Source organism: Thalassoroseus pseudoceratinae (genome assembly GCF_011634775.1).
In the GTDB taxonomy this organism is placed as follows: domain Bacteria; phylum Planctomycetota; class Planctomycetia; order Planctomycetales; family Planctomycetaceae; genus Thalassoroseus; species Thalassoroseus pseudoceratinae.
In genome coordinates this window covers 461,372-692,057 of record NZ_JAALXT010000001.1, presented here as the reverse complement: position 1 = coordinate 692,057, position 230,686 = coordinate 461,372, and the positions used below count along the sequence as shown (strand labels likewise).

Sequence of the window (230,686 nt, the reverse complement as noted above, 5' to 3'; positions counted from 1 at the left end):
AACACCTTGACTCCATGAAGATCATCCACCGCCTCGACTACTGCCCAAAGAAGCGAATAGCCCGCATATACAGTGTAAGAAAAGAAGTGCGAGCGTTGTTTTACGAAAAGAAGCGGCAGAAGGTATCAGCATGAAAGTGATGGTTAGTAACCTGCTTTTTCGTCGTTACTAAATGGTCAGCACCAAAGCCCACGCTCGCCGGTAGGCGAGCGTGGGCCTTCCTTCTGGGCCGGGACGCACGAAAACTGATCCCCCTGCATTTCTTTTCCAATAGTGGCCAAGCAGCCGCTATCTCGACACTGCTCTACGATTTCGACCGTGGACCCTGATCCTCTCTTGTGATCAGGACATTCCAGCGTGTCTACGCTGAAACGCTTATGCACATTACCGGAAAGTTTTTTCAAACTTATTTCGTCGGTGATTCTGCTGCGTGAAACGCCGCAGCCCCCATGAAATACGGCATTTTGTGTTTCAACTTAGCTGCGGGGAGGCCACCGTATCCAAAGTGAAGGTGCCTAGTAACGAATGGCTTCCGGCTCGGTATGCACGGTTGTAGGCGGACCACAGTAGTCGGCCAATAACCGTTGACCGGAGAGTCCAATGCCAAACACCCTCATCCACGGCGCATACGAAATCTCCCAAGACTTCTCTGGCTACACCCTCGATCAAATCGAACTCGCCGTGGCCGAGGTCATGAATATCGAGCCCGGCGTCACTTCCGTATATGTCGATGGCCAGCGTGTTGACGACCGATCCAGTTTCGTTGTTCAGGATAGACAGCGAGTGGAGTGGATGAAGGAGGGTGGTGAGAAGGGAATCGGTGAGGTTGCGACTAGGGAACTGTTCTGCCGGTCATTTCGAGTCAACGAAACTGAGTGGGAAGAATGCCTTGAAGCTGGACTTGTAACGGCTTCACTCAAACACACGGCTGTATTGTTCGTGGACGACGGAGCGGAATGCCTGGAGCGAGTTCGCAGAAGGCGTGAAAGCGCTCCGAGCCTTGACCGTCTGAATGAGACGGAGCGTGCGATTGTAGACGAGTTGATCGGCGGGGCGCATCTCACCGGCCAAAAGATTGCTGACGAGGCTTCATGCAACTTCAATTCCTACTTCAAGGCGACCCTCGCTGCCTTGGTAAAGGCTGGCGTAATCCAAAATGACCACACCGGATACTTCATGTCCTGACTCGTTCTTGCAATGTCAGGACCGACTTTCCTGAACGTCCCAGGTAAAGTTCCATCGTCGTCGCCGAGTTTATGGCGTTCGATAACGTGTCGTTCATTCTCGCTAGAGGTTGGACGAAGCACAAATGTTTGGTTTGGTCACCCGCTCCTCCGTGAGCGGGTACTTCACAGAAAGGGATCGAAATGAGAACCAAAACCATTGTCCTCACCAAAGTCGAAACAATTGAGTTTAAGAGCCACATTGTTGTCAAGTTGCCGGACAACATCACTGATGATCAGGCCATCCAAGCCGCCGAGCTTGAGTTCTCTTTTGTGCTTCCCGAATATGGAAGCTGGGAGGAGACAAACATCATTGACGGCGAACTTACTCAGATCGAATTCATTGATGAGGAAGTTGGCGTACCTGAATGGTACTTCGGACATAGGGATGACGGCTCGGTATTTGTGGATAAGGTCGAAAATGAAAAGTTGAGGCTGATCCCGTGATTTGGTGTGAGCCCGTGGCTGCAAGGGGTATGTCGTCCATCAAGTCTACAAGGCGACGATGTGGAACAATGCAGCAAAATAATTTTCAGACTCAGCTAAAGGATCGTCGCCCAGCCACGATCTAAAAAGCAACCAACATAAGGAAAACAAACAATGCCCCATAGAAACGACATTCAACTCGCTATCTGCGAACAGATCATGATGATGGACATCGATGGCTTGGCGGACCTGTGCAATTCGCTGACGGGCTCGCAACTTTGCAATCCTAATCCTAAAAACGAGACGGTCGAGGGAGAAGTCTGGCTTGACGATTACGCCAGTTTCAAACCTTGGCTGTCCTTCTTGCATTACACGCTGCCTGAGCGGTTCGCATCTGACGGCAATGCAATCTCGCACGCCGAGGAATCCAAGGATGAAGTTAACGAGTATGAAAACTAGGAACTGCCCCGACTGCGGTACTGCCCCCGGCCAGCCGCACAAAGACGATTGCGACATCCAACGCTGTTCGGTCTGCGGTCAACAGCGTGTGATTTGTTCATGTGACGGTCATGATCCGGCGAAGTCGTTTTGGACGGGGGAGTGGCCGAAGAATGTGGATGGTACTTTGGCCGACCTGTTACCGTCTCAAAACCACTACTACCTGCTAAGTGATGGGCACCGATACGCCCAGCACGGCCAACGCTACAACCACGGTCTGCTCGTGTTCGCCAATCTCGAACGAGCCGAGCAATTCTGCATGACTGTTGGCAAAAGATTACCAGCCTTTCGTCCGATTCGAGTCCCGGTGGTTGACGTGTTGCTGGAAATCGGACGGGTGGGAGCGGTTTGCCGAGCCGATGCCAAAGGCATGGTCGTTGGGCGAGTCGTTACCCAGGAGGACGAGTAATGAAACTCTACACCTGCTGCCCTCATGACACTTGCGGCTCGTTCCAAGGGGCTTTGAACTGGCTCAAGTCGCACGGGATCGAGCCGTCTCTCGAACACGACGGCGAACATCACTTCTTCGATTTCGACATGCCGGAAGAATGGTCCGTGCGACGGCAAATTGAATTCAGGTGGGAATTGGCTCACAAGACTCACGGCATGGTCTTTTGCCGCTGTGGCGAGTGGCTCGACGAAAACAAAGAGGGACAGGTCGGCAAGTTCACCTGCAACGACTGCGGTAGTGAATACCTTTTCTGCAAGAACTGTGATGCCTTCGAGAAATGGTCGGGGTGCGATTGCAGGGAGGATCACCGAACTCAACACGCAGAATAGTTTTCAGAATCCGCTAATGGATCGTCGCCCAGCCACGATGTATGAAGCGACCACACCCAAATAGGAACAAACACATGGGATTCACCATTCACTACACCATCGAAACAGCCGAGCAATCCGAGCCCAACGCCCGGAGGCTTGTTGACCAACTCCATCAGAAAGCGATTACGCTCGATCTGGTAAGCGTCAGCGACTTGATCGAGTTGACGGGCGCTGAATGCGATCTGGAATCGTGTGACGGTTCAAAACGGCCTCTGGTGTTCCAAGGCTCCGTTGAATTCGTCGATGAAGACGAGTTCGTGATGGAACCACCTTCCAAAATCATCGCTTTCGTAACCCACCCCGGCTCAGGCTCCGAAGCTGCAAGGTTTGGCCTTTGCCAGCGACAAAACGGCAAATGGAACTTCAGTTCGTTCTGCAAGACGCAGTATGCGTCGAACGCCAAGTGTGGCGGACTCGACAACTTTATCAAGGCCCACAAGTCCGTTGTCACGATGCTCGACTACGCCAGCGAGATCGGCTTAACGGTCAAGGTGAAGGACGAGAGTGGGTATTGGAAACACCGAGACACGGAAATGCTGAAGTTGCCGACTACCAAAGCAAAGCCAAAGTTCCTCGGCGTGGCCATTCTGGCCCGACATGATCCCAACGGGCCTTACTCGAAAGACAACTGCTACTTCCGCACCGCCGTGAGTGACGAAGAAGCTCGTGCTGGAGTCGAACTCCACGTCGCATCGGACCTGCGGGAGCGGTTTCTCGAACTGGAGCGTCAAGGTTGGGTCCAGTTTGATGAGGAGAAGCGGCGGAAGTTGATGGAAAAACCATGAACAAAGAACTTCCATTCGGAGTGTTGTGCCGGGGTGTGGAAGTTGCGGAACGCAAATGGTGAATTGGCGAGGGTGGAGCAATGAACCATGACGACATCGAAATCGACATGAACGAAATCAACGCCTACATCGCAACGCTGAAATTCGTTGACGAAACCGCCGAAGCCTACTGGATCGGTGACACGTCTTGGGACGACAGATCAATCGACTGGTGTGAACCGCACCAGGGGTATATTCTTTTCTGTCTCGGAGACATGATCTCAATGTCACTTTCGGGCGTGCAGGCGTTGCGGCTGGTCTACGACATCGCCCTAATGTGCAGCGAAATACAATCCGACCTGTTTGAGTTCCGTTCGTGTTTCATCGAAGATGAATTTCCCGGCATCCGAGACGTTGCACCGGACACCTACTTCACATGGGATTGTGGACTGCAATTGAATGTCGGTCACACTTCCGTGCATGTGACGGAAAAATGCGCCGTCAGCATTTACAATGCTCTTGAACCGCTGGTGAAAGACGCTCCGATGGTGAAACACAATCTGGGCCTAAAAGCGATCAGAATGAAATACCCTTGGGTGACTCGTTCCAACAATTAGATCAAGCCGAAAAGCACCATAGCCCGTTGTCGCCGAAGGCGACAACGGGCTATTACGTCCAGTCCTACCGACGACCACCGAATCTAATTTCCATAACGCCGCCACCAACAAACCACAAAGATCACCACCTGAACCGGATTCTAATTTCGATAACATCGGTAGGCGTTGGCGGGTTTGGGATGGCGGTGTTGGAGGGAGTTCCGGGTTTGAGCGAAGTTGTTTCGATGGGTCAAACACGCAAGTGCTGCTCGAACGCTTCAACCAACTTGTTCATCACTGCCTGAAGCTGATGAAAGTCAATCCAAAGCTCGCCAGGAGGCCCTGGACTGGCATAGCGGAAAATGTCCGACATGCGATCAATCTCGTGGAAGTCCCACAATCGATCTTTGATCCAACCAGCTAATTGATTGCCGCATTCCGCTTCGAGCGACCGGATCAATCCGCCTAAGTCATGATGTTCAGGCGGATTCTCCAAAGCCGCCTTCAAGTACAGTTCAATCGTGTGCCGGTACAAGAACAGAATTGGGAAGTCCAATTCATGAGGTTCGAGTTTCTCTAATGCGACTTGAACAAGCTCATCTGCGGCCAACTTGTAGGCTCGTGCTACCTGACGCCGATCACGGCACCCCATGCCGCCAATCACGGCACCGTGCCGCCATGTTTCGTCAATCTCGCCGGGCATGTCTTGGAAGATTGGCGTGTGCAAACGGGCGACTTCGACAAGCGAGTCGTCGTACTGGCGACCGCTGTTGAGAGCGTAATGAATATCGTCGGCCTCGCCGTCCATCTCGACTTGCTCGGCGATGACTGCCAATACACGGAGATCGCTCTCCGTAAAATGACGTTCTTTGCCGCTCTCAGGATTGGCTGTCAGGCTCAGGTACTCGGCGAACTCAGTCGTCCACCGCTTCACAGAGTCACGGTCAACGCCGACGATTTTTGCTACCTCCGAAATGGTTGCCACGTTTTTGCTTTCAGTTCATGATTCCAAGCTGCACGGATACTTCCTTGCCTTTGGGCAGTATGGTCCACCATCGAGACAATGGGATAGCAGCGGAGGTTCGGGCCACATACGCCAGTCACGACACGCAAATTCCCTGACCTACTTGTTCAGGTTACCGCCGAAACACTTTTGGGTTCGACAAGGAGGCGAAAGTCTCGATTTCATCAGCCGTTGGAATGAAGTGAACAATTTCCCGTATCCTCGGGGCAGCTTGGAGGACGACTTTCAGATTCTTTTCCAAGTCTGGAGCCACAACTGCTTTTTGCTCAGAGACGATAACGTATATCCCCAGAGAAGCATTGCCCTCTGGGATTTGGGGATCATGAACAGCAGGACGAAGCCCTCTCGCTGTCCGTGCAATTCGTAGAATCATCTCCCTCTTGGCATGCACGGCGAGTGCGCCGAGAAGTGCCTGCAAAGTAGCTTCAAACATTTCTCCATCGTCTTGTGGTCCCTTTACCTCGATGACACAAAAACTTCTGTCAGCTTGACGGACACCTAGCCCGTCAGGTTTCACATAATCTTGGCATCCAAGTCGGAAGTAGTTCCGTTTCGATGAGATTCCAAGGTTTAGTTCCATGTTCAACAAAGCAAAGTCGAGGCTGCTCTCACCAGTCGGAATAAACCTGAGTTCGCCTTGGGATCGGCAATGCTCAAGCATCCGAGATGTCCAGCCAATCCCCGTCGTAGTTGACTGAAGATGTGATGAGTCGTCGTCGTCCCAATGATTGAAATGATCTTTGTTCTTGATGCAAGCGAGGCGCTGCCTCCAGCTTTCCAGCAATGTTGCAAGTTCGCTCGTCCGCTCGTGTGCTATGAGCGGTTTCACTTCTGATTTGAAACGGTCAACAAGCCGATAACCCGGCACTGTCTGTGCCGGTAGACGCACGATGACTGTTTCAACATCGTCGGAGCCCGAATCGTCTCCCGCTGAAGGCTCGACTGGCTCTAGCCCGGAGGCTTGATTGCGATTCGAGAGTTCAGTCCGCCAGAACTCATGGTCGGTCACGGAATGATAGGGGGCATTTGCCTCCCTACTGTCAGCGTGATCAAGCAACTCTCGGATTTCGTCGGTCGTGTAATCCCGATTTTCGCTCGCAGGATTGACACGAAAATCCCGCAGACACGAACCAGCGCCGCTGAATGACCAATGAAGCCATGTATCGGGTTCAATTGATGGTAGATAGACAAATCTAGCCATAGGTTACTCCTCGTTTAGACACCACCATTCCCCATCATCATGAAGCTCAACATTGTCGAACAGTTCGACAAACCGCTGCCGGTCTTGCAAGTGTACTGGAACGGCCTTGGCATCAGGGAAAGCCGCTCGTAACCGTTTCAGGTCGGGAATGGATGCGTGACCTGATGTGTGGCAATGAACGATTTTCAGCCCGGCCTTTTTCACCCAATCCACGAACCACTGTTTCTCAGGCTGTTCCAGATAACCGCCCCACATCGAGCAGACGACGACGGCACCATCCAGACAACGGGCGGCTTCGAGATCACGAATCATGCTGGGGCGGAATAGCATGACCGAGTTGGCTGCTTCATTTGCGAGGCGCTCAGGGAAGATGCGGAACTGCTTGTAGCTATCGGAAATGTCGAACGCTCTTTCCTGGATGATTCGATACTTCTGGCTCTTGGGCAGGAAGACTCTGATTCCGTTCCAGTCGGCCTGTGGTATTCTCTTATTGCCGGTCGCACGCAGCATCTCAGCCGTGTACATGTCGATGATGAACTGCCGGTTGGCTCGCCTGCATGCCTTAAAGATGGTCACGATTCGGTCGATGTTCTGGCCCGAACACCAGACCAACGGCATGCCAGCAGTCGGTTTGAAGACTTCAGCCAGCTTTGGCACCAACTCATCTTCCGTGGGAAACGTGTGGTCATCTCGCCCGATGCAGGTTCCTTCCATCATCAACACGTCCACGTCGGTGGGCGGGTTGATGATTAGCTTGTCGATCAAGCTCGCCTTGCGACCGTGTGCCCGGAAATCCCCAGAGTAGAACAGCCGCTTCCCGTCCGCCTCAACCAAGACGGCGTAGCTGTCATACGCCGAATGGTCCACAAGGAACGGCGTTATGGTGAAAGGGCCAAGTGTGATCGGCGTTCGGTCTTGGAGATGGACGACGTTTTGCAGTTTGACGCCGCCGGGCGAGAACAGGGCCGATGCCGAAAGAATCGCTTCAGCCGCTTCTCCAATCAGGAAATTAGTTTCCGCTGGAAGCCTATGAGCCAGACCGTAGTGATCCTGGTGCGGATGAGAGATCACCACGCCTAAGAGCGAAGGATCAGGAGCGGCGAAGCCACTGATAGGATGCAATGGAAACGAGTCAGCGTCGGCAACGTCGAGAGGCAAACCGACATCCAGCACGATCCGCTGACCCTGTGATTCGATCTCGACACAGGTGCCGCCAATTTCTTTCGTGCCTCGGTGGATGCAGATATTCATTTTGCGCCAAATCGCCCGAACTGCTCATTGAGTTGGCGGGTGATTTCCTCTAGTGAATGAGAATCAAGTTGCCCCGCCTTCATTTGTCGATCAATTTCCTGAGCAATAAACTGCTCTTTCGCTCGCTGAAGCGGATTGGCATCAAACATCTCATTCATGCGGCGTATTGCTTCATCCCTGGCTTCCTCATATCCCATTGTGGCCGACAATTGCTTGGTCAATTCTGTCATCACGTTGAATGGCTGCTGTGTTGCTGCCGCACTCCGCTTCTGTTCAGAAGCCGCTTCCTCTAATTCCTGAATCCCCTCAACGACTTCTTCGTCTACGCCATAAAGATCGAGCAAGGCAGAAAGTTGCACCATGTGGAATGTTTCGCCGTTTGACTCACGGCGAAACTCGTCAATTAACTCGCTTCTGGGAAATATGCCTTGCTTGCCAGTACGCTCCATCCAATCCGCCTTTTCATCTCCACTGATGAAAAGAACCGATTTGTGTTCTTCCTTTCCCAATTGGATCAGGGTGAGCCAAATTAAGTAGTCTCCTATCCCGCCATCGTCTTTACCTGCATCTTTGTAGCCCGGTGGAATCTTTAGCTCGGATCGCCGCACGACCTCCTGATAAGTCTTCTCTCGATCGAAATCGGTGGCTCCTGCTGGATCGATTACACTTTCTACCGGGAAGCACTCTCGGTACAAGTTGCTAACAGGGTCATCCCAGGAGTAATTGGAAATCACTCGCTTTATCTGGCCTAGCTTCTTCCGAACGAGTTTCACCTGCTCTTTCAATTTGTCGCAGAGTTCATGGCACTCATCGTATTCCTGCTGGCCTTCAAGAAACGGATAGCGGGGAATAACTGCTTTCCCCCAATCAGACTGCGCTCGCTCAAACGCCTGAAGTGGAGCAAGAAGATGGTCGCCTCGGTGTGTCACAAACTCTCTGGCAACTTGCCCTGGCAGGTAAAGTCGCTTTTCGACAGCAAGCGACTTGAAGACTTTCGACACTTCATTGATGCTGCGTGCGTCTGTCTTGAAAAGCAACAGCAAAACATTCGTGTCAGGTACGACCAAACCAGTCTTGGCTAACTCGTCAACCGACTTCGGCTGAAAAGATATCAGGCTTGCCGCATCAGGATATACATCGTCACGCAGGAAAACCTGCTCCAGCGACGGAGCCTCTTTGGCTTCCTCACCCGCTGTTTGTTGCTGGGTAGGTTTGCTCGGTGAACCCTTCGTCTCCTTTTTATCTTCGGGATTCGCCTTGTTGTCTTTTGTCATCTGAATTCACCTACTTGCGTTGTCTAAGCCTCAACCAACGATGTCTTCCAAACGTCCTTCACTAGTTCGGCTAACATTGCTTGTCGTTCATCGATGGTGCTTGCCGACCAGTCAGTGAATGACTTCAGACTTTCGTTGATGCGGTTGATGCTGGAGTTTTTTCCGACCGTACTGAGTTCGACGATGCTGGTCGTAAGGTAATGCTTGCACTTCTTGTATTCGGGTTTCTTATCCTCGAAGAAGTCGTTCCCAGCAACGATGTTGATTGGCTTCTCCAGCAACGTGAAGTTGCCGAGTCTGTTTTTGTATTCGTCATAATTGGCTTCAGGGTTGGCTGCACTGAAACTCTGTCGCAGTTCGGCCTCCGGCGTATTTGGCAGGATGTGTTCGATCTCCAACGCCATGTAGTCGTCGAGCGACCCCGCCGTCTTGACTCCCATGTACGCCATGTCCACATGCTGAGTCAGTTTTGCGAGCAAATAACGAGTTCGGTATTGTTGCATCGACCGAATCGTGTACCGCTTTAGGGCGTCCATGAGTTCGGCGGTCTTGGATGCCATGCTTGCCTGGAACCGCTTCTCGATGAACTCGTTAAGCTGCTTTTTCTGCTCCGATTCATCCTTCAGTTCAGCAATCTGTCGCAACTCATCCGCCCACATCGAGAAGCTGCGTTCCAGTTCTCTAGTGGGAGTCTTCGTGAAGATGTAGTAGAACAGGAAGCTCTCCAGTTGCTCTACAAAATGGTCGAACAACGGCTTTGGGAAATTGGCCACGGCCAGGAGCAAGACGTAGTGCAAACTGAATGCCCCGCCGCAGAGCCTTTTCAGATTTGCCATTGGCACGTTGGTCTGGCCGTCATTGCCTTGGCCAGATGAAAAGGCGAGGTAGCTCTCGACGTTGCGAATTATTTTGCGCACGAACTCGAAAGGCTTTTCCTTGTACCTGCACAGTTCGGCATTGTCCTTCTCGACGAACCAGTCGTAAATCTCATCTTCACGAACAATCTGGTCCTTGTTGCGAATCTTGTAGTTCGCCATCAGGAAATAACGCAGGAACCGAAGCGGCTTCTCCTTCGCTCTTTCCAACGGAGCAGTGATTTTCTTCCACTCGTTCTTGAGCTTCGTGAAGTCATTCTGGTCAACCTGCGTGAACAGCAAGTTCTTGAGCAGGTCCATTGGGTTCAGACCGACGCCTCGCTCATTGATCGTCTCGAAGATTTTGAGGGCACTGCTGACATCCGTCGAAATCTGGATGAACACGACATTGTTCGCAAGATATCCCCAGAGCTTCTTCAGCTTCGGTTCGTCCTCGTAGTTGTCGAGTAAGTAGCGATAAACAGTTCCGTAAGCGTTCAGCAGATTGTCGAGCGAGCCGAACCGAGCAATCCCGGATTGCTGGACAGTCATCGAAACCTTTTCGGGAACATCATTTTCGGCCACAAGGCAGTTCATCAACTCATCAGCGTTCTCGTAGCGGGGCTCCAGTTTTAGGCTGGTTTCGATGTCGCCGGTCTTCGTGGCGTAGCTCGTTGAGATCAGCCCATTCACAAGTTGAAAGTGCTGAGGACTGTCCTTGAAACGGTGCCGCATTGCGCACAGAAGGAGGAAGAATGTCGTAAGGCGCTGCTGTCCGTCGATGACCTCGAACTGATTCTTATGGGAACCAGGAGAGACGAGGATCATGCCGACGAAGTATTCCTTATCGGAGCCAGACTCGATCTGGTCATCGATGTCGTCCAGAAGTTGCTGGACTTCCTTGTCCGTCCAGACATATTCACGCTGGTAATCCGGCACGACATAGAAGCACTCCCGGAATGCTTCTTCAATGCTGTACTTGTAGTTCTCGATTCTTGCCATTTTTTGGACCTTCTTCTCGTCAATCTTCTTCGCTTGATTCGGTGGCTTCCCCTTGAAGCTGTTTCAGTGTCTTTCCATCCTTGGTTTTCCATTCAATACGTCCGTTCGCCGTCCGCCCCAAGACAACACCTGCTGCCGTGGATGGAGAACTAAACACCTGATCTTGAGCGAAGACGAAGCAGCCTTCTTGAGCAATGGTGACTCCTTGCTCCAGCAAGTCCTTACGCATCGTTGACATGTAATTGTGAATCGTCGCTGCCTCGTCTTTCACGAGTTGCGACCCACTGCATACCACGAACCCCTTTGCGTCCTCGTATCCGCTGGCCTTGATTCCTTTGGATTCAATTAGCAGCAAATCATTCGGCTGCTTCTTTGTGACTGTCTTCTCGAATACGCCGAGGCCAAGAAGCGGGAAAATGCTAAGCATGTCGAGGAGGAAACTCTCAACGTCGGCAGTTTCGGCCTCCGAGAGTGTTGGCGGAAGCGATGGCTGCTCGCTGTGGAGCTTGCACTGCTTCGCTTCTTTGGCCAACGCCAGAAGACGGGATTCCAGATGTTTGACGTGTGCCTTGTTGAGGCTGGAGTCCTTGGTCACGAAGAACACGACCCAATCCCAAAAGTCTTTCTTGCTGTAATGGGAATCGAGACGTGTTTTGACCGAATCTCCCTCGCCGACGTAGATCGTCGGCAATGCACTGTCCTCAGACATTCCCACGAGAACGTAGACGCCCGTTCGGTCAAACTCAGGTCGATGAGCGACTTCCTTGTAGATACTGCGATTGAAAACGACACCTACTCCAGTCCAGTTTGACTTTTCGACCAACCGCAATCCGTCTGGATCGCCGTCAGGCACGAATATGCGTATCGAAAAAGGTCGTTGCTGGAAGTTGTTCATGGTGGCGTAGCTTTACTCGGTTGCGGGTTGAAACTTCGATTCCCCCACGACCTCGTACTGAGCGGCTAAACCGCCGAGAGTTTGTGATTCATCGACGGCGGTGTGGGGGATAAGGAGGTAACGCCACGGCTTGCTGCTGACGCTACTGGCGTGGGCGCACCACTCGGCAGCGGCACGGGCTTTGGCTTGGACTACTTCGTCCTCTACCTCCGGCTCGGCCTTGGGTTCGCACAGGAAGAACGCCTCGTCTGTTTCCGCCACGAAGTCAGGTTCGTAGTTGGACTCGCCCGTGTAGTGAATCTGGAAAGTGCCTTTGTTGGGCTTCACCCATTTCGACACGGCTTGATCGTTCTCCAAGATGACAGCGAAGCGGCGTTCGGTGTCAGAGTCGAACTTCTGGACGGGGAACAGGCACTTGTCGAATTCACCGAACAGCATGGACCGGATGTTCTTCTTCTCATCCACCGGCTGTCGAAACGGTCGTGGCGTTTCATCTTCGGGAGCGTTGAAAGCGCTTGGTCGAAGCGTCTCGAAGCCCTTGCTGATGTGGACCTCGTAATCCGTGGCTTCCTCGAAGAAATGATCCTGCATCTGGGCGTGGATCAAGCGGACATAGGTTTGGTTGAAGGCAAGCAGGACGTTGCGAATGTCATCCTCGCTGCTCAGGTACGTTTTGAGCTTGTCAATCAACTGGCCGCAGAGTTTGTAGAGCAGTTTGGCATCGTCGTCGTAGCTGATATCGTCGTAATCGATCAGGCCACGGATGAGGTAATCTTCCAATCGCTCCTCGGTAGCCGATGCGAGACTGACTAGCCGGTACTGGTGATTCTCTCTCAATGTTTGAATGAGAATGTCGTTGGCGACCGGCTTCTGATTGATATTTTTGGTGTCGAGGTCGAAGTCTCGGTAGCCGCACTTCCGCTCTCCGGTTGGCACAATCACGATCCGAGGAATATCGATGGACATCTCGACGTAGGTTTCAGTCGCTTTCTTCACGACTTCCGCCACTTCTTCATCCTTCAACTGGTCCTCCATACCTTCGAGTTGTGCCTGGGGAACCTTGATTTCTTCCTTGACTCGTTGGATTAGCTTCTTTTGATTCTCCGGGTCTTTAAGGTCTGATGATCTTGGCAATCTCTCAAACTCATTTTTGATGATGTCCAATGTTGTGGTCGCCACCTTCACTTCACGTTCGTCGGTGAAAAGTGGCTTCTGCTTCGTGTTGTCGGAACCTGTTCCGGTTTGCCCGGTGATTACTTGCACCACCTTGGGAACGACTTCCACAACTTTGGATTTCTTTTCAGGAATGTCTTTCCCTATGACAACGCCGGTCACGAGGATCGAGTCGCCACGATTCGCTTCATCAACAATGTCCTGAAACTTGTCGTGGGCGACGATGGTCAGGCGGTCCACGGCTCCGTTGCCTGTGCGTTGGCCATAAGGCAATCGCAGGCCACGTCCAATGGACTGCTCAACGAGGGTTCGTGAGTCTGCCTTCCTAAGCGGGACGATGGTATAGAGATTCGTTACGTCCCAGCCTTCCTTGAGCATGTTGACGTGGACCACGATCTCAACCGGGTTCTTCGGGTCTTCCACTGTCAATAGTTGCTCAACGACCTCATCCTTTTCTTCGCCTTTGGTCTTAGAGTGGACGGTGATGCACTTTCCTTTGTATGCACCGTCGAAGAAGTCGTCTGACTCAATCGTCTTCACCAGGGCGTTGGCGTGTTCCGTGTCACGGGCCACGACGAGCATGAATGGCTTGACTCGCTTGACGCCATTCTCACGACTGTAGACTTCGAGTTGCACCTTCGTTTCTTCGTGGACTCGAACACCATCCTCTAACTTCAGCTTCTCCAGACCGTCTTCGTCGTAACTTTCGACCTTGAAGTTCTCTCTGGTGGCGACAGCGGGCTGTTTGACGTAGCCATCCGTCAGAGCGGATGCGAGTGGGTAACTGTAAATAGCATTCTTGAACTTCTCAGTCTTGCTTCCCTTCTCGACCTGTGGCGTGGCTGTCAGTTCCAGACCGAGGATCGGCTTGAGTTCGTTGATCGCTTTGACACCGGCGCTGGCACGGTAGCGATGGGATTCATCCATCAACAGAACAAGATCGTCGAGTCCCGCTAGATAATCGAAGTAGCTGTCGCCGATGTATTCGTTCAGTCGCTTGATACGAGGAGACTTTCCACCCCGAACTTCGGAATTGATCTTCGATATATTGAAAATGTTGACATGAATTGGGGCATCGTCGAACAGCAAGCCTTGACCACGGGAATCGACGCCGCCGCTGCGAACTCCGACGCCGCTTTCGTAGTTGTCGCTCGTGATGATCTGCGGCGGGCGTGTCGCAAACTCGTGGATTCCTTGAAAGACATACTTTGGATTGCCCGGCGTGAAGTCGGCGATCAGCTTTTGATAGATGGTCAAGTTGGGAGCTAAGACGAAAAAATGCCTAACTTTCTCGGCTCGATGCAGATAAGCGATGAACGCTCCCATCAAACGGGTCTTTCCGACACCTGTCGCCAGGGCGAAGCACAGGGAAGGGAAATCCCGCTCGAAATCCTCAACCGTCGAGAATTCGGATTTGATAGTTTCAAGTTGCTGAGAAAGGTCGGCATCCTTATCCAGGTCGATGATCTCGCAGACACGGGCAAGTATCTCCAGCGAGTCCCGTTGCGGCGTTCTAAGGCTCAGACGATTTGCGATGGCGTTGACATGCTGGTTCATTCTGCATCCTCCATCGCAAAGAGTGCTTTCTGTTGATCCATAGCCTTCCGAGCTTTGCGAGTATTCTTGGGTAGAGCATCTAGCACTTCATCGAACTCGTCTGGCTCTGGTTCCGGCGCATCGGGTAATGCTTTGATCTCAAGGCTGTAATCGTCCTTGCCCCATTCGCATTTGGACATGACCGCTCGTGGAATCTTTTTCAAAGTCAGATTCGGAAAGTCTTCGAGTTTCCGAACACGAAAGGCACCGCAGCACACGAGTAGACTTCGCTTAGCACCTACTTCGTCGCTGAGTTTCTGAAGTTGCTCACGAGTCAATGTTTGCGTTGTGATGTAGATGAAGTCGTTTTCCGTCGAGTGCCCATGCTGCCAGTAGAACTCATTACTTGGTGAGTACACGAATCCTTCGAGCTTGCACATAGCTTCCGTAAGCATCTCAGGATTGTATTTCTTGTTAATGATCCAGTTGCCAAATTCATCTTCTTCGAGAAGCGAAGGAGCGAGCTTGTAGTACCTAAATCCACCGCCGCCCTTCCAGCCAACCATCTTGTTGACCGCAGTGCTTTCATTGTTTTCGATTGCCATTTGCATTCGAGGAAGGATGTGCGAGTGGCAATGCTCTCCAAGTTCAACCATGATCCAGCGGCGGTTCATCTTGTGGGCCACGGCGCCTGTTGTGCCGGACCCCGCAAAAGAGTCCAGCACCCAATCTCCCTCGTTGCTGGCGATTGAAATGACTCGATGAAGTAGGCGTTCCGGCTTCGGCGTCGCAAATACGTCGTCGGAATTAAATTGCTTGACTTCTCTTTTTGCTTCTTGGTTGTCACCAACTTCGTCTCGAAGCCAAATCGTCTTGGCAACAATTCCACTTTGCACTTCGCTGAGAAATCGTTTTATACGTGGAACATTTTTGCCGTCTTTGCCGAACCAAATACGATTGTCGGCTACAAGTTCTTTATATCTGGATTCAGTCGTTCCCCAGCAGCGTCCTTTTGGAGGATCAACCTTTCTTCCAGACGGAGTGACAATCGTAAAGATATTGTTGCTTTCACCAGTCTTCGCATACTGCGCTCCTCGCTGTCCGCCCATAAGACTGATTGTGAAGTTGTCTGATTGCCACGGCCCCCTAGGATCATCGTCAGGATTCAAATAGCGAGCATCAGACTCGGCAGTTCTTTCGAGCATATTCCAAGCCCACTGCATTTTGTCCTTGGCGTAAACCAGGATGTGGTCGTGGCTATCGGAAAGCCCGACAGCATTCGCCTGAGGGGCAAATTTCTTCTGCCAAATTGCATTGGCAACAAAATTCCGCCGACCGAATACCTCATCGCAAAGCAACTTGAGGTAGTGCGATTCGTTGTCATCGATGGTTATCCAAATGCTGCCCTCCGGCGCAAGCAATCGATGAAGCAAGTCAATTCTTTGTTGCATCAATGAAAGCCAAAGTGAATGCTCTACGCCATCATCATAGTGGCTAAACGCAGAACCAGTGTTGTAAGGCGGGTCGATAAAGACACACTTGATTTCCCCTGTGAACTCCTGCTCAAGGGCTTTTAACGCTAGAAGGTTGTCACCAAAGATCAGTCGGTTGTCGAAGATGTCGTCATCTGAGACACGTTGCGCAGCGTGATACGACTTCTGCGAGTCTTCCAAGAGAATGCGTGGTTCCAACCGTGGCCGGTTCTCTTTTCCGATCCATGTCAGTTCAAGTTTCTGTTTCCGTGCCATTTATTCGTGTATTCCGTTCTCGTCAGTTGTTGGTTAGCGTCCAGCGAATGCAGAACAGCGGCGAAATGTTCTTCTTTTGACCAAGCTGGACTTCAATCCGCTCGATCAGTTCATCCCGCCGAGTGTCGATCTCATCTTGAGCATCATACAGACGTTTGCGTTTCTCTTTGCGATCCTTCTCCAACGTCTTGATTTGCTTTTGAGCTTCGAGCTTCTCGCTCAGTGAACCAGCCAACGCTGCTACCTTGCGAGCTTCTCGAATCTCTTTGTCGAGTTCCTTGATCTCTCGTTCCAGTCCGTGCTTCAAGTCATCCGACCAGTGATCCAACTTCAGCACTTCTTCGTCAAAATGCCGCATGTTACGCTGCTCAACCTCCTGGACACGTTTGGTCATTTCAGCATCTCGAATGTTCGAGAAGTCAGGGGGTGTTCCATTCACGCCATTGCCGACTGCTGCTGGGATCGTGAGCAGCTTGCTGCATATTTCAGCGTCCAGTTCACCACCATCATCGGTCACGCCAGAAAGCAGTAGAAATTCTTCCGTGTCGAGTGACGTGATCGTCAGCTTGGAGAGTTCGAGCCAGCCCGATGTACCAATCAAAGGTTCCAAGACGCTCACGACCGAGCCGTAGGCCCCGTAGTTGAAGGTCAGCGTGGCATTATCCAGCTTTCGACCCTGGGCACGGTCGATGAGACTGGTCGCCAGTGGGTGTCCCTGGCGATAGAAGGTGTCGCCGTTGTCGTTCGCTTTGCGCCAGTCAAAATGGTAGTAGCCGGGACTAGCAGCATTCCCCGTGTACCTGAAGCGTGGCTCAGTAGAATCAAAGACGGCCTCGCCATTCAACTCGCTACGAGTGAGGTTGAGAAGCCAGCGTTCTCGTTCAGATAGGCTCTCCAGAGTTCTGTCTCGATGCACCTTCAAGCGGGCAGCGACTTCTTCATCGAAGTTCTCCAGCAACACCTGTCGGGTGTCTTCCATCCGTGTCTGAATTTCGTCGTCCAAGTCGGACTGGATCGAGTCAAATGCAGCAGCGATCTGTTCCGGCTCTCTGCAATTCTGGTAAACGGCTGCGATACGGCGCTCGATGTCAACGCCAGACTCCAATGCACCCAAGACCTGATCGCTGGCCCCGAATACGCCGTCGAACAACTTGAACTTCTCGCTGAGCAGTTCAAAGACACGCTCATCTGCTTGATTCCGTCTGTTCAGGAAGTTGACGACGACGACATCATGTTTCTGGCCGTATCGATGGCAACGCCCGATCCGCTGTTCAATCCGCTGCGGGTTCCACGGCAGATCAAAGTTCACAACCAGCGAGCAGAATTGCAGATTGACACCTTCTGCGGCTGCTTCCGTCGCAATCAAGATCGAAGCACGGTCCTTGAACTCCTCGACAATCGCAGCTTTGATGTCCACCGACTTGGAGCCACTGACGCATTCCTGCCCTGCATGACGCTTCAGCCACGCCTCGTAGATTCGCTTCGACAACGGATCGGCGTTCGAGCCATTCATCAAGACCAGTTGACCTTCGTATCCACGTTCAGTCAGTAGGTCGAACAGATAGCTTTGCGTGCGCCGTGACTCTGTAAAGATGACCGCTTTACGCTGAGCCCCAAGTTCGGTGGCCCTCGCAAAGGCAGTCTCCAAAGCAGGAATCAGCGCCTCCCCCTTCGCATTGATGGTGATTTGACTAGCCAGCTTGGAGAAACCCAAAAGCTCTTGTAATTCTTCTTCGAGTAACTTGGGGTCTATGTACTCGTCGGTTTGCTTGACAGAGGCCTGTTGTGCTGGTGCAGGCGGAGTAGGTTGATCATTGGCAATGACGACTGGTTCGTCGGAATCCCATTCGTCGGCTAACTCTCCGAGGGTTTCAAACTCGGATTCATCGATCAACAACGAGTCAGAATCGTCATCGAGTTCCGATTCCGGCTCTGACGAAGGCTCCGGCTGCTCAGCAGGCAGGTTGGCTTGCATGTCACGCAAGCGGCTGACAAGACTTTGCAACGTGCCAGAAATAGCGAAGGTTGACGAAGCAAGGAGCTTTCGCAGGACCAAAGTGATCAGGTGGCGTTGACTCGCTGGAAGCGAAACGAGTGAGTCACGTTGGAGGAACGTAGAAACGCTTTCATACAGGCGATGCTCATCGTCGGATGGCGTGAAGTCCTGCGTGATTGGAATTCGCTTCGTGTACGAGACGTACTCCGTGACTTGCTTTCTCAGCGTGCGAATGCAAACGGGGTTTAGTCGATTGCGTAGCTGATGATTGCGTTCGGCTTCGCTTCCGGCTCGAACGAATTGATCACGGAATGAGGCAGCGTCACCGAAAACGTGTTCGTCGATGACACTCACCAAGCCGTAGAGTTCCATCAAAGAGTTTTGTAGCGGAGTCGCCGTCAGTAGCAGCGTGTGAGCCGGGCCGATGGACTCGGCAATCCGTCTGGCCATCCTGTTCTGTGGCTTGTAGACGTTCCTCAGTCGATGGGCTTCGTCGATCACCACCAAGTCCCACGGAACACCTTTGACACTGGTTTCTTTCGCAGAGACGAAGTGGTACGAGCAGATGACGATTTTGTCATCCTGCATTAGCGGGTTGCTATTTCCTGCCTTCTGCATGCGCCGAAACAAAGGGCCGTCGAGAACGACAGACGGCAGGTAGAACTTTTCTTCAAGCTCCTGCTGCCATTGCTTACGCAATGTTGCAGGCACAATCAGCAAGATTCGCCGTTTCCGTTCGGCCCAACGCTGGGCCAGCACTATTCCCGCTTCGATGGTCTTCCCCAAGCCAACTTCGTCGGCCAGGATCGCACCTTTCGATAACGGTGAACGGAGCGCAAAGAGAGCCGCATCGACCTGATGGGGATTCAGGTCAACTCGTGCGTTCGAGATCGAACGTGTCAGGTTGTCGATGCTGCCACCTGCCCCTTTGAGCGTGAGCAGGTGGGCCCAGAACTGACAATGGTAGGGCGTCATCTCTCGTTGCTGTGGCTAGATTGTTGACTAAAAAGTGCTAGTAGCATACGCTTTTTGATGGCAACCCGCAATCACTCAGGTAGCGACGAGATGAAATTCGGACTCCGTGTTCGGGAACTTCGTGCCCAGGAAGGCTTAACCCAGCAGGAACTCGCAGACCGCATGGGGGTGAGCGTCAGCTACATCTCCAAGGTCGAGAATCAGAAGTTGCAGTTTGGCGAGTATCCCTCGGAGAAGTTCATTCACAAACTGGCAGAAGAACTGCAAGCAGACGAGGACGAGCTTCTGCTGCTTGCTGACAAAGTGCCGGTTGAAATTCGGAAACGGATTCAACAACGCCCGGAAGCGTTTCGTGCGTTTGCTGATCTGGACGATGAAGCGATGGACCGCATGTTGAAGGCAATCACTCGAACTAAGCGGTAGGGGCACCGTGAACGACATCACGAACACTGAGGATGACGACGACCAGTTCACGCAGGCCCGCTTTCGTGCTGATCTGAGTTTGCCCTCAGCGGATCGTGGATTGCTGTCTGCCGCTGCCACCGCAATCAAGAAAGAGTATCGAGACTCGGCGAAATGGAAGCGTCTCAAATGCCGCAACGTGACAGCGGTCGCCGAGAGCGAAACGGGAACCGTTTTCGAGTTGCAGATTGGCCATGCCGTCGAGTTCGACTGGACCTGGGAAGGTGCGGTCGCCTTCCGGCCACTCTTGCTGCGAGAGTTTGAAGACGCTGAGGACTCCTTTTTCGAGAACGGTTCCATCGATCCAGATATCGATGATTCAATCGTGTGGTCAGGGGAAGTGCTTGAGGTTGATGAAGCGACCGGGCGCATCTTCGTGGTCGTCACGAATCCTGAGCATCCTCCTCGTCGTGGTTCATTCTATGTTCGTCCCTTCGAGTTTTTGGCCTTTCTCAATTCGATCTACAACGAAGATGCATTCACCGATGTGAGAGAGCGTCTACCCGAACGGTTGGCGGCTGCTAAAGGCAGTATCCATCCAGATGTTGAGCATGCCTCGGATGCCGGGCTCGAACATCTCAGGCAGTGGTGGGGCAAATCGTGGAGCGTGCTTTGGGGGCCTCCTGGCACGGGCAAGACCTACACGACCGGGCAACAGGTCGCCAAGGTATTGGCTGACGATCCAAGTGAACGAATCCTTGTCGTTTCAACGACGAATCGTGCGACCGATGCGGCTGCGGTTTCAATTGGGCGAGCGGCAAGAGAAAAAGGAGTTGGCCTCAAAGTTGGACGCCTGCTGCGGATTGGCAAAGGTGCCTCTCTCAAGAAGTTTGAGGAAGAAGAACTGACCGCAATGCTGCGGGGCACGGAAACAGAGTATCTGGCTCAGATTGAAGCGTTGGCAGCGGAAGTCGCTCGAACAGAAGCCCCAGAGACGAAAGCGCTGCTGCGAAAGCAGATGAAGGAACTTCGTGAGGCAATGAAAGATGCCGCTCAACGGAACTTCCTCGATGAAAACGTCCGAACTGTGGTCAGCACGTCGTTCAAAGCGACGACCTTTCTCTGCTGCGATGAAGTCAAGGAAGACATTGAGGCTGGCCGGGCTCCCTTTACAACTATCTTCATCGATGAAGCAGGGCTAATGTCACGAGTGGCAATTGCGGCCTTGTCCCTGCTGGCGGCTCGGCGTGTTGTCCTTGTTGGCGACTCCAAGCAATTGGCTCCAATCAGTCGTATCAGCCGGATACTTGAGCCATCACAAGGAAACTGGCTTGCCAAGAGCGGCGTTAGCCATCTCGACCGCATTGGCGATCAGGTCGATGGCGTCCACGTACTCAGCGAGCAACGACGCATGCACTCTCAAGTGTGCGATGTTGTATCCGCCTTCCAGTACGATGGCTTCCTTACAACTGCGCCGGAAGTTGACGAACGAGAATACGGCCTACCGACAATCCTCGATGGCCAGCCTCGTGCTGTCTGGTACGTTCTGGATGAGGATAGCGATGATGTTCCTTCCATCCGAGCGGAGCGTGGCCCCGGCAATCGTAGCTGGGTCCGAACAGCGACAGTGAAAGTCCTGAAGAAACTGTTTGCTGACAAGACGTTGCGTTCAGCCCACGGCCTTTTCATTTCCCCTTTCAAGGCTCAAGCGAAATCCATCCACTCTTTCTTCGCCACGAACGAGATGCATTCGTGGATGGCTTCTACTGTCCATAGCCAGCAAGGTTCTGAAGCGGACGTGGTGATCTTCGATTCCGTCAATGCGGGAAGCTATGGTTGGCCGTATGACGAATGGAAACGGCTCGTAAACGTCGCTCTCAGCCGCTCTCGTGAGGCGATCATCGTTTTGTCTAGCCGGGCGGAAATGGAAGAACCGTACTTCCGCCCATTGATCCGGCATCTTTCACCGAAGGTGTTGCGACGAAGTGGCTCAAAGCTGTCGTGGGAAACTGTTCCTGCTCGAACAGAATTCACATTGCCTGCTGCGATCCGTGAAGCCAAGGAGAATTACAGCGATGACACCAGCCTGCTGGTTGGTAACCAACTGGCGACACGCAAAGCCTTGCGTCCTGTCCTTTCCAATGAGCAGGAGCGTTTGTGTGGTTATGAACTCGATGGAAAGCCACGTCTTGTTCGTGGAGTTGCTGGAAGCGGCAAGACCGTAGTTTTGGCGCACTGGCTAATGCAAACCGTCCGCAGGCTTGAAACGCAGCAGAATGTGCGCATTTGGGCGGTCTTCGCCAATAGGTCATTGCAGTCGTTGATCGGAGACTCAATTGAATCGGCCTGGGCCAATGCAACGGATGGGAAACCGTTTCCGTGGAGTCGAGTGGAACTGCACCATATCAAAGAGATTCTTGAAGTGATGCTGCCGGAAGTTGGCCTCAGTGCGAGGGCATTCAACTTTGAGTACGACAAAGCGGCAGAAGCATACCTTGAACGAACCTCCATCGAAGACGTTACTCCTCGATGTGATGCACTTTTCATCGACGAGGCTCAGGATATGGGGCCGAACACATTGCAATTGTTGGCGGCGATAGTCAAGCAGAGCGACGACCACGACGAGAACAGCCGATCAATCAACATCTTCTACGACAACGCCCAAAACATTTATGGCCGCAGCACTCCCAAGTGGTCCGAATTTGGTTTAGACATGCGTGGTCGGTCGTCCGTGATGAAAGAGAGCTTTCGCAGCACGAAGCCGATCACCGAATTCGCCCTCAATGTCCTGTACCGACTGCAACCGCCTGAATCCAATCCAGATCACAAAGAGCTAGTGACCAGAGGGCTTGTCGAAAAAACCGAGCGAAACGGTGACGATTGGTGGAAGGTTCGATTCAATCAAGTCGATGGCCCGATGCCACAGTTCAAGCAGTACCAAAACCTGGACCAGGAGTTTCAGGCAATCGCCGACCACTGCCGTGAACTGATCCAGGGCCAGGGCGTGCAACCATCCGACATTTGTTTGATTTACAACGGGAAGAACATCAAGTATCGATTGGAAACCCACGTCGCTCCAGCGTTAGCTGATTTGGGAGTCGAGTTGTCCGTCCAGACCAATAAGCCTTTCGAGCGAAGTCATAACATCCTTCTTGCTACAACGTCTCATTCGTTCAAAGGATACGATGCGGAGGTTGTCATCATTCCTGCCGCCGATCAGTACACGGCTAGAGATAAAGGCGTTCTGGCGAACAATCTTTATGTCGCCATGACACGGGCTCGCTCTATCCTCACTTTGTTCGCTCAGAGGATGAGATCGGCAGAAGCGGAAACACTTTACGAAGTCATCGAGGACTGCCTTGGAAACCTGGAAGAACGCCCTGAAATTGAATCCGAGGCCAGCCTTCAAGACGATCTGGTGGCCATTCTGGATTGCTTGGGTCAAGAGCATCGCAAGTGGCTTGTTGGTTTATGGAATCAACACGGGATTTCCCAAGAACCATTGACGACCAAGACCGGCGAGATTGTTGCCGAGCCTTTGTTCAACTTTCGTGTCGGCAAGACGCACTACGCATGCTTCGGAACGACACCGCCACGGCAGAGGGTCATGAGGAGGCTTGAGGACTATGGAGTCCACTTGATCGAGCCTGGACAGGAAATTGACGGGGCGGTGTGACCAGGATTTCAGCAGGGCCATCTAGATTCTGAGGTAGTAACCTGTCTACTGCTTTGGCACATTCGTTTGAGGCGTGTGGACAGCATCCTGCAACTGCTTCAGTTCTTTGCTGATAGCATCAACAGACGATTGGTGATTAGATTTGAGTGCGTCTATCTCGGTTGCGAGCGCCGCAGTCCGTTCTTCAATCTTCTCCAGCCTGTCAATCGCCGTTCTTATCAAATCCTGATTTGACTGAATCGCTCGATTGATACCGTCAGTCCCAACGCTAACCTCGATGTTTTGTTTCGGCGGTCCTTCCTCCTTTGATTCACCACCAATTTCAGTCCCAACGACGAATACGATCAATCCCATGCCTAGAACGAACAGAACCAACGGAACAATCAGAAGCTCGGAAAGCCATTTGACAACATGAGTGCGAAATGCCGCTCGGTACTTTGCATTGAGGAATAGCACCTTCCTGTAGTTGAAATGATCATCTCCCAGCCATTCGTCGTCTCGAACACTTCTTGGCTGAAGCATGTATAGAGCAACAATAATCACGGCAACGAAAGGCGAGAGAGCGAGAGCAAGCATCCACCCGGATACTGACGCCATCAACTTGGCATAGACGGCAATAAGTCCTGCCGATGCTAGGGAGTAGCGAATTAGCGTATGGAGTGTGCCGTTAACTCGTTCTTCCTGAGCATCAGCGTTCTCGGAACGCTGTTTTTCGCTTTCTGCAAGGTCCTCAAAAAACTCCTCCGTACCAGAGTCCTTGAACTCCTTTACCTTCTTGGCGAACTCAGTGAATTCGTCGTATGCCGGGACTCCATTTGTGAATTTAGGGAGCCTGATGTTCATTCGATTACTCCAGTGATCGACTTTGTTGTTCCGAAATCCCGGCTCCAAATGTTGCGGTTGCGTGAAGGGAAATCACTTTCTTCACACATGGCGGTATTGACTAAAAAGTGACAGTATCATACGCCTGTCCAAAGTGTTTCGCAATTGGCTGCTTTTGCCCGGCGTTAGGTTCTTGAATTCCGAGCGGGCCCAAACCTTTTCTCTACCGTCCGCCGCTCCGCATCCATTGCCCGTTCGATCCGTTGCTCAAAGTCCTCGTCGCCTCGCTGCCGTGCAAACTCCTTGGCAAGCTGCTTGATGGCGATCACGACCTGTTTGATGCGATACGAACTTGGATCATCAAGTTCAACTGCTCCAACCAATCCCTTCACTTCATCGCCGTCCAGCTTCGCTCTGAGTACAGCCGATCCAAGTGCGCCCAACCGCTGATGCACGAGGTCGCCGAAATCGTCGATCAGACCCTCATCTGCCCCAGCCAAGTTGCGCCCGGCGAGTTCTGAAGATGGAATGCCAATACCGGGCTCATCCGAGATCGGCACGGAAGGAATCAGGCGGCGTTGATTCCTCTGCTTTGCCACCACGTTTCGGATGGCATTGGCCACAGAGGTTTTGAAGCGAGCGGCAAATGGAATCTCGGCTGGATCGAACTCGAATAACTTACCAAGCAACAACGTGCTGGCAATGTCGTGCGTGATCTGGTTGACCTCTTGTTCGTCACTGAACCCGGCACGCCGAACGCTCGTTGCAATGTATCGGGAAAACTTGAACTTCTCGGCCATGTCTTCCAGTTGCGCCCTCGTGGCTGGATGTCGAACCTGCATCGCTAGTCGCTTCAACTCTGTGGCGAAAAGTTGATCGTATGCGTCGAAGTCGAGGTCATAGACATTTTCGCCAAGCAGATACAGTTGCTCAGCGAGGCGTACAATTCGGACGTGTTCAAAGAATGTGTGCATGCCGTATGTAGTCCTTGCACGGCTGGTTTTGGCCACGCCTGATTCCGGTAGAAGTTACGGCCTTCCCGTGTGGACGCAATGGAGACAGCCCACCTTCGCCGCCAGCGGCGGCGAAGGTGGGCCTGCAAATCTCAAGTCCTATCAAACCCAACACATTTCAAATCCCAGCAAATTCCAGCCTCCATTCAATCACGCCGGTTTCTTTCAGTGTCATTCAACACTGGAGAAATCAATGGGCTTCACGATCAAACAAGTCCGTGCAAAAGCAGGCGATTGCAGGACTATTCCTGTGTCACCAACACCGGAGAGACACATGATGGCAGAACAACTTTTCAATTTGGGCCAAATCGTCGCAACGCCGGGCGCATTGGAAACTCTTGAAGGAACGAGCGAGACACCGCTTGACTTCATCAGACGACATGCAGCGGGCGATTGGGGCGATGTCTGCAAGGAAGATGCCGAGGCCAACAACGAGGCCCTTTGGAATGGCGAACGCATTTTCAGCGTCTACCACACGAAAATCGGTCGGCAGAAACTCTACTGCATCACTGAGGCCGACAGAAATTCGACTTGTTTGCTTCTTCCTGATGAATACTAGGAGCCAAAACCATGCACCACCAACAGCCAGCCGTCACCGTTGACGAACGTGAATCACTTCGGCCCTTCCTGTCTCTGATCCGTGATCCCGATCAGCTTTACGCACGGACGACCTCTGGCGAGTTCTTCGACTGCCAAGACCACGCTTTGATGGCGTTTCAAATCTGGCGGCGTATGGGGCGTGACAACGAAGCAACGGGCGGTGCATGGCGGCGATTGATGCAGAGCGACTGCGCAACGCCGGATGTCATGGCATTGGTCGCCTTCCATATTTTCCACTCGCTCGATTGAGCAAGTTCACAGGCATCGTGAGAAGTTTCAGGTGTTGCCTGTTGGGACTTCGTAGATTGAGCCCCCGCTGCCGCCGTTGGCGGCAGCGGGGGCCGTCCTACTCATCTGACACTCATCCGCTCTCTGTCCGTTCGGATGTATCCAACCAGCAACCTGTAACAAACAACGAGCGGCACGGTATCCAGGGGAAGGGGGCGTTGTGCGCAAACGTCGCTGATCTCGTCTCATGCAAGTCACGAAACGCAACAAAGAAAAATGGAAACAAACTTCGTCCTTCACCGCAACGCACGAATCTTTTCTTTCAGTTCAAGTTTGATCAATTCAATAACGCAACTGAAAGAACGAGCGATGCCCAGCCAGCAGCAGATTCGTGAAGACATCACGACTCGTATCGTCGAAGCACTCGAATCTAATCTTCGTTCTTGGCGTCGGCCGTGGGCGATCTCGGCCAACGTAGGACGACCCGCCAACGCCATGAGCAAGGCCAACTATTCTGGGGTCAATCCTCTGTTGTTGGAGCTTCACCGCATGAAGCACGGCCTTCAGTCACGACATTGGGCGACGTTTCGCCAATGGTCCGACCGTGGTTGCTTCGTGAAACGCAGGCCGTCTCAAGTTAAGCCAAGGCAATGGGGCTGCAACATCGTATTTTGCAAACCGATCACTAAGACCGTCGAGAAGGAAGGCAAAGAAGTCGAAGACACGTTCTTCATGCTTCGCACTTTCACGGTCTTCAATGCGGACCAATGCGAAGGGCCATTTGCTGAGCGACTCCAAGTTCACGACGAAGAACCAATCGGCGTTGTTCCTGACTTCGCACCCGCTGACGAGTTGATCGAAGCGACCGGGGCGGACGTTCGGCACGGTGGCGAGCGTGCGTTCTATTCGCCCGCTGACGATTACATCCAAATGCCGCACAAGCATCGCTTTGACCCGCCGGGGGCTTACTACGAATCCATCCTGCACGAGCTTTCGCACTGGTCGGAACCACGGCTTGGCTACAGCCAGAAAGGTCGTGACTACGCCTATTTCGAGTTGGTTGCGGAAATGGCATCGTGCTTTCTGGCCACTGAGTTGGGCGTTCCGCAAGGCGAAGGGCTGGAGAATCATGCCGCCTATCTCAAGTCTTGGCTTAGCTCGATGAAGGACGACGCCTCGTTCATTTTCAAGGCTGCAACTCAGGCCAGCAAAACGGCGGACTTCCTTCTGTCGTTCCGTAATGCCGTCGTCATCGCCTGATTTCACGACCAAGGACTCAATCATGGATTCTGTTGTTCCAAGCCTGTCTAAGACCATCGGCCAAAACGAAGCGGTCAGTGTACTGACCACCGCAGTTGATGCGTATTTCTACGAGCGATCCAAGCGTGGCGATAAGGTCGCCTTCCCGCATACGCTCATCACGGGCGCTGGCGGATTGGGAAAGTCGTTTCTCGCTGATTTGATTGGGCGTGAGTGTTGCACGACGGTCCATCATGAACTGGCGCAAAATGTCCGCACCCCCGAACACGTTCGGGCTTCACTCATGATGTTGGATGCCGGTTCGGTCCTCTATTACGACGAAATTCACGAGCTTCCCCCAACGTGTGCCGTGACGTTGTACTCTGCGTTGCAGGATGGCGAACTTCACCTTGGAAAACATCATGTCTTGAAACTTCCGCCATTCTGCTTGGTGGGTGCAACTACGCATGAATTCCTCCTTGCACCCTCGTGCCGTCAAAGGTTTCGGCTGTTGCTCCGACTTCAGTTCTACTCCGATGACGAGATGGCTCGAATCCTTCGACAGCGTGCAACGATTCTCGGTTGGCACGTCGAGGACGAAGCCATTAACAGCATTGCAAGTCGCAGTCGTGGAATTCCTCGGTTGGGAGTTCGCTGGTTGGAAGCAGCAAAGCGGACGGCTTCAGCGAACTACACGGATGAAATCAAAGCGGAGCATGTCGAGCAGACGTTCGCACAGATGAATGTGGACTCGCTCGGCTTCGACGCAATTGAGCAGCGTTACTTGCAGCTTCTCCGTGAAGGGCAAGGCCCGGTTCGTTTGAACGTCTTGGCCACGCACCTGGGCCTTCCTCGGCAGTCCATCGAAATGTTTGAGGCCGATTTCATCAGGCTGGGACTGATCACCAAGTCAGACAAAGGCCGAGTTTTGACGGCCAAGGGCGTCGAGCATCTCGCCTCGTCCGTCCACGTTTCCTGATTCTTTATTGTTCGATTTCAGATTGGAGTCATCACTGTGTCTGTACAAACAAAACCCGAAAGGCGGACGAAAGCCGCTGTGTCGGTTTCTGAGATGTGTCGATTGCTTTCCATCAGCCGGAGTCAGTTCTACTGGCATGTCAAACGTGGCACGTTTCATGAACCCTTGAAGCTGGCATCCAACGGTCGTCCGTACTTCACCGCTGAGATGGTCGAGCAGAACTTGACCGCAAGGGAAACCGGCATCGGCGTCGATGGCGAGTTTGTCATCTTCTATGAGCGCCGCTCAACCTCGGACGTATCCAGGACGGCGACGGTTCGGAGCGCCAAGCGTTCGGTGAAGGCTGAGCCGGTTGCGCCGTCGTCTCCTCTGGCCGATGGACTTCGGTCGCTCGGTCTGGATGTCACTTCGGATCAGATCGAAGCAGCCTTGATCGCCTGTTACCCGACCGGAACCGATGGCGACGAAGAATCGAACATTCTCCGAACAGTGTTCCGCCACCTGAAGCGTGCGGGAGTTTGACGATTGCTGTGGTGGGATCGGATCGTGATCGGCTGGGAAGCGCCTATGTCTGATCGAGAACTGAAAGAGAGTGAGCAGAAAGTTGAAAGAAACCCCGGCGAAGACTGTTCGATTTCACCAGGAATCGCTTCCGGGAACCGTTTGGAATTACACAAGCTAAGGAATGTTATCATGCATTGGGACCAACCTGCGACCGAACTGGTCACGACCGGCGGCGGATCGGCAATTGTGCGACCGACCCAAGCCGAAAGCGATGAGCATCTCGTCGAGTTGTGGCTGCATGGTCGGGGAAAGAACACGGTGCGAGCGTATCGGCGGGATGCGTTTCGGTTTCTCGACGCCGTGGAGAAGCCGCTGCATCGTGTCACACTTGGCGACCTTCAATCCTTGGCCGACGATCTGGCCGAGCAAAGCCTCAAGCCTTCATCGATCTACCGCACGTTGTCGGCGGTGAAGTCGCTATTTGCCTTCGGCCACCGCCTTGGCTACTTGCCGTTCGACACCGCTCGCCCTCTGGTGCTGCCGTCGTTTCCCAGCGAGTTGGCCGAGCGGATTCTGGACGAGGCCGAAGTCTGTCGGATGATCGCACTGGAGAACAACCCACGGAACCGAGCCATCCTGATGGTGCTGTACGGGGGTGGCTTTCGAGTGTCGGAAGTGTCGGCATTGAAATGGCGTCACCTCCAGCCTCGTGAGTCTGCTGGCCAGATCACGGTGTTCGGCAAAGGCGGAAAGACGCACACCGTTCTCGTGCCTGAGTCCGTCTGGAAGGCAGTCATGAAGCTGCGTGGCGATGCGTTGGACGATGCGCCGGTCTTTCGCAGTCGCAAGGGCGGTCATCTGCACGAGTCACAAATCTGGCGCATTGTTCGCAAAGCATCAGAGCGAGCCGGTATCGACAAGGACGTATCGTGCCAATGGCTTCGGCATGCTCATGCATCGCACGCACTGGATCGGGGAGCGCCCATTCATTTGGTTCAATCAACTCTGAACCATAGTTCTGTGGCGACGACTGGCAAGTATCTGCATGCAAGGCCGAACGATTCGAGCGGCAACTACCTGCCGCTGGGGTGAGCCATGAACATAGAACTCCCACCTTCAGGTTCGGATGTAACCAAGCATAAGTCACTCCAGGTTCGGTGTGGTGTCGTTTGTGTAGTTGGACGCCACCTGAACAACGAGAACTGGCGTATGGAGTTCTTCGTGCGAGTTGTTCAAAGGAAGCAAACTGGCTCTCGGAATTGGCATGCCCGCTTCATGATTCCGACCGATGTGTTTGCTGATCGCCTGAAGGAATGTGGCTTCAACGTGGTGCGTCACAATTCCAATCGCCTAATCGGTGAGCGAATCACGCTTCCAAACGGCGTGGCGGGTCTGTGCCTGATGTTGGAAATAGCCTTTCCCCCGGACCAGCAGGCTGAGCTTTGGACCGATCCGACGCCGGAGCGTTGGGAGCAGTACGTCGTTCCAGACAATCGAGTGGTCAAGCGATATTGGGTAGGTGAAGCATGATGAAGACCACGAGAAGACAGTTCATCGAAACGTCAGCAGCAATGGCGGCGGTTCCATTGGTCGGGCCATTAGCTTGTCGTCCTGAAGTGTTTACGTGCTCGCCATCCCGCCAAGTATTGCCGGTCGAGATCGCAGACATCCTGGCGAAGGCGACGAGGTTCGTCTTCACGCCGAGATTGGTAGGTGAGGTCGAGGGTCGTCAACTCGCTCACTCCCTACGCCGTGAGTTCGGACGTATCCAAGTTGCGGCACAATCCCTGTCGTTTGGGGCCGAGTTCAATGCTCACCAGTTGAGTTGGCTTGAAGCGTTCGTTCGTAGCGGCGCATTCCAAATTCGGCGCACAAACAACTTCATTACTCTTTCCGTGGAGCTTTGATATGTCACGCTACCGTGTTCCGTTTCATGTTTGGTATGACGACGTTTTGGCCGTTGGCCGAAGCTGGTCGCTTGATCCGAGGGACATCGACAAGATTGACCACTCTTGGTTTCGTCGGTGCTGGGAACTCGGCTGGCGTCCCGATGATGCCTTGATCGCCGCCCTTGAAGACACCGGAGCGATGGATTCTCACGGTCGAGTGACAGGGTGGTGAACGGCTAATCGAACATCTGTCGCTGATGTGCGCATCTGACAATTGCCGATTTAGAGACGCCGAGCCAAAGCTCGATGGCAAAGGCAAAAACGAAACAACTTTGGTCAAAAACCTTGCGACTTGGGACTCCGTGAGGGGGCATAGCCTTGCTGTGACACGTCGCATTTCTTTTCAATTGGGAGTCCCAAAAAAAAATCCGGCAGGAAAAAAATCGTGTCGTTTGGCCGAAGTGAATATTTCCAAACGACCGTCAATCTTCCCGAAGCGATATCTCTAACGATCAACGCCCGCTGGCGGAAACTTTCGGGCCACTTCATCATCGGCTTCTTTGGGATCGTTAGGTCGCCCTCGGAAATGCTGCAAGTCAATGTCAAAGACGCTCACCAGGGCCTCGTCATTTCCGTGGTGATGAACGATCAACTTCTTCCACGGAACACGATACGGTGCCTGAGCGGTGGTGCCTCCGAATTCACCAGTATTGACCAAGATCACATGCTGAAACATGTGGTAGTGCAGTGCAGCAACCATCGTGTCAAATGTGGCAATGTCTTGATTGAGTGCTGACACGATAAAGGCGTCAGACTGGTTTCGCATGTCGGTTGCGAGCCGAAGGTCCGTTGCGTCGTAGCATATTGCAGCCGAAACCCGCCACGGCGTTTCGTTACCTCGCCGTCCCTCGATGATCCACTGGCACGGGCGATAAGGCGTTATGCCGAGATGTTCCTCCGCTACAGTAAGATTCTGTTTGCCCTGCTCAATCAGGTAGATTGTGCGTCCAAGGCGTGAACGCACGGGAAGAATCCATAGGCCGGAGTTGATGAGGTTTCCATCGTTCTCTGGAGATGGGTGAAATACCAATCCGCAAAAAACCATCACCTTCGCAGTATCCGCCAAGCGAATCAGGATGGGGATGTCGTCAACGTGAACAGCAAGCTCAGGAAATACAACTAAATCAACATGCTCTCGCTGTTCTTTGTAACCCTCACGTACTTCGACAATCTTCTTCAGAACTCGGAGCATTGACGAGAGATGGCGGCGATGTTGTCTTCGATAGATCGGATCGTTCAATTCCCGGTCGGCCGGGGTTAGGTCACGCTTGTGGGGAATTACACTTTGGACTACGGCGACCTTCAACCGCCCATCTGATACGGGTTGTAGAAGAAGCTCAGCAGGAAACGTGTACGACGGCATGCCAGACGCACGGCAATACTGACTGGAAAGAGTCTCAATCCTCGCAACTACCACCTTCAATAGTGCCGACGCTCGAAATCTTTCGGGCAGGTCAACAAGCCGATGCGGGCTCTGAGTGCCGGGCCAGCGAAGGAGCCTGAACAGCAACTCGGAAAACCAAGGCGAAATCGGAAGAAACCGACTGCCCAATGCTCGTCGCTCATTGTACAAGCCGTGCTTCCGCTTGAACCAGGAACTCCTTATTCCCTGGTACTTGCGCACTCCTTCAATGACTCGTGGAACATAGAAGTTCGTCGAGTAATCTGTTTCACCAAGAACAGCGGCACGAAGCACCTGACCAATCTCGACTTTCCATCGATGCCTATCGTCGCACCATGCGGGAACGTCGTAGCGTTCATCGTGTCGTTCGGTGTCAGAGACTATACGGACATCGAAGTCATCCGCTGACATGCTCTGCGTCGGATCGGCTAATTGATTCCAGGATAAGCACTTTATCTCAATGCGGGCTGGCGTAAGTACGCCTCCTCCTCGATCTTCTCGCTGTTTCGGCGTTCCCCATTGCCGTGCAAGCGCATCGCATAACCGGAGGGCCGCTGTTTCCTGCTGGAAGGGATTCGATGGCGAGCCGATCATTGTCAGTAACCGATGGTATGCTGAAGAACCTTCATCCGCAGACCATGATTCGGCGTGTTGATCAGGAAAGTACCCTTGGGCCGCTAAGTGATGCTTCCAAAACTCCACATCCGCTTCGGGCAAGTGTTCCCAAAGGGCGTCGAATAGTGGTTTATCTTCTGTCAGCAGATCGACCAGAACTCGCTCAGAGACTCCAACACCTTGCGAATTCAGCAATTGCGACAGCAGAGACACACACGTCTCGGTGTCAGCACTGAGACGATGAGCAACGATCACTAGCGGAAGCGCAAGGTGATCGACTGGCTGGGATTCGATTCCATCTGGCCACTCCCCTCGTGTTATCGAGTGTATGGCTGAGTATGCGTAGCTTGGGGAATCCGGGGATAGGTCGAGTTCCAGAGGCTTGTGGACGACAGCGAGCAACAGTAATGCTTGTTGGCGCATGAACCAAGGTGATGAGTCTGCTTCAAGCCGTCGTTCCGCAAACTCAGCTAGAAGCTCCCTGTAAGCGTCAACATTGGAATCCGTCGGCAGTTCATCGTCATCTTTTACGAAACCTGTTTCCGTGGCTCCTGCTCGAAGCAACTCGGCCCCGACATACTCACAGATCGCTCGTGCTTTGGTGTGACTATGGTGGTCCAAGTGGGACTCAAGCAACTTCAGAATTACCTTCAGGTGCTTAGGGGATGGAAAGATATCCATCGCCACCCGTAACAGACGAACATTGGACGGATCATCGATCCATCGACGCATAAGTTCCGTTGCGAACGACTCTGCCCTTCTGTCAAGCAACCTTCGACCGACGTTGAGCGACGAGTCGGTCAAGCCGTCTGCATCGGCCATCACCCTTAGCGACCTAAAGACATGTCGCCACCTGTGAGCGACAAATCGTTCAAGTGTTTCCGTCCGAACGTCAGGCTCGACCGAGAACATCCTCGTCAGTTCATCATCCTGACCAGTATCTTTCGGCATAAAGCTCTGACGACGCTGGCCGGAACTAGCGAGAAGCCCATCAAGCATTTCGAGGGCCTGTCGTGCTGTCTCGACATCCATCGGTCCCGAAATCTCGGTTTGAACGGCCTGCATCGCATCTGCGAGAGGCGCATGTGATGGATGGCTATGACTGTACTTGATGACCGTCTTGTCAGAGTTCAGCTTTAGGCTGGGAGCATGCGTGTCCAGAAGGGAAACCAAGAAGGACTCGAAATCTGACTTGAATGTCTTGGTACTCGTCTTTCCCAGACGGACTACAAATCGCATGTCGTCAACGTACCGGCAATAATCAACTATTCGCCAAGATCGACCTTCAATACGTTGATCAAACAGTTCAATCAGAGCATTGTCGAAGTCGAGCAGATACGCATTGGCGAAGAAACCGCTCGCTGCAAGTCCTTGTGGTAGCCCATCCCTTTGATGGCACCCACTGTGAACGGCTTGATCTACAGAATCATCACTCCATTGCCAGTCGAAAATCCGCTCCATTGCCGTAAAGAACTGGCGATCAATTCGACTTGACGTGTTTGCCTTTACGAGTCCAACGAGTTTGTCTAGAAGCACTTTTCTTTTCAGCCGATCATAGAACTGGCTGAGGTCGGCTTGTACGATGGCCCAGCTTTGTCCGCTGGGAATCACTGCTTCACGCACTACCTCTGGGCGTTGAACGAAGGCTTGGTAGTCAGTGTAGTATTGGCGATATAGCTGGGCGTTTCCCCATCGAAATCGAGCCTCATCTCCTTCCCACGTACTCACGAGCCGGTGGCCATAGCTAACCACTTTGGCTCTGGTCTTCTTATCAACGGCCTGCTCAGGGTTGCCCTGCGCCGTTTCCACTTGATTTGCGAGGCAAATCAGCACGGCTGTTGCCAAGACTTGATCTTCAATAGAAAGATGGGCGAGCGGTCGTAGACGAATCGAATCATCGGCGGCATTGGGCTTCCAGCCGTTCTCAACCGTCCAATCACCGGATTTCGGAGCGGGAACAATCTGCATCGGGACTGGTTGGTGATCCCGAAATGACTCCTTGGAAATGGACTCGGACGCTTTCTGCAAGAAGTCACGTAGCCGCAAAGATGACAAGTCAAGTTCGAGAGAATCGGCGAACCAATTGTGCAGCCGCAGGTAGGTGTGGGCTTTCTTCCAAGCCTGGACGAGAATCGCACTATCTGAGAGGAAATCAATCGATGGCTGAATGTCATCGTATTTTGATTTCCAGTGCGACATCGTCTTCTCGCCCCATACTGCCCTAGATGTTTATCTTGTGTTGGTGACCATTGATTATGTCTGCTGGAACAAGCAGATTGAAGTGCGTTCGGACGAAAGCGAACGAGTGCCATTGAAAACAGCCCCGCCGGGCGTCCGCCCGGCGGGGCTGTTGGTTCATTCAAGTTCGGCTGAAGGTCAATCCAGAAATGCAACGAACTCCATCGCCCTCGACTGATTCTCAGTGTTCATCGCAACTCGGTGCCAGCCATCCAAGCAGATCGTGGCGTGGTCCAGGTGGGACACCCGACCTCGCACGAACACCGTAGGGTCACGTTGCATAGCCTGCCAGTTGAACTTTGCAGCACGAGGGCTCCGCTTGAACAAAGCCTTCCGTTCCTTGTCGGTCAAGCCGTTCGGGTATTGACCGCAAATGTAAACGGTCGTTCCGCCAGTTCGGTACAGGAATTCGCATGTATGCGGCTTTCCTCGACCACGACGGAGTGGTTCGTTTTCGAGTACGAGCTTGGGATCGGCAGTAACACCCGGAGCAGGAATGAAGAACCACTCGCCCTGGCGGACGAACGTCTCGGTCTTGCGGCGGTGGCGTTTCTTCCGCTTGCCTTTCTTGCCGCTTTCCAGGTTTCGGACGAGTTCCGGCTTCAGTGCTTCCTTGGCAGTGATCACGCTGCTAACTGGAGCAGCTTCGGGAACACCGGCCACGAACCAATGACGTTCGTCATGTCCGCAAAGAAACTTGTCTTTGGTATCGGGCAGGCCAGGACGCTCAGCAGCTTGTCGAACCATCAAGAGCAGGTGACGATCCTTGGGCTGAATGTCGATGACTTGCACGTCGGCATCGTCTGTCGCTTGGACATCGAAGAATTCGCCACGACGGTCGTTGCCGATGTCAATCACCACCGGACCTTGAGATTGTCGCCAGCGGTTCGTGACCAGAGGGCGAACCTTTGCCCGTGCGCCGAGTTTCTCGAACTTCGATTGAATGAGATTAGTGTCCATAAAGAGAAGGACACCGATGCGGTCAGATGGTTCGGCCTACGCCGCCTTGCGCTCGAACGATTTCACCAAGCCGCCAACGTGGGACTTCACCACAACCTCGCTCAGTTTCAACGTCTCGACCGTCTCTGGCTCCCGGTTCCGTACTGGCGGCAGATAATCCCGTTCCATGTGGCTGCGATGGTTGTTGTAGTAAAGCACGAATTCGGAGATGAGATAATCCAAATGGCGCTTGCCGAAGATGATGAACTTCCGCAGGCACTCCAACTTGATCGTCTCGATGAACCGCTCGCATCTGCCGTTCAAGTTTGGTGATCCTTTCGGCAGCGGATTGGTCTTCATTCCTGCGTGTTTGACGGCCTGCGTGAACTCCTTGGTGAACTTCACATCTCGGTCATGAATGATCATCTCCGGCTTCTTCTCACGCTCTTTCGTCTGCTCGATGAACCATTCGGTTTGTTGACAGACCCAGGCCGAATCGGGATGTTCTGTCGATTCCGTGACAAACACTTCTCGTGTTTGCAGGCAGAGAAATGTCATGACGTAAAGGTCACGGATTCCCTTAGTTGTGACTGATTTGACCGAGAAGAAATCGCACCCCCAAAGCGTTTCTCCGTGCCTGTTGAGGAAGTCTGCCCAGGAATCCGATGTGCGATCTGGGCTGGGCTCAATGTCATGTTCTTTGAGGATCGTCCGCACGGTTTGACGACTAATCTTGATGCCGAGCTTCCGCATCTCGCCGACGATGCGGGTCAGGCCGAAACCAGTTTCTTCAGCGATCTTCAAGACAAGCTGCCGAATCTCCTCTGGCTTCCGCTGGCCTCCCTTGGCGTTCTTGGGTTTGGGCTTGCCGTTCTTTTCTTCTCGGACCCAGCGGTAGAACGTAGCTGGGCTGACAATGGTGACCAGTTCTTCGATGGCTCTGCCAATGGCCTTCCCGTACTTCAGCAGAGTCTTCCGTTCGTCATGAGTCGTGTGGACTTGCTTCGGAAGGCGTGCCCGCAGAATCTTGTTCTCGTGCTTCAGGTATTCAACGTACTTGGCCAGTTCTTTGTCGGTGGCCGAGGCAATTAAAGCCAGGAGTGGGTGGAAAATCTTCGCCATCGTTGTATCGTCGTATGTTGTCAATCTGGATGCAGTTACACATTCGCTAGACCCCGCTGGTACTCTTGATCAAACCAAGAACTCGTCACCAAATCCAGTGAACGACATCGACGAGAAGCAATTTGAGGATTCCTCAAATATGTACCGCTTTCGCTGGTATCTCGACCGGAAGTGGACGTACTGAAACGGAAGTCAGAACAGTCCTAAATGCTTGCCACTATTGAAGAAAGCCATGTTTTCACGGGGTTTGCGGCGATTGCAGAAGCCGACCTACGGAACCGAAGGGTTGGCGTCGGTGATTTCCGGCAGCGTGATCTTCCCTGCATCTCCGAACCGCTCGATGAACGCCTTCAGAGGCGGATAAACGGCGACATAGACGCCCGCCCCGAACAACATCCCGACGACCCCGCAACAGCGTCTTTCCGGCCCTCACCACAAGCGGCAACTCCGGTGCCAGGGCAGTAACCGAGGACCGCCATTCCGATACCGAAGCAAAGACCACCGAAGATAATTCCGCCCCAAGCCAACGGCTTGAGATGCAGTGAAACCGCATCAGTCGGCAAGAGGGCATAAATCCCCACGGCTCCCACGACTACGGCAGTCCCCATGATCTTCACAACGGTCCAATCCCTGAGCAAGAACTGGCCGAGAATCACCTGATACTTGGCCACACGGCCTTTCTGAAGTAGCCCCCCAAAGAGGATGCCGGTGAACAATCCAAGTGCGAGTTTCCAGATCGGATCAAACATGGCTGTGTTCCTCCCGACCGTACAGGACAAATGCCGTGGCGATTCCCGTGGCAAAAATGATGATCGCAAATAGCCAGCTTGATGCGGCCAGTTGCAGCGTGCCGCTGATCCCGTGGCCGCTGGTGCAGCCCTGAGCCATGCGAGCGCCGAAAAGCATCAACGCTCCTCCCAGGAAAGCCGCCGCATATCGTTTGCCCTTGGATGAACCAAAGCGTTTTTGCCAAAGGGGTGGGACTGCGGGAGCATTCCGATCCCCTGATGCTTTGGAACTGACGAAGGCACCGATGAAGACGCCGAGAACGAGCATCCACTCCCAACCAACCTTGGGCGATTCTTTCTCGAAATAGCTGTTCGTTTCGGCCATAGGAGGGGCCACGGCTTTCCCGGTGAGTGCCGCTGTATTCTCAAACGCCGTCGTAATTCCTAAGGGATGATCGGCTGTCAGGAAGGCGAACCAACTGAGGATGCCGATTCCTGCACCGACGAGGTATGGCGACCAGGAGGTCGCAGTTATCAAGCGTTTCATGTTGAAGTTCTCCATTTCTGAAAATGGACCATTTGCTTTGAGTTTACTGAGGCTCTGCGTTGTATTCGCCCAACTTCTCGGCTTTGGGGAGATGGTCTTCGAGAACAAACTTTGGTCTCTCATGCGAGTTGACAAAAGCGGCGATGTCCAAAGCCTCCTGTTCGGAGAGGCTGGGGTCGCCGAGCGGCATGGCGACCTTCAGCCAGGCTGCCAGTTTTTCGTTCCGAGACAGGCCAGCACCGTCGTTGTAGGATCGTGGTCCCCAAGTCGGTGGACCTTCATCCGTGCCTTGTCCACCCTCCCCATGACAATCCGCACATTTTTGGGCGAACAAAGTCTTGCCTCGACCGAGGTCGGCCTGCTTCGGATTGATTTTGAGCGGCGGAACATGATGCGGGCCGAGCGGCTTTTGGGGATTCATGCGGATTCGACTCCCACTCGACAGCCAAGTGATGTAGGCCGTCACCGCAACCGACACCTTGCTTCCATTGGGAGGTCGTACACCGTTCATGCTTCGCATGAAACAATTCAAGACCCGATCTTCGAGCGTGATGACTCGCTTCTCACGAGGCGACCATGCCGGATAGGCCGAGGCGATGTCGAGAAACGTCGCCCCCTTTGGGTCGGTCCCAGCATCCAGATGGCATGAACTACAAGTGAGAGCGTTGTTGACATACGGCTTTGAAAGGGGATGTTCGCCGGTGTTTTGAACAATCTCTTTGCCGAGAGCAACGACCTTGCCTAGTTCGCCAGGTGGGAGTGAAGTTTGTGGCGTCCAATTATCACCCTTCCTATTCTCTGCCGAATGCAGCAGGGCGGATGCTCCAAAAGCTAGTAAGCTGAAAATCAGCAAGGTTAGAAACCTATGGTTGTGTCTTTGCATTGTCGGTTCCTTCTTCGGCAAAGCAGTTACTGCTTCAATTGTGTTTACACCAGACAATAGGTAGTCATATGTTAGCCTGGGTTTGCAATCCGTTTGATTTGTGAAGTTTGGGGAGCAGAAATTGATTCAGATCGTTGGAATTGGTGTTCCACAAGGTCCACAATTTTCTCGTCACGGATGTGGACTTCTTCCGCTTTTCGTATTTCGCCGTAACGATGAATGCCGTTCAACATGCCGCTGTGCGAGACGACTCGATAGGACTTGTTCATTCTCAACGGAAGTCCTTTGATTCGCACATCACGAATCCGGTTTCCTTTTGTGCGGGTGAAGTCAATCGTCCATGTCATTCCTGATGTCTGGATGAGTCCGCCCACACGATCCAGTGGGTTCTCGGCTGACAGGTTAGTTGCGGATTGCTCCAAAAGGTTTTGAATTTGTCGGCCCTTGAGTCGAAATGTGGCGAGTTTGACCGGATGAGGCAGCAACGTGTAAAGGTCTTCACGAGTCACCTTTCCTTGAGGCAATGTGACTCCATATCCGACACCGGGCAGCAAGGCGACATCAGCTTTCGTCTGCTGACGAAGTAAGTCGGCGACAAGCACATCAAACGGACTCTCGTACTTGTATTGTCTATGGATTGAGTTTTTTGCTGTTCCAATGACTTCTTCCAGTTTCTCTCGATGCGGTTGGCGAAGGTGAGAAATCAGCATTGCCATGCTTTGATTCGAGAAATCCCGTTCCCAGAGTAAATGAAGCTCGTCTTCGATCTTTGTGATCTTTCCCTCGACAAGGCTAATGCGAACTTCACCAAGAGCCGCTGTGTCCGACATGGCCTGGACAATTTTGGTTTCATTGACAGTGATTGCCGGATGCAAGCGGTCGTGAGAATGTCCGCCCACAATCAGGTCGATTCCGTCTACCTCCTCTGCCAGTAACTTGTCCACCGCTGTGCCTTGGTGAGACAGAATCACGACCACATCTGCTTCTCGGCGAAGTTTGGGAATGTAGCGGCGAGCGGCTTCAATACCGCTTGTGAACCGAAGGCCGTGGACGTTCTTCGGTGCCGTGGTCTGGTGAGTGTTGTGGTAACCAAGAGCCAGCACAGCGACCTTCAGATCGTCTACTTGGAATATCTTGAAGGACTGGCCCAAGAAGGGTTCTAGTGTTTCTTCCTCGACAATGTTCGCTCCTCGCATGGGGAAGGTGGCAAGCTCTTGAAGGTGGCGAGTTTGTTTGATGCCGTAGTCAAAATCATGGTTGCCGAGAGCCATGTAGTCGTAGGTTACAGCATTCATCATACGGATAACGGCTTCGCCCTGAGTCAGATTTCCCAAGAGGTCATCACTAAAGGTGTCGCCTGCGTGGAGAAGCAAGACGTTCTGTTCGCCTCGCTTTTTCCGAATTCTCTCGACCGCTGCTGCCAAGGCTTCGAATCCGCCAATCCGACCCTCCCCCTGAAAACGGTTGTCCGGTTGCTGAGGGTTACCGGTTTGGGATGTGGCATCTCTGGGAACGACCACAAACGGAAGATGCCGACCATGAAAGTCGCAGGTGTGAAGAATCGTCACCACGGTTGGATGACTTGTTTCGTCTTTCTCCTCTGCCTCACTGGATGGACAGAACCATCCAGTGAGCAGGAGACTGAGGAATATGGTTCGCATGGTTCTGAACGCCAATTACTTGAACGGGATATAGGCATAGCCGTCCATCTGGAGATTGATGTTGACGGTTGCCGCTGAGACAGCCACTTTGACTTCCGATGCCACTTCATCTGTGGCATAGCCGTGGTGTGCAAGAGCTTGCCCACAGACAAAAATCTCGACACCCGCTTCCTTGAGCTTGGCCATCAATTTCAGGTTGGGATTATTTGTCTTTCCTTTGTCGATCAGATAGGAATTGGTGTGCTTCGCATAGCCTTTGTGGGACAAGGCGGCTTTGGTGGCGGGGCCGTGCAAGATGATTGCCATTTTGAAACCGTTGTCGATGCCTGCTCCCGCCTCGGTGTATTGATTGAGAATCAAGGCGGCTCGGTCAAAACCCTTGATGACACTGCCGGATTTGCCATCCGCTGTAATATCAAGTAATACTTTCGAGTTTTTCTTGGGCTGGTGCGCCGCTTCCGGCAGCACCACGATACCGCCATGATCCTTGATGACAGGATGCTCGTAGGTCGGTTCTCCGGTGGGGTCGGCAGCACTTGCTGTCGTACCAATCAACAATGCCATAGCAATCATCAGATTCAAAGTTTTCACGAGTTTCTCCTTGTAATGGGAAAGAGGGACTGTCATTTGGCGAGAGTCGTTTCTTCTATTGCTGAGGGTGGGGGATGTTGATCCACCACTTGTTTATGTTGCGAGTTCCAATAATCTCGCTGGCGACGAAAAGGCAAGACGAACGTGTTCCATAGGTGATTATCCTCTGGTTGCGTGTAGGCAGGCACGCCGATCTTGATGCGGTCTTGCGGCACATTCAGCCGCAGACTGCGGTGCAGCCAGTCCCACCACGGCAGCACCACCGAGAAGTTCGACTTGGTTTCGGCTTCGACTTGTGAGTGGTGAATGCCGTGCATTCGTGGGGTGACCAACACAAGACTCAGCCACCGCTCGAATCCTAAAGGCAACTTCACATTGCTGTGATGGAAAATCGTGTTTGTGGTGAATGCCAACTCATAGATGAGGTAGGTTTCCAGCGAAACACCGATCAATGTGATCTGCATAATTCGGAAGAGGGCCGAGAATGCTATTTCGCCAAAATGAAACCGGAAGGCCGTTGAGACATCCAGGTCGGGGTCAATGTGATGGACGTTATGAAACCGCCACAGAAACGCCACCCGATGGTTCAGAAGGTGCCAGTAGTAAAACGACAGGTCGAGCAACAAGAATCCAATCACCAACTCGCCCCAATAGGGCAGGTTTGTGAACTTTAGCAGTCCGACATGCGAGGCTCCTGTCCCCAATCCCCAAGAGATGCTCGGTCGCACAAGAAGTGCGGCCACAGCAAATGCCAGCCCAGTAATCACGAGATTGATAAGGAGACGGTGCCACAGCGAGCGAGTGGACTGCCGCAGAGGCAGGAACCGCTCGATCAGAAAAAGAGCTACGAAAACCGAAGCTGCTGTAATCGGGATCGCCATCTCCATGTTGTATTCTCTCCCTCCAATCCTGCGTGGTCTATTTGGTTGTCGGTAAACCTGCTGCTTTCCAAGCCGACATTCCACCAATCACGTTGGTGACATCTTCGAAGCCTTCTCGCTGAAGAAACGACGAAGCAATCGAGGCTCGGTAGCCCGATCCGCAGACGACCGCCACCGGCTTGTCCTTGGAGATTTCTTCGACTCGATCTTGTAAGGTGCCGCCATGAATGTGCAAGGCTCCATCGATGTGGCCATCACTCCACTCTTTGTCCGTGCGGACATCGAGAACGGTCAATTGCTTCTCCGACTTCCGCTTCTTGTCGAGATCGTGAACCGACATCGTATTCAAGGTCGAAAGTGGAAAGCCTGCTGTCTCCCAAGAGCCCATGCCGCCTTCGAGATAGCCTTGCACATCGTCAAACCCGACCCGCAGCAGATTCGTGACCACAGAGTCGATCTGAGAAGGCTCCTCGGCGATCAACAGAATTGGACGGTCGTAGGGCAGTACCCAGCCCGCCCATGTCGGCAGATTGTTTCCGACCGGGATATTGATCGCATTGGGGATATGGGCGGCGGCGAACGATTCCTTCGACCGAACATCGACAATCAAACAGTTGTCGCAGACCCTCTCATGAACCTGCTTGGCTCCCCAACGTTTTTGACCAGGAAGTTCGGGACCGATGATCGCCGGGCCTTCCTTGTTGACCCGTTTCATTTGCTTGAAGTAGGGCGGTGAAAGCGGCATCTCATTGAGCAGGTCTTCCACCCATTGGTCTTCCGGTTTCTCTTTGAGTGCCGTGTTGTACCGCCGCTCGAAGCCGACCGTGGAAGACCGCCTGGAACCAATCGCTTTGCCGCATAATGAGCCTGCACCATGAGCGGGATAGACCTCGGTGATGTCGGGGATTTCGTCGAGCCGCTTGAAAACGCTCTCGTACAATTGGTGAGCCAGTTCCGTCTTTTCTTCCTCTCCCAAAAGGTCAGGACGCCCGACATCGCCGACGAACAGGAAATCGCCACTAAACATGACCCAGGGGGTGTCGCTGCTGCGAGATGTATCGAACAGGGTTACGGCGATGTGTTCCGGCGTGTGGCCTGGAACATGCTGAAATCCGAACTTTACATCCCCCATTTTGATGGTGTCGCCCTCCTTGACGTACTCGTCGGCAAAGGGCTGGGTCCAGTTATCGCCGCCGTAACCGGAGCAATGGATTGTCGGCTCATCGTTCAGCCGAGCCTTGAGTTCTCTCGAACCACACACGAAGTCAGCGTGGACGTGGGTTTCAATAATGTGCTTGATGTGCAGATCATTGTTCTTGGCGAAGGCAATGAAGTCCTCAACATCTCTGGTGGGGTCGATGACGGCGGCTTCGCCACTCTTCTCATCTCCCACGATGTACGAAGCGATGGCCAGACCCGGTACAAAGCGTTGATGAAATTGCATGGTTTTCTCCTATCAGTTGAGGGCTGTAGTGCGTACTCCTGCCGCCGCCAAGCCGCCGATCACCAGCGCCAAAACGACAACGAACCATCCGAAGGCTTTGGACAGCGACTCGCTTGGCACTTTTTCTGCGACGAACAATCCGCCAAACATGCCGACCATTGCCAAACCGAGGAACATCACCGTCAGTTGCCAGTTGAGGGAGACTTGCTGCAACTGCCCGGCCAATCCACCGACTGCATTCACGGCGATGATCGCTAACGACGATCCCACGGCGGCTTTCGTCTCGATACCGGCAAATAACACCAGGGCTGGAACAATCAGGAATCCGCCACCGACTCCCAGGAATCCGGTCAGTACACCCACGGCGGCACCGATCAAAAGACAGGGCCAGAACCGACACTGCTGTTGTTCTTTCTGTTCGGGGCGTTTGCGAATCATGGCCATGCCGGTGATGAGCATGAGGGCGGCGAAAATGCCCAACAAAACCCGCTGCGAAACCATGTGGGTCAAAAACGATCCGGCATAAGCTCCGATCACACCCGTCGCCGCAAATAGCAATGCGGCCTTGATATGGAAGTTCCCGTTTCGCCAGTGAAGGCCCGCACCGAGCAGACTCGTCCCACCGACCACGACCATCGACATCGCCACCGCCTCCTGGGCTGGAATGCCAGCTACAAAGACGAAGACCGGCAGCGTGAGGATTGATCCGCCACCGCCCAAAGCGCCGAGGGTCAGACCGATGACTAGGGCCAGTGCCAACGAAACTCCTGTGCCGACCGTCATGAGGACACCTTCGGCGAAAGGTTACTTGGCGTGGTTGTCCACATAATTTTTGACAAACTGTTCGAGTTCTGGCTTGTCGCACTCGAAACCCATCTCTTCCGCCTTTTGAAGGGTCTGTTCGCCGCTCATGCCCTGTTCGACGGCCATGTGCATCATGACCATCGCCCCCGCCCGCTTTCCGCTTTTGCAGTGGGCGAACACGGGCTTGGGGAGATTCGGATATTTTGCACGGAATTGATCCACCAGTTCCGGTCCCATCGACTTCATGGACACCGGAATGTGCAGGTACTCCATACCTGCGGACTTGACCTTCTCTCCCTCGGCATCGGGAGATAGTGGTTGCTCGTCCTCGCCTTCCGTGCGGAAGTTCACGACCGTCTTGAAGCCCTGGTCGCCCAACTGACGGATTTCGTCATCGGACGGTTGCGGTCCCACCGTTACTTGGTCATTGATTTTCATCTTCTCTGCCATGAGCGCTCTCCTTCGCATACAATTTGAAAAAGGGGCAGTCTTACATTTACTGCCTGGAATTACTTTCGCATGGTTTGAACGACCTGCTCTGGACTTGGCTGCCCTGGCTCGTCCAGTTGCAAATGATCGAAATCTCCTCGAATTGCTTTCAGAGCGTACCGTTCGAGTCGATTTCAGAAGCCGGTCGAAACCCCATGCGACGAAAGACCGGCAACGGGGGACACCAACCCTGAACGGCATGTTGCAAAAGGAAGGCAGAGATGACGCCAGGAAAGAGAAACCATTTGCGATTGACGGTGGCTCCCAACGCCAACCCAACCAGCGACAGAGTGGCGGCATTCGCCTCCAGCGTCCGTTCAATGTCCCATTCTTGATTCAGTTCCGCCATACGCCCGTCAATCGCCTCCCGCCCGGCAGCGGCAAGATGGGCGACCCGTTCTTCCGTTTGATGACGAATCTGCTCGTTTACATGCTCGGCAGTGTGTTCAGGAACACGGCCCACAGTTGGGGGAATCATAAGAGGCTCCATATCCGAAAAATAAGTGGCCAAGCAAAGACCCAAACCGTATAACCATACATGCAAATAATATGCCGTTCCATTTCGGCTTGATTGAGGCAATAGGTGGCCCAAGTTGGTCGTTTTCCGGTCAACCTGTCTGACCGAACGACACTCAGTCCTGCAAAGTGAGCTTTACTGGCGGGACGGGCCACCTGCCGATGAGGAAGCGACATAAGCGATGCCAGAGAAGATACCGGACGAAATCCTGCTGTTGATGGCGGAAAAGTTTCGGATGCTCTCCGATCCGACCCGCCTTATCATCCTGCGCACACTGATGACTGAAGGAGAACTGAACGTCTCACGGATCGTCGAACATACGAACGGCACGCAAGCGAATGTGTCCAAACACCTGAAGCAGCTTGCCGAGGCAGGATTGGTAGCCCGTCGCAAGGATGGTCCCCACGTCCTCTATCGCTTAGACGACCCGGTGGTCGAGAAGATTTGCCATCTTGTGTGCGAGACAATCCTCAAAGACTTGGAAGACCAGATGGAGAAGCATCGAAGAATGTTCGACAAAGAGGACCAGGATGAGTGAAAAAGTCGCTCTAAAGAAAAGCAATGTCTCTGGATAAGCCCACGGACAATTCATCCGAACTATGCCAGTCCGCCACATTAGGATGCCGTCACGTGGAATAGAGTGAGGAGTGTCAGTTGTTCCCATTTCGAAGGTGACGAATCGGGAGCCATGAACGAATTTCTGGCGGCCGCACCACAAGCAGTCCCTTTCGCTAGTCATGTCAGCGTGATGACATCGCTCAACGATCAAGCCGACCAGGAAGGTCGAGGATTGGCGGATGGCGAGACGTTCTTGATAGGAAAGAAGACGTGGCAGTGGATCGACACACCGCATGTGCCGCACGGTTGGGACTGTGGCGTGTTGTCCGATCAAACGACCGGTACGCTGCTGTGCGGTGACCTTTTCACCCAGCCGGGGGCGGAGACTCCACCCGTGACCGAATCGGAAATCCTCACGGCCAGCGAAGCCATGCGTAAACCGATGGATTATTACGCCACTCCACCAAGACCGGCACCATCTTGGAACGGCTGGCATCACTCAATCCCACCACACTCGCCCGTCAGCACGGAAACGCATACCAGGGCGATGGTGCCGCCTTGCTGCGAGCACTGGCAGACATCCTCGAAAAAGAACTTAACGCCGAAATGAGAGTGTCACCATAAACTCCACATCTCGCATCTGAAATCAGCCCATCGCAGAAAGCGGGAGAAAGCCTTGCTGAGTAGAAATCGACGATCACTCCTCCTCGTACCTTTCTGGAGTTTGCAGACCGCTTCGATTTATTCCAGTTCCATCGAAGAGGAACGACGTGAGGCGGCGAAGCTCGTCTGCGAATTTCACGCTGCCTTTCTTTCGAACGATTTGATTAGCCCTCCGACATGCGATCTGATTTCAACTCCGTCCATCGTCAAAGACTGGATTTCGTCAGGTGCCTCAGCAAGTGGTGGCAGATGCCCACGCTTCATGTGACTTCGATGGCCATTGTAATAGTCACCGAATTCAATCAGAAGATAGTCGAGATGCTTCTTGCCAAAGATGACGAATTTTGAAAGGCATTCGTGCTTGATCGTTTGGATGAATCGCTCACATCGGCCGTTCAAGTTCGGGCTGGCTTTTGGGAGCATGTTGGTTCGCACTCCGTTCTCGTTCAGTTTGGCGGCGAATTCTTTGGTGAACTTTGTGTCCATGTCGTGCATGACGATATCGGGCTTCTTGTCCCGATGTCGGGCCTTCTCCAGAAAGACCTCGGTCTCTTGAACCACCCAGGCTGAGTTTGGATGCTCGGTTGCCTCGGAGACGATCGCTTCGAAACAACGCATTTGAGCGGCCGATTTTGAGCCTTTGAATTCACAAATAGGTACTCGTTTCAGTCGTTTCTGCGGGCCGACACCGGACGACTCCGACGACTGAAAAGCAATCCTAAGCAATTGCTTGCGCTGCACTTACGGCCGTAAGCCTTAAATCTCAGTCGGTTTGCGAAATTTTCGGTGGCGGATTCTACGGAACCGAAGGATTCGACATACTTTGCCAGCTCGTTGTTCGTCGCCGAGGCGATCATCGCCAGCAGTGGGTGAAAAATCTTGACCGTCATGGTATTTTCGTATTTTGTTGAGTGAACGGATTGCACATCCGTTGTACAGCGCTACGTCCCAGTTTCGATGCAGAAAAATGGGTCGAGAAACCGGCTTTCTAAGAGGTCAGTTTTGCGACCGTTTGAGCCGGGAAAGTTTGACTTGAGGAACGAGTTTTTGTGGTGACTAAACCGAGAATCAAGCTGGTGGCCGAGGCGTTTCTGTGCCTAACAATCACGGTTGCGATGCCTATCTTGCATGCCGCCGTCGCAGCCGCACAGCCACCAACACCAGCACAGAAGCCACTGTCCGCAACCTCCAAACCGACTGAGGGGATACGGTTCCCGGCCGATGGCGGCGTGCTCAATGTTGTCGACTTCGGCGCGGTTCCCGATGATGGCGAGGATGACACGTCGGCTATCCAGGCAGCTTTAGACAAGCATCCCAACGGCAATCGGATCATCTATGTGCCGGCCGGCGAATACATCGTCACCGATACCCTGAGATGGGCGGATGGTCCCCACTCGGGCACCAAGCAAAAGCGAACCATCCTGCAAGGACAGGGACGCGACTTGACGACGATCCGGGTGCCCGATGGAACGGCAGGATTCAATGGCGAGCAGAACTCCTCGAAGGCTGTGATTTGGACAGGCCGTCGTCCCGCTCAGCGATTTCGCAACGCGATCCGGGATCTCACTGTTCACACCGGGCGCGACAACCCAGGAGCCATCGGCATCCAGTTCAACGCGAGCAATCAAGGGACGATTCGCAACGTACGGATCGTCTCGGGCGACAGACAAGGCCGTATTGGACTTGACCTGGGCCATACCGATGAAATCGGGCCGTTGCTGGTGCGGCACCTCACTGTCGAAGGATTCGACGAAGGCATCCGAACGTGGTGGCCGGTCAACTCTTGCACGTTCGAGCACATCACCCTCAAGAACCAGAACAAGTTCGGCTGGCACAACTACCATCAGATGATTTTTGTTCGGGGGCTCAAGAGTGAGAACCAGGTTCCGGCGATCTTCAATCGAAAAGATTCCTGGGGCACCGTCACGCTGGTGGATTCCGTGCTTCTTGGCTTGCCTGGTGCGGAGAAGACCGCCGGTGTTCTCAACCAACGACAACTCTATGTACGCAACACCAAGATCACCGGCTACGGCAAGTCGATCGACAACGCCGACAAAGGCCGGGACAAGGGAGACGTGGAGCAGCCGGGATTGGTGACTGAAGACACGTCGCACACGAACGTCGCTTCTCAGTTTCTGGATCTGGATGGAACGCTTCCCGAAAAGCGAAGCCATTTACCCGTGAAAGAGACTCCCGAGGTATCGTGGGGTGATCCTCGCGTCGACTGGGCGAACATTGTCGACTTCGGTGCAGACCCCGATGGGAAAACGGATTCGTCGACAGCGCTTCAGGCCGCCATCGACTCGGGTGCGAAGACCGTCTATCTGCCCGGCGGCAGCCATTTCTACTTCAATGGGGAAGTCCTCTTGCGAGGCGGTTTGGAGCGTTTCATTGGCTTGGAAGGCCGATGTCGGTTCGGGGATGACGCCGTTTGGCGATTGGTTGACGGGGATCAATCACGCCAAGGTGATGATGTGCCGGTCGTCATTATCGAACGCTGCTCAAATCAGAGCGGTGGTCAGAGTGTGACGATCCTGCATGAGTCGGCACGCACGTTCGTCGTCAGTTCGTGGATTGGTGCTCACGTGATCGGTCGCGGCAGCGGCGACATTTTTCTGGACGACTATTGTGGTCGTCTAGACCTGGAGAGTGCAGAACATTACGCCTGGTGCCGGCAGTTGAACACCGAGCGGGAAGGGACGATGCTCACCAACAACGGCGCATCGCTGTGGATTCTCGGGATGAAGACCGAGAAGATCGGCACGATCATCCATACGAAGGGCGGCGGCTTTACCGATTTGTTGGGTTGTTTCATCTACTCGAATCAAGGCTGGGACAATACGATCCCCGCCTTTCTGATCGAGGATTCGACCGCCAATCTCTGCGGCCTCAATGAACGGAACTACAATCGACGGCCCTGTGACTACTGGTTCCAGGAAATTGTCGACGGCGTGGAACGGACGCGGAAAGAGCGGGCTTGGGTCTACCTCAGCCGTTAGGGATCGTCCATGGTGACGAGACGTGCTCCTTCCCGAATCGTGCAGGAAAGAACACTCTCGAACCCACTTGTCATTCCCCCCACCAATCAATGAAAACCTACTTTGAGGTAACCCAAGTCGAAGTCAGGTCGAAGCGAAATCCCTTATAAAACAACGCTTTTTGAAGCTAGGTAAAAGCGTGAGCAAAGTGTTGTTGCACTACGGAACCGAAGGGGGTGAGGGCCGTTTCGCTTATGCGCTGAATTTTCAGATTCGGCGAAAGTCGATTGAATTGAGTCTCCAAGCTTCTACTGGCGCAGTGTGGCTAGCGGGCTTTTGATAGGATGGCGTTGGACTGGTCAATCCATTCTCGGGCTGACCAGGAAGTCATCATCGATTGCTAAAGCCACCTCCGTCAAGCAGGATCAATTTTATGGACCGTGAGCGTCTTGGGCAGACCGACCTACAGGTAACCCGACTCGGGTACGGTAGCATGGGGATTCGCGGCCCGAAGACGTGGGGCGTGCGGGTTGTCGATGACGCCGGAGCCGATGCGATTCTGAATGCCGTTCTCGATGCGGGAATCAACTTCATCGACACCTCTCCCGATTACGGATTGAGTGAAGAACGGATCGGTCGGTTCATTGGGTCTCGGCGGAACGAGTATTACCTCGCCACAAAGTGCGGCTGCGCCCCGGTACAACGCGAAGACCATCTGGAGATCGACCACATCTGGAAGCCGGAGATCGTGCAACGGAATCTGGAAACCAGTCTGGAGCGGCTGCGGACCGATCATGTCGACCTTCTTCAGTTCCATGGCGGTGACGCCGAAACGCTGCAGCGTGAAGGGTTGATCGACCTGCTGAGCGACTTTCGCGACCAAGGCTTGGTCCGGTACATCGGCGTTTCCAGTTCACTGCCGCACCTGCCCGACTTGATTGACCTGGGCGTGTTCGACACGTTCCAAATCCCATATTCGGCTCTCGCCCCGGAACACTCGGTGCTAATGACACGCGCCGCCGCGACGGGAGCCGGTGTGATCGTGCGGGGCGGTTTGGCAAAAGGTGGACCAGACGCAGAAATTCAGCGTCCCGCATTGAACGACGTTTGGAACCAGGCTCGGCTCGACGAGCTTCTTTCCGAGGGAGCCAGTCGTGCCGAACTGATCTTGCGGTACACGCTCAGTCATCCCGCTTGCCATACCACGATCGTCGGTACATGCAACCCCGAGCATCTCGCCGAGAACGTCGCCGCCGCGAAGAAAGGTCCGCTAGCGGCAACGCGTCGTGATGAAATCACGGCGCGGGTACAATCTGTGCTGAAGTCAAAGGAAGACACACCGTGACGATTTGCAGTCCCGGCGCCTGGCGGGTCTGTGAGCCATCGCAACCCCACGCCGAGATCTAAGGCTGCTACAAAATGGTCTCAAAATCATCCTGAAATCCGCCCGGATACATTTTCGGCGCAGTTGGGACGTGCTCTCCATTGTGAAGGGCGTTGCGACAGAGGTCTCCCGAATCTTCTGGTTTTCGCTGGTTCGACTTGTTTGTTAGCCTGACATCATGCACGATTTTCCGATGTGTCGCAGGATCGGGAACAGCTCTCGGTTCCGTTTCCTTATCTCATTTTTGAACCGAACGCCTGCAATATGATACGCCATCTTTTTCAATTGCTGACTGCAATCGGGCTTCTTCTGTCCGCTTCACAGGCTGTCATTGCCCAGCCGAACGATGGATCCGTCTTGCCGTTTCCGCCACAGAAGATGGCGGGAGAGGCCAAGCCAAGACTTCAAGACTCAGTCATGAAGTGGCCCCAGGAACCCGAGCGGTTGCCCAAAGATGCCCCGAACATTTTGATCATCTTGATTGACGACATTGGCTTTGGGGTGGCCGACACGTTTGGTGGTGAAGTCCATACGCCCACGCTGACGAAGCTGGCCAACCAGGGGCTGATGTATAACACGTTTCATACGACGTCGATCTGTTCTCCCACGCGAGCGGCGTTGTTGACAGGACGCAATCACACCCGTGTTGGTTCGGGCACGATCGCCGAGCGTGCGGTGGCCTTCGACGGTTACACCGGAGTCATCCCTAAAACCGCCGCCACGATTGCGGAGATCCTCAAACAGTATGGATACCATACGTCAGCGTTTGGGAAATGGCATAACACGCCGGCCACGGAAACCACCGCGATCGGTCCTAAGAATCGTTGGCCTGCCGGATATGGCTTCGAGCATTTCTACGGTTTTCTCGGCGGGGAAACCTCACAGTGGGAGCCCCGACTGACCGAAAACTACAACCACATCGAACCCCCGGAAGATCCTCAATACCACCTCACCGAAGACATGGTGGATCAAGCACTCAAATGGGTGGATGACAGCCAGGCGTTCGCGCCCGACAAACCTTTCTTCATGTATTGGGCTCCCGGTGCCGTCCACGGGCCACATCACATCTTCCCGGGATGGGCGAACAAGTACAAAGGCAAGTTCGACGATGGTTGGGACAACTACCGCGAACGGGTCTACCAACGGCAGTTGGAAATGGGCATCATCCCACCGGGGACAAAACTCACCCCGCGTGATGAAACCATGCAAGCCTGGGAGGACGTGCCCGAGAATCAACACGCCTTCCAACGACGGCTGATGGAAATCTTTGCTGGCTTCGTCGAACACACCGACACCCAGGTGGGCCGACTTGTGGAAGGTTTGGAACAGAGAAACCTCCGCGAGAACACCTTGATCTTTTACATCGTCGGAGACAACGGTTCGAGTGCCGAGGGACAACGCGGTTCTGTCAGCGAGGTGCTCGCGCAGAACAACATCCCTAACACGGTGGAACAACAGATCGCTGCTCTCAACCAGATTGGCGGGGTCGAAGTCCTCGGATCGCCCAAGACCGAGAATATGTACCACGCCGGCTGGGCTTGGGCTGGCAGCACGCCGTTCAAGGGCACCAAGCTATTGGGTTCCTACTTCGGCGGTACACGCAACCCGATGGTTGTCTCCTGGCCTAAACGGATCAAACCGGACAAGATGATTCGATCGCAATTCCACCACGTTGTGGACATCGCGCCCACGATCTACGAACTACTCGACATTCCGCATCCAAAGTTCGTTAACGGCCACAAGCAGATTCCGATGGATGGTGTGAGTTTGGCCTACACCTTCGACAACGCGGCCGCTCCCACGAAGAAGCAGGTTCAGTTTTTCGACAATAACGGAAGTCGTGCGATCTACAAAGACGGCTGGTTTGCTTGCACGTTTGGGCCGCTGATCCCCTGGGATACGCCGGCTTCAATCCCGCGGATTCGGGACTGGGATTCCGCCAAGGATCAATGGGAACTGTACCGGCTCGATGATGACTTCTCGCAGGCCAATAACCTCGCCTCGAAAGACCCCGAGAAGCTGAAAGAGCTGAAACAGGAGTTTCTCGAATTGGCTAAGGAAAACCAAGCCTATCCCATTGGCGCAGGGAACTGGTTGCGAACCCATCCCGAAGACAAAATCACGACGCCTTACACCTCCTGGACGTTCACCCAAAGAACTCGACGGATGCCCGAGTTCGTTGCTCCTGGTGTGGGTCGCGTGAGTAATCAAGTGACTGCTGAAATCGAGATTGGCGACAAGGCGAACGGCGTGCTGTATGCCATCGGCGGTGCGGGCGGCGGATTGACCGTGTACTTTGAGGAAGGACATCTGGTTTACCAATACAACATGCTGATCATCGAGAACTATTCCGGCCGGAGCGAAAAGGCATTGCCTGCCGGAAAACACACGATCGAAGTCACTACCGACATCAAAGCTCCCGGCCAAGCCGGGACGGCCACGCTTTCGGTCGACGGTGAGGAAGTCGGACGCGTGTTGTTGAAACGAACCGTGCCATTGGCTTTCACGGCGACCGAGACGTTCGACGTTGGTGTTGACCTCGGTTCACCTGTCTCGTTGAACTACGCGGAACAAAGGCCGTTTCCATTCACCGGCAAGATCAACAAGTTGCACGTTGAGCTGAAATGATGAATTCGGTGGATTAATACAGGAGGCCCCGCGAAGCCATAGAATGTCTCTGCACTTGGTGATGCTTGCGCGACCAACTTGGCATCCAATCGCGCAGTGATGTGTTCGCCTTTTGCTCCACGCTGCCTGATCTCTCTTCGCACGAATGCGGTATTGTGCGTTCTCGCAGGCGGCTAAGCCCGTTCCAGTCTCTCGTCAGGCAACAGTGGTACGCATATTGCAGCCTGTCAATACAGCATTGATCGGACTGCGACGAATGTGACATACCCGGCGGAGGACTTCTGATGACGATGGTATTCGAACGGGTGCAGACCCAGGGCATTGCCCAACTTTCCTATCTGATTGGCGATGACAGTAGCGGAACGGCTGCCGTGATCGATCCGCGTCCGAATGTCGAGGTGTATCTCGACATCGCACGCGAGCATGGAGTGGTAATTACTCACGTGTTCGAAACGCACATCCATGCTGACTTTATGAGTGGAGCACGAGAACTCGTAGATCGCTTGGGCGAAGCGAAGCTCTGTGGCAGCGGTGAAGGCGATGCGGATTACGGATTCGATCTGAAAAAAATCCGATGTGGAGACCGCTTTGAGTTTGGAGCCGTCGTACTAACGGCCCGGCATACACCCGGGCATACACCGGAACACATGGCTTACGAGATCGCCGAGAAGGACAGTCTCGACGATCCCTGGGGCATTTTGACCGGCGATTCTCTGTTCGTTGGTTCGGCCGGTCGCCCGGATCTGCTGGGGGATGACGAGACAGAGGAGTTAGTCAAGCAACTCTTTCATACCCTACGGGATTATTACCTCAAGCTTGATGATGGGGTGATTATCTATCCCTGTCACGGGGCTGGCTCGGCCTGCGGGGCGGACATCGGCGAGCGTCCCATGGGTACGATCGGTTATGAACGACGAACCAATGAGTTTCTTCAATACGAAGATTTCGAAGAGTTCAAGAAGTTTGTGCAGGACGGGGCTCCACCCGAGCCCAACCATTACAAGCACCTTAAAAAGGTCAACGCTCAAGGACCGCCTGTGTTGGGGCATGCCCCGGCGATTCCGGGCCTACCAGCCCAACCGTTCCAAGCCGCCTGGGAGCAAGGTCAATCGCAACTGGTCGACACTCGGCAAATGCTGGCGTTTGGCGGTGGACACATTTCCGGAGCTATCAACATCGGACCCCGACCAGAACTTTCCGTCTGGGCTGGTCAAATGCTCGATTATGAAAAACCAATTTTGCTAGTCGTCGAAGATGAAACCGATCTCGACTGGTTCCTTTGGCAGTTCGTCTATACAGGCTTTGTGAAGTTCGCCGGTTATCTTGTTGGGGGCATGAAGGCCTGGGAGAACGCAGGTCTGCCTTTGCAAGAACTTTCCCAAGAAAGCGTGCACGAACTCAAAGAGCACATGCAGGACGTTCAGATTCTCGATGTTCGCGCTCCAGACGAGTGGGAAAGCGGTCACATTCCCGGAGCAAAGCATCACTATGTGGCCAAGATGCGGGATGGGCTGAACGGGGCTGCCGGTCTCGATAAGCAAAAGCCGGTGGTGGTGTACTGCGACAGCGGTTATCGAGCCGACATCGCGGCCAGCGTGTTGCAAAGACACGGCTTCGCCGATGTTCGGAATGTCCCTGGCAGTTGGCAGGCGTGGACCAACTCCGGCTATGAAGTCGAGAAGCCACAGTGACGAACATCGTTCGCGAAATCTCTGGACTTCTCAAGATAAAGGAGGGACGGGTAAGGTCACGCTTCCGCAATTGACGGGCACGTCTTCCTGGCTGTGGATCGCCGCATTAGTCGTCGTGTTGCTAGTCAGTATCGGACTAGTATTTCGCATGCCAAGTGGTCGTTCGACTCGCACTTCAGAAGACCGTTTCGGCAAGCGTTCCCCAGCCTAAACGCCGATCACAAGGAGTAACGATGAAGAATATGATCTCGACTTTACTGTTCATCACTTCGGTGGCCCTGCCCTTGCAGGTTGCTCAGGCCGCCGAGGAACTGCCGTCACCTTATCCATATCCTCAGCCCACTTGGTCGCCCTATCTCGTCGGGGCATTGATTGGCGTGTTGGTACTACTGACGCTTTCTCTGGCTAACAAAAAGATCGGCGCCTCCAGCGCCTATTCGGACTTGGCCGGACTGTTAGGACGAGTCATCGCTCCGCGACATATTCGCTCACTGCCCTATTGGCAGGACAAAAAACCGATGATTAGCTGGACGCTGCTTATCGTCTTGGGTGCCATCGGCGGTTCCTGGCTAGCGGCGTCGACGGGCACCAATGAGTTGACCGGAACCTACCTCCAAGACATGTGGCTCGCTCGGTTTGGCCCGGACAGTTTTGGATTACGCACCATCGTGGCCTTCGTCGGGGGAACCGTCATGGCCTATGGGGCTCGCTTGGCGGGCGGATGTACCAGTGGGCACGGTATCAGTGGAACCTTGCAACTGGCGGTCGGTTCTTGGATTGCCGTGGTCTGCTTTTTCATTGGCGGCATTGCCACGGCGATGCTGATGTACCGGCTTTGATCACGTTGTTATTGATTTGCAATTACCTCCACCTTTTTCAAGGAGGATACTTAGATGTCTTCACCCAATCACATGACTTCGGTGCAAGGTCCCGAGCCTGCCTCCGCACGGGAATCCGAGCAGTCACATCATGACCAAACTTCCGAGACGGAACCATGGCCTTGGCGGGAAGCGTCCGCTAGTCAGCTAGCGATGGGGCTAGTCTTTGGCGTGGTCTTCGGGTTCTTGCTCCAGAAAGGCGGCGTGGCCAAGTTCGACATCTTGATCGGTGTCCTCCTCTTAGAAAATTTCGTGGTCGTCAAGGTGATGCTCACCGCGATCGTCGTGGGAATGATCGGCGTGTACGTGCTCCAGCGAGCCGGCATCATCGAGCCGCAACTCAGCGACACGATTTATGGGGCGAACACGATCGGCGGGCTCATCTTCGGAGTCGGCTTCGGTCTTCTTGCGTATTGCCCTGGCACCACGGCGGCCGCAGCGGGGCAAGGGAATCTCGATGCGTGGGTCGGCATCGCCGGCATGGTGTTCGGCTCCTATCTGTTTGCTCTGACGTCCAAGTTCAGCAGCGGCACAGTCAGCAAATGGGGAGATCGTGGCAAGCTGACTTGGCCCGAGTTGCTCAATGTTCCAAAAGGAGTGTTCGTCGCTATCGCCGCCCCAGTTCTCGTAGGGGTGCTGGTGATTTTGGAAATCCTGGCGACGCAATAAGTCGAGAAGCGAACGACTCGAAGTGGAAGGCAAATTGGATTGAAGTCATTCCCCGAGCAGGCTGGCGGAGACCAATCTGTCCCGTCGCACCTCGCCTTCACTCCCCTTGGTAAGACGCAGAGAGTTAATGACAGATATGAAAACAGCTGTGACTCACACCGAGCAAGACGGCAACGGGATAGCTTCATCTGCAATAGCGGAGGACGCATATCTTTTTGGGCCCGTCGTGGTCAAGATTCAGCAAGCCGAAAGGGTTTGGAAACTCACACCGCATGGCCAAACGCTGGGGGAAGGCATGGCCAAGGCCCGGCATGCACTAGTGGGCAAGACGGCAATTGAGATCGGCGTCGGAACCGGCGTTCATGCCATCGCTGCACTCAAACTCGGGGTGCGGGAGATTGATGTGACCGACATCGAGGCGGCCGCGTTAGAATCGGCTGCCCTAAATGCCACGCGAAATGGAGTCGCCTACCGCAAAAGCTGGGTGCAGGACTGGATGCGTTTCGAACCCGAGGAGCCTTACAATCTCGTGTTATGCAATCCACCGTTCTGCAAAGCGGGCAAACCCGATCGGCGATTCTTTATCCAATCACTCATTCAAGAGGCACCTCGATTTCTACGCCGCGGGGGACACCTCCTTTTCGTGCAAAGCAGCATGGCCAACTTCGCATTGACCGAACAAGAGTTATCAGACGCGGGGTTTTATTTCACGCCCGTCCATGAGACGCGGAAGCGATTTCGCGATTACTACTTCCAAGAACCGGGCTTCCTTGAGGAAAGCCGCCGAGTCAAAGATGGATTCGAGGAGATCGAGGGAACCTATGTCGAAACCCTGAGAGTCTATCTCTGCACGAAACCCTGAGACGCGGAAGACCCGCGTGGCGTATCACGGTGATTGAAGTTCATTTTCTCGTCATGGAGGAAGAAACGAACTCCAATTGGTCGATCAGATTTTGCATCTTGGTTCATGTGGAATGCATCGATGACTATCGTATTGGGCATTGTGAATGTGACAACGTGGCGTGATGTCGGGTTGGACCGGTGCTTCGCCATTGACGGAGTGTCCAAGCTCAACTTGACGGCGTGATTGATTTAGAAATAATAACCCCGTTGCCACAACCGACCTTTCTTTGGTGTGTTTGATGCTCCACGGTCTTGTTTCCATCCTGACACTGCTCGCGATGCTACTGCACGCCGCTTTCGGCTGCTGCTGGCATCATACGCACGCAGGATGCCAGACCGAGGGAATGAAGTGTGTCGCGGATCAGGAATCTGCGAACGACGCTCACGAACATCATGTGTGTTCCAATTCGCGTGACAAAGGGCACGGTCAACATTCGGAGACGGAAGAGAGCGGTCGTGCCGTCGGTGCTTCGTCGGTCACGTCCCATGAACAAGATGACCGTCACCACGAGCATGGCGGCTGCGACGAGGATAGTTGCAAGTACGTTGCCTCCAACGTTTTCAAGGTCCCCACGCCAGCGGATGGCTGCTGGATATTCGAGGGCTTTTCGACTGCAGACGTTCTAACTTCGCGTCTGGTTGTCGGGCTCCGCTGCGATCGTTGGTGGAGCAATTCTCTTCTGGTCTATGAGGCCGGCCCAAGCGTCCGCGATCTGACGCAAACGTGGCTCCTTTAAACGCAGTCTTCGCCTCTTTGACTGTCCGTCGAGCGTGTCGTTCCTCGGGGTTAATCTCTCCTCGGTCTTGACCGTCTCGAAATGACCTTGTGCGGTCTGGAATTCGTTTTCCGCTGCCGATGTCCGGGCTGTCTCTTTCTGGTTGCGAACCGGTGTGCTGCCGCACGCCTGTGTCGTGCCATCCCGTTCTTCCGTGGCGAAGGAGCTGATCGCCCATGCGTTTTCGATTTTCCAATCTCCCGCCTCAATGGCTGTATGCCGCGGGCAGTGTGGTGGCTTTGTTGGTCCTCTGGTTATTTAGCTCTTGGTGGCTGCCGCCGATCACGGATTTTGTCAATCCCCCGGAAGCGACCGCTGTTTCAGACGAGGAAGCCGACGCCCATGACGATGATCATGCCGGTCACGATCATAGTGGTCACGATCACGGGGAGCACGACACTGCTCACGAAGGTCATGACGAGTCCGAATCTCTGGCACTCTCGCCGCAGGCCCGCAAGAACATCGGCTTGAAAACCGGTGAGATCACGCTGACCGACTATGCAAGGTCGATCACGGTGCCGGCGATGGTCACAGATCGGCCTGGCGAAACCACGTTCAAGATGGCGGCTCCGTTGACCGGCGTGGTTACGGGCGTCTCGGTCGTTCGTGGCGAAGCGGTTCGCTCCGGCATGCTATTGTTCACGCTACGGTTGACGCATGAAGATTTGGTGCAAGCGCAAACCGAGTTTCTGCGGTTGCTCGGTCAACTCGATGTGGAACGCAAGGAGTTGGCCCGTCTGGAGAAGGTCAGCAGCGGGGCGATTGCCCGCAAGGTCGTGTTGGAGCGACAATACGAAGTCGACAAACTCGAAGCCCGACTCCGAGCACAGCGTGCCGCACTTCGACTACATGGATTGACGCAAGAGCAAGTCGAGAGCATCGGCCAGGGGCGGGACTTGCTCAGCGAAATCAAAGTCTCTGTTCCGTATCTGCATGATGATGAGTCGCTGCACGACGATTCGGAATCCCAAGCCCGACATCCTCAGCATTCGTTTCGGCAAGTCGCTGCCTATCAAGATGCCGCCGCGTTGCACGAAGACCTCAATACTCGACAGTTCGTGGTTCAAACACTGAATGTGCAAACCGGCGAAGCGGTCCAAGCAGGACAGACGCTGTGTGTGCTGGTCGATTACGAAACGTTGTACATCGAAGGCCGTGCGTTCGAGCAAGACGCCGATCAGATCGTCGAAGCGGCCAATCAAAACCGAACCGTCTCGGCGATCCCGGAAACTGTGGCAGGAACTCCCTCACCGATCGAGGACTTGGACATTGTCTATGTGGCCAACGAAGTTGATCGAGACTCAAGAGCCCTGCACTTCTACATCGGTCTACCGAATCAAGTTGTCCGCGATGCGAAGACTCCTCAAGGAAAACATTTCCTGACTTGGAAGCACAAACCCGGGCAGCGGATGCAGGTCCGTGTGCCTGTCGAGACTTGGCAGGATGTCATCACGTTGCCGGTGGATGCCATCGCCGAGGAAGGGCTTGAGACGTATGTGTTCGTCGAGAATGGCGACCATTTCGACCGTCGCCCGGTGCATGTGATGTACCGCGACCAGTTCGATGCCGTGATCGAAAACGATGGCTCCGTTTTCCCAGGTGACACTGTCGCTTTGACGGCTGCTCACCAGATGCAGATGGCTCTCAAGAACAAAGCTGGCGGCGCGGTCGATCCGCACGCGGGACACAATCACTAAAGGAGAGCCGACATGCTCAACGCCATTATTCGATTTGCTCTCCGGCAGCGGTTGCTTGTCATCGCGTTGGCTCTGTTCCTGATGGGATATGGTGGCTGGCAAGCGATGCACATGGGAATCGACGTTTTCCCCAACTTGAATCGTCCGCGAGTCGTCGTGATGACCGAAGCCCACGGTATGGCCCCGGAGGAAGTCGAGTCGCTGATTACATTCCCGCTGGAAACCGCCCTCAACGGTGCCAACGGTGTGCAGGCGGTGCGGAGTTCCTCCGGCGTGGGTGTCTCGGTGATCTATGTCGAGTTCGACTGGGGAACCGACATCTACACCGACCGGCAAATTGTCGCCGAACGCATTGCACTCGCCGAAGAGCGTATGCCGCCAGGAGTCAAACCGACGCTGGCCCCGATCTCTTCGATCATGGGCCAGATCACAATGCTGGGCATGTGGAGTGAATCTGGCGAGACCGATCCGCTCGAACTTCGGACACTCGCCGACTGGGTGGTGCGTCAAAGACTCCTAACGATTCCTGGTGTTTCACAAGTTTTCACGATGGGCGGCGGACGCAAGCAGTTTCAGGTATTGGTCGATCCCGATGATTTGCTGCGGTACGGCGTGACGTTACACGATGTCAAACAGGCCCTTATCAAGAGCAACCGCAACACCACTGGCGGCTATCTCGACGAACAAGGGCCAAACGAACTGTTGGTACGGGCGTTGGGTCGTGTGCAGACTGTCGAAGATTTGCAGAAGCTGGTTATCACCATCCGAGATGGACGACCGGTGGCACTTCAGGAGGTGGCCCGTGTGCAGGAAGGACCACAGGTCAAACGTGGCGACAGTGCGGCGTTCGTTCGCGAATCTGAGTCCGAGTTTACCGGTGGTCCGGCAGTCGTGCTGACGGTCAACAAACAGCCCAACGCCGACACCCGCGAAGTTACCGATGCTATCAACGAGGCCCTTGCCGATCTTGAAAACTCATTGCCGGATGACATCCATATTGAGACGACTTACTCGCAACGTGCATTTATTGATCGAGCGATTCACAATGTCGTCGAAGCACTAGCCGATGGCGGCATTCTGGTGGTCGTGTTGCTGTTCATCTTCTTGATGAACTTCCGCACGACGTTTATCACGCTGACCGCGATTCCACTCTCGCTGACAATGACCGCCTTGATCTTTGCGGCCTTTGGATTTTCGATCAACACCATGACGCTCGGCGGGCTCGCCGTCGCTATTGGGGAACTCGTTGACGATGCGATTGTGGACGTGGAAAATATCTTTCGCCGACTGCGAGAGAACATCCACAAGCCGCAGGGAGAGCAAAAGAATCCATTGCTGGTCGTGTTCCAAGCCAGCGCGGAAATCCGCAACTCGATCGTCTTTGGAACAGTGATCGTCGTACTAGTGTTCGTGCCGTTGTTCGCGCTTTCTGGAATGGAAGGCCGGCTATTCGTGCCGTTGGGCATGGCCTATATGGTCTCACTGTTGGCGTCGCTGTTCGTATCGCTGACGGTCACGCCGGTGCTGTCATATCTGCTGCTAGGTCGCAAAGGGATTTGGCCGTTCGTCTCCCCGCTGCTGGCCTTTGGGATCTCGGCGGCAGTGTTCTACTGGGTGCTGCCGCGGATTGCCGACTCGGCGGAATCGCCGGGGTTGTCTCCATCAAACCCGCTGTTCTGGACGCTGGTCGCGACCGTGCCGATCTGGTTGTTGATCTTGCTGGCCGACTGGTTTGGTGGCGGCGAGAAAGAAGGGGTGTTTCTACGCACGCTCAAGTGGATCGCCGGTGTGGTCATCCACTTAAGTACGCGGCTGGCAATTCCCATCCTGATTCTCGCGACTCTCGGAGTGACCTGGGCGGGTATCACAATGAGCCGGTTGGAAAGCGACTTCCTGCCGCCGTTCAACGAAGGAACCGTGCAGCTTAATGTCGTATTGCCACCGGGGACTTCGCTCAGCACGTCCAACGAGATTTCGGAGTCTGTCGAAGACCGGCTCAAACAAATTGACGCGATCGTTGGCTTTGCTCGTCGCACTGGTCGGGCCGAACTCGACGAACACGCCGAGGGCGTCAACGTCAGTGAGTTCATCATCGACATCGATCCCAAAACCGAGCAGTCCCGTGAGGAAATCCTCGAAGAACTTCGGGAAGCGATGGCCGATATCCCTGGCATCGTCACCGCCGTCGAGCAACCACTCGCTCACTTGATTTCCCATATGCTTTCCGGCGTGAAAGCGGAAATCGGCATCAAACTCTATGGCGATGACCTGGACGTACTGCGGTCGAAAGCGAAGGAGATGGAAGCCCTGATCCGGGGCGTGCCAGGTGTGACTGACTTACAGGTCGAGCAACAAGTGGTCATTCCTCAACTCCGAATTGAAGTCGATCGCGATAAGCTCTTGCTCTATGGCCTGACACCGGATGATGTCAACGAGTACGTCGAAACCGCGATGAATGGTGATGTCATCTCGGAAGTGCTGATCGGTCAACGTACATTCGATTTGTTCGTGCGATTTGATGAACCGTACCGTGAAGACTTGGACAAACTGCGGCGACTGTCTGTCGAACTGCCCGATGGCGGGACCACTCTGCTCTCATCGGTTGCTAAGATTTACCGCTCGGGCGGACCGAATACGATCAATCGCGAGCAGGTTCGTCGGCGGATTGTGATTCAATCCAACGTCGCCAATCGCGGCTTGGTCGATGTGGTGCAAGACATTCAAGAGACACTCAAGAATGTCGATTTGCCGCCGGGCTACTTCCTCGAGTACGGCGGGCAGTTCGAGAGTCAACAGTCGGCGTCACGCACGCTCGTCGTGTTGTTCGCGATCTCGCTGACCGGCGTGTTCCTCGTGCTCTACACAATGTTCCGTAGCGTGAACTTTTCGCTGCAAGTCATGGCAGCCTTGCCGATGGCGTTTATCGGTTCGGTGATAGCTCTCGTGCTGACCGACCAGACGCTGACCGTCGCCGCAATGGTCGGTTTCATCTCCCTCGGCGGTATCGCCTCACGGAACGGGATTCTGTTGCTAAACCATTACCTCCATCTTGTGCAATACGAGGGGGAAGGTTGGACTCGGTCGATGATCGTCCGTGCCGGCCAGGAACGCTTGGCTCCGGTGCTGATGACGGCACTGACCTCCGGCATTGGATTGCTGCCGCTGGCGACTGCTGCGGGCGAGCCAGGTAAGGAAGTGCTGTATCCGGTGGCGACGGTGATCATCGGTGGTCTTGTCAGCAGCACGCTGTTGGAGTTCTTCGTCCGTCCCGCTTTGTTCTGGACTTTCGGACGCGGCGTCGGTGAGAAGATCGTCAGTGAAGCTCGCCAAGAGGTCCCGCTCGTTGAAGAAGCTCAGATGCATTCGGCGGTATAACCACCTTGCGATCGGGCTTGAAGAACGGCTCCGGCCCAACCATTTTGAAGTCCTTTGAAGAAGGAACTGACTATGTTCGCAACACGGAAGTTTCTGACTCCTCTGTCGAACGCTTTATTTCGGTCGCCTTCGCTATGACTATGCCGACGTGCTGATCTCTAAACTCAATGGCGGAAAATCTCGCTGAATTCCCGCTCGAAAACATAACTCGGAACAGTGGTACCGAACCGGTGGCTTCGACACGAGTCGTCATCATGAATGCCTACTGCAACCGAACCGAACGCTCGCCCGAAACTGGTTCAGGCGAATTCCATCGACTTTAACTGACAACGATCACCGCAAACGACTAGGAACATATTCATGCGATTCCCTCACACAACTTTCGCACTCCTTTTGACGTTGACGGCCTCTCTCACATTCATCGGCTGTACGAACCAGGAGGAGAAACCTGACACGCAGGAAATCCCGGATAATCCCCCGCCCGCACCATCCGGAAGCAAAGATGCCCATCCGACGAGAGGCCCGCATCATGGCCGTCTGATCGAACTCGGCAAAGAGGAATACCACGGCGAACTCCTTCACGACGAAGACACAGACGCGGTCACCATTTACTTGCTTGATGGCTCAGCCAAGAACACTGTGCCGATCGACGCCGAGGAGGTCACCGTCAATGTGTCGCGCGGTGGCAAGCCGAAGCAGTTCGAACTGAAAGCCCAACCGGTCAAGGACGATCCGGACGGCCAATCGTCCCGGTTCTTCTCCGACGACAAAGAACTTGGCGAACATCTCGACGAAGACGGAGCCAACGCCCGTTTAGTCGTGAAGATTGGCGGCAAGTCCTATAACGGTGAGATATCACACGAAGACCACGGACACCAACATTGACAGTTGCGTCTGATCGAGGCAGGTACCCGTCTGCCCGCGGAGCGGTGGAGGAAACCAAGACTACGCTAACGAACAATCGTTTTTCGTCATCGACTTCCCGCTTGAGTTTTGCTAGCGAACTTCTCATGGAGCGTGCGAAGGGATGTGATCACCATCTTCAGATCTCCGACGACCACGAATGAGCGAAAGGAATACTCACTCGGCTTGACGCCGTTTGCGTCACGGACGCGGAACACGCAGTTCCATTTGACGACCTTCGCGTGTGGAAAGCGAAACCGCCCGTAGCCAGCCCGTTCGTAGCCCGGTGACGGTTGATCGGGCGAGAACACGCCCATGGCATGCGAACCGCTTTCCGTCGAGAACACCACCGGACGCGATTGTTCGCCGGGACCATCAGAAAGCGGATCCAGTTCGCGGGTCTTTGGACTGAAGCTCCAGAACTTTTTGAACTTCGCAGGCATATAGCCCGTGACAGCTTCGAATTGAGCATAAGTGTGCTTTTCGCCGATCGGCATGCTGAACGTGACATCATATTGAATCACGTTTGGCAGACCGTCGTAGCCGATTTGCACCCGCTTAATGAGAAGATGGTTCGAGAGAACTTCGGTATTTTTTGCCGGATGACCTGCGGACTTTTGACCGGGAGTTAGCCAGAAGGCCATTTGTGATGTCGTTTGCAGAGCGTCCTTGGTGGTGACGATGTGAAGCAGTCGGCTGGTGGAAGTCTCACCTTTTCCGTCTTGTCGGGAGCCGGCTTCAGTCGGATTGAATGTCTCGCCGGTGAACTTGGTCCCGCAGTCGAAGTTCGCTGCTGACTGAAGCTGCCGCCCGTGGTCGAAACTGTCGATAAACTCCTGGCCATTCCACGTCAGTGAGTGAATCGCACCCGCCAACCGGGATGTGGTCGTAATCACAATTTCCGAAACCCCTGCGGAAGCCCGAATCACCGTATGCCCCTCGGACAATTCGGTCTTGGCGGATTCCTCTGCTGCGATGGAACGAAAAGCGATGCCAGTCCCAATCAAAGCGACCGCTGCGAAGAAAAACACGATTCTCATGGAAGTGGTATTTCGAAACTAGTGTGGTCAGGGAGCTGTTACGCCTGGGAGACAGACCGCCGATTAACGTTGTTCCTAACGGCTCAGATCCAGCCCGTCAATGGCGTTGTTCAAAACCGGACATGCTACGACTACCGAATGCTTTTTCATTTCGAGGGAACCCTGGGAAAGGTCGTCGTCGAACTGAAGTAGGACGATAGCCGATACAATCGCTTGTGGATTTCCAAATCCGTTGCGAACGAATCAACCGCGACTGATTTCCCAGCCGAGTCAGTCCACGATACAATCTCATCTTGCAGGCGATGCTAGTGAGCATCGCTAATCCCGTCTTGCAGGACAACAATGCAAGTGCGATACGGGAGTGCGGAGCAATAACCGGACGCGTTTCGATCATAGCGATTGAAACGCGTCCTTTTGATGCTCTCCGCATTGAAATCGTTGCACAATTCCCGGCAAGGTCTTTCCCAGCCGTGAAGGCAGCGACACCAATATGGCAACAAAAGGGTCTGCCAGATGAAATTGCAATCGTTGATCGTCTTCTGTGTCAGCTTCAGCTCGATGCTGATCGCTGCGAGTCACGCCGCAGAACCAATCGATATCGGCTCGCGACGCGAACTGCTGGTCGATCATCATCTCATCGCACGCCTCGATGGTGTGCGGTTAGAGCTGCATCGACCAACTCGGCGTGAAGTTGTCTTTCGCAGCGATGCCGCTTGGGAGGGAAACGGCAGCGCGTATCAAAGTGTCGTTCACGATGGCGATCGTTTCCGAATCTATTACCGGGGCGGCCATCATCCGAATTCGAAAGCCTACAAAACGAGCAAGAATTCCTGGGAGACTCTCTGCGTAGCCGAGAGCAAAGACGGCATCCACTGGACGCGTCCCGAATTGGGCATCATCGAATTTCAGGGGTCCAAGAAAAACAATCTCATCCTTGATAAAGCCATGGTGAGCGAATTTAAAGGCAGTCCTGCGCACACCGCCGTTTTTCTAGATACGAACCCTGATTGTCCAAAGTCGGAACGTTACAAGATCGTGATCGTTGGTAGCAAACCACGCGGTCTCTACTTAATGGTCTCCGCGAACGGAACACACTTTCAACTGAAGAGCAAGAAACCGTTCGTCACCCACGGCGCGTTCGACTCGCAAAACCTGATGTTCTGGGATTCCGTGGGGGGAGTTTATCGTGAGTATCACCGCGCTTTTGACAACGACGTTCGCGGCATTATGACTGCTGCCTCGGAAACTCCGGACAGTTTTCCCCATCCGCAGTGGCTCAAGTATCCCGATGCGACCGAGCAAGCACTGTATACCAACCAGATTCAACCGTACTTTCGCGCTCCCCATATTCTGATGGGGTTTCCCATGCGATACAATGATCGGGGTTGGTCGCCATCGATGAATCAACTTCCCGGCTTGGAGGAGCGGCAGTATCGTTCCAAGCAAAGCCAACGTTATGGCACGGCGGTGACTGACGCCGCATTCATGACCAGCCGCGACGGACTGACATTTCACCGTTGGAGCGAGGCCTTCATTCGACCGGGCCCATCGCGAAAAGATACGTGGGTTTACGGAGACAATTTCATCTTCTGGGGAATGGTTCCCACGAAGTCGCACTTGGAAGACGCGCCTGATGAAATCTCGCTGTACGCGACGGAAGGTTACTGGGAAGAAAACGCGACAAGCTTCCGACGCTATACTCTCCGCATGGACGGCTTTGTCTCGGCCCAAGCACCGTTCAGTGGCGGCGAGTTGTTGACGAAGCCGTTGAAGTTCGACGGCTCGCAACTGGAATTGAACTTCTCGACCTCCGCGGTCGGCAGCGTGCGAGTCGAAATACAGGACGGTGATGGCAAACCGATTCCTGGTTTCGGACTCGCTGATTGCAACGAGCAATTTGGCGACGAACTTGATCGAGTTGTTTCCTGGAAAAGTGGAACTGATGTTAGTCAGCTATCTGGGAAAACAGTGCAATTGCTTTTTGAATTGAAGGACGCAGACCTTTACGCATTCCAATTCACCGATGGAGACTGAACACAAATTGAACAACGCCACTAGCGTCGCTTGGTTGTCTATTGGCGAAGAGTCGATCAATATCGGCAGGCGAATCGAAATGCGTTACTTCAAGTTTCTGCAATGAGAACGACATGAAAACATTGTTAAAGCATCTCCTGTTACTGGCGATTGCAATTTCCCTCACCAGCGGCTACGCAGTCGCTGGTGAGTGGAAAGCTGGAGTGGCCCGTGCTGTGATTACTCCAGAGACGCCGGTCTGGCTAGCGGGATACGGAACGAAACGGGCACCCGAAGGGAAAATCCATGACCTGTGGATGAAGGCTCTCGCACTCGATGACGGCGAAGGAAACCGAGTCGTGATGATCACGAGTGACTTTCAAGGCGTGCCCAAAACCATGAGCGATCGTGTGTTTGTGCAACTCGATAAAGAGTACGGGTTGCAGCGGCAGCACATCATGTTCACGTTTTCGCATAATCACTGCGGGCCGCGATTAGGGGACGACCTGATTGACTATTATCCGGTCGAAGCGGCCCAAGAACAGCTTGTCAGCGAGTACACCGATCGGATGGTGACACGCACGGTGGAACTCGTCGGTGAAGCGTTGTCCCGATTGGCTCCGGCGACGCTGCAACAGGGAATGGGAAGTACCTCGTTTGCGGTGAATCGGCGGAACAATCGCGAAGCTGATGTGCCCAATCTGCTGGCTCGCGGCGAACCGTTGCGAGGCCCCGTTGACCATTCCGTTCCCGTGTTGACGGTCACGCGACCTGATGGAAAACTGGATGCCGTCCTGTTCGGGTATGCCTGCCATCCCACGACTCTCAGCTTTCGTCAGTGGTGTGGCGACTACCCTGGCTTTGCCCAGATTGAAATTGAGAAAAAGTATCCCGGTGTAACGGCGATGTTCGTCAACACCTGTGGCGGAGATCAGAACCCACTGCCTCGCCGCAAAGTCGAACTCTGTGAAAAGTATGGGCGGATGCTAGCCGTTGCAGTCGAAGAGACGTTGGAGCAAAAACAGTCTCTGAAACCAGTCACGCCAAGAATTCGAACGGCATTCGAGATTGCGGAACTGCCGTATCTGAAAGTCGTGACCAAGGAAGAATTACAAGAACTCACAAATGACACCCGCGCGTTACGTGCTCGCTGGGCGAAACGTCTGCTCAAGAAGCTGGATGACGGTCACAAATTTGAGTCGGCATATCCGTATCCGATCCATGCCTGGCAACTTGGAAATGAGATGCTCGTGATCGGCATGGGGGCCGAGACTGTTGTCGATTACGGACTGCGTTTCAAACGCGAATTCGGCCCCGGCACTTGGGTCTGCGGTTATGCGGACGACATGATTTCGTACATCCCCTCACGACGAGTCTGGGAGGAAGGCGGCTATGAAGGCGGTTACAATCTGTACGAATATGGTCGTCCGGCGTTTCGCTGGCGTGGCGACATCGAAGACCGAATCGCAAAGTCAGTCCACAAGCTCGTCAAGCAAGTGCGAAACTGAATGACAGCTCTGGACGATGATCATAATCAGTTTTCAAGTGGTCGTCTTCGTCGTTATCGCCCTTCTTAATTCTGACAGAATGCAGTGAGCTGATTCGCTAACTCTTCGATTGCTTGTTCAAGCGTTGCGAAGGTCGAAGCGGCTTCGGTGATTTGCTCGGTGTTACCCATGGTTTCAAGCTCTTGAGCTAGTTCAACGACCTGGATCGCTGCGAGCGCTCCGGCGGCGCCCTTCAAAGTATGAGAGGCACGACCGATCGCTGTGGGATCGGCCTGCGAAACCGCCTCTTCGACTTCCGTCATTAGTTTCGGATATTCTTCCAGAAAGGCTTTGATGATCTCTTTCATCAACTCAACGTCACCATCGACGGTTTCCATGGCACGGGCGTGATCGAAGGCCGATACGGCATCCTCCAATTGAACGGCATCGATTGGATTTGCTGCGGTCGCATGGTCCGTGTCAGCCAACGAGAGTTTCAGCGGTGACTTTGTCTCCGCCGAATCTCGAATTGGATAACTTTCCACCATTTCAAAGAGTTCACTCGGTTGCAGTGGCTTTGAAATATACCCATCCATGCCGGCAGCGATGCACCGCTCGCGATCCCCCTTCATGGCGAAAGCCGTCATGGCAACGATTGGAATTCGTCCGCCAGTCTGCTGCTCGCGTTTGCGGATGGTCTGTGTTGTCTCGAACCCGTCCATCTCCGGCATCTGAACGTCCATCAGAATAATATCGAATTCCTGTTGATCTAATGCGTGAATCGCCTCTTTGCCGTTCCCTGCGACAATGACACGATGCCCCCGTTTTTCCAGGAGCTTGACCGCGAGTTTCTGATTCACGGCATTATCTTCGGTTAACAGAATTTGCATGCTTTGCTGATTGGCATCGACCTGCGAATGGCTTTTCGGCGACTGCTTGTGCGTCTCTGCTGGTTCGCTTTCAATCGCGGTGAGGATCGCATTCAAGAGTTCGGACCGCTTGACCGGCTTCGTCATGTATGCAGTGAGCCCTAATGATCGACACCGCTCGGCATTCTCGTGGCGATCAGCAGAGGAGAGCATCATCATGGTCGACGGGTGAAAACCGGGCCGCTTGAGAATTTCCTGAGCCAGCATGAAGCCATCCATCTCGGGCATCATGTTATCCAACAAGACGATCCGAAAAGGGCTTCCCTGATCAAGGGCTTCCTCGATCGCTTTCAAGGCCTCGGGACCGCAGGTGACGGCCGTCGGTTTGAGACCCCAATTGGAAAGGACCTCCACGAGAATGCGGCGGTTGGTGGCATTATCGTCGACCACCAAGACTCGCAGGCCTTTGATCTCGGATAGTTCCTGGGGGACTTGTCGAGCTGGCGGCGATGTGGAGAGTCCGAAGCGGGCGGTGAAGTGAAATGTACTCCCCTGGCCCTCTTCACTCTCGACCCAAATGCGTCCGCCCATCATCTTCACAAGCTGAGAGGAAATCGCCAAACCTAAACCAGTCCCTCCGAACTTACGCGTCGTCGACGGATCGACTTGTGAAAAGGCTTGGAACAGAAGGCCGAGTTTCTCGGCTGGAATTCCGATGCCAGTGTCTTTGACGCTGAAATGAATGCAGACGTCTGAGTCGGACTGTGTTTCCTTCTCGACGCGAACAACGACTTCACCTTCGCCGGTGAATTTCACCGCATTCCCGATCAAGTTGACAATAATCTGCCGCAATCGGCCGGGGTCGCCCACGAGTGAATCTGGAACGTCCGAAAGGACATGACACGCGAGTTCCAACCCCTTGGTGTGAGCCCGAAGTGCCAGCGTGGTGACGGTGTCGTCTAGGTGCTCACGAAGATTGAAATCGATCGGATCTAGATCAAGTTTGCCAGCTTCAATCTTGGAGAAGTCGAGGATGTCATTGATGACTGCCAAGAGGTAATCCGCCGACGATTTGACCATCTCCAGGTACTCGCGTTGTTCCGTGGAGAGTCTGGTATCGAGAGTCAGTTCAGTCATGCCAATGATGCCATTCATTGGCGTCCGAATCTCGTGACTCATGTTCGCCAAAAACTCGCTTTTCGCTTGATTCGCACTCTCGGCGGCTTCCTTAGCGTCTCGCAGCATCACCTCGGCTCGTTTGCGGTCATCGATGTCGGTATGGATTCCCACCCATTCGCGAATGGTTTTATCGTCTCCGAGAATTGGCACAGCGCGAACTAGCATATGACGGTATGTGCCATCGAACCGTCGAAGCCGATGTTCGACTTCATAAAGCGAGCGTTCGGCGACTGCAGTTGACCAAACTGCGGCGGTGTTTGGGCGATCGTCGGGATGAACAGCGTTGAGCCAACCCCAGCCTTTGAGTTCATGGAAACTCTGCCCTGTGAATTCGCTCCATTCAGATTGTTCTGTTTCAAACTCTCCTGAAGCGGGCGTGTTCCAAACGATGGCCGTCGTCGCCTCCACCAATGATCGGTAACGTTCTTCCTCGCGTTTCCGCTCGTCGGCTTCGAAAAGAAGTGTTTCGGTGGCCGTTTGCAGTTCCCCAGTTCGTTCCTCGACGCGTAATTCCAACTGAGCATTCAACTCCCGAACCTCGGCTTCGGCCTGCTGTTGCTGAGCGATATAGCTTTGGATCCCAGCCGCCATACTTTCCATATCGCGTGCAAGATCGCCGAGTTCGTCTCTAGATCGCACGTCGATGGTTTCAATTGGTTCGCGATTTGCAATGCGTGTTGCGGCGTCTTTGAGAACTTGAATCGGATGAACAATCTTGCGAGCAATGATCAGACCGATGCTACCGACAACCAATGTCATCAACATAATTACAGCCCATGAAATCCAGAACACGCGATGGTATTGAGTCGTTGCACTTTGATACGCAGATTCGGCATTCTGGATCCTAGACTGCATCCACTTGTTGAGTCGATCGTTGACTTCTCGGAATTGTTCGCGTTCTGCCCCAATTGCATTGATGAAAGCCTCCTCTCGATAACGCAGCCGAGCGTTTTCGACAGTGAGATCTTTGAGGGCTTTGTACTTCCCCCAACTATCTTCCAGCTGTCGAAATGCTTCAACTTCATTCGGGTCGTCTTCGGGCACCTTCCACTCGCGGAGCGTCTGATCGATTTGCTGAGTCAGTAGGGTTTGCCGTTCGATCAGTTCATCACGAAAGGTGGGATTCGGAGCCATTACGATCGAAAGCGACAACTGGCGGAGTTCGTTCAACGGGTTCGTGATCTGCAGTGAACCGTCTCGGAAGTCTTCGGCCGTCTGATAGACTTGATTCACCCATTGGAAAGTCAATGCGGTATTCGAAATCCCATACAAGCCCAATCCCACAAATGCCACCACAGCGGTGCCGACGAGCCACATGAGTTTGATCAATACGCCGTGGTTCTTCATTTTCATTGTCTCGGCTAACGAACGTTGACCCGTAGAATTCGTACTGGTTCTTGCAACGATGAAGGGTAAGTTGATCCCGGCGGTCTGACAGACCAGTGCTGGTCGGTGACCTCAATTTTCCAGAGCGGAATCGAAGCCATTTTATAAGGATGAAAAACAACTTCCTTGTTGATTGCAAAGACTTTGTTCGGCGTTGGAACGAACAACATATAGGCTCGATCGTAGGCTCGTTGCATGATCTTCGAGCAGACATCAGGAAACGCCGGATCATCAACGGCAATCCGGAACATTTCATCAACGTATTCGTTCATCACTGGATCCGGCGATACGGTACTCCAGACATTGTTTGTGCGAAACACTAGAAAAGTCGAGTACGGATGATTGAAGTACCAGTCGTCATTTCCCCAGACAAGGAGATCCCAGTCAACATCGTTCTCACCCGCGTTCGTTTTCAGTAGAGCCTCGAACACTTCCTTTTCACTTTTTTTAATGTTGATATCTAGATTGACTCCGACACGACTAAGTTGCGTCTCGATGCCTCGCCATAATGGTAAGAAGCGATCTTGGGTGACGACTTTCAAGTTTAATCCTTGGAGGATCGTTCTAAGGCGAGCTTGTGTTTTCGTGTCATAGGGATTGTGGTGTTTCGAAACTGGCAGAAGGCGATTGGAAACTTCGCGGACACCGGGGAAATAGGGTGAGATTGGAGAGAGACGGCCTTCATCTTCATAGACGAAATGCAAAATGTTCTGTTGATGCAACGCCTCGTTCAAGGCCCGGCGGACCGTTAGATTTTTGAGAAGCGGATTCCCTGTGATCATATTCATGTGGATGGCGATGTTGTCCGTCGACGGTGTTATCACCAGCTTGCTAAACGGCGCTATGATCGTTTCCACTTTGTCCTCAGGAGGCGTCAAGGTAATGTCTAGCTGACCTTCCTCGTAGAGAACCATCCGCTTGGCGTCGAGCGTATCAAGTTCCGTGTAGACCGTAACCGTTTCGATCTTGGGATATTCGGGGTCCCAATAGTAGGGGTTCGCCTTCAAAACGGCTTTTGCAGTATGGCGGTCTCCTTCGATGTAACCTTCGGTTAGAACATAAGGCCCGAGACCGTAGGGACCGGGCATTGACAGGTTCGGACAGTTGGCTTTGCCGTTCCATCCGCCGGGATTCAACCTTAGGTAGTCTTCGGAATAAAACTGCATCCACATGGCATCGTTCATAAACGAGCCGTATTCCTCCGTCAGATGAAACCGTACGGTGTAATCGTCAATTTTCTCACAGTGGTCGAAAACCTCGTCGATCTTGCTGTATTTCACAGGAGCTTTCTTGAAATACTCCATGTTCAAAACAACCGAGTCCGCGTTGAATGCGGTTCCGTCTTGGAACTTCACGCCTTGTCGCAAGCGAAATTCGTAGGTCGTTTTGTCGATCAGCTGATGATCGACCGCCATGTCATATTCCCAGCCACGGGGTTCGTCCGACGGTTTGATCAACGCTCCATTGATAGCATGTGAGGTGTAAAGATACGGCAAGCTTGGGAGAAAGACTTTGAGATGGGAACCCTTGACCAAACCGCGGGGAACTCGCTGGGGGGCATCATCGTTCCTGAGAATGACTGGTCGAATCGTGCTGTCCTGTCCCCAGATAGAGGCGTTCGCGAATATCACCAAGGAGGCGTTAAGAATCAGGACGAGATGCCAATGACGGTACACAACGCGAAACATGGCCTGCCTCGACTTTTCGACGAATGTCGTTTCTGAAAGTGCGAAATGCTTTGCGAGTTGTCGAAGTACCAGGATACCATGACGACCCCGTCTGGCTCTCCAATTCGATTCAAAAAATCGAAGTTTTCTTGGACTTGGCGAATTGGGAGCGAGAGTCAATCGTGCCGAACGTCTCGGATTTGGTGGGCAACGTAGAGGTGCCGTCTCCGATTCTCAAGCTCGCCCCCTGAGGATCACGGAACGGAGCCGTTCCCGGCCGCAGACCTTTCGGGAGTCCTGTCCCAGACCGGAAGAGTCCTCACGGAATGGATCTCGATTGACGTGCGGACACGATCGTTCCGCAGCCAAGCGAGTTCACATCAGCGTCCTGATCCGATCCGCTTGCCAGAACCGCCAATAAGTCTTTGGGTAAGCCCCCCTTCAGAATCAGTTTGCGTAGAAATTCAGTGAGTTGCCGACGTGGACCCAAACAGCGTCGCTGTCCGGTCGCGTTGTACGGCTCTCGGTACGCATCGTCTTACTCGGCCGATGTCGTGTTATTTGGGGTTCAACCCCAGCTTGGCTAGGAATTTATCTGTTAAGGTCATGGTGTCGAAGTACAGTTCTTTGTCTTTCATGAGGTATCCGTGTTTACCACCCTCGTGAGCCGCCAGTTCACACCGATTACCCGCCTTGTGCATCGCATCGCGAAACGCTTCAGCACCGGCAAATGGAGTGACCGTGTCTCCGGTGCCGTGGAAGATCAACGTTGGTGGAACCTTTCCGCGGACTTGGTGGGCTGGTGAGAGTTCCCGCCAGCGTTTGCCGATCTTGGCGTTGCCGTACCCTGCCGGAGACGTGTCGATCACGGGGAATAGCAGCACGAGGGCATTGGGAGTGGAGGAAACTTCCGTCGACTCCCTCGGCTCGTCGACACCGTCAAACAAAGCCGTCCCGACAGCCACGTGTCCACCAGCTGATCCTCCGCTAACAATGATTTTATCCGGGTCAATTCCAAGGGACTCAGCATGAGATCGGACAAACCTGACCGCGGAACGGCCATCCTTGACGCAATCGAACACGGTCGTGCCCTGTTTCAAGTTGAGCAGCCGATATTGCACGCTAATGCCGACCATTCCCTTCAGACGAAAATAATCCGCGAAAGGAGCCATACGCCCCGGTTCACCCCCCGTCCAGCCTCCACCGTGAATCACGAGAAAACAGGGCCGTCGATCTGTGGGTTTCCAGTTCAACGGCTCGTAGATATGCAAGTATAGTTCTCGTCCCCCGGCCTTCTTGTAGACCATCAACCGATCAGCTGTGAGCTTTGCTGCCATCTTCCCGACGGCGTCACTTCGTCCCGTTCTTCGTCCGCGGGGCTTTTCAACGGAAGCATGTTGAGTGATGAACTCCACGATGGGGCTGGGGTCATCCAAGCTATGCGGATGGTGTCCGACGCCCGGCTTGGCAATGAGCGTGATATCACCACCAAACTTCCGATAACGCTCGGCCAGGACCCCCGTGTTTTCTTCCCACGGAACCACTTCATCAGCGTCTCCGTAGACATGCAGTAAGGGGACGTCTGCCGCAGCAAGCGGAGCAAGATTGTCAATTGGATTTTTATCGTAAGCGATAGCTTCCGCATCGTCTTTGAAGCCATACCGCTGCAGGACGAGCTTCCAATCACGCGGGCTCCCTTTGCCAGCCCCTTTGCCGCCTGGCCAACTCTTGAAATCGCAAACCGGCGCGTCTCCATAGATGCACGCCACTTGGTCAGGATTGGCAGCGGCCCAGTTGTAACAGTACAGGCCACCCCGACTCAGGCCGACCAGTGCCGGCTTCTCGGCGAGTCCATATTTCTGCGTGAGTTCTTTATAGAACGTATCCCAATGAGCAACAGCTTCGGGAGCGCCGAGCATGTCGGGAACTCGCAAGTAGGCGATATGAAACCCCTGCTTCAACAGAGCAATATCCGGTGCCGGTTTGTGACCAAAGAATTCACCGTGCCAAACCCACGGCCGCCCCGGTGCAGACTCTTTCGGCGCAACAACCAATGCCGATTTGCCATCGACTTCGAAATCGTATCGCGAAAAACCATGCCAATCCTTCGGTTGACCAGGAAATGCAGCCGGACTCGATTCGTCAGCAAGACACGGTATCGTGATTGTCAATATGATGACTAGCAATAGACAATTCTTGAGTTTCATGGTTGTCCAAAGACACTGATCGATCATTCGATTCGACTTTCTAAAATTCCTGCTGGAGAAAGGGCTCGCTGTTACGTATCGGGCGTGCTCTTTCCGTTCCTACGAAATCGTCTTGTAACTATCGTTATTTCGACACGAACAACCACGTAAAACATGCGACGACGCCTGATCATACCGAAACAAGCATTGGAAATCAGCCGCGGGAACCAATGCGCCGGATCATGTTGCTCGCCCGTAGTGTGTCCAAGGGGATTAACACTTCTGATCGGCTAGTGTCGCTCGATTCGTTCGAGCGGTTTCCCGTTACGATGTGAATTTGACCGCTTGGCGTGTTTCTGCCGCTGCGTAGATCCCGAAGACCGTTCGCAGTGTGTTCAGCGATTCCTGTGTCGTGATCGGCGGCGGAGTATCATGGGCAATCGCAGAGATTGCGCGGGTCACGAACGGCGTGTAACCGCGGGGTTCAGTCGCCTGATCGAAACTCTGAATTTGCTTCGCTTTTGGTCCTGACGACTCGTACCAGACCAGCTTCGGCGTCCCTATGGAATCAAGATTGAGCCAGCCTTTGGAACCCCAGATTCGAATCTGTGTGTGATATCCGGCATCCAGGTAGTAGCCCGAGTTAATCGTTCCGACAATGCCATCTTCGAATTTCAACGTGGCGACCGCCGAGTCTTCGACATTGATCGGTTGGCCACCAACATTGGCGATCATTCCCGTCACTTCAGCGATCTGGGAGTCCGTGAGATACATCGCCAAGTCGAGCCAATGAATACCCAGCCAGATGAGATGTCCGCCACCAGAACGTTGCCGATCGGCAAACCAGGACTGGTGATAACTCTCGCGAGTCAGCCGTGTCTGGTCGGCTACGATGTGCATGTCGATACTGTAGACACTTCCAATCCGTTTTTGACGAATCATCCTGCGGGCGGCCAACGATTCCGGATTCACGCGATTTGCAAACGCCAGCATCAATTGGAGGTGCTTTGACTCCGCCAGATTCGCGAGCTTTTCAAACTGTTCGATCGAAGTACAACCGGGCTTTTCCGAAAAGACGTGGGCCCCGGCTTCCAATGCCGCTTCGATAACGGGAGGGGCCAGGACTGCTTCCATCGAGATGAGGCAGAACTTTGGTGACTCTTCTTTGAGCAACTTGGCGTAACTCGTATACGTTCGCGTCAGTTTGCCACCGAGTGCCTTTTCAGCCGACGCTTTCCATCGCTCGTCCGGATCAGCCAACACAACTTCATCGCAATCGTCCGCAACTGCGAGTGCCGATAGGTACGCACTTAAATGGGCACCTCCGGCATGTGTCATTAGTGCGACCTTCATCGTTGTTCTCCCATTTGTTCTACAAACAATTTCGACTGGCAGTCCTTTGCCATTCTCCAAAAAAGTCGAATGGTTAAAAGTTGGCTGATGCCTACCAAACAGCTTAACAACCTAGGTAGCTCTGTTGAATCTGGTCTTAGGGGGAGTTTGTCATGTTGTTGAGGTATATGAACAGAATTCCCCGGGTGACGACGTTTGCGATCGACCTTTATTCTGCTCGACCAAAAGCCACGGTGGCGACTCAGAATGTGTGTTCTTGATGAATCACGCGTGCTTGGTTGGAGAAGCACCTCCAAACGGGTAGATTGGCAAGAGACCATCGATTCACCGACACCATGCTTGAGAAAGGCGCATACTTATGTCCAACGCACCGACCCCAACCTCGTTGCATCTTTTCGGCCTGGATGAACTCCAAAAACGCTGGGGGTGGTTCCTCGGCTTGGGCATTGTTTTGATTCTGCTTGGGACGATCGCGCTCGGAGCATCCGTCTTGATGACTCTCGCGACAATGGTGTTTATTGGTTGGTTGATGATTGTCGGTGGGATTGTGGAAGTTGTTCACGCTTTCGGCATCAAGAATTGGGGCGGTTTCTTCATTGATCTGTTGACCGGGATTCTTTACACCGTTGTCGGTTTTCTCATCGTGGCCAATCCAGGTGCAACAGCGGTCACGTTAACGTTACTGATTGCGATGTTCCTAATCTTTGGTGGTCTTTTTCGAATCGTTACGGCGATTATCGTTCGGTTTCATAATTGGATTTGGCTGTTGCTGCACGGGGTCGTCAACGTCTTGTTGGGTGTCCTCATTTGGCGTCAATGGCCGATTTCCGGCTTGTGGGTAATTGGGTTGTTCGTCGGTATCGACATGATTTTCAACGGCTGGTCCCTAGTGATGATGGGACTCGTAGCGAAAAAACTTCCTACGGAAAATCAAGACACCTAGGGGCCGACGTTCGCAACTCAGTCCACTCTGCTCCCATCTGAGATTCCTATACAATCCGAGTTGGGACAGGATGGGCTGAGCGACGCGAATTCTTTCATTTGACGTATTCGTTTGAAATCGAGCTGATGGACCCACTGGAACCAACTCTAATCGATGCCACTAACAATCAGTCCCCTACGGTTCCTTCCGAATCGATTGATGTTTCAAGAGGACTTGTTGGGTTCGTCGCCGGCAATCGTCCCAAGTTTGCGGATGAGACGGCAGGGCTGCTTCGAAGCCGGCTAACGGCAGCCACATTGGCGCTCTCCGTCATTCTTACTGCGTCTTTCTTGGGGAACTTTCTACGGGGGATCACAACGCTTTGGTGGCTGCGGAGCGTTGTTCTGCTCGTCCTTTTCGGTTGCTTCGTCGTGCTTCGAAGTGGTCGCCTGCTTACGTTGCGTCGGCTCCGGGGCATCGAGCTAATGACGTTCGGGGCGGTGCTCTTGCAGGTCTCGTTGATGCTGGCGACCCTTATGATGAAGTATGCCGCCGAACAGGATGTGACCGCCGTCGTCGGCATGAAGCACCTATTTATGGGGGCGTGGTGTCTCTTGATTTTCGTGTACGGCATCTTCATGCCGAACACCTGGAAACGTGGGGCGGCTGTCATGATACCGGTCGCGATCGTTCCTTATGTTGTCTTGGCAATTTTGCGTTGGCGTTCTCCGGTCATCGAGACTTTTTTGTCCATGGAGAATTCGACGAGTCCCATTCCTTTCCCCATTGTTTCTGCGTTCGTGGGAGTTTATGGAACGCACATCATCAACTCGGCACGGCGAGAGGCGTTCAAAGCCCGGCAGTTTGGGCAGTATCGACTTTTGGAAAAACTGGGTGCGGGTGGGATGGGTGAAGTCTACAAGGCGGAGCATGTTCTGCTGAAACGGCCGTGCGCGATGAAACTCATTAAGTCTGCCGGTGAAAGAGATGCAACGGCCACGGCCCAATTTGAGAAGGAGGTCAAAGCGACAGCTAAACTAACGCACTGGAACACTATCGAAATCTACGACTATGGGCATACGGAAGATGGCACGTTCTATTATGTGATGGAGCTCTTGCCGGGCATGAGTTTGGACCGACTCGTGGAACAGTCCGGTTCGCTCCCACCAGAACGCGTCGTGCATTTCCTCCGACAAGTTTGTGGAGCGCTTCACGAAGCTCATTCGGTCGGTTTGATTCATCGGGACATCAAACCCGCCAACATCTTTGCGGCCCAACGTGGCGGCGTGAATGATGTCGCAAAGCTCTTGGACTTTGGATTGGTGAAAGAAACGACGACTGAGTCGGCGGGGGAGAATAGCGGTGCCAAATACGGATCATTTAGCGGCACCCCGCTGTATATGTCACCGGAGCAAGCGTCGGCGTACGAAGACGTTGACGGTCGGGCGGATATCTATTCGCTTTCGGCGGTGGCTTACTACTTGCTAACCGGCCAACCGCCATTCTCCGGCACTAAAGTGATTCAACTCCTCGCCGCCCACGCGAAAGAAGATGTCACTCCCCCATCGACTATCAACTCGGAAATTCCTAGTGATCTCGAAGAGGTTGTCCTGAAGGGGTTAGCCAAGAATCCGGCAGATCGCTATCAAGATGCCGCTAGTTTTCAACGGGCTCTAAGCGAGTGCCAATGTGCCGACAAGTGGACGCCAGACCGAGCAGACACCTGGTGGGCTTCGAATCAAAACCGTCAAGTGGACTCGTTGGGGAAGCAACGAGGCGTTCAGCTAAATTTCTCTCCCGACGACCCTACTCTGTTAGAACAGTGACAATTCACGTTCGTAGAACGTGCCACCGTTTCCACGGCCAATTCAGTCCGCTTACTCCAGAAGACTATTGGCGATTCGTCTCAGTTTGTCAGCTTCCTTTTTCAATCCTTCCTTCGCGATTTGAAGCGACTCCTTATCGAGTTGTGAGCTTCCGAGTATTTGCACCATGAGCGTGAGGACGTTAACCGCATTGAGAATGTCGTGCTTAATTTGCCCAGCGGGCGACGGCGAAACGTGCTCGTCCGATGTTCCTTCTCGTTGTGCAGTTGGGGCGGGCTGATCCGCAACGCCATGTGATAGCGAGTCGTTTGCTTCCGTGGAATCTAAGGCCGTTTCAACTGTCTTAGCCGACATCAATTTCGGATGAGCTAAAACAGTTCTGATTTGATCAATGGAGGGCGGCTTGACCAAGTGTAGATCGAATCCAACCTCTTGCGATTTCTGACGGTCTTCCTGTTGCCCGTAACCGGTCAATGCTACTAGTAAAACTTCGTCGAACTCTTCGTCCTGCCGAACATCACTCGCTACTTGGTAACCGTCCAAACCCGGCAAACCGATATCAAGCAGCACGACGTCAGGCTTAGTGCTCTTGATTTTTTCTAGCCCCGTCCGCCCATCATGGGCTAAATCGACTTCGTGGTCATCGAGCTTCGTCAACAACTTCGAAAGCATGTTGGCGGCACCCTTGTTGTCCTCCACGACAAGGATCCGTTGAGGGGTTTGCAGTGGATGCGACTGAACTACCCCGCCGGGTTGGACGGGTGGGGCGATGATGGGCAACTTCACGACAAACTCACTGCCCTGTCCTACCCCCTTGCTTTCGACAGAAATCTCTCCACCATGCAGACGCACCAGTCGTTGCACAAGAGTCAAACCAATGCCCAAACCGCCTTGGGATCGGTCTAGTGTTCGGGTGGACTGTGTGAACAGATCAAAAATTCGCGGCAGGAGTTCTGGTTCAATCCCAATTCCGGTGTCGCGCACGCGAATGAATGCCTGCCCGTCCTTGGGTTCGGCAGACAACTCAATTTTGCCGCCGTTGCCCGTATACTTTGAAGCGTTGTTGAGCAGGTTCTCGACAATTTGAAGCAGCCGCACGGGGTCAGCGTCGAGCCAGATTGAGCGTTCTGGACACGAAACTGACAGCGTCTGTTGATGAGCTTCAATCAATGGTTGAACCGCATCGACGGATCGCTTCACGATGGCGGATAGCTCAACGGCTTCCCGCCGAAGCTCAATTTTGCCCGTCATGATGCGTGACATATCGAGGAGGTCATCCACCAACCGGACGACATGTTCCACCTGCTCCTGCATGAGTTCAATGGCGTCAGGTTGACTGGCAGAATGCATCGACAATAGGTCGAGACCACTTCGGATTGGGGCAAGTGGATTGCGGAGTTCGTGGGCCAACATCGCCAGGAATTCATCTTTGCGGCGGTCGGCTTCGGACAACCGTTCATGCGCGAGTTGAAGTTCTTTGTTCGTTTCCTTGAGCTTGCGATTCGCTTCCTGAATCTCTTGCGCTCGCAGGAATACCTCGGCTTCCATGGTTTCGGAACGTAAGCGGAGGTCTTCGTAATCCTTTTCTTGCTCCAACCGACGTTGCTTGAGTTGGATAAATTCCGTCACATCTTCAACTCGATGGATGATATGCTCGACGTTGCCGTCCGATCCGAGAACAGGAGAATTGACAGGACTCCAGTACCGTTCTTCGAATCCACCTCCGTCGGTTTCGGGACGCCGAATATCGTATTTTTGCACGGCCAACGCATCGGAGGCCCCACTCTGGAGAACTTTTTCCAACGAAGCTCGCAAATTCTTCACACCCGTGGCCGTGGGATCATCCGGGTTATCGGGAAATACCTCAAAGATGCCTCGTCCGATAATGGATTCCCGCTGCGTCATCGTGGCCTGCAAGTAAGCGTCGCTGGCTGCGGCAATTCGGAACTCAGTTGTCAGAACGAGATAAAGGCCAGGGGCCGACTCAAAAAGCTTTTGAAAGTTCAGGGGATCCAGAGCCCTGTCCTCCGGTTGAAGGTGTCTCATTTTCGCCTACGGCCCGTTTCGGTGAGTTGGCTTGGTCAAATGCAGCTTGCCATTCTCGTCAATCCCATCGGCGAGCATCTCGAGAGAGTCATTGTCAAGCAGGGCGACTTTGCGGAACGCCTCGGGACGCTCCATAATACGTTGTCTGATCGTCGGCGGAACCTTTTTAGCGAGGAGGAGCAATTCATCGGCATCTGCATCGAGTACGGTGGCGAGTTGGTCAATCAATGATTCTGACGCAGTATGACCATCTTCGAGTTTATCGTTCTCGATCTTGGAGAGATAGGTGAACCCCACGTCTACTTTCAGGGCCAATTGACGAAGAGTGAGCGTCTTTGCTTGCCGCAACGCACGAACTTTCTCGCCGAATGACATGATGAAGTTTCTCTCCTCTGGAATTGTACCTGAGATGGTAGCGGGGTTGCAGTTGGCAGTCAACGTGCTGCGTGACGCTTCCAACAGTCAAGGCAACACGGAAACGAATACCGATACCATGTCGTGATTCGGCGGGCTGTTGAAGACGGATGGGGACGTCCGAATCGCATGAAATAATTTTCTCGGACACTTAGGTTTTGCAACGAGACCTCCATTCTCTGCGGAATTGCTATTTGCGATCGAGGCAGCCAATATAGCAACCTGGGAGCGTCATCGGTTGGCTTCCATCAGATTGCGGTGTTGTGCTGACACAATTGAAATGGTGCCGTTGAGTCGACGGCTAGGAGTTTGTTTATGTTCGCCGATCGTGCGGGTGATCGGGTCGCGTAACCGTCCCAGCGGAATCATGAGAAACCCCTGGGGATTGAGTTAGTCGTACTTTTTTGGTGGCCAGTCGGCAAACGATCAGAAGATTTTCAAAACCGAATCAGTTGACTTCTGATCGAAGTGGATTCCGTCATGCGGAAACTAGGAAACACAGGTTCTTTCACATTCACGACGGATGAACAAAACTGGTTTAAGGCTTTATCCTGCTTATTGGAAAGATCGAATGCGATTGGTAGTTAGATACTGCATCTTGCTTATGTTCGGTGGAACGACGTCTCTGCTAGCCCACGATGGACCGGACCCATTAGCCCGGTGGCGTTGCGATGCAAATTCGATCAGTCGCGACGGAGTCGTATCAACTTTGAAGTCTCGCCTGGGGCCTGATGGCACAATCCTAGGAAAGCACCGCTTTCTCAAGGATGAAGAGTCCTCATGCCTATTTCTTCAAGGCGGGAAATGCGGAGTTCAGTTAGCGGAAAACTTCACTAAAGCACGCAAGTATCTTCCGCGAGAGTCACTCACAATTTCCACTTGGGTTTCGGTCGATCAGCCACGCAAGTGGGGAGGCCTATTAGGTGTTATACAGGACAACGGTGACTCAGAATCAGGATGGCTACTAGGGTACAATCAATCAACATTTACGTTCGCGCTACGCGGCGAAAATGGGTCTGGCAAGTTGACCTATTTAAAGGGTAAGACGAAATACGAACTTGGCAGACTCTACCATGTGACTGCGATCTACGATGGCGAAACCATGCAGCTGTTTGTCAACGGGAAACTTGATGCGGAAAGCCGAGAGCAGTCTGGACCGATTGTCTATCCGTCACAAGCACCTTGGATGCTAGGAGCTTACCGAGACGAGAACGAATTCTATGGTCATCGTGGTCGGATCTACGAAATGACGTTGTACGATCTGGCGGCAAAACCCGCGTGGGTGGAACATGATTTTGATCACAATGCTGGTCGGGCAAAACTCCCTGTCGTGACAATCACGGATCCGCCTGCATTTGTTGTCGAGCCCTATCTTCAATTCGGCACGACGACATCCATGACGATGATGTGGCGGACCAATCGAACGGGGCGAGCTATCGTCCACTATGGCGAAACTGCCGAATGCCGGCAGAAGATTGATTCAATGGAAGAAGCTGAGATTCATGAGGTCAAAGTCGAGAATCTCAAACCGGAAACACAATACTTTTATCGCACGGAAACACAATTTGAGGGCGCACCACCTCTCGTGAGTCAGGTATTCACGTTTCAGACCGCAGTCAAGCCGGAAACTCCGTTTGCTTTCGCAGTAATTAGTGATACTCAAGGCAACCCGACGGTGTCCGGAAAGCTTGCAACTCATGCCTGGGGGCAGCGGCCTAGCTTTTTACTTCATCCCGGTGACCTTGTTTCGACTGGTTCAGATGACTCGCATTGGACTGAGCACTTTTTTCCAGGCATGCGGCCTCTGATTAATTATGTTCCCTTCTATCCAGTCTTAGGGAATCATGAGCAGAATGCACAAAACTATTTTGAGTATGTTTCCTTGCCGAGCCCAGAGTACTACTACGATTTCACGTTTGGCAATACGCACTTCTTGATGATAGATAGTAATCGTGTCATTGCACCCGGTTCTGAACAGTACAAATGGTTAGATCAGACGCTGTCAAAATCGAAGGCAACTTGGAAGATCGTTTGCCATCATCATCCGCCCTACTCTTCCGATGAGAATGATTACGGCGATCTCTGGAAGACGAACAAATCGTCTCGCGGCGACCTACGAGCTCGGCAACTCGTCCCGCTCTATGAGAAGCACCAGGTTGATTTCGTTTGGAACGGCCACATTCATTCTTACGAACGAACTTGGCCAATTCGAAAGAACAAAGCGGTTGAGACGGACGGCCCTATCTACATGATTACTGGTGGAGGTGGTGGTGGGCTCGAAACTGCCGGGCCAGTTCGCCCGTTCTTCCAGAATACTGTTCGCTACGGGCATCATTATTCCATAGTGCGTGTCAATGGTCGTCGTTTGGAGCTTCAGGTCTATGATCTGGAGAATCGACTGTTCGATCAACTGGTCATCAATAAACGAGAGAAAAAATAGGCTCACTCAAACGACTGCCGTGTCCAGTGACTAGGAACAATGGATCGATTTACCTTATGGAGTTCAGGAAAAGTTGTTGAACGGTTTAACAGTACTAGTACCACTAGAAGACAACCATCTGACTTAAATTGACTCAGATGTGTCGTGTGTTAGTTGGCAAATTCGATCTACCGGACGATGTTGAGTTGGTCCATTTGGTGACTCACAAATTAGGCGAACTAACGAGCGAAGGACTCAGTCACTGACCAAGAATCCCCCCATCCAAAAGGTGTGGCAAAATCACTTTCGCGGTAGTCTGGTCGGTGGTCATGGATGCAAATTGAATTCGGCCACGCTATTGTGGCTGACTGCTCTCGATCGCAAGCCACAATACTTAAGTCTGAGATTTTGATCCCATGCCGTATTTTTCTTTGTGCACGACGATACGTTTCCCAGCGTTGCGAATGGCCAAAACCGCAGTCAATTATGGGAGAGTTCTGGTCGGTCTTTCTTTGATACTGCTTGCTCTCGGCATCCGATCTGCTGCTGCAGAAACATCGAAGAGTCAACCGAAATACAACGTTTTGTTCATCATTTCCGACGATCTCACGGCGACCGCTCTTTCCTGCTATGGCAACGAAGTTTGTTCCACGCCAAATATCGATCGCATAGCTGAAACGGGAACACGCTTCACGCGGGCCTATTGTCAGGGCACGTTTTGTGGCCCATCCCGTGCCTCGTTTTTGTCGGGTTACTATCCGCATGCTACGGGCGTTCTGGGTTACATCAGCCCACGGAAGGCGATTGGCGATCGTGCGACTTGGCCGCAGCACTTTAAGAATCACGGATATTACTCGGCTCGAGTGAGCAAGATTTATCACATGGGCGTGCCAGGTGGGATTGAAGCCGGAACAGACGGGGCGGATGATCCCGCTTCATGGACGGAGCGGTTCAATAGCCCGGGACCAGAATGGAAAGCACCGGGTGACGGTGAAACTCTGGAAGGCAATCCGGATGGCAAAAAGCCGGTGGTCGGTGGCAACACGTTTGTGGTTGTCGAGGCGGACGGCGATGACATGGTGCACTCCGACGGGAAAACCGCTGCAAAAGCGTGCGAGCTGATTGACCAACATCGTGACGAACCATTTTTTCTCGGTGTTGGCTTTGTCCGTCCGCACGTGCCGTTCGTTGCACCGAAGCCGTACTACAAACCGTTCCTACCGTATAGCAGTATGACACTGCCCGAAAAAGTGGAAGGTGACTGGGACGATATCCCTCGTGCCGGTATCAACTACAAGACCAGTGTGAATATGAAGATGGACGTGCGTCGGCAGAAGAAAGCAGTGGGCGGATATTATGCGTCAGTTGCGTTCATGGATGCTCAGGTCGGCAAAGTCTTGGACGCACTTGAGAATGCGGGACTTGAGGACAAGACCATTGTGATTTTCACCAGTGATCATGGTTATCATCTCGGAGAGCACGATTTTTGGGCCAAAGTCAGCCTGCACGAAGAGTCTGCACTGGTTCCGTTGATCATCCGCGTGCCAGGACAGAAACCGGCGGTGTGTCGTTCGCTCGTGGAGTTAATCGACTTGTATCCGACGGTTTCCAGCTTATGTGGACTTGATGTGCCGGACCGTCTTCAAGGTCGAAACATCGCGACGCTTCTCGAAGACCCAACCGCGGAGGTTCGCGACGCTGCTTTTTGCGTGAACGGTCGTGGTTTCCTTCTGCGAGAGGATCGTTGGGCCTACATCCAATACGGCGAAAACGCCAAACGTGGCATTGAACTGTTCGATATGCAGACCGATCCCCAGCAATGCACAAATCTCGCCAAAATGCCCGAATATCAATCGGTCGTCGAATCGTTTCAAAAGAAGATGGCGGACAAATTGAAAGCCGTCCGCGCGAACGATCTTGGTCGAAAATAGGCTATGCCACATGCCTCAGTATATTTGGCTGAACCGGTCAAGTTCGTCGCCGTCCCGCTGCACAAGAAACAGACCAGGATCACGAATTTGACCGAAGTTTCTGCATATCATGAGGCCGGACACGCTTTCATGGCAATCGTCGTCGGAGCACGGATCGAGTCGGTGACGATTGATCCCGATTGGGACGACGGACCCGAACGCTATGCCGATATCCGTATTGAATGGCCGATGAACCAGTTCACCGAGCGTGAACTGCATGAGAAGGCGGTCTTGGTCGCGTTGGCGGGGCCGGTGGCGGAGATGTTACACCGTGGCGAGCGTTTGCATCCTGGTCTCGTCGCGGAGTGGGTCGCTGATTGGCAACTCGCTTGGGAGTCCGCGTCTGCTTTGTTTCCAAACGATCGAAAACGGCTGACGTATTTGGAGCAGACCGCAGTGAAGCTCTATCGGTTACTCAATCGAGATGACCATTGGGCAGCGGTCGCGGCGATTGTCGACCACCTCCTGGCACACGAGACACTGGAGGGTGAGGAAGTGGAAGAGATTGTCCGTCAATGGTTGTGAGACGAAGCCTTTCACAGACAACGATTTCGTCGTGATTGGACTGTTCCGAGACGCTGCGGTCAACCCAAGCGGCTGAGAATAGCATCGGACAAATGAGAACTCTCTGGACCGCACCAATTGGTGCTCCTTCTTTTTCGTAGTTAAGCTGCTAAACTATGGCTGGTTTGTTTGCGTAACTTGGGCAACTGTTTCGAGACTGCAGATGCGAGTAATTTGGCCGGTTGGACTTTTGGCTTTGCTGTTCTTGTTTGGTCCTCTGCGACCGGCCTCCGGACACGATGGACACACCCATGCCCAACCGCAGGACGAACAGAAAACCGAAGTTGCCACGCCGGAAATGATGCCGCTCCTTGCTGGCTATTGCACGCTGATCGTGCTTTCTTCCGTTCTTGGTGGGATGTTGCCGAAGTGGATGCGATTGACGCATGTGCGGATGCAAACGTTGATGAGCGGTGTCGGTGGATTGATGCTCGGTATCGCGATCTTTCATTTAATGCCGCATTCGATTGAACTGACGGGGTCACCGGAACGTGCTGCGGTGTGGTTGGCAGCGGGACTGCTGGGAATGTTCTTCCTGATCCGAGCGTTCCATTTTCATCATCATGGTGCTGTCGAGGAGTCTGCTTGTGAACATGAGCACGATCACGATTCAGACCATGAAGAGAATCAACCGCTCGGCCATCAGCACTCACATTCGCATGGACCGCATGCACATGGTGGGCACTCCCATCGGTTTAGTTGGTTGGGAGTCGCGTTTGGTCTCTCTTTGCATACGCTGATCGATGGGCTCGCGCTCGGTGCGAGTGTGCAGGCGGAAGCGTTCCATGGCGAGGGATTTGCATCGCTGTTTGGGCTGGGAACATTTTTGGCGATCGTGCTTCACAAGCCGCTCGATGCGGTCTCCATCAGCGTGTTGATGGAATCAGGCGGTTGGTCGGCGAAAGCACGGAATATCGTTAACATCGGATTCGCGTTGATGTGCCCGTTGGGAGCCCTCATGTTTCTGGCCGGCATCAAACAGTTGGGAGCCGATCAGAACTTCATCGTGGGTTGCGCACTCGCATTTTCCGCCGGGGTGTTCCTGTGCATTTCGCTCGGAGATTTGCTGCCGGAACTCGAGTTGCACTCGCATCACCGTGTGCGGTTGTCAGTCGCGTTGTTACTTGGTGTGGCCTTGGCGTGGGGCATCGAGCAGACGCATTCGCATGATCACAATGACTCATCACCCACGGACCACTCCGATCACGGCCATCGCCACTAGACCAGATGACGGTCTAGTCTGGTTCGTAATTGAGATGCGGAAGGCTTTGCTGACTGCCCTGCACGATCCACGTCGTCAAAGTTCAATAGCCGTTCACAAACCCGAACTGATCAGGCGCTGCCACATTCTCGGCAATGGCCTTTGAGCAGAATTTCCGTCACCCGGCCGATGCGGTTGGCCCGTTTTTGGGTGCTTTTGTCGAAGACGACATCCGAAAAACATGTGACTTGACCACAATCGACGCAAACGAAGTGCGGATGTTTTCCCTCGTGGGGGTCATCGGGGTCGCGGATTTCAAATCGCCAGACGTGGTCGCCCAATTCGGTGCGAGTCACGAGGTCCGCATCGGTCAGATCCGAAAGATTGCGGAACACCGTCGCCTTGTCAAAGCCCAAAGGTACAAGCTCTTCCGCCAGCTCCGCGTGCGTGACGGGTGATTCCGCCTGACGTAGACGTTGCATCACAGCGAGGCGAGCTGAAGTGCAACGCAAACCGGAATTGCGGATCAACTCACGAATGGCCGCAACTTCGTCTAGAACGGCGTCCTGTTCCGAATTTGTCATAATTGGCGTGGGGATTGAGCGATGGGAATTGGTTCAAATTGACTGTCTAAAATCATACGCTGAAGAATCCTCTTCGTCAAATGCAAGTGTCTTGCAAGTATTTTAGTATCTGCATTGCAGTCGCTGGAGATTCGGAATCGCTGGCAGGTTGACCTCGAATTCCCACACGGCAATCAGTTTCGATACGACTGCGAAAACCACTGATGCGACGCGACCCATCGATCGAAAAACGACCTCGGATATTTTGATTTCCGAGGCCGTTACGATGTTGTATGACCAAATTGGTGCCGGTACTACTTGGAAGCGGGTTTCGTTTCTGCGATGCAGTAGAGCCGGTCGCCGGTGCGGACCAACAGTCGGCCGTTGATGGCCGCGATGCCGTACTGAATTCGCCCAGCGAAGTTGCCGGCGTGTCGTCTTCGAGTGGCGTCGGTTTCTTGTTCCACCAGTTGCTGATCGAGCTTAACGTCGTCGGCGTTCCACAAACGGTTCTCGGAAATCTCTTCGAAGTTGGGACCGGCAGCGAGAACGGTTGTGACGCCATCCTTACCGAACGAGTAGATACGGTCGCCAACAGCGAACGGTGTGGCCCAACACGATTCAGCAATGCGTTTCGTGTATTGCTCTTCGCCAGTTTTCGCGTCGCGACAGTAAACGACGCCCGAACGATTCACCCAATAGGCGAAACCACGGTAGGCAATCGGAGATGCAAACGACACGGTTGGTCCTTTGGCTCTCCAGAGAACTTTGGCTTCGTATCCGTTGGCTCCCTTGACCACCTTCAATGCCATGTTGGACTTCATCGCCCCTTCGGCATTTTCCCCGTTCCGTCCGGGCGATGCACCGATGAGAAACGCTCCGTCTCCAAGTGGCATCGGAGTCGCCGCCGTGTTCCCGCCGACATCATCGAATGTCCAAAGCCGCTGACCGTTCTTCGGGTCATAGCCATCCACACTCCCCGCTGAACTGACAACAACCTGTTCCACACCGTCGATTTCCAACAACGCGGGGGAACTCCAACTCGTCCGAGATTCTCGGTCAGACTTCCAACTCGTTTCGCCGGTTTTCTTGTTCATTCCCAACAGATATGAGGGGCCTTGGTCATCGACCAAAACGATCAGTTGATCGGCAGTCTGAACGGGTGATGCGGACAGCCCAAACCGGTTCTTGAATTTTCCGTAATCTTTCGACAACGAACGGGACCAACGCAGTTGGCCGTCATGTGTCAAAGCGATGACGTCCCCGCTCTCGAAGAAAGCATAAACACCGTTTTCATCGACGACAGGCGTGGGGGCGGCACGGCTGACGTACACAGAATTCTCGACCGGTAACGAAGTTGGAAACGTCTTGTCCCATTCGATCTCGCCGTCATCGAGCGAGATCTTCAAAATGTGATTGGTATCTTTTTCGGGGCCCTCGATCGCGGTTACGTAGACTTGTTGGCCCCAGATCACAGGGCTGGACTGACCGTGACCTGGCAGCGATGCGGTCCAAGCCACATTGGATTCGGGACTCCAGGTCTCGGGAAGGGAGTTGACTGCTGTGGCGTTGGCTCCGAGAAATCCCGGCCAACGCGACGACGGTAACTCCTCGGCTGCACCAACCTGTGCCCCAATGCTGGACCCAATCAGAATCGCCAATAAAAAACTGCCCCAAACACGGAGGCCTTGGAATTGGTTTGTCATATTTCTCGAATGGTTCGAAAGGTGGAATAAAACCGGGCGTTCCAAATTCCAAGGAATCGCCCGGCAGTGGAATCGCAGCAATTGATCCTACCAGTCGCTAAGGACTTGGCCATCATTGCGAGATCCGATGTTTCGCCAAGTGGTGAGATTCACGGAGTCGCTGACGAAGCGAACAGCTCCGTCGGCGAGCAAAACATTGGCCCCACCCGGGTGTCGACTTCGAGCACTCTTGAGAGCCGCGTAGCGAGAGTAGCAGTCGTTGATCGGTGAGTTTGGAGTTCGGAAGTGATGGTATCCGGTGTCATTTACCGAACCGTCTGCCCATTTCTCGCCACGCTTGAAGATCACCGGCGATGAATCACTCAGGCACCAGGAGTCTTCGATCGTCGGAGCCGAGGCGTTCCAGACCGACGCTAAATTTCCATCGGGGGAAGCGTTTGCGGTTCCGCGGGTACTATCGGCCGCACCACTGCCGATTAGAGTCTCCGAGAACGCGGCGGTGTTGGAACTTCCGTCGGTCATGTCACCGATGCGAGTTTGAGAATCGTGATAGAAAACTCCATCGGCGTTCTCGTAGGTTCCGCCATTGGAACCACTACCATTGCAGGCAACATAGTTTGTCGCGCCCCAGTCGTCCACAATTCGTTCGTGGGTGTCACTTGGACAAAGAAAACCAAAAACTCTTGTTGCAACGACACCCGACAACCCCGGTTGAGTGATCACACTCGGTGGCGGGCCGGGAGTAAAAACAAACAAAGGCTGCTTGAGATCGATCGCATTGTAGATATTCGTCTGCTCCAAGTAGGGAGTTAACAGTGCTAGGACCGACCAGCGATAAAAACTCTGTTGGCTCGTGGGAACCGGAGCCTTTTTGTCATCCCGTTGCGACGGAAAATATCCGAATGCACTGTGATGGTTATGCAATGCTAAACCAAGTTGTTTGAGGTTGTTCTTACACTGTGTTCGGCGAGCCGCTTCACGGGCTTGCTGAACGGCAGGCAGCAGTAGAGCAATTAGGATTGCGATGATTGCAATAACCACTAGCAATTCAATCAAAGTGAAACCTGAACGGCGCGGTGCGCGCACGGGTTGCGTAGACAACATGAGAGTGTCTCCAAGAAAGTCGAATCTCGATATTGAAGGACTAGCAAACACACTGGTTGCGATGACTAGTCCACCGAAGCGGGAATCAAATCGAGATCACTCTTGGAGGTGGAGTTTCAGGAATCGTTGCACACTGTGAACAGCCCAAAGACAAGTACCATTTCGCGGTTTGGGCTTTCTCGAACTGTGACTGACTAACGCTCAATGCTAAGCAGTGTGGGTCAGAGTTGAGAACGAGTCCGGTTTCACTAGAGCCGCCACACCCACATTGCTCAAGCGACGGATGAGTTGAAGCTTGATCATCACACGAATCCGTCTGACAACACGTCTGCGGAGCACTCGGTTTCTGACAACAGCTCGATAAGCCTGTCTGGCGCGACGCGGATGAGCGAGTTTGCCCGCTCGATTTTTGGCAGCACTGGCTAGTCTTTTGCGTGTTCGCCGCAGTGGCCCGTGAGCAACAGCATTGTCCAGATTGTTGGAGACCTAGATCGCATTGACAACCGGCCGATGGTGCCGCCCATCCAATGGGAAATCCCACGATACTGACGACGTACAACACCAGCATGGTCAACGCACAGATGTGCGTGAAGCGAGTGTGGGAAATCGCGGTGCGGGGTGTCACGGTGGCAATTCGGCGAGACTATTCGGGAGGTACAGACTCCAACACCTAACTAGGATACGCAGACACAGGCAGAGATCTCAATAGTCTGGGTGGTTCAGTCTCAATTTTCTCACTGTTGGAATCGGAATTTCTCGCAAGGCTCATGCGAATCACTCGTCGATTGATGTCCAACGAGGGAACCAAGTCATCAGCAACTCAGACTCAAATCGTCTATCGTGATGGCCTTCCTCGGCCGGAGAAGATTTTGACTCGGGCGTTGTTATCCGGGCAAATTTGGATTTTACATGAAATTGAAATGCCACAACCGATCTTTGCAAACGGGGTCGCGTCGCGAGACCCGAATCATTTCAAAATTGGCCGGGTTACCGTCTTCGGGAATTTCCACGGCAGTCAAATGGCCGGCTTCCAGGAAGACACCGCTGTCGAGGTTCAAGGTGCCGTTGTGAATTACGGATTTAAAAACCAAGTCTTCATCACGCCATGGACTCGTGTCGGCCACGCAGGTGTGCAAGTACGGTAACGGTGTGTGACCATGGACGATTAGTTCGGGAAAACTGGGACGTTCGCCAAGCCCTTCTCGGGTCCAGAATAGAGCACGGGCATCTTCTTGGAGTTGGGCTTCGACCGCGTCGTGGGCGTTTGCCATCTGAAGAAACTTCGGAAGAATCCCCGAATGCACGAAGAGGCAATTCCGTTCGATGTGATGTGTCTGGCAGCGAGAGAGTAAATCCAGGTGAGACTGGGGCAACTCCCAATTCAGGTCGGTAAATTGGTCGGTCAGGGATTCGAAATGCTCTTGGGGATCGGTGTAACGAAACGCCCAATACTGCGGGTCTTCGGCTCCCTCGATTCCGTAAGACTTGAGAGTGGCCCAAGTTTCGTTGTCTCGAACAAGGAAGCTGACATCAGCACCTTCGAAGACCGATTCGGGGAATTTGGTGAGGTCCACATCCGCACCGACCAAGCGTTGCATCGCCAGCAACATCAGTTCATGATTGCCCAGGAGCAAGATCAGATTGACGCCGCGTTCTTCTAGCTCTACTAACTGATCGTGAACGCCTTGGGAATCTTCCCCCTTGGACGAGAGATCACCGGTCGACAGAAGTGTGTCGCCTGGTTCCAGGTCAATTCTCTTGAGCAGTGCCGCCAATGTCTGGCTACATCCGTGGATGTCACCGACTGCCACCAATCTGTTCATTCCACAATCACCTGCCATCTGTGTTTACGTCAGAACCCTGGATACAATCTCGCGGCCAACCGATGATATCACCGTGCGGCAGCTACGCCTACTCAAGCAACTTGTTCTCAACAATGACTGGTCGCTTTTGCGTTCCCTCAGGGATCGGGTCGTAAAAGTTCACCAGTTTCGATGAGAGACGTTGTTGACATCCGTCACGTGATGTGCAGATCATGCGACGGATTGCTTGGAATCACACGACATCACTGCGGAAAATGAGAATACGGATGCCCAACGAGACACGGATTGTCACCCCTGGACCGACGGATCGGTCGGTTCGCACGCCGAATGGACAGGACCTGCAAGTGCCCGACAGTTGGGAACTGCTCCCGCCTGGGGATGCCGCTCTCACGCGACGCGTGAAGTCGGCCGGTCCCAGTTGGACGGTGCAAGAGAAAAAAGGCCGACGGACGTTTTCCCGTGGGGTTTGGGCACCGGCTGATCGAATTGCGAAAATCCGCGCGGACCTCGACGCCGAGCGTTCGACGGAATCCTATGCCAAACGTCGGGCAGCGGATACGGCTCGTCGGGAAAAGAAACACAAAGAGTACGTGGCTGAGTTCCGAAAAGCCGTTCTTGCCTTCCTCGGTTTTGCCGTCGAGTATGATGATCTGGCCGAGAGGCTTGCGGAAGCGGTAACGAAACACGCGACGCCTGTCGGTAGTGGCACGGTGGCTCGGACTCAGCGAATTCCGATCGAACAGCGGGCGGAATCGGCTGTGATCGCTTGGATGCGACATCAGACCACTGCCTACGACTCTATGAAAATTGCCCGCGTCAAAGGCAAACGTCGAGAAGTTCGCCGTCAACTCGCCGAGAAGTCTCGAAGTCTTCTGGCATCATACCGTCGTGGAGAGCCGGTCGACTCTTCACGTTGTCCGCTGCAATCGGCGCTGGCACCGTCATGTGACCAAGGAGAAACACCATGAAACCATTGACCGTATGGCTTGGTCTGCTTGTGAGTTTGATCATCTGTTTGGGGGCCGGTGGTCTGGGGGCGATCGCAACCACACCCGAGATCGACGGTTGGTACCGGACACTCCAGAAGCCGACTTGGAATCCGCCGGGCTGGGTGTTTGGCCCCGTTTGGACGACCTTGTATGTTCTCATGGCAATCGCTGCGTGGTTGGTTTGGAAGAATCGCGGCTATCGCGCGGCAGCAGTACCATTGATGCTGTTCGGCTTTCAGCTTCTCTTGAACATCGCTTGGTCGTGGATCTTCTTTGCCGCTCACAAACCGGGCTGGGCTTTCGTGGAAATTGTCGTACTTTGGTTGGCAATCACGGCGACGCTGATCAGTTTCTACAGGGAGTCACACCTGGCCAGCGGACTGCTCGTGCCGTACTTGGTCTGGGTAAGTTTCGCCGCTGTGCTCAACTTCGAGATTTGGCGATTGAACGCAACATAACTCAGGGACATTGCTCGTTCGGGTTGTGTTTTGTGACCGCGTGTTGAAGATGGTCTAGATAAGAATTCTGAGTGGCCAATTCGTCTGAGGACCAAGTGCACCATGTGGAAACATCAGCCCCGAGCATTCCTTATGAGCTGTGCAAAGAGCATTCTTCTAATATCGTTTGTTTGCGGATTGCTCACGGCTGAAGCGGATGCCGACGAGACGATTCAACAACAAACGGTCGTTTCGGTTGCGCGAATTTGGGACCGTGCCGAACATAGTGCGTTCACAGATTTGATACTGTTTGATGACGACCTCTACTGTACTTTTCGCGAGGGGTCCGGTCACATTCCCGGGCGTAACGGCACCATTCGGGTGATTCGTTCGCAAGACGGGATGAATTGGGAATCCGTGGGTTTGTTGTCCGAGCAACACGTCGACCTGCGTGACCCGAAACTTTCCGTCGCACCAGATGGACGGCTGATGGTGAATGCTGGCGCGTCGTTCTATCATGGTTCGGAGCGGAAACGCATTGAGTCACGGGTGGCCTTCTTCGACAGCAAGAGTGAACGCTTCGGACCTACGCAGAAAGTGACGATGCCAGATTCCATCATCACCGGTCATGATTGGCTGTGGCGTGTCACTTGGCACGATGGCTGGGCTTGGGGGTGTGTGCAGCAAGTTCCGCCTGGGAAGCCTCGCACGCTTCAGCTCATTCGGAGTCGGGACGGAATTCACTACGACCATGTGTCCACATTGGCGGTGGACTTTCCCAGCGAAACCACTCTGCAGTTTCTACCAGACAATACAATGCTTGCCATGATTCGTCGCGGAGGCAACGATCCGGCGGGTTGGATTGGTCAAGCCAAACCGCCCTACACCGAATGGAATTTCACGCCATCGAACAAACGATTCGGGGGACCGAATCTCGTTCAACTTCCTCAATCCGTTTGGCTAGCCGGCAGTCGCGGTTACGGCAAAAAAGCGACCACGGAACTATGGCAACTCGATTTGGATACGTCCCAATTTGACCATCTCGTGACACTGCCAAGCAGTGGCGATACGAGCTATCCCGGCTTTGTCGTCGATGAGCCGAACAATCGATTGTGGGTGTCCTACTATTCGTCGCATGAGGGCAAAGCCGCAATCTATCTCGCCACGTTGCGGCTCAGTGCGTTACAGAAAACTCAACCCTGAGCCGTTCCATGTTTTCGCGTAAAGCGTCGCCCCAGTGAGTGGAACGTGAGATGAAATAGACTTGTGCGTAGCACACTAGGGATGCTCAATCTGATTGACTCGCAAGTTCGATAAGCAGTTGTTGCAAAGTGGCAGGCTCAGCGGGTTTGACCAAGTGATGATCGAACCCGGCTTCCTTTGTTCGTTGTCGATCTTCCTCCTGTCCCCAGCCCGTTAGGGCAACGAGTATCATGTCACGTCCCCAGTCTTGTTCGCGGATGTGGCGAGCGGCTTCATACCCTGTCATAACTGGCATCCCCAGATCCATAAGGACGACATCGGGGCGAAACGACTCGGCGACTTGAACACCTTGAGATCCGTCATATGCGGTGCGAACATCGTTGCCAATCATCGAGACCACCATGGCCAACATGTCGGCAGCCGCGTGATTGTCGTCAACAACCAGAATGCGGAGCTGCATGACTTTATCCGCGGGTTGGCTGGATGACGGCGGCGACGGATCAGGAGGTATTTCAACACAAACGGGGAGACGCACGGTGAACTCGCTTCCTTGGTCGGCACCGGCACTTTGGACGGTGATATCACCTCCGTGCATCTCCACGAGTTGTTTGACAAGTGTCAGTCCAATTCCAAGACCTTCATAGCTTTTTCCGATGGATTGGTCGATCTGGCTGAACAGCTCAAAAATGCCAGCCTGAAGTTCGATCGGGATGCCGATACCGTTGTCTTTGACCGAAACCAGGACATCGTCTTTCTGCAATTCGACGGAAAGCTCGATGTGTCCCCCTTCCGGCGTGTATTTGGTCGCGTTGTGGAGCAGGTTCGAAAAGACTTGAGCTAATCGGTTTGGGTCGGCGTGGAGAGGTGTCGCCTCCGTAGGCATACTGATCGACAGTTCTTGCCCAGCTTCGTCAATCAGTGGACGAGTAGATTCCACTGCGCTCTGCAACACGTCGGCCAACACGACATCGCACGTTTTCAGCGTCATCTTCCCTCGGCTGATCCGCGAGACGTCAAGCAAGTCGTCAATCAGTCGCACCATCTGCTGAGTCTGCCGCTCCATCATGCTACGCGTGTCTTCCATGATCACAGGATCATCCGCAGCAAGCTTCATGATCTCCAAGCCAGTGCGAATGGGCGCCAATGGATTCCGTAGTTCATGCCCAAGCGTTGCCAGAAACTCAGATTTTCGGCGATTGGCTTCCGAAAGATCGGCGGCGACCCTGCGAAGGTTTTCTTCAAGATGCCTTTGATTGGTTTCGTCCCGCATGACTTTCATGAAGCCAACTAGTTTCCCCACTTCATCATGCAGGGCTGCGGTGATTCCCGTTGCAAAGAACTGTGTCCCATCCTTCCGCTGCATCCACCGATCACTGCGAGCACGTCCGTTTGCCGCCGCGGTGTCCAACTCAATTTGGGGAGCACCGTTTACAATGTCCTCGCGGGTAAAGATGATCGGGCCAATGTCCTGCCCGAGAAATTCGGATTCCGAGAAACCGAGCACCTGCCGAACACCCTCGTTCCACGAAGTGGCACGGCCTTCGGAGTCGGTCATGAAGATCGCATAGTCTTGAACCTGCTCGACCAGCGTGCGAAATCGCTGTTCGTTCTCTCGCAAGGCGGCCTCAGCGTGTTTCCGCTCAGTCAAATCGATGCCCTGAGCAAGAATACCCGTGATTTCGCCGTCCGGACCGTAGAGTGCCTGGTAGACAAAATCCAGAAATCGTTCCTCAGGAGGATCATTGGGTTGCCGCTGCAAAAGGACCGGCATTCCCGTGGCCACAAATGGTTCGCCAGTCTCATAGACTTTATCAAGTGCTTCAAAAAGCCCTTGTCCGGCAATTTCCGGAAGTGCTTTACGGACCGGAATTCCGATCAGTTCGCGATGCCCGACCAGCTGATAGTAGCGGTCGTTTACTCGTTCAAAGACGTGGTCCGGGCCATTCACAACGGCCATAAATGACGGGGCGCGTTGGAACACATCAATCAGACGTTCTCGCTCGGTCTCGACTTCTCTGTGTAATCGTTCGCGTTCTGATTCCGCTTGCTTGCGGTCCGTAATATCGTTGAACAGAACCGCGACATGCCGATCTTCCGGCGACCCGATCCGAGACGCGGCAACTTCGTACCAACGACCAAGTGCTTTCGCTTCGTTGATACAACGGACCGATTCCCCGGTCATCGCCACTCGCCCATAGATTTCATACCAATGAGTTTCATGATTGGGAGCGAACTCTCGCATCCTCTTGCCAACTGCGTTCCGCAACCCTGTGTATTTTTCGAACGCCTGATTGACCTCCAAGAAGCGGTAGTCGTACGGCTCATCGTTATCATCAAAGATCATCTCGATGATACAGAAACCTTCATCGATCGACTCAAACAACGTATGGTACCGTTCTGCGCTGTTACGCAGTGTCGTTTCTGTTTGCTTTCGTTCGGTAATGTCTCGAGTAATTGTTGCGAAGCCCATCGGGCCGCCGTGTTCGTCCACCAGAGCGAAGAGCCCGAAAATGACCCACAAAGGTTGACCCGTCTTGAAGTGCCGAAAGCGAATCTCGACTTCCCCCCGGCCTTCCCGCAAGACCCGTGGGAAAAACTCGTTCAACATCTTCGGCTGGTCATCAGGGAAGAAGAAATCTCGGACCGGCGTTTGCAACGCTTTTTCTCGGCTGTCCAGTCCGACCAGTCGCACGCCAGCTGGATTGATGAAGAACGGCCGGAGTTGCTCGTCACACATGCCGATAAATTCATCGCTGTTTTCCGCCAGCAGGACAAACTGCCGATGCCGTTGTTCGACTTGTTTTTGCTCGCTAATGTCCCGAACTACGCCACTTAAACTGACAGTTTTCCCGGAATGCCCGGGGAACGCACGCCCCTGCTCCATCAACCAAAGAATCGTCCCGTCATCAGGACGGATCACACGGTATTCACTCTTGTATTCCCCGCCCTGGGAAATGACGTCCGTCATGACGTCCCGATGTCGTTTCTGATCATCGGGATGGATGAGATCGAACCATCGCGAACTTGGCAGCGACTCTGCCACGATAGCCAGTCGAAGTGCCTTCGCAGCATTTTCCGTGAACACGATCTGGTCTTCGGAGAGGTCCCATTCCCATGCAACGGCGCGAAAAGCGGCCAACACTGTTTCCAACAGCTCAGAACTCTGCAAATAGTTCTTCCGTCCTAATGAGTCTGCCTCATCGAAGACTCGGTCTCCATCCGTGCTTCCCATGGCTCGCTCTTTTGACACTGAGTCATTGTATCAATGACGTGCCATTCTAAAGTTTATTTATGTAGAAGGCCAGCAAAGCCTTAAGCACCCCGGGCGTCCTTACGACAAGTTCATGCGAATTGGATTCTGGACATCTGTACCTGTGGCGCCATGGCGTAAGTCGATGTTTTGTACGATATCGAACTAACGCCCCCCCGGGCTTGCCCAGGGGTGGCAGACATTTCGATTGATCAACTAGACCCGTACGAAGCCAGTTCGTCCACCTCCGCACCGCCACAGATTCCATCAGTGATGGTGCATGCGTGTGACAATCTGAACGAATACCCGTCAAACAGTTTGGCCAGAAGCCCCCACTGGCTTTTTCAGAAACACTCTTTCGAGTAGACTCCGAGAGTTACAAGACCACCATTTCCAAACCAACATTCGACCCAAATCAATAAACCCCTTGCCCCCGTAGCTCAGCAGGATAGAGCGTCGGTTTCCTAAGTATTTCTACTTAGTCTCTGGTAGGTGCAATTTCGCCTGGAAACCCTATGTTTTTATAAGCATTCGCTGCTTCCCAGGCTCACTAAGATTCGGCGTAAAACGTCGCTTTCTGTCGGCTTATCGGCGTAATTACGCCAGTCCACCAACTAGCCTGTCAGCCATGCCGTCGTCGCATGCCCAGGATGCCCAAAATCGTGCCGAAATTGGCCTCAGGCGTGCATTCCAGCCGATTTCCGCCCCATCGACCTTGCCAGCTTCCTGAGTAGCGTTACACCGTGCGGAGGTCGTCGATGAACGATGCCACGTTGATTCGTCCGGCACGCCCAACTGTCTTCACGATCTGATCAGCAGTTGCATCCGAGACTTCCCGATCCCATTGTCGGAAATCTTCATTGGGAAACTCGTCCTCAAATACCTGTTGGACTCTCCACTCTCCATCTTCAAGGCGTGTCACCATACTGGAATTTAGGAGACAGGTAGCGATGATCGTACTGCGTTTCATTTAGGCACCTTTGAGACTGAGAGACTGTCCACCCAATGGTACCGATGGTCACACATTCGGTCGACACCTGCGCATGAAAAAAACCTCAGGCGTCTAACCTGAGGGTGTCGGATGCTTCGATTCGTCTCGGTCTGTTATGCTTCGACCTTCTCTGCTTGTCGGACTGCCTTCTTACCTGCTGCGGTGATTCGGAACGCCAACACGTCTCGACCGTTGACGTCGTGCATCTCTTCGGTGGCGAGTTTCCGAGAGCAGAGACTGCCATCGTGTTTGGTCCGCATGACCTTAGTCAAGATCGAGTAATAGCCGGTCACCTTCTCAATGTCGCGGTAGGTCATTGCCTCGCCATTGCTCAGAGCCTTCAAGACTCGGAATTGTGCCAGGCTCAGTTCGATCGACTTAGCTTGCTTGCGTTCCATCTTTGGATCTACCTTCTCAGTCTTCTTGCTCTTGGATTGGGTCTTCTTGGTCGTGGTTTTCTTTGGCGTTGACTTGGTGGTGGTCTTCTTAGTCGTTGCTTTCGTCGTCGTGGTCTTCTTGGCGGCCATCTCTCATCTCCTTGGCTGGTGTGTAAGTGTGTTCACTTCAGCCAAATTTATCGTCGACCACGACGACAATAGCAATTCAATTCTTGACGTTTTTCCTGAATTGCCTCAAGTCATATTCAGACTAGGAATTCAGAACGCCATTTACGGTCGGAATTCAGATTCTGCAGCCCAATTGATGATCGGTGGATCAGGATAGTAGTCATCCTCGTCGTTCGGATTTGAGTTGTAGATCAACTCTGGCGACGATGGTGCCGGATTCGACTGTGGACTAGGACTCTGATTGAATGCTGAGTCTTCAGACCAGTTGATCACAGGCGGATCAGGGTAGTAGTCATTCGGATCATCGACGGCATCACACTTGCAGTTTCGGACCGGCGGTTCGGTGATCTGGTTTCGGACAGGCTGCTTCGATCGCTTTTGCTGTTCTCGGAAATTCAGAACGGCTTCGAGCTGGACGATCAGTTCTTGTTCTTGTTGTGGAGTTAAATCGGACATTGCTATGGTTCCTTTACAAATTGGAGTTGGTGTGGTGCGGTGTCGCGTCTTGGATTAGAGTTTGCGGAGTTCGGTCAGGACCGCATTCGCATCGGCTGAGTTCTTCGATCGCTCTGCTGCCTCAAATGCCAGAGTCTGATTCAAAGATTCTTGACGCTTGCGTTCTTCTGCTGTGTCGTCCAAGTAGGCTTGCCGACATTCTTCGGCGACCTTCTTGAGTTCGGCCAAGCGTTCTTTCTCGTCTTCAAGATCAAAGGACAGTTCTAGTCCTGATTTCTTGGCGTACTTGGCCTCTTCGATGAGATGCTGCTTGTAGGACTCGAATTCCCGCTCTGCTTGCTCGGCTCGGAGTCTGATGTAGCGTCGACGCATCTGTTCATCTTCCGGAAAGCTGGCAGGACAAAGTTTGTTGAGTCGAGCACCATCTTCGAAGATGAACCAGTCTCCGTACTCAACGTATCCTGGTCCATGGTCTTTACGCCATGCGTCGAAAAGTGCTTTGGTTGTCGGTTGGTCACCTCGATCAAATGACATTGCTATCCTTCCTGTAGATTCGTAACGGTTTGGTGAAATCTTTTCTGGAGAATGGAGTTCTCTCAACCCTTGCTGTTATCCACGACGACCACCACTAGCCAATCGCATGGCTAGGCGTAGTTCGGCATCATCGTCATCAGGCTCACGAAACATGCGTTGGTCCGCCTCGAATTGCAGGCGTCTCGACTCGAAGTCTTTGGCCCAATATGGCACGTCGTCGTCCGCGTCAACTTCCTGAGGAGCGTATAAATCGATCACGCCAGCCTGACCCTTTCGGATTCGACCAGCTAGATCATTAGCTCCGACCATTGCGTACCCAAACGCAGATGCGAGGTCACCGTGTCCTGTGCCATCTCTAGGACTGACAAGCCGGAAACCATAGCTGCGTTCCTCGACTCGGAGTCGGATGAGATCGCGTTTCAACTCTGGTTCTGGATACAGCCTGAGTCGACGATCGTTAAACGCCTCGATCACAGTTGTAGCGACACGTTGCAGATTCGTACCGGACTGAGTTAGCTCGACCATCGGCAACCGTCTGAGTTCGAGTCTCTGGCTCATATGCGTTGCCTGCCAAGGATCGTACATCACGCTCTCGAAATCATATTTGCTGTGCAGCTTGACGAGTGCGGACTCAACTTGAGAAAGATTGATCTTCTCGCCTCGATTTGGTTTCCAAAGTTGAGTGTAGGCCAATCGGATTTCACCGTGATCGCTGCGAGTCTTGTCCCAACGCTGGCGACCCTTAATCGCGAGAACGCAGATTGCAGAGGCATCGCGAGACACGCCAAGGTCTAAACCTGCGACGTACTGATAGCCGGATTCCTTGGCTGGCATCAGACTGAGATTCTTGTCAAATGCTGCCTCGATGTCGGCTCTACTGAGTGCGTCGCCACCGCCTGAGGTCCATTCGTTGAGCCATAGGCGAGTGAACGCGATGGATGGTAAGAGTCGTTCCTGCTCGGCAAGTAGGTCTTGATTGATCCAGGATGCGACCGGACCATCAAGTCTGGAAAAGTGCCAAGCCGGATCGGTGCGGACCTTCTCTCTGGTTTCCCAAACCCAATCGTCCATCAGACCCGCGTTGGTGATCACGACGAACATACAAGTCGATCGCTTGGCCGATGAGGATAACAGAGAATCCCAGAGGTCACGTTTGGCCCAATGGCAAACCTCGTCGGCAATCACGAAATCGGGAGTCAGACCGTAGCTCGTGGCGGCATCGCTTGAGATGATTTCGAGTTCGGATTTGGTGCCAGTGTTGATGATCCGCGAACTCTGAATCTCGATGAGGCCAGACAGCCAAGGATTGCAGTCTAACAGTCTTGCGATGGCTGTTCGGAGTAACGCTGCTTGGTCCTTGTCACCTGCTGCTGCGATACCTGAGAGTCGCTTTCGAGAGGCGAACAGAGTCCAAGTTGCCATGACAGCCAAGTCGCTGGTCTTAGAATGGCCACGACCGCGTTCCAGCCAAGCACGCTGCGTTGCTTGCTCGACCTTCTGACCTGCTGCACGACGCCAGCCGTTGTCGAGTGCCTGGAAATCGGCTTCCTGCCAATCGTCTAGGCAATCTGCGAGAGGTGCAACGCCATGACGGTCGGTGTCGATCTTGATGGCTCGTCGGAATGCTGCTGGTGATTGTTGGATTTCGCGAAGGTTCATTACATGTCGCCTTTGCCATAGAGGATTTCGATGATGTTGTCTTGCTTGTCGCGGTCGAGATTCAGAGCACGAATGGCTCGGTCTCGACTCTCGGATGCTTTGGCAATCTCTCGCGAGAAATTGAGCTTGTCGGTCGGCTTGAGGCTGTCACCCTCGATCTTGAGCCAACGCAACGCCAACATGCCGTGACGTTCCCACTTCAACGCAGTCTGAATATGGGCAGCGTCGGTGATCGTGACTTCGCCTTTCGCAGCCATGACGATGTCCTCTAGCTTTCGACGAAAGCTGTTCAGCCGATTCTCGATGTAGCCACAGCCAGCCGGTAGCTTGCCTGCATGCAAGCCGTGACGCATGCGGTTTCGGTTGCCTTTCTTGACACCAAGATTGCCACCGTCACGCTTTGGCAAGTTGGTTTTGTTCTTGGTGGTGTCATCCTTGTGGGTGTCACTCATAAGGGTTTCGCCTTCCTGCTTACTTCTGGACTGCCTGATTTCGATCGAATTCCGCCATGCCACGCCCGTCGATCGGCGTAAGCCAACGACTAGGAGCGTGACGATACCCTATATTTCCATAGGTCGAGACGTACTAGAGCAACGGTTGTTAGAACCGTTGACGTCTGGAAAGTTATGTCGTCAGGTAGTCAAGCAGCCAAGCCCATAGAACCATTGGAGAACTCTGAAAGCGAATCCAATTCTGAGTCCGAAAACTCTCTCTGGCTACAATGACTCTCTGCACCTTGGCTGCAATGACTCTCTGACTACAATGACGATGACGCTACGACACATCCGATTCATGATCCGGCATGAAGCTGCGACAAGTCTTCAATGACAACTCGCCTTTAAAGAACTCCATCCTCAGCCTGAGAATTTGCCGAAACGCATCAAACACGTCGTCGCATCTCTGCACATGCTCAGTCGTCTCAAACTCGCCTTCAACTTCAGTTCTCAACTCAAATCCATCGAGGTAGTGCGTCAACTCTATTCTTATCATTTTAGATCATCCAAGTTAGTTTTGATTTGGCACGACTCGCAGCCGTATACGCCCAGCGTTCCCGACTCCAATATGGACACTCGCCTGGCATCACCAACACATGACCGAATTCAGATCCTTGTGCCTTATGACATGTAATGCAGTACGCGAAATCAAATGCTTCATGCTTCCGCGTGAACTCTGGCGACTTAGGATTATTGAATTGCTCAGGGTCGTATTCGACGCCGTGGCAAACTCCGTTCGTTGTCTCAAAGACCATATAGCATGTGTCAGAGTCTACACGCTTGACGACACCTATCATGCCGTTGGCAAGACCACGCTTATGGTTGTTTCGAAGACAGATGACTCGATCTCCAACAATCGGCACGTTGTCTTCGTCTTGAATGTTGTGCAAGAAGTCTCGATAGTGTTGATTCAGAATCACTCGGTCTTTGTTGAACGCGGTGATGACCTGGTCGAAGATTCCCCACGAGTCCGACTTTAGCATTTTGTCGGTTGGCGTTAGATAGACCTTCCGTTGTCTCAGTTTCTCTTGAGACTTCCAATTTCTTGCCTCATTGCCGTCACGCAAAAACCCAGCGAACCTAGCAATCTCGTTGGCGTTTCGGTGAATAGTCTCTAACTTTACTTCCGCGTCTTCCATCAAGTTAAACGAGTCGCCAATTGGCTCCAGTTGTCCATGATCACCAACAAAGATGATCGGTCGACGATACGAGCGTAGATCGTCGTACAGTTTGCGTGTCACCATGGAGGCTTCATCCACAATGAAGATGTCGCCTTCGACGAACTTGGGTGGCTTGCGTCCGAAAATCGTCTCTGTGAGCGGCTTGCCATTCTTGCCTTTCACTTCCTTTCCGTTCTCATCGAGAATTGGCTTTTCATGACATGCATAGATAGCACTATGAATCGTCGTTGCATTCTTAAGACCCTTCTGTCGGAGAACTTCTGCTGCCTTTCCGGTTGGCGTCATAGCCAGTGCTCTTGGAAACTCTTTGGCCACGTATCCGAGTAAGGTCGACTTGCCGGTTCCGGCGAGTCCACCTAGGCGTCGAATCAAAGAAGGATCGTCTACCAAGTAGTCGCGGGCATCCCGTTGTTCAGCGGTCAATGTTGGTAATTTCATGTCATCCTCAGGCGGTTAAAATTTTGCATGTAAAGGGTCGACCCTACTCGACCCGGTTCGTTTGTACCCTGTGAAGGGTCGACCCTGTTGGTTGGTAGGGTCGAGGCCGTCGACCCTGTTGAATTTGCGAATTCCCTAGGCCAAAACGCACAAAACGACCGTAGGGTCGACAGGGTCGACGTTTGTGCAACAACTTTTTGGTGATAGTTCTAGGCCAAGAATGCGGTGGCGAGTCGTCGACCCTGAAAAATGGCAGGGTCGACCCTGTTGCGGAATCATTCCAACTGCTTACGCTTCTTGCTGACCTTCTTGGCCAACTCACCCTGCGGTTGCGTCGATGGTTGGTCACTCGGTTGATGGTTGCGATCGATCAATTGCCAGTAGCGTTTGCCGTCCGACTTTCCATGCTTGGCAATGATGCCGACTTCCCGTAGAGACGGCATGATCCGTTTGAGATGGTTGGTCAACTCAGCAGGTGACTTTGGCCAGTTGTGGACCTTGGTGCCGATGCCGACTTCCAACTTGGATTTCAATTGGGCTGGAGTGAGTTTGACGCTGCCACCATCCGACTCGGCAAGCAGTTTGATCAAGCGATCAAATACCGGCGACGATTCCAGACCGCTACGAACCGCATCCTCTCGGTTGACAGTGTACGCATCCAAAAACGCACCATCCGGCAATCCGAGTCCAGGCTCTGCAGCGGTTGCCCAAATTGCGGCATCGGCCATGCGTGGCCAATCTGTGTCGGACTGCTCTACCTCTGGAAGTCTCTGCAGTGCCACAACGACAGCATCTAACAGAGCACCCAGGATCCTTGGCGATGTTTCGCTGAATCGACGGTTGAATACAGATTCAGGCGTACGGTTCGAGGACGCAATCGGTGGCAACTCAATCACCAACGATCGGTCAAGCAAGTCGGATCGCGTGCCGACATCTGTGATGCCGTTCAGTAGGATCGGTCGACACACATCTATGATCGTCTCGTCGTCATTCGTATAGAGAGACCGTGTGCTGAAACCACCGCCAGTGGCTAGCCGACAGAACGCATCGGATAGTTTGCCACCCACAAACGACACGTTGTCGAAGGACAGCACCCAAGAGTTGTTGGCGGCAATAAATAGATCCTTCTCGCTAGTCGTTTGTGCCCGCGTCGGTGACGTATTTGGATCGATCAAGGATCTTAGGACACGCACGAATGTAGTCTTACCTGATCCCTGTTCCGCACTGAGTTTGACGACCCAATACGGACCATCCGGTCGGAACATGCCAATCAAAGCACCTAAGACTAGAGGCCAATCCTTATCCGCTACGTTCACGAATTGTCGGAGTTCCTGGATCGACCCGCCTGTAGTCGGCTCTGGTAGTTCCAGCATTCCCTTGCGTCGTCGGAATCGGATCGGAGAGTCCTTGCGGATTCGCCAGCCATCACGATCTACCTCCACGACTCGCCATTGCTCATCGCAGAGGTCAATGTAGATACAGTCGCCGTGACCACCGACACGCAACGCAACGTCGTAGGCTTTGCCTTCAAACTTGGCTTTAGCGTCGAAAGTCGCCTGCACAGACCTTACGACGTCGGCTGGAATTGCCTTCCGTTTGGCTCTGTAGTACGTCAGACTCAGAAAATCCTGGAACCGTTTGGAGTCGATTGGCCAGTGCTCGAGGTGCTCTCCATTCCGCACAGATGCGTATGAGGTTTCACCATCGGTGGAATGCCAGCACTCAACGTCCGCAACCATCGCCAGCAATTGCGATGTGGCATCTTTCCCCCCAACTTTGCCACTTTAGGGTCGACCCTACTCGACCCTACTGAGCCTTCCGACGTTTCAACTAGCTGCCGGATGACGTTTTCAGGCAGTTCAGCCGGTTCGAGGTCATCGAGCGACAGACCATCCAGCCAATACCGTTCCATTCCCTCAGGGTGCAGCGATGGCGGCACGGTCGTTAAGCAGCCTTTGCCGTTGCCCAACAGAATGTCGAGCTTGCCGACGGCAAATCCTTTACCCTTTGGCCACTTCGACCGATCCTTACGGAATAGCCGATGCTTGCCGCGACCGGATTGCCAAGTCGGAGTCGGTGGAATCTTGCCACCAAACAGCGATTGCAGGTGTGTCTCTGCTTCTTCAGAGTCGCATTCGATATCCAACCAATCGGTATAGGCAAGATTGATTGCGATTCCCTTAGCCAGACCGCCATCAATGTCGCGTTCGATGTCGACCCAATCGAATCCGTCTTCGAGACCTGCCCACTTGCCGGTCGCCTTCTTGTCGACCGTCATCGGAATGATCGGCACGTTCTTGTCGTACAGAGATTTCGCAGCGTTCTTCAATATGCGTGCTTTGGATATCGGCATTAGAAAAACTCCTTAATATTGGAGCGTTTCTTTCTCCGAGTTCGCTTTGGTGCTGCCTGATGCGTTCGACGTTCTATAAAGGCGTCGAGGTCTTCGGGCATGATTCGCCAAGTCGGACGACCGCCAGCCGATTGGCTGATGTCGATCGCTCGGAGTTCGCCGGATTTGATCCAAGCCGTCACTGTGTGCGGTCTAGTTCCGAGTCGCTCGGCAACTTGAGCAACCGTTAATGCAGATTTGGGAGCACTCATTATGTGTCTCCCTTCTCGTGCCGAAGTGCATTTGCTTCGTCACGCTGTTCGGCAAGTTTGAGCATTTGCCGAAGAATCTGACGTTCGTGGATATTCTCCGCAATCCTTGTTCGAATCTCTTCGACCGTCGGCAGGTCGGCGATTGCTTCTTTGATTCGTGTTTGTAGTTCATTAGTCATGAAAAAACCCCTGAGGACAATTGGCTTCAACGAGGCCAATCATCGTCAGGGGTTTGCGACAAAGCACGGTTCTGTCTGGGACCGAAATTGGGTACTAATCTAGTCGTTCGAGCTCAACCTTCTTCTCAGCTAGGGAGATTACGATTCCGACACCGAAATTGTACTTGTTGAGACGCTGGCGTATCTTCTTGAACTTGCTTTCAATTGCCTCGTCCGAAGGTACATCATTCCAGCCTTTCCGAACTTCTCGAATTTGCCGGAAAGTAGCCTTCGGATGTGTCCAAAGATATTCGACCAGCTCTTTCTGCTGCGGTGTCAGTTTTTCAAGCACTTGGTCTAGTAGCGATGGTGGAGGACCAACGAGTTTCAGACGTTCACGCCGGATCCGCTCTTGGACCTTTGCAACTTCGACCATCGAGATTTTAAGAGCATGTCCACGTTCCGATAGCAGTCGCGTAAACAGTTCGTTCTGTTCTTTCTGGTCGGTGATGTCTTCCAGAGGCTGAGCCAGAATCTCGAGAGCCTCGATGGTGACACCATGAACAGCCTCATGTGCTGACGACCAGACGCCTGGAAACCTTGCATCATTCAGAGCATGCCAGCCGAAACCCTCGAACGTAACCTGTGAGTCAGACAGAATTGCCAACTCTTCAAATCTCGATTCGAGTGCTTCACCGCTTTCCTCAATTCGATATTGGAGAGTCTGCACCGTGCCGTATGCGAGTTCGACGTTATCGAGTTCTGCGTAGCGAGCAATACTGGCCACAGAGTTAATCCAGTATTCCGCACGTTGAGATGCAGTAAGAAAGTCGCTCATTAGAATATCCTTCGGAGCAAAGAAACAGACTGGCCATGCCGAATCGGAGAAGGATCATCCAATCCGGCATGGCCAACACTAGGAGCTACCTAGCTATCTGCTTGTCGAGGTTGTCCCTTCCACGAATCGACAGGAACTGGAAGAGACGAGATGGCCAATTATTGTGGACCCAACAAGCCCTACGGTTTTATCCCGCAAACAGCTTGAGGATCGGCGGTTCATTGTCATTGGTGTCGTCCGGCAAATCACCCGCCTGGGGTGATTCCTTGCCAGGATCGTCTGTCGGCTTGGAGTCCTTGTCAGGCGGAAACAGCCATTGCCGAACGTGATCGGTGACGGCTCGGAGTCGGCTCGTTGCGATATCCTCTCTGTAAATCGCACCCATCGAGGCGTCGACATGGCCCATAATTAGATTCGTCGCCACAGGGTCTTTGGCGGCATCGGCCACAGTTCGGAACGTATGTCGGAGTGCGTAGAATCCGACTCCCTTACGTTTGATGCCAAGCCGTTTAAGAACCTTATCCAACTCTTGACCAATCGCATCCTTTGGTGAGCCATTTTTGGAGACCTTCACGAATGCAGCACCTCTGACCGTCAGGAATAGTAGACCTTTGTTGTCTGCACTCTTCGCGGTCGGTCGATTCGGAATCCATTCTTTGATTGCGGCAATCGTCTCAGGCCACAGCGGACAAATCCGGTCGGCTTCCGTCTTCGGTCTCGGATAGTCGATCAATCCGGCTTCCAGGTCCACGTACTGCATCGGCAACCGAGACAGGTCGGTGGGTCCGAATCCACAATTGACCGCCAGCAAGACCATCGTGCGGAGTGGCTGTTTGGCGTTGTCCAAGATCAGTCGGAGTTCGTCCGCATCAAACATCCGCAAGCCATGTTCGTCTTTGGCCTGCCGACGTTCACGCCGAACCTGTTTCAACTCTGGCTTGTCGAACTTGGAGCCATACTGCACCTCTCGGTCGACCAAGCCATTGACATACGCATATCGAAAGACAGATCGACAGCGTTGCATCTCGTTTCGGAGTGACACAGCTTTCCGAGTCTCAGCCAATGCCGATCGCAGCTTACCGAAATCGTCAGGTGTCAGATCGGAGACGGGTCGACCCTTGCCGAAACACTTGATGATGTTGGCACACGTCGCGTGCAGTCCCTGAAACGTTCTTGGACTGATCTCGCCACGGTCTCGGCGTTCTTCGTGATGCGTGAGGAAGTGATTACAGAGATGGCCAACCGTCAACGTATCTGGATCATGCTTGCGAGGCTGACGACCAGCGATTAGATCGTCCTTCTGCTCCAGCCACATTTCCAGAGCAGTCACACCCTTTGGATCGTCTGTCCACTTCGTGAAGTAGACCGTCTTGCCTCTGACCTTCTTGGCCCACTTTCCCACGCCATGAGCATAGAGCGGAAAGTCTGGCCTTGGCTTAGCGGGTTTCTTTGAACGGTTACGCTTGTTAGAATTCGCCATTGTCTCACCTTCGTTCTGAAAAGGTAGGTGGGATCGAGGCTCGTCGGCTGCAACCGGCGAGTCTCATTTACGCCCCAAATTGGGCACACGTCAATTATGACGGGCACAAACGGGCGTAACAATGGGCGTAAGGTGTTAAAGCAGGCTGAACGAAAACTTGCCGTAAGTTGTAGTGCTGCTATAACTTGCCCTCGTAGCTCAGCAGGATAGAGCGTCGGTTTCCTAAACCGAAGGTCGTGGGTTCGAATCCCGCCGGGGGTACTCAAAGAGATGGCTCGAAAGCCATCTCTTGTCATTCTCAACTGTATTTGGACTTGATTTTGTACTTTGTGACTGCAAGTTGATGTCGGGCGATCGAGTATTCAGCCCGCGCAGCGTTGTCCTTGTGTGCCCTCGCATGATGCGTTGTCAGACGCTCAAGATCAAAAGACCCCTGCGTCAAGTACGCCAGTTCGTTTTGATGAAAACTGGCCATCGCCGCAAGCATCAGTACGGCGACGCCCTCTTCTACCAGAGCATTCCCAGCACTATCTATTCCGAGTTCAACGCCATATCGAACGATCGTTTCCCCTTGCTTTGGGAGAATTGGTCTCGCAAGGCCGTGTCTTGGAGCTTCACTCACCCAGATAGCAATAAGACTGGAAGATACTCTCCCAAAGAACGCAGCGGACTGTCTTCTGAGTTCGACAAGCTGTAAGACGGTTCCTACTATTCGTTCGTGGCGAACTAGGTTGGAAACCGAAGACTGGTGATCGCTGTTCGGTTTCGATGAACTCGACTCTTAAGGAATTGCTGTAGCGACTGCGTCACAAAAAGTGACTAGGACCTGACGGCTCCGCTTTCAATCAAGTACCTGCTTGGAGATCTACAGATCCCGAACGATGGCCGGTAGTGTGGTCAAACGCAGGTTTTGAAGTCACTTGGTCAAAAAGGTCACCTGCACACTTGCTGATATGCATTCGTTTCACATGCAGCAACGTCGGGTATTGATGAAACTGGGAGGCGGAGTTAAAGGCCTCATTGATCAGGACGCGATCATACTCTGCACCCTACCCCACTTACCCTGACTCCCAAGCGGCGGTGCATCGGTTATCGTCATTCTGAACGGAAAACCAAGGCACTGAGTGGGAACCGGAAGCCATTCAAGCACTTTCTCGACACAACGAATGGAGACGAAAATACAAGCATGACACAAAAAAGGCCGCCAACGGTTCTGTTGACGGCTTCATACATAAGCGGAGAGGGGGGGGATTCGTTTTTGGCGTTTCCCCAACTCTCAGCTAGAACACCACTTATGGTCATAAGTCTGGGTTTCGCTGGAGTTTGCGGCTAGTCGTTTGTGGTCAGCTGCGTTCAAGGTTTCTCACGATTGACTACATATTTTGGCACAGTGTGCCAAGCCCGATTGCTGTCTTCTCCTTTGGAGAAGAGCGATGGCGAATGCAAAGAACCCTGGTGGCAAACGACCGCATGGAATGCCCACAACGCAGTCCATCCACGACTGCGTTATCGTCTGGCTGAAATATGCGGAAGAACATTGTCCTGAATTGGTCCCGCTATTGGATGCCGATCCGGACGAGCGAATCGAGGCCATGGTCGAGGATTTTGAAGACCGGTATCTCGGAGGATCGGGAACGATTCGCTTTCCGATTCCACCAAAGGCCACGGGCGGCGTTTATCTCCGCTACTCCGATCCGAACTCAAATCCGAGGTCGCTCCCACAGCAGCTTGGGATCTGTCTGGAGCGTGTCGTCCGCGACGGCGTGATGATGCCTTGGCCGCATGTTTTCGCGGACGGTGCGATCACCGGGAAAATCGCTGCCCGAACCGGGTATCGACAAATGAAACAGGCAATCGAGAAGCGAGTTTGCTGCCGGCTGTACGTGGACGACTCCGCTCGGCTTGGCCGCGATCAGGCGGAAGCCCACCTCTTCAAGCGGCTTCTCGACGCCTCCGGCTGCGTGCTGATCACAATCGGCAACGGGATCGACACCAGCCAGCAGAGCGCCGCACTGCACTATGCCATCTCCGCCGCGATCGACGAGCAAGAGAGTCGGAATAAATCTCACCGCGTCAAGCGAGGAATGCGGGATGCCTTCCTGCAAGACCGCATCGTCAACGGCCCCTGCCTCGGCCAACGGGACGTGCCGCTACTCGACGCCAACGGTGAAGTTGTCATCAACCACAAAGGGCGGGTTGAGAAGCAGCGTGTGATCGACGATGCTGCCGCCAAAATCGTGCGTGAAATTTTTGACCGCTTCGCCGTCAAGAGGGAGGATCGAACTGCAATCATTGCCGACCTCAATGCTCGCAACGTAGAAGGCGGCAACTGGGACGACACGCGCCTCCGGCAACTGCTCAAGCGGCCGGTCTATAAAGGCATTGAGTATTGGGGCATGACCTCGCAGGTTCGTGACCCGGAAACGGGGAAGGTGACCGTGGTCGAACATCCGCCCGAAGAATGGCTGAGCCGGGATGTTTCTCACCTTCGGCTTGTTTCGGACGAGGTCTGGGAAGCTGCCCAAGTTCGCTTGGCGGAGTCCAAATCGGCCTTCGATTCGACTCGAAAGAACGTCCAGTCGGGCGAACGGCAGAGGGCCGTTCCAAAGCGACTGTTCCATCTGACCTGCGGTTGCTGCGGAAAACCACTCTACTTAGGTCGTAGTGGAAAATACGCCTCTCTCTGCTGCCTCAACGGTCGGGACGGCAAGAAGGGCTGTACCTTCAAAGGCTATAAACGGCTCAGCCATGTCGAGAACTCACTGTTGGATCACCTGCGATCAGAGATTTTCACGAAGGAATTTCTTGAACGTCTTCTTGTCGAGGCAAACCGGATTTTGGACGAGATTCCCGAATCTGACGATGTGGAACTTCAGACCGTGAAAGCGAGAATTTGTGAGACTGAAGAACGCTTGGCCGAATTGCGGCGACACCTAACATCCGGTGAGATCGGCGACATTGGAACCATGGTAACCGTGGTCCGTGAGGTCGAGGACACGCTCTCAAGACTTCGGGATCGTGAGCGGGAACTTTCGGTGAAATGGAATGATGATCCCCTTCCAATGACCGAGGAGTTCATCACTGAAACGCTCGACGACCTGCACGGCCTACTTTCTAAAGAAGTAGAAGCCGCAGCTCCAATCTTGCAAAAGATGCTTGGCGAGATCATCGTCGAGCAACGCGAAGTTAAGGGCTCCAAAAAGCCGCAATGGTTTGCGAAATTCGCGCTCAACGGTAATGCAATCGTTTCACATCTAACGCGTCCGAAGGATTGTCCAAATAGCGAATGTTGGGAACTCCCAATATCCGCTGTTTGGACAATCGGCGAGAAGCACGAAGTCTGGCTGCGGGAAGTGCCGAAATACGAGCAGATTTCTGGACGAGCCCTCGCCTACAAGCTCGAAGGACGCAGCACGCAGTGGATTTCGGAAGAGTTGGGAGTCATTTGGAAGTTGGCGGATGACGCCATCCGCTTTGCTGAAACGGGCGGACGTCCCGAGCCTGAAAAACCGAGAAAGAGGCGGCCGCGACAGAAGGGTTCCAAGCCAGAACCGAAATATAAATCTCATGCTGCGGAAGTCGTGCGGTTGCGGGATGAGAAACAGTGGCCGTTTCCACGGATCGCCCGGCACCTCAAGATCCATGAGTCAACAGCGACTCGGGCTTACGACTTCGGCACCCATAGGCGGACGCGGTCCGTTGCAGTAAAGCGGAATCGCGGTCGCTGGCAACATCTCAATCCTGACGAGGTCGCTAAAGCCGTCTCGATGCTGGCGGCCGGCACGAGCGTTTCCGAGATTGCCGAACAGACATCTCTTTCGGCTTCGACAATTTATCGGCTGCGGCGGAAGCAACATTCTTCTCGCGACCGGTCTGAATTCCCCGACAACACTCCAATAACCGTGTAATCTCGACCACTCGTTCCACACAAGACAAGAAGTTAAAGACGAACAGCTAAGGCATAGTTGCAGCTGACGCATTCAACACTTGTCACTCGCGTGGCCCCCTCGCGAAAGACTTACGCAAGGAAATCGACTACAGACTCACAGCACTAATCGCAAAGATAATCCATGCGTCATTCGCTTCCACGCTGTTGATGTACCCCATCAACAGCATTCGCCCCCTAATCATCGGCAGCGGATATTCAATGAGCAATCGCTTGAGCCGATTTCTCGACAGCCGCCGTTGACGATTCCGTTGGCGAAGCTGCCACTATGCAGTTCGCGCAGCAAATGGGACCTAAATTCTGGCCCTCGTTTGTATCGACGAATACGCTTGGACAAGTCGCCTCGTATTCGGATGCCGAGAATGCAGCTGGAAGAGGATGCAGAAACATGTCCATACACCTGTTCGCACCAGTGGTAAACCCACTACTCTGGATAGGTGATTTCACCAGTCATGTTAAGCTTTTGAGGCCGATGAAAGGTCAGATGAATCCCAACGTCCATTAGAGGTGCGGTACTCGACAAGAAACATTACGAACCTCCGATGAATTGGTTGCGACGGCCTGGATGCCCCCTTAAGCTATAGTGGCACTCGAGCCTCACTCAAATTCAACACACACACATCAAGTTGCCGGAGATTAGCCGTGCGCAGGTTTCGCTGGTTGAATCGTATCGTTTCCCGGGCTGTCGATGCTCGCCCACTTGAACGACGGGTGCGACGTCGGCGTGTGGGGTATGAACGACTGATCGCGGCGGAAGTTCTGGAAGACCGCACGCTCTTGGCTGGTTTTGTTGACCCGAATCCGTCGGACGGAAACCGTTTCGGGGAATCTGTGCTGGTCCTCAGCAATGGCAACGTCGTCGTTACCGCTCCCGGAGACGACGCCGGTGGAACCGATGCTGGGGCTGTCTATCTGTTTGACGGCGAAACCGGCGATGTCATCAGCACGTTACTCGGTGCGGATGATTTTGACAGAATTGGGCAAGTCGGCGGTCTAGGTGATCCCGATGTTTCGTTGTTTGAAGTTGGCAACAGTAACTTTATCATTTTGAGCCCGTCAGTCGACAGAAACGGCCAGATCAATGCTGGTGCTGTTACTTTTGGGGATGGAGAAACGGGTGTATCTGGTGTTGTCAGTCCGCAGAACAGCTTGGTCGGTTCGGCCGTTGGCGACAATGTTGGGTTCGACGTGTTTATCCTTTCAAATGGCAACTATCTTGTTCGTAGTCCGTTCTGGGATCGCGGAGGGATCGAAGATGCTGGGGCCTTGACATTCGGCGACGGCATCACTGGTGTTGCAGGTATCGTGACTGAAAACAATAGCCTCATCGGCTCCACAGCGGACGATGAGGTTGGCTTTGGCAGCATCATCGAGTTACCGACCACTGGAAATTTTGTTGTACAATCGACCTCGTGGCAAAACGATCAAGGCGATACCGTCGAGGCGATCACCTTTGGCGACGGTGACCTTGGGGGCACTGGCAGCATTAGTAGCGAAAACAGTCTCGTTGGGACGGCGGCGAATCGCCTTGGCGACATCATCACACTCGCGAATGGAAACTATCTCGTCGAGGATGCCTTTTGGGATAATGGGTCAACCAACAGTGTGGGAGCAGTCACATTCGGCAGCGGAACCACGGGAGTAGTGGGCACAGTCAGTGCAGCCAATAGCCTGATTGGAAATTCAGAAAATGATTTTGTGGGTGAGAAGATTTTTCCGTTGTCCAACGGCAATTATGTTGTTGTTAGTGACGGATGGGATTCCGCAACGCATTCTTCGGTTGGTGCGGTGACATTTGGAGGCCCCAATGGGGTGACCGGACTGGTTTCGCAGAGCAATAGTTTCGTCGGACGGGACTCGGTTGACCTCGTTGGAAGCGGGGGTATTGTCGAATTAGCGAACGGAAACTATGTCATCGTCAGTCCTAGCGTGGACATTGGCTCTGACTTCGGTAATGGTGCAGTGACATTTGCTAGCGGAACTTCGGGAATTGTCGGGCAAGTTTCGGAAACAAACAGTTTAATCGGTGGGCAATCTAGCGATGCAATTGGTAGTGGCGGTGTGATGCCGTTGAGCAATGGCAACTATGTGGTTGCAAGCCCCGACTGGAATGGTGAACGCGGGGCAATCACGCTTGGTGATGGGACGAACGGAACTGAAGGAGTTGTATCAGCCGCGAATAGCCTTGTCGGTGCCAACGAAGCCGATCGCGTCGGGGACGGGGAGATTCTTGATCTCAGCAACGGCAATTACATTGCCGCCAGCCCCAATTTCCAGCATGACGGTGCACTTCGCGCGGGAGCGGTGACTTTCGGATCGGCTAGCGTCCCACTGAAAGGAGTTCTTGATTCCACCAATAGCCTCGTCGGCTCGACATTGGATGACCGCGTTGGTGAGAACATCTTCGCACTGAGTAACGGAGACTATGTGGTTGCCGTGCCGACTTGGGACGACAGTTCAACCGTGGATGTGGGCGCGGTCACAGTCGGTGATGGGGCGAACGGTACCGTAGGTGTCATTTCGAGTTCGAACAGTCTCGTTGGCTCCACGGCCGGCGACATGGTGGGCCAGCACATTCAACCATTGTCGACTGGGAATTTTATTGCGCTCAGTCCCAGTTGGGATAGCGGTTCAATCGCTGATGTCGGCGCAGTGACCTTTATCGATAGCAATTCCCCAGCGATCGGACCAATTACCGTCGGCAATAGTCTCGTTGGGGCGTCGGCCAATGACCGCATCGGGGTTGGACTGGATAACATCGCCTTGCTATCCAACGGCAACTATTTGGTCCTTAGCCCGAATTGGGATAATTCCGGTGAGGCAGACGCTGGCGCGGTGACGTTCGGAAGTGGTACCACGGGAGTCTCTGGCGTTGTGGGTGAGTCGAACAGCCTGGTGGGATCCACGGCCAACGACCGAGTGGGTTTGGTAAATACGAATGTTGTCGAGCTGACGAACGGAAACTTTGTGCTTCGTACTTCACGCTGGGACAATGCAGGAATTGTTGACGCCGGTGCGGTGACATTCGGTAGCGGAACAGCAGGAATCACAGGAGCGATCAGCGAAAGCAATAGTCTCGTCGGAAGCTCAACCCGGGATGAACTTGGTAAGAACATTGATAGCGTCGTTCCACTGCCTGATGGGAATTATGTCGTTCGTTCATCGGCTTGGGATAACGGCAATATTGCGGATGCGGGTGCCGCAACCTACGGAGATGGCACAATGGGCGTAAAAGGCGAGATTACGCAATTCAACAGTCTGGTAGGATCGTCGCCCCAAGATCAAGTCGGCGAAGGAGTGGTTTCCATCGGCAACGGAGCCTACGTCGTACTGAGTCGTGGCTACGATGACGGTACCAACATCGATATCGGCGCCGCGACATTCGGCCAGGCCGGTGTGGGAGTTTCGGGAACAATTGACGCCGCGAATAGTGTATTCGGTGAAGGCACGTCGCGCGATTTGTTAGTTTTCGTCTTGGATCTTCCGGCGCCTGCTCCCTCCGCGAGCGCAACCGCTTCGGAGACCTCCAACAATGGCTCGCAAAAAAAGTTCCTGGTTTCCTTTTTCGATGACGATGGTACGAGTTTTCTCCGAGAGGGTTCGGGGACCAGCGGTTTCACACTCGCACGGTTGAATATCGGTGATGCGATCGCTGTCGTTGAAGGCGATTCGGGCATGACGGAAATTACGTTCCTGGTAACCCTCGACCAAGCACTTGATCAGGACGTGTTCTTTGACATTAATGCCGTTGCCGGCACCGCCGATGCTTCGGACTTTGTGAATGATGTCCTCTTCACGGTGGGGGACAATGGCACTATTGCCGCCGGTAGTGACGAACGCAAAATCACCTTGCAAGTGCGCGGTGATCAAATTACGGAACTCGACGAAGAGTTCTTCATTGTATTGTCGAACTTCAACTTCAATTCTCAAAACGTCACGGTGGCTGGTTTCCAAGGTAAGGGGACCATTGAGAATGACGATGCTTCAACGTTCACAATTACTAGTGAAACGGGCAATGAAGACGATGGCAACCTCACATTCGAAATCTCGCTTGATCATCCGGTCGATGTCGAGACACGCGTTAGCTACGCAACCGATTTAACAGGGCAAACTGCTTCGGCGAATGATTTCACGGAAGTCACAGACGAATTGATTTTTTCTGCTGGTGCGGTCCCAAAGTCGATCACGATCTCACCGACTGCCGACGACCTCACTGAACTGGATGAGACGTTCTTGGTGAGATTGTCGAACCTGGTTGCCAACGGCCGCGATGTCTCGATTGATGTGGAGCCGGGAGTTGGCACAATTAAGAACGATGATGCCGCACAGATCTCAATCAATGATGTTGAAGTGGATGAAGATGCAGGCAACGTGAAATTCATTGTGTCGCTGGGCCAAGACCAAGCCGTCGACACTGATATCTCAGTCGACTTCGCCACAGCAAGCGGTTCCGCAACTGCGGGCGATTTCACCGCAACGAATGGGACGCTAGACATCCCGGCTGGAATGACATCCGGTGAGATTATCATTCCGATTGCCGACGATATGACGGTTGAGGACGACGAAGAATTTGTCGTAAACCTCTCCAATTTAGAAGCCGCTGAGCGTTTGGTCTCGATCAGTAAGTCGCAAGGCACCGCAACAATCAGCGATAACGACGTAACAGTGTTATCAATTACCGATCGAGATGTCGACGAAGATCAACAAACAATGACTTTTCAAGCCACACTCACGAAACCGCTCGATGTTGATTTAACCTTCGATGCTGCCACTGAGATTGGTACTGCTGAGCTGGAGGACTTCACACCAATCAGCGACACATTCAGAATCGACGCTGGTCAAACGTCGGTGGACATCGTCGTGAGTATCACACAAGATTCAATCGTTGAGCAAACGGAACATTTCTCGCTCAACCTTGAAAACGTGAGTGCTTCCGGTCGGCAGGTTTTGCTTGGAAATCTCCAAGCGACTGGTGAGATACGCGACGATGACTCGGCACGACTTTCGATTAGCGATGAACTCGAAATTGAAGACGAGGGGACAATTACTTTTCAAGTTACGCTGGACAATGCCGTTGAAGGGGAAGTCACTGTGGACTTTCAGACGAGTTCAATTTCAGCAAGTTCAAACGACTACAGTAGCACGAGTGGCCAACTGACATTCGAGGCGAACGAGACCAAGAAGACAATCGTCGTCGATGTGAGTGCCGATGACTTGGTTGAAGGGAATGAGCAGTTCGAAGTAATCCTTAGCAACTTGCAGCCCCAAGGCCTTGATGTCAGCCTTGTCGGCGACCGCGGTGTTGGGACCATTCGAAACGATGACGAGGCCTTGCTGACTATTGCGAATGAAAGCGAGGCAGAGCTAGCCGAAAACATGACCTTCACGGTCTCACTTTCGAATCTAATTGATCAAAGTGTGACCGTTGACTACGTGACAGAGGCTGGAACGGCGAGTGAGCAAGATTTTGTTCCGGTCAGTGGAACCTTGACGATCCCTGCGAATACTCAGAACATGACATTTGATGTTGAAATCCTTCGAGATGGGATCGCTGAAGGAGACGAGCAGTTTGCGGTCCAACTTTCTAATATGCAAGCTGGCGGTCGAAATGCATCCATTGGCGATTCCCGTGCGATCGGGACAATCCTTGATGGCGGCACTGACGCACGTGTGTCGATTAGCGAATTGTCGGGCAGTGAAGACGACGGCGTGATGACATGGGCTGTGCAAATCGATCAGGCACTCGACGTTGATGTAAACATCGATTATCAGACGAGCTTCGACACCGCTAACAACAACGATTTCGTCTCTACGAGCGGGACACTCACAATTGTCGCGGGGCAAACATCCGCCGACTTCCAGGTAAGTATTACGGACGACTCCATTGTTGAAACAACCGAACGTTACCTCGTTCAGTTAAGCAACATCAATGTGCAAAATCGTCGTGTAGTCTTCGAAGAAGATCAAGCGTTCGGCTTGATTCAAGACGACGATTCGGCAACCGTACGAATTGGAGACTCTTTCGAGTTCGAGAACAATGGTGAAATCACGTTTACGATCGAAATTAGCGAGGTCTCAGATGCCGATGTCACGATTGACTATTCCACTGTCTTCGACACGGCCTCGAGCTCTGACATCGTAGCCGTCGCGGACATGGCTACAATCCCTGCTGGAAGCCTCTCCACACTGATCTCGGTCACGCTTGTCAATGACGAACTACTCGAGGCCGACGAGCAGTTTTACTTGCAGTTGGCAAATCTGCAAGCCGGTGGTCGCAACATTCAATTAACGGACGACCGCGGCACTGGGACGATTCGTTCCGAGGACTCGGGGCTAGTCGGTATTGCCGACGCGTCGACTTTGGAAGACGCCGGCCCGCTCGTATTTGTCGTTACACTTGATCATGCCAGCGAAGAAGCAATCAACGTTGGCTACCAAACCGAATTGATAACCGCGGATCAGAACGATGCTAGTTTGCTCTCAGGAACACTCACGATCCCAGCAGGTCAACAATCGGCACGGATCACTTTCGATATCGCAAATGATTCTGTCGTTGAAGCTGATGAGTTAGTCGCCGTCAATCTCGTTAGTGTTTCAGCACACGGTGGAACGGTTCAGATTATCGACGATCGCGCGGTTGGCACAATTCGCAATGATGACTCCGCTACTCTTCGGATTCTGGACGGCAGCGGTAACGAAGATGAAGGGGCGATCGAATTTACTATTGAACTCGATGAGGTTGTCGACCATGAGTTAACCGTCAATTTTGCAACCCTGGCCGGAACAGCATCGGAGAATGACTTCAGTCCATTAACAGGGACTGTGACAATCCCCGCCGGAGAACGCGATACTGCGGTCCGCATTGCATCGATTGCAGATACGACATTTGAACTCGACGAACAATTTTCCTTAGAGCTGTCTGAGCTTCAAGCCGCGGGTCGCAACGTTTCAATCTCAGATTCACGCGGGATTGGTACGATCCGCAATGATGATACTGTTGAGGTGTCAGTAGCTGATGTCGCCCAAACCGAGCGATTGCCACGTCTTAAATTCTCTGTCCAGATCAACACTCCTCTTGAGGTTGACCTTGTGATCCCGTACGCAACGGCCAACCAAACTGCGGGGGCTAACGACTTCACACCGCTCTCCGGCACATTGACGATCCCGGCAGGGCTCACTTTTGCGGAGGTGGAAGTCGACGTCACATCCGATGAGTTCATCGAGTCAGACGAAACATTCCAATTCATTCTCGACCCGAACAACAACTCATCCGAACAGGTCATCTTCGTAAATGCGGTTGCAACTGGCACAATCATTGACGATGACATCATTGACGATGACATCATTGACGATGACATCACTGACATTCACGATAACAATGTGGAAGTTCGCAATAGCTACTTGAATCCTTCCGTGATCAACGGAATCTTCGAAGTTGTCCTGACTGGAAACTTTGATCAAGTGGGTAACGGAGACGACGACTTACTCTTCTGGGATCCTGATTCCGGTAAAACGCGATTGGTCTTTGGTACGGGAGAGTTTCAAGACAATCCGATCGCACCGAATTCCATCAACGGCAACGATTTCTTCGAGGCAATTGTCGGGGACTTTGACGGGAGTGGCGGGGACGATTTGTTTTTCTGGAACCCGTTTACTGGCAAGAATCGCCTCTTTCACACGAATTCCCAGAATTCGCGTGTCTCCACAACTTTTGAGACTAATATCATCTCACCAACGGAAATCAATGGTAACGACTTTCAGCAATTCGTTGTCGCCGACTTTGACGGAGGCGGTCCAGAAGACTTGTTTTTCTGGAGTCCTCTAAGTGGTAGGAACCGGCTTGTGCACATTGATGTGGTCCAAGCTGGCTTAGAAAGTCGGGGAGGCAATGTCCAGAACAACATTGTCAATCACACGTTGCTCAATGGTGGAGATTTTGAAACCGTGCACGCTGGGCAATTTGATGGAGACGGTATTTTTGAGTTGTTGTTCTTCAACCTTAGCACGGGAAGAAATCGGATCATTACATTTGACTTGGTGGCTGCCGGCGTAGAATCAGTGTTTTCTGGCCAAGTCACCAACAATTTAGATCCCAGAGCATTCAATGGTTCGATCTACGAAAAAATTGAACTTGCCGACCTTAATGGTGATGGGATTGATGACGTATTCTCGTGGCGTCCAGGTCCCGGAGACAATCGAGTGGGATTGGTGAATCTCACACCGAACTCATCCGGGCAAATTCGAACCAATTTCATCCCGCGGAATAGTATCAACGGCGAATTTTCGCATCTTGTCCGTCTAACAGACCAACTCTTTAGCTCCGAATTCCGTGACGAGTTGTTTTTCTGGGACCCACGAACGGGCAACAATCGTGTCAGTCATCTCTAATATGGACACATATGACTTGGGAACGTTGGATTTGGTCATGGAATAGTGACTCTAAGAGTTTCGGATCTAAGTCAGTTTGTGCGTAAGTACCAGGGGAACATCAATCGGTTTTAGCAAAGGATGTTTGGTATGATAGGTTCTGGAAATCCTGACGATTCATGAAGGTTTGGATGACTTGGGTGGCCGTAAAGAAAATCGTCGTCGCCGCCTTGCAAGTTGTCGACGAACTCGCTGCCGAAGAGCCGATCGCTGCCGCCGCCGTCGAGTGTGTCAACGTGGACCGTTTGTCCCGGAATCACATCGATCTGCAATAAATTAAACACGGCCAGTCTATTGCTGGCGCTGACGATCTTCCATTCCAACCGATCAATTTCCGTTTCGAGTTGCTCCAGCTCGATTTCCTATTCGGTGGTGCGGATTTGTAACGCAAGCAACGCGTCGCGACGCTCTTCCTTGGCGGATTGTTCCGTTTCGAGTTCGACGACCTCATTGAACACTTCCCGCTCACGGCTGAGCAAGTCGTCGTACTGCGCGAGCCAGTTGACGTCGTCGACGGGAATTGTCCCAGGGTCGAGACCCTCCGCGATACGCGCGTCGCGATTGAAGCCGGCATACAGATCGTCTTCTCCATCGCCGCCGAAAAGGAAGTCGCGACCGGCTTCGCCGACGAGTAGGTCGTCGTCGTCACCGCCCGATAGCATATCGAGCAGACCGCCGCCGAACAGCCGGTCTTGGCCGTCGCCGCCGGAGAGCACGTCGGCCCCGGCGCCACCCACCATTAGCTCGTTTCCATCTTCGCCATAGAGCAGATCCCCGAGCAAACCTTCGCCAGCTTCGAGATAGTCGTCCCCAGCACCGCCGTACTGATTATCTCGGCCCTCGCCGCCGTAAAGAAAGTCCTCGCCGTCCTGGCCGTAAAGCGTGTCGTTCCCTTCGCAGCCATTTAAGTAATCGCTGCCCAGGCCACCTTCGAGCACATCGTCACCGGCCCCACCATCGAGCACATCGTTTCCATCGGACGTACCCAGGGTCGGTTTGAAAACCGGTTGCACTGCAGCACGCGGCGAGCGATTTCCGTAGAGGGACGAATCGGCAATATCGTCGCCGATGAGCCAGTCGCGACCCGCTCCCCCCAGCAGGAAGTCGTTGCCTGCTCCGCCAATAAGTACGACGTTCCTCGTAACGCCGTGACCGACCTCGATGCGATCGTCTCCAGTTCCGCCTTCCAGCGCGAGCCGCTCGACGTCGGACGGCAATGTGAACGTGGTTTGCCGCGTGACCTCGCCGGCTTCGTTGAGCAGATCGACCACGAAGAATTGCGGACCGAGTTGTCGCAAGACCATGTGATCGTCGCCGCGCGAGCCAAGCACCGAAGAGGTATCTTGGTCCAGATCGCCGGAGACCGTATCCTCAATACCCACGACGCCGCGTTCGAAGTCGACCATCAGACGGTCGTTGCCATATCCCCTAGAGAGGGTATCGCGTCCGATGCCGCCGTTAAGGGCGTCATCCCCGTCACCGCCGATTAGCCTGTCGTCGCCGTCGTCACCTTGCAGCAGATCCTTGCCGGTTCCCCCATAGACTGTATCGTTCCCGTCGGTCTGCCGCGTGGGTTTCCATCTCTCGACGAGTTGCCCATATTAGTCCCTGTTCCGCACAGCCACTGAGTCATTTTTTTTTTAATACCAGCTGATCTTACTCCGTTCTAACGGCCCGTACCCCGTCCGCCACGCATTGCCCACACCCGCTGTCGGGGAAGCGGTCCTTACGCTGATTTCAAATACATGTAACCCAACGACTCAGCACGCATCAGCAGATGAAGTTTCGGGCTAACGGTTCTTTCAGCAACAGATCGTGAATTCCGATGTGATTTGGCGGATCGCTGCCGATCAGGCAGACGCTCGGCGGTTCCGACCGGTAATTTCGTCCCAGAAGAAGAAGCTGTCGGTAAGGCTATTGCTGAAGACTTGATCGGTCAGGCGGACGACATGGTCGTATTCGCCGTTGATGGCACCGGGATTGACCGGATTCGTTTCAACCGTCGACAAACTGCTGGGATTGGGATTGGTCAGTGCCACCCGATTACGGCCTCGGCCGGCAGCCCAAGCGAACACATCATCCAAGCCATCCTGGTTGACGTTGCCGATGGCGATCTGGGAAAAGTCGGACCCATTAAATGCACTCGGCGGTAACACATTGTTACGGAAGTTGGAAAAACCGGTCTGGAGTCCAGCGTTCGACGACAGCTCCACAATGCGGTTGGCTCCGGTGGCCAGACTGATAAACATCAACTCTGGCAACTGACTTCCACCCGCGATGAACTCGCCAACATGCACCGATTGGTAGCTATTCCCATTGAGCGCTGTTGTGGGGACGACATTCGTCTGAATCGCGCCGACGCCTGTGTCGCTGCCGAGATTCGCTGCAGTGTAGTGCACGATCCGGTTGCGTCCTGAGCGGGGATCCCAGAAGAATAAATCCTCCGGCCCATTGTTGTCGAGGTTCGCAGCGACCATGGTGCTGAAATCGTTGCCGTTGATAGCTGGCGGATCGATTACATTCGTCTCGACTCCCCCTTCACCATGCACGAGTCGATTGCGTCCCGTTCTAGGATTCCAAAAGAATAAGTCGGTCCCGTTGCCACCGTCGAAGTAGCCCGCGAGTACCTGCGTGAAGTCATTGCCATTGAGCAATGGCAAGGGCACGGTGTTCGTTGACATGCTCCCGTCGCCGAAGACGAAGCGATTAATCCCCGCGACAGGGTCCCAGAAGAAAAGATCGTCCGCAATGCCCGCTTCGGCCGGCACGCTGTCGAAATTCCCGCTGACGACATGCCGGAAGCTACCGTTGATTGCCGTTTGGTTGAGGGGTTGATCGATCAGTTGTGGCGGCGGCGTTGTGGAGTCGTCGTTGAGAATCGTGCCCACGCCCTGATTGTCGGCGATCGTGACGCTGGCCCCGCCACCTTGGGGGTTGGACAGATTCACAAAGAACTGTTCGTCGGCTTCCACCGTGCCGTCGGCAGTCACCTCCACAGTGAACGTCATCGAAGTCTCACCGGCGGGAATCGTGACCGAATCCATCACGGCGGTGAAGTCGTCCGCCTCGGCCGAATCTGGGGCGGTGGCGACGTCCACGCTCACGTCCTCGTCGACGGCGGCGTTCAGCGAGACGGTGAAGGTCATTGCCCCGGCGTCTTCGTCTTGGGTCACATCGCCGATCGAGAGCATGGCGGTATCGTCGTTGAGAATCGTGCCCACGCCCTGATTGTCGGCGATCGTGACGTTGGCCCCGCCACCTTGAGGGTTGGACAGATTCACAAAAAATTGTTCGTCGGCTTCCACCGTGCCGTCAGCGGTCACGTCCACGTTGAACGTCACCGAAGTCTCACCGGCGGGAATCGTGATCGAATTCATCACGGCGGTGAAGTCGTCCGCCTTGGCCGAATCTGGGGCGGTGGCGACGTCCACACTCACGTCCTCGTCGACGGCGGCGTCCAGCGAGACGGTGAAGGTCATCGCCCCGGCGTCCTCGTCTTGGGTCACATCGCCGATCGAGAGCGTGGCGGTATCGTCGTTGAGAATCGTACCCACGCCCTGATCGTCCGCGATCGTGACACTGGCCCCGCCACCTTGGGGGTTGGATAGATTCACGAAGAATTGTTCGTCAGCTTCCACCGTGCCATCGGCGGTCACGTCCACAGTGAACGTCATTGAGGTCTCGCCGGCGGGAATTGTGATCGAATCCATCACGGCGATGAAGTCGTCGGCTTCGGCCGAATCTGGGGCGGTGGCGACATCCACGCTCACGTCCTCGTCGACGGCGGCGTCCAGCGAGACGGTGAAGGTCATCGCCCCGGCGTCTTCATCTTGGGTCACATCGTCGATCGAGAGCGTGGCGGCATCGTCGTTGAGAATCGTACCCACGCCCTGATCGTCCGCGATCGTGACACTGGCCCCGCCACCTTGGGGGTTGGATAGATTCACGAAGAATTGTTCGTCAGCTTCCACCGTGCCATCGGCGGTCACGTCCACAGTGAACGTCATTGAGGTCTCGCCGGCGGGAATTGTGATCGAATCCATCACGGCGATGAAGTCGTCGGCTTCGGCCGAATCTGGGGCGGTGGCGACATCCACGCTCACGTCCTCGTCGACGGCGGCGTCCAGCGAGACGGTGAAGGTCATCGCCCCGGCGTCTTCATCTTGGGTCACATCGTCGATCGAGAGCGTGGCGGCATCGTCGTTGAGAATCGTACCCACGCCCTGATCGTCCGCGATCGTGACACTGGCCCCGCCACCTTGGGGGTTGGATAGATTCACGAAGAATTGTTCGTCAGCTTCCACCGTGCCATCGGCGGTCACGTCCACAGTGAACGTCATTGAGGTCTCACCGGCGGGAATCGTGACCGAATCCATCACGGCGGTAAAGTCGTCCGCTTCGGCCGAATCTAGGGCGGTAGCGTAATCGACCGTCACGTCGGTGCTCAGCGGGCAATCCAGTGTGACGGTGAAGGTCATCGCCCCGGCGTCTTCGTCCTGAGTCACGTCGTCGATGGACAGGTCCGCCGTTTCAGTCAAACGGTGCAGTTCAAGGCCGTCTGAAAAGTTTTTGGCGACGAAGAAGAGCGTGCCGTCCACGTTGGTCAACACATCGGGCTCCGAACCGAGGAATCCCGGTAAGATGTCTTGGACCAATACGGTGCCCGCAGCGGTCCCGTCGGACATCCACAGTTCCTCCCCGTTCGTGCCGTCGATGGCGGCGAAAAAGACCGTGCCGCCCACGTTGGTCAACTGCGGGTCGGATTGCACCGAACCACCGGCTCCTGGATTGATGTCTTTGACCAAAACGGTGCCCGCAGCGGTCCCGTCGGACATCCACAATTCGTCCCCGTTGGTGCCGTCGTTGGCGGCGAAAAAGAGCGTGCCGTCTACGTTGATAAAGTCATCAGGGAACGAACTTTCGCTTCCTGGATTGATGTCTTTGACCAAAACGGTGCCCGCGGCGGTCCCGTCGGACATCCACAGTTCCCGGCCGTTGGTGTCGTCATCGGCGCGGAAGAAGAGCGTGCCGTCCACGTTAGTCAACTCACCAAAGATGAACGCATTGTCGGTTCCCGGTTGGATGTCTTTGACCAACATGGTGCCCGCGGCGGTCCCGGTCCCGTCGGACTGCCACAGTGCCCGGCCGTTGGCGCCGTCGTTGGCGCTGAAGAAGAGCGTGCCGTCCACGTTGGTCAAATTGGTGGGCTCCGAACTGCCGCCTCCCGGACGAATGTCTTGGACCAAAACGGTGCTCGCGGCGGTCCCGTTGGACATCCACAGTTCCTCCCCGTTCGTGCCGTCGTCGGCGGTGAAGAAGAGCGTGCCGTCCACGTTGATCAGCTCCGAATTGAAGTCGACCGAATGGCCGGTTCCCGGATTGATGTCTTTGACCATTACGGTCCCTGCGGCGGTCCCGTCGGACATCCACAGTTCCTCCCCGTTCGTGCCGTCGACGGCGGTGAAGAAGAGCGTGCCGTCCACGTTGGTCAAATTGTTGGGCCACGAGCTGTTGCCGCCCGGATTGATGTCTTTGACCATTACGGTGCCGGCGGCGGTCCCGTCGGACATCCACAGTTCCCGGCCATTGATGCCGTCGTCGGCGCGGAAGAAGAGCGTGCCACCCACGTTAGTCAACTCCGAAATCAAGTTGACCGAACTGCCGCTTCCCGGATTGATGTCTTTGACCAAAACGGTGCCGGCGACGGTCCCGTCGGACATCCACAGTTCCTCCCCGTTCGTGCCGTCATCGGCGGTGAAGAAGAGCGTGCCGTTCACGTTGGTCAACTCCGAACCGAAGTTCACTGAACCGTCGCTTCCCGGATTAATGTCCTTGACGAGTTGAGGTTGAACCCCGCTAAGCAGCGTGCGGTCTTCGAGCACGTCAATCACTCGGGTAAGAGGCGAATGGCGGCGGCGACCAGAATTCCCATGGTTGCCAATCTGAGAAAGTACAGTGGACCAAAACTTCTGTATCGTCATATAGACGCTTTTCGGCCATGGGATCAAAGGACTAGAATTACTAGACGCACAGTCCGCAGATTGAAGCCAGTCTTGTTGTTGCATTTGATTCCCGAATGCTTGAGGAGTTCGTAAATCTGTTGTCTGCCTCGGTGTTCGTCGCCTCGCTTCGATGAGGTTTCGGTTGAGGTGTCTGCACCGAAATCCCCCTCACTGATGTGGAACGTGCCGGCATAACGCGATTGAGAAAAAAACGCGGTTCCTCAAGGTTTCGAGTGCTCTATTCAGCTCAATGCTCACGGTTAAGACTTTGCCAAGTACTGATTTTTCCTGGACAATGCTGGGTAATCCTCGTCTAATGACAAGAGTCAGTTCCCGAAGAATGACTATGAATAGCCTGACCGCTGAGAATTGTTCATATCTGCCTACCGTCACGCCTCGACTATGACCGTGCATCAACGTCCTTCCGCGGTACCATCCACTGTCACGGATCTCACGTCGCTGAGTTTGCTCGGCCGTGTTAAAGCGAACGATGAAGATGCCTGGCGCGAATTGGTACGTGTTTACGGCCCACTTGTGTGGTCGTGGTGCCGACGACGCGGTTTAAGCAAAATCGATGCGGCTGACGTGGCTCAGAACATCTTCACATCGGTCTTTGTCGCGTTGCCGAAATTTCGCAGAGATCAAGAAGGGCAGACGTTTCGGGGGTGGCTACGCACTATTTCGCGGAATGCGATTCACGACTTTTATCGTCAGTCAACCAAGGAACTCGATGGAGTCGGCGGCAGCACAGCGCTCGGTCGTCTTCATGCTCTCCCTTCGAATGATGAGAGTGCTCGACCGGCGGATTTGGCTGTCGAGCAAACTCACCAGTGCGACGAACGCGTTCTGATCCTTCGTGAGGTGTTGCGGTTGCTCGAACAACGCTTCGCTCCGCAAACATGGACTGCTTTTCAGAGGACTGCAATTGGATGCGCGTCGGCGGAGGATGTCGCCCTTGATCAAGGGATGACAGTGGCCGCGGTACGGCAAGCCAAGTATCGAGTCCTTCGCTGCCTCCGCAACGAGTATCGCGAAATTCTCGAACCGGAGATCGAGCCGTCTTCCTCGTGCACTGTTGATCGTCATTCAGCCGGAAATGTCAGCACTGGAAATCACTGATATGCACGGAAATGTCTCGCGACACCGGTGAGCATTCCCGAACGGTAGCAGTCATCTCGCACCCCCTCAATGACTCTGTGTCAGAATTACTCGCGTTATGCTGCCGCGTTCCACTTTGAAGAGGTTCAAGTTCAGCTTGCGAACCAGCCTTTGTCGCGGACGGAACAGTGAATAACGAGCAATCAGTCGAAGAATGCCCCAAATCACATGAAGTCCTTGCTTACTTGCAAGGTCAGCTCAATGACCATGTCGCCGTCGAACTCGAAGCGCATTTTGCCGATTGTGACGTTTGCGATTCCACCATCCGGCAACTCGATCCACTCGGCAACTTGTTGACTGCGTCGACAGACACAAACGGCTTTGATTTCAGCGACGAGCCAGAGTACGTCGCGTTGGTGAATCGTTGCGTTGCGTTCGGAAAGCCTCGGTCACTGACGGGGTTTCCGCAGCGGCTGGGACGCTACCGCCTCCTTCAGGAACTCGGTAGGGGGGCGATGGGTGTTGTCTTTGCGGCCGAAGACATCTCCGAAGAGCATGACCGTGAGTCGCCTTCAAGTATCGAACCTGCGTACGCCGTGAAAGTGCTTTGGCCGAACGCAATGACAGACTCCCGTATCGCGGAGCGTTTTCGTCGTGAGTCCAAAGTAGCCGCATCCCTCCTGCATCCAGGAATTGTTCGGGTATTAATCTGCGGAGAGGAAGACGGCTTCGCGTATTATGCTATGGAACGTGTGATTGGATGTTCAATTGCAGAAATCCTGCTCGCATTGAACGCCCCTATGCAGGTCGATAGACAGACATTGCAACTTGCGGAGAAACTACGGTCCGCATTCAATCCCCAAGCCATCGCGATTGGACCGGCGATCGACTTTATGTCCCAGGCTGCTCAAGCGCTAGATTATGCTCATCAACAGGGAATCGCGCATCGGGACATCAAACCTGCAAACTTGCTTGTTGATACAACTGGCCGGCTGCGAATCGCTGATTTTGGCTTAGTGGCCCTCGGAGAAGAATCTGACCTGACAAAAGACGGAGAGATCCTGGGAACGATCCGGTATCTCCCGCCGGAACAAGTTCGATCAAAGGTTCGGACTTCTGGAAGCAGTCACGATATCTATTCATTGGCACTAACATTCTACGAAATGATCGTGGGCCGTCCGGCTTACGATGGTCGCAGCGCAGCCGACCTCCTTCGCCGAATTCAATCCGGTCAAATGACACCAATGCACCATGTCGTGCCAAGTCTCGCTCCAGAACTGAACCGAATCGTTTGTCGGGCGTCGGCCAAAAAGCAATCACGGCGATTTGCAACCGCTGGCGAATTTGCTGACCAACTCCAGAAATTCGACGAACAGCACCCCAAAGTCCATTCGACATTGCATCGACGATTTGGACGCAAAGTGGTGTGGTTCTTCGCGTCCATCGCATTGATGACGTTGGTCGCATTTTCATTTACTAAGCTCTTCCCCACGGAAGTGTCGAAGCGTCCACAAATCGCCCCAAATCCAGCGATTGTCACAACATCATCCCGAGAAAACCCAACGCAAAGGTCGTTGCCACCGGATTCGGCCGATGAGGCCACAAATCGAGTCCGTTATTCCAGCACAATTCAGCACGCAGGTGATGCGTGGAGAAACGGCAACCTACCGAGAGCAGACCGATTGCTAAACGAGGTTTCGACAGAGCCGAATCAAAGTTTTGCACATCGCGTTCTCAAGCGACTGGTCACCGATGAGGTTCCCGTGCTTTATCGCCATGACGGCAATGTCTATCACGTTGCCTTCTCGGATTGCGGTCGTTGGCTCGCGTCAGCAAGCGAAGACAGTTCGATTGTCATTTGGAATCGTGAGCGACACGAGATCTCCCATCGACTCAAGGGACATACCGATGAAGTCAACTGCGTCGCTTTCAGTTCCAACGGAAACCAACTTTTTAGTGTCTCGGACGATGGAACGCTACGACGCTGGGACGTTTCGACGGGATTGCCTCTGGAGACGCTGCTCGAACTTTCTCAACCCATTTCGCGGGTGCTTGTATCTCCTAATAACCAAGTGGTATTGGCCACGACATTCACTCACGACATCCGTAACATGTGGATCGTTCGTCTTGACTCCGAAACGAAACATATCGCGGACGAATACGCGCTAAGCTTTTCGCCCGACGGATCGCTCGCATTGACGAGTGACTCCAGTAGCCGGGTGTACGTCTATCACACGGATACCTGGAAGCGTGTCGCATCGGTCGCATTACCCAGCGATCCACCAATTCGCGCGTATTTCACTGACGACAATTCCACAATCGCGGCGGTCTCTCGCGATCAATTCTCACTGATTCAAAACTGGCGACCTGCCGACTCGGATCGAGTCATCGAACAACACGCGGTTGCCAAAGCGAGGGCAATGACGGTGCTTCCCTATGCAGGAGAAGTCGCGATCTGCGATGAGCGGGGCAATATTTTTGTCCATCAAATGCAGACCGCTGCACTCGTGGCATCCTACAGCGTGCACCCAACTCTTATCTTTCATTTAGCTGTCGCTCCCGACGGTGACTCAATCGCGACAGCCCACGCGGACGGTGCCGTCAGACTTCATAAGCGTTCGCAACGTTCGGGAGTTCAGTTCCGCCAACTTCCTCCGAAGGCATTTCCGACATTTGCTTGGTACCGCCCGAAACATCCTAGCATTGATCAAAGCGCGGACGATGGCTCGCGATTTTCGACAACGCCTGCGCACAGCGCCCTTGCATTTTCGACGGGTGATTCAAAGATCCGTCTGTCGTACGCCATCAATGAACCAGCGAATGATAAGAATTTGGCAGACGTTGAGATCGGTGTCAGCTGCATGACGTCCACGCGGGATGGATCGCAGCTAATTGTCGGAACCGGCACTGGTCAACTGAAACGAATCAACATAGACGGGTCGACTCGGCTGCTCGACAAAAAGGCGGAAAAGATTTTCTCTGGCCACATTCTTAGTGACAATGGGATCCTCACCTATACCGACGACAGAGCCATCGAACTGATCCACACCACGCAAGGAAAACTCGTCCGAACCAACATTCTTCCCCCCAGTAAGAGATCAGTCAGTTCCCCTTTGGCGTCTTATGCTGGCCGAATCTTCTTTGTTGAAGGCGGGATCATTCATTGTCGTTTCGGAGATATCTGGCAGCAGGAGGCGACTGCAACGTTGTCAGGGTGGGTCCACGACATCGCCTGTTCCCCAGCTGGACTCTTGGCTGCGGCATGTGACTCCGGGGAAATCGCTGTCTTGGATGCAAAAACCTTGCAATTGAAACAGACGATTCAAATTGCAACTGGTCTGCCGCATGTCGTGGCATTTTCACCGGACGGGCGGACGCTAGCGGTTGGTTGTTCCACTGGCTCCCTTAACTTCTTCAACGTATCGACTTTGCATCGCGAGTTGGCCATCCAAACACCAATCACGCAATTCATTGATCTTGGTTTTTCTCCGGAATCAAAAACGATCGCTGCCGCAGGAAGACACGGGACGCATTGTTGGTATCTGATGACGATGGACTTGAGAAACTCTCGGTAGCGATTTGTACGGATCGACGATTCGCATGGAGTCGTCTGTGTTGCACCACTCCATTAGAAAGAAGGCGTCGATTCCATCGAAGTGAACGCGCAAAGGTACGGAGGCTCGATTACCGCGGAGACCTTGCGAGCGGCGTTGCCCAGCGACGAACAGGAATGCGCTCCAATGTGGCCGCGTGTTGGTTACCACGGAGACGCATTGACGTGTGAACAACGGTCGGAAAGTGGGTCTTCGGCAAACTTGGTGAATCGGGGTGTATAGAATGGGGGGTATTGATTGATCTACGATCACGTACCACAGGAGATTGCGTACGTTGTTACCCATATTGCCGTCCGACGTTGGATTGCGTTTGGACCGTGTGGAAATGAGTGATGCTCTTGTTAAGTTGTTTCTGAGCCCATCGGCACTGATCGCCACTTGCCCGGACTGTGGTCAGGAATCTAGCCGCATTCATAGTCGTTACACACGAACCGCCCGGGACCTACCGATTCAAGGTCGCCCGGTCCGGCTATACCTGACGGTTCGCCGCTATTTCTGCCGCAATCCCGATTGTCTGCGTCGTGTTTTCTGCGAACTCATCCCGCAATTACTGGCCAAGCATGCTCACTCGACCACTCGGCTCTCGGATACCCATCGAACGATTGGCCTAGCGCTTGGTGCTGAACTAGGGGCTCGTTTGGCTGGCAAGTTGGGCATGCCCGTCAGTTCGACGACACTGCTACGTCGGGTCAAGAATGCGGGTCCGAATTCGACGCCTGCTCCACGCATCATTGGGGTCGACGATTGGGCCATTCGGAAGGGACAGCGGTACGGGACAATCATCGTCGACCTGGAGCGAAGCGAAGTCTTGGAACTGCTGCCGGGACGTAATGGCAGTGAGTTGCGGACCTAGCTAACGCAGCACCCGGAAATCGAGGTTCTTTGCTGCGACCGCTGGGCTCCGTACACCGAGGCGGCGACCGCAGCGGCTCCCCAGGCCCAACAGATTGCTGACCGTTGGCATTTGCTCAACAACATTCGCGAGGCACTCGAGCGGTTTCTCGATCACCACGCAGGGAGAATCAAAGCCGCATTCACTCCGACGATTGTCAATCCGCCAGATTCCAATTCGGAAACGGAAACGCCAGCGGAAGCTTTATCACCTGCCACTGCCAAGCAGAAGCAACGGCATGACCGTTGGCGAGAGGCACTTCGGCGTCGCGATGAGGGACAATCGCTTCGCCAAATTGCCCGCGAGATGCAATTGTCGTGGCGAATCGTGCAGCGTTACGTTCAGTCCGATCAGCTTCCAAACTGGCGGCCTAGCCGCGTGAAACCCTCGCAAATGACGAACTACCGGGAACGCATTGAGGCTTCGTTAGCAGATGGGAACGATAATGCGGCGGCCCTGCATCGGCAATTGCTCTGTGAAGGCGTTCGGTTGAGTTACACCACCGTGCGGACCTACGTCAGCCGACTAATGGCGACTCGCGGCCTCTCCCGTCAGCGAATCAACGCAGCCAATCCTTCTCGGTCACGAGCTCCGTCCACCAAAGCTTTATCGTGTGCCGTGATTGCTCAGCCTGCTCAGCGGACCCCGACTCAGGAAACTCAGGTGGGGTGTCCGCAGGAATTGAACTCGGAAGTCGCTGAGGCCGTCGAGCTCGTTGAAACATTCGTGTCGCTAACCCGCAAACACGGTGGAACGACTTGGCGGGAATGGCAAGCGAACGCGTGGACAGCCCATGTTCGGAGCTGCGGAGATTTGCCGAAAGACTGGAACGCGACCGAAACGCGGTTCAGGCCGCGTTCGACGAACCTTGGAGCAGTGGACCGGTCGAAGGGCACATCAACCGTTTAAAAACCATCAAACGTCAAATGTACGGCCGAGTCGGCTTGGCACTCCTCCGAGCCCGAATGATCCGTGCCGGATGATCGCCCCGTTTCACCAAGTTTGCCGAAGATCCACTTTCCGACCGTTGTTCACAATTCCCGGTGATCAAGCTGAATCCAACGTCAATCACTCCGGCTTCGAGATTTATCGAGACGGCAGTTTCACCCGTGTGAGGGCTACCTACGAAGGTCAATCTGCCGGAACGAGAGCCGGTATCTACGTGACGTCCATCAATGGCGGATGGGATTTGTCCGCTCAGCAAAACTATCTCGGCGGGATGTACAACGCACCGTATTTTTGCAGCAAATTATGCCTTCGCCGCCCTCAAAAACGACGGCTCGGTCGTGACTTGGGGAAGCAGCACCTTCGGCGGGGACAGCTCAGGTATCGATTTTTTCTGATCGTATTCGTGCAAGCATAGGCTCCTAATCTTGCGATCCGGGGCCATGCTTCACCGCTTGTTGAGCTGGTCACCACAGTTAGCTTCATGGCTCTGACGCGCGTGCTGCACCAGTCAGCGCATCGACGGCCTTTCTTATTGCGCCTTTACCGATTCGTCGGCAGTCTGCTCCCGTGCTGCCGATGGTCGTCAGCACGCCTCATCTGAGCCGCATTTGGCGGTGTGATCTTTTTCAACGGGAGACCCAATTCATGATCTTTGTTGACCTGGAGAACGGACGCTGTCGCAGTTGTCAGGGCCAGTTGGAAGTAACCGGCGCCGACAATGCGACACTGGACGTCGAATGCACGGAATGCGGTGACGGCTACACCGTCGAGCCCGATGCCTTCAACGATGGAGGCATCAAGTATTGGCCGCAGGCCATGGCCGATTTTGAGGAGAACCTGTAATTGATGCGAACGAAGCCTGGAACCAAATGTTGCAAGCGTACGCGACCAAGCAATGTTCCGACGATGCGTTAGAGACCGCCGAGGCTCTGCGTGATTGGCTGGAGGCTGGCGGATTCGCTCCACAGCCCACCATCGGAATCACGACGGGACACTTTACGTGTCAACTGGACGACGAGTTCTCGCGAGCGGTTTGCCTGGCTGCCTGTCACCACGTCTTCGAACGATCGATACTGGAGGTGGACGATGATGCATAGCAATTGCGCCTGGTCTGCCTCTGAGGTCGCGATGACCGAGGAGCTTGCCGAGATGCTTGTCGAAAACGTCTGGTTTTGTTGTTCCGCCTTCCGAGTCGCCGGTCATTCGGACTACGTCTGGCTGAACGATGCGACGTCCGAAGACGGTGCTCAGGAATATGCCGTAGGTCGCATCGGCCCAGAACAGAGCCAGTTGACCCAGATCGAATCGATCACGTTCAGCTGGTGCACCGCCGAGAAGGCCGAGCAATACATCCGCTCAACCCGTGATGGGCACGACGATAACAACGAATGGGCTCGTCACGTCACTGCGACGATCCAAACCGCCGAAGAGCACGGGCGATGTCCGCTCTGTGCTTAAGGCTCAGCTCACGCCTTGCGTTCTCACGAATGCAGGGCGTTTTTCCAGGTCTCCCCGAACATCTTCATCTGCTGGAGAATCTGACGGAAATACCGTACACTACCCGCCTTACCGCGGGGGGCCTATCAGGGTGTCGCAGCCGCGACGTGGATTGACCAGAATATTTGTTTCACCCGGTGGTACGGAACGAAAGACCGCGAGCAGGCACCGATGCCTGCGGGCCAGCCGTAATCAGGAAGACGATGTCAACAACGCCGGAAAAACTACGGGCACTGAGTATCCGCCAGCCATGGGCGGCACTCATCATGCGCGGCGAAAAGACGGTTGAATATCGCTCCAAACCCACCAAAGTCCGTGGCCGCGTCTCCATTTACGCCAGCCTGGGCAAGCCCGACGTCAGCGATTCGCAGGTTCGCAGCGAGGTCGGGACGTCATGGAAGGAACTACCGAAAGGTGTCCTCATCGGAACCGTCGAAGTCACCGACTGCATCGAACAAGGAGGGGACTACGGCTGGCATCTGACCAATCCTGAGCGACTCGACGAGCCGATCGAGCCTAAGGAGCAGCCGCAGCCGGTCTGGTTCAATCCGTTCGGTTCACCCGATGCTCCCGACCTTTCGGATACGGATTCTGCCCCGGAAGAGGAGGAAGCCTCCTCACGGAAACCGCCGGTATGTACGGCGACTTGAGCGGAATCATCGGCGCCAGCTTACCCGCAATCGAGCAGCTGGATGTTCCAGCACTAGATGATGGCACCAGTCGTTTAGAAACTGAAGAAGATCCGGAAGATTAACCATGACTGATATGCCTACCTCCAGAACCAATCGCGAATTGATTAAAGCTCTAAAGCCGCCAAGAGCACGTTTCTACCCTTGTGACCTGCACGTACATAGCCTCGGTTCCTTTGATGCAAGTATGAATGACCGATTTGCTGGAGGTGATCAGTCTTTAAGCGCCGACATTTCGTCGCTGATGGACTCTGGGGCAGTCAATTGGCCTCTCACCTCAGAGCCTTCTAATCTGGGACAGTTCGACAAGAGCGTAGCGCAGCTGGATGTGGTGAAACGTTTCTATCAGTCTCTTGTTGAACGTCGCAACGCAATCGCTGCTGCTGAAGGAATCTCCGAATCCGATAATTGGAGTATCATCGGAATCACCGACCACAACACGTCACACTTCAGCTGCGCTCTATCAGAACACTCATGGGAACAACGGACTTCGGACCGACTTGTGACCTTCCCAGGAATGGAGCTAGAAGTACATTTCCAAATGCCGCAGGTTGATGGCACATGTAAGGTACATCTGCTTTGCCTTTTTGCGCCGCTTACCTCTGCCTCGGACATACGCATCGCAATCATTGAAGCAGCAAGTGGATCGGGGTCAGGTTGGGATTTCGGAGCTCCGTTGGCAGTGCAAGATTTACCTGGTTTCATCAGTGGCTTGCGATTGCATACCTCTTACCCTGCAATCTGCATTGGGGCTCATGTATGGTCAAACAAGGGGATTGAGAATGAGCCTAAAGAAACAATGCTCGCGTCAATCAACGCGGAAATTATCAGGTTGGCTGGTGAGCTTGATCGACTGAAATACGAGGGATTGACGTCGGAAGTAGAGGAAACTCAGACGCGTATCGAGCAATTGTCCGTGCAACGTGAGGACAATGATTCGATCCACATGGAAGTGCTCTCGCTAATTGGTAGTTGCGGACTTGACGCCCTTCAGGTTCGCGATCAGACGCACGAGACACACTACAGACGCCTTCATCGCTTCAGGGAACTCCGCGGCCGATCTATTCCGATTGTATGCTCCGACGCCCACTCTCCGTCTCACGTGTTTAGTTGCGCGAGTGAAATACCGTATGCAAAAGTCTCCTCACACACACTTGCAAATGGAACTCCGCAAGAACTATTCCGTGAACTTCGAGAGCAAACGCTCCGGTTCGGCGAGACTCGAACAACGTATGCCGCTCCGGGCACGGTAAATGCATGGATTGACGGAATTGAGATCGCCCGAGATGCCAGTGGAGCAAGCGAATTTTGGAGTAACCAGGTCGAGACAGATTCAGACAGCACTCCAGAGTTCCTACTTCCATTGTCACGCAATCTCAACTGCTTGGTCGGTGGACGAGGTTCTGGGAAGAGTGCAGTTGTTGAAGCAATCGCTTTTTTAACGCAAGAAAAACTCTTCACCGATGAGGGGAACCTACGTGATCGAGACCAGTCTGACGCTTATAAGAGAGCTGTAGCAACACTTGCTGGATGTCGATTGAGGATGGTTTGGAAAACGTCGGGAAATGTTGGCATTGGTGGGCTGCCAAAGAAAGCCTTGATCGTGTCTCGCTATTTCGACGTCGACGGCAGACATGAATCACTCGATTTCCGTGACATTGATGGGAACGCAATAGTGGATGACAGCATCACACTCCCCAGTGCGCGAATATTGCGCGCTCACGAGATTGAGGAAACTGCTCGCCCAGAAAATCTCAAGTCGCTATTCGACGATCTATGCGGCAAAATGATAACGAGACTGAGCGATGACATTGAAGATATTCGCGAACAGTTGGTTGAACAGCGTTCCCACGTAGTCGAAGTCTGCGAGAGTCTTTCAGCTTTGACAAGGGATGGCTCGCCGTTACGTCAATATGGAATTAGAAAGCAGCAGTTTGACGCAGTTAACAAACCCGAGCTTAGGACACGGTATGAAGAGATTGATGCCGCCGAAGCAGTCGCAAAGGTCACATCCCAGGCTCATGAGGGGTGGTCTAATCTGAGAGTTGCTGACAACCTACACGAAATTGAGTCAAGCGTTAGCGAATTTTTAACTTCGACCTCGAAGAAGCTAGTTGATGATGACGGCATCCCGATGGGCGGAATGGAAGATCTACATGGACTGGTAGCAGCTCCAAACCCTGACTCCGATTCTAGTGAGGAGCAAATTGATGTGGCTAGAGCCATTGCTTCGGCGAGAGAAACAGCGAATTCGATGGAACAATCGCTTGATGAAGTGCAGTCGAAGCAGGCAGAAAAATTGGCTGAGAAACAGGCTGAATTGGCGAAAGAGGGGTTGCCTACTGGCTCAAGCGAACGAGCGGCAAAGAAGAAAGCATTCGACGCCGCAAAGCAAGCTTTCGATAAGTATGAACAGCTCTTGGATGAATTGAAGGAGGCTCTTGTTGAGCGAGACAAATTGCACGGAAAAATAGTCGAAAAGTGCCGAGAAAGGACAGAACTGCGAAAGCGAAGAGCTGAGGAACTTACCTCTGACCTTGAACGTGACTTGGATCAGAACATTCTTCGCATTGAAATTGACGCATGTCCAATGGCTGACCGACAAGAGTTTTCGGACTGGCTCGAAAACCATGTAGAGCCGACATTTGGTCGATACAAGTCTCACAGACGGGAGGCATTGCTCCATTCTGGAGTCATGCCTAAAGAGCTTAGGACACTTTTGCTCGACGATGGGTTTCCAAGCCTCACTGCGCTTAAAATCGATCGTGAACGAGCGGAAGATGGACGGATTGAAGAAACAGACGCCGAGAAAATATTAGAACGATGCCGAGGCCAAAAGAAGGTGCCACTCGAAGAGAGCGACACTTGGGATAGCGACTTCCTGGACTCATTGCCTTCCAGCATTAGACAAGGAGTAGTGACATTTCCCAGGCGTTCTGGTGCACAAAGCCTTTGCATCGAACACGTTCTGGAACTGGATGAAATTGTCTTAGATGACATCCCAGAAGTACGGTTGAATGATCGCCCCAAAGACCCCAGCAGTGAGCCCCGTCCGCTGAGCCGATTGTCCCCTGGGCAGCGTTGCAGTGCCATTCTTCCAATTCTCTTGCTTTCCGGAGAGTTCCCCCTCGTGATCGACCAACCGGAGGAGAACTTGGATAATCGGCTTGTTCGCCAAGTTATCGTCAATATTTTGGCAAGCATGAAGCTCAAGCGTCAGGTCATCATCGCAACCCATAATCCTAATCTTCCTGTTCTTGGTGATTCGGAACAATGTGTCGTTTTGCAGGCGAGAGGGCGAGATATGTCTGAGGTAGTCGCTGCCGGCAACCTAGACGCTCCCGATGTTGCTCACTACATCACTGATATCATGGAAGGCGGTCGTGAGGCGTTCCAATATCGTCAGGCAATTTATCAGACCCATTGGAAAGGCGTCGTTGCCAGAGAGTGAGTTTCCGGTGGCTTGGTAGAGTCAAGTGTGATGTGCACATTCAAACGATGGACGGTGTCATGAAACACGTGTCGTTAAATGTATATCATTATCTCCTTTATGCTATAGTTATGTGGAACGCCCCGCCGTTGCATGCCGAAACCTCGCGAGCCGTACATTGCAGGGAGTAGTCAAGTATCGCTTTTGACAGACCGACAACTTCCGGTTGTGATTACGCAAATGGTTGAAAATGCATCACGGCGTTACGTGGAATTCATCACAGCGACCATCTGAAACAGGAACACTCGCGAGGCTTACGCCCGAGCGATGTGGCGATTCTTCTCTTGGCGCGAGGTTCGTGGCATTCCCCTTTCGAAGATCGAGCCTAGCTTCGTTGACAGTCGGGAGGGAGCCGATCCGTCGAGCTCAGCGAGAGTTTGGGCGTAACTTTTTTGAGCCTCACTTTAGCGCACCAAGGCAAATGGTAACCAATTCGGAAGCATGGCACGAATTGGCAGAACATCTTGGTATACGGCAGCGACATTACAAAGTACGCCACCTTCGTCGGCTCACCATTCAAGATGACTTGAGCTTCGCCGAAGTCCCTCCCCGACAAGGACTCGAACCTCGAATCTTTCAATTAACAGTCAATGAAGTCGGTTTGGCTTGCGAAGGCGCTAAATTCAGGCCATTTTCGCGTCAGGTGAGATGATTGCAAAGAGTTAGCTGCCAGTGCCTCAAAGGTTGCTGGAATCTGTGATGATTGAAGAACCGACAGCTTTCAAAACTGACCATACGTATTGAATCCCATGAAATTTATGGCGGCTATTTAGGTAGTCGACCTTTTCTTCGATTTACTGTTGCAGCCCCGGCGTTCGATCCTTGGTGATCGATCGCCGGGGCTGCTTCCTTTTGCTTCCGCAGCGTTGCGGGGGTGGTGTGTTTTTTCACGCCGCCCCCGGCGTGGGGCGGCCCAATTTTGGAGGTCGTTCCCATGGAACAACATTGTCGTGCCAATTTCTCATCCGCCGCATCCGAACGCCTTGAGCAGGATACCCCGCCGTGTGCGTGGCATACCGAGTTCCTCAGTATGCTGCCCAAAATCACGGAATACGCGTCGTTTTCCTTCCGCCACTTGAAGGAGGACAATCGGGACGAAATGGTGCAGGAAGTGATTGCGAATGCTTGCGCGGCTTACGCACGGTTAGTCGAGCAAGGTCGAACTGAAGCGGCGACGTGGAGTACCTTGGCACGCTATGCAGTCCGGCAAGCGCGAGTCGGAAGACAAATCGGCACCAGTTTGAATGTCGGCGACGTTTGTTCGCGGCATTGTCAACTGCGGAAAGGTGTGCGAGTTCAGGGTTTGGTTCGCTGGGACGATCAAGGTCAGGAGTGGCGGGAACAAGTCGTCGAGGACCGAAATTTCACACCCGCAGACGTGGCCGCCTTCCGTATTGATCTTCGGGAATTCCTGCGATCGCTTTCGCGTCGAAACCGAAAAATGGCCCTGCAACTTGCGAAGGGGCATGCAACAAGTTGGATTGCTCAGCGATTCCAGATGTCCGCGGGTCGCGTCTCGCAAATCCGGCGCGAACTTTGCGAGGCGTGGCATCAATTCCATGGGGAACCGATCCCTGCCTAACAGATTGTCAGTACGATGTTGACACCCTCGGGGATTTCCACACCCCGAGGGTGTCTGGATCAGCATCCGCACGCCATTTCATCGGCAGAGCCCGTCGATAAAGTTGTGATCGACCGACTGAGCTTGCCGTTCTAAGACGTTGCCATATCTCCGGAATGCCGATTCCAAGTCATCCACCGCGTTTCACGCTCATGGTCTGAAAGTGTTACGATTCCATACAGGAGAACCGACCGATGGGGGACGAAAATGAGCGTTACCCACCCGACGATCGATCACCAGATGAGGCACTGCTAGACCTGCTTGCCCGACTAATCGCCCGCCGCTTCTTGAATCGGCGAGCCGTTTTGTTGCGCAGCGAAAGGGCCAGCGGTGCCGAGGAACCAACCGAAAACGAAACTTCACTCGACCCTGAAGAGGAAACCGAATGAATTGCGACTTCAAGCACTTATAACATCGCCGACCGGTAGATGTCCGCACGCATAGAATGGCTAGCATCGATCCGAGGAACCGACCGCTCGTGCTCGGTTTCTCAGCGACGATTTTCATCGCTAGCCGTTTCGCATCCACATCAACAGCCCTTGCCTTCCGGCCAGGGGCTGTTGGTTTGAAGCATCGAAAATCTCGTTAAGCTATTACTCGAATGACCGAACATAACGACTGTCTAAACCATCTGCGGCCGCTCAGCCTAGGTGTCCGTCACCAACTCAGCTCCATTTTGACTTTGCGTCTAGGAATCCCTGTCCGATAATTACCGCCCCAAATGAAAGGAAACTAATTGTGAGTGAACCGGATCTCGACCAACATTTCGTTCCCCGTCCACCATATCAGCTTCGAACACTGCCGTTGAAACACCGTTGGGAAGCAACCCGTCGACATTCTTATTACCAAGCGTTCTGGTCCATCGACCAAAATCATGAACGTCAGGAAGAGGAACTGCACGTTGCAATGCAAGGCATTGTGTTCGCCGCCCTTGCCCACATTGGAATCCGAGGTGAATCAATTGATCCGGCTCTAGACTTCGAACAGTTGCCTGGTGCAGATCGGCTCGAAGAATCGTGGCTGACCGGAGCGGTTCATCCTATCTCAGTGCGACGGATTGCGGGCTTACTGATCTCGTCGCTTCCGGAATCGGCCCTTGCCGAGCTGACGGCTATATTCATCATGGCCCGCGACACGCCGAGTCGTGTCTCAGAGACTCCGCGGGTCTACGCACTGAATCACCTGTCATCCGCGACAGCCGAATGGCTCGATCAACTCTTTGACGAACCACTGGTGTCGGTCAATCCACAGGCGACAAACGACCAAATTCGTCAGGCCGTCAATCATCTAGCGTCTGAATGGCGGGAGTCTCGGAATCTACCGCGAACGCGTGTCCGCGCAGATGTCTTCCCCGCCTATTTTACGGCTTGGGACCTACGCGAGGGGTGGCACGAAGGCCGCTACGACATCGATCGGGAACGAACTCTCCAGGAGGTCGCTCGCGAACTCAATGAATCCGTTTCGACCGTTCAGAACCATTACGCAGCCGCTTTTCAACTCATCACGGGACATCAGTACTCTCCCGAGCTTTGGTGGAAGATTTTCGGTGCGTACAAGCTCTCGCTGCTTGGCGTCGGCAGGTCGAATGCCCGCTCGCTGCAGCGGCCTCGCGTCAGTCGATCGGAACGGGAGGTTCCAGAGACGCAACTAGGAGCGTCGGTCGAACATCTTGCGGCCCCCCTTGCCGCACTGAAGGTGTTTACCCACTACCAGATTGAGGATCTCCGTATGGACGTCACGAACCTTCAGTCCGAAGGATCAAGCATCGAGGAAATTGCCCAACGACTCTGCGAGGGACCAACGGAAATTGAAGCCTGGCAGCAGGCAATCCGCTACCTCTTGGAGCACGAACTGTCCTGAGGCAAAAGACTCTGCAAAATAGACGTTCCGTTATCTCGGAAGAGGGAGGGGGTGAGTAGTCACCTCCTCCCTTTTGTTTTCAGCAGAGATCATGAACACCAAACCTAACCATTTGACCTTGAAAGAGTTTGCGGCCCGCTCACCGCTTTCCGAGTCCACGATTCGCCGTTATGTCCGGACAAGGAAGATTCCTTCCGTACAGGCCGCTAAAGGACATCTGATCCTCATTCCGAGCGACGCGCTCAACACGCTGGGGCAGGAGAATTCGAAAACCCTAAACCAAGAGCCGCCAACGGAGGTTGCTCCAAAACGCCGGTCAACGCCGCGATGGAGTTCTTGAATCATCATTGAAAGTAACCCATGTCAAGAAAACCTAAGCCAACTAACATCGTCCGTTGCCGCTATTTCGAATGGCGGATTTATCAGCGGGACGGTATTTATCAAGCCGATGGACGCCGACGGAACCAGTCCCTCGCGCGGTACTCGCTTGGTGTCGAAAACTACGACGACGCTCTGGCGGTGTTAGAAGAACTGGACCTAACGCAGGCGATCCGCCATGGTCTCGCCAATGAGGACGATCGCCGACGCCGCCAGAGCAAACAGCTTCTGCTCGCCGAGGGCCGTTCACTGTATGAAACTCATTTAAATCGGCCGCAAGCCGCAGGTGGTGTGCGGAAGAAGACGAAAGGCCGGTACAAGGCGATCCTTGATAAGTTCTTTGTCTTTTGTGAAGAACAAAAAGTATCGTCCTGGAACGGCGTCAATGCGACTTTGCTCCAAACTTATCTCGCGCATCTGGAAGAGGGTGGCTACGCGCAAGCGACCGTTTACATCGAGGGCAACACGATCAAGCAGATCGTGAAATTCTTGATCGAACAGAAGCAATTGCCCCCGGAATGCCAAGTGAACTTGTCTCTCAGCAAGCAACGCGGAACGACCACCTATTGTTATACGAAGGGGGAAGTGGCCGCGATTATCCGATGGTGTGAGCAAGACGAATCCTTGCATTGGCTTCGCAATATTGTCATCGCTCTGGTGACAACCGGACTGCGGATATCGGAGTTGGCGAGTTTACGGTGGTCGGACTTGTCGAACGATCTTTCCATGATCGAACTCACCGACGAGTCCGGTCGCCGAAGCGAGGATCGACGGACGACGAAGACGGGTCGCGATCGGACATTCCCCATACATGCGGACCTGAAGGCTGTCCTTGAAGCCATGCCCCGAAGCGGTCGCGAGATTTTCAAAGGGCCACGGGGTGGGAAATTGAAACCAGACACGGTCCTCAATATTCTCAAGCGAGACGTGCTTCGGCCGCTGGCCAAAAGATTGTCCAATGGCGTCACCCCGCGGATCGACGAGGGCGGCGTCCACTCATTCCGGCATTATTTCTGTTCGGTGTCCGCCAGCAGCGGCGTCCCCGAACAAATCGTGATGCGATGGCTGGGACATTCCAGTAGCGAAATGGTCCAACGTTATTATCATTTACACGATGAGGAAGCGAAGCGGCAAATGAGCCGACTGAACTTCATTGAGATTTCCGGTGGACGTTCCGCCGGCACGAATGATTGATTTCTGTAATCCTGAAGACGGCGATCTGGTGCGGTCGTTGAGCATCCTTGATCAGCAGTTTTGGCACATTCTTGGCACAGCTCACTGTGCCAAAGAAAAACAGCCGCCGCAACTCATTGTGTTGCAACGGCTTATGGTGAGCTTTAAGAAGCAAGCGGAGAGGGGGGGATTCGAACCCCCGGTACCTTTCGGCACGCTGGTTTTCAAGACCAGTGCATTCGGCCGCTCTGCCACCTCTCCGGTTTGGCTTGGTTGCCTTGTCGTGATGTTGGAATCTTACTGGCCGCCGAAGTGAGCGTCAATCCGTCGGAGTTGTCTTCTTGATTTCGGTGGAATCCTTTGGGTTGGCGACAAATGCGTTGATAAGGTGTTCGATTTCGTCGAGGATGTCGATTGGCAGCTCGGCACTTTTTTGTCGAGCGTGCGTTTCCAGGTTGAACAGCCGTTGTTCCAGGCTATCCCATGCGACGCAGGACACCGCTCCCTTCAAGGAGTGGGCTTTGTCTTCCCAGAGGGAAAAATCTTGGTCCTGGATGGCATCTTTGAGTTGAGGCCAATCTTCGGTCAGTTTGTTTTGGAGCAGTCGAGTGGTCTTGGGGGTTAGACCCGTGGGAGTATCGAGAGGTTCATCGTTTGGGCGTTTTTCTTCGGCATTCGTGGTGGAAAAATGAGCCGCGAAGATGGCTTCGATCCGTGATCCATCGAGCGGCTTCACGAGACAATCGTCGATGCCCGCTCGCTCGGCGGCTAATCGTTCCTGCGGACCGACGAAACCCGACAGCAAGATCACCAATGCAGGTTTTCGATGGTTCTGTTGTTCGTAGCGGCGGAGCTTGCGGGCTGTTCCAAAACCGTCAATTCCTTGCATCTTGCGATCTAGGAAGACAACATCAAATTCGGATTCGTTGAAGGCCAAGATTGTGGCTTCCCCGCTCTCGACAACTTCGACGTGCCGAGCCAAACGCTTTAGGATTGTCTGATTTACATGCTGATTGACGGCGTCATCATCCGCGACCAGAATTTTCAGGTCACGCTTTGGAAGCGACGAAGATACGACTTCAGGTTCAACTTTTGACCGATTGCCCACAATATCGGTCTGAATGGCGTTGGCGACGGACGAAGAAAGGACCGGTTTGATCAGCACGATGTCTGCCGATGGCGATTGTGGCGTCGGTGCATGGATCGGGTTTCGCAGTCGTAAAACATTGGTTGCGTTTGGCTCTGGCTCGAACGCTATCGCGTGTGATTCGTCGATGATGACCCAATCACTCCCCTGCTCCATTCGTATGCGGAGATCCCATCCCTCAGCACGGAAGGTTTCGGTGAGACACTGTCGAAGGGTTTCGTTCGCGACTCGCAATTCCATGGTGCCTCGCGACGGAACGGGCGTTGGTACTTGGTCGCCGGAGTACGTTACGGGAATGGAAAACTCGAACGACGTGCCGTGACCGACTTGGCTTTTCAGTGATATCTCGCCACCCATCTCTTGCACTAACTCACGAGAGACCGCGAGTCCCAATCCGGTGCCACCGAAACGAGTTTTTGTGTCGTCTTCGGCCTGCACGAACGGTTGGAAAATCTGCTTCTGTTTGTCAGCGGGGATTCCGATTCCCGTGTCGCGAACGATGAACCGGAGACCAGAGTGACCGTCTACCTTGGCATTCTGGACGGACAGGAACACCTCGCCGACGGCGGTGAACTTGACGGAGTTCGCAACCAAGTTAATCAACACTTGCCGCAGTCTTCGACGATCGACATTAACCAGATCTCCAATATCAGGCGGGCGATGGCCGATTAGTTCGATCCCCTTCTCCGCCGCCTTCGCTGCAAAGGTCCGGAGAACTTCACTCAGAAGTTGGTCGAGATTGACCTCGGCATTCGTTGGGGGATCCGCCGTGCCGTCGGCTTGCTCGAGAACCCCATTGACCGTTTCCAAGAGCGATTCGGAGGACACCCGTACGATGTCCAGGTACTCACGTTGTTCGGTGGTCAGGTCGGTTTGCAACGCCAACTGAACCATCGAGAGAACACCGTTCATCGGGTTTCGGATCTCGTGACTGAGGATCGCAAGCTCGTCGGGAAGTACGAGTGCTTCGTCCTCAAGTCCACCCGCGTTCGTGGGCGATTGCTGGCTCGAAGAATCTGGGAACTGTTGTTCGTGTCGATCGATTTTGTTGTGTGGGATCGATGGCTGCGTGTGCAAGCCATGAAGCAATTCGGCGATGCATCGGGCACAGCCAATCGCCCACCGTAACTGTGGATCGGAGAGCGACCGGGACCGTTGACTCGTCATGCAGACGACGCCCCAATGTCGTCCTTCAAACTCGATTGGCACCAGCCAGGCTTGCCCGATCAGAACCTCGATGCCAATCCTTCGGAGGGCGTTTGCGTCCAATGAGACGATATCTTCGCCGTTTTTTTGAAGCCTCTGGAACCGTTTAGGCGATCCGAATGTGCGGCAGATTGTTAGTTCGGTCTGCGTCCATTCCGTGAGCACGTTTGGCGGCAGTTCGCGGGACGATTCCGCGATCGACATCGCCTGGCCACCCGCCGCAACATTTCCGAGGAGCAAGCCAACCCGGTCGACTTCAGTGACGCGGCGGAGTTCGTCAATGAAGTCATGGAGGAGATCCAACGGCGTGGTCGTGGACTCGACAAACTCGCTATCGAGGAATGTCGGTTGCGGAGGGTGCGATTGGGGCAATCCAGTTTCTTCCCCGTTTGCCACGTGTCGTTGCAATCCGACGATAATTTCCCGCGTCACGTCAATCGCATTTTCGACCGGTAGCATCTCCGAAGTCATCAGCACGCCGCGACCGAGGGGGGAGTTGATTCCCAAGAAATGAACGGCTTCAATCCCGCGACGGTCTTCGCGAGTCATTGCGTCATAGAGTGTGCTTTCACGCAGCGATTGACCTTGCAGGGTAAGGAATTGGTCCCGAATGGAGGTCTTCAGCCATTCCTCATCAAATCGAAGTCGTTGCTTGGATTCGGGAGAGAGTCCGCGACAGTGCGTGATCTGGCTGGGTTGCGAGGAGCAGTCCAGCCAAGCGACAAACCCGGTCCCAGCGCGTGGGACGAGTTGTCGCATGACTTCGGTCAGGGCTTGGTGAAAGGTCTCGGCTGTCGCCAACCGATTCAGCCATTGTTTGGTCTGCTGTTGAGCGGTGAGTTGCCGTCGAGCGTCGGAAACAATTTTGTAGCGGGCTTCGACTTGGAGGGAGAGTTTGCCGGTTTCCAGTGCGTGCCAAGCGTGTGCGACCGTTCTCAGTCGCCACGATTCAACGGTGAGACTGCTGACGACGAACGCCGTAATAAACCAAGAGGCTTGATGCGGTATCGCGACGACGAAGATCGCTAGTGTCGTGGCCGCTGCGACACACTCCGTTTGGGGAATCAACAGGGTGTACGGGGTTGTTTGGAGTGTCCGCGCGAGCCGTTGAAATCGACGAGTCCAGTTGTAAAAAGAAGCGATCATGCATGTGACTCAAATGGAACTCGCGCAGTCTTTTCGTCGATTCGGGTTTGGCCCCCGTCGGTGTCTTGGACTGATTCCGCCGATTGACCACTGTCGATGGTGGTTCGTGCTAGCCGGCGATGGCGGTGCTGGAATTGTTCTCAATGGAACACGAGGAAGCGTATTTCACCATTCGAATTTGAGACCCCTGGTCGCTGAAGGTCACTTCGTCCATGAAGGCACGCATTAACATGATGCCGCGTCCGCTGCATTTCAGAATATTCTCGGAGTCGGTGGGATCGGGGAGGCTGTCCACATCGAATCCTGGGCCTTCATCTTTGATGCAAAACCGAACCTCGTCGTGTCGATAGTCCGCGGTGATGGTCACTCGTCGGTCGCAGTATGGCTGAGTATTTCGGCGGAGACGGACGAGGTTTTCGAAAGCATCGTCGGGTCGCTCCCGAAGTTCGGAACTCACCTCCAAATTTCCGTGGATGATGGCGTTGACGATTGCCTCCTCCAATGCCACCGAAACACGCACAATTTCGGAGCCTTGAACGATGCCGAATTTCTCGGCTCCGTCGACAAGTAGCCGAACGGTGCCGCCAACGAAATCACAGTTGTTCTGTAGCTCCAGCGTGATTTCCTCGGACCGCCGATTCTCCAGCAGGGATTCCAACATCCGATTGCTTTGGCTGCTTCGGAGAACTTCATCCACCGTCTCAGCGAGCCGATTTCTCAATTGTCGTTTAGGGATGTAGCTGGATGCCCCGCACTGGAGTGCCTCGACAGCGGTTTCCTCATTTCCCCGCGATGTCACGACGATGACGGGCAACTGGGGGAATTCCTGCTGCAAGACACGCAGAAGTTCCAGGCCACCCATGCGGGGCATTTGCATATCAGTGACGACGAGGTCGAACGGGCGTTCGCGGATTCGCTCTAACGCCGCGACCCCATTATGAGCGAAGACGCAACGGCGGTCCATCGCCGTCATGAGAATCTCAGCGGCGAATTCACGGTCGAATTCCGAGTCATCAACAATCAGAATGTCCGGCATAAGTCTCTCGGCAGGAGCGATACAGGCGATCCGATCACGACCAGGGCGGTCCGGGGGTTAACTACTCCCCTGTTATCGGATTGCCTGCCTTGCCAAGATTGCCTTAACTTCCTAAGCCGGAAAGATCGCCATAACCGCGCAAAAAGAAACCCGGAAGCAGCGAAGTCCCAGGGGGGCGGAGGACGTCATCTGCTTCCGGGGGCGATTCGAATTAATGTTCGCTGCTGATTTCAGCAGCACGGGAGGATACCGAACCGTCCGCGTCCTTGCTGACAGTTCGCTCCCAATGACCACTCGTTTGAGTCGTCACCCTACCGAATTGCAAAACCGAACAGTCGAACGGTAGGCCGTCATCCGTGACAACCTGCTCCTTGCTTCGATACCGAAATCGGACCAAGGCAAGTCGATGTTCGTATTTGAACCGGGTAGTCAGATCACCGCTTCGGCAAGACTTGTTGCCTAAGAGTGATAATGCGTCGCCCGGGGTTTTCCCCGTCCGATGCGGGCGGAACAATATTGCGTTTGGCGAAAGCGGTCAATACGGATTCTGGAGAAAAATCCGAGGGAAGTCTCGAATGGTAAATCATTGTCCACACGAAGGTTGCGGAGAATGACTGGACCTGTGAAGCTGGGGGACTCGGGTGAGTTTTCACCGTGGTTTCTGCAAGAACCGCAGCGTCGGCCACGTCAGCGGATGGGGCGAATTCTCGAAAAGTCGGGCACGCGAATGGTTTGTGTCCGTCCGAGCAAATGAAACTCGACCTGTTTCGAGGGCAGATGGACAATGACCGGCCGACCAAGGAAGAGTTGTTCCGGAACCGCACCGTTGGGCCAACGACGACTATCGAGTGAAATCGGACTGTTATCGCCCAGCATGAAGTATTCTGCTTCGCCAAGGCGGCAAGGTCGATCGGTGTCCCGGTGGGTATAATAGACATCTCGGTACAACACCAAGTCGGCGACTTGTGCCTCTAACCCGCGGGCTCCGAATCGAACGGCTTGTCGGGGGGGCGGCGTTTCGTCCGGGAGTTCATTCAACGGGACCGGTGCAAATGGGAGTTCCCCGTTAAGTGCCACCGTAATCTGTCGATCAAACAACGACATTTCGAGTTGGATCGGTTTCACGAGATTACCGGCCGGCAGCGTCGATTTCCGCAATTGCGTGACCGGTTCACCCGATCGAATATCAATCTCCCAGAGTTGGGTTTCACGCACCAACGAATCGATCAATAGCCGCCACCGACGATCGCCGTCTGTCATTTCGACGGCAAACTGTCCGAGTTGACCCCCGTTGGGGCGTCCTAAACTCAAGGTGGCCGTCAGCATGATATCGCGGACGGCAATCTCGCGAGAACGGTACTCGATGGGGTTATAGCCGTAGAGATCCGTGATCGGTGCGGTGTGGGATTTCTCATAAAGTTCCGCAACCGCCGCTTGGAAATCCAGATCGCTGGACAATTCCAACAAACGTAGCAGCACATCGTCTGGCATCACGCCGACGCAGGTGAGTTCCCGGTGATCGGGATCTCGGCGGACGGGCACGAAATTCTCATCCAATTGAATCTCATGTTGAGAGATCGGCAACGTCACCGAAGTCGTGTGACTGCCGCCCGATCGCAGCCAATGACGATAGGTGACCCAAGACCATCCGTCATCCGATAATTCCTCGGGGTCACGATTATTCGTTTGCAAATCGACGACGGCTTGAAAGGCGTTGCCGTCGTCTTTCCAACCGGCGTCCGCGATCCACCGGGGTTGCCATGCCTCGTCAGTGGGACGAAAACGGTCATCGTAGACCATCAGTCGAAGGGCACGTTGAGCGTCAATGTTCTTGCGACAGAGGATACCGTCTGCGTAAACATCACCGCCGAAGATCGTCATCGTCTCACCAGGTAATCCGGCGATTCGTTTCACGTATGCCTGGGTAGTTTCGTAGGGATTGCGGAACACGCACACGTCCCACCGCCGCGGGGAGCGAATCGCATAGGCGTGTTTGTGGACCAACAATTGATCCCCTTGGTTTCGCGGGACACCGACAATGTCGATCCGATTCTGACCGCAGTTTGGGCACACGCACATCAACGGATCGCTGGGAATCGAACCGGCCAAATCCTGAGCGTCTGCATCCTCGGGGACGTTCGATTGAAGTTCCTTGTTCCAGGGAACTCCATAAGCGAATTCGTAGTGACAACTCGGGCAGACCACGCGTTTGTGAAAGCCGAGCAGGCTTGGGGCCATCGAACCCGTGGAGATCATGTAGCCTTCGACAAGGAAGGATCGGAACAAGATGACGGCAATCACCAGACACAACACGGCCTCGGCCATCGATCGGAACGATCCCCTCACGTGAGGGGACGCGGCGAACGTGGGTGGGTGACTGACGACGTGGGAGTCTGTCCAGTCAGATTGTTGATCGGTCTGAGTCGGCGTCCACATAAAATCTTGATCTTCGAGCCGGCGGAACCGCCGAGTGTATCGGAAGTCCCTGCCTGCGGGAATCCGACTTTTCGAAAGATCAATGCGATCTGCCTGCGTCACTGAATGTTCAGGAATACGCGGTTTCGCTCTATTCTTCGGCCGATTTCGAAAACTCAGGGAGATGTTGCTGCAGAGAATCGACGAGCCGATCAATGTCTTTCGTGCTTGTATACAGGTGACAAGACACACGAATGAATCGCCGCTCGTGCCAATGAAACACGGGGACTTCGATGCGTTCACGTTCCCAGAGTGCGGTTTGCAACGGGTCACGCAGGACGCCGCCTACATCGGGATCGTTCGACGGTGGGATCGGCAACGAGATCATTGAACCATACCACTCCGACGAATTCGGTAAGAAGGTCGGCAAACCGGTGAGGGCTTCAATTCGACTCCGAGCATACTCGGCGAGTGCATGGGTACGGTCGCGAAATTTTTGTATACCGATGTCTTCGAGAAACTCGATGGCAGTGGGAACGGCGAGAAAATTGCTGGGGTCACGCGTGCCAATCCATTGGAATTCGTCTTGCCACCGACTCGGCTGTCCGGAAAGACTACCGCCCCAACTTCTGACGACGGGCAGCACCTTCTGCGTATGTCGCTTGGCCATGTACAGAAAGCCCGTGCCAAATGGTGCGGACAACCATTTGTGACAACTTGCAACATAGTAATCGCAACCGAGTTCTCGCAGATTCAGCGGGACCATAGCGATGGCGTGCGGACCGTCCACGCATGTGGGAACCCCACGTTTGCGGGCGAGTTGGCAGATGTCTTCCACGGGGAAATTGGTGGCGGTGGCAGAGGTCACATGGCTGACCACCAAGATTTTCGTGCGGTCGGTCAGCGTGTCCTGAACCGCTTCGACGATTTCATTCGGGTCGGTCAGCGGAAACGGCAACCGGGCCACTTTCAGTTCCGCTCCACTCGCCTGACACAAATCGCGCCAGATACGGAACACCGCGCCGTATTCGTGATCTGTCAGCACAACTTCATCACCGGCCGACAGTTCAATCTGGGCGGCCACAACGTTCATGCCGAACGTCGCATTGTCGACGAACACCAACTCCCGAGCCGAGGCTCCGACAAATTTCCCCAGCTTTTCCAATGCCCGTTCCAACTCGGTCTCGTATTGCCGTAAGAAAAAATCCATCGGCTCGCGTTCAAGGGCATCGCACCACTGCTGACGCGATTCTCGAACCACCCGCGGGGATGGGCCGAAAGAGCCGTGATTCAGGTACGTCACATCCTCGGGGACCAACCATTGTTCACGAAGCGATTGCCAAGGAGTGTCGTCGAGGAGCTCGTTTTGGGGGGGCATAGGACTGCGGTTTCCGGGAATCTGTGGATAGGAACGGCTTGAAAGACGCTGCGAATTCGGTGTCGGTTCGGGTTTGCCATTGACGGAACGCGGAAATTCTTCGATTATTCCGCAAACTACTAAGATTGACTCAAGAATCTAGCTCCGAAACCCGACCCGCCATGTCTGCCAAGCCCGATCGTTTTGAAAAGGAACGCCTCAAGAAGCTCGACCGGATCGTCGAACTCGGTCAAGATCCGTACGGCAGCCGCTTCGATAACCATATCGAGATTGCTCAAGCTCGCGAAAACGCTCCGGCAGAACCGGGCGAAGTCGGAGAGCTGACCCGCGTGGCCGGTCGAATCATGCTACGTCGCAAGGCGGGTAAACTCCGATTCTATGATATCGCCGACTATTCCGGCCAGATTCAGCTCCTGTTCTCTCGCGGTGACTTGCCTGCAGAACAGTGGGAATTGATGGGGCAGCTCGATCTCGGGGACTTGATCGGTATCGACGGAAAGCTCAAGCGGACCGACACCGGTGAAATTTCCGTGATGGTCGAGAAATTGACTATCTTGTGCAAATCGCTGGCACAACCACCGGAAAAATATCACGGTGTGGAAGATGTTGAGTTGCTGTTGCGGCATCGTGAGATCGATTTGATCTACACCGAAGGCGTTCGAGACAAGATGCTCAAACGCTCGGCGGTGTTGGATTCCGTGCGGCAAACCTTGCGGGAACATCGGTTCGTTGAAGTCGAAACGCCCGTGTTGCACAGCATTGCCGGGGGAGCTGCGGCACGTCCATTCACGACGCATCACAATGCACTCGACATGGAGTTGTATTTGCGGATCGCGTTGGAGATTCACCTCAAACGCTTGATGGTTGGTGGCGTCGAACGGGTTTACGAGATTGGTCGGGTCTTCCGAAACGAGGGCATCGACCGCACACATAACCCCGAATTCACGATGATCGAGGTCTACCAAGCCTACGGCGATTACGGCACGATGATGGATCTAACCGAAGCCGTGATCGTGAACGCGGCTCGGGCTGTTTGTGAGAACGCGAACGACGATCAGCTCACCCTGCCCTGGGAAGATACGACGATCGATCTGACACCACCATGGCCGAGAAAGAAGTACGCTGATTTGTTCGCGGAATACGCCGGCTGTGCAATGAACGACACCGACGCCGTTCGTGCGAAGGCGATCGAACTGGCAAATTCCGGCAAGATCACAAAAGACTTTTTGACTCGCATTGAAACGACGGACGTCCATCCGGATGTCATCGTCCAAGAGGTCTTCGAGGCGACCGTGGAAGACAACCTGGTCGGTCCGGTATTCGTGATTGATTATCCGGCGAGCATTTGTCCGCTCACCAAGCGAAAAGCCGACGATCCCAACATCGCCGAACGCTTCGAGCTCTACATCCAAGGGATGGAAGTTGCGAACGCCTACACGGAATTGAACGACCCGCGGTTGCAAGAGGAACTCTTCCGTACGCAACTGGAAGGTCTTTCGGAAGAAGATTCCATGGCCAAGATGGACACGGACTTCATCAAGGCACTGAAGGTCGGTATGCCACCTGCGGGTGGACTGGGAATTGGGATCGATCGGCTCGTGATGTTGCTGACCAACAGCCAAACCATTCGCGATGTCATCTACTTCCCACTGCTGCGACCCGAAGCATAAACCACGCCCCGCATGAGCGAGCCAATCGCTCCTCCAATGACTTGGACAAGGACGTCCCCATGTACAAGATTTTGCTTTGCTTGCGATATCTCCGCACGCGTTACATTGCGTTGGCGTGCATCATTAGTGTGATGCTCGGTGTGGCGACAATGATTGTCGTCAACAGCGTGATGGCCGGGTTCAGTTCCGAGATGCGGGACCGTATTCACGGGCTGCTCGCGGACGTGATTGTTGAGACCACGAGTCTCGATGGCGTGCCCGACGCGGAGGCTCAGATGGATCAGATCCGCGACGTCGCAGGCGATCACATCGCGGGAATGACGGCAACCGTCGAAGTTTATGGGATGTTGACTTTCCCGTATTCAGGCCAATACATCACACGACCGGTGACGTTGATCGGGATTCGTCCCGAGGGGAAAGCGTCGGTTGGTCCGTTGAAAGATTATCTCGATAGTTACAACGAACTCCGGCAGCACGGCGAAGTCGTACGAGCACCGTTGCGGGGGCAAAACGAAGCTCCTGGTTGGGAATTGACCGAAGCCGCTCGTGATTACCGTCGGCAATGGCTCTCTCGTCAGCAGGAAATGTTGACGATGTTCGATACCGAAACACCTATGCCGATCGCGGACGCCGAAACCGTCCCGGAACCGGTCGAACCCCCACCGTTCGCGGCTACGGAACCGCCCCCATTCGAAGTCGAAACACCAGACGGACCCGCCGTCGCCGCGAAACCGAACGACAACACCACGCCCGACATCTTCGTGGCCGAAGACACGCTTCCGGACGATCCGTTCGCTGCCACGTCCGATGGTGCCACAAATCCCTTCCCGACCGAACCCGCGAAACCGGATACCAACTACGATCCGTTTGCTCCGTTGGACGGTCGATTGTACGTCGGTATTGGTTTGGTCAGCTTTCCGTATGACGAGAAAGGTGACGGCCACGTCGAGACCGTGATGATGGTTCAGCCTGGTGACGATGTGAAGATTGGTACCGTCTCTGCCGGTCGTCCGCCGGAAGTTCGACACTTCAATGCGACGATTTGTGATGTCTTCAAGAGCGGCATGAGCGAGTACGACTCGAACCTCATCTTCTGCAATCTGGAGTATCTGCAAAAGATTCGCGGCATGGTCTATCCGACTCCCGATTCCGAATTGGAAATCGGGCAAACCGTGCTGATCGGTTCTGTTGACGATCAACTCTCGGGAGTTGTCAAGGAGTTGAACGCGTCAACGAACATGGTGCAGGTCGAACTCGATCCCGCACAACGCAAACAGGGGGTATTGACTGTCGATCGCGCAGACGTCCAACCCGTTGTCCGTTCGATTACGTCGATTCAAATTCGACTGAATGATTTTGACAACGCGGATGAAGTCGTCGCACGTCTGAAAGCTGCATTCCCGCCGGGAGTGATGACCGTCAAAACCTGGGAACAGAAACAAGGCCCGTTGCTGGCCGCCGTGGAAATTGAATCGGCCATTCTCAACGTGCTGCTGTTCCTGATTATCGCGGTGGCCGGATTTGGCATCTTGGCGATCTTCTTCATGATCGTCGTCGAGAAAACTCGTGACATTGGCATTCTCAAAGCCCTTGGTGCTGGCTCGACTGGAGTGATGACGATCTTCCTCTCCTACGGTTTGGCACTTGGCATTGTTGGGAGCGGCGTGGGTGTGGTCATCGGCCTGTTGTTTGTGGATCACATCAACACCATCGAAGACTGGCTCACCAAATTGACCGGTCGGAAGGTCTTTGATGAAACAATTTACTACTTCCCCGAAATCCCAACCCTGGTGAACCCCATGATGGTGGTTTGGGTGGCATTGGGGGCGATGACGATTGCGGTCCTGGCGAGTGTGCTGCCGGCACGTCGAGCGTCTCGTCTACGCCCTGTCGAGGCGCTGCGTTACGAATAAATGGACGATGTCACCTGAGATTGCATCCATCCCGAAATTCATCGGCAAGGGAGGCCGAGTATGACCATTCCAACCATGTCACCGAAGTTTGAGAGTTCGCCGTCAGAACCCCGCACGGAAACTTGCGATTCGTCGGCCACGGAACCGGAACCCACGCCGCACCTTGCGGCAATCACTCTCGAAAAGACATACAACAACGCCGCCCGTCCGGTTCCGGTGTTGCGAGGTGTGGATGTCTCCGTGTCTCGCGGGGAGTTTGTGTCGATCGTTGGCCAATCGGGTTCGGGCAAAAGCACCCTGCTCCATTTGCTCGGCTTGCTCGATACACCGGATATCGGTGAAGTTCGGCTCGATGGTGAGTGCATCCACGACCTACCGACCAAAGCGCGAGACGCCATCCGAAACCGCGTCTTCGGGTTTATCTTCCAGTTTTATCATTTGATGCCGGAACTTACGCTGGAGGAAAATGTCCTCGCACCGTTGATGATTCGGCATTCGCTGTGGGACTTTTGGAAGAAACGCAGACAGTTCCGTGAGCAAGCCGCCGACATCATCAAGAAAGTCGGATTGGAACACCGCACGAAGCACAAGCCTTCCAAGCTTTCCGGTGGTGAAATGCAACGTGCGGCAATCGCGCGGGCTCTTGTGGGGAGTCCTCAGGTGTTGCTCGCTGACGAACCAACCGGCAACCTCGATTCCAGCACCGGGCAGGAAATCATGGGGCTTTTGTCGGGCTTGAACGAGCAAAACGGCCTCACTATTATCATGGTCACGCACGACGATGCCATCGCGAAGCAAGCCCACCGGATCGTACGGCTCCGCGAAGGACAACTGGAAACCCTGAAAAACGGGGCCACTTGAGCGAACACATTTGACGAGTGATTGAAATGTCGGAATTAGCAAGTGATGTTCTGGCACAGATTCAATCGCTCTGTGAACAGGGAGACCAATTCGCGGGCGTCGACGATTATGCGGCCGCGTTGGAACAGTATTGGCAAGCTTGGGATTTGCTCCCGGAACCCCAAACCGACTACGAAGCCGCTACTTGGATTCTCGCGGCCGTTGGCGATGCAAATTTCCTTGGTGGTGACTACGAAGCCGGTCGCGACAATCTTTCCCTGGCGATGCACTGTCCGGATGCGATTGGCAATCCGTTTCTCCATTTGCGGTTGGGCCAGTGTCAATTCGAGTTAAAAGACTTGGATCACGCAGCGGACGAACTCAGCCGTGCCTATATGGGGGCCGGTGCGGAAATCTTTGAAGACGAGCCCAAACGCTACTTCAAGTTTCTCAAGACCCGTCTCGATCCGCCAGAGGGCGGTTGGTAAGATCGCCATCAATATCCAAGGAGCCAATGGCGACACCAATGCCAAAGTTGAACCTCCTTGTGATTCGGTCGGCGGACATCGGCATAGCGGTCGAATTCTGTAAGACGCTGGGATTGTCGTTCACACGAGAGTCGCATGGCCGAGGACCGGATCATTTTGCGTGCACGATGGACGACTGCACGTTGGAAATCTATCCTCTTAGCCTGAACCAATCGCCGACGACAACGGTCCGTCTGGGGTTCCAAGTCAATTCTGTTGACGAAACAGTGGCGTCTCTTCAAGCTAACGGAATCGCAATCGTTTCCGAGCCGAGCAACTCCGCATGGGGACGCCGGGCCGTCGTCAAGGATTTTGATGGCCATGTCGTCGAATTGCTGACATCATACATTTAGCACCCTCCGATAAAACTGGTCCAATAACATGCCGAATCAGGTCTACATCAACGGCCAACTGTTTGCCAAAGAAGATGCGAAAGTCAGTGTCTACGATCATGGTTTGTTGTATGGCGACGGCGTGTTCGAAGGGATTCGTGTTTACGGCGGGAAAGTGTTCTTGTTGGAAGAACACATCGAGCGGGTGTACGAGTCCGCCAAAGCGATTCGTTTAGAAATTCCGATGTCGCCTGAGGAACTCTCCAAGGCTACCGAAGACACAGTGCGAGCGAACGACATCCGGGATGGCTACGTGCGTTTAGTCATCACTCGCGGTGCCGGTTCGCTGGGACTGGACATTCGCCGGACGAGCAATCCGCAGGTGATCATTATCGCCGATACGATTTCGCTGTACCCGAAAGAGCTCTACGAAGACGGTTTGCAACTCGTCACCGCCAGCACGATTCGCAACCATCCCGGTGCTCTGAGTCCGCGGATCAAGTCGCTAAATTATCTCAACAACATTCTTGCCAAGATCGAAGCAACCGACGCGGGCACAATCGAAGCATTGATGTTGAACCACAAAGGTGAAGTCGCTGAGTGTACGGGCGATAATATTTTCATCGTGAAACGTGGAATACTCCTCACACCACCCAAGAGTGCCGGGATTTTGGAAGGCGTGACACGGAATACGGTCATGGAGTTGGCTCGAAAGGCGGGGATCGCCGTCGAAGAGGCCGAAATGACACGACATGACATCTTCGTGGCGGACGAGTGTTTCCTGACGGGAACGGCGGCGGAGGTGATTCCGGTCGTCAGTCTCGACGGGCGAGCCATCGGGAATGGAGAACCGGGACCGACAACGCGGAAACTCCTCAAATTGTTCCGTGAGTCAACGGAATCGGTCTGATCTTGGTCGGGCGGTGTTTATGTTCGTGTCTCCGATGCAAATCCCAGCCGACCGTCGTCCCGGTTGAGCTGATTAATTTGAGAGGTGTATTGCCGATGCGATTGTTACTTGCCGCCTGCCTGTTGGTTCTGTTGTCCGTCTCGCTCTGCTCGATCGGTGTGTTTGCAGAATCACCGACTGCGAAGAAAACGCCAGCGGAGAAATCGTCCGCCAAAAACTCGCTCGCCAAGTTCAATGGATGGGTCGGCGAATGGCGAGGTGTGGGGCAACCCCAACGCGGATCGCGTCGCGGTGCTTGGTTGGAGACTGCGGAATGGGTCTGGGATTTTGAACCGGAACCGGCTCTCGTGTGGAAGGTTTCCAAAGGGAAACTCATTCACTCTGCCCGCTTAACGTGGGAACCCAAGTCGGAAACCTATCTTCTTACAGTCACGTTGCCAAACGAGTCGAAACGGACCTACACCGGAAAAGTGGCAGACGGCCAACTCGTTCTCGAATCACCTGTGGAAGACGGTTTGGTTCACAAAGTTTCGTTTCGTCTGTTGAACGAAAAACGAATGTTAGCGTTGTTTGAAACGCAGAAGCCGGGCCAAAGTTTCACGACCCGCGTTGCGGAGATCGGTTACACACGCAAGGGAACCCGACTCGCCGCCGGACCGAGTGGACCGGAATGTATCGTGACTGGCGGACTGGGCACGATCAAGGTGAGCTTTCAAGGGGACACCTACTACGTTTGCTGCACCGGATGCAAACAAGCGTTCGACGACGACCCCGCAAGTTTTGTCGAAGCGTACAAGCAGAAGCGTGCCGAGAAGTCTCAACGCGAGCCGAAGTAGAACAGAATCAATCCGAGCGTCGCGTTTTGCAAGTCTTCGGGTTTGATCGGTAGAGCCGCGCTCAGGCCGGTTAACTCAACGACAAGGGTAATCGCCACAACCATCAGTGTGATGACGGCTTTCGTGTCCTCCCACCAACTGGCTCCCCGTTTATCGCCCCGCCACCAACGGACAATCACGTTCACGAGCAACCCAAGAAAATACGCCCCGACCGTTCCCACGATCGCGATCGATTTCCGGTCGAAGAGTGTTCCTTCTCGGTAGAGGTAAATGGAAAGTCCCGCGAACGCCAAAATGATGACCCCGCGAATTGTGTGACGCGGGAGGAAAAGTGGTTGTTCGTCGTGCGGGTACACGCCGCGGGCAATTAGGTCCTCTTTGACTTCCTTCGGTAATTCGACGAACCGCCGGGACGTGAAGTAGTGAGCCAACACGATCATCAAGGTTTCCGACCACAACAAGCCGATTTCGTGCTTCGTCGCGGTCTGATAGACAATGAACGCCACCACCATCAACGTCAACGCCGCCCGCACACTGCCGGCAGGAAGTCCTAACGGATGGCGAAGTGGGCCAGTTTGGTTCAGCGACGTTGGTGAGTTCATGAGCGCTCTTAGGTCGATGTTGTCAGTGAATCGTTTATTTAATCTGTTTACCAAGTCTACGCGACAATCGCACCAACGGATCTCAGTAATTCGACAGTTTGGTCGCTACGTCGAATCAACGTGCTACAGGTTTCGGAAAACCTCCATCGCTTCGGCTTTGAGGGTCTCGACATCGGTGGGCTCTGGCTGCATTTGACAAAGACCTTCCGAGGATTTGATTCGCGTGTGGTTTGTCTTCAATATGTTGTCGAGAGCAGTCATCGCACATGCACTTGTCGTATGCCCGAGCTCATCCGGTTCGTGATCGTTGTCCAACGCTTCAATGAGTGCCGGGATTGCAACGGGATCACCGATTCCACCGAGCGCATAAGCAGCCGTGTTTCGAACCATCGGATGAGGATCTGATCTCATCGTGCGATTCAGTGCTGAAACCGCTGCCGTCTCGGCAATGTCATGCAGCAATCCACAGGCTTCAACACGCACAATCCACTCGGGATCGTCGAGCAAACTCACGAGAAACTCGACCCCGCCACTCGGCTCGACATGGAATACCGCCAATGCGGCTTGGCATCTCAGTTCGGCATCAGCCATCGCCAGCACTTCGTGAAGCAATGCGAAAAATCGGTTGGATTCAATCAATCGCATTTGTGCGACGGTTGCCGCTTCTTGCTCGCGATTCCCGCCGAGTCGCGTGAGCCAAAACCGAAATTCCTCGACTTGCACGTCCTTCGCCACTCGGCGGTCCCTTCGAATCTCATCCGATACTAATTTCGCTCGGGCGAAGCCCCAGCTTGCCGCGGCAGCTTCTCCCATTCATTCCGCACGCGATTAAGGCCGAAGCTGCACAGTTCGAACTCTTCGCTTAAACGACGCAGCAATTCCGACTGGCTACGGAACGGTTCTTCCTTGCACGTACTCGCCAAATAGTACGCTCGTTTGCCTTGCTGGCAGTAATCGAGGAGATGGTCTTTCCGCTCGGCACCCTGCAACCGTTTGAGGGCTTCTGGAAAAACTCCGGCCCAGAAGAGAGTGAAATCACCGACGTGCCGATGGATTTCGTGCTGGGGACGCTCTTCGCGTTCTTCAGCTTCGAGCAGCATTTCCGCGACCTCGTAGAGACGCTGGCCGGTAGCGTTGCGGATGCGGTAAATCGCGTCACACCGCACAAATCGCACGAGAAGGTTGGAAAGGTAGTCTGTTAGCGAAGGGTCAGCCACTCCCAATTCAACTTGGAAGGTATCTTCGACCAGCCCTGCGAACAGGTTTCGCAACGTTTCGGCGTCAACTAGCACCGGTTTCATACGCATCTCCTTTACATAGGCGGAATTTTTGACCTCGAGATGAAAGCGCGATAATTTGAGTGTTGGAAAACCGAATCGATTCGTGGTGTGGGTTGCGAATCGTTGAAAATGAGGGATACCTATATTGTAGATCGGCAAACAGAGCGAGGTCAATTTCTCGATCTTCAGAAACTCGATGACGAGAAGCCCCATTGAATGCAATTGTCAATTGTCGGATTTACATCGCAGGATTGAAAACCGTCCAAGACACCACCTGGACAACAGCGGACCGAATGGAAATTTATGACGGCCGACTGGCGGCGTTTTCCTGGTTTTTTCCACGAATGTCGTGGATTGACCTTGCAGAAAATTTATGGAACGATCTTTTTGGCACGTCAAATGCAGGGCTTGAATTTTCAGTCGCAACTTGCCGCATCGGTTGGGATCGATGATAATTGAGCGGGAAACCGTTTTTTCAATTCATCGAGACCAAAGCCATGCCCAGACGCGGCGGTCGAAGTTTAGACCAGATATACCAGGAGTTTTTCGATTCACTGTATCAGCTGCTCGGACTGGGAGTGGTTATCGCGATTGGAGTGTTTGTTGTGTACAAGCTCCGTTCACGATTCAGCGATGATGCGGATTCTGACACGAATCCCCACGCAATGCTGAGTCACATCCACGAATTGCGGCGAGAAGGTGAATTGACGGACGAAGAATACCGATCCATCAAGGGTCGGTTGGTCGAAAGACTGGACGGCTCATCGTCCGCGCCCGAAATGCCCACTGTGGCGAAGGGAACTTCTGACTCGACGAGTTTCGTCGAATCGGATGTTGTGGACGAGGAGGCAGGCGACGACATGGTTGACCCTAACGATGAAGACTCATCACGGTGACCTTGTCGAATCCCCTGCAAGCGAGTGAGTTTTTCACGAAATTCGCTTCGCTGAAAGGGATCGGTGGCGGCATGTCCGCTCCGATGCCGTACAATTAGGTTTGCAAGGAGGCAAACAAGGAACCGAGAGGACTTGATCCCCCCGTGTGTGATCGGCTGCGATGAAGGAAGAATATGGCCTCCAGTAAAGATTTTGGTACCACCAAGCGTGGATCGACCGGCAAGAAAAACGCAAACTGCTCTTTCTGTCGGAAAAGTTACCGTGACGTCGGCCCTCTTGTGGAAGGCCCTGAAGACGTCTACATCTGCGGTGAGTGTATCGAGCTGTGCCAGTCTATTCTCGACCAAGAACGACGACGGCGCGGCAGTTCGAAACAACTCTTTACCAATGTTCCCACGCCACGCGAAATCGTCAATTACCTTGACGAGTACGTGATTGGCCAAACCCATACGAAAAAGACCCTGGCGGTCGCGGTTCACAACCACTACAAACGGTTGATTCTCAAAGAGAATATGGACAGCGACGTTGAGATGGACAAGTCCAACATCATGCTCATCGGTCCGACCGGTTGCGGCAAGACGTTGATGGCTCGGACTCTCGCCAAAATGTTGCAAGTTCCCTTCGCCATTGGTGATGCGACGACGCTCACCGAAGCCGGCTATGTCGGTGAAGATGTCGAAAACTTGCTGTTGAAACTGTTGCACGCCGCCGACTTCGATATCGAAGCGGCCCAACGCGGTATCTTGTTCATCGACGAGATCGACAAGATCGGCAAGACCAGCCAGAACGTGAGCATCACTCGCGACGTCTCTGGTGAAGGTGTCCAACAAGCTCTGCTCAAAATGCTCGAAGGCACCGTGGCGAATGTTCCGCCGCAAGGTGGTCGGAAGCATCCGGAGCAACAGTATATCCAAATCGACACCACCAATATCCTGTTCATTTGCGGCGGGACGTTTGTGGGAATCGAAGATATCATTGCGAAACGCATGGGCAATAAGTCCATCGGTTTCGGAAACGCAACCGAAACTCGTCGCGAAGAGCACAAACGCGAAGGTTCGTTGTTGAAACATGCCTCCGTCGACGATGTCCTCGAGTTCGGTTTGATTCCCGAATTGGTCGGACGTTTGCCCGTCCTCAGCTCTTTGCAACCGCTGGAAGTTCCCGATCTCGTTCGTATTTTGACCGAGCCAAAGAACGCCCTCGTCAAACAATTCGAGAAGTTCTTCGAAATGGAGAACGCGACCGTCGAATTCACCGAGGGTGCCCTCTGCGAAATCGCGAAGATTGCCAAGAACAAAGACACCGGTGCCCGTGGTCTTCGGAGCGTCGTTGAAGAAGCGATGTTCGAAATCATGTACGAACTGCCAGATCAAGAACCTGGCCGGAACTATGTGGTCACGCCGGAAATGATTCGTGGTGAACAACGGTTGTTCCCCGGCAACGATTCCGCCGCTGCCTAATCGTTTCAACCAGACTATCATCGAAACATCGCCCCGAGGATCTCCTCGGGGCTTTTTCTTTTGGCGGTGTTTCTAGTATGGTCCGAAAGAGCGGACGGGATGTGCGGCATCCTCGCGAACAGGCAAACCAAAACGACACCAATCGGAGCCAGACTGATGAGCGGGTACAACCGGGATCAATTGATCGAAGCCTTCAAAAACCAAGCGTTGAAGTTCGGAGAGTTCACACTCGCGTCGGGACAAAAATCCAATTACTACCTCGATGGGAAGCAAGTCACGCTGGAGGCCCACGGGCTTCGGCTCGTTGCTGAGGGATTGCTCGATTTGCTGGCGGACGTAAAGTACGACGCCATCGGTGGAATGTCGATTGGTGCCGATCCAATTATCGGCGCCGTCATCGCAATGGCATCGGTCCGCGGTCGCGATCTCAAAGGTTTTCTTGTCCGCAAAGAAGCTAAAGGTCATGGGACAAAACGGTACGTCGAAGGCCCGGTGACACCTGGGGAACGCGTGGTGATCGTCGATGACGTCGTGACGACTGGCGGGAGTGCGATGATCTCGGTCGAGCGAATCCAAGAATTCGGCTGCGACGTTGTTCAAGTCGTTGGTGTGGTGGATCGGTTGCAAGGCGGAGCGGCCACCTTTGCTGGTGCGGAGCTGCCTTATCGAGCCCTGCTCGACGTCACGGATTTGGATGTTCCGCTCGGCGATTCGTGATCCTGACCATAGAGATCGCTCGGCAGGCAGGCAGAAAATCGGAAATCTGGCTGCGATTCCGGGCCGGTGCGCGTATAGTGAAGAGTAGTGATGTCTCGACGACGGCATCACTCCCATCCGCACATCGTGATTCAACCCATCTGCGACGGAAAACCATCATGTTGATTCCCAACCTCAAGACGATCACGTCCATTACTTTCGTGATGATCATGTTCGCGGGCGACCTGGGAATAGTTCACGGACAATCCGAGAATTGGGACGAATACTACCGAAACCTGCAGCGGAATCGGCAGCAATATCAGTCGCGTCAGCGGGATTGGTATCGTGAACGGCAAAACGAGTACCGGAGGCGTTCGGTGGAACCGCGGGAGAACGCCGATGGTGCACGCTTCGTAGTTCAGGACCCGACTTATGAACCAGGGTACTACGATGTACAACTTCCGAATGGCGAAACCATCCGCATGCAGATTCAGCGTACGGAGCAAGACGGACCGAGATTACGCGCATGGGGACGCGACGACTACTCGCAAGCTGAGGACATCGCTCACGAATTGGAAGAAGCGCTAGAAGATGTCGAGGATCGTTTGACGGACATCAATCACCCGCTCCGACGAGACGTCCATCGGGTTCATGATCAAGCCAGGGATTTAGAGAATCAGTTCGACAATCAGTCGTCGCTAGATGAAATCCAACGAAAATATGCGTCCTTTGATGAAGCCTGGCATCACGTTGTCCATGACCTGCAACGCTCGGATCGGCTCGACGACCGGCTTCGGCGATCCATTGAGAAGGCCACCGTGGCGGACGAAGATTTGCATCGTATGTTGAACGCTCCCGAAGGGGTTCCGCGGCATGGTTATGATCGTCCGCGTGCCGCCCTGCTCCTCGATCGCATCGTGCAAACGCTGGGACAGCTTCAAAAAGAACTAAGTCGAAACCGCAGTCGCAACAGTCGGGACATCGCTCGACAAACGGATCGAGCATTGAGGTCCGCTCAATCGCTACAAAGATTGGTTGACGACGGTCAACGTCTCCGATTGTTGGTGCGGGAGTACGAAAATTTCGATCAGAACCTGCATGCCGTTTCGGAAGCGGTGCGACGAGCGCGGGTGGACAATCGGATTCGAGAGATCGAGGGGGCCTTGTCGCAACTCGATGCCGCCCTTCATCGGGAGCTTCGATTGGAAACTCCCATTCTCACCACGCGGCGACAAATTCTTGAGCTTGCCGGTCAGATCAAAGGGGATTCCGCTGAACTCTCCGAAGAATACCGATACGACCTTCGTCGACAAAACGGCGGTTTGATCGATCTCGCGGAAGACTTCGAACGCGAAGCCGGTCAGTTGGCGGATCGGATCAACGATCACAACGAAGGTTCCGACTTGGTTCGAAATGCGTTGCGGGCATCAACCGAGTCTTGGCAACGGTTGGAGCGAGCCATGCGTCGTGCGAACGGAATCACTCAGCACACGCTGGTGGAGTATGAACAGTTGGAGTCAAAATTTGACCTGCTACGCCGAAGCCTTGAGCGATTGAGACGGTAGAACCGTTGTCCCATCAACACAGCAACGATTTGTTGGTATGGGAAATTTGAACCGATAACCTGCAAACGTACTATGGAATCGTGTCGACGAAGTCATTGAGCAACCGGTCGACAACCTCGCGTGTGAGTTGCATATCGACCGGGTGTCGCCCTGGTTGACCTGCGATTGTTTCGTAACGAGCAAACTCAAACGAACCGTTGGAACTCGTGGATAGCACCAGTTCGTAGTATCGTTTCGTGGAACCGTCATCGCTGGGTTTGGTCGAACGTAGCAACGCTTGGCCGGAATTGGGATCGAACTCCACCGGGCCGATATCTTCGAGCAAGTAGGTCACGCGTTGACTGAGCGCATCAGCCCAGTTTTTCAGTTGGGACGTACCTAGATTCGCCACACTGGGAACATCGGCCCGGATCGAACAGACGGAACAACTCAGGGTGTCGATCGCCGAGAGCGACACCGTCAAGTCGGCATCGGGCCCTGCATGTTGAAGCGAAAATGACTGCGGTCCGGGCCCGGTTGTAAGAGCGTTCAACGCATCTTCGATGGTCGGTGTGAAACTCATATTTGTACCCTCCGTCAATCCAAACGGAATTCACTAGAGACAGGCTAGCTTTGGTGTTGTGAACGGTTCTGTGTTTCCGTTGGAAACTGTCAGTTCCGGATTGCAACACATGGGTCAAACTCGCTCTAGAGGCTGCCGCCAGAATCGTTCGTGGCTTTCGGTTAAGATGCTTTGCGACGCGGTTGAATCTCGTGCGAACGGCCGTCCCAAGAGATCACCGAAGGCGTTTCGTCGATGACAGTCGCGATGTGCACAGGGCGTCGCCAAAGTTTTTCCAGGTTGATCAACGTGTCCCGAGCGTAGTCCAGTTTCAAAGGACTGCCGGCGTATTGGTGTTCTAGGAACAGTTCGCCGCGGTTCCGATAGTTGCCGTCGATCACGTAAATAAACGGGCGACCGTGGTTGGTCAAACTGTGAAGCAGTTGCTGCTTGATTTGCGCGAATTCGCGTGATGCAATTTCGTAGTACTCGCTCGAGTCGTTGTACGCGAACGAAAACATTTTGTGTTTCGCGCAGAACTCCGGCGTTAAGAATGTGTCGATGAAAGTCGTGTCATTGTGGATTCGACGAACCTCGAAGATCTTCTCGCGTCCGAGACCAAGTTGGCGATCCCAGGTTGCCTTCTTGTGAAGATCGTCGCAGTTGTCCCACTCGGAACCGAATTGGCCCTTGTCCCAACGTTCTTCGATGTCCCGTAGAAGTTCTAGCCCGAGTTTGTAAGGGTTCAAACGGTTTGGTTGTGTCGCCACTGTGCCGGAGTGATGATCGGCGTAAGAGACAATCTCCGCATCAGTGAGTGCATGTTGCGTCATGATGGTCGTGTGCCAGTAGCTCGCCCATCCTTCATTCATAATTTTCGTCATGCCCTGTGGTGCGAAGTAGTATGCTTCGTCGCGAATGATCGAAAGAATGTCGTGCTGCCAATCGTTTAGGGCACCGTTTTGCAGGATGAATTGCAGCACGTCACGTTGCGGATGTTCCGGGAACGATCGGCTCTTTTCTTTCTGCTCGGCGTCTTGTCGTTGGCTTTCTTTTTCGGCAGCCAACACGTCCGGCGGATTGATGAACGAATCCATATAGCCCTTCGAAGGAAATCGCGTTCCTCCATCCGAAGTGCTTTCGTTCCCTGTTGGCTGGTCGACGCGACCGTTTTCTCCCGGCCGTTTAATGAACATACTGTGCGGATCAATCAGGTCTTCCACGGACAGACACGCGTCGATGAACTCTTCCACCCGCTCGTATCCAAATCGATCCACATACCGATTAATGCGAGCGGCATGATTGGCCATTTGATCGAGCATGCGGCGATTGGTCTGGCTGAACCATGCGTTGTTTTTGAAGAAGTCGCAGTGTCCGTAGACGTGGGCGATGACCAATTTCTGATCGAGCAATTCGTTAGCAGTTAACAGGTACGCATAGCACGGATCGGTATTGATCACCATCTCGTAGATTTTCGAGAGCCCGTAGGAGTAGGACTTCATCAGTTCATCATACTGGGCTCCAAACCGCCAATGGGGATACCGCAACGGAAACCCGCCGTATGCAGCCAGCATGCTCATTTCTTCATAGTCCACCATCTCGAAGATGGTTTCGAAGAAGTCGAGCCCATACTCGGCGGCTTTCGCTTCCAAGTCGTCTTGGATGGCTTTGATTTCCGGCGGCAATGGGCGTTGAGTGCTAATAGGCATGACGCACGTGTTTCCGAGATCGGTAGGATCGGCCGGACGCTTTCGCGATGAACGTTATCGTCCTGTTCCGAGAAAGTCTTTGATGGAGTCGTAGATCGCGTCTTTGTTTTCGATTTCCGAAAGAATGAGGTTTTCGTGTTCGTCTTGGATTCGGTTCAGATCGCGGATGAAATCGCCGGAACCGTATGGGCTTTCGACTTGGCCATAACAAAACAGATTGGAGATCGGCAACAGTCCGGACCTGAGGATATCGAGACAGGTTTCGCTGTCTTCGCCCCAGTTATCGCCGTCGGAGAAATGGAAACAGTAAATGTTCCAATCCGAGGGCGGAAAGTCTCGTTCGATAATTTTGGCTGCCCCCCGGTAGGCGGAACTAATCCGCGTCCCACCGGATTCGCGTGTGCGATAAAACGTTTCTTCGTCAACTTCCCGAGCGACCGCATCGTGGATGATGTAACGTCGTTCGACACCGTCGTATTGTTTCTTCAGCCAGGTGTCGATCCAGAACGACTCGATCCGCACAATCTCCTTTTGCTCGTCGGTCATGCTGCCGGAAACATCCATCATGTAGATGATCGCGGCATTAGCTTGAGGTTCCTCGATTGTCTTCCAACTGCGGAAACGTTCGTCGTCTCGTTGGATAATGACCCGTGGATCGCTTGGGTTGTAACTGCCTGTCGAAATTTGTCGTTTCAGTGCTCGTTTAAATGTGCGTTTAAAGTGTCGAAGCGAATCAGGGCCGGTCTGACGAATGCTTGAGTAACGATCCTTTCGACTTTTGACCGTATCTTTCCCCTTCGGTTCGATGTTCGGCAGTTCCAACTCCGCGCTGAGCATATCGGCGAGTTCATCGAGTGTAATTTCGACTTCCCGGATGTGCTTTCCCGGTTCGTTGCCGGCCTGACCTTGACCATCGGCCTCGTCTTGACCTTTGCCGATCGGTTGACCGACTTCGCCATCACCCTGCGCGACACCACCGGAACCTTTTTGGCCATGCTGGAAGTGGGGGATGTCAATGTTTGGCACGGGAATTGAAACCAACTCCCGGCCTTTGCGACCGATCATCTCGCCGTGCGTGACATACTTGCGGAGGTTCTTCCGCACGCGTCCTCGCACGATTTCGTTGAACCGTTTTTGATCTCGGTCGATGCTTCGACTCATGAGTCTTCTTCCACAAAACGACAATAGCCGCTCTAGAAAACAACCCGACCGCAACTGCCGGCCGGGGTTTTGGAGAGCCGATTGTCTCACAGGCCGTTCGGGGAATTATTCGTTCTTGGCATCTCCTCGGGCAAAGATGCTGGCCACGTATTGCAACACATCCGTCGCTGATTCGTCGTTGTAACCAAAATCGCGGACGAGACGACTCTTGACGATGTCGATCTTCTCTTGTGTGTCGGCATCAACCACATTGGAAACGAGACTGGTCAGCTTGATGGTGTCTTTTTGATCCTCAAAGAGTTTCATCTCCAGGGCTTTTTGCAATCGTTCGTTGGTTCGGTAATTGAATGTCCGACCATCGAGCATTAGCGCCCCGATGTAGTTCATGATCTCTCGTCGGAAATCATCTTTACGAGTTTCCGGGATGTCGATCCGTTCTTCGATCGACCGCATCAGACGTTCGTCCGGTTCTTCGTCCTCACCGGTGAACTTGTTCTTCACCTTCTCACGTTGCGTGTAGGCTTTGACGTTCTCGATATAGTTGCTGCACAACCGCGTGAGAGCCTCTTCATCGGCGGCGATGGCCCGCTGCACTTCGTTTTTGACCATGTCGGTGTACTCTTCTTTAACGACACTGATCAGGTGGTTGTAGTGCTCGCGGAGGTCATCGTTCTGAATCAGTGAATGATGTTTCAATCCCTCGCTGAGTTCGTTCAGCACCATAAACGGATTGATGCTCGTGCTGTTGGTGTTCACGACAAGTGCGTTGGAAATTTTGTCCTGAACATAACGCGGACTTATCCCCATCAGACCTTCACTACGAGCTTCACGTTTGAGTTGCGTCACATTGTCCTGCGTGAACCCTGGCAACGTTTTACCGTTGTAAAGTTTCATTTTCTGTAGCAGCGTGAGCCCCGCATTGTTGGTTTGTTCCAATCGGGTGAGCACAGCCCACATGGCCGCCACTTCCAAGGTGTGGGGGGCAATGTGCTTCCCACGGACGCGGTCGGTATTGTAGTCCTTCTCGTAAATGCGAATTTCATCGGAGAGCTTGGTCACATAGGGAACGTCGATTTTGATGGTTCGGTCACGCAACGCTTCCATGAATTCATTGCTTTGCAGCTTTCGATATTCCGGTTCGTTCGTGTGTCCGAGGATGACGGTGTCGATGTCCGTTTGGGCAAATTTCTTCGGCTTGATTTTGTGTTCCTGAGACGCACCGAGCAGGTCGTACAAGAATGCAACATCGAGTTTGAGCACTTCGATGAACTCGATGATTCCCCGGTTGGAGACGTTGAATTCGCCATCGAAGTTGAACGCGCGAGGATCCGAATCGCTGCCGTACTCGGCGATCTTTCGATAGTTAATATCGCCGGTCAGCTCGGTGGAGTCCTGGTTCTTCTCATCCTTCGGTTGGAACGTACCGATGCCGATGCGGTCTTGTTCGTTGAAGAAGAACCGCTTGATGACGACTTCATTCACGACTTTGGTCCAGTCGCCGTCATACTGCTCGAGTTTCTCTTGGAAGATGTAACGCGAGAGCGGGCAGACCTCGCCCGTAATTTCGACTTTGTGGTAGTTCGGGTCGTCCTCGTCCAATCCTTCGTTCAGAATGGAACAGAGTTCTTCGCGGTACTTTTCCGGCACCAATTGCAGCGGTTCGCCGTGCATTGGGTCCCAGAGAATCGAACCATCTTCCTGTTTCCAACCGAAGGTGTAGATCGCCCCTTCGTCGGTGTGGGTGTAGTGTTCCATGCCCTTCTTCAGGAGGCGGGCGATGGTACTTTTGGAGGACCCCACCGGCCCATGCAACAGGATCACACGTCGTTCCGTCCCGTATTTCAGAGCGGCACTTTTGAAGACGTTCGTGAGCTCCATGAGAGTTCGCGTCAAACCGAAGATGGCGTCACGGCCGCCGTTTTCCGGGTCGTCGAAGAAGCGATAGCGGACCAAGTCTTCCCGTTTGCGACTGCCTTCTGCGGTGTAAGAACCGTACGTCATGATCATGTCGTACAGACGCTGGTAGGCGGTGCGGGCGACTTTGGGTTTCGCTTTGACGATATCGAGATATTCGTCGAAGGAACCCTGCCAATGCTCTTGACGGTAGGCGTCGGCGTTTTGACGCTCTGCAAAACGGTTGAGTAAGTCGCGACCTGTTCCCATGATTAGGCTCCTCGGCTATCGAACCCTCCCACCAGGAATGTGCGCGAACCCGGTAGTCGACAGGGTTTGATGGTCAGCGCGTTGGCAATCACCTCCGCGCAGAATCAAATTCCTCAACAACCCGATCGGCGAAAAATCGAAACCGATTGAATCGTGAGGCGAATAACGACCGTCCATGGCCATAAATCAAGTTGTGAGAAAACGAATTACGCAAACCCATGCTGAGACAGCAGAATTCAGCATGGCGAACGAAACTCTCCGCAAGCTCCGTCGGTGGGGTAAGCTATTCCCATTATCACATCTTTTTTGATGGAGGCAATATCAATGTCAAGATCTGTTCAAATTCCACCGACCGTGGGGATCGAATTCTGCCAGCGATTTGAACACGCAAGACCCGTCATTTTTGCCATAACCGACGCGGCATTCGTCCGCTCGGTAGTCTTCCGACGGAAATCTCAATTCGTTAAGTTGGCATGATTGAAGTGTTTGGAAAACTTCAGACGCCGACCCGAAATTACGGACTCACCGCTGTCATGTCATCTGGAAAACACGAAACCGATGTGCTCGAGGGACCGCAGAGCAAGCCAACCGGTTTCTTGGCACGTTTGGAACCGAAAGAGTGGCGTCGGCGATTGTGGCATATGTCGCCGGGGTTGCTTCCGCCGTTGCTATGGCTGATTCCGCACCGCGATCCGCTTTCGTGGATTGCCAAAAGCATCATTGCAGTGATCGGGATCGCATTGTCACTGCATATCTTCTTGCGGTATCAGCACATTCAGCGAAGCGGAGACACGGCTCGTGCGACTGCCGTCTTGGGGTACGTGCTGAGTGTCTTCGGAGCGTTCTTGATCTTCCCGCAAGCCGCCCAAATTGGCATGGCTGTGCTCGGAATTCTGGCCTTCGGAGACGGCTGTGCAACGTTGGGCGGACAGCTCTTCCGTGGTCCTCGATTGCCCTGGAACGGGGATAAGTCTTGGAGTGGATTCTTCAGCTTTATCGTGATGGGAACGTTGGTTGCCGCTCTCTGGTATTGGGGCGAAACATGGTTCAACGTTGAAGCGGCCGAGTACCGTCAGGTCAGCTTCTTGACGGCACTCGCGGTGACCGGTTCGGCCGCATTGGTCGCAGCGATCGCGGAGTCTTTGCCGTCCCGTCTCAACGACAACATTCGAGTTGGTTTCTGTGCCGTCCTGACGATGGCAGCGGCACAGACCGTGTTCGTCGGTTGGGATCATCTCTAGACCAACGTCGCCACCGACGAACGTTTAGCCCCGTTGTTTCGGCCATTCGGCAATGTCGAATGTGAACGTGTTTTCGCCGTCTGGCTGAACTTCGACCGGATCAGGATTATTGAACAAAATCGGTTCCGGCGGTGCAGCGGCCGGAGCTTCTTCACCGCCGCCGGCGGCCGAGGAGTCGATCGGGTTCGGGTTGATCCGGACCTTGTGCGTGCCCGCGATGGCCCCGTCCACGCCATCGAGATAATTCAAGGTGAACTCGCCCTGTTCGTTCGTCGTTGCTTGCGAGGGTCTGCCGTTTTCGGGAATGAACTCGACAAGGGCACCGACAACCGGAGTACCACCTTGCATCACAGTTCCAGTGACGTCAACGACTTCCGGTTGGTCGCTCGCACCGCCACCACAACCGAGAAACGTCAACGTCGACCAAGTCATCAGCAGCGAATAAATCGTCGTCTTCATTAGAGTCTCCATGAAAAAATGCAGCCAGCAGGACGCTGGCTGAGTGGAATATGGGATCGACCGAACAACGTGGTCTTACAGTTCGTTGATCACCGTGCCGTCCGCTCGGTCGGCGTACGCTTCGAGTGTTGGTCGATCGATGTTCTCGGAGAAGAACCGAACGGACCCGTCCCCCAACAGCATCTGTGCTCCGCCAGGGTGTGCCGAGTTGATCAGCGTGTGACGGTGGTACGGCTGTTTGTGCCCGAATCCACTGTCGATTCGGTTCGCGTTGATGTCGTAGCGAATGGCCGTCATGTTGAGCCACCATCCGGTGTCACCGCCAGCACCGCCCGACCATGCCCCACCATCATGCCGACACGCTCGCAAGTCCTGCTTGGTTCCGTCATCAGCGATGTAGAAATCAGATTGCTCGCCGACCATGATCGTCTGGCTTGTCCCATCGGTCACGTCAGCGATTCGCGTGGCATCTCCTTTGGAATTATCGGGAACGATCATGCCGTTGTAATTCGAACGAGCGTAGCCGGTCCAAGTCGATGGGGTCGGACAGCAAGTCGTTGTACCGCCACGGTTGTAGGAACCGTTGATTCCAACGTAATTCACCAACTGGTATTCGATTTCCGCCGGTGCTCCCAGACCTTGCGTGGAGCTGTTCGTGCTTTGCGTTCGGGTCGTTGGCAGCGGGCTGGACGGGCAGTTCAGGCTGGCAACTCGCAAGGCATTCGTCACGGCCCAGTTGCGATTCGTCCGGTCGGATTGCATGGTCCAGTCGGTATCGTTGTAAGTGATTTGCCCAGCCGCGGCCCCCTGCTCCATGTTGGGGAGAATCCGCGTGAGCCAACTCGCACTACGATCACCGTTGGCGTTGGGATCCAAGTTGCCCGGTGGGAACGACTGATAGGTGTCGTGGTAGTTGTGCAGAGCGATGCCGAGCTGCTTCAAGTTGTTCTTACACTGCGTCCGCCGGGCGGCTTCCCGGGCCTGTTGAACAGCAGGCAGCAACAGAGCGATGAGAATGGCGATGATCGCAATGACAACGAGCAATTCGATCAGCGTAAATCCGTGTCTTCTGTGAGTAATCATAAAAAATGCTCCGAAAAAAATGTTCAACAGTTGAGCGCGAAATTTGGTGTTTTCTGAAGTTAGGCGGACTCGCGGATCACAAGTTCCGTTGCCACTTCTGTCGTGTCGTTCTTCGGGGAATGTTGCTCGATGAGGCCCTTGAGTTGGCTCATCGCTCGTTCTAGCAAGGTGGGTAGGTCGTAGCTGACAGTCGTCAGTGCCGGATCGGTGAAGGCCGAGAATTGCAAGTTTCCCCAACCGACCACGGCACATTCCTCCGGCACGCGGTAACCTAAGTGGCGAATCGCTTTCAGCAGTCCAGCCGCTGTGAAATCCGTGTCGCAAAGAATGGAATCGGCTTGCCGGATCGCCAGCAGGTCGTGAGCCAGCTCATCAAACAGCGGGGCGAACTTGGGATCGTTCACAAGCCAATCGCGAGTGGCCACGATGACTTGCTTTCGACCGAAATCCATTCCTAATTCGCTGGCGGTGGCGAGGTACGCATCCAATCGCGATGGAATCGAACCAAGCTCAAGTTGTTCCGTGACAAACACGGGACGCCGAAAACCTCGTTCGTGAAGATGTCGCAGACTTTGAACCGCACCCGATTGCACCTCATTAATCACACGCGGAACTCCGTCAATGTTCAGCGATCCAATCGCCGTGACGAAGCAGGGTTGTCCTCTGAGGAGCTCCACCAATTCCGGCCATTGCGATTCGTTCTCGTGGGCCAAGTAAACCACGCCATCCACCCAGCCACTGCGATACTCTTCCAGCGTCCGGTAGATCGCGTCTGTCTCGGGATACGCTCGAACGGCCAAAACTTTCAGGTCGAAGGATTCCGCGAATGTCTGCATCCACGCCAATGCCTTCTGCGTCAGAAAGTTCTGCCAGTCTCGGGCGATGATTGCCACCACCCCGCTTTTCTTACCAGCCAACTGCTGAGCCGCTCGATTCGGGCGGTATCCAATTTCCTGAGCCGCCGCACGAATTCGCGTCGCGGTTTTCGGAGAGACCCGGATTCGGCCTTCGCCGGTACCCATCAACACAGCCGAAACCGCCATCCGCGACACACCGGCTCGGCGAGCGACATCGATCATTCGTGGAACTTGGGAATTCGAGCGATTTTCGGGCGGCATGACTCGATCGGCACAAATAGCATTCATTTCCAGGGATATCACGCGATATCACTGAAAATCGCCAAAGCAGAAATCGTGCCAAAACGACAGTGACGAAGGGGTTTCTCTAAGGTGATTTGGTGGAAGTACTGATGACATGGTACCTTGCGTGCATTTATCCAATATCCTTTATGTTGTCCCTCAGTGTTTCGTATAGTGGAATTCTTGCGCATGAAATTGACACGCGTGCTACCGATGGAAGCACACTCGGCTTAAAAAAGGGGGCATGCTCGTTCGGTCATCTCGACAGATTCACTCCGCAAACTCTAGAATGCCGGGCACCTTAGGACTTTGAAGGCGAATCCATGCATCTGTTGGAAGTGTCCCATCTTCAAAAGCGGTACGGCGATTTTCTGGCCGTCGACGACATCAGCTTTCAAGTGAATGCTGGTGAGATATTCGGGTTGCTCGGGCCGAACGGTGCCGGGAAGTCGACCACGATGATGATGATTGCCGGTCTGCTCTCAGCGGACGCTGGCGAGGTACGCCTGAACGGCCAACCGTTAGTGCCCGAGGCTCGTGAGCTTCGAGCGACTCTCGGCGTGGTTCCTCAGGATCTCGCTGTCTATCCGGAGCTCACGGCGTGGGAAAACCTGAACTTCTTCGGCAAACTCTACGGACTGAAAGGGGCCGAACTCGAACGTCGGATTGCGTCGTCCCTGGAGCGAACCGGTTTGACCGGACGTGCCGACAGTCGTTCGCAAGAGTATTCCGGCGGAATGAAACGCCGATTGAATTTCGGGATCGCCCTGCTCCATCACCCGCAACTGTTGATTTTGGACGAGCCGACTGTCGGCGTCGATCCGCAATCTCGGGCCCATTTGCTCGATTGCGTTCGCCAACTTCGGGACGAAGGGGTCGCGGTCATTTATGCCAGTCACTACATGGAAGAGGTGCAAGCCCTGTGTGATCGGGTCGCGATCGTTGATCAGGGCAAACTCCTGGCTTGCGATACGTTGAGAGAACTCCTTTCGCGAATGAGTGCCGACCTTTGTTTCCGCATCACCCCAAAGGATCGGCAAATTCCCCATGAACTCCAACAACTCGCCGAAGTCGTGGACACGAGTGCCGGGGATGATGGCGAATTGACTTTGATTGTTTCACGAGAGAACGATCGACTCAATGAAACGCTGATGCAGATCACTCGCTATTTAAATGACCACCAAATTCCGCTGCGAGCCGTCGAAACTCAGGATCCGAACTTGGAACGTCTGTTCCTCGACCTGACCGGTCGGCGACTCCGCGACTGACTTTTTTGCGTCCAACGCAGAGCGTGCTATTCTTGGCAGTGTCCCCTCACGAATGATCTCCGACACCGAATCCCCAACTCCCTCCTTACCGAAAAGTCACCCAACAATGTTTTGGCATATCGCTCGCAAGGACATTCATCTGCTCATGCAGGATCGGCGAGCATTGGTGGTGCTGCTTGTCTTCCCGATGATTTTCATCACGATTATCGGGCTGACGACTGGCAAAATGCTGGGGTGGCAGAACAAAAATCAAATGTTGACGGTCGCTTACAGCGATCAGGTGGATTACGAGTCGATCGAATCGATTTATGACGATCCGGAACTGGATGAACGATCCCGTTTGCAAGCCCGCAATGTGGTCAGCAAGATCGTCAATTCGTTTCAGATACGCGAAGGTGTGCGGCTCATCCGCGAAGACGACCCGCAAATGCTCCAGCGACTCAAGCAGGGACTCAAGAACGACGCCGATGAAAAGGCGGCTATGGTGATGGAATTCGGTCCGGACTTCTACGCGGACATGATGCAACTCGATGCAAGTGTGTTCCTGGGTGTCGAAGAAGGGACTCCCGCCGAACAACTAGCCCGCATGGATATCACCCTCAGTAGCGACGCGGAAGAATCCAGCCGGCATGCGCTGATCGAACAATTCGTGTGGGATATCGTACGAGCTGAAACAGCGCCCTATGCGTTATGCGAAAACGGCGGACAAATCCGCACCCGAATTCGGGTTCGCTGTGAGGAGTTGGAAGCTGAACTCGACCAACCACCAATCGAGCGGCTTCCCGCCGAGGAACTCGAACCCGAGGACAGCGGGGCCAGCCGAATTTATGACGAAATCGTTCCGGGTTTCACCGTGATGTTCGTATTCTTCCTCGTCAACATCATGGCCCGTTCGTTTCTTGAAGAACGCGAACTCGGCACGCTCCGACGACTGCGTCTCGCACCGGTGTCGCCGGTGCATGTCCTGGTGGGAAAGACACTGCCGTTCTTCATCCTGTCGATCATCCAAACAACTCTGTTGTTCCTGTTCGGACGGTTGCTCTTCAATATGTCTTGGGGCGCACAACCACTGTTGATCTTGCCAATTTTGTTAGCGACGTCGCTCTCAGCCACGGCGTTAGGGCTGATGATTTCAACAATCGTGCGGAGTGATTCCCAAGTGTCCGCCTATGCGACAGCGTTCGTGATTCTCTTGGCGAGTTTGAGCGGTTGTTTTCTCCCTCGCGATTGGCTGTCACCGGAGATGCAGATTGTCAGTCTATTCACACCGCACGGATGGGCCTTGATCGCATACGACAACATCTTGACACAATCAACGGCCGATCTGGGCTTAGTCGCCCGTTGTTGCGGTGTGCTCGTGTTGTTTTCGATCGGCTTTTTCGGCGTCGGAATTTGGAAGTTCCGCCGCTTTCAGTAGCGGTCACGAATGCGGACTTCCAGGCGGTGCTTATACGGACGGGAGTTGAAACAATGCCCTAGCGTTCTGAGTCGTCTGGTCCGCCATCGCTGACAAACTGAGACCATGCACTTCCGCGAGTTTCTCGCAGGTGTAAGCGACATACGCGGGTTCGTTGCGTTTCTCTTTGCCCCGCTTGGGGGTCGGGACGAGATACGGGGAATCCGTCTCCACCAACAAACGGTCGAGCGGTAACCCTTTCGCGATGTCGCGTAGTTCTCGGTTCTTCTTGTAAGTCAGCATGCCAGAAAAAGAAAAATGCATCCCTAATTCCAGACACGCATCGGCGGTCTGCTGGTCGCCACAGAATGAGTGCATCAATCCGGCTAGAGGCTTGCCCTTGGCGAATTTCTGAAGTTCCTCAACGACTTCGGCTTCCGCATCTCGGCAGTGCACGACAAACGGCAAGCCGGTTTTCGCCGCGAGTTCCAAATGCTTTTGAAAGTACTCTCGCTGAAGTTCAATTGGGGCATAATCCCAGTAGCGATCGAGCCCCGTCTCGCCAATGCCGACAACATTCGGTGAGGTACACATTTCAGCGATCTCGACCATGTCGCTTGGTTTCGCTGTGCTGGCGTAGTTGGGCTGAATCCCAACGACAGCAAACACGTTTACAAACTGCTCGGCTAGTCGAAACGCATTGCGACTGGTTTCGATGTCGATCCCAATCGTCAAGATTTGCACAACGCCAACACTAGCGGCCCGCTCGATGATCGCTTCCAAATCATTGGAAAAGGCATCAGCATCGAGATGCGCGTGAGTATCGATTAACTCCATCCGTCGCATCTCACCTCAATGAACTCACTCAGATTGCCGAGAGTAGTTGACATTCGTTTGTCGCAGGCTTTGTTTTGAGAAGTCGAGGAACAAGAACGATTTTCAAGTTCTCCTCAGGCATCAACGACCGCAAGCCAGTCTAGCGCGTTTGCACCCATGATGCCTGTGTTGATTGCGACGCCAGTTTGCGAAGTTCAGCGACCATTGCCTGCTCTTCCGCGTGCACACGCCCAAGCAACTGAGCCAACTCCGGGCAGGACTGCGCTTGTGCCAACACTTGATTGGTTTGATGAAGCAACGCGACTTCACTTTCCACGAGTTGGTTCAGCAAGTAGTCCAAGGCCACATAGTGCAGATTGGTGTATTCGGTGGGGTAGCTGCCGAAGTCAGTCAACCAATCAGATTCACGCAGATAGTCGGCCAGTTGCTCGATTTGTCGACGTTGCCGTACCACCAGATCGGCAATAATCGCTCGTTCTTCAGCGGACTTGTTGTCTGTCCACGGCCAGCATTCACCAACGTACTGAAGCAGACTTCGGTGTAAATCGATTAGCAATCGATTGACGTGGGCATGAAGTTCCGAGTTGGCCATGGCGAACAATTCCAATGCAGCTGAAAGCGAATTCGAGGAGCAACCTTCGATGGCGGTTTCGTCAAATTAGAATAGCACGCCGGCCACTTCGCGGACTTTGTTACTCAAGCCATCCATCAACCAGCCGATCGTGCCCAGTAGCACAACGGGCGCGGTAATCATGCTGACATAGAACACCGGTGAGGAGAACGATGGCATCTTGACCGAACGGGCTTGAGCGGGACGAGTTTCAATGAACATCGCCTTCAGCACTCGAAGATAGTAGAACAAGCTGAACACCGTATTCAACCCACCGACAACAAGCAGCACCCACATCGACCAATGGACAGAAGTCGCTTGGTAGAGTGACGCGAAGATGTACCACTTACCGAAAAATCCACCCAAAGGCGGGAGACCGACGAGACTGAAAAAGCAGATCAACATGCAGACACACAATGCCGGGGCTTCCCAGGCAAGACCGCGGTAGTCTTCAATCTCTTCGCTGAAGATCTGATTACGGATCAACGCGACTACTGCGAACGCACCCAGGTTCATGAAGAGGTAGACGACAAGATAGAATAGCAATCCACCAATGCATCGGGTCGCTTCGTAAGTAGCATTTGGTTGGTTGCCATAGAGCACGACGAGCATCGCAGAAACGGCCATCAACATGTAACCAGCGTGAGCAATCGTCGAATAGGCAAGCAGACGTTTGACGTTAGTTTGGGAGTAGGCAGCGAGGTTGCCGAACGTGGTGGTCACGACGGCAATGATGCCCAGCCCGATGCCAAGTGCGAGTGTCAACGGTCCAAGAGCACTCGTCTCTGTGCCAACAAAAACCAAGCAGAACCGAACGAGCAATGCGAAGGCAGCAGCTTTCGATGCAATTGACAAGAACCCCGCGACTTCGGCTGCTGCACCTTCGAAGGCGTCTGGGCACCAAAAGTGAAACGGTACCAAAGACAGTTTGAAGGCCAGTCCGACCACAACCATCATGATACCCAAAGCAAGCGTTCGCAGCTCCGGTGTGCCCATCGTGGCGTCACTATCGATCACCAACGCGAATTTCGCTGCCATCTCCGGGAGATTCGCCGTGCCAAGCATACCGCCCAACAGACTCAAGCCGTAAAGCATGACTCCGGCTGCCCCGGCACCATACACAACGTACTTGAAGGATGCTTCACTACTTTTTCGGCGTCCTTTGAGAAAACCGACCATTGCGTAACTCGGGACACTCGTCATTTCGACGCCGAGGAACAGAATCAGCAGATGGTTCGCCTCAACCATTAGCATCATACCGATCGTGGAACCGATCAGCAGTGAGTAAAAGTCGGGGCCATCTTCGTTGTCTGGGACACCGCTGAGGACCGTCAGTGAAATGACGAGAACCAGGAACAACAGCAGAAACAAGCGGAAGAACAACGTGAATTGGTCGTAAACGAGCAATCCGGTAAACAACTCCGTTTGGCCAACGCCAGGCGAGTTCCAAAAATTCATCAAGGCGACGGCGAATGCCACAACGACACCCGTCATGGCAATCCAATAACTTGGCAATTTTCGATCGAGATCAATCAATCGAGCCAGCAGCAATAAAATCACCGAGGCACACAGAATCAACTCGGGGGCGAACATTCCGAGCGAGTGATTCACTGTGTTCGAGACAAGTCGATCGATCAGGTCCGAAAAGCTCATCGAAAAATGTTCCGCATTATGGAAAGCCGAGTCGTCCGCATGACCACGGAGTCAACTCAACGAAAGTAATTGGTGAATCAGTTGACACTCAGGAGTGGCTACGGAGTCATGGCCGTCGCGGCTTCTTCAACGTATTGCAAAGCGGCTTGGTAGCCCTTCGCCATCGATTCGGCAAGTTGATCGGTTGAGCCTTCCATCATGTCGAACATGAGGAACGGACAAACGCCCAACACAATTGCACTGACGAGCAACACGCTCGCAACGAAAATCTCTCGACGATTCATAGGCACGAGAGCTTCACGGTGGGGACCTAAGTACTCCGGGCCTAGCAAAACCCGTTGGAGTGTCCACAAGATATAGCCCGCCGTCAGAATCACACCCGAGGCAACCACCACGGCCAATCCTGGGGCGTAGCTCCAACTACTGAGTGTGACGAACACTTCCCCGATGAAGCCACATAGGCCAGGGAGTCCTAGCCCGGCGAAGAACAGTCCGGCTGCTAGACCACTGTAAAGTGGCATGATACCGGCGATCCCGCCAAACTCGTTTAGGTTCCGGTGATGGACGCGGTCATAAAGAACCCCGACCATGAAGAACATCCCCGCTGAGGAAATCCCGTGAGCGATCATTTGGAACATGGCACCATTGATACCCATGTGCCAGAAGTTCATGTTTTCCGTGGCACCGGTCGATTCGTTGATCTTCCAAATCGCTAGGCCAACGATCACATAACCCATGTGGCTCACGGAGCTGTATGCCACTAAGCGTTTGAAGTCTGTTTGGGCCATCGCAGCAAACGCACCATAGATGATGCTAAACGCCCCGATGAACACCAGCGTCCAGGCAGCGGCTTGCGTTCCATATGGACAAAGAGGAAACGCAATTCGCAGGAGCCCGTAGCCACCCATTTTTAAAAGGACACCGGCAAGGATCATACTGATCGGAGTCGGTGCTTCAACGTGCGCATCGGGCAGCCAGGTGTGGAAGGGGAACGTCGGAACTTTAATTGCGAAACCGATAAACAACAGGATAAAGGCCGTCACTTGCAACGTTGGGTTGGCGAAGATGGTGCCGGCTTCAGCCCGCTCAGCCATCGCTGCCAGTTCCATCAAGTTGAAGTTCTGCTCGGTTCCGAAGTAGAACATCAACATCGCGATTAGCATCAACACACTGCCCGCGAGTGTGTAAAGGAAGAACTTGATGGCCGCATATTCTTTGCGGGTGCCCCCCCACACGCCGATGAGGAAGTACATCGGTAACAGCATCACTTCCCAGAACACATAGAACAGGAAGAAGTCGAGAGCGAGAAACACCCCGAGCATTCCAGTCTCGAGGAGTAGGAACAGAATTAGATAGCCGCGAACGTGTTTCTTGATACTCCATGACGCCAACATCGCGAGGACGCTGATGAAGCTTGTCAGCAAAATCAACGGCAGGCTAATACCATCAAAACCTAGTCGGAAGTAAATGTTCCAACTGGCGATCCATTCGTAGGACACCCCACGTTGTACGATTTCTTCCCCGCTCTTGACGATTGGCTGAATGCCTGGTTCGGCGGGGTCGTAGTATGACGTCAACAGCAGGAGTGTTGCGCCGAATGTGAAAATGGTTGTGTACAATGCAGTGAGCCGCATCGTACTTTCCGATTCTCGATCATGCAGACAGAGAAGAATGGCACCGATCGTCGGCAAGAAGATGATAGCGGTGAGTAGGAAAGCGGGTCCCATGACGATTTGGTTCCGTTGTCTAATCTGTGAATTGTCTGAATGTCAGCAACTACGGACTGCATCTTCAACGCAGAACTTACGCGGGATACATGGCGAACATTAATACGAACAATGCCAACACGCCGACGGCAATGAACATGACATACTGCCGCATGCGTCCCGTCTGCACATGGCTTAGCGATCGACCGACGGAGTAAGTCGTGTCGCCAACGACGTTGACCAACCCGTCGATCGCCTTCTCGTCAAACCAACGATCCCAGCGAGAAACAGCGACTGCGACCTTGGCAAAACCATGAATAATTCCGTCGATGATTGTCCGGTCGATCCAAGCAATGCCGGCGGCGATCACATGCACAGGACGGACAAAAAGGACATCGTACAGTCGGTCGAATTGCCATTTCTCGACGAGGAAATGATGCAAACCAGCGAGTTGTCGTTTGATCTCCGCGGGATTCACAATTCCCCAGCCATAAAGGAGATAGGCAAGAACCGCACCCGCGACTGCCGAAATCAACGCATAGCGACCGGCCTGAGCATGAACATCGTGGATAATACCGTGCCCCGGCAAATTCATTTGGCCAAATCGCCCGGCGTTCTCCAAGCCTGCGTGAACACCAGCAGGCTCACTGCTCGCAATCATTTGGTACAGTGGTCCGCTCTCACCGCCAACTGCACAGAAGGCAGCAAAAACAGCTAGGACGACGAGTGGCCCCGCCATCACCCATGGGTTCTCATGAGCGTGATCGTAGACATGCTGATTTCGCGGCTTGCCGGCGAACGTCATGAACCACAACCGAAACATGTAGAACGCTGTGATTCCAGCGGTAACAAGCGGTACGAGGAACAACAGGAAATGCACCGGGTTTAGCTGGGTATGAGCCAAGGAGGTCGCAACAATGGCGTCCTTCGAGTGGAATCCCGAGAACGAAATCGGATTGCCCGCCACTGTGAACAAGTCTGGTGGAATTGCCAAACCTGCAATCGCGATGACACCCACTAACATTGCATAAGCCGTGATGGGCATTTTCTTGCGAAGACCGCCCATCTCTGTCATTTCTTGCTCGTGATGGCAGGCGACAATCACGCTCCCCGAACAGAGAAACATCAGAGACTTAAAGAAGGCGTGTGTGATTAGGTGGAAGAGTCCAGCTCCCCAACCTGCAACTCCGATTGCGAGCATCATGTAGCCAAGTTGGCTGATCGTCGAATAAGCGAGCACTCGCTTGATGTCGGTGGCAACGATTGCAATCGTCGCCGCCAAGAACAGTGTGATACAGCCGACATAGGCAATAACTAGCAATACCTCGGCTGTAAACATCGGGTAGAATCGCCCAGCGAGATAAACACCGGCGGCGACCATCGTTGCGGAGTGGACAAGTGCTGATACCGGCGTCGGACCTTCCATCGCGTCCGGTAGCCAGGTTTGCAGCGGGAACTGAGCACTCTTACCGACGCAGCCACCGAAGACTCCCAAGCCCACAACAACCAAGAGCCAATAGGGAATCGTTCGGTGTTCTTCCTGGCCGCTGTCCGTGCCGTCATGCAAGACAACGACGGATGTTCCATCTTCCTGCTTTTCGACCGTCAGACCCCCGTCGGCATCTCGCACCATTGCGAACACACCGGGAGATTTCTCGTCACTCTCAGCGTCTTGGAGTCCACCGAAGCTAAATGTGCCGAAGTAGGTCCAGACGACCATCAAACCAATCAAAAAACCGAAGTCGCCGACGCGGTTCATGATGAACGCTTTGTTGGCCGCGACGTTGGCAGTCTTCCGTTCGACGTAAAAACCGATGAGCAAGTAACTGCTGATCCCGACCAGCTCCCAGAAGACGAAGACCTGGAAGATATTGCCGGCGATGACAATTCCCAGCATCGAAAAGCAGAACAGGGACAGATAGCTGAAGAAACGGTAGAAACGCCCAGGGCGATGGACATGTTTGCCATCGCGTGTATGTGCGTGGTGATCGACATAGTCATCAGTGAGTTCATCACTCATGTATCCGATCGCGAAGACGTGAATACACGTGGCGATCAGAGTGACCATCATGAACATCAGAATGGTGAGACTGTCGATGTAGTATTCCATCGACAAGTTCAACGAACCAAACTTTGCGAGCGTATACATGACGCCGCTGATCGGCTGATGAGGATCCGCGTAAGTGTGGGCAACCGCGTCTGGTTTTTCCGCGACCGCAGGACTCGGCTCTGTGTGCTCTTCCTCATCGGCATGATTGTGATTGGCGTGATCTTCACCGTCGCCGTGCGTATGCTCGTCTGCGTGTTCTGCATGGTGTTCATCGTGACCGGTGCTGGCGAAGGCTTGCCATCCGGTGTGATTTCCCCAAACGACGAATGCGGCCACACTCACGACGAAGCCGGTCGCGATGCAGCCAACCGCCATTTTGGCAGCAGTTCGGCTTTGCCGTCCCGATTGCCAATAGCCACCGAAGACTTCGATCGCGAAGCCCAACAGCGGCAACAGCCACGCGATCATTAGCAGAACGTAGATAATGTCGGGAGCGTTCATAAAAGTTTTCCAGACGGTTCTGTCCGGTTGCGTTTTCGGGGAGAATCTTAAGGGGCGGTTCGGCCCCGGAGTTAGCCTTCCAGGTCATCTCCCTGGTCGACATCAATCGTGAGGTGATTGTTGTAAAAGTTGAGGGCAATCGCCAATGCCACCGCGGCTTCGGCTGCCGCCAAAACGATGACAAATAGCGAAATGATTTGGCCGTCCAAACCCAACGGAGTGAACTTGGAAAATGCCACGAAGTTGATATTGGCACCGTTAAGCACCAATTCAACACCCATCAACACACCGATACCGTTGCGTTTGGTTGCCATGCAAACGACACCGGCAACAAACAAAACGGCTCCCACGGACAGGTAACCATTGAGTCCGACAGCAGATTCCATCGAAAAAATCCTTTAGACCGGATCACGACCGTTGGAGTCGAGTGTGGGGATGAAAAGTCCTGGGGTGATTGGCATTTGAATCTTGGTGACAGCATTGATGCCACACGAAAACGTTAAGTTTCGACTCGACGCTTGGCTCGAGCGAGATACGCGGCACCGATCAGAACAACTAACAAGTGAACCGAAGCAATTTCGAACGGCAGCAAATATCCGGTCGAAAGATCGGGTTCGTTGGTGACTGAAGAATCAAGCGTTTTTCGGCTTGTACGACTCGAGTAACCGGGGCTGATGGTTGGGTAATCGTCGGAGCGATCGAGATCCTGATCCGGACGCGACCCTAAAAGTGCCAAACCGATGGGGCGTCCAGTACCGCCTCGTTCCGTTTCCGGAGAGAAGGTCAGCCCGCCTTCGGTTCGCATATAGTTCAAGAGCATCGCCTCTTGACGCGGTTCCAATTCGGCACCGTTCGACAGGACGTACAGTGACGGATCGGCCTTCGTCGCGACGAAAGACTCTGAAAACAGCGATATGAATTCATCGAGGCGTTTGCGAGCTTCTTCTTGATCCTCTTTGGAATTCAAAGAGTCAATTCGCTTGGTCGCGTGCTCTTCGACTGTCTGCAGATCGACACGGATTTGACGAAGTGTGAGCCGGTCCCAACGGACGGCGGACACCGTGAAATTGATCATCGCCAGGAACAGAAAACCAACCGCACCCGCGATGACAAGGTCTCCCATCGACATACGAATTCGCAGGAGTGGCTCACTTGACGTGAGCATCACACCGAAAATCAGCAGAACGAGAGTACCGCCAACGTAAATGAGCAATTGCGTGGCACCGACGAAGTCTGCGTGCATCAAGAAGAACAACGCAGCGGTCGAGCCCAGCGAGACGATTAGCCAAAACGCCATTCGTGCGACGTTTTGGTTGATCACGACGAATAACGCGCCAACGACGGCAAATGTCGCGAAGAAGTAGTAAAAGAATAGTTCAATCATTGTGATTTCGCCGCCCCTTCTGCCACCACACCGGCAACATGGACTGATGTCGCTTGAGTGGTGGATTGCTCGGCTGTCTCGACTTGAGATACTTCTTTGGGAGCCAGCTCACCTTGCGGCGACCCGAGACCCATCATCGTTCGGTTTCCGACAACCAACGGCCACACGGTTGCACCAAGGAACAGAAAGCAACTCATTGGCACGAGGTACTTCAAGCAGGTTGTCATCACCTGGTCGATTCGGAGTCGTGGGAACGTCCATCGCACCCAGATTTGCACAATCACCAAGAGTGCTGCTTTTGTCAGAAAGATCACCAAGCCCACGACATTCACGAGGTAAGCCAGTGGATTAAACCCAGAGAGCCAGGAAATTGATTGCCCAGCGTTGGCGGCAAGGGAGTCCAGTCCTGCTTCCAATGGAGCCAGTCCGCTGTTCCATCCACCGAGGAACAGAACGGCGGCGACACCACTCACGAGGAACATGCTGGCATATTCGCCCATAAAGAAGAACGACCAACGCATGCCGCTGTATTCCGTGTGGAAACCGCCGACCAGTTCACTTTCCGCTTCCGCCAAGTCGAACGGAGCCCGCTTACAACCGGCGGTCGCGACCGTGAAGTACACGAAGAACCCAATGAACGTGAACGGGTCGTGGAAAATCAGCCAGTTGGTCAACCAACCGTCTTGATAGTTACCGATTCGATTCAAATCGAGCGTGCCGACAGCAACAATCGGGATCAATGCACAGATTGCGAGTGGAATTTCATAGCTGACCATCTGGGCGGCTTCTCGCATCCCACCGAACAGGGACCACTTCGAACCACTAGAATAGCCCGCCATGATGACGCCGAAAACTTCGAGCGAGAGAATGGCGACGAGCACAAATAGCCCAATGTCCGAGGAAACCGCGATCCAACCATCACTAAATGGCAGCACCATAAAAGCACTGAATGAGGCAATGCAGACCAAATACGGTGCCATGCGAAACAACATGGAATCGGCGGCACTGGGGACCAAGTCCTCTTTTTGGATCAGCTTGATTCCATCGGCGAGGCTTTGAAGCCAACCGAATCGGCCACCGACCCGTGTCGGTCCAAGGCGGTCTTGAATTCGGCCCGAAATTTTTCGTTCGGCCCAGATAAAAGCGAACGGTGCCAATCCAAAAATTGCGAAGAGTGCGCCCGCGTGGAACAACGCTGCAATGATCGCCGCCACAGTCGGACTGACCGAGCAGCCACAGATCGGCAAGCGGTCCATCTCCGCAATTGAGGATGGGGTTTCGGCCGCGAACAATGCTAAATAATCCATTACGATCAGCCGTCTTGGCGAGGAGTGGATCAATGATTTGAATGTTGCTCGATTCCCAAGAGTTTCGGTAGTCGTCGACAACAATCGGGTGAACTATGCCAAAACCTCTTGCCGGATTCAAGGGACCCAAACACCGATTTGATACCATTTTGCGACCGCTCGCCTGGTTTATTTTTCACTACGGCGACTTCGGCCTTGTGGGAACCGAAGAACAGGTGCTTTTTTCGCTGCTCACTCAATCTGCTGGAAAAAAGTTCGGTGATGTTTGGGAGATTGCGGAAACAACGGATCGCCAAAGTCCTGGCCTGGGCTCGTTTGCATTCAAACTTTCAAACCGCCAAACTACGACCTGGCGGTTGTCTTCGATGTCGTTGGTCGTAGTGAATTGTCCTCGCCTTCGCGATCACCAAGAGGTTGAAGGCGATCCGATGAAAAAGTCGGAGACTTGAAGGCCAATCGTCCGAGAGAAACACGCACGCAAGGGAGAACTTGATGACGTCCCAGACGAATGGTTTGAACCGCCGCCAATTCTTGAAATCCAGTGCTGCCGCTGCGAGCGCGGTCGCTATGCCGATGTTCGTTCCCGCGAGCGTTTTCGGTGCTAACGAACGCATCGTGACCGGGCATATCGGCGTCGGGGGGCAAGGTCGTGGCAATCTGGGACGATTTATCAAGAATGCCGGGGCGGTTTGCGATGTCGATCAAACGCACCTCGCCAAGGCGGCCAAGATGGTCGAAGACAAGGGGCGAAAATGCAAGACGTTTTCCGACTATCGAGAACTGCTCGACCAGGCGGATATCGATGCCGTCGTCATTTCCACGCCCGACCATTGGCACGCCCTGCCCACGATCCACGCATGCCAAGCCGGTAAAGATGTTTATTGTGAGAAACCACTTTCACTCACCATTGGTGAAGGCCGTCTGATGGTTGAGGCCGCTCGTGCCCACAAACGGGTTGTTCAAACCGGCTCGCAGCAACGGTCGGCCAAGAACTTCCGAACCGCTTGTGAGTTAGTTCGCTCCGGCCACATTGGCAAGCTTCAGACTGTTCTTGTCGGGATTCCCGGCCCCAATCACCCTGGCGAGCCCGTGCCCAACAGCGAGCCGCCGGAAGAACTTGATTACGAATTCTGGCTCGGACCGGCACCGAATCGTCCGTACAACAAAAAACGGGTGCACTACAATTTTCGGTTTTTCCGTGACTACTCTGGCGGTCAGATGACCAACTGGGGAGCTCATCACATTGATATTGCTCAATGGGGCATGGGAACGGACGACACGGGGCCAGTCGAAATCGTTGGCGAAGGGACTTACCATCCTAAAGGTTGGCATGAGGTGACGGAAACCTGCCGAATCACTCACCGCTATGCAAACGGTGTGGAATTGATCGTCGGACAGAAACAAAAAGACATTCCGACCGGCACAACGTTCGTTGGCAGCGAAGGCAAGATTTACGTCAATCGCGGAAAACTACGGAGTGAACCAGGCGAGATCGTCGAAAACGGTCGTAACGATGGTGACGTCGAGCTTTACGTGAGCAACAATCACGTTCAGAACTTCCTCGATTGCATCAAGTCGCGAGAGAAACCGATTTGTGATGTCGAGATTGGCCACCGCAGCGCAACGGTCTGCCATTTGGGGAACCTGGCGGTCCGACTCGGACGCAAACTCCAATGGGATGCGGAGGCGGAACGGTTCGTGAACGACGAGCAAGCTAACAAGGAATTGATGCGGGACTACCGCAGCCCGTGGACGCTCAAGTCGTAACGATATTACCGATGATTCAGGTCAGCCGCAGCGGCATCCGTGCCGCGTGGTCGACTTGAGTTCTTGGCGGTCTCTTGGCCGTGCAAAGCAACCATGCCCGAGCCGGTCTGTGTCGTTTTTTGTTCTTTAGTGTTTCGATTTGCGACAATGTCCGCCTCACACCGACGGCTCTTGCCAAGCGATGTAAAGGAACATCAGTCCGCTAAAGACTGCAGTTGAGTAGATCGTCAGCATTTCGAGATCGAAAAACATGGTCGGTCTCCATCCATCCGTGATTGAACTTGAACGAGTGCTCCATCCTTCGATTCGGGGAATATGCAAGAGCCGTGCCATTCGTTTTTGTGACTGAAAAACATTAGTTTGGTGAAACTGCGTAGTTCCAGCAAATTCGATTACTGTCCAATTGGCATCCCGTCTCCCAAACTGGTCAGAAAACTGCCAGCTTGTCACGAGCGGTTGTGGTTTCTGAAAGTTCACTCATGAATGACGAGGTAGGAATCTCCGAACTTCGACAAGCTCTTCGACAACAACTTGAAAGTTATCGGCGGGCGGGTTTGACGCATCTTCCGCTGGCTGACCGTGTGTTGACCTTCCCAGGAACTGCGGACGTTGCGTCGACGGAACCGGCTGTCAACGAGCAAGCTGTGGTGGAACTGCCGAAAGTCCCTGAGGTGGCAGCAACCTTGGAAACACCGTCCAATCCAGCGGTGGAAACGGTCCCCTCGCAATCGCTGTTTGGCGAAGACTCCGGCGGAACGGCTTCGGATCTTGGGAATTGGGGAGAGTTGGACGATGCGGAGCGTCCGGCCGCACTTGCGAAACTTGCGAATCGTGTTGCGGCTTGCGTGCGATGTCAGGAATTGGCTGACACACGTCGGCAGACCGTGTTTGGGATCGGGAATCCGTCCGCGAGGCTGATGTTCATTGGTGAAGCTCCCGGGCGTGACGAGGACGAGCAAGGCGAACCGTTCGTTGGAGCCGCCGGACAGCTACTCAACCGCATTATCAAAGCCTGCACCCTGACACGCGAAGAAATCTATATTTGCAATATCCTGCGGTGTCGACCGCCGATGAATCGAAACCCCACGGATCAAGAGGCGGCGAATTGTCGGGAGTATCTCGATGGTCAAATTCGCATCGTCGCTCCCGAGTTTATCGTGTGTTGGGGATCGGTTGCGGCTCGTAATTTACTTGGCACCAAAAGTTCCGTCGGTCGCCTGCGACAACAATTCTTCACTTACGGCCAAGCCCAGGTGATGTGTACCTATCACCCCTCTTATTTGCTGCGAAATCCGTCGGCGAAGAAAGATGTGTGGGAGGACATGCAGTTGCTCATGCGAAAAATGGACATCCAACTCCCGTGAATTCGAAAACTCAAATGGTTTGGCCAGCGATGGCACTTTCTGGGGAATCCGCATCGATGGCGGGAGCGGACAACTCTTGAGGGCGTGGAGTCCCATCTTGTTGCAATCGATTCTCTCCAAGAAACTCCAATGGCAATACGATGGGCTGATTCAGTCGCATCGAATGGAGTGCTTCTTCCTTGAGAATTCCGAGTCGCCATTTCCAAAGGCTCGCGTCGCGACCAAACGTCTTTTCGACGATTCGTCGGGCACGATGCCGTCGTGTGTCTGTGGGGAGTTCGCTCCAGACATCTTGCGCGGCACTCAAGAGTTCCTGAGACTCCGGAGTCCTGCGTAACTCGTCGATGATGCACTCCCATGCCCAAAGCAGTTCGCCGGCTTCGCGGTAGTAGGTGATGAGATCACGATTCGGGATCAGTTTTTTCTGCCACTCTCGGCGTTGTTTGCGCATTCTCAGGGCCATGGAATGCAGGACGGCTTGCCGATGAGTGGGGTCTTTCAGTTGAGACCACGCGTTGCGGGCAAGTCGTTCGATCGTGTCGGTCTTCTCTGGCTTCGCCGTCGATTGCTCGAGGTGTCCTAAGAGTGAATGCCAGGCCTGAAGCGGTTGTTCCGTCGCTGCATAGTGTTCCGCCAAGCTCACACCGGGAATCAGAGCTTGACGAGTCAGGTCCAACGTCGGTAATTGTTTCCGCAATTCTTGCAACGCCGATTCCCGATCGGACGAGGTCTGAAATTGGTTCCAAATGCGGTGCGAAAGTTCGGTGGTCTTGGCGAAATTCTTATTGTGTCGATAACCTTCCAAAATTGTCTGCCAAGCTTCCATCGGCTGACCATCATCGAGTTTCTGTTCCGCTAGCAGATACCACGGCCACGCGAATTGCGGGGCCCGTTTTGTCGCCAGTTCGATGTGTTCCAACCGCGTGGAAGGATCGGAGTTGTTCTCTGCCAACCACCATTGGTAGCGTCCGTTCCAAACGGGATGCAAAACGGCCGCCGTGGCTGCGTAGATCGTCACACCAGACAAACCCAAAACGACGATCTGTCGAAAGCGATTTCGGAGACCGGTTGCGACGCCAAAACCGACACTCCAGCCCAGAAGAATCCCGCAGATGTGCGACAGGTTGTCGACTGGCCATCGTTTGGGAGATACAAAGACAAGTCCTGCCGACAATGCCACCAGGAAGACCATGATCACCTGCGGCGAGATTGAACGGGCCAATTCCGAACGCTGCGAACGCATGGCGATGGCAAATCCGAACAACGCAAAAACAACGCCGGACAGACCGAATGTATTCCGCTTGAGCAGCCACGTTTCCCAAGTCGATTGCAGCAGTAACCTCGGGAGTGGCAAAGCGAAGAGTGCGAGAACGATCAAGAAGGCATAAGTTTTTCGGTCCACTTTTGGTTCGATCAATCGGCCCAGGTAGATGAATGCGAGGACATTCACAACGAGTTGCCAGACCGACGCATGATGCAACGTGGTGAGAGGAACCCGCCACCATTCGCCCTGCCAAAGATCGAACGGGCCTTGCAACTCCGCGTAAGTTGAGTCCGACTGCCAGACCACCGCGCCACTTGATTGCAACGCATCTGGCATCGACAGGTTTTGTCCGGTACGCAGCGTCAACACGACCGCATGAGCGATCACGACGATGCCGATGACGAGGGTTGTCAGTGGACACACACGCCAACCCGGCGTGTGACTGTCGGTACGTGGCTGCGGGTGCGTCATGAAATTTATCGCTCGAACCGATGCAATCCCGCGGCCTGGGCTGCGGGTTCGGGATCTTCGTAGGGAAGCGACTTCAAAAACTCAACGAGATCGGTGATCTCCGCCGAGGTGAGTTGGCTGGTTCGCCCGTGTTGATCCTTGGGGTTGGCAGTTGTGAGGACATCCCGTAGCGTCTTGGCGGTTCCGTGATGCAGGTACGGTGCTGTGCGATAGACACCTAGCAATGTGGGCGTGTCGTATTTGGGCCCCATGGCTTCGGTCGGGTCATCAAGTCCGGTGCCAACATCGTGGCGGACAAAGTTGCCATCGGAATTCGGGTTCGAAAGCGAATCCGTCAGAAACGGCCCGGAATGACAATTCGCACATTGGGTTTCTTTTGAGTAGAAAAGATCGCGACCGCGTTTCGCTGCTTCACTGAGCCCGTTTTTAGCGTGGGGGCTGATCGCGAATTTGTGAGTGTTCGCATACGCGGAAAGAGCATCTAAGTCTTTGGAAAGTCCACGGTTTGTCGCGCCGAGCGAATCGTTCAAACGTCCACGAAAGAGTCCTCGTCCTTGCATGAGTTGACCACGGATCGTGTGTTCAAAGTCTTGAACTTCATCGCGGTCGGCGGACCAGTGAATCGGATGTGTCCAGGCCATGCCGGCCAATGATTGGGTGTTTCGCAGGCCCTCGGGGTTCTGCCATGTTCGGCCGTCGGGGTCACCGTCGGGATGACAACTCGAACACGCGATCCATCGACGAGACGCCATCGGCTGTAATGCCGAGTAGAACAATACTTTTCCCCGCCAAATTTCGTCACTGAGTGGGTTCTCACAGACGGGGATTTTCCCAAGAAGTTTGTGAGTGGCCGTCGAATAGACCGTGATGTTGAAGTCCAAAGCGTTGTAGACATAAAGCTCTTTGCCATCCAGCGAGACTTGCACATCGCGAGGATTGCGTCCGGTCTGGAAGTAGTCGTGATAGCTAAGTTCACGGTAGTCGTCACCTAACACTTCGCAGGAGAAGATATCGTCCGTCCCGGAGAACACGACGTAATACCGTGAGCCATCCGGAGTCAACGCACCGGCCCATGGGTTCGCGGTTACGAGCACGCCCCGAAAGGAATCCATCGGCACCCGCGCTTTGCGTCGGTCTTGATCGGTTCGCGTGTCCAACACGGTGACATATGGAAAAATCGAACCATTGCCGTGATTGGCGGAGACTTTCGAGCGAATGTGTGGAACGAAGATTTTGGGCAGCGTCGGGTGTAGGACGAGTTGTCGGGCCAAGTTGTCGGTACTGGCACCAGGCCATTCGTCGAGTGCGTCTCCTGTCTCCAAGTCGATGGCTCGAACCGTTCCGGTCAAGTATTCGGTGATGTAGATTCGGTTCGTGAACTCATCGAGAGCAATCCCTCGCGGATGATGCCCGACATCGAATGTCCGCGTGATCTTGGCCGCCTGCGGATCAACCTCAATCACCTGACCAGGATATTCAAGTGTGACAAAGATCCGTTCGCCATCCGCCGCACTGACGATTCCATAAGGCTCGTCAAAGACTTCGATGCGATGTTGAATGGTTCCGTTGTCGGTGTTCAACACCAGAATTTCATCGGTCGCGTAGATGGCAACAGCGAGTTGGTGCGTGTCGCCGATGAACGAAACGCCTTCCGGTTTCGGGCCGACTTTGATTTCCCGGATCGTCTTTCGCTGCTGCAAATCGATGACCGAGACCGTTCCGTTATCTCGGTTTGAGCATGCCAACCAACGGCCGTCGGAGGCAATATCCATGATGCGATTGGCTTGAGCGGTCCATCCAACCCGTGGCAGAACGAGTGCCGCAACGGTTGCCAATATCAGCCCGCAAACTCGGGAGTACCGGTTCATGCTTCCAATCCTTCTGTTGGCTCGAATCGATTTCATCTGATGGAATGACCATCGCAGGGTAGCAAAACGAGCATCGATTCTGCAAAGATGGAGAAGCCGTGCCTGCTTTCGCCGATCAATTGCGTCCGATTCGCGACGAGATCGCAGGCTGTCGGTTATCATGAATGAGCAACCACCGTAGAATAGAACAAACCAAGACTCCTCACTCGTTTTGACTTGGAATTGATCAGGCTCGCCATGTCCATTCGTCACGTCGCGTTGGCATTTGTATTGACGTTTTCGTTCGGTTTTCTGATGTTTGCCGCCTTCGGTCCGACCGTAGCGCCGGTGGCGGACGCAACGGAATCGGAACCGAAACCCAAGACGCCGGTTCGCAGCCAACCAAAGAGTCGTTCTTCCCGACTCATTGTCGAAGAACCGTCCGAAACACCACCGGGCATGGTTTGGATTCCTGGTGGGGAATTCGTAATGGGAACCAACAACGGTAAACCCGACGAAGGCCCGGCTCACACTGTTGAACTCGACGGGTTCTGGATGGATCAATACGAAGTGACCAACCGGGAGTTCGCCAAATTCGTTGAGGCGACGGGATATCTAACGACATCTGAACGTGAGCCGGAATTGCTGAGCATCAAAGACGATTCTCCGCTCAAGAACGTCGAAATTCGACCGGATATGAATCTTCCGGGATCGGTCTGCCTAAACACGAAATTCCAAACCGGCGACTATGACCCGAAGAAAGGGGCGTACAGTTGGTGGTCTTACATTCCGGGAGCGAATTGGCGGCACCCGAGCGGACCGGATTCCTCCATTGAAGATCGGATGGATCATCCTGTCGTGCACGTGTCTTGGCCAGACGCCGTCGCTTATTGTGAGTGGGCCGGAAAACGGTTACCGACCGAAGCCGAGTGGGAATACGCCGCTCGCGGCACATTGTCCGAGAAAATTTACCCTTGGGGCAATGAACGAAATCCGGACGGCAAATGGCTGCACAACATTTGGCAGGGAGATTTCCCGATCACCAACTCCGCAGACGATGGTTTCGAATCCACGGCCCCGGTCGGAACGTTCCCGCCAAACACGGTTGGCCTGTACGACATGTCTGGGAATGTGTGGGAATGGTGTGCGGATTTCTATACGCCGAATTACTACTCACGGTCTCCTCGTCGGAATCCGATGGGCCCGATCGAAAGTTACGATCCCCAGGAGCCCGACATCATCAAACGGGTGCAACGTGGTGGTTCGTTTATGTGCAGTGATCAATACTGTATCGGCTACCGAAATTCCGCACGGATGAAGGGCGAAGCCGACACCGGGGCCTTCCACACAGGATTCCGGTGTGTACTCACTCCGTCCATGCGTGAACGAAAGGTGGCCCTGTCATCAAGAGATCAATAATCGGCTCTCGTTCCTGACGACACAAGCTCCACGACCGGATCGAACGATTTGGAAAGGTTGGTCGAATAGGTAATTCTTCCTTCCTCCGTCTGGAATTGTAGAGTAAGATTGAGGGTAGAGTAGATCGTCCGGTCCATCACTCTCCCGACAACTCAATGGTCGAGCGTGTCGTCTGAATCACTGTTGGAATGACAGTTGCTTGGACACCTGGCCCGATCCTGCGTTGAAACCTAGCCCTCGCCCTCAATGGACTGATAGTCACGAGTCTGATCGTGCCGATTTTTCGTTGCCTGCTCATTCTCTTTTGGTTGGTTATCGGTCCGTCCCGATCTTGGGCCGATGACGCGGCTTCGTCAACGCCTGCAAAACCATCGCCACCGAAGAAAAGTGCGTCGGCGGAGCCACTCACAACGCCGACATCGGTGGGCGAGCACTACATCCTGATGCGTGGTCCCAAAGGCCAATTGGTCCCGGTTCCGGCAGATGTCGAATTGCGAGAATTCCTGGAGTGGAAGCGGAACCGGCCGCAAGAAGACGCGGAACCAGAGTTTTCTATCGTCGATATGATCCTCGATGGTACGTCCAACGACGATCGTGCCACGCTCTCGGCCAAGATGACGATCAAAGTGTTTCCCAAAGATCGCTGGGTCCGCGTGCCTTTGGCACTTGGTGAAGCGGTGATTCGATCCGGAGTCCACCGTTTCGGCGAGAACGCAGGTTCAACCGATGAGGAAGCCGACGAAGTGGCCGGTTTCTCCGGTTATGATGCGCGGAACGGGTATCACTGGTGGTTCCGTGGAAGCGGCTTGCACACCCTGGAAATGAAAATGCTCGTGCCGATCCGTCGGCAAGGGACTGCACGGCAACTCGAACTGACCTTGCCCACTGTTGCGGCCAGCCGAATGAGTTTGACGCTGCCGGTGGCTTCCAATCGCATCGCCATTCCGGAATCTGTCGGTCGAGTCATTGAGACAAAGTCGGTCGATTTTCGGTCGACTGTCGTTGACGTCTTCGGTCTGGAAAAAGATCTCGATTTCAGTTGGCAGATTCTGCCCAACCCCAAACAAGTGCGGACTGTACTGCAAGCCGAGACCAGTCTGCGAGTCGAACCGAGCGAAGAAGCTGTTCTCTTGCGAGGGCGGCAATTTATCGAACCGTTGCAGGGAAGTTTCCAGACGTTTGAAGTAACGCTGCCGGACGGCTTCGAGTTGTCTTTGGTGAAAGTCAATGGCGAACGCTACCAAGCCGCTCCGTCGAAAAATCGAAACGTAAAGGTTGAGCTTCCCGAAGCGACGACCGAACCCGTCCAACTGGATTGGATTCTTCAATCACCGTTGAATGGGAAAAGCGAAATCACGATTTCTGATTTCAAAGTCGAAAATGCGTTGCGGCAAACGGGCGAGATTTCGGTTGCCGCGTATGGTGGTTATCGGGTCGTGAAAAAGAGCGGTCTCGATGTGCACCGCGTGAGCATCAGTCCCGCCACCGACGGCGTTGAACTCGTCAGCGCGTATCGTTTTTGGAAGCAGCCTTTCCGACTGGAATTGGAGCTTCAGCAAATTGAGCCAGCGTTTTCCGTGCGTCCACTAATGTTGCTCGACATCTCCTCGAAGAAAGTACGGTTTCACGCGGACTTCGAGGTTGAAGTGTTCCGAGGTGTGGTCGATGAATTGACGTTGTCTTGGCCAAAACTCTCCGAGCAGGAATGGCAAATTGATCCGACGGATTTACCCGGAGAAGTTGAACAGTTCGAGGTCGATGCCGATAACAATCAAGTGATTCTGAAGTTGGCTAAAACGCTGGTGGCTGGCAGTCGATTGAGTTTGCCAATTTCCGCGATTCGCACCCTGAGTGACGAGCAAACCACCGGAACGCCTCTCACGCTGCCACGGTTCGCCGCGCGTTACCAAGGGCGACCACTCCTCATACTTGCCGAACGGGACCTCGTTGAAGCGAATTTGAAACCGACCGCGGAAACTGCGTTGCAATCGATCTCCATGCTCCCGCCGCAAGCAGATCGAGCAAAGTGGCTGGAACTAATCTTCGAACCGATGCGACATCGCTTTTTTCAGATTCGGTCCGACGATGCAGAGTTTCAATTGCAGGTGGTCAAGCACTCTGCAAGCACGACGGTTGAGCAAAATGTCTCCGTCAACGTGGACCGGGAGTCCCTTGAGCTTACCCAGAGAAACGAATTTCGTATCCCGTTCGCGCGGTTAAGTTCGCTCGAATTTCGTCTTCCTATCGGCTATCCGATCGATGCGTTTCGGTTTTCGGTCGCAGGGGCGGAGGCCAAGGCTGAATGGGACGAAGACGTCACGCGAGGGGAACGCATCGGACGACTTCAATTCCCGATGCAGATGGATGACTTCAATGTCACCGTCCGCTATCAGCAAGACTTGTTTGTCGACGCGACAGGCTCTGCACTTCGGCAGACCACAGCCCCAATTCCGTACTTTACGAATGTTGACGCGACTGACGTTGCCATCGAGTTGAATTCGACATTGCCGGTGAAATTGAAAGTCGATGAAGCGATTGATTTGAAGAAAACCGGTCTGAAATCCAGCCGTATTTGGCAACTCTCCGGACAGCCACGCGAGGTCGTGCTTGACTTCGCAACTGGTGATACCGTCCAGAGTCATGCCCTCCGAATCGAGCGGTTGTTGATGGAGTCTGAAGTCGGAGCGGATGGCACGATTCTCTCCCGAATGACAGCTGAACTCCTGGAGGAACCGCAGATTGCGTGGCGGTTGAAGTTCTCTGGTGATGTTCGTGTCGGTCGAATTCTCTGGGATGGCGAACCCCTGCCGAGCGTGAGTCCAAACATCGATGTCGCTGCTGATGAGGGCATCGTGGTGGACACGGTCGCATTGAAAGCGTCGGAAAGTTCCGTCCCGTCGGATCGGCATCTTCTGACAGTCGAATATGAATCCACGACGAATTCACTCCATCGATGGGGGGCGGACTTGGAGATTGTGTCTCCGGAGTTCTCTGAATCGGTCTGGGTGGGACAATCGGCTTGGGTCGTCAATTTGCCGCCGACAACATCACTGCTGCAACCCCCAGAACAGTACACAGCGGGTTATCATTGGACGCGACGCGGCGTCATTTGGTCACGCGAGAGCCGACCGGAATGGGAGTCTCCTCGCGAATGGATCACTGGTGAAGCAAACGAAAAAGAAGCGGGTACCGAGAATCAGTACGTCCTGACGCGGATTGGGGTGATCGAACCGCTGCGAATTACGGTTTTGAGTCAATCGCTCACGGTGTTGATTGGGGCCGGCGTTGCATTGGTGATTGGCTTTCTATTCATGCAGATTCGTGCGATCCGCAACATGCTGACCTTGCTATTATTGTTGTTGGTTGTCGCGGTGGCGTCGGTTTGGTTCCCCGGTCCTGTGGCGTTGTTCCTTCAGCCTGTCATTCTTGGACTGTTCTTAGCCGGACTTGCGGGTTTGATTGACTTCTGGTCTCGACAGCGACGCCAACCGGCCGTCCTGACGCTGCAGTCGCCCAGCGGATATTCGCCTGTGAGTGGCGTCGTTTCTCCGCGACCGATGCCGCCACTTGGCTCAGAGGACCCAACGGCAATCCGTGTGGGACCCGTTCCGCAACAGGGGCCGATGGAAGAAGCCCCGCGGAAAACGCCGCCGCAACGTGTTGCACCCGAGTCGCAGCCGGAAAGCGGAATTGTCGCGTCTTCCAAACCTTCTTAATCGCGTGAGTGCTGAAATGGACGTGCCCCCTCTCAACACTCGCATGGTTCGATGCTGTATTCCAGTAGTCGTCTTGTTGGTGTTTCTCTCAACGTTCGTGCGATCACCGATTCACGCGGACGAACCAGTGCCATTGTCCGGATTGCGGACATTGGTGGTCCCGGCTGACCAACCAGAGAGTTGGCTCGGAAGTGGTTGGGAAATCGTCGAGCGAGACGAGTTTGAGCGTGTTCTGCGTCAGCGATTGCAACCAAAGTCTCAACGCGATGATGTTCAAATTACCGATGCGCAGTACCAGGCGAATTTCGTCGATGGCCAATTACGCGGCGGAATGTTCCAAGCGGAAATTGTGACGAATGCCGCCCGCGATACATTGCTGCCAATTGATCCCTTCGGCTTAGCGGTTTCCGATCTCGTCTGGCAAAACAAGACAACGATCGCCAAGGAACCGCAAGGACCCGTAGGTTCAAATGCGTCTGCAATTCTTGGTCGCACCAAGACCGGCGAATTGCAATTGGTTGTTCCCGCCGTGGAGAAATCGACCGAACGTCGAACGCTCATGGGGAAATGGTCACTCGCGGGACAAGCCACCGAGGAATCGGTGAGTTTCGACATCCGCTTGCTACCGGCGACGACCAGCACAATGACATTGACGCTGCCCGATCAATTCAAACCCACGTCGTCAGTCGGTGTTGTCAGTCGAGTCGATCAACCGCCAGTTGCAGAGGGAACTTCCCGTTGGCAAATCGATCTTGGCCATGTCCAGACGTTCGAACTCCGAATTCAACGCGTCCCGCATGATGCCGCTCAATCGCATCTCGTCACCGAGCGGGAAATCAGTTGGATACTGCAACCGACCGAAGCCCAGATCCAAGCCCGTTTCGATCTGACGGTTTCCGATCGTCCCACGAAGACACTCGAATTCTTGCTGCCGGAAAGTGTGCAACTTTACGCGGTGACGTACGGTGGCGAATCGGTCTTGTCTTGGCGAGTTGCTTCGACACGCAATCGCCGAATGCGACGCGTTTCCGTCGAACTACCTGAGCCGCTATTGGGGAAAGGCCGCCCCATTCGTCTTTCGGGATTGATGCCGTTTTCCACGACGCAAATGAGTCATTTGCCGACCATTGAACTTGAATCCTCGGCACTTCTCGGCTCGCGGACCATCCTGGCGATCTCCAATCAACTGGAGATCGAACAACTCGTCTCCGATGGATATCGGCAAACGAAAACCGCCAATACTCCCAGTGGTCAGACAACATTCACATTTGAGCAAATGACGCCCAAAGCCGCTCTCCGATTGCACTTGGCGAAACCAAAACCGCAACCGTCAGTTCAGGTGCTGAGTTGGTTGGACACCCGGTCGAGTCATTGGCGTTTGCAATCTCGCGTGATGGTCTCCACTCATGCGGGGCAAACGTTCTCGGTGGTTTGCCGGTTGTCGGATGACTGGGAGCCGACCGATATTCGCAGTCTCTCGGGGGCGAAGGTCGGTCAGTGGGAACTCGGCAAAACCAGCGGTGGCCAAAAGAGTATTGAGATCGAATTTCGCGAAGCCGTCACACCAGAACGCCCCGTCGAATTAATGATTCACGCACGGCGGCTACCCACGTCGATCACTCGACAAGTCCGATTGCCACTCCTACATGCCGAGAATCCGACCTCGTGGAGCAGTGTAATCGGCGTAACTTCGGCCGCTGATGAAAGTCCTCGGACGATCAGTTCCGAACCCGCCAATGTGCGAATTTCGAAATCGCAATTGCCCGCCTACGTTGTCGGTCAGTTGGCGGACGACATGCTCGCATCGTCGGAGCACGTCCAACTGTTTCACTTCCGAACACTGTCCGATCACGCGGATTTGATGTGGGACCATACGGAAGCGACCTTCACCGCAAAAGCGTCTCTTCTCGCAGAATTGCAGGGGCGCGAGCTAAACGAACAAATGACGGTTTCAATCGATCCGTCACAGAATGCGTTGTCGGGCATCGACCTTGCATTGCGATCACCAGCTAGTGATTGGTCCTGGCAGTTGCTTCAAAATGACAAGGTGATTCGCTCGCTCGATCCCGTGCGACATGCCCACATTCCGAGCGCGGACGGCAGAGACCGGTACCACTTTCGAATTGAACCGCCGATTTCCGGTCAGTTTCAAATTGTCGGCACAGGGGCAACCACGTACTCAGAGAGTTCGACAGTCGAATTGCCAACGGTTCCGAATGCTCGCGCGTTTTCCGGCGTTGTTGAACTCGAATGTCCGGAAAGCGATTGTCGCATTGCCACGGAAAATCTCCACGAGATTTCGTCCGCAACTGACGAGAGTGATTCACTCGATATGATTGCCCGACGAAAGTGGGCGTATGAGCAAAGCGACGCTCGGCTCGCCATTCATTTACCACCACCGACCTCCAACCGTGAAGAATTTCCGTTGGCGGAAATGCGAGTTTCGTCGACTTGTAGCTTGGGGGCAAACGGGTGGGATCGGTATCGAGTTGTTTACAGCTTCTATAATCCCCGCGGTTCCGAGCCGCGACGGTTTCTGTTGCCGAAATCGGCTCGGCTGGAAGCGACAATAATCGATGACGTGACACAATCCGTGACAAAGGTCGGCAACGAGTATGAGCTGCCGCAGGCAAGCTCCCGTGGAATGCGGGATTTGGAAATCCGCTACAGTGTGCCGACACGTCCCGTGCGTTTTCGTGCGTTGATGTCACCCATGTTGCCGACGGTTGACGTACGGGTCGTGCGTTCCAAGTGGGATGTCACGACACCGGCTGAGTGGGAACTTGTCGCTGCAAACGGATCCGCGAATCTTACTGATCAAGAGCCTGGACCGACTCTCAGTCAGCGACTTTTCGGGCCACTCGGTTTGGGACCAAACGACACGGTTTTTAACCCGTTCGCTTGGTCAGACTGGAAAAAATTCTTCAACGGTCAACCGGCCGACATCGTCACAAAGTCGCCGATGCCATCCAATGTTGAATCGCTACCCGACTGGACAACTCACCGAGTGGTCTCGGAGTCTTCCGAATCTTTAGGGACATTGGAATTCGTTCAACATCGTACCTTCCGGCTCGCTCAATGGTGGCTTTTGTTGTTTTGTTGTTTGGCCGGCGTCACTATTCGCGTGCTCGGGCGATCGGTGTTGTTTTGGTGCTATGCGGTTTGGTTCTCGGCAGCTCTGGCCGGTAGCTTGATACTGTCGTCACCGTATGCTGAATGCTGTGGTGCGATGACGAGTGGGCTGATCTTGGCGACATTGTTGCCGATCGCGTGGATGCAACGAAACTCACACCGGCCAGATGGAGTGGACAGCGACATTGACCTCGGCAGCACCGCGACGATTCAACGGTCTTCCCTGATTCTCCGAGCATTCCTGATCATTGGAACCTACTCCCTCACACAATTGGCTGGCGACTTCACAATTGGGGCGGCTGAGCCGTTACGAACAACACCCCAAGACAGTCAGATACTCCCGCAGCAATGGGACATCCTTTTCCCCCGCGACCGGGATGAAACCCCCCTCGACTACGTCTACGTTCGCAAAGAACTATGGAAGTCGTGGAGAAAGGCAACGGAAGCCGATTCTCAACCGCAGTACCTTCTGACGCGGTCGAATATTCAAGTTGAGACCACTCAGGAAGCGGTCTTGAACATCGTGGCTAAGTTGACTGTTATCCCACTAAACAACGACGGCTGCGTTGTCACGTTGCCACTCCTCAAAACACGATTGGCAGAACGTGCCGATTGTCTCCTTAACGGGCAACCATGTTTCCCAACGACGAATTCCAAAACCGGACATTTGGAAATTGAGATTCCCGCTCGAATACCCGATGGACCGGCCGTTGCAGAATCGACGCGTCCGGGCGAAACCATCTCTCTGATTCATCCACCACATGAAATTGAATTGCGGCTCCGGGCGCCGAATCTCGAAAACGCAATGCAAGGGCAGCTTCAACTTAAACTGCTTCGATTGCCGGAAGCCCATGTTTCGATGCGATTCTCTCAAGCCGTGGCGTCCATTCAGGCCAGAACGACGCAGGGAATGCTTACGAAATCGGTTGCCATCGAGTCGGCGGCTTGGAATGTGGGACCGGTCGATGAGGTTGATCTCAGTTGGAATTCCTCGTCGGAAATCATCGAAAGCCGACCGAATCTGAAGCTGACCGCGCGTGGTGTGATCACCGAGCACCCACTGCGGACTCATCAGTCCTGGAAACTGGCTTGTGAATGGGAGGACGAAACCGAATCTTCGTGTTTATTCTGGCTTCCTCGAGAAGCACACGTGGAGCAGATCACTGCTGCTGATTTGGCGAGCAGTTCAAACGAAGTGTTCGATCAACGCAGACGGATTCGGTTGGAGTTTCAATCGACACCAAAACGCAAGGCGACAGTCGGGTTGGAGTATTCGCTTCCCTCTCGGATCGAAGACCAAAAGCGAGTGTTGGCGACCGCAGACTTTCCCATGCTCAGTTCCAATCGGGCAAATACGTCGGAAGTGGATTACGCAATTGGGCTCTCACCGGTGACAGGTTACGACATCGTCCCCCAAACGATGCGGGCGGTGCCGCCAACGAAACTTCTCCCCGAGCGTTTTCTCACAGAATTCCATGCCGATTCTACTCCGGCCGGAAAACGGTTGGCACCGGAAGTGATCTATCAGATGGAACCGGGAACGCGGTTTGAATTTCAGCTTGTCCCGAAGCAACCACGACGGCAAGTCCGTCTTGAGCAAGCTGGTCGGCTGCGAGATCGAGAATTGCTGTGGGATGTCAATGGCGAAGTTACAATGACGACTTCAGCCGCGTTTCAACATACGTTGCTTGTTCCACGTGAGCTGGAAATTGATAGCGTTTCGATTCTCGAGGACGAAACCGAACGCTTGGCACGTTGGTCGCGATCCGGCGAACGCATCACGTTGTTTCTCAGCAACGGTTCAACGGGAACGCAGCGTTTACAACTTCGGGGGCACCAGAAAATCTACCCGGATACCGAACACGCTTTACCGTTGGTTTCGGTGCTGCAAGCTCGTCATGAAGATACAACCATTCGATTGTTCAGCGATTCCACGCTTGATGTGCGATTGAGCAACATGCCTCATGAAAACGATGGCGAAACCAAGAGTAAAACCGATTCCGAAAACGAACTCAAATTTCTGGCCGAACTGAGTTGGACCCACCCGCCGGATGTCAATTCGCCCGATGCCAACGCCATAGAGATTCCCACGATTCGTTACTCGGACCGACCTTTAGAAGTTCAGGTCGATTTGGCAACTGCGGTATCGCTTGATGAAATGGATGATCGGCTGGAGATTCGTTGGTTGATGCGGCTGATGAACAACGATTGTGCTGCACGTCCTTTTGCATTGACTCTGCCGCCAGAAGTGACACTCACCGAGGCGATGGAAATGGATGGTGATGTCACGACTGCTCTCATTCGCGATGAGGGTAACGATGGTGGCACACTTTTGAAGGTTGTGGAACCTTTGCCACCGGGGGGAAGCACATATCTGGTACTGACCGGGAGTCTGCCGAGATCCGGTCATTCCACGACCGCATTGCCGGAACCACAACTCCAAGGAGGTGAGTTCTTTTCACGGGTGATTGGAAGTACGCCACCGCTTATGGCAGATGTCTCGGAATCGAAAGTTTTGACTTCGCCGAATTGGCTTGAGACGCTTCCCGAACTGGACTTTCCCGACGACCAGAGATTTCTTGAATTGTCGACCGGAGAAGAACCCATCGTGATGGTCGAGTCGGTAGACGTGCCGGCTTTGATTCAACCTGTTGTCGAGACGGAAATTCACTGGCTTGGTACTCGGTCGCTTTCCGCTCGGACGCTAATTGCCATGCCCAGCGGACCCGCGACGACACTCGAGCTCGCATGGCCAGATCACGCCGAACTGGTCGGACTTCTGATTGATGACTTAATCGCCGTTCCGGCAGAGATTCAGAAGCATCGACTGACGGTCGAACTTCCGTCGAGTTCCACGACGCGAACGATCGAGATGGTCTCAAACCATATGATTCCGCAGCACACCGGCTCGATATCGGATTCGCTTGGTGAAGCGGACTGGTCGATACCGCGGCTCACGTCGCCATCAGTGGAAGTTCATGGTGTGACATTGTTCGAAGCCAATGCAATTCGGATCATCCCAGCACGCCCGGCGAATCTCGACCCACAGAATTTGCTCGCTCTGGAACGACGTTCAGCGGAATTGCTTGCTGAAATCCCGAATGGTGATGAAAGCACGAGCCAGCGGATTCAGCAGCTAATCGCACTCCGGAACTCACACGAAAATCTTGGAAATGACCTGCCAGCTTCCGACCGAAACCTCGTTGCAAGTTGGCTTTTACCCTCGGAAAAAGCGTTGCCAAGGGTCTGGGTTCTAAAGAAAACGACGGAGCAATTTGTCGTCGGTGGCCTCTTATTCATCGTTGCACTCGTTATGAGTGGTCTGGTTCTATTGGTCGCTCAACGATGGACCGAGCGTGCCAAAGTGTCCCTGATCCTGCTGGGAGTCTTGTGGTGGGCATGCTTGCGTTGGAGTCATGTTGGCTTGGTGATTCTCTGCGTCGCGTGTGCGTGGACACTCCGAAAACGCCGTTCCGACGAAGCCACATTGGAAGTCCCTTCCGTGTCCTATTAAACTGGTGGGGAGCTGCGAATACCGCATTCGTTGCCCCGTTGCATCTGTAGGGTTTCGATTCGATGTGGCCCGATTCCGAAGAGACTCAAAAACTGCTGCAGTCTGCTGGCGAGGGCGATCCGCAAGCCATCAATCACTTGATGGAACGTCATCGCCAATCGTTGCGGCGGATGGTTCAGTTGCGACTCGATCGCGCATTGGCCGGACGCGTTGATGCCAGTGATGTCGTACAAGACGTGCTGATCGAGGCCAACACACGGTTGGACGATTTCGTCCGCGATGGTTCGATGCCGTTCCACCTTTGGCTACGACAGCTCGCGAAAGATCGCATCATCGATATGCATCGGCGGCATCGGGGGGCGCAGCGAAGGTCGGTCGATCGTGAGGAACCGATGGTCGCCGGAGCCAATCTCGACCGTTCGGCATTTGATCGTATCGCCGGTCTCGAAGATCCTGAACTCACCCCGGCGGCGGCATCGATTCGGCGGGAACTGGAGAGCCGATTCCTGAACGCTCTCGATCAGCTTCAAGAAGACGATCGGGAAATCGTGATGATGCGGCATTACGAACATTTGTCAAATAGCGATGTGGCGACGACACTTGGTCTCAGCCCGGCTGCCGCTGGCATGCGGTATCTGCGAGCATTGCGGAAGCTGCGGTCGGTCCTTGGAGAACAAGCATCCGGAGCGTAAGCTCACGGCGAAGAAGGACCATTGATGACACGCAACGCTGCCGCTGCTTCTATTCTGACACTCACTTTCGTCGCGATAGTTCCGACGACCGGAATTGCCGGTGGCGGTGTTTCCGATGTGTCGCCCGCGTACGCAGAAGGGCGAGACGATGTGTTCGTTTCACGTCTCCGTGCAGCTGGGGTCACGCCCACTTTGGCGGGAGTGAAACAGTTCCTCGAAAACGTGACCGCGACTCCGGAGCAGCGTCGCGTGGCGAAGACCTGGATTCGTCAGCTTGGTAGTGCGTCCTACAGCCAGCGTGTCGCCGCCATGGAGAAATTGCGACCGAGACGTATCGCGTTGGCACCGGAACTTATAGCGGGCCAAACCGATCCAGACCCGGAAGTCGCGCAGCGATGTACGCGTCTGCTTCACGACCATGACCCAAAACTGCAGGACACGTTGTTCATCGCGGTTTTAGAAACCATCGTTCGGAAACGATATCGAGGACTTCTCGTGCTGATCGAGCGTGTGTTCGCGCACTCTCAGTCACCGGATGTCTACCGGGCCGCGGTCGATGCCGTCGTCGTGACCACTACGCCGTCTGAAATGCCGACACTGTTGGACTGGTTGCAGTCATCGCAGACTGCAAAAGTCATTCTTGCCATCCATGCATTTGGACGGCATGGGGAAGTCGATCCGCGTGACTTGGCGGGGGTCTTGGAGCATCCAGACTCTATGGTCCGATTGGCCGCCACGACCACGATTGCACGCCGCGTGCCCAAGGAAAGTCTCGCGACGTGCCAGCAACTTCTGACTGCCGACCTGGCGTGGGTCCGTGCGGACGCTGCTCGCGTGTTGCGAGACGTGACCGGACAAAAGTTTGGCTACTGGGCCTACGCCAAGCCCGACCGCCGTGGAAAAGCCATCAGGAAATGGTCGGAATGGCTGCGGAAGTCGACTTCTCGGCAGCAACTGAAACCCTTGCCAATGTCGTGGCGATCGAGGAACTGGCTGGGGCAACGATTGGTGTGTCGTTGGGGGGCACGAACGCTGGAAGAATTCGATCCGCATAAACGGTCCAATCTTTCGGTTCGTGGATTTAAATATCCCTGGGGGTGTTGGGGCACGCCGCAAGGGCATCGGTTGGTGCTCGATACCGAATTGTTGAATGTTCGCGAATTCGGTTCCGATGGTTCTCTGATTTCATTCACTGAACTTCCGGGGCATCCATCGTGTGTGCAAAGGCTCAAGAACGGCAACACACTGTTCGCGATGAGTGATCCCCATCAGCTTCTCGAATACAACACGCACGGGGAAGTCGTTTGGAAATTTCCGATCCACGGACGACCGACAACGGCTCAACGGCTTGCGAATGGCGACACGCTCGTCAACCTCCAGAAGAGTAACCAAGTCGTGATGGTCCGAGCCAATGGTGACGTTGACGTGTTGTTCGATCGTCTGGCCAAACCTTACACGGCGGAAATGCTCGACAATGGCAATATCCTCGTTTGTGAGACCGAGGCGAACCGTGTGTTCGAGTTCAACGAGAACCGTGAGATTGTGTGGTCGGTTGAAAAACTTCAGAAACCGGCTCAAGCTCAACGTCTACCGAATGGCAATACGTTGGTCAGCGATAAACGCGGTCTCATTGAATTTCTGCCGAGCGGTCAAGTGGCGGAGCATTGGCCGCTGTTATATAGAAGTTCCGATGGGCCAGAAGCGGACCGAGTGCGATTTCATTTCTATTAATGGATCGCGGCTTCGTCACTGCGAGGGAGTTGGTCGCACCGTCAGTCGCTGATTCGCTTCAACATTCCTGATGGATGTCGTTTTCAGTTCGTGAGTAAGGTCAGCTCGACTGGGGTAGGTCACAAGGATGTCACAGTGCTTCCGCTCACCCAAGCCAAAATGTGCGATTGCTTCCTGACCGGATGCGTATCCGAACCCAACTTGAATTTGACGCGACGAGATGAGTGCATCGGAATCTCCGAGTCGGCCTGGTTCGTAGAGTTCAATTCGCGAACCAATTCCCATTCGATTCACGCCCCGCGGACCGATTACACGGACATCCAACCAGTGACCGCCCGCTGTTTCATTTCGAAGCAACATCGAAGGAGCTTCCGGCCACCAACTCGCCAGGAACAAATCTAATCGGCCGTCTTGGTCAAAATCACCGGACGGGCCGGGAGCCGTGTAGATGATCTTCTTTTCGGAAATCATCTTCTCAAAGAACTTCCGTGAGCCCCGCGTGCCCCGATCGGCATCGGTTGGGAAGTCGTTGACGGCCAATACCGATTCCTCGAATGTGGGAACTCCGTTAGAGATGCCGGTATTTCGGTAGATCATCGGGTGCGGTTGTTGATCGGCGAACTTGACGATGCTGGTATAGATGTCCGCTCGGCCGTCGTTGTCGAAATCTTGAATTTCCACGTGTGGCGCTTTCAAGGGCAGCGGTTTTAGACCGGCGGCTTCGGTCACGTCTTCAAACCTTGGCATGTTGTTCTTCGAAATACCGCGATTGAGGTAGAGCCGATTCGCCACTGGAGTCTTCCAAGGGGAGTCAAAGTGTTGACCGATGACGACATCCGGCAAGCGGTCATTGTTCACGTCTCCGAAGGTGACACCGCAAACCATGTTGTCTCCCTTCGCATCCGGCCAAGCGAAGACATTTCGGATGCCAGATGGTTCCGTGAAGTGACCGGCACCGTCGTTGATCAGCAGCAGGTTTCCCAAAGTCGATGCGAGGAACACATCAGGCCAACCATCAAGATTGACGTCCGCCGACGCGACACCCAGCCCAGCGGTTCCGGTCGGTATGCCAGCGTCTTGGGACACATCCGCAAATTGAAGTTGACCTTCGTTTCGAAACAGTCGGGAACTATGCGTTGAGGAGCCGTTGTATCCGGTCATCGGGTCTTCCCCGACTAACAAGTCGAGCAGACCATCGCCGTCGTAGTCCAATACCGTGGCACTTCGCCCGCCGAATTCTTTGGGGCATGCCGCGTTGCCCTCGGAGACATTCTCAAACGCCCCGTTCCCAGTGTTCCGAAAGAGCGAGCACCCGGCAATCGGGCGACCGACTCGCGTTGCCAGACGGCTTCCTTCCGGTCCTGGCATGCTGGCGACATACAGGTCGAGATCGCCGTCATTGTCGAAGTCCGCGAACAGCACTCCCGTGGCTCGCGTCGAGATCCGTGGTACGGTCGATTGGTCGAGTCTAAATCGTCCGCGATTGTTGCGAAGAAGGCGATTCGGCGATGTATCTGGATAGTGGAACGTGCCGGTGTAAAGTTCCGGCCAACCATCTGAATCGACATCGCCCCACGCCGCCCCGTGACCCTGGATGCCAGCAAGAAATTGCTGCAACCCCGTCTCTTGACTGACATCACGGAAGACAAACGGCAGTTCCTGAGCAGACACAATGTTTGTTGAACTCGGGGCGATCCAACTTGCCATCGCTAGAGAAGAAATGAGAATCAACCGCAATCCGGGATTCGTCGACGCCATTAGTCATTCTCCTTTGCGATTCTCGGTGGTGTTTGCGTCGAAGCGAATTCCTCAAACCGCGTCGGTCGCACTCGGTACGAGTGTTGGTTTCGCTGGCCGCATGGACTTCAACTCGGCTTGAATCCGTCGCTCGACAAATTCGATGTGGAGTCGCAGGTTGTAGAACTCTTGCATATACGAAAGAGGAACGGACCGAGCAGACTCCAATTCCTTTTCCATCTCGTTCAGTGTTTCGAGATGAGATTTTAGAACATCGGGGTCGGCATCGGGGCCTGCATATTGATCAATTTTCCGCAAGACTTCGTACCAACCATAAATTCGCGAGCGAATTCGCCAGCGGTAAATTGGCGGAGTCAATTTCAACAGGGGAAGGAAAAGTGCCACGAACGGTAGTAAAAACAGCTTGCCCCGTTCCACGGCCGACGCCACCCAGAACGGAAGAAACCGTTGCAAGATCGGCGGCCCGGATTTCAAAAACTGCCGGGCAGATTCATTCAGATCATGTTCTAGGTACAGTCGCGACGGAAACTCCTCGCGTGACACGGTCACTCCAGCTGTGGCATTCACCTTCCGAGCGGCTTGAAGCAGCATCGGAACAAATGCGTCGTGGAACTCCTCAGTACAGACCAGCATCGCGGCGGGAGCGACCAGGTGAGCGTCTTGATTCGGGATATCGTTCGCCAAGTCGATTACTCCGCGTGAGATCTTCACATTGGCCAAGAACGGGTAGCGAAATGCATAGGCTTCATGACGCGCTAGACTGAGCAATCGGACTTCGGGATCGGTCAGTAGGTCGCCAATAACTTGGGATTGTGGCGACCCGACAAAAATTGCCGCATCAACGTCTCCCGAACGCAATTGTGTTGCGGCCTCGCTGCCACCAATGGAAACTAACTCCGTGGGCAACTCGTCGGTGATGCCGTTTTCGCGGAGCATCAATCGGGCGAGTGGGGCCGTTCCGCTTCCGACAGGACCAATCGCGATCCGTTTACCGGCAAGACTCCGCAGGTCAGTCTCGACATGATGCCCCAGCGTAAACACCCAAAATGGTTCGAGATATACGCTCGCCAATCCTTCCAATCGGTGTTGCCCCGCTTCAGCCGGTGGACTCGTTCCGCCTTGCGCGAATGCGAGGTTCACATCGTTGTCTGCGAGCAACAAGTCGTAGTTTTCGATGGAACCAGCGGTTTCGAGGACAGTCAATTCGATCCCGTTTTCCGCGAAGAACTTTGAGTACTTCTGGGCAACTTGGTAGTAGGCACCATCTTTAGGACCAGCGGCGATTACAATTTGGGACGGTGGAGCCGGTTCCACAAAATGCCACGCGACTGCAAACCCACCAATGGTCAACAGGGCGACAAACGCCCACATCCTCCACTCAAGATTGCGAAAATCTTCTGCAGAGTCCGTGACACTTTCGAGAAATCGTCTCTTTGCGCTCCGTGGCATCCGTGCAAAATCCTCACTGTGGAAATTCTTGGCTGACCGATCCTACCTAGATATTCTGCCGAAACGCGGAAAACGAGTAAAGAACACAGCGAAGTTTGACGTTTTCTTGCAAATTCGCGTCGTGAATCGATGAGAAACTAGTTGAGTTGCCAGTTTCGACCAAATTTCTCCCGAACCTTTCTGCGGCAGACCGGTCTGCCAGACGCACTCGTTGCGCCCAGTCAGACTGCAATGGACAGGTTCAATCAAATTCGGCAGCCAGGCGTTGGAAAGTGGCAAATTGTCGATCGAACGCTGGCAAAAATGGCGAACTCTAAGGCGGTCTGTGAGAAATTTACGCAAAATTTCGCCTGGGGTTGCCATCCCTGCTCGCCAACGCAGGGGGTGGTTGACTAAGATATGAGCCTGGAAAGATTGTAGAGATTGGGTCCCACAAACCCTGAACACAAGAGGATCATAGCCGTGGCATCCGCCGAAGACACCCGCACAGCAACCGCCCCGAACGAAACTGACCTTCCTATTACTTCGCCCGTAGTCGGTGCGGAAATTCTTGTGGAAGGCCTAATTCGGCAAGGTGTGGAACATGTCTTCGCTTACCCAGGCGGTGCGAGTATGCCACTGCACCAAGCGTTGCGGAAACATCGTGATCGAATTCGCACGATTCTTCCACGTCACGAACAAGGCGGTGCGTTCGCAGCCCAAGGGGTCGCGCGTACGACCGGAAAAGTCGGCGTGTGCATGGCAACCAGCGGACCGGGTGCGACTAACCTCGTCACGGCCATTGCCGACGCAAAACTCGATAGCGTCCCGATGGTGTGTATTACCGGTCAAGTTCCGCAAGCCGTCATCGGTAGCGACGCCTTCCAAGAAACGCCGATGGTGGAAGTTTGTCGGGCGATTACGAAACATCATTACATGATTACCGACATCAAAGATGTCGCACGAATCGTGAAAGAAGCGTTTCACGTGGCCAGTACCGGACGACCAGGGCCGGTTTTGATCGATTTTCCCAAAGATGTGCAGTTGGCGTCGCTGGACGAAGTCGATTACGACCCGCCAATGAATCTCCCCGGATACCGACCGGTGCAGAATGCCGCCCGACCGGAGCAGATCAAACAAATCATCGCTGCGGTGAAGCGGTCCAAACGCCCCGTGTTGTACGTCGGCGGTGGAGCTATCACCTCCGGAGCAGCCGAAGAGCTGAAAGAGTTCGCCCTCAAGACGGGGATTCCGGTCACAATGACCGTCATGGGGTTGGGGGCATTTCCGGGAACGCACGAGCAAAGTCTTCACATGCTCGGTATGCACGGCACCGTGTATTCGAATTATGCCGTCAACGAAGCCGACTTGCTGTTGGCGTTTGGCGTGCGGTTCGATGACCGTGTGACAGGTAAACTCGAGGAGTTCGCGCGGCACGGGAAAATTATCCACGTGGACATTGATGCCTCCGAAATTCATAAGAACAAGGAAGCACACATTCCGATCGTGGCGGACCTGAAATTGGTCCTGCAAGATCTGAATAAAGCGATGACGGACGACGATCTTCCGGAAATCGAGGATTGGAAGGCGAAGATCGCGCATTGGAAGAAGGAACATCCCCTGTCGTACAACGATCCCGGCGAAGGATTGATTCAACAGTACGCGATCGAGGAGTTCTGGCGAATTACCCGAGAACGCAACCCATACATTGCAGTTGGTGTCGGCCAGCATCAGATGTGGGCAGCTCAATTCTACAAATTCGACGAACCCCGTCATTGGCTGAGTAGTTCCGGTCTGGGCACGATGGGTTTCGGATTGCCTGCCGCGATGGGGGTTCAAGCCGCGTACCCGAATGAACTCGTGGTCGATATCGACGGCGACGGTTCGTTCCAAATGAACATCCAAGAGCTGGCGACATTGCATTGCGAAAAACTTCCCGTAAAGATTCTGCTGTTGAACAATCAGCACCTTGGGATGGTGGTGCAGTGGGAAGATCGGTTCATGGAAGGTCGTCGGGCACACACGTATCTTGGCCCAATTGATCACCCGGAATGGCTCGGATCGGGAGACGGTTCGACATTCGCCGATGCCACGTACCCCAATTTCGTGCAAATTGCGGAAGGATATGGCATCAAAGCGAAGCAAGTTCGTCGTCGAGCAGATTACGAAGCGGCTGTGCGTGAGATGATCGATCATGATGGCCCGTACTTGCTTGATGTGCTTTGTAGCTACCAAGAGCATGTTTTGCCGATGATTCCTAGCAATCACACCGTGCAAGACATCATCACAAAGTAGCCGTCGGCTACAGCACAGCTCGGCCAAATTCCGCTTAGTTGTTGTACACTGCTGGCAAGTTTTTGACTTCTTCCGTTTGCAAGCTACGCTTGTCAACCGGAAGGAGTCCGCTTATCCAATCCCCGCGTGAGGCGGTCTCGTTCTGAGCCGTCATCATCGAATCTTGCTTCTGCAGCACGCTTAAATAGTGTGGGGTCTCTGTGCAAAAACTCAAAACGCCCAAGGCAACCGATCCGTCGATTGGTTCGTCGGCAACGCTATCGGACTTCACCACGCCATCGCATTTGTGTTGGCAACCTCACGGGCAAGCACTACCGATGCGTCGATGGCAACGGGTTCGCTACCATCACTCGGTGCTACTCACTCCGTTTGACGAAACCTTCGGGAAGCAGGTGGGGGCATCGATCGTTGTTGATGGTCGCGACATCTCTGTCGGTGGTTTTTCTTTCCGTCACTTGGAACCACTTGCGGAACGCTTTGTCGTGGTCACGTTTCCCATGGAGACGACCGATCAAGTTTATCGAGCAATGCGATTGAGTTGGTGTCGATTCTTGCAGCGGGGCATCTACGAAAGCGGTGGCAAATTTCTGCACAACGTCAACGTGGACGGCTTTTTCTCGTCGAACACAATTTCACCAAAGCAACACGGTTTTCCATGAGATCTCCGCGCACCGCCTTATTTCTGAACTACCTTTGATTACATTGATGCCGCCAATTCCGTCGCTGGAGACTGTCATGTTGGATTTCGACTATTTCAACCGCCGTAAGGAAGTCCAGACGGCATTGACCAACCGTGTGAATACAGTTTGCATGGACGGAATTCGACATGCCGACCGAAAGAACGAGCGGTCACCGTTTTCGGAAGTGGTGTGGCTGGTCCCGACAGAGAACAATAAGCGAGGCGACTATTCCCAAGCGTTGCCGTCAGTCAGCAAAGACATTTCCGTCGGCGGACTGTCGCTGGTCCACAGTCAGCCGATTACTGCTGAGCAGGTGGTTGCCATCCTGCCGGGCACGAATGGCCCAACGTTTTTGAGGTGCGAAGTCGAGCACTGCACACGACTTGGCTATGGCTTCTTTCAAGTTGGTCTACGACCCGAGCGTGTCCTTCAAGCCAAGGAAAACGAACGGCTTGCATGGGAAAAACGCTGCGAGGAATTTGACGACGAACCAGCCCCGGCTCCGGCCAAGGGCTGAGTTCACGCTTGAGTCTGATGCCACCTACACGCCGGACGCGATCGGTAGCGGGACCAAGATATCGTTCGCCTGTGGCGGCAGGTCGGAGTTGTCCTCGTCTGCCAAAACGGTGTCGGTGAGGAAGTAAAGCAACTGCCGAAACTCCACGGGTTCGACGGCATCTGCCAAGGCTTCAGCACGGGCTCGCGACTTTTCAACCAGTGATTCAGCTTTGTTGAAGACGTCGTAACGCTCGAACACCCGTCGCAGCCGACCCATCCGCAATGCCGGAGGTTCATCGCTCGTCAAGAGGTGACGAATTTCGGCTTGCTCGTCTTCCGTGGCGGATTGCAATGCGAGCGCGAGTAAGACCGTTGGCCTGAGCGCTAACGCGTCTTGCCCGGCAACAAGTTTGTTGTCCACATCCCCACGCCAGTCCTTCAGGTCATTGAGAATTTGAAATCCGATGCCCACGTGCCGGGCGAACTGAGGAATCATTTCCTCGTAGTCTTCAACCGATCCGGCCATCCGCACGCCCGCATACAAGGCGGCTTCGAATGCGGGCGATGTCTTGAGGGCATAGATTTGCAGGGCGTCGAGCGGCGACAGCGACAGGTCTGAAGACTGCCAAGCCATCTCAGCCCCCTGCCCGTCACACAGCTTAATGTGGGCTGCTGCCATGCGGTCGAGGATATCGGCTGCGGCTTCCGCACCAATTTCACCGCAAGCGGCCGTCACAAGACGATAACCCACGCCAATCAGGTAGTCACCAACATTGATCGCCGTGCCCGTGTCGTATTGCCGATGCAGGGTTTCTTGACCGTATCGGAATTGGTCGTTGTCTTCGATATCGTCATGCACAAGCGAGGCTTTGTGAAACGCCTCAATTGCCATCGCGACACGACCAACACCATCAGAAACTTCAATCGGTTCCTCGCCCATCGTCTTCAACGATTCCGCACCCGTGAGTGCGTCGTATGCCGCAAGCGTCATAAACGGACGAAACCGTTTGCCGCCGTTCGCAAGCCAATCGTAAGAGATTCGTTCCGTTTGACCGATCGGGCTTTTCGCAGCTTCGGCGGTCTTGGTCCGAACTCGCGGAAGAAGCGTTTCGAAGCGGTCTTTGTCGAACAATCGATTTGCCGAACGTAACAGCGGGACGTAGCTGTTCGTTTGTGGTTCGGGCAGCGGTTCGTATTCTTCGAGCACGTCCCATACCCAACTTTCGTCGAGCGTGGTGTTCTTGCAATCCCCAGAGTGCAGTGGGATCGCGTAACTCGGGACACCGGCGATGAGCACCTTGTCGATGGCTTTTTCCAAGACGTTCAAACACGCGACGCCAAGAATGCCGTCAATGTGCCCAGACACGATGATCTTGAGCACAACGGGCGAGCCCTCGGCGACGAGGACTTTATAGCCCAGCTTCTCGGCTTTCACCTTGTAGTCGGCGATGGAGCATGCTCCGCAGCGTTCGCAGTCGAGACCAAATTCATCGTAGTCAGCCGGGCAACCCTCGGCGTGTTTGAGACAGTGCGGCAACAACAGCATCCGGCGTTCAAACGGAATCGCCAGGAATTGTCGTTTCCAGAAAAAGTTACCGATCAGCACCATCGCAAAGCCGAGGAATTTCTCCGGCTTCCGCATTTCTTCGAGCAGTTCGCGGCCCCATTGTTCCAAGGTTTTCTTGGCGAAGGGGTTAGCAGCGTCCAGGCGTTTTGCGAACTGTTCTGCCGCGGATTTGATCTCCTCGCGTTCCGTCAATGTCTCCGGGACGGCTTTAAGGTGACTGGTGCTCTTGCGTCGTTGGCGTTTGACAGGTTTTGGGTCGTCGTCCATCCGTGAAGTTGACGGAGTGGCAGCCGTGCCGGTGGGTCCGTCGGCGTCGTAGTACGGCGTCGCATCGATCGACACGGGACATCTCCTTGCTATTTCGATTCCCCGAGCTTCTCGGTGGAAGTCTCGGTGGGTTCGGATTTGGGTAGGAACACTTGGCAGGCTCTCCGCAGGGCGGCGACCGTGAAGATCTGCGGGTACAACTCTTCAAAATACCATAACTTGGCGAAATAGAAACCGATCGGCGTAGGTTCGGTCCAACTTCCGTCCTCGATTTTTTCCATTAACCATTCTACGCCCCGCGACGCCGATTCGCGAGCGGTCGGCACCGAAAGCAGAATTTCCGTCGCCAGGGCCGTCTCTTCGACACTCGAAACGATTCCCTTCGACGCCCCCCAACCGCCGTCGTCGTTCTGATTGTCGACCAACCATTGAACCCCACGCACCGCCGGTTCGGACTGCAATTTTTCCGCATCTCGATAAGCCGCCAACACCCGAGCGGTCCCGTAAGTCGGGTTTTCCTCGTCAGGATGGTGTTGGTTGCCAAACCAAAGGGGGAACCAGGAACCATCGGGATTTTGAGCGCGTTGTAAGAATCTTTCCGTTTGTTTGACTGCATGCTGGATTTTTCGAGGCACGACCACGAGACGTTCAAAGCCGTCTTCACGTGTCACTGCCCAATCCTTCGCGGGATCAGCGAGATTGACATCTGAAAAAAACTCAGATGCAAATCTAATCGAATACCGATGCAGAGCCCGCCAAGCATGAGCGGTAATATCCGCGGAACTCCGATCGAACGGCAGCTTCCCCCAACCGCGACAGAAGGTCGGAAACCCACCATCACGATTTTGCAGATCAAGCAACCATCGCACTCCGCGTTCGATCGCTTCGTCCGACTCTCCACCCTTCACACTCAATTCTCCACAGAGCGCCAGCATCGCCCCTGGCGTGTCATCTGCGTCTGGCACACCGCCGGGCAAGTCGGTCCAGGCCCAGCCACCGGGGTCGGCGTTAGTGTAGGGGTGGACGGTCTGGTATTGCTGATCGAGCAGAAATCGCCGAATCGGTTCGCGGTCGGCTTCCGGCAGATCGTCACCGAGAGCGTTGACCGATAGCGTGGTCACCCACGTCGCGAGATTGGTATCGATCGGCCAACTGCCATCCTCGCGGACCGAATCGAGAATGAACTGCACGCCCTTCTTGACCACCGGATGTTCGACCAACCCCATGCCAGCGAGACTCATCGTGACGAAACTGGTCAGTGGAGTCGCTTCGAGGAATCCGCCGTTGGACGGTTGGATGCGTTCAAGGACTTGGAGACTCCGTTTCCGGGCGGCATTGCGAACCGTCCACGCATACGGATTCCACGACTTCACAAAGTGATGCCGAACCTGCCCGATGGCGATGAGCGCGGGCAATGCGTAACTCACGACCGGCAACCGCACCGTCTTGTAGAACCGAGCCGGCAAGCAGGCCAACTCGAACGGCAACGCGGGAATCGTGGACCACTTGACCATCCCCGCGAGCGCACAGTGCGTGAGGATCGGCACGGAAAACGTTTTGTCCTTCCCATACCGAGCAATCACCGCCGGCACCCCGCCGATACGATCGATGTATCCCTGAGCGTTCGCCACGACATCGGCGTATTGATCTTCAGTGTTCGTCGCCCGAAACACCGCCCGAGCCAGCATTGAAGTGGAAATATTGCTGAGACTCTTCGTGGTATCGCCCCAGCCGCCGTCATCATTCTGATGGCTCGCCAACCACGCGAGACCGTTCTTGATGAAAGACCGTAGTCGATCCGTATCCCAATCACTATTCGGGTGACGCGACACCATTTCGAGTGCCATCACCGCTGTTGCAGTAGACAACGCCGAAGTGGACAACTCTCCTACCCAATGCCCGGCCGCATTGCGTTGTGAGAGGAGATGATCGCGGGTCTTGCTGTAGCCTTGGTGTAGTCGTTCGATATCCAAGACGGAACTTTCCAGTCGGGCGGGGTTACAAATCAAGATCGTCGAGACCGTCCATGAGGTCGTCAAGTTCGTCACGGGGGGCGGTGGCAGTGGCGGGTTGACGCTTGGGGATACCGACTTCCATGCCGACCGCGTCGCGTCCATCGGCGACCAGTTCTTGGTCACGTTCCAACACGGCCATTTCCAACGGCGTTTTGCCGCTGTCGTCGCCGCCGAACAATTTGGAGAGATCGATCTTCAGACCGGCGACTTCGCCTTCGGCACCGGCGATCGCGGGCGTTTTGTGTTGCGGAAAGATGATGGCGTTCTCGGGACAGACCCGGCTACACGCGGGGCAACCTTTCTTACAGTTGTCTTGTTCTTCGACTAAAATTCGGTCAAGTTGATCGACCCCATACACACCAAACAAACAGAAATCGATGCACTCCATACAGTTCGTGCAGAGGCTGTAGTCGATGACTGGATACCACCGGCGTTTGGTCGGTTCCTGGTCTGCGGATGTCGGAATCGGTGCGGGAGTTTCGGCAGCGGGTTCTGGCTTCGAAGGTGATGCCAAATATCGCTGCATTTGGTCGGCCTTCGGTTGGCCACCAATCCAGCCAAGCAGATCGACCGTTTGCATGGTGCAATCTTTGGCGATCCGCCGGATTTCCTCCAGATAGACTTCCGGTTCCGCGTACGCACGCAAGTCCAAGCACCACAACTTTCGCTTCGGCACATCCAGCGAGCCGATGCCATTGGTGTTTTGCTCTTCCTCGGGATTGGGAAGTTCGTCCTCGTCTTCTCCCTCAGCCTTGAGCAGCGTCACTCCCTCTTGGCCACGCACGCCTTGACGGTCCAGAATCCAGCGACACGCCCGCGGATACATCCACGCCAACACCACCACCGGACCCGGAATGCCTTTGAGAAACAGCATCCCCGTGTGATCGGCAGACATATCGTAGACATGCGGAACCAGGGACACGTCAATGTCGTTGTCCATGATCAACGCCGCCGCGATTTCCTCCTCCATGTTTCGCTTAACGGGGTGTTTGCCTTGATGCTGCGAAATTACGACGGTCAATTTCTTCGCGGCCATGGTATTTCTTTCGGTTCAATCTCGCAGAAAAATTCGGAGTTCGGTCCGATGAATCAGTTGACCTGACCTTTAATCAGTCGCTGATCTTTTTCCCAACCCTGCTCGAGATGCTGCAAGTACTCGTCAGCGGAGAGCAAATCTGTGTGGAGTTGCATCTCGTATAACCAACCGGCTTCGTAGGTGTCGGCGTTGATGTGCGACGGATCGTTCAGCAAGTCTTCGTTGAATGCCAGAATTTGTCCCGCACATGGCGTATGCAGCGACGACACCGCCTTGCTGCTTTCGATTTCCCCGATCTCCTGACGGTCGGCAACGGCGGTGTTGGGATCGATCGACCATTCCAAAAAGTACACGTCTTGCAGCAACCGTACAGAGTACGCCGTCAAACCCACGCGAACAGAGTCAGTGGAGGTTTTTTGGACCCACATATGGTTCTTCGAGTATTGTCGATCGGTGGGAATACGGGCTTCGTATTTCCCCATCGCGAAGATGAGGTCATCCGACATGGCGGGCGGTCGCTTGCGGTTGGAAGTTTCGGTGGTTGTGAGTGGAATCATCCGGGCGAACCGAGATTCACTCAACGTACTCCTAGTAGAAACAGTTCAGCAGACGGATGCAAGCAGCGGCAAACCAATCGTTGGCCAAGCTGCTGAAAAGCGATAGGATATTCCGTTGACACCCCCTGATCGAAATTGCTTTCCTCAGCCGTTGGAGTGGTCTCTGAAATGAAAATCACTGAACTTGGGACGTGTCCAATTTGCGAGCATGAGTACGATCGTGGGCAGATGAACAAACACCATATCGTGCCCAAAAGCCGCAAAGGCCGGGAAACAGTGCTGCTTTGCACGACGTGTCATCGGCAAATTCATGCGGTTTTTACCGAGAAAGAACTCGAGAGGCACTACGGCACCATCGAGCAACTTCTGGCGGCAGAGCAGTTTCAAAGTTGGATTCGCTGGATACGACGTCGAAAGCCAACTGCTCGCATACGCACCAAAACCGCCAAGCGGAAGCGTCGTTGAAACCTGACTACTCGCTTGGTTCACGTACGGGAATCAACCACAGAAGCGATGCGTATCGACCGATCAGTGAAACGACAATGATCACATGAGCGGCTCCCAACGTCCGCCCGAGAAAACTCCATTCCACGTCTGCTGCAAAGAGTTTCCCAAGCCACCATCCTCCGAGCAGTCCCGACATCCCCGCACAGACACCGCTCACCTGTCGAAACAACGCGAAGTGTACTAACCGATCCGCGGCCGGTGATAATTCCAATGCCAAGTTGCGGCCTGCGATGTTCGCCATCGCATAGAATCCCCAGCATGTGTAAGCCGGAATCACCCACCACCACTGTTCCTTCGTGGCGAGCAGCCAAAACACCAACCCGCTACTCGCGATGATCAAACCGATCACGAGCGGCCGGAGGTTCCCAGATCGATCACATTGCCGTCCGGAAAACCAACTGACGGGCAATTTGACCAGTTGCATCAAACTGCTGAGGCCGTAATACATGCCCAGTTGAATTCCCAGGTGTCCGTACGTCAGTGAGAAAAACGCTTGCTGAGTCAAGCCATTCGCGAAGGCCAAACACCAGGCATGCAAGAGAAGGAATCGCATGGATGGTTCCCGCCATGCCTCTCGAATTCGTTTCCAACTCGGAACCGCGTCGGCGAGTGGCGGGAGTGAAACATCAGGAACCTTGAGCATCGGCAGCAGCGAAACCGTCAGCAAGACGACACCCAGTGAGAACGCAATCTCGTAAGCGAGTAATGCTTCCTCGGGCGGACCCGCATGCCGCCACCAATCGCGGAGAAATCCCCCCGCAACCGGAACGGTCAACATCGAAACCAGTTTCGCGATGTTTCGCCAGGCAAAGAAACGTCCCCAATGCGATTGCGGTGCCAGTTCGCTAATCCAGGCAATGTAGATGACATATGCGATCTCTTGCAGGATATACGAAATCGCCAACACGCCAATCATGGATGCGAATGCGACGTCGCCATCGGCTCGGAACAGTCGAAAGCCGTAGAACGGAACCGCCAACATGCAACAACGTGCAAGTAGTGAGAACGTCAGAAAAAAGCGTTTGGAGCTGCCGAACCGTTGCAACAATTTCCGACCGAACAACCCTGTGATCCCAAGCATCTCGGGGAGAACCAGCAGAACGGTGATCGCCCATTGTTCGGCTCCCAACCCCTTCGCAAAGTACAAAAGAAACCCGCCGGAAGTCAGTGAATACCCCGCGGTCCAGACCAATTGGTTGACCATGACCGACCGAGTCAACCGTGAGAGTTCAATCTGCGGTTGTTCTTCAGTATTCTCCGTTCCTGAGGTTTTGTTTGAGAATGACTGGTCATCGGGCGTTGACATGAGTATTCTACGTGTGGGGAAATATCGAGTGAGTGACAGTGTGCTTCCAACACACAGGAACTGGTGCCCCTGTTCCCAAGTCGCGGAGAGTCGGACCTAATGCACTGTCCATTTTGTCGACAAGGTGAAACGCGAGTCATCGATTCGCGGGCAAGTCACGATTTCGTCATCCGACGTCGTCGCGAGTGTTTGCATCCGGACTGTCGTCGCCGGTTTACCACGTACGAAAAAATTGAGCAATCGACAATCAAGGTTGTGAAGAAAAACGGCAACCGTGTTCCGTTTTGCCGCGAACGCTTGCGAGCGGGAATCGAAAAAGCGTGTTGGAAACGGCCCGTTTCCGAAGAGCAAGTCGACGCAATCATTGCCGGTGTAGAATCGGAGATTCACGAGAGTTTTGAACGTGAAGTCAACTCCCGGTTCATCGGCGAGCGGGTCATTGAAGCCCTTCGTGAGTTGGATCAAGTCGCATTCGTGCGGTTCGCTTCTGTCTATCGAGACTACGAAGACGTCAACGACTTCGTCGAGGAATTGGAGCCTATTCTGAGAACCGGCCCTGCTCCACCCCGTTAGAACGGTTTGCAATCGTTTTTATCAGTCGTGGTGGATTGGGAAATGCCATTGCTTCCGGTCTTCCACGACATCGCCCCCGTTCCAATCAAATCATTACTGCTCTGATCGCCCATTCTCACCGGATCGGGGGCTGTCGACGAGACGTCACACCCTCGACACCGGACTTGCGAGGAAAGTCCGTCTTCGGATTTTCGCCGAATGCGGATAGAATGGCCAATGGACACACGCGTGACATTGTTTCGTCAGGTTGGGAACATCCATGCCGCCGACCGTCAGTTCACCTTCCCCACCGCCTACAAAATCTTCCGCCACCGGTTCGGGGTGGATTGTGTCCGCGTTCATTCACGGAATCGTCTTGGGAGTTCTGGTAACGTCCGGCCTGCCAAGTTGCGGGGATAGTTCGCCCGGCATCGGTCCTTCTACGGAAGACGGTTTGCGGGAAGTCGGCATCTATCTGAAACCGGAAAACCCAGTCGAGCAGCCCATCTCGGAAGATGTGCCCACACCGGAATCCGTTGTCGAACCGGTACCCGATCCGCTGGAGTCGACGACACAATCCACGGAACTCGACGAGCAAACGCTCAATAATCTGACGAAGGTGCCGGAACCGGAACCGACACCACTAATCGGCATGGGAGCGAAGACCGCACCGGTCGGTGGCACGCCGGCGACGGAACTGGAACCATCGGAGCTCAAGCCATCGCCCCTCAAACCGAATCCCCAAACTCCGCCGCCATCGGGCGGTGTCGGTGCCGGCGAAGTCAACTTTATGGGGCTGACGTCGAAGGCGGAGCGGATCGTGTATGTGATTGATACGTCCGACAGTATGCGGCTCGACGATGCGATTGATTACGCCAAAGCAAAGTTGAAGGAAAGCGTCAACCGTCTTGACCGTAGCCAACAGTTTCAGATCGTCGCGTATAGTGATGTGATTTTTCCGATGCGGCTGAGGAATGATCAGCGTCTCAAACTATACCGGGCAATTGACCATAATCTCGTCCTCGCGGATCGGTTCATTTCCACGATCGTCGCGGAAGGCGGCACCAAACATATGCCGGCTTTGGAACTAGCGTTCTCGTTCGAACCGGATGTCGTGTTCTTTCTGACCGATGCCGATTCCGAAGTTCAGCCGAGCGAACTCCGTGCGATCCGCAACCGCTTGAATCGTGGCAAACGGGCTGCGATTCATTGCATCAAGTTCGACCAGGGACCAGACCTGCAGCCGGAGGAAACCAATTCACTTCGTATTCTCGCGGTCCAAAATCGTGGAACCTACACGTACAAGAACACCGAAAAACTCCGCTGAGCCCCAGCACGCCGGCAATCGTGATCGATGGACTCGTTGCTTGCAGTGTTTCGGTTTGCTGCTCGGATTAGTGATGGTGCTTTCAGGAACGATCAATCCGGCATCCGCAGCCGAGCCGACAGATCGTTTTCGATTTCGTCAGGCGAGCGGCGGTGAAATCGTCGTGACTTGCTTCATCTCCGAATACAATGCATCACAGATTCGCTACCGATTGAAACACGATGGCCCGACACTAACCAAGTCAGCGGATCAAGTCGTCGAGGTCGTCACTCCTCTGTCAGAACCGCACGTCAATGGCTTACGTGAGTTTGCGGACGGTCAGATTGCGAAAGCCGAAAAGGAATTTCAGGCGGCGTTGGTCAAGGAATCGCGTGCTTGGGTAAGACGCGACATTCTCGCCATGCTGATTCGCTGCGCGTTCCATCGAACCGACTACGTTGCTGCGGGAAATCGATTTCTTGCGATCATTCGAAGCGAACCCAACACGCGACACATTGCACTCGCACCGCTTTGGTGGACGCAATCTCGTGTTGCACCGCAACTCCGCAGTGAAGCGTTAGCGTGGAACAAACGCGATCAGGAATTCGCTCAACTCTTGTCGGCCAGCGTCCTGTTGCTGGATACCGAGCACACGGCGGCGGCCCGAATTCAGATGAGCCGACTAGCAACCACCGCCGCGGAACCATGGCGTCAGTTGGCGAAGATGCAACTTTGGCGTCTGAGCATTCACCGTGATCAGGTCTCGACTGCCGATCTCAATTTATGGGCCGCCGACATTCGGTTTCTTCGTGAGTCACTTCGCGGCGGACCATGGTACACTCTCGGCGAGGCCTATCGGTCGAAACAACAATATGGGCAAGCGGCGGCCGCGTTTCTGTGGGTGCCATTAGTTTACGGAGATAACGTGCATTTGGCGGCGTTGTCCATGCAGCATGCGGCGGATTCTCTGCGAACCATTGGTCGAGTCGCCGATGCCGACACGCTTGAACGGGAGATCATTTCCCGGTATCCCAATAGTGAAGCAGCCACACAATTGCGATCCGCTGCCGAAAGTGAGCCGACAAATTCATCTCGGGCTCCATAAAATTCCATTCTGATTGATCGCGTTCTACATCGGGGCTCAACGAAGATGTACCGACCATTCCTGCTGATGTGTAGTCTCTGGGCACTTGTGTTGTTCGACGCGGTTCGCGTATCGGCGCAGTCCAAAAAGTCGGGCAAAGCCAAAGTCGTCCGCGATGAGGACCTGCCCTACCCGCCCACCCTTCCCAATGGAAAATCCGTGGTGACGGACCGATCCGCAGTTTTCCTTGAACCGCCCACAGGGCTGGGGCGTGATGTCGTGATCGCGGACGAAGTCCCGACCGTCGACTTTATGTTCTATCCCAATCAAGACTACCCGGGAAAACCGTGGTCGAATTGGGGAGACGGATCGGTTGCCAACGGAAAGTACTACTCGGCGATTGGCGATCACTACGCGATTGGTCGCGGCGTGGCGAAGTACGGCACTGGGACGGCTCATGTCTATGAGTACGATCCCGAGGCAAAGTCGCTGCGATCGCTTGTCGATGTCGCGGAGCTGCTCGATTTGCCGGACGGGCATTACACACCGGGGAAGATTCACAGTCGTGTCCAGATGGGCAAAGATGGTTGGCTCTACTACGCAACGCATCGCGGTTCGCCTCGTGCCGCCAACGACGCCAATCATTACCAGGGCGATTGGATCTTTCGCACGAATCCCCAAACTGGTCAGAGTGAAGTTCTCGCCATCCCCATCGCGAAACATAGTATTCCGAATAGTGTGCTCGATCCTGAGCGAATGATTTTTTACGGTGGAACCGCGGCTGGTCCGGATGCGAAGAATCAGGAGATTGTTTTCTTCGCGTATGATCTGTTGGGCGGGAAGTTGTTGTACGCTGGGCCTAATGGACCGGCTCGATACATGATGTTATCCAAGTCAACCGGGAAACTCTTTTACGTGCCTGGCAATCAGGACGGCGAACTCATGTGTTTCGACCCCGACACCGGCAAACCGCCGAGCAAGGTTGGTGTTACACTCGGAATTCGCGCTGCGACGGAAGAAACCAAGGACGGTTTGATCTACACCGTCTCAACCGGCCAACGCCAGGGCGATGCCACCATCTGGGAGTTCAACGTCAAATCGGAAACGGCCAGGAAAATCGGTGCTGCAAAAGTGGGCGAGAACGCCTATGTGGCTTCGATTGACGTCGATCCCACTGGACGGTTTCTCTACTACTCTCCCGGGGCTCACGGCGGTGGATTTCGGGACGGCACGCCCATCGTTCAGTTCGACATTTCAACCGGACGCAAGAAGGTCATCGCGTTTCTGCACCCGTTCTACGAAAACAAATATGGTTTCATTCCCAAAGGCACTTACAGCACCGCATTGTCGGAGGACGGTCGCCAACTGTTCGTCACATGGAATGTCAGCCGCGGCACCCGAGCTTGGGATTACTGTGGGCTCTCAGTGATTCACATTCCGAAGTCGGAACGTTGATGAATCATCAGACGCGAGATTCGCGTCTCGACTTGCGATCTTGAGTCGTCGCGGTATCGTGGGAAGTCCGAACAAATTCGATTTCTCCGATGAATACAGGCTTCTCATGA

Annotated in this window: 175 protein-coding genes, 2 tRNA genes and 3 pseudogenes (2 of these 180 cut by a window edge); 95 read left to right on the top strand and 85 right to left on the bottom strand. The window is 53.9% G+C overall.

Annotated features, from left to right (window positions below):
- From G6R38_RS02500 to G6R38_RS02465, 8 genes are all read left to right on the top strand, one after another.
- On the top strand, positions 1–134 hold the 3' end of the coding sequence (locus G6R38_RS02500; RefSeq protein ID WP_166820095.1) for a hypothetical protein. The gene continues 1,537 nt to the left of window position 1, outside the view; only the last 134 of its 1,671 coding nucleotides appear in the window; its start codon lies beyond the left edge, outside the window; the stop codon is at positions 132–134.
- A 466-nt stretch (positions 135–600) separates the two neighbouring features.
- Positions 601–1,185 (top strand): hypothetical protein, encoded by a 585-nt coding sequence (locus G6R38_RS02495; protein ID WP_166820094.1) that lies wholly within the window; start codon positions 601–603, stop codon positions 1,183–1,185.
- A 182-nt stretch (positions 1,186–1,367) separates the two neighbouring features.
- Entirely contained in the window at positions 1,368–1,670 is a 303-nt protein-coding gene (locus tag G6R38_RS02490) for a hypothetical protein (RefSeq protein WP_166820093.1), read from the top strand.
- A 153-nt stretch (positions 1,671–1,823) separates the two neighbouring features.
- Positions 1,824–2,108: a hypothetical protein gene (locus G6R38_RS02485; protein WP_166820092.1), complete on the top strand. Its 285-nt coding sequence runs from the start codon at positions 1,824–1,826 to the stop codon at positions 2,106–2,108.
- Entirely contained in the window at positions 2,098–2,556 is a 459-nt protein-coding gene (locus tag G6R38_RS02480; protein ID WP_166820091.1) for a hypothetical protein, read from the top strand. Before G6R38_RS02485 ends, G6R38_RS02480 begins: the two co-directional genes overlap by 11 nt.
- Positions 2,556–2,927 (top strand): hypothetical protein, encoded by a 372-nt coding sequence (locus G6R38_RS02475; RefSeq protein WP_166820090.1) that lies wholly within the window; start codon positions 2,556–2,558, stop codon positions 2,925–2,927. The genes G6R38_RS02480 and G6R38_RS02475 overlap by 1 nt, the downstream gene beginning before the upstream one ends.
- Positions 2,928–3,001: 74 nt before the next feature.
- Positions 3,002–3,754 (top strand): hypothetical protein, encoded by a 753-nt coding sequence (locus G6R38_RS02470; RefSeq protein ID WP_166820089.1) that lies wholly within the window; start codon positions 3,002–3,004, stop codon positions 3,752–3,754.
- Between the two features lie 80 nt (positions 3,755–3,834).
- A complete protein-coding gene (locus tag G6R38_RS02465; protein WP_166820088.1) occupies positions 3,835–4,350 on the top strand; it encodes a hypothetical protein in 516 nt (171 codons plus the stop codon).
- 229 nt (positions 4,351–4,579) lie between these two features.
- Here the strand turns inward: G6R38_RS02465 and G6R38_RS02460 are convergent, their stop codons facing one another.
- The 9 genes from G6R38_RS02460 to G6R38_RS02420 form a co-directional block, all read right to left on the bottom strand.
- Entirely contained in the window at positions 4,580–5,314 is a 735-nt protein-coding gene (locus tag G6R38_RS02460) for a MerR family transcriptional regulator (protein ID WP_166820087.1), read from the bottom strand.
- A 151-nt stretch (positions 5,315–5,465) separates the two neighbouring features.
- A complete protein-coding gene (locus tag G6R38_RS02455) occupies positions 5,466–6,410 on the bottom strand; it encodes a hypothetical protein (RefSeq protein WP_166820086.1) in 945 nt (314 codons plus the stop codon).
- Between the two features lie 147 nt (positions 6,411–6,557).
- Positions 6,558–7,805, bottom strand: coding sequence for an MBL fold metallo-hydrolase (locus G6R38_RS02450; RefSeq protein WP_166820085.1), 1,248 nt, complete (start codon positions 7,803–7,805; stop codon positions 6,558–6,560).
- Complete coding sequence (locus tag G6R38_RS02445; RefSeq protein WP_166820084.1) at positions 7,802–9,079, bottom strand: PIN-like domain-containing protein; 1,278 nt, start codon at positions 9,077–9,079, stop codon at positions 7,802–7,804. The genes G6R38_RS02450 and G6R38_RS02445 overlap by 4 nt, the downstream gene beginning before the upstream one ends.
- 23 nt (positions 9,080–9,102) lie before the next feature.
- Positions 9,103–10,935: a DUF262 domain-containing protein gene (locus G6R38_RS02440; protein ID WP_166820083.1), complete on the bottom strand. Its 1,833-nt coding sequence runs from the start codon at positions 10,933–10,935 to the stop codon at positions 9,103–9,105.
- A 19-nt stretch (positions 10,936–10,954) separates the two neighbouring features.
- On the bottom strand, positions 10,955–11,788 hold the full coding sequence (locus tag G6R38_RS02435; RefSeq protein WP_240928041.1) for a GIY-YIG nuclease family protein: 834 nt from the start codon (positions 11,786–11,788) through the stop codon (positions 10,955–10,957).
- Between the two features lie 54 nt (positions 11,789–11,842).
- Positions 11,843–14,560 (bottom strand): DEAD/DEAH box helicase, encoded by a 2,718-nt coding sequence (locus G6R38_RS02430; protein ID WP_166820081.1) that lies wholly within the window; start codon positions 14,558–14,560, stop codon positions 11,843–11,845.
- Complete coding sequence (locus G6R38_RS02425) at positions 14,557–16,287, bottom strand: site-specific DNA-methyltransferase (RefSeq protein ID WP_166820080.1); 1,731 nt, start codon at positions 16,285–16,287, stop codon at positions 14,557–14,559. Before G6R38_RS02425 ends, G6R38_RS02430 begins: the two co-directional genes overlap by 4 nt.
- Before the next feature lie 22 nt (positions 16,288–16,309).
- Positions 16,310–19,258 (bottom strand): SNF2-related protein, encoded by a 2,949-nt coding sequence (locus G6R38_RS02420; RefSeq protein ID WP_166820079.1) that lies wholly within the window; start codon positions 19,256–19,258, stop codon positions 16,310–16,312.
- Positions 19,259–19,348: 90 nt separating this feature from the next.
- On the opposite strand from G6R38_RS02420, the gene G6R38_RS02415 reads away from it, so the two are divergent.
- Both G6R38_RS02415 and G6R38_RS02410 read left to right on the top strand, forming a co-directional pair.
- On the top strand, positions 19,349–19,681 hold the full coding sequence (locus G6R38_RS02415; RefSeq protein ID WP_166820078.1) for a helix-turn-helix domain-containing protein: 333 nt from the start codon (positions 19,349–19,351) through the stop codon (positions 19,679–19,681).
- 7 nt (positions 19,682–19,688) lie between these two features.
- Positions 19,689–23,336, top strand: a complete 3,648-nt coding sequence (locus G6R38_RS02410) for an AAA domain-containing protein (protein ID WP_166820077.1) — start codon at positions 19,689–19,691, stop codon at positions 23,334–23,336.
- Between the two features lie 45 nt (positions 23,337–23,381).
- On the opposite strand, the gene G6R38_RS02405 is transcribed toward G6R38_RS02410, so the two are convergent.
- Positions 23,382–24,179, bottom strand: a complete 798-nt coding sequence (locus tag G6R38_RS02405; RefSeq protein WP_166820076.1) for a hypothetical protein — start codon at positions 24,177–24,179, stop codon at positions 23,382–23,384.
- 164 nt (positions 24,180–24,343) lie between these two features.
- On the bottom strand, positions 24,344–25,132 hold the full coding sequence (locus G6R38_RS02400; RefSeq protein ID WP_166820075.1) for a hypothetical protein: 789 nt from the start codon (positions 25,130–25,132) through the stop codon (positions 24,344–24,346).
- A 313-nt stretch (positions 25,133–25,445) separates the two neighbouring features.
- Here G6R38_RS02400 and G6R38_RS02395 point away from each other — a divergent pair, with 313 nt between their 5' ends.
- From G6R38_RS02395 to G6R38_RS02360, 8 genes are all read left to right on the top strand, one after another.
- On the top strand, positions 25,446–25,730 hold the full coding sequence (locus tag G6R38_RS02395) for a hypothetical protein (RefSeq protein WP_166820074.1): 285 nt from the start codon (positions 25,446–25,448) through the stop codon (positions 25,728–25,730).
- 11 nt (positions 25,731–25,741) lie between these two features.
- A complete protein-coding gene (locus G6R38_RS02390) occupies positions 25,742–26,020 on the top strand; it encodes a hypothetical protein (RefSeq protein ID WP_166820073.1) in 279 nt (92 codons plus the stop codon).
- A 348-nt stretch (positions 26,021–26,368) separates the two neighbouring features.
- Positions 26,369–27,259, top strand: a complete 891-nt coding sequence (locus G6R38_RS02385; RefSeq protein WP_166820072.1) for an ArdC family protein — start codon at positions 26,369–26,371, stop codon at positions 27,257–27,259.
- Positions 27,260–27,281: 22 nt separating this feature from the next.
- Positions 27,282–28,217, top strand: a complete 936-nt coding sequence (locus G6R38_RS02380; RefSeq protein ID WP_166820071.1) for a Holliday junction DNA helicase RuvB C-terminal domain-containing protein — start codon at positions 27,282–27,284, stop codon at positions 28,215–28,217.
- Between the two features lie 36 nt (positions 28,218–28,253).
- Complete coding sequence (locus G6R38_RS02375; protein WP_206028432.1) at positions 28,254–28,739, top strand: helix-turn-helix transcriptional regulator; 486 nt, start codon at positions 28,254–28,256, stop codon at positions 28,737–28,739.
- A 171-nt stretch (positions 28,740–28,910) separates the two neighbouring features.
- Positions 28,911–29,813, top strand: coding sequence for a tyrosine-type recombinase/integrase (locus G6R38_RS02370; RefSeq protein ID WP_166820070.1), 903 nt, complete (start codon positions 28,911–28,913; stop codon positions 29,811–29,813).
- Between the two features lie 129 nt (positions 29,814–29,942).
- Entirely contained in the window at positions 29,943–30,251 is a 309-nt protein-coding gene (locus G6R38_RS02365; RefSeq protein WP_166820069.1) for a hypothetical protein, read from the top strand.
- A gap of 378 nt (positions 30,252–30,629) precedes the next feature.
- A complete protein-coding gene (locus G6R38_RS02360) occupies positions 30,630–30,842 on the top strand; it encodes a hypothetical protein (protein WP_166820068.1) in 213 nt (70 codons plus the stop codon).
- Positions 30,843–31,115: 273 nt separating this feature from the next.
- On the opposite strand, the gene G6R38_RS02355 is transcribed toward G6R38_RS02360, so the two are convergent.
- From G6R38_RS02355 to G6R38_RS02345, 3 genes are all read right to left on the bottom strand, one after another.
- Positions 31,116–34,886 (bottom strand): reverse transcriptase domain-containing protein, encoded by a 3,771-nt coding sequence (locus G6R38_RS02355; RefSeq protein WP_166820067.1) that lies wholly within the window; start codon positions 34,884–34,886, stop codon positions 31,116–31,118.
- A 177-nt stretch (positions 34,887–35,063) separates the two neighbouring features.
- Complete coding sequence (locus tag G6R38_RS02350; protein ID WP_166820066.1) at positions 35,064–35,885, bottom strand: hypothetical protein; 822 nt, start codon at positions 35,883–35,885, stop codon at positions 35,064–35,066.
- A gap of 36 nt (positions 35,886–35,921) precedes the next feature.
- A complete protein-coding gene (locus tag G6R38_RS02345) occupies positions 35,922–36,986 on the bottom strand; it encodes an integrase core domain-containing protein (RefSeq protein WP_166820065.1) in 1,065 nt (354 codons plus the stop codon).
- 232 nt (positions 36,987–37,218) lie between these two features.
- On the opposite strand from G6R38_RS02345, the gene G6R38_RS28230 reads away from it, so the two are divergent.
- Complete coding sequence (locus G6R38_RS28230) at positions 37,219–37,350, top strand: hypothetical protein (protein ID WP_261345349.1); 132 nt, start codon at positions 37,219–37,221, stop codon at positions 37,348–37,350.
- On the opposite strand, the gene G6R38_RS02340 is transcribed toward G6R38_RS28230, so the two are convergent.
- The 10 genes from G6R38_RS02340 to G6R38_RS02295 all read right to left on the bottom strand — a co-directional run bounded on the left by G6R38_RS02340 (position 37,337) and on the right by G6R38_RS02295 (position 45,492).
- A complete protein-coding gene (locus G6R38_RS02340) occupies positions 37,337–37,735 on the bottom strand; it encodes a YeeE/YedE thiosulfate transporter family protein (RefSeq protein ID WP_240928040.1) in 399 nt (132 codons plus the stop codon). The two genes, G6R38_RS28230 and G6R38_RS02340, sit on opposite strands and share 14 nt — an antisense overlap.
- On the bottom strand, positions 37,728–38,276 hold the full coding sequence (locus tag G6R38_RS02335) for a YeeE/YedE thiosulfate transporter family protein (protein ID WP_166820064.1): 549 nt from the start codon (positions 38,274–38,276) through the stop codon (positions 37,728–37,730). The genes G6R38_RS02340 and G6R38_RS02335 overlap by 8 nt, the downstream gene beginning before the upstream one ends.
- A gap of 28 nt (positions 38,277–38,304) precedes the next feature.
- A complete protein-coding gene (locus G6R38_RS02330) occupies positions 38,305–39,144 on the bottom strand; it encodes a c-type cytochrome (RefSeq protein WP_166820063.1) in 840 nt (279 codons plus the stop codon).
- Between the two features lie 71 nt (positions 39,145–39,215).
- On the bottom strand, positions 39,216–40,805 hold the full coding sequence (locus G6R38_RS02325) for a bifunctional metallophosphatase/5'-nucleotidase (RefSeq protein ID WP_166820062.1): 1,590 nt from the start codon (positions 40,803–40,805) through the stop codon (positions 39,216–39,218).
- Between the two features lie 15 nt (positions 40,806–40,820).
- Positions 40,821–41,396, bottom strand: a complete 576-nt coding sequence (locus tag G6R38_RS02320) for a DsrE family protein (RefSeq protein ID WP_240928038.1) — start codon at positions 41,394–41,396, stop codon at positions 40,821–40,823.
- Between the two features lie 32 nt (positions 41,397–41,428).
- Complete coding sequence (locus G6R38_RS02315) at positions 41,429–42,283, bottom strand: sterol desaturase family protein (RefSeq protein ID WP_166820060.1); 855 nt, start codon at positions 42,281–42,283, stop codon at positions 41,429–41,431.
- A gap of 31 nt (positions 42,284–42,314) precedes the next feature.
- The gene (locus G6R38_RS02310; RefSeq protein ID WP_166820059.1) at positions 42,315–43,721 is read right to left on the bottom strand and encodes an MBL fold metallo-hydrolase; all 1,407 of its coding nucleotides are present in this window, start codon (positions 43,719–43,721) and stop codon (positions 42,315–42,317) included.
- Between the two features lie 12 nt (positions 43,722–43,733).
- Entirely contained in the window at positions 43,734–44,504 is a 771-nt protein-coding gene (locus G6R38_RS02305) for a sulfite exporter TauE/SafE family protein (RefSeq protein ID WP_166820058.1), read from the bottom strand.
- Between the two features lie 21 nt (positions 44,505–44,525).
- Positions 44,526–44,975 carry a beta-lactamase hydrolase domain-containing protein gene (locus G6R38_RS02300; protein WP_166820057.1) on the bottom strand — a complete coding sequence of 150 codons (450 nt, stop codon included), beginning with the start codon at positions 44,973–44,975 and terminating at the stop codon, positions 44,526–44,528.
- 148 nt (positions 44,976–45,123) lie between these two features.
- Positions 45,124–45,492, bottom strand: coding sequence for a hypothetical protein (locus G6R38_RS02295; RefSeq protein ID WP_240928037.1), 369 nt, complete (start codon positions 45,490–45,492; stop codon positions 45,124–45,126).
- Positions 45,493–45,712: 220 nt separating this feature from the next.
- On the opposite strand from G6R38_RS02295, the gene G6R38_RS02290 reads away from it, so the two are divergent.
- Together G6R38_RS02290 and G6R38_RS02285 are read left to right on the top strand one after the other, a co-directional pair.
- Entirely contained in the window at positions 45,713–46,069 is a 357-nt protein-coding gene (locus G6R38_RS02290; protein WP_166820056.1) for an ArsR/SmtB family transcription factor, read from the top strand.
- A gap of 150 nt (positions 46,070–46,219) precedes the next feature.
- Positions 46,220–46,699, top strand: coding sequence for an MBL fold metallo-hydrolase (locus G6R38_RS02285; protein ID WP_166820055.1), 480 nt, complete (start codon positions 46,220–46,222; stop codon positions 46,697–46,699).
- 188 nt (positions 46,700–46,887) lie between these two features.
- On the opposite strand, the gene G6R38_RS02280 is transcribed toward G6R38_RS02285, so the two are convergent.
- A complete protein-coding gene (locus G6R38_RS02280; protein ID WP_166820054.1) occupies positions 46,888–47,370 on the bottom strand; it encodes an integrase core domain-containing protein in 483 nt (160 codons plus the stop codon).
- A 434-nt stretch (positions 47,371–47,804) separates the two neighbouring features.
- On the opposite strand from G6R38_RS02280, the gene G6R38_RS02275 reads away from it, so the two are divergent.
- From G6R38_RS02275 to G6R38_RS02225, 11 genes are all read left to right on the top strand, one after another.
- A complete protein-coding gene (locus G6R38_RS02275; protein WP_166820053.1) occupies positions 47,805–49,751 on the top strand; it encodes a glycoside hydrolase family 55 protein in 1,947 nt (648 codons plus the stop codon).
- Positions 49,752–50,163: 412 nt separating this feature from the next.
- Complete coding sequence (locus tag G6R38_RS02270) at positions 50,164–51,075, top strand: aldo/keto reductase (RefSeq protein ID WP_166820052.1); 912 nt, start codon at positions 50,164–50,166, stop codon at positions 51,073–51,075.
- Positions 51,076–51,378: 303 nt separating this feature from the next.
- On the top strand, positions 51,379–53,742 hold the full coding sequence (locus G6R38_RS02265; RefSeq protein WP_206028431.1) for an arylsulfatase: 2,364 nt from the start codon (positions 51,379–51,381) through the stop codon (positions 53,740–53,742).
- Positions 53,743–54,026: 284 nt separating this feature from the next.
- On the top strand, positions 54,027–55,433 hold the full coding sequence (locus G6R38_RS02260) for an MBL fold metallo-hydrolase (protein WP_166820051.1): 1,407 nt from the start codon (positions 54,027–54,029) through the stop codon (positions 55,431–55,433).
- 233 nt (positions 55,434–55,666) lie between these two features.
- Positions 55,667–56,272 carry a YeeE/YedE thiosulfate transporter family protein gene (locus G6R38_RS02255; protein ID WP_240928036.1) on the top strand — a complete coding sequence of 202 codons (606 nt, stop codon included), beginning with the start codon at positions 55,667–55,669 and terminating at the stop codon, positions 56,270–56,272.
- Positions 56,273–56,326: 54 nt separating this feature from the next.
- A complete protein-coding gene (locus tag G6R38_RS02250) occupies positions 56,327–56,980 on the top strand; it encodes a YeeE/YedE thiosulfate transporter family protein (protein ID WP_240928035.1) in 654 nt (217 codons plus the stop codon).
- A gap of 127 nt (positions 56,981–57,107) precedes the next feature.
- On the top strand, positions 57,108–57,842 hold the full coding sequence (locus G6R38_RS02245; protein ID WP_166820050.1) for a methyltransferase: 735 nt from the start codon (positions 57,108–57,110) through the stop codon (positions 57,840–57,842).
- A 280-nt stretch (positions 57,843–58,122) separates the two neighbouring features.
- Positions 58,123–58,620, top strand: coding sequence for a hypothetical protein (locus G6R38_RS02240; protein WP_166820049.1), 498 nt, complete (start codon positions 58,123–58,125; stop codon positions 58,618–58,620).
- 215 nt (positions 58,621–58,835) lie between these two features.
- The gene (locus tag G6R38_RS02235; protein WP_166820048.1) at positions 58,836–60,356 is read left to right on the top strand and encodes an efflux RND transporter periplasmic adaptor subunit; all 1,521 of its coding nucleotides are present in this window, start codon (positions 58,836–58,838) and stop codon (positions 60,354–60,356) included.
- A 12-nt stretch (positions 60,357–60,368) separates the two neighbouring features.
- On the top strand, positions 60,369–63,731 hold the full coding sequence (locus tag G6R38_RS27965) for an efflux RND transporter permease subunit (protein WP_166820047.1): 3,363 nt from the start codon (positions 60,369–60,371) through the stop codon (positions 63,729–63,731).
- Positions 63,732–64,091: 360 nt separating this feature from the next.
- Complete coding sequence (locus G6R38_RS02225) at positions 64,092–64,616, top strand: hypothetical protein (protein ID WP_166820046.1); 525 nt, start codon at positions 64,092–64,094, stop codon at positions 64,614–64,616.
- A gap of 86 nt (positions 64,617–64,702) precedes the next feature.
- On the opposite strand, the gene G6R38_RS02220 is transcribed toward G6R38_RS02225, so the two are convergent.
- Positions 64,703–65,674, bottom strand: a complete 972-nt coding sequence (locus G6R38_RS02220; RefSeq protein WP_166820045.1) for a hypothetical protein — start codon at positions 65,672–65,674, stop codon at positions 64,703–64,705.
- 513 nt (positions 65,675–66,187) lie between these two features.
- On the opposite strand from G6R38_RS02220, the gene G6R38_RS02215 reads away from it, so the two are divergent.
- Together G6R38_RS02215 and G6R38_RS02210 are read left to right on the top strand one after the other, a co-directional pair.
- Complete coding sequence (locus tag G6R38_RS02215) at positions 66,188–67,708, top strand: hypothetical protein (protein ID WP_240928034.1); 1,521 nt, start codon at positions 66,188–66,190, stop codon at positions 67,706–67,708.
- 113 nt (positions 67,709–67,821) lie between these two features.
- Positions 67,822–69,195, top strand: coding sequence for a neutral/alkaline non-lysosomal ceramidase N-terminal domain-containing protein (locus tag G6R38_RS02210; RefSeq protein WP_166820044.1), 1,374 nt, complete (start codon positions 67,822–67,824; stop codon positions 69,193–69,195).
- Positions 69,196–69,260: 65 nt separating this feature from the next.
- Here the strand turns inward: G6R38_RS02210 and G6R38_RS02205 are convergent, their stop codons facing one another.
- A complete protein-coding gene (locus G6R38_RS02205; protein WP_166820043.1) occupies positions 69,261–72,569 on the bottom strand; it encodes a response regulator in 3,309 nt (1,102 codons plus the stop codon).
- Positions 72,570–72,583: 14 nt separating this feature from the next.
- A complete protein-coding gene (locus G6R38_RS02200) occupies positions 72,584–74,296 on the bottom strand; it encodes an ABC transporter substrate-binding protein (protein ID WP_166820042.1) in 1,713 nt (570 codons plus the stop codon).
- Positions 74,297–74,319: 23 nt separating this feature from the next.
- Between G6R38_RS02200 and G6R38_RS02195 the strand changes: the two genes are divergently transcribed.
- Complete coding sequence (locus tag G6R38_RS02195) at positions 74,320–74,526, top strand: hypothetical protein (RefSeq protein ID WP_166820041.1); 207 nt, start codon at positions 74,320–74,322, stop codon at positions 74,524–74,526.
- Positions 74,527–74,832: 306 nt separating this feature from the next.
- On the opposite strand, the gene G6R38_RS02190 is transcribed toward G6R38_RS02195, so the two are convergent.
- Together G6R38_RS02190 and G6R38_RS02185 are read right to left on the bottom strand one after the other, a co-directional pair.
- On the bottom strand, positions 74,833–76,482 hold the full coding sequence (locus G6R38_RS02190; RefSeq protein ID WP_166820040.1) for a prolyl oligopeptidase family serine peptidase: 1,650 nt from the start codon (positions 76,480–76,482) through the stop codon (positions 74,833–74,835).
- Between the two features lie 303 nt (positions 76,483–76,785).
- Positions 76,786–77,814, bottom strand: coding sequence for a Gfo/Idh/MocA family protein (locus G6R38_RS02185; RefSeq protein WP_166820039.1), 1,029 nt, complete (start codon positions 77,812–77,814; stop codon positions 76,786–76,788).
- A gap of 358 nt (positions 77,815–78,172) precedes the next feature.
- Between G6R38_RS02185 and G6R38_RS02180 the strand changes: the two genes are divergently transcribed.
- Both G6R38_RS02180 and G6R38_RS02175 read left to right on the top strand, forming a co-directional pair.
- The gene (locus G6R38_RS02180) at positions 78,173–78,757 is read left to right on the top strand and encodes an HdeD family acid-resistance protein (RefSeq protein WP_166820038.1); all 585 of its coding nucleotides are present in this window, start codon (positions 78,173–78,175) and stop codon (positions 78,755–78,757) included.
- 125 nt (positions 78,758–78,882) lie between these two features.
- The gene (locus G6R38_RS02175; protein WP_166820037.1) at positions 78,883–80,562 is read left to right on the top strand and encodes a serine/threonine protein kinase; all 1,680 of its coding nucleotides are present in this window, start codon (positions 78,883–78,885) and stop codon (positions 80,560–80,562) included.
- A gap of 51 nt (positions 80,563–80,613) precedes the next feature.
- Here the strand turns inward: G6R38_RS02175 and G6R38_RS02170 are convergent, their stop codons facing one another.
- Both G6R38_RS02170 and G6R38_RS02165 read right to left on the bottom strand, forming a co-directional pair.
- Complete coding sequence (locus G6R38_RS02170) at positions 80,614–82,608, bottom strand: hybrid sensor histidine kinase/response regulator (protein ID WP_166820036.1); 1,995 nt, start codon at positions 82,606–82,608, stop codon at positions 80,614–80,616.
- 6 nt (positions 82,609–82,614) lie between these two features.
- Positions 82,615–82,983, bottom strand: a complete 369-nt coding sequence (locus tag G6R38_RS02165; RefSeq protein WP_166820035.1) for a helix-turn-helix domain-containing protein — start codon at positions 82,981–82,983, stop codon at positions 82,615–82,617.
- A 562-nt stretch (positions 82,984–83,545) separates the two neighbouring features.
- Here G6R38_RS02165 and G6R38_RS02160 point away from each other — a divergent pair.
- The 4 genes from G6R38_RS02160 to G6R38_RS02145 all read left to right on the top strand — a co-directional run bounded on the left by G6R38_RS02160 (position 83,546) and on the right by G6R38_RS02145 (position 89,197).
- The gene (locus G6R38_RS02160) at positions 83,546–85,462 is read left to right on the top strand and encodes a metallophosphoesterase (protein ID WP_315852332.1); all 1,917 of its coding nucleotides are present in this window, start codon (positions 83,546–83,548) and stop codon (positions 85,460–85,462) included.
- Between the two features lie 443 nt (positions 85,463–85,905).
- Entirely contained in the window at positions 85,906–87,372 is a 1,467-nt protein-coding gene (locus G6R38_RS02155) for a sulfatase (protein ID WP_166820944.1), read from the top strand.
- Positions 87,373–87,375: 3 nt separating this feature from the next.
- Entirely contained in the window at positions 87,376–87,936 is a 561-nt protein-coding gene (locus G6R38_RS02150; protein WP_240928032.1) for a M50 family metallopeptidase, read from the top strand.
- A 202-nt stretch (positions 87,937–88,138) separates the two neighbouring features.
- Positions 88,139–89,197, top strand: a complete 1,059-nt coding sequence (locus tag G6R38_RS02145) for a ZIP family metal transporter (protein WP_166820033.1) — start codon at positions 88,139–88,141, stop codon at positions 89,195–89,197.
- Positions 89,198–89,307: 110 nt separating this feature from the next.
- Here the strand turns inward: G6R38_RS02145 and G6R38_RS02140 are convergent, their stop codons facing one another.
- The 3 genes from G6R38_RS02140 to G6R38_RS02130 all read right to left on the bottom strand — a co-directional run bounded on the left by G6R38_RS02140 (position 89,308) and on the right by G6R38_RS02130 (position 92,486).
- Positions 89,308–89,760: a Fur family transcriptional regulator gene (locus G6R38_RS02140; RefSeq protein ID WP_166820032.1), complete on the bottom strand. Its 453-nt coding sequence runs from the start codon at positions 89,758–89,760 to the stop codon at positions 89,308–89,310.
- A gap of 293 nt (positions 89,761–90,053) precedes the next feature.
- Positions 90,054–91,445 (bottom strand): outer membrane protein assembly factor BamB family protein, encoded by a 1,392-nt coding sequence (locus tag G6R38_RS02135; RefSeq protein WP_166820031.1) that lies wholly within the window; start codon positions 91,443–91,445, stop codon positions 90,054–90,056.
- An 87-nt stretch (positions 91,446–91,532) separates the two neighbouring features.
- On the bottom strand, positions 91,533–92,486 hold the full coding sequence (locus G6R38_RS02130) for a DUF1559 domain-containing protein (protein ID WP_240928031.1): 954 nt from the start codon (positions 92,484–92,486) through the stop codon (positions 91,533–91,535).
- A 590-nt stretch (positions 92,487–93,076) separates the two neighbouring features.
- Between G6R38_RS02130 and G6R38_RS27785 the strand changes: the two genes are divergently transcribed.
- On the top strand, positions 93,077–93,223 hold the full coding sequence (locus tag G6R38_RS27785) for a hypothetical protein (RefSeq protein ID WP_206028429.1): 147 nt from the start codon (positions 93,077–93,079) through the stop codon (positions 93,221–93,223).
- Positions 93,224–93,454: 231 nt separating this feature from the next.
- Here G6R38_RS27785 and G6R38_RS02125 read toward each other — a convergent pair whose 3' ends face one another.
- Entirely contained in the window at positions 93,455–94,372 is a 918-nt protein-coding gene (locus tag G6R38_RS02125) for a metallophosphoesterase (RefSeq protein WP_166820029.1), read from the bottom strand.
- Positions 94,373–94,638: 266 nt separating this feature from the next.
- Between G6R38_RS02125 and G6R38_RS02120 the strand changes: the two genes are divergently transcribed.
- The 3 genes from G6R38_RS02120 (at position 94,639) to G6R38_RS02110 (ending at position 97,001) form a co-directional block, all read left to right on the top strand.
- A complete protein-coding gene (locus G6R38_RS02120) occupies positions 94,639–95,340 on the top strand; it encodes a DUF2293 domain-containing protein (RefSeq protein WP_166820028.1) in 702 nt (233 codons plus the stop codon).
- Positions 95,337–95,819, top strand: coding sequence for a TspO/MBR family protein (locus G6R38_RS02115; protein WP_166820027.1), 483 nt, complete (start codon positions 95,337–95,339; stop codon positions 95,817–95,819). The genes G6R38_RS02120 and G6R38_RS02115 overlap by 4 nt, the downstream gene beginning before the upstream one ends.
- A 132-nt stretch (positions 95,820–95,951) precedes the next feature.
- Positions 95,952–97,001: an exo-alpha-sialidase gene (locus tag G6R38_RS02110; protein ID WP_166820026.1), complete on the top strand. Its 1,050-nt coding sequence runs from the start codon at positions 95,952–95,954 to the stop codon at positions 96,999–97,001.
- A gap of 85 nt (positions 97,002–97,086) precedes the next feature.
- Here G6R38_RS02110 and G6R38_RS02105 read toward each other — a convergent pair whose 3' ends face one another.
- The 14 genes from G6R38_RS02105 to G6R38_RS02040 all read right to left on the bottom strand — a co-directional run bounded on the left by G6R38_RS02105 (position 97,087) and on the right by G6R38_RS02040 (position 111,650).
- On the bottom strand, positions 97,087–100,233 hold the full coding sequence (locus tag G6R38_RS02105) for a PAS domain S-box protein (RefSeq protein WP_166820025.1): 3,147 nt from the start codon (positions 100,231–100,233) through the stop codon (positions 97,087–97,089).
- 754 nt (positions 100,234–100,987) lie between these two features.
- Positions 100,988–101,221 carry a hypothetical protein gene (locus tag G6R38_RS02100; protein WP_166820024.1) on the bottom strand — a complete coding sequence of 78 codons (234 nt, stop codon included), beginning with the start codon at positions 101,219–101,221 and terminating at the stop codon, positions 100,988–100,990.
- Positions 101,222–101,355: 134 nt separating this feature from the next.
- Positions 101,356–101,769: a MarR family winged helix-turn-helix transcriptional regulator gene (locus tag G6R38_RS02095; protein WP_166820023.1), complete on the bottom strand. Its 414-nt coding sequence runs from the start codon at positions 101,767–101,769 to the stop codon at positions 101,356–101,358.
- 141 nt (positions 101,770–101,910) lie between these two features.
- On the bottom strand, positions 101,911–102,264 hold the full coding sequence (locus G6R38_RS02090) for a hypothetical protein (RefSeq protein ID WP_166820022.1): 354 nt from the start codon (positions 102,262–102,264) through the stop codon (positions 101,911–101,913).
- 54 nt (positions 102,265–102,318) lie between these two features.
- A complete protein-coding gene (locus G6R38_RS02085; RefSeq protein WP_166820021.1) occupies positions 102,319–102,798 on the bottom strand; it encodes a hypothetical protein in 480 nt (159 codons plus the stop codon).
- Between the two features lie 75 nt (positions 102,799–102,873).
- The gene (locus tag G6R38_RS02080; RefSeq protein WP_166820020.1) at positions 102,874–104,457 is read right to left on the bottom strand and encodes a terminase large subunit domain-containing protein; all 1,584 of its coding nucleotides are present in this window, start codon (positions 104,455–104,457) and stop codon (positions 102,874–102,876) included.
- Positions 104,457–104,909 carry a hypothetical protein gene (locus tag G6R38_RS02075; RefSeq protein WP_166820019.1) on the bottom strand — a complete coding sequence of 151 codons (453 nt, stop codon included), beginning with the start codon at positions 104,907–104,909 and terminating at the stop codon, positions 104,457–104,459. Before G6R38_RS02075 ends, G6R38_RS02080 begins: the two co-directional genes overlap by 1 nt.
- Positions 104,910–105,448: 539 nt before the next feature.
- Positions 105,449–106,570, bottom strand: coding sequence for an ATP-dependent DNA helicase (locus tag G6R38_RS02070; protein ID WP_166820018.1), 1,122 nt, complete (start codon positions 106,568–106,570; stop codon positions 105,449–105,451).
- A 275-nt stretch (positions 106,571–106,845) separates the two neighbouring features.
- Positions 106,846–108,132, bottom strand: a complete 1,287-nt coding sequence (locus G6R38_RS02065; RefSeq protein WP_166820017.1) for a hypothetical protein — start codon at positions 108,130–108,132, stop codon at positions 106,846–106,848.
- Between the two features lie 56 nt (positions 108,133–108,188).
- Entirely contained in the window at positions 108,189–108,923 is a 735-nt protein-coding gene (locus tag G6R38_RS02060) for a bifunctional DNA primase/polymerase (RefSeq protein ID WP_166820016.1), read from the bottom strand.
- The gene (locus G6R38_RS02055; protein ID WP_166820015.1) at positions 108,923–109,174 is read right to left on the bottom strand and encodes a helix-turn-helix domain-containing protein; all 252 of its coding nucleotides are present in this window, start codon (positions 109,172–109,174) and stop codon (positions 108,923–108,925) included. Before G6R38_RS02055 ends, G6R38_RS02060 begins: the two co-directional genes overlap by 1 nt.
- The gene (locus tag G6R38_RS02050; RefSeq protein WP_166820014.1) at positions 109,174–109,353 is read right to left on the bottom strand and encodes a hypothetical protein; all 180 of its coding nucleotides are present in this window, start codon (positions 109,351–109,353) and stop codon (positions 109,174–109,176) included. The genes G6R38_RS02055 and G6R38_RS02050 overlap by 1 nt, the downstream gene beginning before the upstream one ends.
- 94 nt (positions 109,354–109,447) lie before the next feature.
- A complete protein-coding gene (locus tag G6R38_RS02045; protein ID WP_166820013.1) occupies positions 109,448–110,170 on the bottom strand; it encodes a hypothetical protein in 723 nt (240 codons plus the stop codon).
- Between the two features lie 187 nt (positions 110,171–110,357).
- Entirely contained in the window at positions 110,358–111,650 is a 1,293-nt protein-coding gene (locus G6R38_RS02040; protein WP_166820012.1) for a site-specific integrase, read from the bottom strand.
- Between the two features lie 187 nt (positions 111,651–111,837).
- Between G6R38_RS02040 and G6R38_RS02035 the strand changes: the two genes are divergently transcribed.
- The 4 genes from G6R38_RS02035 to G6R38_RS02020 all read left to right on the top strand — a co-directional run bounded on the left by G6R38_RS02035 (position 111,838) and on the right by G6R38_RS02020 (position 124,298).
- A tRNA-Arg gene (locus G6R38_RS02035) sits at positions 111,838–111,911 on the top strand.
- Between the two features lie 1,172 nt (positions 111,912–113,083).
- On the top strand, positions 113,084–115,558 hold the full coding sequence (locus G6R38_RS02030; RefSeq protein WP_166820011.1) for a recombinase family protein: 2,475 nt from the start codon (positions 113,084–113,086) through the stop codon (positions 115,556–115,558).
- 680 nt (positions 115,559–116,238) lie between these two features.
- On the top strand, positions 116,239–123,984 hold the full coding sequence (locus tag G6R38_RS02025) for a Calx-beta domain-containing protein (RefSeq protein WP_166820010.1): 7,746 nt from the start codon (positions 116,239–116,241) through the stop codon (positions 123,982–123,984).
- 170 nt (positions 123,985–124,154) lie between these two features.
- A complete protein-coding gene (locus G6R38_RS02020) occupies positions 124,155–124,298 on the top strand; it encodes a hypothetical protein (RefSeq protein WP_166820009.1) in 144 nt (47 codons plus the stop codon).
- A gap of 87 nt (positions 124,299–124,385) precedes the next feature.
- Here the strand turns inward: G6R38_RS02020 and G6R38_RS02015 are convergent, their stop codons facing one another.
- From G6R38_RS02015 to G6R38_RS02005, 3 genes and pseudogenes are all read right to left on the bottom strand, one after another.
- Positions 124,386–125,429: a calcium-binding protein gene (locus tag G6R38_RS02015; RefSeq protein WP_166820008.1), complete on the bottom strand. Its 1,044-nt coding sequence runs from the start codon at positions 125,427–125,429 to the stop codon at positions 124,386–124,388.
- A 12-nt stretch (positions 125,430–125,441) separates the two neighbouring features.
- Positions 125,442–125,573, bottom strand: a pseudogene (locus G6R38_RS28345) (calcium-binding protein); the annotation flags it as partial.
- A gap of 300 nt (positions 125,574–125,873) precedes the next feature.
- The gene (locus tag G6R38_RS02005) at positions 125,874–130,004 is read right to left on the bottom strand and encodes an ELWxxDGT repeat protein (RefSeq protein ID WP_166820007.1); all 4,131 of its coding nucleotides are present in this window, start codon (positions 130,002–130,004) and stop codon (positions 125,874–125,876) included.
- Between the two features lie 429 nt (positions 130,005–130,433).
- Here G6R38_RS02005 and G6R38_RS02000 point away from each other — a divergent pair, with 429 nt between their 5' ends.
- The 16 genes and pseudogenes from G6R38_RS02000 to G6R38_RS01925 all read left to right on the top strand — a co-directional run bounded on the left by G6R38_RS02000 (position 130,434) and on the right by G6R38_RS01925 (position 147,306).
- Complete coding sequence (locus G6R38_RS02000; RefSeq protein ID WP_166820006.1) at positions 130,434–131,144, top strand: RNA polymerase sigma factor; 711 nt, start codon at positions 130,434–130,436, stop codon at positions 131,142–131,144.
- Between the two features lie 167 nt (positions 131,145–131,311).
- On the top strand, positions 131,312–134,698 hold the full coding sequence (locus tag G6R38_RS01995; protein WP_166820005.1) for a protein kinase domain-containing protein: 3,387 nt from the start codon (positions 131,312–131,314) through the stop codon (positions 134,696–134,698).
- A 364-nt stretch (positions 134,699–135,062) separates the two neighbouring features.
- Entirely contained in the window at positions 135,063–135,590 is a 528-nt protein-coding gene (locus G6R38_RS01990; protein ID WP_166820004.1) for a transposase family protein, read from the top strand.
- 18 nt (positions 135,591–135,608) lie between these two features.
- Positions 135,609–135,920, top strand: a pseudogene (locus G6R38_RS28340) (transposase); the annotation flags it as partial.
- 512 nt (positions 135,921–136,432) lie between these two features.
- Positions 136,433–136,612: pseudogene (locus G6R38_RS28335) on the top strand (transposase); the annotation flags it as partial.
- Positions 136,609–136,992 (top strand): hypothetical protein, encoded by a 384-nt coding sequence (locus G6R38_RS01975; protein ID WP_166820002.1) that lies wholly within the window; start codon positions 136,609–136,611, stop codon positions 136,990–136,992. The pseudogene G6R38_RS28335 and the gene G6R38_RS01975, both read left to right, overlap by 4 nt.
- Positions 136,993–137,222: 230 nt before the next feature.
- Positions 137,223–137,420 (top strand): hypothetical protein, encoded by a 198-nt coding sequence (locus G6R38_RS01970; protein ID WP_166820001.1) that lies wholly within the window; start codon positions 137,223–137,225, stop codon positions 137,418–137,420.
- Between the two features lie 26 nt (positions 137,421–137,446).
- Positions 137,447–137,674, top strand: coding sequence for a hypothetical protein (locus G6R38_RS01965; RefSeq protein WP_166820000.1), 228 nt, complete (start codon positions 137,447–137,449; stop codon positions 137,672–137,674).
- Positions 137,664–138,035, top strand: coding sequence for a hypothetical protein (locus G6R38_RS01960; protein ID WP_166819999.1), 372 nt, complete (start codon positions 137,664–137,666; stop codon positions 138,033–138,035). The genes G6R38_RS01965 and G6R38_RS01960 overlap by 11 nt, the downstream gene beginning before the upstream one ends.
- Positions 138,036–138,277: 242 nt before the next feature.
- Positions 138,278–138,724, top strand: coding sequence for an ASCH domain-containing protein (locus G6R38_RS01955; protein ID WP_166819998.1), 447 nt, complete (start codon positions 138,278–138,280; stop codon positions 138,722–138,724).
- A gap of 106 nt (positions 138,725–138,830) precedes the next feature.
- Positions 138,831–142,214 (top strand): AAA family ATPase, encoded by a 3,384-nt coding sequence (locus G6R38_RS01950; protein ID WP_166819997.1) that lies wholly within the window; start codon positions 138,831–138,833, stop codon positions 142,212–142,214.
- Positions 142,215–143,187: 973 nt separating this feature from the next.
- The gene (locus G6R38_RS01945; protein ID WP_166819996.1) at positions 143,188–143,835 is read left to right on the top strand and encodes a hypothetical protein; all 648 of its coding nucleotides are present in this window, start codon (positions 143,188–143,190) and stop codon (positions 143,833–143,835) included.
- Between the two features lie 233 nt (positions 143,836–144,068).
- Positions 144,069–144,263 (top strand): hypothetical protein, encoded by a 195-nt coding sequence (locus G6R38_RS01940; protein ID WP_166819995.1) that lies wholly within the window; start codon positions 144,069–144,071, stop codon positions 144,261–144,263.
- 349 nt (positions 144,264–144,612) lie between these two features.
- The gene (locus G6R38_RS01935) at positions 144,613–145,734 is read left to right on the top strand and encodes a hypothetical protein (RefSeq protein ID WP_166819994.1); all 1,122 of its coding nucleotides are present in this window, start codon (positions 144,613–144,615) and stop codon (positions 145,732–145,734) included.
- A gap of 91 nt (positions 145,735–145,825) precedes the next feature.
- Complete coding sequence (locus G6R38_RS28330; RefSeq protein ID WP_166819993.1) at positions 145,826–146,074, top strand: helix-turn-helix domain-containing protein; 249 nt, start codon at positions 145,826–145,828, stop codon at positions 146,072–146,074.
- 20 nt (positions 146,075–146,094) lie between these two features.
- A complete protein-coding gene (locus G6R38_RS01925; RefSeq protein ID WP_166819992.1) occupies positions 146,095–147,306 on the top strand; it encodes a tyrosine-type recombinase/integrase in 1,212 nt (403 codons plus the stop codon).
- 155 nt (positions 147,307–147,461) lie between these two features.
- Here G6R38_RS01925 and G6R38_RS01920 read toward each other — a convergent pair.
- From G6R38_RS01920 to G6R38_RS01900, 5 genes are all read right to left on the bottom strand, one after another.
- Positions 147,462–147,546 (bottom strand) — tRNA-Ser (locus G6R38_RS01920).
- Between the two features lie 58 nt (positions 147,547–147,604).
- Positions 147,605–150,784, bottom strand: coding sequence for an ATP-binding protein (locus tag G6R38_RS01915; RefSeq protein WP_166819991.1), 3,180 nt, complete (start codon positions 150,782–150,784; stop codon positions 147,605–147,607).
- A gap of 109 nt (positions 150,785–150,893) precedes the next feature.
- The gene (locus tag G6R38_RS01910) at positions 150,894–151,820 is read right to left on the bottom strand and encodes an ATP-binding response regulator (protein WP_166819990.1); all 927 of its coding nucleotides are present in this window, start codon (positions 151,818–151,820) and stop codon (positions 150,894–150,896) included.
- Between the two features lie 687 nt (positions 151,821–152,507).
- Positions 152,508–154,145 carry a S26 family signal peptidase gene (locus G6R38_RS01905; protein WP_166819989.1) on the bottom strand — a complete coding sequence of 546 codons (1,638 nt, stop codon included), beginning with the start codon at positions 154,143–154,145 and terminating at the stop codon, positions 152,508–152,510.
- Positions 154,146–154,386: 241 nt separating this feature from the next.
- Entirely contained in the window at positions 154,387–155,613 is a 1,227-nt protein-coding gene (locus G6R38_RS01900; protein ID WP_166819988.1) for an aminotransferase class V-fold PLP-dependent enzyme, read from the bottom strand.
- A gap of 161 nt (positions 155,614–155,774) precedes the next feature.
- On the opposite strand from G6R38_RS01900, the gene lysS reads away from it, so the two are divergent.
- From lysS to G6R38_RS01865, 7 genes are all read left to right on the top strand, one after another.
- Positions 155,775–157,283: a lysine--tRNA ligase gene (lysS, locus tag G6R38_RS01895; RefSeq protein WP_166819987.1), complete on the top strand. Its 1,509-nt coding sequence runs from the start codon at positions 155,775–155,777 to the stop codon at positions 157,281–157,283.
- 59 nt (positions 157,284–157,342) lie between these two features.
- The gene (locus G6R38_RS01890; protein ID WP_240928030.1) at positions 157,343–159,196 is read left to right on the top strand and encodes an ABC transporter permease; all 1,854 of its coding nucleotides are present in this window, start codon (positions 157,343–157,345) and stop codon (positions 159,194–159,196) included.
- 60 nt (positions 159,197–159,256) lie between these two features.
- Positions 159,257–160,057 (top strand): ABC transporter ATP-binding protein, encoded by an 801-nt coding sequence (locus G6R38_RS01885; RefSeq protein WP_240928029.1) that lies wholly within the window; start codon positions 159,257–159,259, stop codon positions 160,055–160,057.
- A gap of 26 nt (positions 160,058–160,083) precedes the next feature.
- Positions 160,084–160,524, top strand: coding sequence for a hypothetical protein (locus G6R38_RS01880; protein ID WP_166819986.1), 441 nt, complete (start codon positions 160,084–160,086; stop codon positions 160,522–160,524).
- A 26-nt stretch (positions 160,525–160,550) separates the two neighbouring features.
- Positions 160,551–160,916 (top strand): VOC family protein, encoded by a 366-nt coding sequence (locus G6R38_RS01875; protein WP_166819985.1) that lies wholly within the window; start codon positions 160,551–160,553, stop codon positions 160,914–160,916.
- A 28-nt stretch (positions 160,917–160,944) separates the two neighbouring features.
- A complete protein-coding gene (ilvE, locus tag G6R38_RS01870; RefSeq protein ID WP_166819984.1) occupies positions 160,945–161,805 on the top strand; it encodes a branched-chain-amino-acid transaminase in 861 nt (286 codons plus the stop codon).
- A 95-nt stretch (positions 161,806–161,900) separates the two neighbouring features.
- A complete protein-coding gene (locus tag G6R38_RS01865; RefSeq protein WP_166819983.1) occupies positions 161,901–162,641 on the top strand; it encodes a hypothetical protein in 741 nt (246 codons plus the stop codon).
- Here the strand turns inward: G6R38_RS01865 and G6R38_RS01860 are convergent.
- From G6R38_RS01860 to G6R38_RS01850, 3 genes are all read right to left on the bottom strand, one after another.
- The gene (locus G6R38_RS01860; RefSeq protein ID WP_166819982.1) at positions 162,623–163,243 is read right to left on the bottom strand and encodes a hypothetical protein; all 621 of its coding nucleotides are present in this window, start codon (positions 163,241–163,243) and stop codon (positions 162,623–162,625) included. The genes G6R38_RS01865 and G6R38_RS01860 overlap by 19 nt on opposite strands.
- 123 nt (positions 163,244–163,366) lie before the next feature.
- Positions 163,367–163,978 carry a HEAT repeat domain-containing protein gene (locus tag G6R38_RS01855; RefSeq protein ID WP_166819981.1) on the bottom strand — a complete coding sequence of 204 codons (612 nt, stop codon included), beginning with the start codon at positions 163,976–163,978 and terminating at the stop codon, positions 163,367–163,369.
- Positions 163,979–164,007: 29 nt separating this feature from the next.
- Positions 164,008–164,544, bottom strand: a complete 537-nt coding sequence (locus G6R38_RS01850; protein WP_166819980.1) for a hypothetical protein — start codon at positions 164,542–164,544, stop codon at positions 164,008–164,010.
- Positions 164,545–165,020: 476 nt separating this feature from the next.
- On the opposite strand from G6R38_RS01850, the gene G6R38_RS01845 reads away from it, so the two are divergent.
- The 4 genes from G6R38_RS01845 to G6R38_RS01830 all read left to right on the top strand — a co-directional run bounded on the left by G6R38_RS01845 (position 165,021) and on the right by G6R38_RS01830 (position 169,140).
- Complete coding sequence (locus G6R38_RS01845; protein ID WP_166819979.1) at positions 165,021–165,419, top strand: SHOCT domain-containing protein; 399 nt, start codon at positions 165,021–165,023, stop codon at positions 165,417–165,419.
- Between the two features lie 173 nt (positions 165,420–165,592).
- Positions 165,593–166,879, top strand: coding sequence for an ATP-dependent Clp protease ATP-binding subunit ClpX (gene clpX, locus G6R38_RS01840; RefSeq protein WP_166819978.1), 1,287 nt, complete (start codon positions 165,593–165,595; stop codon positions 166,877–166,879).
- A gap of 156 nt (positions 166,880–167,035) precedes the next feature.
- Complete coding sequence (gene pyrE, locus G6R38_RS01835; protein WP_206028428.1) at positions 167,036–167,596, top strand: orotate phosphoribosyltransferase; 561 nt, start codon at positions 167,036–167,038, stop codon at positions 167,594–167,596.
- A gap of 158 nt (positions 167,597–167,754) precedes the next feature.
- Positions 167,755–169,140, top strand: a complete 1,386-nt coding sequence (locus G6R38_RS01830) for a coiled-coil domain-containing protein (RefSeq protein WP_166819977.1) — start codon at positions 167,755–167,757, stop codon at positions 169,138–169,140.
- Positions 169,141–169,210: 70 nt separating this feature from the next.
- On the opposite strand, the gene G6R38_RS01825 is transcribed toward G6R38_RS01830, so the two are convergent.
- From G6R38_RS01825 to G6R38_RS01810, 4 genes are all read right to left on the bottom strand, one after another.
- On the bottom strand, positions 169,211–169,702 hold the full coding sequence (locus tag G6R38_RS01825) for a hypothetical protein (RefSeq protein ID WP_166819976.1): 492 nt from the start codon (positions 169,700–169,702) through the stop codon (positions 169,211–169,213).
- Between the two features lie 161 nt (positions 169,703–169,863).
- The gene (locus G6R38_RS01820; protein ID WP_166819975.1) at positions 169,864–171,390 is read right to left on the bottom strand and encodes a SpoVR family protein; all 1,527 of its coding nucleotides are present in this window, start codon (positions 171,388–171,390) and stop codon (positions 169,864–169,866) included.
- A 54-nt stretch (positions 171,391–171,444) separates the two neighbouring features.
- Positions 171,445–172,551: a DUF444 family protein gene (locus G6R38_RS01815; RefSeq protein ID WP_166819974.1), complete on the bottom strand. Its 1,107-nt coding sequence runs from the start codon at positions 172,549–172,551 to the stop codon at positions 171,445–171,447.
- A gap of 105 nt (positions 172,552–172,656) precedes the next feature.
- Positions 172,657–174,714 carry a PrkA family serine protein kinase gene (locus G6R38_RS01810; protein ID WP_166819973.1) on the bottom strand — a complete coding sequence of 686 codons (2,058 nt, stop codon included), beginning with the start codon at positions 174,712–174,714 and terminating at the stop codon, positions 172,657–172,659.
- 533 nt (positions 174,715–175,247) lie between these two features.
- Between G6R38_RS01810 and G6R38_RS01805 the strand changes: the two genes are divergently transcribed.
- Positions 175,248–175,955 (top strand): diacylglycerol/polyprenol kinase family protein, encoded by a 708-nt coding sequence (locus tag G6R38_RS01805; protein WP_166819972.1) that lies wholly within the window; start codon positions 175,248–175,250, stop codon positions 175,953–175,955.
- Positions 175,956–175,979: 24 nt separating this feature from the next.
- Here G6R38_RS01805 and G6R38_RS01800 read toward each other — a convergent pair whose 3' ends face one another.
- The 3 genes from G6R38_RS01800 to G6R38_RS01790 all read right to left on the bottom strand — a co-directional run bounded on the left by G6R38_RS01800 (position 175,980) and on the right by G6R38_RS01790 (position 178,615).
- Positions 175,980–176,414, bottom strand: a complete 435-nt coding sequence (locus tag G6R38_RS01800; RefSeq protein ID WP_166819971.1) for a transthyretin-like family protein — start codon at positions 176,412–176,414, stop codon at positions 175,980–175,982.
- A 75-nt stretch (positions 176,415–176,489) separates the two neighbouring features.
- The gene (locus tag G6R38_RS01795) at positions 176,490–177,497 is read right to left on the bottom strand and encodes a DUF1559 domain-containing protein (protein ID WP_166819970.1); all 1,008 of its coding nucleotides are present in this window, start codon (positions 177,495–177,497) and stop codon (positions 176,490–176,492) included.
- Positions 177,498–177,556: 59 nt separating this feature from the next.
- On the bottom strand, positions 177,557–178,615 hold the full coding sequence (locus tag G6R38_RS01790; protein ID WP_166819969.1) for a LacI family DNA-binding transcriptional regulator: 1,059 nt from the start codon (positions 178,613–178,615) through the stop codon (positions 177,557–177,559).
- 344 nt (positions 178,616–178,959) lie between these two features.
- Between G6R38_RS01790 and G6R38_RS01785 the strand changes: the two genes are divergently transcribed.
- On the top strand, positions 178,960–179,904 hold the full coding sequence (locus G6R38_RS01785) for an ABC transporter ATP-binding protein (RefSeq protein WP_166819968.1): 945 nt from the start codon (positions 178,960–178,962) through the stop codon (positions 179,902–179,904).
- Positions 179,905–180,010: 106 nt separating this feature from the next.
- Positions 180,011–181,321 (top strand): ABC transporter permease, encoded by a 1,311-nt coding sequence (locus G6R38_RS01780; RefSeq protein WP_166819967.1) that lies wholly within the window; start codon positions 180,011–180,013, stop codon positions 181,319–181,321.
- A 30-nt stretch (positions 181,322–181,351) separates the two neighbouring features.
- Here the strand turns inward: G6R38_RS01780 and G6R38_RS01775 are convergent, their stop codons facing one another.
- The 8 genes from G6R38_RS01775 to G6R38_RS01740 all read right to left on the bottom strand — a co-directional run bounded on the left by G6R38_RS01775 (position 181,352) and on the right by G6R38_RS01740 (position 191,348).
- Positions 181,352–182,146, bottom strand: coding sequence for a TatD family hydrolase (locus G6R38_RS01775; protein WP_240928028.1), 795 nt, complete (start codon positions 182,144–182,146; stop codon positions 181,352–181,354).
- A 130-nt stretch (positions 182,147–182,276) separates the two neighbouring features.
- Positions 182,277–182,729, bottom strand: coding sequence for a hypothetical protein (locus G6R38_RS01770; protein ID WP_166819966.1), 453 nt, complete (start codon positions 182,727–182,729; stop codon positions 182,277–182,279).
- A gap of 66 nt (positions 182,730–182,795) precedes the next feature.
- Complete coding sequence (locus tag G6R38_RS01765) at positions 182,796–184,400, bottom strand: NADH-quinone oxidoreductase subunit N (RefSeq protein ID WP_166819965.1); 1,605 nt, start codon at positions 184,398–184,400, stop codon at positions 182,796–182,798.
- A gap of 98 nt (positions 184,401–184,498) precedes the next feature.
- Positions 184,499–186,127, bottom strand: coding sequence for a complex I subunit 4 family protein (locus G6R38_RS01760; RefSeq protein WP_166819964.1), 1,629 nt, complete (start codon positions 186,125–186,127; stop codon positions 184,499–184,501).
- 76 nt (positions 186,128–186,203) lie between these two features.
- Complete coding sequence (gene nuoL, locus G6R38_RS01755; RefSeq protein ID WP_206028427.1) at positions 186,204–188,657, bottom strand: NADH-quinone oxidoreductase subunit L; 2,454 nt, start codon at positions 188,655–188,657, stop codon at positions 186,204–186,206.
- 71 nt (positions 188,658–188,728) lie between these two features.
- The gene (nuoK, locus tag G6R38_RS01750; RefSeq protein ID WP_166819963.1) at positions 188,729–189,043 is read right to left on the bottom strand and encodes an NADH-quinone oxidoreductase subunit NuoK; all 315 of its coding nucleotides are present in this window, start codon (positions 189,041–189,043) and stop codon (positions 188,729–188,731) included.
- A 113-nt stretch (positions 189,044–189,156) separates the two neighbouring features.
- Positions 189,157–190,041 carry an NADH-quinone oxidoreductase subunit J family protein gene (locus G6R38_RS01745; protein ID WP_166819962.1) on the bottom strand — a complete coding sequence of 295 codons (885 nt, stop codon included), beginning with the start codon at positions 190,039–190,041 and terminating at the stop codon, positions 189,157–189,159.
- Positions 190,038–191,348 (bottom strand): complex I subunit 1/NuoH family protein, encoded by a 1,311-nt coding sequence (locus G6R38_RS01740; protein WP_240928027.1) that lies wholly within the window; start codon positions 191,346–191,348, stop codon positions 190,038–190,040. Before G6R38_RS01740 ends, G6R38_RS01745 begins: the two co-directional genes overlap by 4 nt.
- 492 nt (positions 191,349–191,840) lie before the next feature.
- Between G6R38_RS01740 and G6R38_RS01735 the strand changes: the two genes are divergently transcribed.
- The gene (locus tag G6R38_RS01735; RefSeq protein WP_166819961.1) at positions 191,841–193,115 is read left to right on the top strand and encodes a Gfo/Idh/MocA family protein; all 1,275 of its coding nucleotides are present in this window, start codon (positions 191,841–191,843) and stop codon (positions 193,113–193,115) included.
- 479 nt (positions 193,116–193,594) lie between these two features.
- Positions 193,595–194,479 (top strand): uracil-DNA glycosylase, encoded by an 885-nt coding sequence (locus G6R38_RS01730; protein ID WP_166819960.1) that lies wholly within the window; start codon positions 193,595–193,597, stop codon positions 194,477–194,479.
- Positions 194,480–194,489: 10 nt separating this feature from the next.
- Here G6R38_RS01730 and G6R38_RS01725 read toward each other — a convergent pair whose 3' ends face one another.
- Together G6R38_RS01725 and G6R38_RS01720 are read right to left on the bottom strand one after the other, a co-directional pair.
- The gene (locus tag G6R38_RS01725) at positions 194,490–196,214 is read right to left on the bottom strand and encodes a rhomboid family intramembrane serine protease (protein WP_166819959.1); all 1,725 of its coding nucleotides are present in this window, start codon (positions 196,212–196,214) and stop codon (positions 194,490–194,492) included.
- Between the two features lie 5 nt (positions 196,215–196,219).
- Positions 196,220–198,082 carry a di-heme oxidoredictase family protein gene (locus G6R38_RS01720; RefSeq protein WP_166819958.1) on the bottom strand — a complete coding sequence of 621 codons (1,863 nt, stop codon included), beginning with the start codon at positions 198,080–198,082 and terminating at the stop codon, positions 196,220–196,222.
- Between the two features lie 237 nt (positions 198,083–198,319).
- On the opposite strand from G6R38_RS01720, the gene G6R38_RS01715 reads away from it, so the two are divergent.
- The 5 genes from G6R38_RS01715 to G6R38_RS01695 all read left to right on the top strand — a co-directional run bounded on the left by G6R38_RS01715 (position 198,320) and on the right by G6R38_RS01695 (position 212,265).
- Positions 198,320–199,480 (top strand): formylglycine-generating enzyme family protein, encoded by a 1,161-nt coding sequence (locus tag G6R38_RS01715; protein ID WP_206028426.1) that lies wholly within the window; start codon positions 198,320–198,322, stop codon positions 199,478–199,480.
- A gap of 272 nt (positions 199,481–199,752) precedes the next feature.
- Positions 199,753–203,196: a hypothetical protein gene (locus tag G6R38_RS01710; RefSeq protein ID WP_166819957.1), complete on the top strand. Its 3,444-nt coding sequence runs from the start codon at positions 199,753–199,755 to the stop codon at positions 203,194–203,196.
- Between the two features lie 16 nt (positions 203,197–203,212).
- On the top strand, positions 203,213–209,842 hold the full coding sequence (locus G6R38_RS01705; RefSeq protein WP_166819956.1) for a hypothetical protein: 6,630 nt from the start codon (positions 203,213–203,215) through the stop codon (positions 209,840–209,842).
- A gap of 62 nt (positions 209,843–209,904) precedes the next feature.
- On the top strand, positions 209,905–210,534 hold the full coding sequence (locus G6R38_RS01700; RefSeq protein ID WP_166819955.1) for a sigma-70 family RNA polymerase sigma factor: 630 nt from the start codon (positions 209,905–209,907) through the stop codon (positions 210,532–210,534).
- Between the two features lie 24 nt (positions 210,535–210,558).
- Positions 210,559–212,265 (top strand): hypothetical protein, encoded by a 1,707-nt coding sequence (locus G6R38_RS01695; RefSeq protein ID WP_166819954.1) that lies wholly within the window; start codon positions 210,559–210,561, stop codon positions 212,263–212,265.
- A gap of 15 nt (positions 212,266–212,280) precedes the next feature.
- Here the strand turns inward: G6R38_RS01695 and G6R38_RS01690 are convergent, their stop codons facing one another.
- On the bottom strand, positions 212,281–214,023 hold the full coding sequence (locus tag G6R38_RS01690) for a CRTAC1 family protein (protein WP_166819953.1): 1,743 nt from the start codon (positions 214,021–214,023) through the stop codon (positions 212,281–212,283).
- A 51-nt stretch (positions 214,024–214,074) separates the two neighbouring features.
- A complete protein-coding gene (locus G6R38_RS01685; protein ID WP_166819952.1) occupies positions 214,075–215,394 on the bottom strand; it encodes a TAXI family TRAP transporter solute-binding subunit in 1,320 nt (439 codons plus the stop codon).
- A 540-nt stretch (positions 215,395–215,934) separates the two neighbouring features.
- Between G6R38_RS01685 and ilvB the strand changes: the two genes are divergently transcribed.
- From ilvB to G6R38_RS01670, 3 genes are all read left to right on the top strand, one after another.
- Positions 215,935–217,746, top strand: a complete 1,812-nt coding sequence (gene ilvB, locus G6R38_RS01680) for a biosynthetic-type acetolactate synthase large subunit (protein WP_240928026.1) — start codon at positions 215,935–215,937, stop codon at positions 217,744–217,746.
- A 200-nt stretch (positions 217,747–217,946) separates the two neighbouring features.
- Positions 217,947–218,405, top strand: a complete 459-nt coding sequence (locus G6R38_RS01675; RefSeq protein WP_166819951.1) for a hypothetical protein — start codon at positions 217,947–217,949, stop codon at positions 218,403–218,405.
- Positions 218,406–218,451: 46 nt separating this feature from the next.
- On the top strand, positions 218,452–218,943 hold the full coding sequence (locus G6R38_RS01670) for a hypothetical protein (RefSeq protein WP_206028425.1): 492 nt from the start codon (positions 218,452–218,454) through the stop codon (positions 218,941–218,943).
- A 24-nt stretch (positions 218,944–218,967) separates the two neighbouring features.
- Here the strand turns inward: G6R38_RS01670 and G6R38_RS01665 are convergent, their stop codons facing one another.
- From G6R38_RS01665 to G6R38_RS01650, 4 genes are all read right to left on the bottom strand, one after another.
- Positions 218,968–220,758 carry a polyprenyl synthetase family protein gene (locus G6R38_RS01665; RefSeq protein WP_166820913.1) on the bottom strand — a complete coding sequence of 597 codons (1,791 nt, stop codon included), beginning with the start codon at positions 220,756–220,758 and terminating at the stop codon, positions 218,968–218,970.
- Positions 220,759–220,847: 89 nt separating this feature from the next.
- The gene (locus G6R38_RS01660) at positions 220,848–222,875 is read right to left on the bottom strand and encodes a prenyltransferase/squalene oxidase repeat-containing protein (RefSeq protein ID WP_166819949.1); all 2,028 of its coding nucleotides are present in this window, start codon (positions 222,873–222,875) and stop codon (positions 220,848–220,850) included.
- Positions 222,757–223,809, bottom strand: coding sequence for a 4Fe-4S dicluster domain-containing protein (locus G6R38_RS01655; protein ID WP_166819948.1), 1,053 nt, complete (start codon positions 223,807–223,809; stop codon positions 222,757–222,759). The genes G6R38_RS01660 and G6R38_RS01655 overlap by 119 nt, the downstream gene beginning before the upstream one ends.
- Positions 223,810–223,862: 53 nt before the next feature.
- On the bottom strand, positions 223,863–224,366 hold the full coding sequence (locus G6R38_RS01650; RefSeq protein WP_240928024.1) for a glycine cleavage system protein H: 504 nt from the start codon (positions 224,364–224,366) through the stop codon (positions 223,863–223,865).
- 168 nt (positions 224,367–224,534) lie between these two features.
- On the opposite strand from G6R38_RS01650, the gene G6R38_RS01645 reads away from it, so the two are divergent.
- Entirely contained in the window at positions 224,535–224,831 is a 297-nt protein-coding gene (locus tag G6R38_RS01645; RefSeq protein ID WP_166819947.1) for an HNH endonuclease signature motif containing protein, read from the top strand.
- Positions 224,832–224,838: 7 nt separating this feature from the next.
- On the opposite strand, the gene G6R38_RS01640 is transcribed toward G6R38_RS01645, so the two are convergent.
- The gene (locus G6R38_RS01640) at positions 224,839–226,179 is read right to left on the bottom strand and encodes an MFS transporter (RefSeq protein ID WP_166819946.1); all 1,341 of its coding nucleotides are present in this window, start codon (positions 226,177–226,179) and stop codon (positions 224,839–224,841) included.
- Between the two features lie 99 nt (positions 226,180–226,278).
- Between G6R38_RS01640 and nrdR the strand changes: the two genes are divergently transcribed.
- The 5 genes from nrdR to G6R38_RS01615 form a co-directional block, all read left to right on the top strand.
- Complete coding sequence (gene nrdR, locus G6R38_RS01635) at positions 226,279–226,752, top strand: transcriptional regulator NrdR (RefSeq protein ID WP_166819945.1); 474 nt, start codon at positions 226,279–226,281, stop codon at positions 226,750–226,752.
- A gap of 259 nt (positions 226,753–227,011) precedes the next feature.
- Positions 227,012–228,058: a hypothetical protein gene (locus G6R38_RS01630; protein ID WP_166819944.1), complete on the top strand. Its 1,047-nt coding sequence runs from the start codon at positions 227,012–227,014 to the stop codon at positions 228,056–228,058.
- 40 nt (positions 228,059–228,098) lie between these two features.
- Positions 228,099–229,142: a tetratricopeptide repeat protein gene (locus G6R38_RS01625; protein ID WP_166819943.1), complete on the top strand. Its 1,044-nt coding sequence runs from the start codon at positions 228,099–228,101 to the stop codon at positions 229,140–229,142.
- Between the two features lie 45 nt (positions 229,143–229,187).
- Positions 229,188–230,576, top strand: coding sequence for a YncE family protein (locus G6R38_RS01620; RefSeq protein WP_166819942.1), 1,389 nt, complete (start codon positions 229,188–229,190; stop codon positions 230,574–230,576).
- Positions 230,577–230,682: 106 nt separating this feature from the next.
- A protein-coding gene (locus G6R38_RS01615; RefSeq protein WP_166819941.1) for a sulfatase family protein crosses the window boundary here: on the top strand, positions 230,683–230,686 show its 5' end (the start). The gene runs 1,526 nt beyond the window's last position; only the first 4 of its 1,530 coding nucleotides appear in the window; the start codon lies at positions 230,683–230,685; the stop codon falls past the right edge of the window.

What these genes read in the sequence shown, in the direction of transcription:
- G6R38_RS02495 (WP_166820094.1), top strand. Translation starts at nt 601, where the DNA reads ATGCCAAACACCCTCATCCACGGCGCATACGAAATCTCCCAAGACTTC.
- G6R38_RS02490 (WP_166820093.1), top strand. Translation starts at nt 1,368, where the DNA reads ATGAGAACCAAAACCATTGTCCTCACCAAAGTCGAAACAATTGAGTTT.
- G6R38_RS02485 (WP_166820092.1), top strand. Translation starts at nt 1,824, where the DNA reads ATGCCCCATAGAAACGACATTCAACTCGCTATCTGCGAACAGATCATG.
- G6R38_RS02480 (WP_166820091.1), top strand. Translation starts at nt 2,098, where the DNA reads ATGAAAACTAGGAACTGCCCCGACTGCGGTACTGCCCCCGGCCAGCCG.
- G6R38_RS02475 (WP_166820090.1), top strand. Translation starts at nt 2,556, where the DNA reads ATGAAACTCTACACCTGCTGCCCTCATGACACTTGCGGCTCGTTCCAA.
- G6R38_RS02470 (WP_166820089.1), top strand. Translation starts at nt 3,002, where the DNA reads ATGGGATTCACCATTCACTACACCATCGAAACAGCCGAGCAATCCGAG.
- G6R38_RS02465 (WP_166820088.1), top strand. Translation starts at nt 3,835, where the DNA reads ATGAACCATGACGACATCGAAATCGACATGAACGAAATCAACGCCTAC.
- G6R38_RS02450 (WP_166820085.1), bottom strand. Translation starts at nt 7,805, where the DNA reads ATGAATATCTGCATCCACCGAGGCACGAAAGAAATTGGCGGCACCTGT.
- G6R38_RS02445 (WP_166820084.1), bottom strand. Translation starts at nt 9,079, where the DNA reads ATGACAAAAGACAACAAGGCGAATCCCGAAGATAAAAAGGAGACGAAG.
- G6R38_RS02440 (WP_166820083.1), bottom strand. Translation starts at nt 10,935, where the DNA reads ATGGCAAGAATCGAGAACTACAAGTACAGCATTGAAGAAGCATTCCGG.
- G6R38_RS02430 (WP_166820081.1), bottom strand. Translation starts at nt 14,560, where the DNA reads ATGAACCAGCATGTCAACGCCATCGCAAATCGTCTGAGCCTTAGAACG.
- G6R38_RS02425 (WP_166820080.1), bottom strand. Translation starts at nt 16,287, where the DNA reads ATGGCACGGAAACAGAAACTTGAACTGACATGGATCGGAAAAGAGAAC.
- G6R38_RS02420 (WP_166820079.1), bottom strand. Translation starts at nt 19,258, where the DNA reads ATGACGCCCTACCATTGTCAGTTCTGGGCCCACCTGCTCACGCTCAAA.
- G6R38_RS02415 (WP_166820078.1), top strand. Translation starts at nt 19,349, where the DNA reads ATGAAATTCGGACTCCGTGTTCGGGAACTTCGTGCCCAGGAAGGCTTA.
- G6R38_RS02405 (WP_166820076.1), bottom strand. Translation starts at nt 24,179, where the DNA reads ATGAACATCAGGCTCCCTAAATTCACAAATGGAGTCCCGGCATACGAC.
- G6R38_RS02400 (WP_166820075.1), bottom strand. Translation starts at nt 25,132, where the DNA reads ATGCACACATTCTTTGAACACGTCCGAATTGTACGCCTCGCTGAGCAA.
- G6R38_RS02395 (WP_166820074.1), top strand. Translation starts at nt 25,446, where the DNA reads ATGATGGCAGAACAACTTTTCAATTTGGGCCAAATCGTCGCAACGCCG.
- G6R38_RS02390 (WP_166820073.1), top strand. Translation starts at nt 25,742, where the DNA reads ATGCACCACCAACAGCCAGCCGTCACCGTTGACGAACGTGAATCACTT.
- G6R38_RS02385 (WP_166820072.1), top strand. Translation starts at nt 26,369, where the DNA reads ATGCCCAGCCAGCAGCAGATTCGTGAAGACATCACGACTCGTATCGTC.
- G6R38_RS02380 (WP_166820071.1), top strand. Translation starts at nt 27,282, where the DNA reads ATGGATTCTGTTGTTCCAAGCCTGTCTAAGACCATCGGCCAAAACGAA.
- G6R38_RS02370 (WP_166820070.1), top strand. Translation starts at nt 28,911, where the DNA reads ATGCATTGGGACCAACCTGCGACCGAACTGGTCACGACCGGCGGCGGA.
- G6R38_RS02360 (WP_166820068.1), top strand. Translation starts at nt 30,630, where the DNA reads ATGTCACGCTACCGTGTTCCGTTTCATGTTTGGTATGACGACGTTTTG.
- G6R38_RS02355 (WP_166820067.1), bottom strand. Translation starts at nt 34,886, where the DNA reads ATGTCGCACTGGAAATCAAAATACGATGACATTCAGCCATCGATTGAT.
- G6R38_RS02350 (WP_166820066.1), bottom strand. Translation starts at nt 35,885, where the DNA reads ATGGACACTAATCTCATTCAATCGAAGTTCGAGAAACTCGGCGCACGG.
- G6R38_RS02345 (WP_166820065.1), bottom strand. Translation starts at nt 36,986, where the DNA reads ATGGCGAAGATTTTCCACCCACTCCTGGCTTTAATTGCCTCGGCCACC.
- G6R38_RS28230 (WP_261345349.1), top strand. Translation starts at nt 37,219, where the DNA reads ATGTTTTCACGGGGTTTGCGGCGATTGCAGAAGCCGACCTACGGAACC.
- G6R38_RS02340 (WP_240928040.1), bottom strand. Translation starts at nt 37,735, where the DNA reads ATGTTTGATCCGATCTGGAAACTCGCACTTGGATTGTTCACCGGCATC.
- G6R38_RS02335 (WP_166820064.1), bottom strand. Translation starts at nt 38,276, where the DNA reads ATGGAGAACTTCAACATGAAACGCTTGATAACTGCGACCTCCTGGTCG.
- G6R38_RS02330 (WP_166820063.1), bottom strand. Translation starts at nt 39,144, where the DNA reads ATGCAAAGACACAACCATAGGTTTCTAACCTTGCTGATTTTCAGCTTA.
- G6R38_RS02325 (WP_166820062.1), bottom strand. Translation starts at nt 40,805, where the DNA reads ATGCGAACCATATTCCTCAGTCTCCTGCTCACTGGATGGTTCTGTCCA.
- G6R38_RS02315 (WP_166820060.1), bottom strand. Translation starts at nt 42,283, where the DNA reads ATGGAGATGGCGATCCCGATTACAGCAGCTTCGGTTTTCGTAGCTCTT.
- G6R38_RS02310 (WP_166820059.1), bottom strand. Translation starts at nt 43,721, where the DNA reads ATGCAATTTCATCAACGCTTTGTACCGGGTCTGGCCATCGCTTCGTAC.
- G6R38_RS02305 (WP_166820058.1), bottom strand. Translation starts at nt 44,504, where the DNA reads ATGACGGTCGGCACAGGAGTTTCGTTGGCACTGGCCCTAGTCATCGGT.
- G6R38_RS02300 (WP_166820057.1), bottom strand. Translation starts at nt 44,975, where the DNA reads ATGGCAGAGAAGATGAAAATCAATGACCAAGTAACGGTGGGACCGCAA.
- G6R38_RS02295 (WP_240928037.1), bottom strand. Translation starts at nt 45,492, where the DNA reads ATGATTCCCCCAACTGTGGGCCGTGTTCCTGAACACACTGCCGAGCAT.
- G6R38_RS02290 (WP_166820056.1), top strand. Translation starts at nt 45,713, where the DNA reads ATGCCAGAGAAGATACCGGACGAAATCCTGCTGTTGATGGCGGAAAAG.
- G6R38_RS02285 (WP_166820055.1), top strand. Translation starts at nt 46,220, where the DNA reads ATGAACGAATTTCTGGCGGCCGCACCACAAGCAGTCCCTTTCGCTAGT.
- G6R38_RS02280 (WP_166820054.1), bottom strand. Translation starts at nt 47,370, where the DNA reads ATGCGTTGTTTCGAAGCGATCGTCTCCGAGGCAACCGAGCATCCAAAC.
- G6R38_RS02270 (WP_166820052.1), top strand. Translation starts at nt 50,164, where the DNA reads ATGGACCGTGAGCGTCTTGGGCAGACCGACCTACAGGTAACCCGACTC.
- G6R38_RS02265 (WP_206028431.1), top strand. Translation starts at nt 51,379, where the DNA reads ATGATACGCCATCTTTTTCAATTGCTGACTGCAATCGGGCTTCTTCTG.
- G6R38_RS02260 (WP_166820051.1), top strand. Translation starts at nt 54,027, where the DNA reads ATGACGATGGTATTCGAACGGGTGCAGACCCAGGGCATTGCCCAACTT.
- G6R38_RS02255 (WP_240928036.1), top strand. Translation starts at nt 55,667, where the DNA reads ATGAAGAATATGATCTCGACTTTACTGTTCATCACTTCGGTGGCCCTG.
- G6R38_RS02250 (WP_240928035.1), top strand. Translation starts at nt 56,327, where the DNA reads ATGTCTTCACCCAATCACATGACTTCGGTGCAAGGTCCCGAGCCTGCC.
- G6R38_RS02245 (WP_166820050.1), top strand. Translation starts at nt 57,108, where the DNA reads ATGACAGATATGAAAACAGCTGTGACTCACACCGAGCAAGACGGCAAC.
- G6R38_RS02240 (WP_166820049.1), top strand. Translation starts at nt 58,123, where the DNA reads ATGCTCCACGGTCTTGTTTCCATCCTGACACTGCTCGCGATGCTACTG.
- G6R38_RS02235 (WP_166820048.1), top strand. Translation starts at nt 58,836, where the DNA reads ATGCGTTTTCGATTTTCCAATCTCCCGCCTCAATGGCTGTATGCCGCG.
- G6R38_RS27965 (WP_166820047.1), top strand. Translation starts at nt 60,369, where the DNA reads ATGCTCAACGCCATTATTCGATTTGCTCTCCGGCAGCGGTTGCTTGTC.
- G6R38_RS02225 (WP_166820046.1), top strand. Translation starts at nt 64,092, where the DNA reads ATGCGATTCCCTCACACAACTTTCGCACTCCTTTTGACGTTGACGGCC.
- G6R38_RS02220 (WP_166820045.1), bottom strand. Translation starts at nt 65,674, where the DNA reads ATGAGAATCGTGTTTTTCTTCGCAGCGGTCGCTTTGATTGGGACTGGC.
- G6R38_RS02215 (WP_240928034.1), top strand. Translation starts at nt 66,188, where the DNA reads ATGAAATTGCAATCGTTGATCGTCTTCTGTGTCAGCTTCAGCTCGATG.
- G6R38_RS02210 (WP_166820044.1), top strand. Translation starts at nt 67,822, where the DNA reads ATGAAAACATTGTTAAAGCATCTCCTGTTACTGGCGATTGCAATTTCC.
- G6R38_RS02205 (WP_166820043.1), bottom strand. Translation starts at nt 72,569, where the DNA reads ATGAAGAACCACGGCGTATTGATCAAACTCATGTGGCTCGTCGGCACC.
- G6R38_RS02200 (WP_166820042.1), bottom strand. Translation starts at nt 74,296, where the DNA reads ATGTTTCGCGTTGTGTACCGTCATTGGCATCTCGTCCTGATTCTTAAC.
- G6R38_RS02195 (WP_166820041.1), top strand. Translation starts at nt 74,320, where the DNA reads ATGTCGTTTCTGAAAGTGCGAAATGCTTTGCGAGTTGTCGAAGTACCA.
- G6R38_RS02190 (WP_166820040.1), bottom strand. Translation starts at nt 76,482, where the DNA reads ATGAAACTCAAGAATTGTCTATTGCTAGTCATCATATTGACAATCACG.
- G6R38_RS02185 (WP_166820039.1), bottom strand. Translation starts at nt 77,814, where the DNA reads ATGAAGGTCGCACTAATGACACATGCCGGAGGTGCCCATTTAAGTGCG.
- G6R38_RS02180 (WP_166820038.1), top strand. Translation starts at nt 78,173, where the DNA reads ATGTCCAACGCACCGACCCCAACCTCGTTGCATCTTTTCGGCCTGGAT.
- G6R38_RS02175 (WP_166820037.1), top strand. Translation starts at nt 78,883, where the DNA reads ATGGACCCACTGGAACCAACTCTAATCGATGCCACTAACAATCAGTCC.
- G6R38_RS02170 (WP_166820036.1), bottom strand. Translation starts at nt 82,608, where the DNA reads ATGAGACACCTTCAACCGGAGGACAGGGCTCTGGATCCCCTGAACTTT.
- G6R38_RS02165 (WP_166820035.1), bottom strand. Translation starts at nt 82,983, where the DNA reads ATGTCATTCGGCGAGAAAGTTCGTGCGTTGCGGCAAGCAAAGACGCTC.
- G6R38_RS02160 (WP_315852332.1), top strand. Translation starts at nt 83,546, where the DNA reads ATGAACAAAACTGGTTTAAGGCTTTATCCTGCTTATTGGAAAGATCGA.
- G6R38_RS02155 (WP_166820944.1), top strand. Translation starts at nt 85,906, where the DNA reads ATGGCCAAAACCGCAGTCAATTATGGGAGAGTTCTGGTCGGTCTTTCT.
- G6R38_RS02150 (WP_240928032.1), top strand. Translation starts at nt 87,376, where the DNA reads ATGCCACATGCCTCAGTATATTTGGCTGAACCGGTCAAGTTCGTCGCC.
- G6R38_RS02145 (WP_166820033.1), top strand. Translation starts at nt 88,139, where the DNA reads ATGCGAGTAATTTGGCCGGTTGGACTTTTGGCTTTGCTGTTCTTGTTT.
- G6R38_RS02140 (WP_166820032.1), bottom strand. Translation starts at nt 89,760, where the DNA reads ATGACAAATTCGGAACAGGACGCCGTTCTAGACGAAGTTGCGGCCATT.
- G6R38_RS02135 (WP_166820031.1), bottom strand. Translation starts at nt 91,445, where the DNA reads ATGACAAACCAATTCCAAGGCCTCCGTGTTTGGGGCAGTTTTTTATTG.
- G6R38_RS27785 (WP_206028429.1), top strand. Translation starts at nt 93,077, where the DNA reads ATGGGAAATCCCACGATACTGACGACGTACAACACCAGCATGGTCAAC.
- G6R38_RS02125 (WP_166820029.1), bottom strand. Translation starts at nt 94,372, where the DNA reads ATGAACAGATTGGTGGCAGTCGGTGACATCCACGGATGTAGCCAGACA.
- G6R38_RS02120 (WP_166820028.1), top strand. Translation starts at nt 94,639, where the DNA reads ATGCCCAACGAGACACGGATTGTCACCCCTGGACCGACGGATCGGTCG.
- G6R38_RS02115 (WP_166820027.1), top strand. Translation starts at nt 95,337, where the DNA reads ATGAAACCATTGACCGTATGGCTTGGTCTGCTTGTGAGTTTGATCATC.
- G6R38_RS02110 (WP_166820026.1), top strand. Translation starts at nt 95,952, where the DNA reads ATGAGCTGTGCAAAGAGCATTCTTCTAATATCGTTTGTTTGCGGATTG.
- G6R38_RS02105 (WP_166820025.1), bottom strand. Translation starts at nt 100,233, where the DNA reads ATGGGAAGCACGGATGGAGACCGAGTCTTCGATGAGGCAGACTCATTA.
- G6R38_RS02100 (WP_166820024.1), bottom strand. Translation starts at nt 101,221, where the DNA reads ATGAAACGCAGTACGATCATCGCTACCTGTCTCCTAAATTCCAGTATG.
- G6R38_RS02095 (WP_166820023.1), bottom strand. Translation starts at nt 101,769, where the DNA reads ATGGCCGCCAAGAAGACCACGACGACGAAAGCAACGACTAAGAAGACC.
- G6R38_RS02090 (WP_166820022.1), bottom strand. Translation starts at nt 102,264, where the DNA reads ATGTCCGATTTAACTCCACAACAAGAACAAGAACTGATCGTCCAGCTC.
- G6R38_RS02085 (WP_166820021.1), bottom strand. Translation starts at nt 102,798, where the DNA reads ATGTCATTTGATCGAGGTGACCAACCGACAACCAAAGCACTTTTCGAC.
- G6R38_RS02080 (WP_166820020.1), bottom strand. Translation starts at nt 104,457, where the DNA reads ATGAACCTTCGCGAAATCCAACAATCACCAGCAGCATTCCGACGAGCC.
- G6R38_RS02075 (WP_166820019.1), bottom strand. Translation starts at nt 104,909, where the DNA reads ATGAGTGACACCCACAAGGATGACACCACCAAGAACAAAACCAACTTG.
- G6R38_RS02070 (WP_166820018.1), bottom strand. Translation starts at nt 106,570, where the DNA reads ATGAAATTACCAACATTGACCGCTGAACAACGGGATGCCCGCGACTAC.
- G6R38_RS02060 (WP_166820016.1), bottom strand. Translation starts at nt 108,923, where the DNA reads ATGCCGATATCCAAAGCACGCATATTGAAGAACGCTGCGAAATCTCTG.
- G6R38_RS02055 (WP_166820015.1), bottom strand. Translation starts at nt 109,174, where the DNA reads ATGAGTGCTCCCAAATCTGCATTAACGGTTGCTCAAGTTGCCGAGCGA.
- G6R38_RS02050 (WP_166820014.1), bottom strand. Translation starts at nt 109,353, where the DNA reads ATGACTAATGAACTACAAACACGAATCAAAGAAGCAATCGCCGACCTG.
- G6R38_RS02045 (WP_166820013.1), bottom strand. Translation starts at nt 110,170, where the DNA reads ATGAGCGACTTTCTTACTGCATCTCAACGTGCGGAATACTGGATTAAC.
- G6R38_RS02040 (WP_166820012.1), bottom strand. Translation starts at nt 111,650, where the DNA reads ATGGCGAATTCTAACAAGCGTAACCGTTCAAAGAAACCCGCTAAGCCA.
- G6R38_RS02030 (WP_166820011.1), top strand. Translation starts at nt 113,084, where the DNA reads ATGGCGAATGCAAAGAACCCTGGTGGCAAACGACCGCATGGAATGCCC.
- G6R38_RS02020 (WP_166820009.1), top strand. Translation starts at nt 124,155, where the DNA reads ATGACTTGGGTGGCCGTAAAGAAAATCGTCGTCGCCGCCTTGCAAGTT.
- G6R38_RS02015 (WP_166820008.1), bottom strand. Translation starts at nt 125,429, where the DNA reads ATGGTCGACTTCGAACGCGGCGTCGTGGGTATTGAGGATACGGTCTCC.
- G6R38_RS02005 (WP_166820007.1), bottom strand. Translation starts at nt 130,004, where the DNA reads ATGACGATACAGAAGTTTTGGTCCACTGTACTTTCTCAGATTGGCAAC.
- G6R38_RS01990 (WP_166820004.1), top strand. Translation starts at nt 135,063, where the DNA reads ATGAGTGATGCTCTTGTTAAGTTGTTTCTGAGCCCATCGGCACTGATC.
- G6R38_RS01975 (WP_166820002.1), top strand. Translation starts at nt 136,609, where the DNA reads ATGATCGCCCCGTTTCACCAAGTTTGCCGAAGATCCACTTTCCGACCG.
- G6R38_RS01970 (WP_166820001.1), top strand. Translation starts at nt 137,223, where the DNA reads ATGATCTTTGTTGACCTGGAGAACGGACGCTGTCGCAGTTGTCAGGGC.
- G6R38_RS01965 (WP_166820000.1), top strand. Translation starts at nt 137,447, where the DNA reads ATGTTGCAAGCGTACGCGACCAAGCAATGTTCCGACGATGCGTTAGAG.
- G6R38_RS01960 (WP_166819999.1), top strand. Translation starts at nt 137,664, where the DNA reads ATGATGCATAGCAATTGCGCCTGGTCTGCCTCTGAGGTCGCGATGACC.
- G6R38_RS01955 (WP_166819998.1), top strand. Translation starts at nt 138,278, where the DNA reads ATGTCAACAACGCCGGAAAAACTACGGGCACTGAGTATCCGCCAGCCA.
- G6R38_RS01950 (WP_166819997.1), top strand. Translation starts at nt 138,831, where the DNA reads ATGACTGATATGCCTACCTCCAGAACCAATCGCGAATTGATTAAAGCT.
- G6R38_RS01945 (WP_166819996.1), top strand. Translation starts at nt 143,188, where the DNA reads ATGGAACAACATTGTCGTGCCAATTTCTCATCCGCCGCATCCGAACGC.
- G6R38_RS01940 (WP_166819995.1), top strand. Translation starts at nt 144,069, where the DNA reads ATGGGGGACGAAAATGAGCGTTACCCACCCGACGATCGATCACCAGAT.
- G6R38_RS28330 (WP_166819993.1), top strand. Translation starts at nt 145,826, where the DNA reads ATGAACACCAAACCTAACCATTTGACCTTGAAAGAGTTTGCGGCCCGC.
- G6R38_RS01925 (WP_166819992.1), top strand. Translation starts at nt 146,095, where the DNA reads ATGTCAAGAAAACCTAAGCCAACTAACATCGTCCGTTGCCGCTATTTC.
- G6R38_RS01915 (WP_166819991.1), bottom strand. Translation starts at nt 150,784, where the DNA reads ATGATCGCTTCTTTTTACAACTGGACTCGTCGATTTCAACGGCTCGCG.
- G6R38_RS01910 (WP_166819990.1), bottom strand. Translation starts at nt 151,820, where the DNA reads ATGCCGGACATTCTGATTGTTGATGACTCGGAATTCGACCGTGAATTC.
- G6R38_RS01905 (WP_166819989.1), bottom strand. Translation starts at nt 154,145, where the DNA reads ATGGCCGAGGCCGTGTTGTGTCTGGTGATTGCCGTCATCTTGTTCCGA.
- G6R38_RS01900 (WP_166819988.1), bottom strand. Translation starts at nt 155,613, where the DNA reads ATGCCCCCCCAAAACGAGCTCCTCGACGACACTCCTTGGCAATCGCTT.
- lysS (WP_166819987.1), top strand. Translation starts at nt 155,775, where the DNA reads ATGTCTGCCAAGCCCGATCGTTTTGAAAAGGAACGCCTCAAGAAGCTC.
- G6R38_RS01890 (WP_240928030.1), top strand. Translation starts at nt 157,343, where the DNA reads ATGTACAAGATTTTGCTTTGCTTGCGATATCTCCGCACGCGTTACATT.
- G6R38_RS01885 (WP_240928029.1), top strand. Translation starts at nt 159,257, where the DNA reads ATGACCATTCCAACCATGTCACCGAAGTTTGAGAGTTCGCCGTCAGAA.
- G6R38_RS01880 (WP_166819986.1), top strand. Translation starts at nt 160,084, where the DNA reads ATGTCGGAATTAGCAAGTGATGTTCTGGCACAGATTCAATCGCTCTGT.
- G6R38_RS01875 (WP_166819985.1), top strand. Translation starts at nt 160,551, where the DNA reads ATGGCGACACCAATGCCAAAGTTGAACCTCCTTGTGATTCGGTCGGCG.
- ilvE (WP_166819984.1), top strand. Translation starts at nt 160,945, where the DNA reads ATGCCGAATCAGGTCTACATCAACGGCCAACTGTTTGCCAAAGAAGAT.
- G6R38_RS01865 (WP_166819983.1), top strand. Translation starts at nt 161,901, where the DNA reads ATGCGATTGTTACTTGCCGCCTGCCTGTTGGTTCTGTTGTCCGTCTCG.
- G6R38_RS01860 (WP_166819982.1), bottom strand. Translation starts at nt 163,243, where the DNA reads ATGAACTCACCAACGTCGCTGAACCAAACTGGCCCACTTCGCCATCCG.
- G6R38_RS01850 (WP_166819980.1), bottom strand. Translation starts at nt 164,544, where the DNA reads ATGAAACCGGTGCTAGTTGACGCCGAAACGTTGCGAAACCTGTTCGCA.
- G6R38_RS01845 (WP_166819979.1), top strand. Translation starts at nt 165,021, where the DNA reads ATGCCCAGACGCGGCGGTCGAAGTTTAGACCAGATATACCAGGAGTTT.
- clpX (WP_166819978.1), top strand. Translation starts at nt 165,593, where the DNA reads ATGGCCTCCAGTAAAGATTTTGGTACCACCAAGCGTGGATCGACCGGC.
- pyrE (WP_206028428.1), top strand. Translation starts at nt 167,036, where the DNA reads ATGAGCGGGTACAACCGGGATCAATTGATCGAAGCCTTCAAAAACCAA.
- G6R38_RS01830 (WP_166819977.1), top strand. Translation starts at nt 167,755, where the DNA reads ATGTTGATTCCCAACCTCAAGACGATCACGTCCATTACTTTCGTGATG.
- G6R38_RS01825 (WP_166819976.1), bottom strand. Translation starts at nt 169,702, where the DNA reads ATGAGTTTCACACCGACCATCGAAGATGCGTTGAACGCTCTTACAACC.
- G6R38_RS01820 (WP_166819975.1), bottom strand. Translation starts at nt 171,390, where the DNA reads ATGCCTATTAGCACTCAACGCCCATTGCCGCCGGAAATCAAAGCCATC.
- G6R38_RS01815 (WP_166819974.1), bottom strand. Translation starts at nt 172,551, where the DNA reads ATGAGTCGAAGCATCGACCGAGATCAAAAACGGTTCAACGAAATCGTG.
- G6R38_RS01810 (WP_166819973.1), bottom strand. Translation starts at nt 174,714, where the DNA reads ATGGGAACAGGTCGCGACTTACTCAACCGTTTTGCAGAGCGTCAAAAC.
- G6R38_RS01805 (WP_166819972.1), top strand. Translation starts at nt 175,248, where the DNA reads ATGTCATCTGGAAAACACGAAACCGATGTGCTCGAGGGACCGCAGAGC.
- G6R38_RS01800 (WP_166819971.1), bottom strand. Translation starts at nt 176,414, where the DNA reads ATGAAGACGACGATTTATTCGCTGCTGATGACTTGGTCGACGTTGACG.
- G6R38_RS01795 (WP_166819970.1), bottom strand. Translation starts at nt 177,497, where the DNA reads ATGATTACTCACAGAAGACACGGATTTACGCTGATCGAATTGCTCGTT.
- G6R38_RS01790 (WP_166819969.1), bottom strand. Translation starts at nt 178,615, where the DNA reads ATGCCGCCCGAAAATCGCTCGAATTCCCAAGTTCCACGAATGATCGAT.
- G6R38_RS01785 (WP_166819968.1), top strand. Translation starts at nt 178,960, where the DNA reads ATGCATCTGTTGGAAGTGTCCCATCTTCAAAAGCGGTACGGCGATTTT.
- G6R38_RS01780 (WP_166819967.1), top strand. Translation starts at nt 180,011, where the DNA reads ATGTTTTGGCATATCGCTCGCAAGGACATTCATCTGCTCATGCAGGAT.
- G6R38_RS01775 (WP_240928028.1), bottom strand. Translation starts at nt 182,146, where the DNA reads ATGCGACGGATGGAGTTAATCGATACTCACGCGCATCTCGATGCTGAT.
- G6R38_RS01770 (WP_166819966.1), bottom strand. Translation starts at nt 182,729, where the DNA reads ATGGCCAACTCGGAACTTCATGCCCACGTCAATCGATTGCTAATCGAT.
- G6R38_RS01765 (WP_166819965.1), bottom strand. Translation starts at nt 184,400, where the DNA reads ATGAGCTTTTCGGACCTGATCGATCGACTTGTCTCGAACACAGTGAAT.
- G6R38_RS01760 (WP_166819964.1), bottom strand. Translation starts at nt 186,127, where the DNA reads ATGGGACCCGCTTTCCTACTCACCGCTATCATCTTCTTGCCGACGATC.
- nuoL (WP_206028427.1), bottom strand. Translation starts at nt 188,657, where the DNA reads ATGAACGCTCCCGACATTATCTACGTTCTGCTAATGATCGCGTGGCTG.
- nuoK (WP_166819963.1), bottom strand. Translation starts at nt 189,043, where the DNA reads ATGGAATCTGCTGTCGGACTCAATGGTTACCTGTCCGTGGGAGCCGTT.
- G6R38_RS01745 (WP_166819962.1), bottom strand. Translation starts at nt 190,041, where the DNA reads ATGATTGAACTATTCTTTTACTACTTCTTCGCGACATTTGCCGTCGTT.
- G6R38_RS01740 (WP_240928027.1), bottom strand. Translation starts at nt 191,348, where the DNA reads ATGGATTATTTAGCATTGTTCGCGGCCGAAACCCCATCCTCAATTGCG.
- G6R38_RS01735 (WP_166819961.1), top strand. Translation starts at nt 191,841, where the DNA reads ATGACGTCCCAGACGAATGGTTTGAACCGCCGCCAATTCTTGAAATCC.
- G6R38_RS01730 (WP_166819960.1), top strand. Translation starts at nt 193,595, where the DNA reads ATGAATGACGAGGTAGGAATCTCCGAACTTCGACAAGCTCTTCGACAA.
- G6R38_RS01725 (WP_166819959.1), bottom strand. Translation starts at nt 196,214, where the DNA reads ATGACGCACCCGCAGCCACGTACCGACAGTCACACGCCGGGTTGGCGT.
- G6R38_RS01720 (WP_166819958.1), bottom strand. Translation starts at nt 198,082, where the DNA reads ATGAACCGGTACTCCCGAGTTTGCGGGCTGATATTGGCAACCGTTGCG.
- G6R38_RS01715 (WP_206028426.1), top strand. Translation starts at nt 198,320, where the DNA reads ATGTCCATTCGTCACGTCGCGTTGGCATTTGTATTGACGTTTTCGTTC.
- G6R38_RS01705 (WP_166819956.1), top strand. Translation starts at nt 203,213, where the DNA reads ATGGACGTGCCCCCTCTCAACACTCGCATGGTTCGATGCTGTATTCCA.
- G6R38_RS01700 (WP_166819955.1), top strand. Translation starts at nt 209,905, where the DNA reads ATGTGGCCCGATTCCGAAGAGACTCAAAAACTGCTGCAGTCTGCTGGC.
- G6R38_RS01695 (WP_166819954.1), top strand. Translation starts at nt 210,559, where the DNA reads ATGACACGCAACGCTGCCGCTGCTTCTATTCTGACACTCACTTTCGTC.
- G6R38_RS01690 (WP_166819953.1), bottom strand. Translation starts at nt 214,023, where the DNA reads ATGGCGTCGACGAATCCCGGATTGCGGTTGATTCTCATTTCTTCTCTA.
- G6R38_RS01685 (WP_166819952.1), bottom strand. Translation starts at nt 215,394, where the DNA reads ATGTGGGCGTTTGTCGCCCTGTTGACCATTGGTGGGTTTGCAGTCGCG.
- G6R38_RS01670 (WP_206028425.1), top strand. Translation starts at nt 218,452, where the DNA reads ATGCCGCCAATTCCGTCGCTGGAGACTGTCATGTTGGATTTCGACTAT.
- G6R38_RS01665 (WP_166820913.1), bottom strand. Translation starts at nt 220,758, where the DNA reads ATGGACGACGACCCAAAACCTGTCAAACGCCAACGACGCAAGAGCACC.
- G6R38_RS01660 (WP_166819949.1), bottom strand. Translation starts at nt 222,875, where the DNA reads ATGGACGCGACGCGGTCGGCATGGAAGTCGGTATCCCCAAGCGTCAAC.
- G6R38_RS01655 (WP_166819948.1), bottom strand. Translation starts at nt 223,809, where the DNA reads ATGGCCGCGAAGAAATTGACCGTCGTAATTTCGCAGCATCAAGGCAAA.
- G6R38_RS01650 (WP_240928024.1), bottom strand. Translation starts at nt 224,366, where the DNA reads ATGATTCCACTCACAACCACCGAAACTTCCAACCGCAAGCGACCGCCC.
- G6R38_RS01645 (WP_166819947.1), top strand. Translation starts at nt 224,535, where the DNA reads ATGAAAATCACTGAACTTGGGACGTGTCCAATTTGCGAGCATGAGTAC.
- G6R38_RS01640 (WP_166819946.1), bottom strand. Translation starts at nt 226,179, where the DNA reads ATGTCAACGCCCGATGACCAGTCATTCTCAAACAAAACCTCAGGAACG.
- nrdR (WP_166819945.1), top strand. Translation starts at nt 226,279, where the DNA reads ATGCACTGTCCATTTTGTCGACAAGGTGAAACGCGAGTCATCGATTCG.
- G6R38_RS01630 (WP_166819944.1), top strand. Translation starts at nt 227,012, where the DNA reads ATGCCGCCGACCGTCAGTTCACCTTCCCCACCGCCTACAAAATCTTCC.
- G6R38_RS01620 (WP_166819942.1), top strand. Translation starts at nt 229,188, where the DNA reads ATGTACCGACCATTCCTGCTGATGTGTAGTCTCTGGGCACTTGTGTTG.